Origin of the sequence: Conchiformibius steedae (genome assembly GCF_014054725.1) — a bacterium.
GTDB lineage: Bacteria > Pseudomonadota > Gammaproteobacteria > Burkholderiales > Neisseriaceae > Conchiformibius > Conchiformibius steedae.
This window is the reverse complement of the sequence record NZ_CP059563.1, coordinates 800,191-1,030,876: the sequence shown is the minus strand read 5'-3', so window position 1 is coordinate 1,030,876 and position 230,686 is coordinate 800,191. Positions and strand designations below refer to the sequence as shown.

The 230,686-nt window shown below is 49.9% G+C and carries 222 protein-coding genes, 7 tRNA genes, 3 rRNA genes, 1 other RNA gene, 2 pseudogenes and 1 riboswitch (1 of these 236 cut by a window edge); of the genes and pseudogenes, 87 read left to right on the top strand and 148 right to left on the bottom strand.

All coding sequences use genetic code 11. The features are described from left to right. Positions 1-243 precede the first annotated feature (243 nt). From H3L98_RS11050 to H3L98_RS05610, 3 genes are all read left to right on the top strand, one after another. Entirely contained in the window at positions 244-804 is a 561-nt protein-coding gene (locus H3L98_RS11050) for a flavin prenyltransferase UbiX (RefSeq protein ID WP_051532052.1), read from the top strand. A 355-nt stretch (positions 805-1,159) separates the two neighbouring features. Further along, on the top strand, positions 1,160-1,693 hold the full coding sequence (locus H3L98_RS05615) for a hypothetical protein (RefSeq protein WP_051531943.1): 534 nt from the start codon (positions 1,160-1,162) through the stop codon (positions 1,691-1,693). A gap of 33 nt (positions 1,694-1,726) precedes the next feature. Next, entirely contained in the window at positions 1,727-2,026 is a 300-nt protein-coding gene (locus tag H3L98_RS05610; RefSeq protein ID WP_051531942.1) for a hypothetical protein, read from the top strand. Between the two features lie 295 nt (positions 2,027-2,321). Here the strand turns inward: H3L98_RS05610 and H3L98_RS05605 are convergent, their stop codons facing one another. The 19 genes from H3L98_RS05605 to pilM form a co-directional block, all read right to left on the bottom strand. Then, positions 2,322-2,882 (bottom strand): hypothetical protein, encoded by a 561-nt coding sequence (locus H3L98_RS05605; protein WP_027021133.1) that lies wholly within the window; start codon positions 2,880-2,882, stop codon positions 2,322-2,324. A 15-nt stretch (positions 2,883-2,897) separates the two neighbouring features. Beyond that, on the bottom strand, positions 2,898-5,171 hold the full coding sequence (nrdA, locus tag H3L98_RS05600) for a class 1a ribonucleoside-diphosphate reductase subunit alpha (RefSeq protein WP_027021132.1): 2,274 nt from the start codon (positions 5,169-5,171) through the stop codon (positions 2,898-2,900). A 249-nt stretch (positions 5,172-5,420) separates the two neighbouring features. Continuing rightward, on the bottom strand, positions 5,421-11,684 hold the full coding sequence (locus H3L98_RS05595) for a S6 family peptidase (RefSeq protein ID WP_051531941.1): 6,264 nt from the start codon (positions 11,682-11,684) through the stop codon (positions 5,421-5,423). A gap of 421 nt (positions 11,685-12,105) precedes the next feature. Next, complete coding sequence (lepB, locus tag H3L98_RS05590) at positions 12,106-13,098, bottom strand: signal peptidase I (RefSeq protein WP_051532051.1); 993 nt, start codon at positions 13,096-13,098, stop codon at positions 12,106-12,108. Between the two features lie 86 nt (positions 13,099-13,184). Beyond that, positions 13,185-13,790: a nucleotidyltransferase family protein gene (locus H3L98_RS05585; protein WP_051531940.1), complete on the bottom strand. Its 606-nt coding sequence runs from the start codon at positions 13,788-13,790 to the stop codon at positions 13,185-13,187. 12 nt (positions 13,791-13,802) lie between these two features. Then, positions 13,803-14,171, bottom strand: coding sequence for a HepT-like ribonuclease domain-containing protein (locus tag H3L98_RS05580; protein ID WP_051531939.1), 369 nt, complete (start codon positions 14,169-14,171; stop codon positions 13,803-13,805). 12 nt (positions 14,172-14,183) lie between these two features. After that, positions 14,184-14,474 (bottom strand): nucleotidyltransferase family protein, encoded by a 291-nt coding sequence (locus tag H3L98_RS05575; protein ID WP_027021129.1) that lies wholly within the window; start codon positions 14,472-14,474, stop codon positions 14,184-14,186. Positions 14,475-14,620: 146 nt separating this feature from the next. Further along, the gene (locus tag H3L98_RS05570; protein ID WP_027021128.1) at positions 14,621-15,235 is read right to left on the bottom strand and encodes a hypothetical protein; all 615 of its coding nucleotides are present in this window, start codon (positions 15,233-15,235) and stop codon (positions 14,621-14,623) included. A gap of 73 nt (positions 15,236-15,308) precedes the next feature. Then, on the bottom strand, positions 15,309-17,102 hold the full coding sequence (gene lepA, locus H3L98_RS05565; protein WP_027021127.1) for a translation elongation factor 4: 1,794 nt from the start codon (positions 17,100-17,102) through the stop codon (positions 15,309-15,311). 124 nt (positions 17,103-17,226) lie between these two features. Beyond that, positions 17,227-17,463, bottom strand: a complete 237-nt coding sequence (locus H3L98_RS05560; RefSeq protein ID WP_027021126.1) for a glutaredoxin family protein — start codon at positions 17,461-17,463, stop codon at positions 17,227-17,229. A gap of 69 nt (positions 17,464-17,532) precedes the next feature. Then, positions 17,533-18,144, bottom strand: a complete 612-nt coding sequence (locus H3L98_RS05555; RefSeq protein ID WP_156932264.1) for a peptidylprolyl isomerase — start codon at positions 18,142-18,144, stop codon at positions 17,533-17,535. A 38-nt stretch (positions 18,145-18,182) separates the two neighbouring features. Next, positions 18,183-18,638, bottom strand: a complete 456-nt coding sequence (locus tag H3L98_RS05550) for a ProQ/FINO family protein (RefSeq protein ID WP_027021124.1) — start codon at positions 18,636-18,638, stop codon at positions 18,183-18,185. 67 nt (positions 18,639-18,705) lie between these two features. Further along, positions 18,706-19,779 carry a 3-dehydroquinate synthase gene (aroB, locus tag H3L98_RS05545; RefSeq protein WP_027021123.1) on the bottom strand — a complete coding sequence of 358 codons (1,074 nt, stop codon included), beginning with the start codon at positions 19,777-19,779 and terminating at the stop codon, positions 18,706-18,708. Then, entirely contained in the window at positions 19,760-20,305 is a 546-nt protein-coding gene (locus H3L98_RS05540; protein WP_246327849.1) for a shikimate kinase, read from the bottom strand. The genes aroB and H3L98_RS05540 overlap by 20 nt, the downstream gene beginning before the upstream one ends. A gap of 52 nt (positions 20,306-20,357) precedes the next feature. Continuing rightward, complete coding sequence (locus H3L98_RS05535) at positions 20,358-22,496, bottom strand: type IV pilus secretin PilQ (RefSeq protein ID WP_027021121.1); 2,139 nt, start codon at positions 22,494-22,496, stop codon at positions 20,358-20,360. Positions 22,497-22,523: 27 nt separating this feature from the next. Then, the gene (locus tag H3L98_RS05530) at positions 22,524-23,057 is read right to left on the bottom strand and encodes a pilus assembly protein PilP (protein ID WP_027021120.1); all 534 of its coding nucleotides are present in this window, start codon (positions 23,055-23,057) and stop codon (positions 22,524-22,526) included. A 15-nt stretch (positions 23,058-23,072) separates the two neighbouring features. Then, the gene (locus tag H3L98_RS05525; protein WP_027021119.1) at positions 23,073-23,714 is read right to left on the bottom strand and encodes a type IV pilus inner membrane component PilO; all 642 of its coding nucleotides are present in this window, start codon (positions 23,712-23,714) and stop codon (positions 23,073-23,075) included. A gap of 25 nt (positions 23,715-23,739) precedes the next feature. Continuing rightward, positions 23,740-24,453: a PilN domain-containing protein gene (locus H3L98_RS05520; protein WP_051531938.1), complete on the bottom strand. Its 714-nt coding sequence runs from the start codon at positions 24,451-24,453 to the stop codon at positions 23,740-23,742. Positions 24,454-24,580: 127 nt separating this feature from the next. After that, complete coding sequence (pilM, locus tag H3L98_RS05515; protein WP_027021118.1) at positions 24,581-25,714, bottom strand: type IV pilus biogenesis protein PilM; 1,134 nt, start codon at positions 25,712-25,714, stop codon at positions 24,581-24,583. Between the two features lie 134 nt (positions 25,715-25,848). Here pilM and H3L98_RS05510 point away from each other — a divergent pair, with 134 nt between their 5' ends. Continuing rightward, entirely contained in the window at positions 25,849-28,116 is a 2,268-nt protein-coding gene (locus H3L98_RS05510) for a penicillin-binding protein 1A (protein ID WP_084481824.1), read from the top strand. 56 nt (positions 28,117-28,172) lie between these two features. On the opposite strand, the gene clpP is transcribed toward H3L98_RS05510, so the two are convergent. Beyond that, positions 28,173-28,808: an ATP-dependent Clp endopeptidase proteolytic subunit ClpP gene (clpP, locus tag H3L98_RS05505; protein ID WP_027021117.1), complete on the bottom strand. Its 636-nt coding sequence runs from the start codon at positions 28,806-28,808 to the stop codon at positions 28,173-28,175. 72 nt (positions 28,809-28,880) lie between these two features. Continuing rightward, entirely contained in the window at positions 28,881-30,191 is a 1,311-nt protein-coding gene (tig, locus tag H3L98_RS05500; protein WP_027021116.1) for a trigger factor, read from the bottom strand. A 181-nt stretch (positions 30,192-30,372) separates the two neighbouring features. Here tig and H3L98_RS05495 point away from each other — a divergent pair, with 181 nt between their 5' ends. After that, a complete protein-coding gene (locus tag H3L98_RS05495) occupies positions 30,373-31,218 on the top strand; it encodes a 23S rRNA (adenine(2030)-N(6))-methyltransferase RlmJ (protein ID WP_027021115.1) in 846 nt (281 codons plus the stop codon). 21 nt (positions 31,219-31,239) lie between these two features. Then, positions 31,240-32,208 (top strand): class 1 fructose-bisphosphatase, encoded by a 969-nt coding sequence (locus H3L98_RS05490; RefSeq protein ID WP_027021114.1) that lies wholly within the window; start codon positions 31,240-31,242, stop codon positions 32,206-32,208. Between the two features lie 39 nt (positions 32,209-32,247). On the opposite strand, the gene H3L98_RS05485 is transcribed toward H3L98_RS05490, so the two are convergent. From H3L98_RS05485 to H3L98_RS05350, 28 genes are all read right to left on the bottom strand, one after another. Beyond that, on the bottom strand, positions 32,248-34,140 hold the full coding sequence (locus H3L98_RS05485; RefSeq protein WP_027021113.1) for a polysaccharide biosynthesis protein: 1,893 nt from the start codon (positions 34,138-34,140) through the stop codon (positions 32,248-32,250). A gap of 19 nt (positions 34,141-34,159) precedes the next feature. Continuing rightward, positions 34,160-35,338 (bottom strand): DegT/DnrJ/EryC1/StrS family aminotransferase, encoded by a 1,179-nt coding sequence (locus H3L98_RS05480; protein ID WP_027021112.1) that lies wholly within the window; start codon positions 35,336-35,338, stop codon positions 34,160-34,162. Positions 35,339-35,343: 5 nt separating this feature from the next. Then, complete coding sequence (locus H3L98_RS05475) at positions 35,344-35,985, bottom strand: acetyltransferase (RefSeq protein WP_034332966.1); 642 nt, start codon at positions 35,983-35,985, stop codon at positions 35,344-35,346. Continuing rightward, positions 35,978-36,586, bottom strand: coding sequence for a sugar transferase (locus H3L98_RS05470; RefSeq protein WP_034332963.1), 609 nt, complete (start codon positions 36,584-36,586; stop codon positions 35,978-35,980). Before H3L98_RS05470 ends, H3L98_RS05475 begins: the two co-directional genes overlap by 8 nt. Positions 36,587-36,590: 4 nt before the next feature. After that, positions 36,591-37,802, bottom strand: a complete 1,212-nt coding sequence (locus H3L98_RS05465; protein ID WP_027021109.1) for a glycosyltransferase family 4 protein — start codon at positions 37,800-37,802, stop codon at positions 36,591-36,593. After that, positions 37,799-39,616: a heparinase II/III domain-containing protein gene (locus H3L98_RS05460; RefSeq protein ID WP_027021108.1), complete on the bottom strand. Its 1,818-nt coding sequence runs from the start codon at positions 39,614-39,616 to the stop codon at positions 37,799-37,801. Before H3L98_RS05460 ends, H3L98_RS05465 begins: the two co-directional genes overlap by 4 nt. Beyond that, the gene (locus H3L98_RS05455; protein WP_027021107.1) at positions 39,613-41,751 is read right to left on the bottom strand and encodes a bi-domain-containing oxidoreductase; all 2,139 of its coding nucleotides are present in this window, start codon (positions 41,749-41,751) and stop codon (positions 39,613-39,615) included. Before H3L98_RS05455 ends, H3L98_RS05460 begins: the two co-directional genes overlap by 4 nt. 15 nt (positions 41,752-41,766) lie before the next feature. Further along, on the bottom strand, positions 41,767-42,909 hold the full coding sequence (locus H3L98_RS05450; RefSeq protein WP_027021106.1) for a glycosyltransferase: 1,143 nt from the start codon (positions 42,907-42,909) through the stop codon (positions 41,767-41,769). Next, entirely contained in the window at positions 42,906-43,994 is a 1,089-nt protein-coding gene (locus H3L98_RS05445) for a glycosyltransferase family 4 protein (protein WP_027021105.1), read from the bottom strand. The genes H3L98_RS05450 and H3L98_RS05445 overlap by 4 nt, the downstream gene beginning before the upstream one ends. Continuing rightward, positions 43,991-45,163, bottom strand: a complete 1,173-nt coding sequence (locus H3L98_RS05440; RefSeq protein WP_027021104.1) for an EpsG family protein — start codon at positions 45,161-45,163, stop codon at positions 43,991-43,993. The genes H3L98_RS05445 and H3L98_RS05440 overlap by 4 nt, the downstream gene beginning before the upstream one ends. Positions 45,164-45,167: 4 nt before the next feature. Then, positions 45,168-46,328 carry a glycosyltransferase family 4 protein gene (locus tag H3L98_RS05435; protein ID WP_084481823.1) on the bottom strand — a complete coding sequence of 387 codons (1,161 nt, stop codon included), beginning with the start codon at positions 46,326-46,328 and terminating at the stop codon, positions 45,168-45,170. 4 nt (positions 46,329-46,332) lie between these two features. Then, entirely contained in the window at positions 46,333-47,547 is a 1,215-nt protein-coding gene (locus H3L98_RS05430) for an MATE family efflux transporter (protein WP_182078458.1), read from the bottom strand. 48 nt (positions 47,548-47,595) lie between these two features. After that, the gene (gene wecC / locus H3L98_RS05425; RefSeq protein WP_027021101.1) at positions 47,596-48,864 is read right to left on the bottom strand and encodes a UDP-N-acetyl-D-mannosamine dehydrogenase; all 1,269 of its coding nucleotides are present in this window, start codon (positions 48,862-48,864) and stop codon (positions 47,596-47,598) included. Positions 48,865-48,887: 23 nt separating this feature from the next. Continuing rightward, positions 48,888-50,015 (bottom strand): non-hydrolyzing UDP-N-acetylglucosamine 2-epimerase, encoded by a 1,128-nt coding sequence (gene wecB, locus H3L98_RS05420; protein ID WP_027021100.1) that lies wholly within the window; start codon positions 50,013-50,015, stop codon positions 48,888-48,890. A gap of 28 nt (positions 50,016-50,043) precedes the next feature. Continuing rightward, positions 50,044-51,270, bottom strand: coding sequence for an exopolysaccharide biosynthesis polyprenyl glycosylphosphotransferase (locus H3L98_RS05415; RefSeq protein ID WP_027021099.1), 1,227 nt, complete (start codon positions 51,268-51,270; stop codon positions 50,044-50,046). Then, complete coding sequence (locus H3L98_RS05410; RefSeq protein WP_246327846.1) at positions 51,267-52,076, bottom strand: glycosyltransferase family 2 protein; 810 nt, start codon at positions 52,074-52,076, stop codon at positions 51,267-51,269. The genes H3L98_RS05415 and H3L98_RS05410 overlap by 4 nt, the downstream gene beginning before the upstream one ends. Position 52,077: 1 nt before the next feature. After that, positions 52,078-52,899 (bottom strand): beta-1,6-N-acetylglucosaminyltransferase, encoded by an 822-nt coding sequence (locus H3L98_RS05405; protein WP_027021097.1) that lies wholly within the window; start codon positions 52,897-52,899, stop codon positions 52,078-52,080. Next, positions 52,896-53,834, bottom strand: a complete 939-nt coding sequence (locus tag H3L98_RS05400) for a glycosyltransferase family 52 (protein WP_051531937.1) — start codon at positions 53,832-53,834, stop codon at positions 52,896-52,898. The genes H3L98_RS05405 and H3L98_RS05400 overlap by 4 nt, the downstream gene beginning before the upstream one ends. A gap of 1 nt (position 53,835) precedes the next feature. Next, positions 53,836-55,029, bottom strand: coding sequence for a lipopolysaccharide biosynthesis protein (locus H3L98_RS05395; RefSeq protein WP_027021096.1), 1,194 nt, complete (start codon positions 55,027-55,029; stop codon positions 53,836-53,838). Positions 55,030-55,032: 3 nt separating this feature from the next. After that, on the bottom strand, positions 55,033-56,082 hold the full coding sequence (gene pseI, locus H3L98_RS05390; RefSeq protein WP_027021095.1) for a pseudaminic acid synthase: 1,050 nt from the start codon (positions 56,080-56,082) through the stop codon (positions 55,033-55,035). A gap of 179 nt (positions 56,083-56,261) precedes the next feature. After that, the gene (gene pseG, locus H3L98_RS05385; protein ID WP_027021094.1) at positions 56,262-57,809 is read right to left on the bottom strand and encodes a UDP-2,4-diacetamido-2,4,6-trideoxy-beta-L-altropyranose hydrolase; all 1,548 of its coding nucleotides are present in this window, start codon (positions 57,807-57,809) and stop codon (positions 56,262-56,264) included. Next, positions 57,806-58,492 carry a pseudaminic acid cytidylyltransferase gene (gene pseF, locus H3L98_RS05380; RefSeq protein WP_027021093.1) on the bottom strand — a complete coding sequence of 229 codons (687 nt, stop codon included), beginning with the start codon at positions 58,490-58,492 and terminating at the stop codon, positions 57,806-57,808. Before pseF ends, pseG begins: the two co-directional genes overlap by 4 nt. Continuing rightward, complete coding sequence (locus H3L98_RS05375) at positions 58,492-58,971, bottom strand: tetratricopeptide repeat protein (RefSeq protein ID WP_051531936.1); 480 nt, start codon at positions 58,969-58,971, stop codon at positions 58,492-58,494. Before H3L98_RS05375 ends, pseF begins: the two co-directional genes overlap by 1 nt. Positions 58,972-58,992: 21 nt before the next feature. Continuing rightward, positions 58,993-60,156, bottom strand: a complete 1,164-nt coding sequence (pseC, locus tag H3L98_RS05370; protein ID WP_027021092.1) for a UDP-4-amino-4,6-dideoxy-N-acetyl-beta-L-altrosamine transaminase — start codon at positions 60,154-60,156, stop codon at positions 58,993-58,995. Further along, on the bottom strand, positions 60,153-60,941 hold the full coding sequence (locus H3L98_RS05365; RefSeq protein WP_027021091.1) for a hypothetical protein: 789 nt from the start codon (positions 60,939-60,941) through the stop codon (positions 60,153-60,155). Before H3L98_RS05365 ends, pseC begins: the two co-directional genes overlap by 4 nt. A gap of 23 nt (positions 60,942-60,964) precedes the next feature. Beyond that, a complete protein-coding gene (locus tag H3L98_RS05360; protein WP_027021090.1) occupies positions 60,965-61,762 on the bottom strand; it encodes a hypothetical protein in 798 nt (265 codons plus the stop codon). 42 nt (positions 61,763-61,804) lie between these two features. Continuing rightward, positions 61,805-62,803: a UDP-N-acetylglucosamine 4,6-dehydratase (inverting) gene (gene pseB / locus H3L98_RS05355; protein ID WP_027021089.1), complete on the bottom strand. Its 999-nt coding sequence runs from the start codon at positions 62,801-62,803 to the stop codon at positions 61,805-61,807. A 172-nt stretch (positions 62,804-62,975) separates the two neighbouring features. Further along, positions 62,976-63,116: a hypothetical protein gene (locus H3L98_RS05350; RefSeq protein WP_156932180.1), complete on the bottom strand. Its 141-nt coding sequence runs from the start codon at positions 63,114-63,116 to the stop codon at positions 62,976-62,978. A 72-nt stretch (positions 63,117-63,188) separates the two neighbouring features. On the opposite strand from H3L98_RS05350, the gene H3L98_RS05345 reads away from it, so the two are divergent. Genes H3L98_RS05345 through H3L98_RS05330 form a run of 4 tightly spaced genes read left to right on the top strand, consistent with a single transcriptional unit; the run spans position 63,189 to position 66,598 of the window. Then, a complete protein-coding gene (locus H3L98_RS05345) occupies positions 63,189-63,503 on the top strand; it encodes a YbjQ family protein (RefSeq protein ID WP_027021088.1) in 315 nt (104 codons plus the stop codon). Between the two features lie 10 nt (positions 63,504-63,513). Next, a complete protein-coding gene (locus H3L98_RS05340; protein WP_051531935.1) occupies positions 63,514-64,020 on the top strand; it encodes a YbjQ family protein in 507 nt (168 codons plus the stop codon). 4 nt (positions 64,021-64,024) lie between these two features. Beyond that, the gene (locus H3L98_RS05335) at positions 64,025-64,867 is read left to right on the top strand and encodes a M48 family metallopeptidase (protein ID WP_156932178.1); all 843 of its coding nucleotides are present in this window, start codon (positions 64,025-64,027) and stop codon (positions 64,865-64,867) included. Between the two features lie 27 nt (positions 64,868-64,894). Beyond that, entirely contained in the window at positions 64,895-66,598 is a 1,704-nt protein-coding gene (locus H3L98_RS05330; RefSeq protein ID WP_084481822.1) for a flotillin family protein, read from the top strand. Between the two features lie 57 nt (positions 66,599-66,655). On the opposite strand, the gene H3L98_RS05325 is transcribed toward H3L98_RS05330, so the two are convergent. Both H3L98_RS05325 and glnD read right to left on the bottom strand, forming a co-directional pair. Then, entirely contained in the window at positions 66,656-67,516 is an 861-nt protein-coding gene (locus H3L98_RS05325; RefSeq protein WP_051531934.1) for a PIN domain-containing protein, read from the bottom strand. A 102-nt stretch (positions 67,517-67,618) separates the two neighbouring features. Then, positions 67,619-70,111 carry a [protein-PII] uridylyltransferase gene (gene glnD / locus H3L98_RS05320; RefSeq protein WP_027021085.1) on the bottom strand — a complete coding sequence of 831 codons (2,493 nt, stop codon included), beginning with the start codon at positions 70,109-70,111 and terminating at the stop codon, positions 67,619-67,621. A gap of 191 nt (positions 70,112-70,302) precedes the next feature. Between glnD and H3L98_RS05315 the strand changes: the two genes are divergently transcribed. The 13 genes from H3L98_RS05315 (at position 70,303) to hemC (ending at position 82,144) form a co-directional block, all read left to right on the top strand. Further along, a complete protein-coding gene (locus tag H3L98_RS05315; protein WP_027021084.1) occupies positions 70,303-72,636 on the top strand; it encodes a bifunctional acetate--CoA ligase family protein/GNAT family N-acetyltransferase in 2,334 nt (777 codons plus the stop codon). Positions 72,637-72,790: 154 nt separating this feature from the next. Beyond that, positions 72,791-73,255: a hypothetical protein gene (locus H3L98_RS05310; RefSeq protein WP_051531933.1), complete on the top strand. Its 465-nt coding sequence runs from the start codon at positions 72,791-72,793 to the stop codon at positions 73,253-73,255. Positions 73,256-73,369: 114 nt separating this feature from the next. Further along, the gene (yjgA, locus tag H3L98_RS05305; protein ID WP_027021083.1) at positions 73,370-73,885 is read left to right on the top strand and encodes a ribosome biogenesis factor YjgA; all 516 of its coding nucleotides are present in this window, start codon (positions 73,370-73,372) and stop codon (positions 73,883-73,885) included. A gap of 11 nt (positions 73,886-73,896) precedes the next feature. Next, positions 73,897-74,367 carry a DUF2750 domain-containing protein gene (locus H3L98_RS05300; RefSeq protein WP_027021082.1) on the top strand — a complete coding sequence of 157 codons (471 nt, stop codon included), beginning with the start codon at positions 73,897-73,899 and terminating at the stop codon, positions 74,365-74,367. Between the two features lie 75 nt (positions 74,368-74,442). Next, entirely contained in the window at positions 74,443-75,378 is a 936-nt protein-coding gene (locus tag H3L98_RS05295) for a YheT family hydrolase (protein WP_027021081.1), read from the top strand. Between the two features lie 25 nt (positions 75,379-75,403). Next, the gene (locus H3L98_RS05290) at positions 75,404-76,474 is read left to right on the top strand and encodes a glycosyltransferase family 9 protein (protein ID WP_051531932.1); all 1,071 of its coding nucleotides are present in this window, start codon (positions 75,404-75,406) and stop codon (positions 76,472-76,474) included. Positions 76,475-76,483: 9 nt separating this feature from the next. Beyond that, positions 76,484-76,921 (top strand): DUF7832 domain-containing protein, encoded by a 438-nt coding sequence (locus H3L98_RS05285; RefSeq protein WP_027021079.1) that lies wholly within the window; start codon positions 76,484-76,486, stop codon positions 76,919-76,921. 15 nt (positions 76,922-76,936) lie between these two features. After that, positions 76,937-78,010 (top strand): glycosyltransferase family 9 protein, encoded by a 1,074-nt coding sequence (locus H3L98_RS05280; protein ID WP_027021078.1) that lies wholly within the window; start codon positions 76,937-76,939, stop codon positions 78,008-78,010. Then, on the top strand, positions 77,973-79,049 hold the full coding sequence (locus H3L98_RS05275; protein WP_034332959.1) for a glycosyltransferase family 8 protein: 1,077 nt from the start codon (positions 77,973-77,975) through the stop codon (positions 79,047-79,049). Before H3L98_RS05280 ends, H3L98_RS05275 begins: the two co-directional genes overlap by 38 nt. Next, entirely contained in the window at positions 79,046-79,621 is a 576-nt protein-coding gene (gene gmhB / locus H3L98_RS05270) for a D-glycero-beta-D-manno-heptose 1,7-bisphosphate 7-phosphatase (protein WP_027021076.1), read from the top strand. The genes H3L98_RS05275 and gmhB overlap by 4 nt, the downstream gene beginning before the upstream one ends. 34 nt (positions 79,622-79,655) lie before the next feature. Further along, positions 79,656-80,438, top strand: coding sequence for a 16S rRNA (adenine(1518)-N(6)/adenine(1519)-N(6))-dimethyltransferase RsmA (gene rsmA / locus H3L98_RS05265; RefSeq protein ID WP_027021075.1), 783 nt, complete (start codon positions 79,656-79,658; stop codon positions 80,436-80,438). Positions 80,439-80,461: 23 nt separating this feature from the next. Continuing rightward, positions 80,462-81,190, top strand: a complete 729-nt coding sequence (locus H3L98_RS05260) for an amino acid ABC transporter ATP-binding protein (protein WP_027021074.1) — start codon at positions 80,462-80,464, stop codon at positions 81,188-81,190. A 15-nt stretch (positions 81,191-81,205) separates the two neighbouring features. After that, positions 81,206-82,144: a hydroxymethylbilane synthase gene (gene hemC, locus H3L98_RS05255; RefSeq protein WP_027021073.1), complete on the top strand. Its 939-nt coding sequence runs from the start codon at positions 81,206-81,208 to the stop codon at positions 82,142-82,144. A 97-nt stretch (positions 82,145-82,241) separates the two neighbouring features. Here hemC and gdhA read toward each other — a convergent pair whose 3' ends face one another. Together gdhA and hisB are read right to left on the bottom strand one after the other, a co-directional pair. After that, complete coding sequence (gene gdhA / locus H3L98_RS05250) at positions 82,242-83,579, bottom strand: NADP-specific glutamate dehydrogenase (RefSeq protein ID WP_027021072.1); 1,338 nt, start codon at positions 83,577-83,579, stop codon at positions 82,242-82,244. A gap of 340 nt (positions 83,580-83,919) precedes the next feature. After that, positions 83,920-84,510 (bottom strand): annotated as a pseudogene (gene hisB, locus H3L98_RS05245) (imidazoleglycerol-phosphate dehydratase HisB); the annotation flags it as partial. A gap of 99 nt (positions 84,511-84,609) precedes the next feature. Here hisB and H3L98_RS05240 point away from each other — a divergent pair. Further along, positions 84,610-85,434: a hypothetical protein gene (locus H3L98_RS05240; RefSeq protein WP_027021070.1), complete on the top strand. Its 825-nt coding sequence runs from the start codon at positions 84,610-84,612 to the stop codon at positions 85,432-85,434. Here H3L98_RS05240 and hisC read toward each other — a convergent pair. Beyond that, complete coding sequence (hisC, locus tag H3L98_RS05235) at positions 85,422-86,483, bottom strand: histidinol-phosphate transaminase (protein WP_027021069.1); 1,062 nt, start codon at positions 86,481-86,483, stop codon at positions 85,422-85,424. The genes H3L98_RS05240 and hisC overlap by 13 nt on opposite strands. 287 nt (positions 86,484-86,770) lie before the next feature. Here hisC and aroE point away from each other — a divergent pair. The 7 genes and pseudogenes from aroE to zapD all read left to right on the top strand — a co-directional run. After that, a pseudogene (gene aroE, locus H3L98_RS05230) lies at positions 86,771-87,571 on the top strand (shikimate dehydrogenase); the annotation flags it as partial. A 137-nt stretch (positions 87,572-87,708) separates the two neighbouring features. Beyond that, positions 87,709-88,395, top strand: a complete 687-nt coding sequence (gene mtgA, locus H3L98_RS05225) for a monofunctional biosynthetic peptidoglycan transglycosylase (RefSeq protein WP_027021068.1) — start codon at positions 87,709-87,711, stop codon at positions 88,393-88,395. Positions 88,396-88,522: 127 nt separating this feature from the next. Beyond that, the gene (pilB, locus tag H3L98_RS05220; protein WP_027021067.1) at positions 88,523-90,202 is read left to right on the top strand and encodes a type IV-A pilus assembly ATPase PilB; all 1,680 of its coding nucleotides are present in this window, start codon (positions 88,523-88,525) and stop codon (positions 90,200-90,202) included. 88 nt (positions 90,203-90,290) lie between these two features. Further along, positions 90,291-91,559, top strand: a complete 1,269-nt coding sequence (locus H3L98_RS05215; RefSeq protein ID WP_027021066.1) for a type II secretion system F family protein — start codon at positions 90,291-90,293, stop codon at positions 91,557-91,559. Positions 91,560-91,563: 4 nt separating this feature from the next. Further along, complete coding sequence (locus H3L98_RS05210; protein WP_027021065.1) at positions 91,564-92,475, top strand: prepilin peptidase; 912 nt, start codon at positions 91,564-91,566, stop codon at positions 92,473-92,475. A gap of 3 nt (positions 92,476-92,478) precedes the next feature. Continuing rightward, positions 92,479-93,084, top strand: a complete 606-nt coding sequence (gene coaE, locus H3L98_RS05205) for a dephospho-CoA kinase (RefSeq protein WP_027021064.1) — start codon at positions 92,479-92,481, stop codon at positions 93,082-93,084. A gap of 24 nt (positions 93,085-93,108) precedes the next feature. Next, on the top strand, positions 93,109-93,858 hold the full coding sequence (gene zapD, locus H3L98_RS05200; RefSeq protein WP_027021063.1) for a cell division protein ZapD: 750 nt from the start codon (positions 93,109-93,111) through the stop codon (positions 93,856-93,858). 44 nt (positions 93,859-93,902) lie between these two features. On the opposite strand, the gene H3L98_RS05195 is transcribed toward zapD, so the two are convergent. Together H3L98_RS05195 and H3L98_RS05190 are read right to left on the bottom strand one after the other, a co-directional pair. After that, positions 93,903-95,138 (bottom strand): YihY family inner membrane protein, encoded by a 1,236-nt coding sequence (locus tag H3L98_RS05195; protein WP_169733441.1) that lies wholly within the window; start codon positions 95,136-95,138, stop codon positions 93,903-93,905. 30 nt (positions 95,139-95,168) lie between these two features. Further along, positions 95,169-96,113, bottom strand: coding sequence for a LysR substrate-binding domain-containing protein (locus tag H3L98_RS05190; protein ID WP_027021062.1), 945 nt, complete (start codon positions 96,111-96,113; stop codon positions 95,169-95,171). A gap of 380 nt (positions 96,114-96,493) precedes the next feature. Here H3L98_RS05190 and H3L98_RS05185 point away from each other — a divergent pair, with 380 nt between their 5' ends. After that, on the top strand, positions 96,494-97,156 hold the full coding sequence (locus tag H3L98_RS05185) for an OmpA family protein (protein WP_027021061.1): 663 nt from the start codon (positions 96,494-96,496) through the stop codon (positions 97,154-97,156). Positions 97,157-97,245: 89 nt separating this feature from the next. Here the strand turns inward: H3L98_RS05185 and H3L98_RS05180 are convergent, their stop codons facing one another. The 5 genes from H3L98_RS05180 to H3L98_RS05160 all read right to left on the bottom strand — a co-directional run bounded on the left by H3L98_RS05180 (position 97,246) and on the right by H3L98_RS05160 (position 100,798). Next, entirely contained in the window at positions 97,246-97,938 is a 693-nt protein-coding gene (locus H3L98_RS05180) for an aspartate/glutamate racemase family protein (RefSeq protein ID WP_027021060.1), read from the bottom strand. Positions 97,939-97,967: 29 nt separating this feature from the next. Further along, complete coding sequence (panB, locus tag H3L98_RS05175; RefSeq protein ID WP_027021059.1) at positions 97,968-98,759, bottom strand: 3-methyl-2-oxobutanoate hydroxymethyltransferase; 792 nt, start codon at positions 98,757-98,759, stop codon at positions 97,968-97,970. A gap of 78 nt (positions 98,760-98,837) precedes the next feature. Further along, positions 98,838-99,632 (bottom strand): polyamine aminopropyltransferase, encoded by a 795-nt coding sequence (locus H3L98_RS05170; protein ID WP_027021058.1) that lies wholly within the window; start codon positions 99,630-99,632, stop codon positions 98,838-98,840. Positions 99,633-99,657: 25 nt separating this feature from the next. Then, positions 99,658-100,434, bottom strand: a complete 777-nt coding sequence (locus H3L98_RS05165; RefSeq protein WP_034332955.1) for a UDP-2,3-diacylglucosamine diphosphatase — start codon at positions 100,432-100,434, stop codon at positions 99,658-99,660. Between the two features lie 13 nt (positions 100,435-100,447). Then, positions 100,448-100,798: an arsenate reductase gene (locus tag H3L98_RS05160; protein WP_027021057.1), complete on the bottom strand. Its 351-nt coding sequence runs from the start codon at positions 100,796-100,798 to the stop codon at positions 100,448-100,450. Between the two features lie 148 nt (positions 100,799-100,946). Between H3L98_RS05160 and H3L98_RS05155 the strand changes: the two genes are divergently transcribed. Together H3L98_RS05155 and H3L98_RS05150 are read left to right on the top strand one after the other, a co-directional pair. Continuing rightward, the gene (locus H3L98_RS05155; protein WP_027021056.1) at positions 100,947-101,585 is read left to right on the top strand and encodes a hypothetical protein; all 639 of its coding nucleotides are present in this window, start codon (positions 100,947-100,949) and stop codon (positions 101,583-101,585) included. A gap of 170 nt (positions 101,586-101,755) precedes the next feature. Beyond that, positions 101,756-102,610 (top strand): ATP-binding protein, encoded by an 855-nt coding sequence (locus H3L98_RS05150; protein WP_027021055.1) that lies wholly within the window; start codon positions 101,756-101,758, stop codon positions 102,608-102,610. A 13-nt stretch (positions 102,611-102,623) separates the two neighbouring features. On the opposite strand, the gene H3L98_RS05145 is transcribed toward H3L98_RS05150, so the two are convergent. After that, positions 102,624-102,938, bottom strand: coding sequence for a hypothetical protein (locus H3L98_RS05145; protein ID WP_051531930.1), 315 nt, complete (start codon positions 102,936-102,938; stop codon positions 102,624-102,626). Positions 102,939-102,968: 30 nt separating this feature from the next. On the opposite strand from H3L98_RS05145, the gene rph reads away from it, so the two are divergent. Together rph and H3L98_RS05135 are read left to right on the top strand one after the other, a co-directional pair. Further along, on the top strand, positions 102,969-103,694 hold the full coding sequence (rph, locus tag H3L98_RS05140; RefSeq protein ID WP_027021053.1) for a ribonuclease PH: 726 nt from the start codon (positions 102,969-102,971) through the stop codon (positions 103,692-103,694). Continuing rightward, positions 103,691-104,083: an RNA-binding S4 domain-containing protein gene (locus tag H3L98_RS05135; RefSeq protein ID WP_027021052.1), complete on the top strand. Its 393-nt coding sequence runs from the start codon at positions 103,691-103,693 to the stop codon at positions 104,081-104,083. Before rph ends, H3L98_RS05135 begins: the two co-directional genes overlap by 4 nt. A 52-nt stretch (positions 104,084-104,135) precedes the next feature. On the opposite strand, the gene H3L98_RS05130 is transcribed toward H3L98_RS05135, so the two are convergent. The 7 genes from H3L98_RS05130 to msbA form a co-directional block, all read right to left on the bottom strand. Then, positions 104,136-106,121: a slipin family protein gene (locus tag H3L98_RS05130; protein ID WP_051531929.1), complete on the bottom strand. Its 1,986-nt coding sequence runs from the start codon at positions 106,119-106,121 to the stop codon at positions 104,136-104,138. Positions 106,122-106,545: 424 nt separating this feature from the next. After that, positions 106,546-106,618 (bottom strand) — tRNA-Gly (locus H3L98_RS05125). Positions 106,619-106,620: 2 nt separating this feature from the next. Next, a tRNA-Leu gene (locus H3L98_RS05120) sits at positions 106,621-106,692 on the bottom strand. 187 nt (positions 106,693-106,879) lie between these two features. Further along, complete coding sequence (gene ftsH / locus H3L98_RS05115; RefSeq protein ID WP_034332952.1) at positions 106,880-108,901, bottom strand: ATP-dependent zinc metalloprotease FtsH; 2,022 nt, start codon at positions 108,899-108,901, stop codon at positions 106,880-106,882. Between the two features lie 63 nt (positions 108,902-108,964). Continuing rightward, positions 108,965-109,585 carry an RlmE family RNA methyltransferase gene (locus tag H3L98_RS05110; protein WP_027021049.1) on the bottom strand — a complete coding sequence of 207 codons (621 nt, stop codon included), beginning with the start codon at positions 109,583-109,585 and terminating at the stop codon, positions 108,965-108,967. 72 nt (positions 109,586-109,657) lie between these two features. Continuing rightward, on the bottom strand, positions 109,658-110,434 hold the full coding sequence (locus H3L98_RS05105) for a ferredoxin--NADP reductase (protein ID WP_027021048.1): 777 nt from the start codon (positions 110,432-110,434) through the stop codon (positions 109,658-109,660). Positions 110,435-110,583: 149 nt separating this feature from the next. Further along, positions 110,584-112,320, bottom strand: a complete 1,737-nt coding sequence (gene msbA, locus H3L98_RS05100) for a lipid A export permease/ATP-binding protein MsbA (RefSeq protein WP_027021047.1) — start codon at positions 112,318-112,320, stop codon at positions 110,584-110,586. A gap of 301 nt (positions 112,321-112,621) precedes the next feature. Between msbA and H3L98_RS05095 the strand changes: the two genes are divergently transcribed. From H3L98_RS05095 to mnmG, 5 genes are all read left to right on the top strand, one after another. Then, positions 112,622-113,551: an aldose 1-epimerase gene (locus H3L98_RS05095; RefSeq protein WP_027021046.1), complete on the top strand. Its 930-nt coding sequence runs from the start codon at positions 112,622-112,624 to the stop codon at positions 113,549-113,551. After that, positions 113,548-115,443: a TPR end-of-group domain-containing protein gene (locus H3L98_RS05090; protein ID WP_027021045.1), complete on the top strand. Its 1,896-nt coding sequence runs from the start codon at positions 113,548-113,550 to the stop codon at positions 115,441-115,443. The genes H3L98_RS05095 and H3L98_RS05090 overlap by 4 nt, the downstream gene beginning before the upstream one ends. Continuing rightward, positions 115,444-115,635, top strand: coding sequence for a hypothetical protein (locus H3L98_RS05085; RefSeq protein WP_027021044.1), 192 nt, complete (start codon positions 115,444-115,446; stop codon positions 115,633-115,635). It abuts the gene before it with no gap. A gap of 34 nt (positions 115,636-115,669) precedes the next feature. After that, on the top strand, positions 115,670-116,893 hold the full coding sequence (locus H3L98_RS05080; protein WP_027021043.1) for an NADH:flavin oxidoreductase/NADH oxidase family protein: 1,224 nt from the start codon (positions 115,670-115,672) through the stop codon (positions 116,891-116,893). A 94-nt stretch (positions 116,894-116,987) separates the two neighbouring features. Then, positions 116,988-118,880: a tRNA uridine-5-carboxymethylaminomethyl(34) synthesis enzyme MnmG gene (gene mnmG / locus H3L98_RS05075; protein ID WP_027021042.1), complete on the top strand. Its 1,893-nt coding sequence runs from the start codon at positions 116,988-116,990 to the stop codon at positions 118,878-118,880. 212 nt (positions 118,881-119,092) lie between these two features. Here mnmG and H3L98_RS05070 read toward each other — a convergent pair. The 14 genes from H3L98_RS05070 to H3L98_RS05000 form a co-directional block, all read right to left on the bottom strand. After that, positions 119,093-119,169 (bottom strand) — tRNA-Pro (locus H3L98_RS05070). 33 nt (positions 119,170-119,202) lie between these two features. Then, positions 119,203-119,517, bottom strand: coding sequence for a hypothetical protein (locus tag H3L98_RS05065; protein ID WP_027021041.1), 315 nt, complete (start codon positions 119,515-119,517; stop codon positions 119,203-119,205). After that, a complete protein-coding gene (locus H3L98_RS05060; RefSeq protein ID WP_027021040.1) occupies positions 119,501-119,803 on the bottom strand; it encodes an integration host factor subunit alpha in 303 nt (100 codons plus the stop codon). The genes H3L98_RS05065 and H3L98_RS05060 overlap by 17 nt, the downstream gene beginning before the upstream one ends. A 164-nt stretch (positions 119,804-119,967) precedes the next feature. After that, positions 119,968-120,738 carry an MOSC domain-containing protein gene (locus H3L98_RS05055; RefSeq protein ID WP_051531928.1) on the bottom strand — a complete coding sequence of 257 codons (771 nt, stop codon included), beginning with the start codon at positions 120,736-120,738 and terminating at the stop codon, positions 119,968-119,970. A 58-nt stretch (positions 120,739-120,796) separates the two neighbouring features. Further along, the gene (gene pheT, locus H3L98_RS05050; protein ID WP_027021039.1) at positions 120,797-123,157 is read right to left on the bottom strand and encodes a phenylalanine--tRNA ligase subunit beta; all 2,361 of its coding nucleotides are present in this window, start codon (positions 123,155-123,157) and stop codon (positions 120,797-120,799) included. An 18-nt stretch (positions 123,158-123,175) separates the two neighbouring features. Then, complete coding sequence (locus tag H3L98_RS05045; RefSeq protein ID WP_169733440.1) at positions 123,176-124,414, bottom strand: nucleotidyltransferase domain-containing protein; 1,239 nt, start codon at positions 124,412-124,414, stop codon at positions 123,176-123,178. Beyond that, complete coding sequence (locus H3L98_RS05035) at positions 124,362-124,598, bottom strand: nucleotidyltransferase domain-containing protein (RefSeq protein WP_246327844.1); 237 nt, start codon at positions 124,596-124,598, stop codon at positions 124,362-124,364. Before H3L98_RS05035 ends, H3L98_RS05045 begins: the two co-directional genes overlap by 53 nt. Positions 124,599-124,684: 86 nt before the next feature. Continuing rightward, positions 124,685-125,005, bottom strand: coding sequence for an HI0074 family nucleotidyltransferase substrate-binding subunit (locus H3L98_RS05030; protein WP_246327843.1), 321 nt, complete (start codon positions 125,003-125,005; stop codon positions 124,685-124,687). A gap of 4 nt (positions 125,006-125,009) precedes the next feature. Beyond that, positions 125,010-125,612 carry a DUF4291 domain-containing protein gene (locus H3L98_RS05025; protein WP_246327842.1) on the bottom strand — a complete coding sequence of 201 codons (603 nt, stop codon included), beginning with the start codon at positions 125,610-125,612 and terminating at the stop codon, positions 125,010-125,012. 23 nt (positions 125,613-125,635) lie between these two features. Beyond that, positions 125,636-126,622: a phenylalanine--tRNA ligase subunit alpha gene (pheS, locus tag H3L98_RS05020; RefSeq protein WP_027021036.1), complete on the bottom strand. Its 987-nt coding sequence runs from the start codon at positions 126,620-126,622 to the stop codon at positions 125,636-125,638. An 84-nt stretch (positions 126,623-126,706) separates the two neighbouring features. Beyond that, entirely contained in the window at positions 126,707-128,872 is a 2,166-nt protein-coding gene (locus tag H3L98_RS05015) for an AsmA family protein (RefSeq protein ID WP_027021035.1), read from the bottom strand. A gap of 70 nt (positions 128,873-128,942) precedes the next feature. Beyond that, a complete protein-coding gene (locus tag H3L98_RS05010) occupies positions 128,943-129,425 on the bottom strand; it encodes a CYTH domain-containing protein (RefSeq protein ID WP_027021034.1) in 483 nt (160 codons plus the stop codon). Between the two features lie 12 nt (positions 129,426-129,437). Continuing rightward, positions 129,438-129,851 carry a CopD family protein gene (locus H3L98_RS05005; protein ID WP_027021033.1) on the bottom strand — a complete coding sequence of 138 codons (414 nt, stop codon included), beginning with the start codon at positions 129,849-129,851 and terminating at the stop codon, positions 129,438-129,440. 57 nt (positions 129,852-129,908) lie between these two features. Continuing rightward, positions 129,909-130,328 carry a YqaA family protein gene (locus H3L98_RS05000; protein WP_034332948.1) on the bottom strand — a complete coding sequence of 140 codons (420 nt, stop codon included), beginning with the start codon at positions 130,326-130,328 and terminating at the stop codon, positions 129,909-129,911. A gap of 20 nt (positions 130,329-130,348) precedes the next feature. Here H3L98_RS05000 and recG point away from each other — a divergent pair, with 20 nt between their 5' ends. Both recG and azu read left to right on the top strand, forming a co-directional pair. Beyond that, complete coding sequence (gene recG, locus H3L98_RS04995; protein WP_027021031.1) at positions 130,349-132,397, top strand: ATP-dependent DNA helicase RecG; 2,049 nt, start codon at positions 130,349-130,351, stop codon at positions 132,395-132,397. Between the two features lie 110 nt (positions 132,398-132,507). Continuing rightward, entirely contained in the window at positions 132,508-133,050 is a 543-nt protein-coding gene (azu, locus tag H3L98_RS04990; protein ID WP_027021030.1) for an azurin, read from the top strand. Positions 133,051-133,121: 71 nt separating this feature from the next. On the opposite strand, the gene sodA is transcribed toward azu, so the two are convergent. From sodA to H3L98_RS04960, 6 genes are all read right to left on the bottom strand, one after another. Next, positions 133,122-133,742 (bottom strand): superoxide dismutase [Mn], encoded by a 621-nt coding sequence (gene sodA, locus H3L98_RS04985; protein ID WP_027021029.1) that lies wholly within the window; start codon positions 133,740-133,742, stop codon positions 133,122-133,124. A gap of 92 nt (positions 133,743-133,834) precedes the next feature. Next, positions 133,835-135,061, bottom strand: coding sequence for a beta-ketoacyl-ACP synthase (locus tag H3L98_RS04980; RefSeq protein WP_027021028.1), 1,227 nt, complete (start codon positions 135,059-135,061; stop codon positions 133,835-133,837). Then, a complete protein-coding gene (gene fabG / locus H3L98_RS04975; RefSeq protein WP_027021027.1) occupies positions 135,061-135,789 on the bottom strand; it encodes a 3-oxoacyl-ACP reductase FabG in 729 nt (242 codons plus the stop codon). Before fabG ends, H3L98_RS04980 begins: the two co-directional genes overlap by 1 nt. Positions 135,790-135,824: 35 nt before the next feature. Continuing rightward, the gene (locus H3L98_RS04970; RefSeq protein ID WP_027021026.1) at positions 135,825-136,328 is read right to left on the bottom strand and encodes a hotdog family protein; all 504 of its coding nucleotides are present in this window, start codon (positions 136,326-136,328) and stop codon (positions 135,825-135,827) included. 33 nt (positions 136,329-136,361) lie between these two features. Beyond that, entirely contained in the window at positions 136,362-137,573 is a 1,212-nt protein-coding gene (locus tag H3L98_RS04965) for a beta-ketoacyl-ACP synthase (protein WP_027021025.1), read from the bottom strand. Continuing rightward, positions 137,570-137,974, bottom strand: a complete 405-nt coding sequence (locus tag H3L98_RS04960) for a hypothetical protein (protein WP_034332945.1) — start codon at positions 137,972-137,974, stop codon at positions 137,570-137,572. Before H3L98_RS04960 ends, H3L98_RS04965 begins: the two co-directional genes overlap by 4 nt. A gap of 218 nt (positions 137,975-138,192) precedes the next feature. On the opposite strand from H3L98_RS04960, the gene H3L98_RS04955 reads away from it, so the two are divergent. Together H3L98_RS04955 and H3L98_RS04950 are read left to right on the top strand one after the other, a co-directional pair. Next, the gene (locus H3L98_RS04955; RefSeq protein WP_027021023.1) at positions 138,193-138,699 is read left to right on the top strand and encodes an adenylyltransferase/cytidyltransferase family protein; all 507 of its coding nucleotides are present in this window, start codon (positions 138,193-138,195) and stop codon (positions 138,697-138,699) included. After that, complete coding sequence (locus H3L98_RS04950) at positions 138,696-139,337, top strand: SanA/YdcF family protein (RefSeq protein WP_027021022.1); 642 nt, start codon at positions 138,696-138,698, stop codon at positions 139,335-139,337. The genes H3L98_RS04955 and H3L98_RS04950 overlap by 4 nt, the downstream gene beginning before the upstream one ends. 44 nt (positions 139,338-139,381) lie before the next feature. On the opposite strand, the gene H3L98_RS04945 is transcribed toward H3L98_RS04950, so the two are convergent. From H3L98_RS04945 to H3L98_RS04935, 3 genes are all read right to left on the bottom strand, one after another. Continuing rightward, positions 139,382-139,714 carry a hypothetical protein gene (locus tag H3L98_RS04945; protein ID WP_027021021.1) on the bottom strand — a complete coding sequence of 111 codons (333 nt, stop codon included), beginning with the start codon at positions 139,712-139,714 and terminating at the stop codon, positions 139,382-139,384. Positions 139,715-140,057: 343 nt separating this feature from the next. Beyond that, complete coding sequence (locus H3L98_RS04940) at positions 140,058-140,288, bottom strand: hypothetical protein (protein ID WP_156932176.1); 231 nt, start codon at positions 140,286-140,288, stop codon at positions 140,058-140,060. Between the two features lie 37 nt (positions 140,289-140,325). Next, positions 140,326-140,712, bottom strand: coding sequence for a helix-turn-helix domain-containing protein (locus H3L98_RS04935; protein WP_027021018.1), 387 nt, complete (start codon positions 140,710-140,712; stop codon positions 140,326-140,328). A gap of 147 nt (positions 140,713-140,859) precedes the next feature. Between H3L98_RS04935 and H3L98_RS04930 the strand changes: the two genes are divergently transcribed. Both H3L98_RS04930 and H3L98_RS04925 read left to right on the top strand, forming a co-directional pair. Further along, positions 140,860-141,204: a hypothetical protein gene (locus tag H3L98_RS04930; protein WP_027021017.1), complete on the top strand. Its 345-nt coding sequence runs from the start codon at positions 140,860-140,862 to the stop codon at positions 141,202-141,204. 36 nt (positions 141,205-141,240) lie between these two features. Beyond that, positions 141,241-141,510 (top strand): hypothetical protein, encoded by a 270-nt coding sequence (locus H3L98_RS04925; protein WP_027021016.1) that lies wholly within the window; start codon positions 141,241-141,243, stop codon positions 141,508-141,510. A 71-nt stretch (positions 141,511-141,581) separates the two neighbouring features. Here the strand turns inward: H3L98_RS04925 and tldD are convergent, their stop codons facing one another. Then, positions 141,582-143,021 carry a metalloprotease TldD gene (gene tldD / locus H3L98_RS04920; RefSeq protein ID WP_027021015.1) on the bottom strand — a complete coding sequence of 480 codons (1,440 nt, stop codon included), beginning with the start codon at positions 143,019-143,021 and terminating at the stop codon, positions 141,582-141,584. A 266-nt stretch (positions 143,022-143,287) separates the two neighbouring features. Between tldD and H3L98_RS04915 the strand changes: the two genes are divergently transcribed. Both H3L98_RS04915 and H3L98_RS04910 read left to right on the top strand, forming a co-directional pair. Then, positions 143,288-144,292 (top strand): hypothetical protein, encoded by a 1,005-nt coding sequence (locus H3L98_RS04915; RefSeq protein WP_156932174.1) that lies wholly within the window; start codon positions 143,288-143,290, stop codon positions 144,290-144,292. Positions 144,293-144,336: 44 nt separating this feature from the next. Continuing rightward, positions 144,337-145,671, top strand: coding sequence for a M16 family metallopeptidase (locus H3L98_RS04910; RefSeq protein ID WP_027021013.1), 1,335 nt, complete (start codon positions 144,337-144,339; stop codon positions 145,669-145,671). Positions 145,672-145,726: 55 nt separating this feature from the next. Here the strand turns inward: H3L98_RS04910 and ssrS are convergent. The 5 genes from ssrS to H3L98_RS04885 all read right to left on the bottom strand — a co-directional run bounded on the left by ssrS (position 145,727) and on the right by H3L98_RS04885 (position 150,810). Further along, positions 145,727-145,909: non-coding RNA, 6S RNA (ssrS, locus tag H3L98_RS04905), on the bottom strand. A 6-nt stretch (positions 145,910-145,915) separates the two neighbouring features. Next, positions 145,916-146,206 (bottom strand): cell division protein ZapA, encoded by a 291-nt coding sequence (locus H3L98_RS04900; protein WP_027021012.1) that lies wholly within the window; start codon positions 146,204-146,206, stop codon positions 145,916-145,918. Further along, entirely contained in the window at positions 146,203-147,747 is a 1,545-nt protein-coding gene (locus tag H3L98_RS04895) for a coiled-coil domain-containing protein (RefSeq protein WP_027021011.1), read from the bottom strand. The genes H3L98_RS04900 and H3L98_RS04895 overlap by 4 nt, the downstream gene beginning before the upstream one ends. 107 nt (positions 147,748-147,854) lie before the next feature. Continuing rightward, complete coding sequence (locus H3L98_RS04890) at positions 147,855-148,844, bottom strand: NAD(P)H-dependent glycerol-3-phosphate dehydrogenase (RefSeq protein WP_027021010.1); 990 nt, start codon at positions 148,842-148,844, stop codon at positions 147,855-147,857. A gap of 133 nt (positions 148,845-148,977) precedes the next feature. Further along, positions 148,978-150,810 (bottom strand): FAD-dependent oxidoreductase, encoded by a 1,833-nt coding sequence (locus H3L98_RS04885; protein WP_027021009.1) that lies wholly within the window; start codon positions 150,808-150,810, stop codon positions 148,978-148,980. Positions 150,811-151,034: 224 nt separating this feature from the next. On the opposite strand from H3L98_RS04885, the gene metG reads away from it, so the two are divergent. After that, positions 151,035-153,098 (top strand): methionine--tRNA ligase, encoded by a 2,064-nt coding sequence (gene metG, locus H3L98_RS04880; protein ID WP_027021008.1) that lies wholly within the window; start codon positions 151,035-151,037, stop codon positions 153,096-153,098. 221 nt (positions 153,099-153,319) lie between these two features. Further along, entirely contained in the window at positions 153,320-154,180 is an 861-nt protein-coding gene (locus H3L98_RS04875; protein WP_027021007.1) for a substrate-binding periplasmic protein, read from the top strand. Between the two features lie 63 nt (positions 154,181-154,243). On the opposite strand, the gene ychF is transcribed toward H3L98_RS04875, so the two are convergent. The 10 genes from ychF to leuC all read right to left on the bottom strand — a co-directional run bounded on the left by ychF (position 154,244) and on the right by leuC (position 162,723). Further along, positions 154,244-155,335 carry a redox-regulated ATPase YchF gene (ychF, locus tag H3L98_RS04870; RefSeq protein ID WP_027021006.1) on the bottom strand — a complete coding sequence of 364 codons (1,092 nt, stop codon included), beginning with the start codon at positions 155,333-155,335 and terminating at the stop codon, positions 154,244-154,246. A 91-nt stretch (positions 155,336-155,426) separates the two neighbouring features. Further along, on the bottom strand, positions 155,427-155,801 hold the full coding sequence (locus H3L98_RS11005; RefSeq protein ID WP_027021005.1) for a helix-turn-helix domain-containing protein: 375 nt from the start codon (positions 155,799-155,801) through the stop codon (positions 155,427-155,429). A gap of 150 nt (positions 155,802-155,951) precedes the next feature. Then, the gene (locus H3L98_RS04860) at positions 155,952-157,202 is read right to left on the bottom strand and encodes an NAD(P)/FAD-dependent oxidoreductase (protein ID WP_027021004.1); all 1,251 of its coding nucleotides are present in this window, start codon (positions 157,200-157,202) and stop codon (positions 155,952-155,954) included. Beyond that, a complete protein-coding gene (locus tag H3L98_RS04855; RefSeq protein ID WP_027021003.1) occupies positions 157,195-157,641 on the bottom strand; it encodes a DciA family protein in 447 nt (148 codons plus the stop codon). Before H3L98_RS04855 ends, H3L98_RS04860 begins: the two co-directional genes overlap by 8 nt. A gap of 2 nt (positions 157,642-157,643) precedes the next feature. Then, positions 157,644-159,821, bottom strand: a complete 2,178-nt coding sequence (locus tag H3L98_RS04850; protein ID WP_169733458.1) for a UvrD-helicase domain-containing protein — start codon at positions 159,819-159,821, stop codon at positions 157,644-157,646. Further along, on the bottom strand, positions 159,818-160,456 hold the full coding sequence (gene leuD / locus H3L98_RS04845) for a 3-isopropylmalate dehydratase small subunit (protein WP_027021001.1): 639 nt from the start codon (positions 160,454-160,456) through the stop codon (positions 159,818-159,820). Before leuD ends, H3L98_RS04850 begins: the two co-directional genes overlap by 4 nt. A 62-nt stretch (positions 160,457-160,518) precedes the next feature. Next, positions 160,519-160,650, bottom strand: a complete 132-nt coding sequence (locus H3L98_RS04840; protein ID WP_156932172.1) for a lipoprotein — start codon at positions 160,648-160,650, stop codon at positions 160,519-160,521. A 25-nt stretch (positions 160,651-160,675) separates the two neighbouring features. After that, positions 160,676-160,930 carry a hypothetical protein gene (locus H3L98_RS04835; protein ID WP_027021000.1) on the bottom strand — a complete coding sequence of 85 codons (255 nt, stop codon included), beginning with the start codon at positions 160,928-160,930 and terminating at the stop codon, positions 160,676-160,678. Positions 160,931-161,022: 92 nt separating this feature from the next. Beyond that, positions 161,023-161,265, bottom strand: a complete 243-nt coding sequence (locus tag H3L98_RS04830) for a hypothetical protein (protein ID WP_027020999.1) — start codon at positions 161,263-161,265, stop codon at positions 161,023-161,025. Positions 161,266-161,316: 51 nt separating this feature from the next. Beyond that, positions 161,317-162,723: a 3-isopropylmalate dehydratase large subunit gene (gene leuC / locus H3L98_RS04825; protein WP_027020998.1), complete on the bottom strand. Its 1,407-nt coding sequence runs from the start codon at positions 162,721-162,723 to the stop codon at positions 161,317-161,319. Positions 162,724-162,937: 214 nt separating this feature from the next. On the opposite strand from leuC, the gene H3L98_RS04820 reads away from it, so the two are divergent. Next, complete coding sequence (locus H3L98_RS04820) at positions 162,938-163,765, top strand: methylated-DNA--[protein]-cysteine S-methyltransferase (protein ID WP_051531927.1); 828 nt, start codon at positions 162,938-162,940, stop codon at positions 163,763-163,765. A gap of 190 nt (positions 163,766-163,955) precedes the next feature. Here the strand turns inward: H3L98_RS04820 and era are convergent, their stop codons facing one another. Genes era through rnc form a run of 4 tightly spaced genes read right to left on the bottom strand, consistent with a single transcriptional unit; the run spans position 163,956 to position 167,770 of the window. Beyond that, on the bottom strand, positions 163,956-164,855 hold the full coding sequence (gene era / locus H3L98_RS04815; RefSeq protein ID WP_027020997.1) for a GTPase Era: 900 nt from the start codon (positions 164,853-164,855) through the stop codon (positions 163,956-163,958). A gap of 15 nt (positions 164,856-164,870) precedes the next feature. Next, positions 164,871-165,599, bottom strand: a complete 729-nt coding sequence (locus H3L98_RS04810) for a phosphatase PAP2 family protein (protein ID WP_051531926.1) — start codon at positions 165,597-165,599, stop codon at positions 164,871-164,873. Continuing rightward, positions 165,596-167,050 (bottom strand): DUF389 domain-containing protein, encoded by a 1,455-nt coding sequence (locus tag H3L98_RS04805; RefSeq protein WP_027020995.1) that lies wholly within the window; start codon positions 167,048-167,050, stop codon positions 165,596-165,598. The genes H3L98_RS04810 and H3L98_RS04805 overlap by 4 nt, the downstream gene beginning before the upstream one ends. A 27-nt stretch (positions 167,051-167,077) precedes the next feature. Next, positions 167,078-167,770 (bottom strand): ribonuclease III, encoded by a 693-nt coding sequence (rnc, locus tag H3L98_RS04800; RefSeq protein ID WP_027020994.1) that lies wholly within the window; start codon positions 167,768-167,770, stop codon positions 167,078-167,080. Between the two features lie 211 nt (positions 167,771-167,981). On the opposite strand from rnc, the gene dsbD reads away from it, so the two are divergent. Beyond that, a complete protein-coding gene (dsbD, locus tag H3L98_RS04795; RefSeq protein ID WP_051531925.1) occupies positions 167,982-169,790 on the top strand; it encodes a protein-disulfide reductase DsbD in 1,809 nt (602 codons plus the stop codon). A 48-nt stretch (positions 169,791-169,838) separates the two neighbouring features. After that, on the top strand, positions 169,839-170,369 hold the full coding sequence (locus tag H3L98_RS04790) for a methylated-DNA--[protein]-cysteine S-methyltransferase (protein WP_156932170.1): 531 nt from the start codon (positions 169,839-169,841) through the stop codon (positions 170,367-170,369). 4 nt (positions 170,370-170,373) lie between these two features. Here the strand turns inward: H3L98_RS04790 and H3L98_RS04785 are convergent, their stop codons facing one another. Beyond that, positions 170,374-170,979, bottom strand: coding sequence for a 4'-phosphopantetheinyl transferase family protein (locus tag H3L98_RS04785; protein WP_051531924.1), 606 nt, complete (start codon positions 170,977-170,979; stop codon positions 170,374-170,376). A gap of 73 nt (positions 170,980-171,052) precedes the next feature. Between H3L98_RS04785 and H3L98_RS04780 the strand changes: the two genes are divergently transcribed. Beyond that, entirely contained in the window at positions 171,053-171,559 is a 507-nt protein-coding gene (locus H3L98_RS04780) for a hypothetical protein (RefSeq protein ID WP_034333198.1), read from the top strand. A 75-nt stretch (positions 171,560-171,634) separates the two neighbouring features. On the opposite strand, the gene H3L98_RS04775 is transcribed toward H3L98_RS04780, so the two are convergent. The 7 genes from H3L98_RS04775 to H3L98_RS04745 form a co-directional block, all read right to left on the bottom strand. Next, complete coding sequence (locus tag H3L98_RS04775) at positions 171,635-172,207, bottom strand: 50S ribosomal protein L25/general stress protein Ctc (RefSeq protein WP_027020990.1); 573 nt, start codon at positions 172,205-172,207, stop codon at positions 171,635-171,637. Between the two features lie 122 nt (positions 172,208-172,329). Continuing rightward, positions 172,330-173,313 carry a ribose-phosphate pyrophosphokinase gene (locus H3L98_RS04770; protein WP_027020989.1) on the bottom strand — a complete coding sequence of 328 codons (984 nt, stop codon included), beginning with the start codon at positions 173,311-173,313 and terminating at the stop codon, positions 172,330-172,332. A gap of 462 nt (positions 173,314-173,775) precedes the next feature. Next, complete coding sequence (locus H3L98_RS04765; protein WP_027020988.1) at positions 173,776-174,234, bottom strand: DIP1984 family protein; 459 nt, start codon at positions 174,232-174,234, stop codon at positions 173,776-173,778. Positions 174,235-174,288: 54 nt separating this feature from the next. After that, positions 174,289-174,363, bottom strand: a tRNA-Gln gene (locus tag H3L98_RS04760). A gap of 12 nt (positions 174,364-174,375) precedes the next feature. Continuing rightward, positions 174,376-174,452: transfer RNA gene (locus H3L98_RS04755), tRNA-Gln, on the bottom strand. A gap of 107 nt (positions 174,453-174,559) precedes the next feature. Further along, entirely contained in the window at positions 174,560-175,408 is an 849-nt protein-coding gene (ispE, locus tag H3L98_RS04750) for a 4-(cytidine 5'-diphospho)-2-C-methyl-D-erythritol kinase (protein WP_027020987.1), read from the bottom strand. 4 nt (positions 175,409-175,412) lie between these two features. Further along, positions 175,413-175,931 (bottom strand): helix-turn-helix domain-containing protein, encoded by a 519-nt coding sequence (locus tag H3L98_RS04745; RefSeq protein WP_246327841.1) that lies wholly within the window; start codon positions 175,929-175,931, stop codon positions 175,413-175,415. A 77-nt stretch (positions 175,932-176,008) separates the two neighbouring features. Here H3L98_RS04745 and H3L98_RS04740 point away from each other — a divergent pair, with 77 nt between their 5' ends. Together H3L98_RS04740 and H3L98_RS04735 are read left to right on the top strand one after the other, a co-directional pair. Further along, positions 176,009-176,152: a hypothetical protein gene (locus H3L98_RS04740; protein WP_156932169.1), complete on the top strand. Its 144-nt coding sequence runs from the start codon at positions 176,009-176,011 to the stop codon at positions 176,150-176,152. Positions 176,153-176,160: 8 nt separating this feature from the next. After that, positions 176,161-176,436: a hypothetical protein gene (locus tag H3L98_RS04735; RefSeq protein WP_156932167.1), complete on the top strand. Its 276-nt coding sequence runs from the start codon at positions 176,161-176,163 to the stop codon at positions 176,434-176,436. A 102-nt stretch (positions 176,437-176,538) separates the two neighbouring features. On the opposite strand, the gene H3L98_RS04730 is transcribed toward H3L98_RS04735, so the two are convergent. From H3L98_RS04730 to H3L98_RS04710, 5 genes are read right to left on the bottom strand one after another with little or no spacing between them, the layout of a single operon-like run. Continuing rightward, complete coding sequence (locus H3L98_RS04730; protein ID WP_246327840.1) at positions 176,539-177,138, bottom strand: outer membrane lipoprotein LolB; 600 nt, start codon at positions 177,136-177,138, stop codon at positions 176,539-176,541. Continuing rightward, on the bottom strand, positions 177,125-177,901 hold the full coding sequence (gene map / locus H3L98_RS04725; protein WP_027020985.1) for a type I methionyl aminopeptidase: 777 nt from the start codon (positions 177,899-177,901) through the stop codon (positions 177,125-177,127). Before map ends, H3L98_RS04730 begins: the two co-directional genes overlap by 14 nt. Before the next feature lie 35 nt (positions 177,902-177,936). After that, the gene (locus H3L98_RS04720; protein WP_027020984.1) at positions 177,937-178,389 is read right to left on the bottom strand and encodes a hypothetical protein; all 453 of its coding nucleotides are present in this window, start codon (positions 178,387-178,389) and stop codon (positions 177,937-177,939) included. 3 nt (positions 178,390-178,392) lie between these two features. After that, positions 178,393-179,469: a peptide chain release factor 1 gene (prfA, locus tag H3L98_RS04715; RefSeq protein ID WP_027020983.1), complete on the bottom strand. Its 1,077-nt coding sequence runs from the start codon at positions 179,467-179,469 to the stop codon at positions 178,393-178,395. Positions 179,470-179,492: 23 nt separating this feature from the next. Further along, entirely contained in the window at positions 179,493-180,317 is an 825-nt protein-coding gene (locus H3L98_RS04710) for a hypothetical protein (protein WP_027020982.1), read from the bottom strand. A gap of 137 nt (positions 180,318-180,454) precedes the next feature. On the opposite strand from H3L98_RS04710, the gene H3L98_RS04705 reads away from it, so the two are divergent. The 11 genes from H3L98_RS04705 to H3L98_RS04655 are packed head-to-tail and all read left to right on the top strand — an operon-like array spanning position 180,455 to position 189,800. Continuing rightward, positions 180,455-181,180: a beta-ketoacyl synthase chain length factor gene (locus tag H3L98_RS04705; RefSeq protein ID WP_034332928.1), complete on the top strand. Its 726-nt coding sequence runs from the start codon at positions 180,455-180,457 to the stop codon at positions 181,178-181,180. Next, positions 181,156-181,950 (top strand): lysophospholipid acyltransferase family protein, encoded by a 795-nt coding sequence (locus H3L98_RS04700; protein ID WP_051531922.1) that lies wholly within the window; start codon positions 181,156-181,158, stop codon positions 181,948-181,950. Before H3L98_RS04705 ends, H3L98_RS04700 begins: the two co-directional genes overlap by 25 nt. A gap of 56 nt (positions 181,951-182,006) precedes the next feature. Beyond that, on the top strand, positions 182,007-182,273 hold the full coding sequence (locus H3L98_RS04695; RefSeq protein ID WP_027020979.1) for a phosphopantetheine-binding protein: 267 nt from the start codon (positions 182,007-182,009) through the stop codon (positions 182,271-182,273). A gap of 13 nt (positions 182,274-182,286) precedes the next feature. Beyond that, the gene (locus H3L98_RS04690; protein WP_027020978.1) at positions 182,287-182,541 is read left to right on the top strand and encodes an acyl carrier protein; all 255 of its coding nucleotides are present in this window, start codon (positions 182,287-182,289) and stop codon (positions 182,539-182,541) included. Then, entirely contained in the window at positions 182,541-183,080 is a 540-nt protein-coding gene (locus H3L98_RS04685) for a COG4648 family protein (protein WP_027020977.1), read from the top strand. Before H3L98_RS04690 ends, H3L98_RS04685 begins: the two co-directional genes overlap by 1 nt. A 4-nt stretch (positions 183,081-183,084) precedes the next feature. Next, complete coding sequence (locus tag H3L98_RS04680; RefSeq protein WP_027020976.1) at positions 183,085-183,804, top strand: glycosyltransferase family 2 protein; 720 nt, start codon at positions 183,085-183,087, stop codon at positions 183,802-183,804. After that, complete coding sequence (locus H3L98_RS04675; RefSeq protein ID WP_027020975.1) at positions 183,801-184,733, top strand: LpxL/LpxP family acyltransferase; 933 nt, start codon at positions 183,801-183,803, stop codon at positions 184,731-184,733. Before H3L98_RS04680 ends, H3L98_RS04675 begins: the two co-directional genes overlap by 4 nt. After that, the gene (locus tag H3L98_RS04670; protein ID WP_027020974.1) at positions 184,726-185,163 is read left to right on the top strand and encodes an acyl-CoA thioesterase; all 438 of its coding nucleotides are present in this window, start codon (positions 184,726-184,728) and stop codon (positions 185,161-185,163) included. The genes H3L98_RS04675 and H3L98_RS04670 overlap by 8 nt, the downstream gene beginning before the upstream one ends. Positions 185,164-185,202: 39 nt before the next feature. Beyond that, entirely contained in the window at positions 185,203-185,808 is a 606-nt protein-coding gene (locus H3L98_RS04665; protein WP_027020973.1) for an outer membrane lipoprotein carrier protein LolA, read from the top strand. A 24-nt stretch (positions 185,809-185,832) separates the two neighbouring features. Further along, on the top strand, positions 185,833-187,494 hold the full coding sequence (locus tag H3L98_RS04660; protein ID WP_051531921.1) for an ApeI family dehydratase: 1,662 nt from the start codon (positions 185,833-185,835) through the stop codon (positions 187,492-187,494). A gap of 29 nt (positions 187,495-187,523) precedes the next feature. Next, positions 187,524-189,800 (top strand): MMPL family transporter, encoded by a 2,277-nt coding sequence (locus H3L98_RS04655; protein WP_027020972.1) that lies wholly within the window; start codon positions 187,524-187,526, stop codon positions 189,798-189,800. 67 nt (positions 189,801-189,867) lie between these two features. Here H3L98_RS04655 and H3L98_RS04650 read toward each other — a convergent pair whose 3' ends face one another. Further along, positions 189,868-191,013: a hypothetical protein gene (locus H3L98_RS04650; RefSeq protein WP_027020971.1), complete on the bottom strand. Its 1,146-nt coding sequence runs from the start codon at positions 191,011-191,013 to the stop codon at positions 189,868-189,870. Between the two features lie 288 nt (positions 191,014-191,301). Between H3L98_RS04650 and H3L98_RS04645 the strand changes: the two genes are divergently transcribed. Continuing rightward, positions 191,302-192,513 carry a uracil-xanthine permease family protein gene (locus H3L98_RS04645; RefSeq protein ID WP_027020970.1) on the top strand — a complete coding sequence of 404 codons (1,212 nt, stop codon included), beginning with the start codon at positions 191,302-191,304 and terminating at the stop codon, positions 192,511-192,513. 54 nt (positions 192,514-192,567) lie between these two features. Here the strand turns inward: H3L98_RS04645 and H3L98_RS04640 are convergent, their stop codons facing one another. The 9 genes from H3L98_RS04640 to H3L98_RS04600 form a co-directional block, all read right to left on the bottom strand. After that, positions 192,568-192,906 (bottom strand): ComEA family DNA-binding protein, encoded by a 339-nt coding sequence (locus H3L98_RS04640; RefSeq protein WP_246327839.1) that lies wholly within the window; start codon positions 192,904-192,906, stop codon positions 192,568-192,570. A 100-nt stretch (positions 192,907-193,006) separates the two neighbouring features. Then, positions 193,007-193,119, bottom strand: a 5S ribosomal RNA gene (rrf, locus tag H3L98_RS04635). Between the two features lie 74 nt (positions 193,120-193,193). After that, positions 193,194-196,081: ribosomal RNA gene (locus H3L98_RS04630) — 23S ribosomal RNA — on the bottom strand. 361 nt (positions 196,082-196,442) lie between these two features. Then, positions 196,443-196,518: transfer RNA gene (locus tag H3L98_RS04625), tRNA-Ala, on the bottom strand. Positions 196,519-196,560: 42 nt separating this feature from the next. Then, a tRNA-Ile gene (locus H3L98_RS04620) sits at positions 196,561-196,637 on the bottom strand. Positions 196,638-196,701: 64 nt separating this feature from the next. Beyond that, a 16S ribosomal RNA gene (locus H3L98_RS04615) occupies positions 196,702-198,242 on the bottom strand. The 16S, 23S and 5S rRNA genes sit together here with 2 tRNA genes alongside, the layout of an rRNA operon. Positions 198,243-198,595: 353 nt before the next feature. After that, complete coding sequence (locus H3L98_RS04610) at positions 198,596-199,054, bottom strand: hypothetical protein (protein WP_027022453.1); 459 nt, start codon at positions 199,052-199,054, stop codon at positions 198,596-198,598. 248 nt (positions 199,055-199,302) lie between these two features. Further along, positions 199,303-199,503: a YbdD/YjiX family protein gene (locus H3L98_RS04605; protein ID WP_034333800.1), complete on the bottom strand. Its 201-nt coding sequence runs from the start codon at positions 199,501-199,503 to the stop codon at positions 199,303-199,305. Further along, complete coding sequence (locus H3L98_RS04600; protein ID WP_027022454.1) at positions 199,500-201,572, bottom strand: carbon starvation CstA family protein; 2,073 nt, start codon at positions 201,570-201,572, stop codon at positions 199,500-199,502. Before H3L98_RS04600 ends, H3L98_RS04605 begins: the two co-directional genes overlap by 4 nt. A gap of 260 nt (positions 201,573-201,832) precedes the next feature. Between H3L98_RS04600 and smpB the strand changes: the two genes are divergently transcribed. From smpB to H3L98_RS04575, 5 genes are all read left to right on the top strand, one after another. After that, positions 201,833-202,279: an SsrA-binding protein SmpB gene (gene smpB / locus H3L98_RS04595; RefSeq protein WP_027022455.1), complete on the top strand. Its 447-nt coding sequence runs from the start codon at positions 201,833-201,835 to the stop codon at positions 202,277-202,279. Between the two features lie 13 nt (positions 202,280-202,292). Then, a complete protein-coding gene (gene folK, locus H3L98_RS04590) occupies positions 202,293-202,787 on the top strand; it encodes a 2-amino-4-hydroxy-6-hydroxymethyldihydropteridine diphosphokinase (RefSeq protein ID WP_027022456.1) in 495 nt (164 codons plus the stop codon). Next, positions 202,771-203,403: a hypothetical protein gene (locus tag H3L98_RS04585; protein WP_156932331.1), complete on the top strand. Its 633-nt coding sequence runs from the start codon at positions 202,771-202,773 to the stop codon at positions 203,401-203,403. Before folK ends, H3L98_RS04585 begins: the two co-directional genes overlap by 17 nt. 232 nt (positions 203,404-203,635) lie before the next feature. Then, the gene (rpsU, locus tag H3L98_RS04580; RefSeq protein ID WP_027022457.1) at positions 203,636-203,848 is read left to right on the top strand and encodes a 30S ribosomal protein S21; all 213 of its coding nucleotides are present in this window, start codon (positions 203,636-203,638) and stop codon (positions 203,846-203,848) included. A gap of 157 nt (positions 203,849-204,005) precedes the next feature. Further along, entirely contained in the window at positions 204,006-204,473 is a 468-nt protein-coding gene (locus tag H3L98_RS04575) for a DUF2846 domain-containing protein (RefSeq protein WP_084481911.1), read from the top strand. A 156-nt stretch (positions 204,474-204,629) separates the two neighbouring features. On the opposite strand, the gene recA is transcribed toward H3L98_RS04575, so the two are convergent. The 3 genes from recA to H3L98_RS04560 all read right to left on the bottom strand — a co-directional run bounded on the left by recA (position 204,630) and on the right by H3L98_RS04560 (position 207,199). After that, on the bottom strand, positions 204,630-205,691 hold the full coding sequence (recA, locus tag H3L98_RS04570; RefSeq protein WP_027022459.1) for a recombinase RecA: 1,062 nt from the start codon (positions 205,689-205,691) through the stop codon (positions 204,630-204,632). 98 nt (positions 205,692-205,789) lie between these two features. Beyond that, a complete protein-coding gene (gene pgsA, locus H3L98_RS04565; RefSeq protein ID WP_027022460.1) occupies positions 205,790-206,374 on the bottom strand; it encodes a CDP-diacylglycerol--glycerol-3-phosphate 3-phosphatidyltransferase in 585 nt (194 codons plus the stop codon). Positions 206,375-206,716: 342 nt separating this feature from the next. Further along, positions 206,717-207,199 carry an FKBP-type peptidyl-prolyl cis-trans isomerase gene (locus H3L98_RS04560; RefSeq protein WP_027022461.1) on the bottom strand — a complete coding sequence of 161 codons (483 nt, stop codon included), beginning with the start codon at positions 207,197-207,199 and terminating at the stop codon, positions 206,717-206,719. Positions 207,200-207,600: 401 nt separating this feature from the next. Between H3L98_RS04560 and H3L98_RS04555 the strand changes: the two genes are divergently transcribed. Next, complete coding sequence (locus tag H3L98_RS04555; protein WP_027022462.1) at positions 207,601-207,909, top strand: hypothetical protein; 309 nt, start codon at positions 207,601-207,603, stop codon at positions 207,907-207,909. An 83-nt stretch (positions 207,910-207,992) separates the two neighbouring features. Beyond that, a complete protein-coding gene (locus H3L98_RS04550) occupies positions 207,993-209,783 on the top strand; it encodes an aminopeptidase P family protein (protein ID WP_027022463.1) in 1,791 nt (596 codons plus the stop codon). Between the two features lie 50 nt (positions 209,784-209,833). Here H3L98_RS04550 and H3L98_RS04545 read toward each other — a convergent pair whose 3' ends face one another. Further along, the gene (locus H3L98_RS04545) at positions 209,834-210,349 is read right to left on the bottom strand and encodes a hemerythrin domain-containing protein (protein ID WP_027022464.1); all 516 of its coding nucleotides are present in this window, start codon (positions 210,347-210,349) and stop codon (positions 209,834-209,836) included. 60 nt (positions 210,350-210,409) lie between these two features. Beyond that, positions 210,410-210,811: a lactoylglutathione lyase gene (gloA, locus tag H3L98_RS04540; protein ID WP_027022465.1), complete on the bottom strand. Its 402-nt coding sequence runs from the start codon at positions 210,809-210,811 to the stop codon at positions 210,410-210,412. 107 nt (positions 210,812-210,918) lie between these two features. Between gloA and H3L98_RS04535 the strand changes: the two genes are divergently transcribed. The 10 genes from H3L98_RS04535 (at position 210,919) to H3L98_RS04490 (ending at position 220,898) form a co-directional block, all read left to right on the top strand. After that, positions 210,919-211,878 carry a beta-ketoacyl-ACP synthase III gene (locus H3L98_RS04535; RefSeq protein WP_027022466.1) on the top strand — a complete coding sequence of 320 codons (960 nt, stop codon included), beginning with the start codon at positions 210,919-210,921 and terminating at the stop codon, positions 211,876-211,878. 89 nt (positions 211,879-211,967) lie between these two features. Continuing rightward, positions 211,968-213,317, top strand: coding sequence for a tetratricopeptide repeat protein (locus H3L98_RS04530; RefSeq protein WP_051532132.1), 1,350 nt, complete (start codon positions 211,968-211,970; stop codon positions 213,315-213,317). Positions 213,318-213,531: 214 nt separating this feature from the next. After that, on the top strand, positions 213,532-214,368 hold the full coding sequence (locus tag H3L98_RS04525) for a DUF1853 family protein (RefSeq protein WP_027022468.1): 837 nt from the start codon (positions 213,532-213,534) through the stop codon (positions 214,366-214,368). A 121-nt stretch (positions 214,369-214,489) separates the two neighbouring features. Beyond that, a complete protein-coding gene (locus tag H3L98_RS04520) occupies positions 214,490-215,146 on the top strand; it encodes a hypothetical protein (RefSeq protein WP_027022469.1) in 657 nt (218 codons plus the stop codon). Position 215,147: 1 nt separating this feature from the next. After that, entirely contained in the window at positions 215,148-216,215 is a 1,068-nt protein-coding gene (leuB, locus tag H3L98_RS04515) for a 3-isopropylmalate dehydrogenase (protein WP_034333835.1), read from the top strand. A gap of 54 nt (positions 216,216-216,269) precedes the next feature. Beyond that, the gene (locus H3L98_RS04510; RefSeq protein WP_027022471.1) at positions 216,270-216,680 is read left to right on the top strand and encodes a hypothetical protein; all 411 of its coding nucleotides are present in this window, start codon (positions 216,270-216,272) and stop codon (positions 216,678-216,680) included. Between the two features lie 91 nt (positions 216,681-216,771). Continuing rightward, positions 216,772-216,870: riboswitch (TPP riboswitch) on the top strand. Between the two features lie 43 nt (positions 216,871-216,913). Next, positions 216,914-218,788, top strand: a complete 1,875-nt coding sequence (gene thiC / locus H3L98_RS04505) for a phosphomethylpyrimidine synthase ThiC (RefSeq protein WP_027022472.1) — start codon at positions 216,914-216,916, stop codon at positions 218,786-218,788. Positions 218,789-218,800: 12 nt separating this feature from the next. Further along, a complete protein-coding gene (locus tag H3L98_RS04500; RefSeq protein ID WP_027022473.1) occupies positions 218,801-219,883 on the top strand; it encodes an FAD-dependent oxidoreductase in 1,083 nt (360 codons plus the stop codon). 18 nt (positions 219,884-219,901) lie between these two features. Beyond that, on the top strand, positions 219,902-220,099 hold the full coding sequence (gene thiS / locus H3L98_RS04495; RefSeq protein ID WP_034333802.1) for a sulfur carrier protein ThiS: 198 nt from the start codon (positions 219,902-219,904) through the stop codon (positions 220,097-220,099). A 4-nt stretch (positions 220,100-220,103) separates the two neighbouring features. After that, positions 220,104-220,898 (top strand): thiazole synthase, encoded by a 795-nt coding sequence (locus H3L98_RS04490; protein ID WP_027022475.1) that lies wholly within the window; start codon positions 220,104-220,106, stop codon positions 220,896-220,898. An 82-nt stretch (positions 220,899-220,980) separates the two neighbouring features. Here H3L98_RS04490 and H3L98_RS04485 read toward each other — a convergent pair whose 3' ends face one another. The 7 genes from H3L98_RS04485 to H3L98_RS04455 form a co-directional block, all read right to left on the bottom strand. Then, positions 220,981-223,605 (bottom strand): autotransporter outer membrane beta-barrel domain-containing protein, encoded by a 2,625-nt coding sequence (locus H3L98_RS04485; RefSeq protein WP_182078457.1) that lies wholly within the window; start codon positions 223,603-223,605, stop codon positions 220,981-220,983. A 32-nt stretch (positions 223,606-223,637) separates the two neighbouring features. After that, entirely contained in the window at positions 223,638-225,047 is a 1,410-nt protein-coding gene (gene cysS, locus H3L98_RS04480; RefSeq protein ID WP_027022477.1) for a cysteine--tRNA ligase, read from the bottom strand. A gap of 60 nt (positions 225,048-225,107) precedes the next feature. Beyond that, positions 225,108-225,608 carry a DUF2726 domain-containing protein gene (locus H3L98_RS04475; RefSeq protein ID WP_027022478.1) on the bottom strand — a complete coding sequence of 167 codons (501 nt, stop codon included), beginning with the start codon at positions 225,606-225,608 and terminating at the stop codon, positions 225,108-225,110. Continuing rightward, positions 225,609-226,682, bottom strand: a complete 1,074-nt coding sequence (locus tag H3L98_RS04470; protein WP_027022479.1) for a hypothetical protein — start codon at positions 226,680-226,682, stop codon at positions 225,609-225,611. Positions 226,683-226,852: 170 nt separating this feature from the next. Continuing rightward, on the bottom strand, positions 226,853-227,131 hold the full coding sequence (locus tag H3L98_RS04465; protein ID WP_084481912.1) for a glycine zipper 2TM domain-containing protein: 279 nt from the start codon (positions 227,129-227,131) through the stop codon (positions 226,853-226,855). A gap of 130 nt (positions 227,132-227,261) precedes the next feature. Continuing rightward, on the bottom strand, positions 227,262-228,449 hold the full coding sequence (locus tag H3L98_RS04460) for an aspartate aminotransferase family protein (protein WP_027022480.1): 1,188 nt from the start codon (positions 228,447-228,449) through the stop codon (positions 227,262-227,264). A gap of 16 nt (positions 228,450-228,465) precedes the next feature. After that, the gene (locus tag H3L98_RS04455; RefSeq protein WP_156932332.1) at positions 228,466-228,930 is read right to left on the bottom strand and encodes a helix-turn-helix domain-containing protein; all 465 of its coding nucleotides are present in this window, start codon (positions 228,928-228,930) and stop codon (positions 228,466-228,468) included. 103 nt (positions 228,931-229,033) lie between these two features. On the opposite strand from H3L98_RS04455, the gene H3L98_RS04450 reads away from it, so the two are divergent. Further along, the gene (locus tag H3L98_RS04450; protein ID WP_156932333.1) at positions 229,034-230,251 is read left to right on the top strand and encodes a YcjF family protein; all 1,218 of its coding nucleotides are present in this window, start codon (positions 229,034-229,036) and stop codon (positions 230,249-230,251) included. Positions 230,252-230,303: 52 nt separating this feature from the next. Here the strand turns inward: H3L98_RS04450 and argB are convergent, their stop codons facing one another. Further along, positions 230,304-230,686 carry the final stretch of an acetylglutamate kinase gene (gene argB / locus H3L98_RS04445; RefSeq protein WP_027022483.1) on the bottom strand. The gene runs 472 nt beyond the window's last position, so only the last 383 of its 855 coding nucleotides appear in the window; the start codon falls outside the window, past its right edge; it ends in the stop codon at positions 230,304-230,306.

Below are 230,686 nucleotides of genomic sequence, written 5' to 3'. Positions count from 1 at the left end.
CTGTATCAAGTACGCGCCAAAACCGTGCGTCCCAACGGTCAGACACTGCAAATCGGCGACCGCATGGCTGCTAAATTGGAAAAAGGCATGAACAAACCCGCAGGTTGGATGGATTTTGACCACAACGGCGATGCGCAAGACATGGTACCTGCACCCAAAGCCGCTGCACCTGCCGCTGTTCCGTCTGAAAGCGGCAACAACGGCATTCAAACCGTTACTTTAGCGTTTACCGGCGCATCGGGTATGCCCTATGGCGTGCGTTTGTTGGAAGTGCTGTTGCAAGCAGGCAAAAACGTGCAATTGGTGTATTCGCAAGCCGCGCAAATTGTGGCGCAGCAGGAAATGGATTTAAAACTGCCTGCTTCCGCTGCCGAAGCCCAAGAAATGTTGTGCCAACGCTTTAATGTCAGCGCACCGCAATTGCGCGTATTTGGGCGTGAAGAATGGTTTGCCGCGCCCGCTTCAGGCAACAGCGCCGCCGATGCGATGGTGATTTGCCCTGCCAGCATGGGCACAGTAGCTGCGGTGGCAAACGGTTTGTCGGAAAACCTGATTGAACGCGCCGCCGACGTTATCATTAAAGAACGCCGTCCGCTGATTGTTGTGCCTCGTGAAACCCCGTTCTCAACCATTCACTTGGAAAACCTGCTCAAGTTGGCACAAGCAGGTTGCACCGTGTTGCCTCCCTCTGCGGGCTTCTACACCAAGCCGCAAAGCGTTAACGATATGGTAGATTTTGTGGTGGCGCGTATTCTCGACCAACTGCGTATCCCCCACAGCCTGATGCCCAAATGGGGTGAATAAACGTGGAAGGGCTGTATGAGCTGGTTGCCCTGTTGGTGCGCTTTGCCAACTGGCTGATGAGTCTGTTTGACTGAAACCGCTTGACAGCCCACATGTTTGCCGCGTATAGTGCGCCTGTTCGGGTTTGAGCTTCCATCAAACCCGCTGATTCAAATGATTTTGGGAAATGGTAAAGATGAACCGTTTTACACACGCTTTTACTTATTGGCACTACTGCATGAACGTGCGGTATGCTTTTGCGTGTCGGTAATTTCCGAACCCTTCTCACAAACACACCGCCCAAGCCATTCAGACTGCGGCGGTTTTTTATTAGCTGTTCAATCAATCGCCGTATCCACCCACAAGGAACACCGCGATGAACACCATGATGAAAAACCGTCCCACTTTCCGCCCCACCACCCCTGCCCTAACCCGCATCACTTTGCTGACTGACGGCAATATCCACGCCCCCGCACCTGTAGATGTGTCTGTCCTACCCGACAACTGCGCCAGCGAAGCGCTGTTACCGCAAATCCGCACCACCGCCATGATGTTGGCTGCTGCCCGCCGCCACACCCAATACACCAGCCCTACACAATTTAGCGATGCAGCCGATTGGCTCGCTGCCCGTCTGCTGGTCTTGCAAGTGCGCGTGTTGCACCTGCCCGCCCAGTGCCAAAATCTGCTGGATACCGCCAACCGCCGCGCCGAAGCCTTTGCCCGTGAACACGGTTTGCCGTTCCGCCCTGCCCGCTTGCATATCAGCGACTCCAACCCAACACATCTGCTCACGCTTGACTGCCAACCCGATGCCCCCACCCGTGCAAAACTGTTTGAAAATATGCAAACGCTGCGTAAGATTGTGTTTACATCAAGACAAAATTTCCCCAAGTGCCTCAAACTCAAGTAAAGTAGCCGTTCAACTTACTTGAAAGGACACACCATGACCATCAATAAAAAATACGCTGCCGCTGCCATTGCTGCCATGATTGCCACCGCAGGCGGATTATCGGTTGCCCTTGCCAAAGAAAAACAACCCGATATTCAAGCCAATACCTCTGGATTATCCACAGAACTGTCTACCAGCATTGCCCGCACCGCTTTGGCAATGGGCGTAAAAGAGCCGCTGACCATCAGCAAACATGCCGATTCTGCGCAGATTTCCGGCAGCAATCAGGCAGTTTGCACTGTCAAACTGTCCAATGGCGCAGAGCCGAAAATGTTAGGCATTTCTTGCAAATAATCTTAATTGTAAAAATTCAGGCTGCCTGAAACGGTTTTTCCCGTTTTCAGGCAGCCGTATACTTTTGATAATTTTTTAAACAAAAATTCAACACTCTTCTTCATATCAATCCACAAACTGTATCCCCATACTCGCAACCATGTTAAAATTGGCATCAATAAAACGTATAAGCAGGTTTGACGGTCATATTACGTCAGCGTTTATCCGACCTTATCCCAATAAGGTTACCAGCCCAAGAGCAGTTATAAAGCGATACCTGTACCAATGCCCTCAATAAATTATTGGGGGCATTGCCTTATTTGGGACGTTTAATCCGTTTATTGCATACCGTATTATTCAATAAAACATAAAACGACACTGGCTTATAGCGGGTATGCTGCTGCCGTTCTTTATCTCGAATATAAGCACTATTGATAAAAATATACACATCACAACGTTTATCGCGGGACTTCTTTAAAGAAAAATAAATTTCATAATCTACGCGCTCCCCGTCTGTCCCTTCTACCTCCACCGTTAAGAACTTATCATCAGCCGAAGTGAAAAAGCATTTTCTCTGCGCCAATTCCTGAATAATTTGCGGCAATTTTTTTGAATAGGCGTATCGTTCAAAACAAAAAATCCGCGTTTCTTTTGGCAAGATACAATGCAAATCACTCGGAAAATCAGCCAATGTTTCACCTTTTGCCTGATTAGGTGCTTTCGTAAAACAATGACCGCTAAACTCCACAATGCAGCGATAAATCTTTTCGGTTTCACCAGCTTTACCCGCAGCCTGAATATAGCTGACATACATTGGTTCTAAATGCGACAAATCATATACTTGCTCTTGATAATGGAAGTCGGAAAAATCTGACATACACCTACTCCCACATCAAATCTTACACGCCCCACCCACGCAGCCATCGTCCTGCAAATCCACCTGCGTATCGTCCGCACCATCGCGGGTATTGTGATAATACAAGGTTTTTAAACCATATTTATATGCCGACAGCAAATCTTTCAGCATCTGGTTCATCGGTACGCGCCCACCTTCAAAACGCTGCGGGTCGTAGCTGGTATTGGCGGAAATGGCTTGGTCCACAAACTTTTGCATCACGCCCACCAGTTTCAGGTAGCCGTCGTTACCGCCCATTTGCCACAGGGTTTCATAACGGTGGCGCAGGCGTTCCAATTCGGGCACAACCTGCTTCAAAATGCCGTCTTTTGAAGCCTTTACCGACACCAAACCGCGCGGCGGCTCAATGCCGTTGGTGGCATTGGCAATTTGCGAACTGGTTTCGCTGGGCATCAGCGCAGTCAGCGTGGAATTACGCAAACCGTGTTGCACAATTTCGGCGCGTAAACTTTCCCAATCCAAGTGCAAAGGCTCGCTGCAAAATTTGTCCAAATCGTTTTTATAAGTATCAATCGGCAACACGCCTTGCGCGTAACGGGTTTCGTGGAACAAGGGGCAAGCGCCGAATTCTTTTGCCAACCCAACTGATGCTTTCAGCAAATAATATTGAATCGCTTCAAAGGTTTTGTGGGTTAAGGCAATGGCGGAATCGTCGCTGTAACGCACACCGTTTTTCGCCAAATAATAGGCATAGTTAATCACGCCCACGCCCAAAGTGCGGCGGTTCATGGTGGCGATTTTGGCGGCGGCAATCGGATAATCCTGATAATCCAGCAGCGCATCCAAGGCGCGTACCGCCAAATCGGACAAGCCTTCCAATTCGTCCAAGCTTTCCAATGCGCCCAAATTAAACGCCGACAAGGTACACAGGGCAATTTCGCCGTTGGTGTCGCCGATTTCGTTTAAAGGCTTGGTAGGCAAGGCGATTTCCAAACACAAATTGGATTGGCGCACAGGCGCAACCGCAGGGTCAAACGGGCTGTGGGTGTTGCAGTGGTCCACATTTTGAATATAAATGCGCCCCGTACCTGCGCGTTCCTGCATCAGCAGCGAGAACAAATCGGCGGCAGGAATGGTGCGTTTACGGATGTTTTCGTCCTGCTCGTATTGGGTGTACAGGCGTTCAAATTCGTCTTGGTCAGCGAAAAAGGCTTCGTACAAACCAGGGGTTTCATTGGGGGAAAACAGGGTAATGTCGCTGCCTTTAATCAGACGGGTGTACAGCAAACGGTTGATTTGCACGCCGTAATCCAAATGGCGTACGCGGTTGTCTTCCACGCCGCGGTTGTTTTTCAACACCAGCAGGCTTTCCACTTCAATATGCCAGAGCGGATAAAACAGCGTTGCTGCACCGCCGCGCACCCCGCCTTGCGAACAGGATTTGACGGCTGCCTGAAACATTTTAAAAAACGGAATACAGCCCGTATGCTGCGCTTCGCCGCCACGGATTTCGCTACCCAAACCGCGAATACGCCCTGCGTTAATGCCAATGCCTGCGCGTTGGGAAACGTATTTCACAATGGAAGACGTGGTGGCATTGATGCTGTCCAAGCTGTCGTCACACTCAATCAGCACACAAGATGAAAATTGGCGCGTGGGCGTGCGCACGCCCGACATAATCGGCGTGGGCAGGGAAATTTTAAACAGCGAAACGGCATCGTAAAACTTCTTCACATAATCCAAACGCTCGCTTTTGGGGTATTTGGCAAACAGACACATCGCCACCAGCACATATAAAAACTGTGGGCTTTCATAGATTTGGCGCGTTACGCGGTTTTGTACCAGATATTTGCCTTCCAGCTGCTTGACTGCGCCGTAGGAAAAACGCAAATCGCGTTCGTGGTCAATATAGTTGTCCAGTTCGTCAAATTCTTCGCGGCTGTAATCGGCGAGAATATGGCGGTCGTATTTGCCCATTTCAGTCAGTTTGACCACATGGTCGTACAGATGCGGCGGCGTGTAGTCGCCATAAGCAATTTTACGCAAATGGAAAATCGCCAAACGCGCCGCCAAATATTGATAATCGGGGTTTTCTTCAGAAATCAAATCGGCAGCGGATTTGATGATGGTTTCGTGAATGTCTTGGGTGCGGATGCCGTTGTAAAACTGAATTTTGGACTTCATCTCCACCTGCGATTGCGATACGTTTTGCAGCCCTTCTGCCGCCCATTTGATAACTTTATGGATTTTGTCGAGATTGATGGCTTCTAGGCGGCCGTCGCGCTTGGTAACTTTGATGCTGGTGTTCATGAGGAAGTCCGAAATAATAAAAGCAGGCAGGGATTTTCGCCCTTGCCGTTTAAGATGCGGGACTATGATAAGGCATTATGTTTGGGCTGTTCAAGTCTTGACAAATGCGAATACAGTCAAATCAAACACATAAAATTTAATAAAATAAAACAATTTTTTACATAGAAAAAGCGCGGCAGGGCGCGGTGGGAACATTGTTCCGACACGCCCTGCCGCGCTTTTGACGGCATGTTTAACTATTGTGGTATTTTACCAACGGTAGCCCACGCTCAAGCCGCCTGAAGTGGTACGGCGGCGTTCGTTGCCACGGCTGTGTGATACCTGTGCCGACACGTTCCACGCGCCCGCAGCCACGCCCACACCTGCTTCGCCTTCCCAATATTTGCCGAAGCGTTGTTTGAGCTGACGACCGTTGATATTGACGTTGGCTTCGCGGTCAAGGTCGTGATACACGGCGCGGACGTGCGGGGTAATCTGCACACCGTTGGCGGTTTTCACGGTTTTGGACACGCTTAATCCTGCTTGGTAGCCCACCAGATTTTGCGAACCGCTTTGAACGTGCAATGCGCCGTCTGTGTCGCCGTCGTGCAAGCGGTAATCCGTTGCGCCGATGTGGCGGTAGTTCACACCAATGTCGGGGCGCACGTCCAAACCTGCTACCTGAATCTGCGTGCCGATACCTGCTGAAGCATGAGCAATATTGCGTTTGATTTCGTTTTGCTTGCCGCTGCTGCTGATTTGGCTGCGGCTGCGCCCGTAACCTGCTTGCGCAGTGGCAAACACGCCGTTGTCAAACTGGGCTTTACCGTACACGCCCACTGTGGTGGCGTGTCCGCGTCCGTCAACGCCTTCGGCATAGTCGCGGCTGCTGCGGGTATGGCTGAATACCGCACCTGCGGTCAATTCGCCCACGCCGATGCGCCGGTGGCGGTCAACACCCAAATGAATGCTGTCGTCGCGGTATTCGTAAGGACGGTATTGTGCGGAACGCTGTTCGCCTTTGCGGGTTTCGGCTGCCGACCAAATGCCGTTATGGGTTTTACCGATTTGGCGCAAACGGCGTTCTACCCCGCGCACGCTGTGTTCCAAGGCGCTGCTTTGGGCAGACAATTCCGACAGAGCGGTATTGGCATTGCGGCTGATTAACTGTGCCTGCGCCTGATTGGCTGCCTGTTCGCTTTGACGGCGTGCGGCTTCGGCTTCTGCCTGACGTTTGGCGGCAGCGGCTTGGGCTTGCGCGGCTTGACGTTCAGCAGCTTCTTCGGCGCGTGCCAACTGTGCGGCTTTCAAATCGGCTTCGGCTTTTTCGCGGGCAGCGGCTTCGGCTTGATAACGCGCCTGCGCTTCTTTCAACTCGGCAGCACTTTGAACACGCGCGGCTTCGGCGGCTTCGGCGCGTTTTTGTGCGGCTTCGGCTTCGCTGGCTTTGGCAGCGGCGTTTTCCTGTGCGGCTTTGGCTTGGGCGAGTGCGGCATCGCGTTCGCTTTGGGCGGTACTGCTCAGGCTTTCGGCGTGTTGTTGGGCGCGACGGGCTGCGGCAGCGGCGTTTTCTGCTTCACGCGCTGCGTTTTGTGCGGTTTCGGCAGCGGCTTGGGCTTGTTCGCGGGCTTGTTTCTCGTTGGCTTGCAAACGCTTGGCTTCATCGGCAGCGGTTTGCGCAGCACGCGCATGGTTTTCTGCCAACTCACGACGGGCTTCGGCGTTTTCCGCAGCGGTGCGGGCGTTTGCTAACTCGCTCAAAGCGTTTTGCAACTGCTGCTGACTGCCGTTTTTGGCAGCTTCGGCAGCGGCTTGGGCTTCTTGCGCGGTTTTGGCAGCGGCTTCGGCAGCGGTTTTGGCGGATTCGGCTGCCAAACGCGCGGTTTCCGCAACTTGCGCCTGTTGTTCGGCAAGTGCTTGCGCGGCTTTGGCATCTTCCGCAGCTTGTGCCTGACGTGCTGCTTCGCTTTGGGCGTTTTGTTTGTCGCGCTCGGCTTGATTCAAACGGCTTTCGGTGGCCGCCAAAGTACGGCGTGTATCCGCCAATGCCGCAGCGGTGGCACTTTCTGCTTCTTCCAAACGCTGTTTCGCGGCTTCCGCAGCTTGTAAACGTTTTTCTGCATCGGCTTTGGCAGATTCTGCGCTTTGGGCGCGTTCGGTAGCAGCAGCAGCGGCATCGGCTTGGGCGTTGGCACGTTCCACAGCCAAACGTTCGGCTTCGCGTGCCGTTTCAACCGCATTGTGCGCTTCCGCCAAATCGCTTTGTGCTTTGGTTTTATCGGCTTCGGCGGCTTCGGCACGTTTTTGGGCTTCTTGTGCGGCTTGTTCCGCAGCATCGGCGCGGCGGCTGGCTACGACCACTGCTTCACCGTGACTGGCTTCCGCCAAACGTTTCGCCTCTTCCGCATCACGTTTGGCTTTTTCGGCTTCGGCTTTTGCCGCTTCCGCTGCTTGCAAACGTTTTTCCACATCGGCTTTGGCGGCTTCGGCACTACGGGCGCGTTCGCCTGCCGCTGCCGCGGCATCGGCTTGTTCTTGAGCGCGTTGTTGTGCAGATTGCGCAGCGGCGCGGGCTTCGCTAACGGCACTTTGCGCCGCAGTCAAATCATTTTGCGCCTGTGTTTTCGCAGATTCAGCGGCTTGAGCGCGTTTTTCTGCTGCTTGTGCCGTTTTTTCAGCGGCTTCGGCACGGCTTTGTGCAGCGGCAACGGCAGCGGCATCCGCGCCCTGACTTTGCTCGGCAAGGCGTTTGGCTTCTTCTGCCACGCGACGTGCTGCTTCCGCTTCTGCTTTGGCACTTTCCGCTGCCTGCAAACGTTTTTCCGCATCCGCTTTGGCAGATTCGGCAGTTTGGGCGCGTTCGGTGGCAGCAGCGGCGGTATCGGCTTGTTCTTGAGCGCGTTGTTGGGCGGCTTGCGCGGCGGCGCGGGCTTCGCTAACGGCACTTTGCGCCGCAGTCAAATCATTTTGCGCCTGTGTTTTCGCAGATTCAGCGGCTTGGGCGCGTTTTTCTGCTTCTTTTGCCGTTTTTTCAGCGGCTTCGGCACGGCTTTGTGCGGCGGCAACGGCAGCAGCATCTGCACCCTGATTTTGCTCGGCAAGCAGTTTGGCTGCTTCGGCTGCGCGTTTGGCTTCTTCCGCTTCGGCTTTCGCGGCTTCCGCTGCCTGCAAACGTTTTTCCGCATCCGCTTTGGCAACTTCCGCAGCTTGAGCGGCGGCTTTGGCGGTTTGCGCTTCACGCTCGGCAACGGTTTTTTCGGCTTGCGCGGCTTGGGCGTTGCTTTGTGCGGCCTGCAAACGCTGTTCCGCTTCCGCTTTGGCGGTATTGGCTGCATCGCGCTGACGTTCTGCTTCGGCTTTGGCGCTTTCCGCTGCCTGTGCCTGACGTTGGGCGGTTTCTGCAGCTTCACGCGCCGTTTGCAAAGCAGCGGTATTGGCGTTTTGGTTTTCTTCGGCACGGCGTTTGGCTTCTTCGGCAGCGGTTTGCGCCGCAACGGCAATCAAACGCGCCGATTCGGCTTGCGCTGCCAATGCTTCCGCCTGCTTACGCGCTGCCTGTGCATCTGCCAGCTTCTTGGCGGCAGCAGCGGCAGCGGCTTTTTCCGCATCGGCTTTGGCTTTTGCCAATTCCGCTTCTTTCACGGGATTATGCAGATAATATTGGTTGCGCTCGTCTGATGCCAATGTGTAACGCCACGCCCCTGCATCCACATGGCTTTCGTTTTGCGGGTTACGCAGATTCACCGTTACCGCATTTTTGTCTTGTGCGCCGTGGTTCAACGCCAGCAAGGTCAAACGCTGAACTTGGGTCGGCTCGTTGCCGCTGTTACGCACATTCAAGGTGTGATTACCTGTTGCCAAACCGTTTACCACGATTTTATCGCCTTGGTTGGCAGCCAGATTGGTGTTCAGATTGAAACCCATTTCGCCCGACAAGTCGCCATCCACGGTTAAAGTGCGGTATTGCTTGCCATTGCTCAACGTAACCTGTCCGCCGTGGCTGCCGCTTAAAGAACCAATGCGGCTGTTATCAGGCAGATGCCAGTGTGCACCCGCCAAACGCAGACCGGTTTGGCGTTCGGCAGCAATGGCGCGGCGGTATTCCACACCATTACCCAAGGTTAATTGACCGTGTTCGCGCACGGCAAGATTGCCTTCTACGCGGGTGGGGGTCATATTGTCCAAAACGGCTTTGCTGATATTGCTGGGGGCGCAAGCGGTTTCGCCTGTGTAATCGGAACGCACACACACGGGGGTTTCGCCCTGAATATAACCCAGTACCGCCTGACCGCTGCCGCTTACGCTCACATTACCGCGCAATTCGGGCAGATTACGCCCTGTCTGCAACACGCCTTTCCCCTCTACCACAAAGTTGTGCGCGGTAAAATTGCTGTCCGTCCATTCGTCTTCGCGTACCACATCGGCGTTTTTCTGCATATCGCGGGCGTGCAACACGGGCGCACCCGACAACAGCACTTTACCGCTTTGTACGCTGACATTACCGTTTAAGTTCATTCCGCCTGAAAACAGGGTTAAATCTTCAGGATTTTCCGCACGGTACACCAAATTCAGTTTGCCGTTGTGCTTGCCCGAACCTTTACGTTCGCCCAAATAGCCGTGGTAGCCGTCCATAACCGCCACATGGCGGCGGGCATTTTCACGTTCCAAATAAATGCGCTCGGCGGCGGCACGGTCGTGTCCCAAAAATTCCCAACTGGCACTGCTTTGACCGTTCACGGGATAATAATCGCCCGGATTACCGCCCGGTTTCAAAATAAAATAATCCTTACGGTTGCGGCGGTGCGTGTTCACATATTCGCGCAAACCGTTGCCCTTCTGATTCCAATTCAACCAAGGAATTTCCCCTGCCGTCATCGGTTTGGGCAAACGGCGGCTGATGGTGATTTCCGCACTGCCCGTACGGTGGTTATTGACAATATGCGCCCCTTTATCCGCATTTTGAATACGGTTAAAAGTCAAATCATTGCCGTTTACATCCAAACGTCCGCCACGGAAACCGAAATAAATATTGTCGGGATTGACTTGGTCTGCACTTTCCAACACCACCGTAGCGCGTCCGCTCACAATACCCACTGACGAAAACGCTTGTTTTTCGCCGTTGGCATCGGCACGCTGCGCCAGTATTACCGTACCGTCGCCCACGCTGATGCTGCCCTGATTTTTACCCTGTCCGTTTACGCGCAACACACCTTCGCCGATTTTGGACAAACGGTCGCCATTGGGATTATGCACCTGCCATTGCACGGTTTTACCTTTGGCAATGTCCACACCCGCGCCCAGCCAAGTGGTATTGGCATCTTTACCCGTTACCGTAAAATCGGTATCAAATTTCAACGCGCCTGCGCCTTGGTTGATATCCGACTGCAAGCGCAAAGTACCGCGTTTGCCCGACAAAATCATGCTTTTACCGTGATTTAAGCTGGGACGCTTTTGAGACGTATCGTTTGCTTTTTGCGCTTCATCAGTCAAACCCACGCGGTAAGGCGCACCGGTATTAGCAGGATTGGAAACGGTGCTGCTGTTGCCCGCCGCCGTCCAATCAAACACAGCATTATCTACGCTGTTGCTGATATTTGCGCCAATATCTTCGTTTTGCTGTTTCAGCAAAAATTCGGGACGCGAAATCGCACTGATGTTTTTTTGTCCTTTGTCGCCCAAATAAAAATTCAATACTGCCAGCGTTACCCAACGGTCTTGCTGCTTGTCGTACACCAGCACCGGCGAACCGCTGTCGCCCGGTGCGCCGTAAGTTGCCATCGGTCCGTAAGTGTCGTCATACACGCTGCTCTGTGCATCAAACCAGCTGTAGCGCGATTGGCTCGGACGCAAGGGGCTGCCACCAGTCAGATAACGGTAAGGACCACTCAAATAGCGGTTGGTGCCGTCTTTGTCGCGCGTCCACTGTGTGCCGCTGCCTGTGCGGGCAAACACGGGAAAACGCTCTTTATCCTCATAAGTACGGGGCTCCATGCCGGCAGACGACATCGGAATCGGCTCCACTTCCGTGACCAGTTTTGCCAAACGCGGCGTGTGGTAATCCTGATGCAGCTGACGTTTGGCATCCACACCCGCATCGGTCTGTTCTTTTACAGTAGGATAATCGTTGCGATCCACCAGTTTATAATCAAAATGATGGGCATCGGCACTGTCGCCCGCCTGCCCGAAACGCACCGAGCCGTAACCGCCGTTGTGCTGCACACTGGTTACATATTGCGGAGAAACCAAAGTTGCCACCCCGCTGGTGGATACCCCGCTTAAATCTGGCATGGGCGCCGCCGTCATCATTTTGCCCAGCAACTGCCCATTTTTGTCAAAAACCTCAATATTCCGCGCACCGGGGGTAAATTTACCCTTGTTTTCGGCAAAATCGCGGAAATACTGATAGTCAATATCACTGCGTACAAACGATGCCTGCGCCTGCACCGCCACGCCTGCCGAAATCAGCGAAGCCAGCACCGTGCGGCGGAAACGCTTTTTGGTTTGCGAACGGTAAGAAACAGCATAAGGTTTCATGATTTATATTCCTTTCTTTTCATACACCCGCCCGATATCAGACGTGTGTTTCTGTATTTCAATTCAGTTAAAATAAAAATAAAAAACAGGTTTTGATACAGACATCCTTATGCCTTCAAAACCCTATTACCCATATACCGTTAAAAATATTTCATTTTTATACACAATCACACCGTATAAAAATCAAACATTTCAACTTTAACACAACTTTTTTCCGTTTGGCTTTTCCCCCGCCCCGATGCCAATATTCTGTTGCACATTTACCGCAAACAAAAACCATGCCAAATATGCTGCCATATCAATGCACTTATCCCCAACATAGCCACATTAAATAACAGCTTTTCCCCACTCAAAAAACAACGCCGAATCCCCATACGGGATTCGGCGCGTCTGCCGTCAAAAAACTTACTGCAATATCATATCAGCGAATCACACCACCGATGCGTTTCATATCACCCAAATTCAACCAAATCACAAAAGCCTTACCCACCATCAACTTATCATCTACAAAACCCCAATAGCGCGAATCCGCGCTGCTGTCGCGGTTGTCGCCCATGGCAAAATACTGACCTTCAGGCACGGTGCAGCGGAACGCGCTGCCGTCTTCGGCATACTGGCAATGCTGTAATAAATGGTCGGGTAGGTTTTTATCGGTAATTTCCTGACGGTAATGATTAAAAGTAGCAGGGTCCACAGGACTGTTATCTTCTTTTTTCAATACATCAAACTCACGCCCTTCAAAACCTGCCTGAAAACGCTGTGCTTCATTTTGCACATCGGGCAGATTATCATCTTGATAAGTATATGCCCCCACCGCCGTGTCTTTTTCGGGCTTGCCATTTACAGTTAAGATTTTATCCTTATATTCAACCACATCACCTGGAACACCCACAATGCGCTTGATATAATTCACTTTTGGGTCTAGCGGATAATTAAACACCGCCACATCGCCACGCTGCACCTTGCCCGTGGGCAGCAGCACATTGTTTAACACAGGCACGCGCACCCCGTAAGAAAACTTATTCACCAGAATAAAATCGCCCTTGACCAAGCCGGGGCGCATGGAACTGGACGGAATTTGAAACGGCTCGGCAATAAAGGTACGCAGCACAAACACCACCGCAATAATCGGAAAAAATCCCGCCATATAATCACGAAAATGATTGCTGTCCTGCCATTCCATCTGCTGCACGGGCAAACGTCGGCGCACCAGCTTTGCCCACACCCACACCACGCCCGTAAATACGGTAAACACCAGCAAAACAGCGGTAAAACTCCACTCTAAGCCAAACGCCATCAGCCCAAACCCGCCAACCATCGCCAGCAGATAGCCCCATTGCAAGGCACTCCCCCACTCACCCGCTTCGTTGCGCTGCTTACTGCTGCGCCACACCAGCAAAGCCCCCGCCACCATCAGCGCACAGGCAGAAGCAGTGGGATAAGCCGATAAAAACACGAATAGGTCTTTTAAATGAGTTGATAAAAATGTCAATGAATCTTTCAATTGTTTGTCTCCGAATCATTAAATGGTTGCAACGCCCTTACAAACGCCCGTTTATACGCCCTGTGGCTGCAGATATTGGCTTTGGCATCGTGTTCGTCCCAAATCTGCAATTCCCACGGATAATAAAAATTGCTGCCGTTTTTAAAATAAACATGAATGCCTACATAATCATCCACATCACGCAAATACCAGTTTTTTAAACCGTATTCGGTTTTCCAATCATCCAGCCTTGCCAACACCTGCGCCACCGCTTCAGACGGCAAAATCACCCGCGCCCCGAAAATATCATTCAAAATATTATTCACGGGATATTGGTTTTCGCGCTGCAGATAACGGCTGATTTTATCGTGTATGCTTTCGGCAGTTTTCACACGGTAAAAAAAATCAATGCCGCGCGTATCGGCAAACGCCAGATAATCGTTAATCGCTTCGTGCAACACCAAGCGGTAAGTCAAAATATGCTCCACGGGCACTTTATGCAAAGTATGCGCCAAATTGATTTTTTGCACTTTGCCCGTTTCAAAATAATCCTGCGAATAATGCTGGTGGATTAAATTGATTTCGCGAATCAGACGCTCGGTTTTGTGTAAATCGGTTTCCATGATTTTTTGGTTTCAGGCTGCCTGAAAATGGTTTCCAAACTGCTCAATCAAAGCTGCCAACTGATTTTTTAACAAAGGAATCAATTGATTTGCCGTTTCGTAAATTACCACAAAATCCAATTCAAAATAGCCGTGTGCAATAACATTCCGCATACCGCGCATCGGTTTCCATTCAATTTGCGGATTGTTCTCAATAAACTCCGCATCTTTTTGATGAATGGTATTGGCCACCTCACCCAATGCCAATAAACTCATGGCAACCGCATTTTGCGTGCGCTTGTCATTTAAAAAATCATCCAATGCCATACCTTCAATAAAGCTTTGAATATCTTCGCATAAGCCATACATTCTCTGCAAATAATCGGGTGTCCGCTCGTTCATTACCTTTCCTTTTTATAATGGCTTAGCTTCCCGCAATACTTGGGCGCGAAATGTTTCAGGCAGGCTGCGCGGCGTGAGAACGTCCACTTTAATACCCAATAATTCTTCAAATGCCATTTGTAAGCCGCTCAAATCAAACAAAGTGGTCTGCCGCAACGGATCCAACAAAATATCCAAATCGCTGTTTTCATGATCCGTGCCTTTGGCAACCGAACCGAATACGCGCACATTGTCTACCGCAAATTGTCGGCTGATGACTAATAATTCAGTACGATGCTGTTGCAGTAACTCTGACGGTTTCATGGTTATTCCTTTTTTCAGGCTGCCTGAAAATGGTTTCCCGCATAATTAGTAGCTTGGATTGGAAATCTAATAACCGTTTTGCGAAATCAAACAGATTGCTAGTTTTCCACTAAGCTTCAACCCAAGCTACTCATATACCCCCTAATTTAGGATGATTTTTCTTTTTTGGTTAGAGTTGGTTTTGGTATATTTGTTTCAATCAACAATTGTCTAGTTGAATCTTTAGCACCTTGTATCACTTTATCACTTATATCACCCTGAGTACATTTAAAAACATAATCTTTTAAGTAATTAAATAAATCAACAGATTTATTAACATCCCAAAAAGGTGGTTCATTAGATTTAGAAAAATATACTTTTGGAATACTGCAATCATAAGGACAATCCATTACAACATAATGTTCAGTTATATCACTCATTTTTTTGCATTGACACTCCAAATCCCTATCCCTTTGCAGCTTTAGAACATTATTTTTAGCCTGAACAAGGACTGCTTTTTCAAAAGTCCCAGCAGCATCATGCCATTTAAAAACCATACCAATATCAATCCCAGTATGACTTTCTGCACTTGATCGTCCTCTATCATTTGAAACAGAAAATTGAAATTTAATGTATTGTTCATCAAATTCAATCTTCTCTCCAGATAACTTACCAAAAAATGCAGCAGTATAATTAGGCTCATTGTTAAATTGTTTTCTATTTATTTTTTTAGCTGTATTTTCCAATAATTCTTCTAATTTTATTAACAATTCATCATTCATGATTTATACCTTTCACACAGTAGCTTATGCTTTTTATTTTCAAGCTAGCTGAACAATATAGCTAGTTTGAAACCTACTTATCCCCCACCTGCAAAATCGCCAAAAACGCGCTTTGTGGAATTTCCACATTGCCTACCTGCTTCATGCGGCGTTTACCTGCTTTTTGTTTTTCCAGCAGTTTTTTCTTACGGGTAATATCGCCGCCGTAGCATTTTGCCAATACGTTTTTACGCAGGGCTTTCACATTTTCACGGGCAATAATTTGGCTGCCGATAGAAGCTTGTACTGCAATATCAAACATTTGGCGCGGAATAAGTTCACGCATTTTCGCGGCAAGTTCACGCCCACGGTGTACCGAGCTTTGACGGTGCACAATCAGGCTTAAAGCGTCCACTTTTTCGCCGTTTACCATAATATCCAATTTAATCAAATCGGAAGGTTGGAACTCTTTAAATTCGTAATCCAAAGAGGCATAACCGCGCGAGGTGGATTTGAGTTTGTCAAAAAAGTCCATTACCACTTCGTTCATCGGCAAATCGTAGGTCAACATCACTTGACGACCAAGGTATTGCATATTGACTTGCACGCCGCGTTTTTGGTTACACAGGGTCATTACATTGCCGACATAATCCTGTGGAACAAGAATGGTGGCGGTAATAATCGGCTCTAAAATGGTTTCAATTGTGCCGATATCAGGCAGTTTGGACGGATTTTCCACTTCAATTTGTTCGCCGTTTTTCAGGATAACCTGATACACCACCGTAGGCGCGGTGGTAATCAAATCCATATCAAATTCGCGTTCCAAACGTTCCTGCACAATTTCCAAGTGCAATAAGCCCAAGAATCCGCAACGGAATCCAAAACCCAAGGCTTGCGACACTTCGGGTTCAAATTTCAGGCTGGCATCGTTTAATTGCAGTTTTTCCAAGGCATCGCGCAGGGCTTCGTAATCGTGGCTTTCTACGGGGTAAAGTCCTGCAAATACTTGGCTTTGCACTTCTTTAAAGCCTGCCAAAGGTTCGGCGGCGGGGTTGGCGGACAGGGTTACGGTGTCGCCCACTTTTGCCTGACCCAGTTCTTTGACACCGGTAATCAAAAAGCCCACTTCGCCCGCGCTTAATTCGGTTTTATTAACGGATTTGGGGGTGAACACGCCCAGTTGCTCCACCTGCGTTTCGGCTTTGGTGGACATAAAACGGACTTTGTCTTTGAGTTTGAGCTTGCCGTTTTTAACGCGAATCAGCATCACCACGCCGACATAGTTGTCAAACCATGAATCGATAATCACGGCTTGCAGGGGCGCATCGGGGTCGCCTTCGGGCGCGGGAATTTTGGCAACAATTTCTTCTAATACGTCTTGCACGCCCAAGCCGCTTTTGGCGGAACAGGTTACTGCACCCACGGCATCAATACCGATAATGTCTTCAATTTCTTGGGCAACGCGGTCGGGGTCGGCAGCAGGCAGGTCAATTTTATTTAATACGGGGACAACTTCCACGCCCAAATCAATGGCGGTATAGCAGTTGGCAACGGTTTGCGCTTCCACACCCTGCGATGCGTCCACCACCAGCAACGCGCCTTCACACGCCGACAGGGAACGGGAAACTTCGTAAGAAAAATCAACGTGTCCGGGAGTGTCAATCAGATTCAGCAGATAGGTTTCGCCGTTTTTGGCGGTGTAATTCAGCGCGGCGGTTTGGGCTTTAATGGTAATGCCGCGCTCTTTTTCAATATCCATGGAATCCAGCACCTGCGTGCTCATTTCGCGCAAATCCAAGCCGCCGCAGTATTGAATAAAACGGTCGGCAAGGGTGGATTTACCGTGGTCGATGTGGGCGATAATGGAGAAATTTCGGATGTTTTTCATAATTTGTTCAACGTGTGGGCGCAAAGACAGATAAAACGGCTTATTTTAACGGAAACGCCGCCAAGCTGCCTGAAAAATTACGGTTTGACGGGTCAGCCTGATGGGATTGGGGAAAATCGGCAGCCTAAAGGCTGTCCAAATATGCTTGTAATTTGGCTTCGTCCAAATGCCAATGGCAAATTTCGTTATCGCCATGCAACAACACGGGAACCAATTCATTATATTTGGTTTCTAACTCTGGAAAATCATCAATTTCAATGATTTCCAATTCAAAACCGTAACGCGCCTGCCACGGTGCAAGCGCATCGCGCATGTGGTGGCACAGGCTGCAATATTCGCGGAACATCAGGGTTAAAATCATTTCACTTTTCTCTATATCGTTATTCAAAACAAAAACCTGCCAAAGTAGCAGGTTTTTGCTTCAAACAGCTTATTGTTGCGGCGCAGTGCTTACCGTCAAACTGCGGATACGCACAGGCTCAACGGGAACATTTTGGTGTCCCATGTGGTCGCGGGTACGCACTTTGGCAATTTTATTCACCACTTCCATGCCCGAAATCACTTTACCAAACACGGCATAGCCGTAACCTTGGCGGGTTTTGCTGGTGTGATTTAGGAAGTCGTTATCCGCCACATTGATAAAAAACTGGCTGCTTGCCGAATGGGGGTCGGCGGTACGCGCCATGGCAATGGTGCCAATGTCGTTGGTCAAACCGTTATCGGCTTCGTTGGCGATGGGCGCGGCGGTGGGTTTTTCCTGCATTTCGGCGGTAAAACCGCCACCTTGAATCATAAAACCGTCAATCACACGATGAAAAATCGTGCCGTTGTAAAAGCCTTGCTCAGCATAGGCTTTGAAATTGGCAACGGTTTGCGGGGCTTTTTGCGCGTCCAATTGCACAACGATTTTGCCGTAATCGGTGTCAATCACGGCTTGGTTGTGTTGTTGCGCCTGCGTGCTTGGAGCGGCGGGCGCAGCATTAGACGGCGCTTGGGCGGAAGGCTCGGCTTGGGTGGCACTGCCGCAGGCTGCCAACACCATTGACAGCACAACAGATTGCACCAAAATCATTTTTTTCATCATGATGCTTCGCTTTCTTGCTGTTCAGCAGCTTCAGCGGCAGCAGGCGTATTTTGTGCCTGACGGCGGGCAGCGGCTTCGGCACGGCGGGCGTCTTGTTTTTCAATGGCTTCTTTAATTCCCGGTTGCGACAAGGCAAATGCTTGTTCTTCAGGGCTGACTTCGCCTTGGAAGCGGTTGTTCAAATTAAAACGCTTACCGCCACGCGCCACGGCTTTCACATAACGCGGACGGCGGCAGTGGTTGGACAATACGCGGTTAATGATTTGGGGGTCAAACTGGGGCAAAGCCTGCGCCAGTTCCTGCTCAATGCCCACCGCCAGCGGACGGGTGCGCTTAAACACTTCGTATTTGTTGTAAATATATTCCGCTACCATTTCGGTTTGACGGCGTTTGCTCATGGTTTGTACCGCCTGTTTCAGGGCTTCGCCCAAAGCAGTGTGCTGATTGGTCATCAAAAATTCCTTTAATCCTACAAGGGATTGATGTGGTTGGATAAAAAATATTTTTAAAATAAAATAGTTATGCAGCGGCAAGCATGTCCCGCAACAAGGCTTCATCATCTATCGCAGTGATTTGCGCCTGCCCTAAACGGCTCAAGGTCACAAAACGCATTTGCCCGTGTTGGACTTTTTTGTCGTGGCGCATATGCCCCAGCCAGCGTTCAAACGGAAAATCAGGTGCTTGCACAGGCAAATCAGCGGCTTGCAACACGCGGCGCACACGCGCCACATCGTCATCATTCAGATAACCCAAACGCTGCGACAGCTTCGCCGCCAATACCATGCCCGCAGCCACTGCTTCGCCGTGCAACCAAGTACCGTAACCCGTTTCCGCTTCAATGGCGTGTCCGAAAGTATGCCCCAAATTCAAATAGGCACGCACGCCCTGCTCGGTTTCGTCCTGCGCGACAATTTCGGCTTTCATGCGGCAGCAGTGCGCCACGGTTTGCGCCAAGGCATCGGCATCTTTTGCCATCAGCAACGGCATTTGCGTTTCCAATTGTTGCAAAAACGCGGCATCGCCCAATAAGGCGTATTTAATCACTTCTGCCATGCCTGCGGAGAACTCGCGCGGCGGCAGCGTGTTCAACGTGTCCAAATCGGCAATCACGGCTTTGGGCTGGTAAAACGCGCCAATCATGTTTTTTCCCAAAGGGTGATTGACGGCGGTTTTACCGCCCACAGAAGAATCCACTTGGCTCAATAAGGTGGTGGGAATCTGTATCAGCGGCACGCCGCGTTGATAGGTTGCCGCCGCAAAACCCGCCGTATCGCCCACCACGCCGCCGCCCAATGCCAAAACCGCCGTTTGACGGTCGGCGCGGTGTTCCAGCAGCGCATCATAAATTTTGCCCAGCGACTGATGGTTTTTATGCACTTCGCCATCTTCCAACACCACGGCAAAAGTATCCACGCCGTTGTCGCGCAACAGGGCAGTCAGCGCATCCAAATACAGCGCAGCCACAGTATCGTTGGTCACAATAGCGGCTTTTTTGCCAATATGGGGCGCAAACAGCGAAAAATCTGCCAACAAGCCTTTGCCGATGTGAATCGGATACGGCTGCGAAGGCGTATCAACCTGCAAAGTCTGCATTTTGCTGATTCCTTAAAAGCATATCAAGAAGTTGTTTAAACGTGGAAAAATAAGCATCATTGCCCACATCCAACACACAATGTGCGGTTTGGCGGTACAGCGGGTCGCGCACACGGTACAGCTCGCGCAAGGTTTGTAAAGGGTCGTCCACCTGCAACAGCGGACGGTTACGGTCGTGGCAGGTGCGCTCAAACAAAATTTCAGGCGGAACATGCAGATACACCACCGTTCCCCGTTCGCGCAAACAGGCACGGTTTTGCGGACGCAACACCGCGCCACCGCCCGTTGCCAACACAATGCCCGACAAAGCCGTCAATTCGTCAATGATTTGGCATTCGCGCTCACGAAAACCGTCTTCGCCCTCCCATTCAAAAATGGTAGGAATGGAAACGCCTGTTTTTTCACACAATGCTTGGTCGCTGTCAAAAAACGGACGTTGCAAACGCGCTGCCAATTGCTTACCCAAACTGGTTTTACCCGCGCCCATCAAGCCGATAAAAAAAATATTGCCTGCCATAGAGTTCATGGCAGGCATTTTAGCGCAAACGCTATCAATATAGAATTTTATTTTGCGCGGATTAATAACGCATTACATTGCTTTCGCCACCCATAATGCGCGGGGTGATAAAGAACAGCAATTCATTGCGGCTGTGGTTGCGTCCGCGCGACTTGAACAGGTTGCCTACCACCGGCAAATCGCCCAACAAAGGCACTTTGCTGACGGTGTTATCAAACACTTCCTGATACACGCCGCCCACCACCAAAGTACCGCCGTCTTCAATCATCGCCTGTGTTTTCACTTCGCGCTTGGCAATCGCAGGTTCGCCGTTGATGTTACGCAAAGAACGGTCCACGTCGTTTTTGCTGACCAGCACATCCAAAATCACTTTGCTGTCGGGGGTGATGCGCGGAGTCACTTTCAAGGTCAAAGCCGCTTGTTTAAATGCAGTGGTATAGCCGTTGTCGCTACGGGTTTGGTAGGGAATTTCCAAACCTTGTACGATTTCCGCTTCTTTACCGTCTTGCGTTAAAACGCGCGGGCTGGAAATGGTTTTGGAACGGTTGTCCGTTTCCATGGCAGACAGTTCCAAGCCCAATGCGCCCGAAGCCACAGAACGCACCAGAGAAATGGTGTTTACCGCTGCCGATGCGGGCAGATTCACATTTGGATTCAACAAAGTGGTGTTGGCACTGCCCAAAGCGGCATTGCGGTTGTTGATGGCGGCATCCAAATCATTACCAATGGCGGTTGCACCACGACGCGCATAGCCGAAGCGGATACCCAAATCGCGCGACACGCCTTCTGCGGCTTCCACAATCCGCGCTTCCACCATTACTTGCTTGGCAGCCACGTCCAATTCGGCAATCAGCGCTTCAAATTTTTTCACTACTTTGGCAACGTCCGTTACAATCAAGGTGTTGGTGGACGGGTCAATCATGGCATTGCCGCGCTCGCTCAACATATTGCCGCTGCCTTTACCGTCGCCGCTGCCCAGTTTCAGAATATCGCGGAATTCTTCCACATTTTTGTATTTCAACTGGAAGGTGCGCGATACCAAAGGTTCGTATTTTTCGCGTTCCTGTACGGATTTAAGTTCTTCCTGAATGCGTTTTTGCAGTTCTTCACGCGGGGCGATGCGAATGATATTGCCTTGTTGGGCTTTGTCCAAATCATAGGTATCCAACACCAGCGCCAATGCCTGATCCCACGGCACGTCTTTCAGCGACAAGGTCATTTTGCCTTGAACGGCATCGCTGGCAACAATGTTCATACCCGATTCTTTTGCCAAAATCTGCAAAATGGTACGCACATCGATGTTTTGGAAATCCAAAGAAATGCGTTTGCCGGAAAAGCTTTGTTTGCTGTTTTTCGGTTTGAAACCTGCTTCGCCCAATATCGAACTTAAAGCGGGCGAAATGCGGATTTCGTTGCGTCCGTTGCTGTTGCGGACACGGTGGTCCCATTTGCCGCCGCTGCGTACGGTAATTTGGGTGTCGTTACCCACACGGCGCACCAGCACATTACGCACGGGGGTGTTAAACGAGGAAACATCGAGATTTTTTTGGTCGGCTGCCGACAGGGGGTAGTTTTTCAGCGTAACCACAATGCGGTCGTTCAATACTTTTACCTGCGGCTGTCCGTCATACGCAGACGAATATTGTACGACACCGGTTTTGTTCGGACCGGTTACGAAATTGACGTTCAAAGGTGCGTTGCCGCCGAAAGAATCGTTGGGTGCGGGCATCTCGCTGCTGCCGCTGTCTGCCTGCTCGGTGGCTTTGCTGCTTTTTTTACCGCCTTTTTTGCTTTCGGCAACCGGCGGGGCGGAACTGCCGCTGCTTTCGCTCACATACACCCATACTTCGTCGCCTTTGATTTCGGTGTCGTACTGACCTTCTTTGCTCAGGCTCAAGGAAATGCGGGCGCGTTCGTTATCGTCGGCAGCGATAATGTGGTTCAACAGCGAATCGTTGTAAGAAAGCTGTTTTTGCGGCAATTGAATTTTGGTGCCGGCAAAATCCAAGGCAATGCGCGAAGGGGTGGTATAAATAAAACCGCTGGGCTTGGTGATGTCTTTGTCAAATTTGACTTTGATGACACGCCGCTGGTCGGGCAGCACCGATACGTTGATGTCGGTAATATTGCCTGCGTAAGCCGCTTGTACCGCCAAGCTCAGTGCCAGCACCGGAACTGCTTTTTTAAAAGTAAGTTTCATAAATTAACCTCTTTCAATTTAAAAAATTTAATTATTATTTACCGCATTTTCGGTTTCCGCATCGGCGGCGGGAATCAGCTTGGCTTCACGGTTTACCCAGTTGCCTAAAGAATCTTCCACCGTTTCGCGCAAGGTAATCTGGTCGGCGGTAATACGCACGATACGTCCGTAGTTTTTGCCCATGTGGTTGCCCGGTTTCACCGTGTAAACATGACCTTCCACTTCCACCAAACCCGATAAGGCATTGCCGCTGCCAATCACACCCACAAATTTTAAGGTGTTCAAATCATAGTTTTCCAACACTTCTTTGGCACGGTTGACATCAGGCGCATTGCCTACCTGATAGTTTGAACGCATACGCTGTACGCTGAATGCGTGCGGGCTGATGTGCGGCGGCGGTGTGTATTCCACGGTTTGTACCGGTGCGGGCGGCTGCGGTTTCTGTACCCGCAGTTTGGCTTCCTGTTTGGCCTGTTCCATCCAGTTTTGCAGGTCTTCGTGTTCGTCCAAACAGCCCGCCAACACAAAAACCAAAGGAATCATTAGTAATTTGGCTTTCATTCTCTCATCCTGTCCTTATTGTGCCGAAGAAGCGGCGCCGCTGGCTGCAGATGCTGCCGATGCAGGGTTGGCATCAATGGCTTTATAGGTGCTGGCCACTGCGCTCAACTGCAATTTGCTGCCGGTTTTTTTACTTTGTTCGCCAGGGGCTTCGTTAATGGTAATGTTTGACAAAGTGACGATACGCGACATTTTGCCCACATCACGCAAAAACTGCGCCAGCTGCTCGTAAGAACCCACCACCGAAATGGTAAACGGCAAACGCTGAATGCTGGAATCTTCGCTTACCGGCTGTTGCGGAATTACCGCGCTCATGGTCAGACCGTTTTGTGCTGCTGCCTGATACAGCTCTTGAATCAGGCTGGGGATTTCAGACGACGTGGGCAGTTTTTTAATCAGATTGGCAATGGATTCTTCAATCATTTTCAGCTCAATCTGCAAATTTTCCAGATTGGCTGCCTGACGGCTTTGGTCCACATATTGTTCTTTTAAAGTAACTTCTTCTTCCTTCGCGGTTTGCAGCGTTTCCCACTGTTCTTGGAACATCAGCACAAAGCCCGCCACCAGCAGCAGCACCGCCACCAGCAGTGCGATAAAAAACTGAACCGGCTTGGGTGCCAGATGCAGCTTCTGCATATCCAATTCGTTCATATTCATTCTTTAACACTCCGTGTTGAAAAGGTTATTGTGCTTGTGCCGGCGATGCGGGGGGTTCGGCAGCGGTATCGGCAGGCGGCGCAGAAGCGGCAGCAGGCGGTTCGGACGGTGCGGCTTGCGCACCGTCATCAGCAGGCACCACAGGCTTGGGCGCAACCGAAGGCGGCGGCAGCAAAGATTGGTCTGCCAGCGTGGATCTTAAAATAAATTTTTGCGAATCTTCGGTTTTGGCAATTTCCACCAGTTCGGGCAGGTTAAACATACCCGTACTGGGCAGCGCCGCCATCAGCAAAGCCACTTTATTGTCGCTCAACGCACGCCCTTCAATGGTGTACTCATCTTTTCCGGTACTGCCGCTGCTGTTGGTGTCGCCGCCTTTCAGCTGTACCAGATACGCACCGTCAGGCACCACCTGATTCAGGCTGTCCACAATACGCGCCCCGTCAAAGCGTTTGTTGTCCAATTCTTCCACTTTTTTCTTGCGCTCAAGAAAACGTTCCTTATCGGCACGCAGTGTTTGAATGGTGGCGATTTCCTTTTTCAAAGACTCTATACCGTCCTGCAGGCTTTGGTTGCGGCTGTTTTGGTGTTCAACGGCCTTGTCCAGCACCATATACACCCCGCCGCAGAGCAAAGCGCCCAGCAAAAAGCCGCCTGCCAAAATATTTTGAAACTGCTTCTTCTGCTTCATTTCCCGCAATTCACGATAGGGAAGCAGGTTGACTTTAATCAGATTCATCAAAATTCCTTTGTGGTTTGAAACCCCGCCATAACTAGCGGTAAAATAAGCCTATTTGGGCGGGGCATAACCCTGTCCAAATCAGGGGTTGTGTGCTTGATGTGCCAACCCTGTGTATTGCAACAAACTAGAACAATCCTCTCAACGCCAAACCGAATGCCGTGGTCAATCCATTGGCATCCTCTTCAAGTTGCTCGTCGCTTACTTTTGCCTTAATGTTTGCCGACAACACCGGTGCCAACTCTTGCGTAGGAATTTCCGTTTGCAGACGCACCACTTCCACCAGCCCCGAATGCGCCACACAGCCGCTGCCGCTCAAAAAGATGCGCTGAATGCTGGAATCGCTGTGGCTGCGCGTGGTCATAAAAAACTGCATCACACGCTGCACTTCCTGTGCCACCTGCATATTGAAATAATCGCTTACTTCCACCTTATATTCTTCGGGGCGTTGGCGGCGGCCCGCAATCATTTCCAAAGCCTCTTCTTCGGTGGTCTGATAAGTGCGCTGAATCAGCTGCACCAATTGGTCCAAACCGAAATTGCTTTCGTGACGGTACAGGATTTTACCCCCCTCCACCACCAAAGCCTTCATCACCACATCGCCGATATCAAACAATACCACGCGCTCTTGGAAAAACTCATTGTCGTGCATTTCGTTCACATAGGCATAGGCGTTAAACAGCGCAAACACGTCCACATCCACATTAGTAACGGTTAATCCCGCATCTTCCACCAAATCCACATAACGGTCCACGTTTTCGGTTTTTGCTGCCACCATCAACACAGGCTCTTCAGGAGACGAACCGTGATGTGGCAACATTTGCCAATCGTAGCGCATTTCGTCCAACGCGCCCACACGCACCACTTCCGCTTCCACCAATTCCTGAATTGTCAGTTCGCTGTCGGGCGAAAACTGCAGGTTGGTCTCAATCGTTACCGAGCCCATCGGCAGGGCAAGATTAACCGACTTACAGCCCGTTTTCAACTTGCCGTAGCAGTGTTGCAATTGGGATACAAGCGTGTCAAAATTCGTAATCTCGGTACCCGAAATCACACCCTGCGGCAAAGGCTCAATGGCATATTTATCCACCTGTACCTGATTACCGCCTTTGCCCGAAAGCTGAATCATTCGGATATTATTTTGCCCGATATCGAGTCCGATAACGGTTTTACCCGAAATGCCCGCAGCCGATTTGGCAGAAGATTTCTTTGCCTTTTCAGCTTTTTTACCAGTATTTTTATCGGTTTTCTTAAAACGCATGATTTAAAATCCTTACCTGACGCATGAAAGCATTTATAATAGCAACGTCCGCAGTCCGTTCCCATCCAGTAACAAAAACTGGGCTTATTTTACTTTATTTAAAAAAACTGATGGCAACTTTTTATTAAAAAATCATGATTAAAAATTTCCTCCTCACCATTTTAGGGCTTGTTTTGGGGCTGTTTTTGTTTACAGTCGGTCTGATTACCGTTGCGGTTTTGGTAACTTACCCCAAACTGCCCGAGCTTGATGCCGTCAAACACTACCAGCCCAAAGAGCCTTTAACCATTTATTCGTCAGACGGCGTGATTATCGGCACTTACGGCGACGAGCGCCGCGCCTTTACCCCGATTGACCAGTTTCCCAAAGTGTTGAAAGACGCAGTAATCGCCGCCGAAGACAAACGCTTTTACGAACACTGGGGCGTGGACGTGGTGGGCGTGGGTCGCGCCATGATGAGCAATTTGCGCGGCGGACACAAACAGGGTGCCAGTACCATTACCCAACAGGTGGCGCGTAATTTCTACCTTACCAACGAACGCACGCTCACGCGCAAATTCAATGAAGCCTTGCTCGCCTACAAAATTGAGCGCAGCCTCACCAAAGACCAAATTTTAGAACTTTATTTCAATCAAATCTACCTCGGTCAGCGTGCTTATGGTTTTGCATCGGCTGCCAAAATTTATTTTAACAAACCTGTTCAAGACCTTACCTTGGCAGAAGCCAGTATTTTGGCAGGCTTGCCCAAAGCCCCGTCCACCTTTAATCCGATTGTCAATCCCGAACGCGCCCGTTTACGTCAGGAATACATTCTCAACAATATGGTGGATTTGGGCATGATTGCACCACAGCAGCGTCAAGACGCACTGGCGGAAGAGCTGCATTACGAACGCTACCGTTTGCTGATTGACCAAAACTCGCTGTATGTTGCAGAAATGGCACGCCAAACCCTGTATGAAAAATACGGCGAAGACGTGTACACGCAAGGCTTCAAAGTTTATACCACTGTCAGCACTGCTCATCAAAAAGTCGCCACCGCAGCCATGCGTAAGGCATTGCGTAATTTTGACCGCGGCTCGTCCTATCGTGGCGCAGAAGAACAACTGGATTTAAGCCAAATGGAAGACGTGGAAGACGGTATCGAACAATACCTCGCCAATACCTATACCGTTGAAAATATGGTGCCTGCGGTGATTACTTCGGTAAACAGCAAAGGGGTGAAAATCCACATGCAGGGCGGTGTGCAAGCCGTGATGACCTTAAACGATATGGGCATGGCACGCAATGCCATCGGTAACAAACGCTTGGGCGACAATGCCTTAAAAGCAGGTTCGGTCATTCGTGTAACCAAAACGGGAAACAACCGCTGGACGGTGGTGCAACAACCCGCCATTCAGGGTGCGTTGATTTCTATGGAAACCGAAACAGGCGCGATTCGTGCTGTGGTGGGTGGTTACGACTACCATTACAAAACCTTTAACCGCGCCACCCAAAGTATCCGCCAACCCGGTTCAACCTTCAAACCCTTTGTTTATTCGGCAGCTTTATCACGAGGCATGACCCCTTCCACTATGGTAAACGATGCGCCGCTGAATATCCGCGGTTGGCAGCCGAAAAACTCTGACGGCTATTACGCGGGCATGATTAGTTTGCGCTTGGCACTGACCAAATCCAAAAACACGGTATCGGTGCGCATTGCGCAAGCCATGGGTGTGGATTACCTGCGCAGCTATGCAGAACGTTTCGGCTTCCGCGCCAATCAGTTACCGCCGTCTTTACCTTTGGCATTGGGTGCAGGTTCGGCAACCCCGCTGCAAATGGCGGAAGGCTATGCGGTATTTGCCAACGGCGGTTACAAGGTTTCAGGCTATGTGATTGACAAGATTTACGACACCAAAGGCAATTTACGCGCCGAAATGCACCCCTTGGTGGCACGTCAAAACGCCCCTCAAGTAATTGACCCGAAAAATGCTTCCATGATGACGTCCATGTTGCAGGACGTGGTGCGCTCGGGTACGGGTGCGCGCGCCAATGCCCTCGGACGCAGCGATATTGCCGGCAAAACGGGTACAACCAACGACTTTAAAGATGCGTGGTTTGTGGGTTACAACCCGAAAGTGGTAACTGCTGTTTATATCGGTTACGACAAGCCCACCAGCATGGGACGGCGCGGTTTCGGCGGCACGCTCGCTTTGCCCGTGTGGGTAGATTATATGCGTTTTGCCTTAAAAGGCATGCCGATTCAAAGTTTTAAATCAGGCGGTTCAAGCAGCAAAAAAGAAACGGCTGCCAATGCACAACCGCAAGCACGCCCAAAAAAACGCAAAGCGGCAGCAGAAGACAGCGAAGCAGCACCCAAGCCCGCCAAGCGCAAAACAGAAAATCTTGAAATTACCGATTAAGAAATAAACAACGGCAGGAATTACTTTCCTGCCGTTGTGTTTTCTATGGCTTTAATCTAAACGGATTGCGCCTGTACCGCATCAGCACGGGCAGTAATTACCTTGTCTACCAAACCGTAAGCCGCCGCTTCTTCTGCCGACATAAAATTATCACGGTCGGTGTCACGCTCAATGCGTTCCAAGCTTTGTCCCGTATGCTGCGCCAGCAATTCATTTAACTTGCCTTTCAGCTTCAACAGCTCACGTGCATGGATTTCAATATCGGAAGCCTGTCCGCCCAAGCCGCCGCTAATCAAAGGCTGATGAATCATCACACGGCTATGCGGCAACGCAAAACGTTTGCCTTTCGCGCCAGCCGACAGTAAAAACGCGCCCATGCTCGCCGCCTGACCCAAACACAGCGTTTGCACATCGGGCTTGATAAAATTCATGGTATCGTACACCGACATCCCCGCCGTTACGCTGCCACCGGGGCTGTTAATGTAAAAATAAATATCTTTATCAGGGTTTTCGCTTTCCAAAAACAGCATTTGCGCCACCACCAAATTGGCAGTATGGTCGTTTACCGGACCAATCAAAAAAATAATCCGTTCTTTCAATAAGCGCGAATAAATATCAAATGCGCGTTCACCGCGACCGCTCTGCTCAATCACAGTCGGAATCAGCGTATTGTTTAAAATATCGGGTATCATATTGTTTCCTTAAATTTTCTGATAAAAAAGCACCCAAGCAGACGCTCCGGTGCTTTTCGGGGCAAACAGCGTTTACGCTGCGCCGCTCATCACTTCGTCAAATGACAGCGCTTGTTCGGTGACTTTGGCTTTACCAAATACAAACTCTACCACATTGGCTTGCAATGCCAAATTGGTCGGCTCTTGCAAACGCTCGCGGTCAGAGAAGTACCAATCCACCACTTCTTGCGGGTCTTCATAGCTTTCAGCAAATTCCAACACAATGTTTTTCACTTGCTCTTCAGTGGGTTGCAATTTGTTTTGCTCAATCAGCTCAGGCACGATTAAACCCAATGCCACATTTTGCTCGGCACGGTCGGTAAACATGGCAGCGGGCAAATCCAGATTTTGCGCGTCCAAACCTTGACGTGAGAAGTTTTCACGCATTTCCGCAGCCAAACGTTCAGCTTCGTCTGCCACCAAAGCACGAGGCAGTTGCAAAGGCACATGCTGGCGCAAAGCCGTCATTACCGCATCGGCATTTTTGGCGGCTACACGGCGTTTGGCTTCGCGGGAAACGTTTTTCAGGATTTCGGCGCGCATTTTCGCCAAATCGCCGTCTTCAATACCCAAGGCTTTGGCAAACTGCTCATCTACTTCAGGCAGTTCAGCTTCGGCAACATTGTTTACGGTAATATTAAATACAGCCGTTTTGCCTGCCACGTCTTTGCCGTGGTAGTCCTCGGGGAAGTTTACCGATACTTCTTTGCTTTCGCCTTCTTTTAAGCCCGATACGCCTGCTTCAAATTCAGGCAGCATCTGACCTTGTCCCAATACAAAAGCATAATTTTGTGCGCTGCCGCCTTCAAAAGGCACACCGTCAATCTTACCTTCAAAATCAATAATCACACGGTCGCCATCTTGCGCAGCGCGTTCCACGCGGGTGTAACGGGTGCGTTGTTTGCGCAGGATATCAATGGTTTTATCCACTTCAGCTTCACCCACTTCAATCGCGGCTTTGTTCACTTCCAAAGCAGACAAATCGCCGATGTTTACTTCGGGGAAGGTTTCAAATACAAATGCCACTTGGAAATCAGCAGCATCTTCTGCCTGACCTTCCACCGCGTCCAAACGCAGCAAAGCCGCCACAGCAATGTTTTGCTCGGCTACGGCTTGTTGGAAAGCCTGTTGCGCCAAGTCGTTCAACACTTCGTTTTGAATACCTGCGCCATACATGGATTCCACCATTTTCAAGGGCGCTTTGCCCGGACGGAAACCGTCAATCCGCACACGGCGGGCAGTGTCTTTCAAACGTTTTGCTGTTTCTGCGTTGATGTTTTCCCACGCAATGGAAACAACCAATTTACGTTCCAAATTTTCCAAATTTTCAACAGTTGCGCTCATGGCAGCCTTTCTTATTACCTAAAACAGATTGGGTTAATCAAATATTTTGAAATACGCCAGTTTATCACAATGTTTCCAGCGATGCGACAACACATCAGGCATTTATCCGATTTAAGCAGCAAAACCATGTTCAATCTGCCCAAAAATGACTAAAATAAGACTTTACGCCCGATTTTGCCCCATGCTCAGCTACCGCCACGCCTTTCACGCCGGCAATCACGCCGATGTACTCAAACACTTTATTTTATATTTGGTTTTGCAGTATTTTAACCGCAAAGACAAACCTTATTGGTATATCGACACCCACGCCGGTGCAGGTTTATACGACTTAAACGGCAAAGAAGCACAAAAAATCGGCGAATACCATCACGGCATTGCCCGCTTATACCAAGCCGCTGCCCTGCCCGATGATTTAGCGGATTTCGTTGTCCACTTAAAACATATTTTGCCTGCAGCACACCACTATTGCGGCTCGCCTTGGCTGGCACAAAGCCTGTTGCGCCCTACTGACAAACTGCGCCTGTTTGAACTGCATCCCAATGATTTTTCCCTATTAGACAACAATATGCGTGAAGCCCGATTGGGTCGCCGCGTGATGGTCAAACAACAAAACGGCTGGGAAGCCCTGCCTGCATTATTGCCGCCGCCACCCCGCCGCGCCGTGGTGCTGATTGACCCGCCTTACGAACAAAAACAAGATTATAGCCGCGCTGTTCATAGCTTACGCGATGCGCTCAAACGCTTTGCTCAAGGCTGTTATTTGCTTTGGTATCCCTGCCTCAGCCGCGAAGAAAGCCGCGCCCTACCCGTTCAATTAAGCAAATTGCTGCCCGATAACCATTTACACGCCGAATTACACGCCCACGCTCCCCGCAGCGACGGTTTCGGTATGCACGGCAGCGGCATGTTTATTCTCAATCCACCCTATCTTCTGGCGGAACAATTGCAAAAAACCTTACCCGTTCTGTGCCAACTGCTGGCACAAGACGACAAAGCCCATTTCAAACTCACATTTCACATCCGTTAAACCTTGATTTTGGAAGAAAATATGGAAAACTTGGCACAATTTCTCAAGCATCACGCCACCCAACATCATTTGCCCACCGACTTAACCGAAACCGTTGTCACCATCGCCGCCGCCTGCACCGAAATCAGCGCACAAGTGCGTTTGGGTGCCTTATCGGGCGTACTCGGCGCAGCCGGAACGGGCAATATTCAGGGAGAAGAACAAAAAAAATTAGATGTGATTGCCAATCATATTTTGATTGAAAAACTGAAATACAATCCCGCCGTAGCAGGCCTGGCCAGCGAAGAAGAAGACGATTTTGTCGCCGCCAATAAAAACGGAACATATTTGGTGCTGTTTGACCCCTTGGACGGTTCGTCCAATATTGATGTCAATATTTCCATTGGCACAATTTTTTCCGTATTGAAAAAACCCGAAGGCACACTCAAAACCGAACATTTCCTGCAAAAAGGACAAGAACAAGTTGCCGCAGGTTATGTGCTGTATGGTCCGCAAACTTTACTAGTGCTAACCTTTAAACAAGGCGTGGCGATGTTTACCTTAAACAACGATGGCGAATTTATCCATCAGCCTACCACCATTCACATCCCCGAACAGACTGCCGAATTTGCCATCAATATGTCTAACCAACGCCATTGGGAAGCCCCTGTACAACAATATATTAGCGAACTGTTGGCAGGCAGCACGGGGGTTCGCGGCAAAAATTACAATATGCGTTGGGTTGCCAGTATGGTGGCGGAAGTGCATCGGATTTTGATGCGCGGCGGCGTGTTTCTCTACCCCAAAGATGCCCGTGACCCGAATAAACCCGGCAAACTGCGCCTGATGTATGAAGCCAATCCTTTGGGTTTGGTGGTGGAGCAAGCTGGCGGCGCGAGCAGTAATGCCCGCCAGTCTATTTTAACCATCCAGCCTGAAAGCCTGCATCAGCGTGTTGCCGTTATTCTCGGTAGTAAAGAAGAAGTAAACTATATTCAAAGTAAACATTAACACAAAAGGCTGCCTGAAGTTTTCAGGCAGCCTACCGTTTTATTGTTTCGCATTCCAAACCACATCACAAATATCATCTACAGGTAGGAACGCCGTTGGTGCATTCAAAAGAATTTCACGGATTTCTGCAATATCATAATCATCACATGCAGTTTGCAAACGCAACAACAGCGGTTGCAATTCCGACCACGGCAACATCACTTCCATTGCCGTCATAATCTTTTGATGCGCGGTTTTTTCAACTGTGTCGCCAATCAACAATTCTTCATACAGTTTTTCACCGGGGCGCAAACCACTTAAACGAATTTCAATTCCATCTTCATCTTCAGGTGTTTTCAGCTTTTTACCCTTCAAATGAATCATGCGCACCGCCAAATCATAAATTTTTACTGGCTCACCCATATCCAAAACAAAAACATCGCCGTTTTTACCCATCGCACCCGCTTGAATCACCAACTGCGCCGCTTCGGGAATGGTCATAAAGTAACGGGTAATATCCTGATGGGTTAAGGTAATCGGTCCGCCCTGCATAATCTGCGCTTCAAATAAAGGCACAACCGAACCGGACGACCCCAACACATTACCAAAACGCACCATGGTAAAACGGGTGGAATGATTTTCCTGCGCCAAAGCCTGCAACACCAACTCTGCCATCCGCTTACTTGCCCCCATGGTATTGGTTGGGCGAACCGCTTTATCCGTTGAAATTAAAACAAAAGTTTCCACTTTCGCCGCAAGCGCCGCTTGAGCACAATACCACGTCCCCAACACATTATTGCGTACGCCCGATGCCACATTGTATTCCACTAAAGGCACATGTTTATACGCAGCCGCATGGTAAATGGTTTGCACCGAAAAAGTTTGCATCACTCTTTGCAAATCTGCCTGCGATTGAATCGTCCCGACAATCGGAATCAACTCCACCCCAGACTGTTCTGCCAAAGCATGCAATTCTTTTTCAAGACTGTATAAACCAAATTCGTTTACTTCAAACAAAATCAGCTTTTCAGGCTGCTGGCTTAAAATCTGACGGCATAATTCCGAACCGATTGAACCACCTGCGCCCGTTACCATAACTGTTTTCTGACGGATATTTTGCGCCAACAAACCTTCAATCGGCGGAACAGGGTCTCGCCCTAACAAATCCACGATATTGATTTCACGAATATCGGAAATATTTATTTTTCCATCAACCAGTTGGGTCAAACCAGGTAATTCAGTAATTTTTTTCCGCGCAGGCTCTAAAGTGTGAATAATCTCATTACGCCGTTGCCGTTCCACCGAAGGTAGCGCAATCAAAACTTCATCAATACCCAACTTGTCCAATAAAGGCATCGCCTGTTCTGGCGGATACACACGCAAACCACCTAAAATATTTTTAGACAATGCCACATCATCATCAATAAAAAATACCGGCAAATGCTCATCAGAACGCATCAAAGTTGCTGCAATCTGCTGTCCAGCCAAGCCTGCGCCATAGATGGCAATACGGCGGCGTGGCTTATCTGCCTGCAAATGCGCCTTAACCGTAAAACGGATAATACTTCGGCTAAACCATACCCACGCAAACATCATAAAACCAAACATCAGCGGAATCGAAGTCGGAATTACCGCAGGCGTGGCATAAGCCATCGCGTATAAACTTACCACTGTCAGCGCCGTTGCCACCGCCAGTTTGATAATAAATGCCTCATTAAAATTACGGACAATAAATCGGTATACCCCACAACCCAACAAACTGACCGTTGCCAACAATGATACCCACAAAGAACCGAATGCCACATTCGGCACCACTGGCGCGCCCAAATCAAACGCCCGCAATGCGTAGCAGAACCAAATCAAAATTGGAAATAACAAAAAATCCAAAATGATTAGGAATCCCTGCTTCAGCAATCGCGGGGCGGAAACAAAAGAAAAAAATAAAGATTTCACAACCAATCTGCTTTTGTATTTAGTTTTTTGACAAATCTTGAAGCACTTGTTCAATCGCCGCTACTGTCCGATTCATATCTTGCTCAGTTAAGGTAGGATGAACTAAAAACATCAAACTTTCTTCACCCAGCTTTTTCGCATTCGGCAAACGCTGCGCAGGACGCCAAGGCGTATCATCAAACGCATGTTCCAAATACACTTCCGAACATGAACCGCTATAACACGGAATACCCAACGAATTGATGGCTTCCATAATTTTGTCACGCGACCAATTTTCAGGCAGCTTGTCACTGTTTACCTGAACATAACACTTATATGCAGCATGCACATAATCCGATGAAGGACGATAAACCGTAAAATAAGACGATTGCTCAAATGCCTGCCAAATACGTTCCATATTTGCTTGACGTTTCGCCGTCCAATCAGGCATACGGGTTAATTGAATCCTTCCGATAGCTGCCTGAATTTCCATCATGCGCCAGTTCGTCCCAAACGAATCATGCACCCAGCGAAAGCCTGGCGGATGCTGTTTATGATAAACACTGTCATAACTTTTACCATGGTCTTTATACGACCACATTTTATTCCACAGTTGTTCATCATTGGTGGTAACCATGCCACCTTCACCACCAGTCGTCATAATTTTATCCTGACAAAACGACCACGCACCAATATGCCCGATTGAACCAGCAGAACGTCCTTTATACATCGCGCCATGTGCTTGCGCACAATCCTCAATGACATATAGATTTTTTTCTTGTGCAAATTGCATAATCGGATCCATATCACACATCCAACCTGCCAAATGCACACAAATAATTGCTTTGGTATTCGGGGTTAATACCGCTTCTATGGTAGAGCGGGAAATATCCTGTGAATCCAATTCCACATCGGCAAAAATCGGATTCGCGCCAGCTGTTACAATTGAACTGGCAGAGGCTAAAAATGTCCGTGAAGTAACAATTACATCATCACCATGCCCGATACCCAATGCCTTTAAAGCTACATCTAAAGCCACCGTACCATTCGCTAAAGCAACCGCATATTTACACTGTGCAAATGCTGCAAATTCTTTTTCAAACTCACGACATTCTTGCCCAGTCCAATAATTTACTTTATTAGATAATAAAACTTTAGAAATCGCATCTTGCTCTTCTTGAGTGAAACAAGGCCATGGATTTAAAGATATATTTAACATAGAATTTATCCTTTTCTTTCTAATTTCTTTGCCGGATTTCCTACTACAGTACAGTTACTATCTACATCATTGATGACAACTGTACCAGCCCCTACAATCACATTACAACCAATATGCACTTGTTGTTTCGTACATGCTCCAATACCTACCCAGCTACCCAAACCAACGGAAGTTCCCCCTGCCAAATGTGCTCCAGGACTAATATGGACAAAATCTTCTATAATACAATCATGATCAATACTGGATGAAGTATTCACAATACAACCATTCCCAATTACACAACCAGGATTTACCACCACTTTAGCAAAAAAAACATTCCCATCCCCGATTTGTGCTAATGAACTTATATAAGCCGTACTATGTATAATATTTGGCAAAGAAAAACCTAAAGCAAGGAATTTCTCAATATAATCTTTTCGAATCTTATTACAACCAATTGCCACAACCACATCATATTGTCTGGGCAAGAATATATTAGCCAAATCACTTATTGACCCACTATTTCTTATATCAGCAATAATAATTTCATTTACTGGCACTATATCATCAAAAAAAGTAATATTTTTCCAGACTTGCATACTACGAGCAGCATCTGCAACTACTTTACCATGACCTCCCGCACCAATAATTGCAAGCTTTTTATCCATTTTTATCTTTACCATTACCCATAAACTTAGGCATTGTTACATCATTACCAGCTGAAATACCCTCTTTAATCAAAACCTTCTTAACAGTCAGGAATAAAATTTTCATATCTAACCATAGAGATTGATTATCCACATACCAAACATCCAATTTAAATTTCTCCTCCCAGCTAATCGCATTACGACCATTCACTTGAGCCCAACCAGTTATACCTGGACGAACTTCATGCCGACGCTTTTGTTCATCATTATATAAAGGCAAATACTCCATCAATAATGGACGGGGACCAACTAAACTCATATCACCTTTTAAAACATTCCATAATTCTGGCAATTCGTCTAAACTACTGGCTCTCAATTTTGTACCAAAATCAGTTAAGCGCTCACTATCAGGCAAAAGATTGCCATCTCTATCCACAGCATCTCTCATTGTCCGAAATTTTAACATTTCAAAAGGCTTACCATCTAAACCAGGTCGAGTTTGACGGAACAATACAGGAGAGCCTAAATTTTTCTTCACAGAATAGAAAATAAAGATATACAAAGGAAAAAAGAAAATTAATACAATTAATGAAATAACAATATCAGCAAAACGTTTCAACATAGTGTTATCCCTGAGTAACCCATTCTACAAACTTTTGCGAAAGCTCCTGGCGATTAAATTGAGTACTTGCCAAATCCCGAGCATTATTTCCCATAATTGCCAACTCATCACGATGATCTGCTGCATATTCTAGTGCCTCAGCAAATGCTTGAGGGTTTTCTGGCGGCACAGCAAAGCCACAATGTTTCTGCTCAATTAATTCTGCTAGCCAACCAGGGTAATTATTTAATACAGGTAATCCAGCAGCAATATAATCAAAAAACTTATTAGGTGAAGTACCATAATAAAATGCTGGGACATTAGCTAAAATTTGCAATCCTAAATCCGCACCTGCCATCAAGCCAGCCAGCTTTATTTTATTAACAGGATCAAGAAATATAATATTATTAAGTTCTAATTCTGTCACCCTTTGTTGCAATAATTTTTTCTGCATCCCATCGCCCACAAGAACCAATTTAATATCGTTTCTTTGTCTTTTTCTCAATTCTACACTTACGTCTATTATTGAGTCCAATCCATTCGCTAAACCATGCGTACCCGCAAAAATAGCCATTAAATCATTATGACCAACTTGCTCTGGACGCCAAGCATGCTGTTTTTGTGCAAAAATATTTAAATCACAACCATTGGGAATAGGTATTACTTTATCTGCATCAATACCACGTTTAATAATACCTGTAACAATGCCTGGTGATAACCCAATCAATCGGTCCGCAGAATGATAAGATACCCACTCCAAGATAGACATCATGCCTAATACTACTGGATTTTTTATCACACCCATTGCCTTAGGCAACTCTGGCCATAAATCACGCACTTCAAATACAAATGGCTTTCTACGTAACCATTTTGCCAGAATACCAGGAATACCTGCTGTAAGTGGTGTAGTAGTGGCAAATAAAATATCATATTGCTCTGTAAAAGCAACTTTTACTGATTTTAAAGAAAAACTTAAAAAAACTAAAACCCTTTTCAAAAATGAGAGACTATTTGAATAAGGCAATTCAAACTCAATAATCTCAATTCCATCCACCACACCCCGACGTACACCTCTTTCAAAAGGCTGATTTAACCCTGTTTGTCCTACACTAAATGAACCACAGACCATTATTACTTGATGTCCATTGCAAATCAATGCTTGAGCCATTGCATATGAACGAATACCTGCAGAACCATTAGGAGTAGAAAAATGCTGATGGAAATATATAATTTTCATGTTAAATCTTGAATAATCGTAGTAATACTTGCTGCTTGCGATACTTTAATCTCTAAAACAGGTACAGGCTGTTTTTGGTAATAGTACCTCGACTCTTCACCTTGTACTAATCTTAATGTCAATTCACTTTTTGAATCAATCACAATTCTGATATTGTCATTACTAAGTACATTATCACACAGAGACCATTTTCCAGGTTGTAAACGCCATCTTACAGTTGCTTGATTATTAAAACCAGATACAGTATCTACTACCTGAACTTGATTTTCAGTTAATGTAATTTCTCGTTGATGCTCACAACCCCAATAATCTTGATACGCACAAATAAAATGATCGGGTTGATAACTTAATTTAATTGGTTTCAACCATACTCCTAATAAAAAACGACTTAAACGAGGCATTTGTTGGTGTTCATCAAATTGAACTGTGTTATGGCTTTCCACACCACTAAAATAATCTAAATCTTCTACAGTAGAATTATAACTGTATGTACCACCATCTCTTAGAATATTTTGTCCTTTCCACCAAACATCTAAATGCAAAGCATCACATTGACTGGGTCTAAATTTAAAAATGGGTAATTTAAACACAATAAAAAAATTATGTTTTTCTGCTGTTATTAGACCACTTTTATAGAAAAACTGATCTTTTTTTGGTAAAGTCTTATGATTTAATTCTTTTTTATCTAAACGAAAGAAAATTAAGTTATCATCATAAGAACCAGGAACAGTATAGTAACTTTGTCCTGAAAACAAAGTACTTGCAAGTTGTACTGAAGGTCTAAAATCTCGATAGTCAGTTGATGACACATGTAATAGATGTGCACCATCATTAGCACCAAGATTAGGTACATCACCGTTATTTTTTTCTGTCAGGATATATAGCCAATCTGTTGCTTTTTTTAGTTGAGTATAAAACTCATCAGAAAACTTTTCTAAATCAAGATTTCGTCTAATAATTTCTGCTAAACTATATGAATCTAACATCACACGATGGTAAGTCGATGAATATTGACTAAAACCACCATCTGACATAATTAATTTTTTAGCACGATTTTCTAGCCATTTATGTCCAAGATTTTTCCAAGCTTTATATTTAGGTTCAGGCATAAAATAGTCAAGCAAAGCTCCGCCAATAAATAATGCTGTAGCTTCAGAAGTACCATGGTTATTGTCTTGAGCAATTGCATATTCGATTGTTGGTGCAATTCTCTTAAGATGAACTTCAATAAACTTTAAAAGGTTTTCATGATATTCATGCAATTGGTCTAAACCAACAAGTGCTGCTACAACATGTATCACTCTAATAGAAGCTTCCTGCCCACATTTCCAATTTGGACCTTTATATGGGGGATTACTTGCACACCAGTGATTTAGCCATAAATCCAACTGATTTAATGCAACATTATCCTGCCTTTTACGCTCAAGCAAAATTAAATCTAATACCCAATTAAAACGTGATGCTTCCCAAACTCCCTTAATATCTCCAACACCTGAATCAAAATCAGAAATCAAATACCATGGTTGATTCACATCCTGAAACTCTTTTTTAGTCAGTGGACTATAAAACCAGTTAGGATAGCCATTCGTTATAGGGTACTTTAAATAACCAAAGCCATTTAGCTCATTTAAAATAAGCTTCACATCTTGATTGGTATCGAATTGCTTAGAAAAAAAACTTCCAAATGGCAATACAGCTGTTATTTTTTGTACAGGATTCAAACCTATTCGCACACTCATCCGATATTTAAATACCCTGATCAAGTTAAACAGCCCTAAGGCTAGGACTGTTCTTACCTTCATGATAATTCTCATGACTGAGCTCTTAATATTTCAGCAACTTCAACCGTTACTCGCGCTACTTCGAAGATCTCCTCAACAGGAATAGGAGATTCTTTAGCCTCTTTAATACTACCTATAAAAGCTGCAGCACAAGCATCTTGCCCTTTGTCTTGGCGCCACAAATTCATCTTACTGAAATTTGACCATCCAAATCCTTTTAATTTACGGAAATTATCCAACTGCAGAACTCGCCCTGCGGCAAAAACTTCAATTCTTTCTTTAGGAAAGCTTGAAGCACCATTTGCCAAGTAAAAAATTGTTCCGAAAGAGCCATCTTCAAAACCTAAAGTAATACTAGCCTTATCCTCTAGAATTGGTACTGCATCAGATTCTCCCATACGTCTAGCTTGAACAGACACAATTTTTGAACCTGCCAAAAAGCGCATTAAATCTATAAAGTGACAGGCTTCACCAACAATGCGTCCACCACCTATCGTATTATCCTGCGTCCAATGATCCGCAGGGATTGCTCCTGCGTTCATGGTCATAATAAAACTTTTAGGTTCTTTTACCGTGTCAAGCAAATTCTTCATTTTTTGAATCTGAGGCGCAAAACGACGGTTAAAACCTACCATAATACGCGAATATTGCTTATTCTCTATATTTCTAGCATAAGCCTGCTCAATTTTATTAATTTCTTCTATTGTTAATGCCAAGGGCTTTTCTACAAAAACATTTTTACCAGCCAATAATGCTTTTTCTACAAAATAAGCATGACTATTATGTCTAGTGGCAATTGCTATCGTATTTACATCTTCATTTTTTAATAAAGCATCCACATCTGTAGACGCCTCCGCGAATCCAGCTTTTTCACCATGAATTACCCCATTAATACCACCAGAAGTTGTAATGGTATGCAGTTGTGCTTCTGCTTTTTTAAAAGCAGGAATCAAAATACGTGAAGCATAGTTACCTGCACCAATAAAACCAACTACTGCATTTTGTCTATCAATTTGAATTGGATTTAAAATTACTTTCTTTTCTATGCGCGTTTCAACGGCTGAATTGTATTCAAGTAAAATGCCTAGACCTGCATTATCCTGCGTTAATACATCATAAGCTTTTGGTGCATCCTCAAAATCAAAACGGTGTGTAATTAGAGGATCTATATTTAACGTACCAGCAGCTAGCATATCCAATACAGCAACAAAATTACGCTGTTCTGTCCAACGGACAAATCCTACAGGATAATCCTGTCCATTTTCTTCGTAGGAAGAATCATAACGACCTGGTCCATAAGAACAAGATACTTGGAAGCTCAACTCTTTTTCATAAAAATCTGCACGGTTCAACTCCAGACCTGTTACGCCAACTAAAACAATTCGACCACGCTTACGGCTCATACGTGCAGCTTGTGTAACTGGATCGCTAACTTTAGTCGATGCAGTAATAATAACACCATCCACTCCTATTCCACGACTAAATGCTAATCCTGCAGCAATCGGATTCTCACCTTTAGCTGGGTTACAAATTTCTGCACCAAACTGTTTCGCAAGCTCCAATTTACTCTGATCAAAGTCAATTGCCAATACACGACAACCATTGGCTTTCAACATTTGAATGGTAAGCAAACCAATTAAACCAACCCCTGTTACTACAAAGCTTTCACCTATAGTTGGTTGTGCAAGGCGAATACCTTGCAAGCCAATACTGGCAACAACAGTAAATGAAGCCGCTTCATCAGTTACATTATCTGGTATCTTTGCACAAAGATTTTTTGGTACTTTAACTATATCTGCATGCGGACCATTTGAAACAACCCGATCACCTACTTTAAAATCTTCTACACCTGATCCCAGCTCATGAACTACACCAACATTACAATAACCAAGAGGCAAAGGTTGAGCTAACTTCGACTTTACTGCATCATAGGTAGTGAATAATCCATCTGTTTGAATTTTTTCCACTACCATTTTTACTTTTTCAGGCTGTTGGCGTGCTTTATCTAGTATAGAAGCTTTACCAAAGCCTACCAACATACGTTCTGTACCAGCAGAAATAAGTGAGGTAGTTGTGGAAATAAGTAAATGACCTTTAGAAACTTGCGGCACAGGTGCCTCAGTAACAGTTGTACTACCATTTGCCATATCTTGAAGAATTTGTTTCATAACTAAACCTAAAAACTATTTAGAATTAACTAGATTGTTCAACAACAAACGTTGTTGTTCCCATTTCTCCATAGGAGATAAATAATTCTTATGTAGAACATTTACTGCAGCCTTTAACAACTTTTCCTGAAGTTGCTGATCTTTAAGAATTAAATCAATTTTTCTTGCTATATCATATGCATCTAATGGATCAAAATATAATGCAGCATCTTCACATAAATTTCTTGCAAAATCTCTATCTGAAACCAACAATGGTCGCTTAGCAATAAAACTTTCAGGAAATACAGCAGTTGAAGATTCTACCAAACTGGGACAAAGCACAAATGAAGAAGAAAGATATTCATCACAAATCAAATAGTTGTCAACATAACCCACTGTTTTTATTTGATCCATAACCCCATATTTCGTCGCATACTTACTAATTTCTCTCCATCCTCTAGAATTCTCAGGTAGAGTAAACTTAAAAGAAACTTTCTCGTTATTTAATTTTTTCAATTCTGCTAATACTTTTGGGAGAATTAATAGATTTTTATGAAAATAAAAGCTTGCTGGTACAAAAATTGTAGTTATAAGCTTATCAGGAAAAATATGATTTCTTTGTTCCAGAAGCCTTTTCTCAAAACTTGGACTATAACTATTACTAATTACATAAATATTTTCTGGTAAAATATTAAACTTATCAATTAAACGTGTTTTTACAACTTCGGTTTCAACCAAAAAATTATCTACATTTTTAAAACAAAACTTTTGTTTTACTAAATCAAATAAAATCTCTTTAAAATAAGCAATTTTAGATGAATAAAGTTTTCTTACCTCTGGATAAAGCATTTTCCCAAGTGCAAACCCTTGAATATTTTTCGTTGTAGAGCGCCAATAAGATGGGCCAAAAACCGTAAAAACCAGATCAGGCTTATATTTCTGCTCTAATTGATAAATATAATTCCCTTGACTTATTTTTTTATAAAAAGGAACATTTGGGACAACATAACAAGCCTTTAATTTTTGCTTTGAAAGCCTATCTATTTGCACATCTATTTGTGGTGTACAAACTAAAATAGTCTCAATATTTGGGTCATGTACTATATTTTGAATAATACTTAACCCAACTTGTATACCACCACCAATACTTAACAAACTACAATCTAAAAAAATTCTCATTTTATGCTTATCCAAGAATTTAAAATTTCAATTAAATATTTTGATAAACTATCACTTGAATATTGAGAAAAAATCTTCTCTTTAAGAACAAGCTCTTTTTGCTTATCTATTAATTGATAATCTTTATACTTAATCATATTTTCTGCTAATGAATCTGGATCATTAGCTTTAAAAACAAAACCGTTTATCCCTGGCTTTATCAAATGTTCTGATGAACCAACAGCATCTGATGCAATTACAGGCAAATTACAATAAACTGCTTCATTTACTACCATTCCCCAACCATCATGTCGACTAGGTAATATAAAAATATCAGCTGCTTTGTAAGCACTCATAATCTTAATAGAAGGTATTACACCTCTAAATAAAACTTGATCTTCAATACCCAACTTATTTACAAGATCCTTACAATCAATATCTTTCTTATTATTTCCAACTAATACCAGACACCATTGATTATCTCCTTTAAACTTATTAGAAAATGCTTCTAATAATATATCAATACCCTTTCGTTTACATAAAGCACCTACAAACAAAAAAGCAACTCTTTCTTTTTTAAAAGATAAAATTTCTTGATCAGGTAATTCATAATTCAAATTATTAAATGAGTAAGGTAGAATTTCTATTTTTTTCCTCTCTACCCCCCAATTAATAAAATCACACTTAGCCTGATTTCCTATTGCAAATGCACCTAGTGCAAACTTATTTATATATTTTGCATGTAATTTTTTCTTAAAAAATGATAGGTACCAATATATTCCTGTACGAGATTTTTCACTCCAATGAACCCACTTTATATTATTTTTAGAAAAGTTATTACGAAGTTTAACTAAAAAAGGATGACCATAGCCTGGTAATATATGAATATATTCTCTGAAATCATCTAAATTCAATTCAAAATCAGCAGGATCAATATAAGTCTCATACTCTTTAAATTTAATATCATTTTCCCACCCCATTTCACTTCGGGTAGATGGAACTTTATCATAATAGAAAACCTTAAATTCTGAACAGATTTTGTTTAAAGAATCAAAAAATTGTGATTGATGATGGGATGGAATATTCATCCAAATAACTAAATTCATTCTATTCCTAAATTAAATCTAAAAAATAAATTATAACCTAAAAAATCAAAAATATTTTCAGCAAAAACACCAATAAATCTATCTAGCCCTATAAAAATAAACCATGATAAAGAAAAACACAAAATTAAAATTTTAATATATTGATTTGAGGTTAAGAAAACAAGAGAATATATATATATCATAAATATATAACCATACCTATAAAATCTAGCAAAAGATGTAGGAGATATCACCAATAGCAATAGTGCTACAATAAAGAAATATATAAAACCATTTTTTAAGGATTTATTAATTTTACCCCTAAAAAAATAGAATATAATTATAAATGTAAAAATTGACTCAACTAAAAATTGAATACTAGAATTTATATCTACATTATTTTCAGAGAAACGAGCAGCTACTTTTGCACCCAAACCAACTTCAATACTATTGAATGCAAAAAAAACAAAAGGAAATATTGAAATCAATGAAATCAACAATAATATTATTATTTCTTTAGGACTTTTATAGTTGGTATTGCTTGCATATGTAATCAATGGCACTGGGATCATACTAAAATGAAAAAATGGCGACAAAAAATTAATAATTTTAAATTTATTCTTTAAAAGAAATGCATACCCTATCATTCCAAAACTAAATGCAAGCCCAGAACGAATAGCAGATCCTTGAAAAGCAAACATAGTTATTGTATTTGTATATAAAAATATAAACAAAAGCCCACACTTATTCCATATTTGCCCTGCTATATAGATCAATAGCAATCCCAAAAAAGTTAATAACACATGTATAAAATACTCACTACTCGTAAATAAACTAATTAATTTAACCACCAACCAAAAAAATGGTTCAGATGAACCCGTCAAATTGACAATAGTTCCAAATTCTTTTATAAAAAGAAAAAAGTTATTATGTATAATCCAGTTAAATGCATTATAATAATGAAACATATCTTCACCAAAACCAATATCTTTACCAAGATAATAAGGTCTATCGGCTAGCATTATAGATAAAGATAAGCCCAAATAAATAAATATTAGAAGATCTAACAAAGAAATATATTTAATATTTCTAAAATTCCCAATTGAACGTACAAATAAATAAATAAATAAATAAATCTTGGGGAAAAGAAATAAGAATAATAAATTCACCACCAATAAAACTATCAACATAGTCTTATCCTTTGTAATAAAAATCTAACCTTTTTTGAAGCCATACTTGAGAGGAGTAAGATTCTCTTATTAATCTTTTAGCCTGAGATACCATATAGCTCTTTAGTTCATCATTGTACAAAACTTTTTCAATTTCCAAAGCTAGTGCACTAGAATTATTGGGTTCTACTAAAATACCAGCTTTGGTACCATCTAAAACTTGCTTTAAGCCTCCAATATTACTTGCAATCACAGGCACTCCTAAAGCCATGCTTTCCAACATAGATAACGAAGTTGCCTCAATGTAATCTCCTAAAGGAATAGATGGAATTAAAGAAATTAATGCATTTGCTGTATAATTAATAGATTCTTCATAAACTAAACGTCCAGCAAATATTACTCTATCATCAATCTTAAGTTCCTTAGTAAGGGAGACCAAATTGTCATATTCATCCCCCATTCCAACAATTATAAGTTTAATATTTTCATCAATTCTAGCTTTCGCAAATGCTTTAATACCTATATGCACACCACATTTCCGATATAAATGTCTAGAAATTATTATATAAGATTCACTATAAACCAATATACCTCTTCTAGAATTAGAATATTTCTTATCCTTAATTCTATTTAAGAAGTCAATATCAACTGCATTAGGTAAAACAATACTATTAATCTCACCTCCTAATTTTTTTGTAAGTATATCCCTTTGTTTATCATCAACACATATAAACCCATCACATTGTTTTAAGAAAGCTAATTCTTTCAGTCTAATCTTTTCAAGATCTTTTTTATCATATTTACTCTTTGATAAGCCATACTGCTCATAAAATGGAGCGTGCACTGTATAAAACACTTTATAATTATATGATTGTTCCTTTCTCAATTCTAACGCAGCCACTACTGATGCAAAATCATGGCAGTCAATAAATTTTGTATTAGTTTTTATATTATCTTTCAGCTTATTCTTTAAGCCTTTTATCTGAATTTTCAGCTGCATATGTGCTTTTTTAGGAAAAAAGCTTCTCAATAAAATTGAAAAAAATGAATATATTCGAGCTTTACCTAATAACATAGTATAACTAATATCACAGCGATTTAGTTCATCATTTAATACCCTCAAATGTGTACCTACTCCACCAGTATCAAAGCTACTATGACCACTCAAAATAACCAATTCAGACATTTAGTTAATTACCTTTCAAATACATATAGATATATAAATTTTGATTAAGAGCATGCCATAAGTATGAAAATAAGAAACTTAATGACACACCCAATATACCAAAGCCATGCTCCAAAGCGAAAAAAACAAAAGCTAATACTAGCATTGCCCAAAAAACATTACAATAGAATCCCCAGATTTGCTTATTTGTAGATATAAAAAATTGACCAGCAACAGTATTCAAACTATTAACTAAAGCAACAAGTATAAAAACTAAAAAAACATCCATGTTTTTCTCATATTCTTTACCATAAATTGGCAAAACAAATAAAAGTAATACAAAAACAAGTATAGAAACAAGTATAGTTATTATAAAATTTATAAAAACCCGCTTGATATAATAAGATAAATTCAAAATATCTCTATTTTTTGAAAACTCTACTAACAATAAGTTAGCTAAAACTCCTGGTACAAAAAGAATTATACTATACCACTGCATTGCAACTGAGAAAATAGCAATTTCTTTACCCAATCCATTTAAATACATCAACGTATAAATTACACCCGTAACTGGCATAACTAGTAACGCGGAAAGAAAAATAGGAAACCCCTTCTTGACATATTGTATCTTGTTACTTATTTTTTTATATCCATTATTTAAATGATTACGACCATCTCTGCTAATAAAATTAGCAATTATCATCCTATTTAAAAATAGGAAAAGACATATACTCAATAAATTACCGAGACCTAAACCTAAAAGGATCAAGTTTAAATCTTTCTGAATTGAAAAAAATACCAAAAAACTCAAAACTAAAATAGCATTCAATATATTCAACTTAGCTATTTTTATTTTTTCTTGTAAGCCATATAAGACTGACACTAATAGACCAAAGAATACTATAGATATCGCAGAAAAAATAATAGTAAAAAAACTAACCTCTTTAAAATAATCTAAAGTCCGAATCAAATTATTTTCTAGTAAAGAAAAAAATAATAAGAAAAATATTATTGAGATTCCAAAAATAATTTCACTTACTTCAAATATACTTTCTATTATACTTTCACCCTCTGAAACCTTTTTCATTAAAATAGTATTTAAACCCATGGTTAGAAAAACTTGTATCCCTAAAATACCATTATACAAAACAGCATACTTACTATATACATCATCTCCTAAAACTTTTACCATTAGAATAGTTGCGATAATCATCAAAACTCTGCTCAAAGCATTTCCCATAATAAGGAATAGGGAATCACAATGTTGTTTCAACTTATTATTTAGCATCTAAACTAAACCTTTAGTATCAATTAAAATTGATCGGGTGTATAATAATTTTTTAAACTCCCTATGATCAACTAAAATCAAATGAATAATAGCTTGATCTTTCTCTTCCATTTCATCTAACGAAATTAGAGTAATATTAGATGGCATATTTTCTGGCAGTTTTTTAATATTAGGTTCAATTGCTAAAATATTTAAGCCTTGTTCTGCTAATTGTTTGGTGATATTCAATGCAGGACTTTCACGTAAATCATCTATATCCGGTTTAAATGTTAAACCATAACAAGCTACAGTAACATCATTAATAGTCTTTTCAGGATTAGCTTGTAAAAACTCTGTAATCTTAATTTTTACCTGATTAATAACCCATTCTGGTTTTGCATCATTCACTTCACGTGCAGTACGAATTAAACGCGCTTGCTCTGGAGTTTTAGATACAATAAACCATGGGTCAACTGCAATACAGTGCCCACCTACACCAGGTCCAGGTTGCAATATATTAACTCTAGGATGCCGATTCGCTAAACCAATTAACTCCCATACATTAATATTTAACTTCTCACAAATAATAGATAATTCATTTGCAAATGCAATATTTACATCTCGAAATGAATTTTCAGTAAGTTTACACATTTCAGCTGTACGAGCATTAGTTGCAACACACTCACCTTTAACAAATACCTGATATAATTCAATTGCTTTTTGAGAACAATAAGTAGTTAGACCACCAACAATACGATCATTACTAATTAACTCTTGCAACACTTTTCCAGGTAAAACTCGCTCAGGACAATGAGCAATAAAAATATCAGGATTATCATAACTTTGCTGCGGAAAAACTAAATCAGGTCTTAAATTAGCCAGCCATTCAGCCATTTGTTCTGTTGCACCAACTGGTGAAGTTGATTCTAAAATAACTAAATTACCCTTTTCCAAAAAAGGGGCTAATGATTTAGATGCAGATTCAATATACGATAAATCTGGTTCATGATTTTCTTTAAATGGAGTTGGAACTGCAACAATATAAGCATCCGCTTGAACAGGTTCTGTTCGGGCACTAAATAAACCTTTATCAACAACATCCTTTACCATGACATCCAAATCAGGTTCAATAATATGAATTTTCCCTTGATTAATCATATCCACAGCATGTTGATTAACATCTACACCTGTAACTTTAATCCCATTAGCCGCAAAAGTTGCAGCTGTTGGCAAACCAATATATCCCAAACCAATTATGCAGATATGCTTAAAATTATTTTTTTCCATCATAAAATCCTAAATACTTTCTTGACTTAAACCAAATTTTCTTTTAAAAAAGAAATTATTTTTTCAGATGCACTACCATCACCATAGGGATTATGTGCACAACTCATCTTGTGATAAAGAACATCATTATCTAGTAATTCTAAAATATTTTTTTCAATTACAGTTGCATCTGTTCCTATTAACTTTACCGTCCCTGCTTCTACTGCTTCAGGTCTTTCGGTTGTATTACGCATTACTAAAACTGGTTTACCCAATGAAGGAGCTTCTTCTTGAATACCACCAGAGTCTGTTAGAATCAAATAACTCTTATCCATTAAATACACGAAAGACAGATAGTCTTGGGGCTCAATTAAAATAACATTACTTAAATTACTTAATAAATCATGTACAGGTTTTTGTACATTCGGATTTAAATGAACGGGATAAACTATTTGTATATCCTCTCTACTTTTTGCAATCTGAGCGAGCGCAGTACAAATATTTAAAAAACCTTGTCCAAAGTTTTCTCTTCGATGTCCTGTGATTAATATTATTTTTTTATTCTTTTCCAAGAATTGAAATTTTTGATTTAAATGCTGTTGAATATTTGTGTTTTTCTCAATTTTATTTTTAATAAATAACAAAGCATCAATAACTGTATTTCCTGTAATATTAATATTAGCTTCGACAATATTTTCATTCACTAAATTATTATATGAAGATTTTGTAGGTGCAAAATGATAATTTGCCAACGCCCCAGTAAGCTTTCGATTACCTTCTTCTGGCCATGGCGAATATAAATTACCTGTTCTTAAACCAGCTTCTACATGACCAATTTTAATTTGATGATAATACGCAGCTAAAGATGCCGCAAATGTTGTCGCAGTATCACCATGCACTAACACCAAATCAGGCTTCCATTCTATAAAAACTTTTTCCAAGCCTAATAAAATTGCTCCTGTAATACCTGACAGACTTTGATTCACTTTCATTAAATTCAAATCAAAATCAGGCTTTATTTCAAATAAGTCCAAAACCTGATCTAGCATTTGCCGATGTTGTGCAGTTACACAAACCTTAACTGCAAAATCACTATTTTCTTTTAGCTTTAAAACCAATGGAGCCATTTTAATAGCTTCAGGACGAGTACCAAAAATAACTAGAATTTTTTTCATTATTCTCTACCAATTTAGAATCTTAGAATTAGGAAATTCTCACGAGTATCTGAATAGTTTTTACCATTGATAAGATATCAATTGCAAAGGAAAAATTTTTAATATAGAACAAATCATATGATAATTTTGCACGTGTCTCATCAATATTCGAAGCATACCCCTGCATAACTTGTGCCCACCCCGTTAATCCTGGCTTAGCCACATGACGATATTGATAGAAAGGAATAATTTTCTCAAATTGTTCAACAAAAACTTTTTGTTCTGGGCGAGGACCTACTAAACTCATCTCACCTTTTAAAATATTCCAAAATTGTGGTAATTCATCTAAACGGGTTTTCCGTAGAAAGTATCCAATTGATGTAATACGTACATCATTAGGTTGGGCAAATTGCGCTCCATCCTTTTCAGACTCCCTAATCATACTGCGGAATTTATAAATGGTAAACTCTTTTCCATATTGTCCAATCCGCTTTTGTGTAAAGATAACTGAATCTTTTGGACTTTCAATTTTAATAGCTAAAGCTGTTAGCAGCATTAAAGGCAAAGTAATAGGCAGACTGATAACAATGAGAACAATGTCCAAAATTTGTTTTACAGCCATATAAGCTGGTGATGGCAGCAAAGAGCCCAAATTGTTTTCATACATATGGGTAATTTTCACTCGCCCAGTCAAAGATTCTTCAACTTGGCGAATATGATAAACGGGGATATTGCTCAATGTGGTTTGTGCTAAAAATTTTTGCCAATCTTGATTTAAATCTTGGCTATGTAAATCAGCCACCACTGCTTGAATTGGCTGTTCTGGCAATATCGGCGACTCTAAACGCAGCCATTGAACATGAGGTAACTGGTATGCATCAACAGCATCACCTAAAGGAATATAAGCAATTGGTGCAGGTTGGCGGCTACGCCACCAAAAATCCATACAAAAAAAGATGGCAGTAATAATCCCATTAACCAATACAAAACTATTAGAAAAGGTTACAAAAAATACTGCAAACACACCAAATACACAACTATACGCTACTCCAACTGCGGGCAATATCTGTAACCAGCTTTGCTTACCGGGGAAAGATAAGAGTTTATCTACAGATACGGCAGCCAAAGTATGGGCGATTGTAACCAAAATCACACTATTGATTACTTTAACATCTAAAGGGGCAATATCTTTACGCCATAAATATAAAGCAGCAGTAATGATGGTTAAGATAACACCAGTTAGAAATCGATACAATGGGGTAGGTGTATTTTTCATTTTGAACGAAGGCTTTGATAAATATGCTGTAACCAAGACACGGGCAATAGGCGTGTCAGACTACGAATTATAAATAAATAACCAGCAGGTAGAGGCTTTTGTAAATACAAACGGCGTTTAAGTTGAAATAGCTGCCATTCGCTGCGGATATAATCTATCCCTCGCCGCCGTGCTAGCATATTGTTACCTGTACGCGCTTTAACTAAAAATCTAGGTAAGTTGGCTGTTTGCACACCATTAGCCAATATACGCAACCATAAATTATAATCTTCCATATATAAATGATGTTGATATGCACCAACTGCTTCCACAGTACTTTTGCGGTAAGCAACTGTCATATGATTAAACGGATTACGTTTTTGCGCAAATTGACGGATATCGGCATCATTAAGGGGAACTTGGCGCAAACCTGTCTGCTGTTTTAATTCAGTATCATATTCAGCAATTTGTCCGCCAAATAATTTAATCTCTGGATTTTTCTGGATAAATGCACACTGTTTAGCAAAACGTTCTGGCACACAAACATCATCGCTATCCATGCGGAAAACCCAATCGTAATCACACTGCGCCAAACCTGCATTTAATGCATGCCCTAAACCAACATTTTCAGGCAACCGCACAATATGTAGTGGTAGTTGAGTAAATTCAGCAACCACAGCTTCCAATGCTTCACCAACATCGCCATCGTAAACCAAAACAATTTGGTCAGCAGGACGGGTTTGTACTACCAAGCTTTGCAAACATTGGCGCAAATATTCAGGATTTTCACGCGAATACAAGGACATTAATACAGAAAATCGCATCATCTTACCCTTGCTCATTCAGAAATGACAATGCAGTTTCTGTATCTACTTTACGCGCAAACCAATAGCCATCTTGCTTCGCCTGCCGCAGTTGTTCAATATTTAGATAATCTGGATGATTGGCACTGCCATATATGGTAATCAATCTGCGATTATCATTAATATGATTTAGACGTTTTTCAGGCAGCATTTGCTGTAAAATATATTGAAAAAAATGTTCATCTGGACAAAGTTTTTTTTCAAAAAAGGCACTTGGCTCGCTTAAGGCTTCTTGAAATAGCAACTCAGCCGCTTCACGGTCGGCAGAAAACCATTGACTACCCACATGGCAAATCATTTGACTGGGTAGCAAACAATCCATCGCTTTCAAGCACTTAGTTAAAATTTTACCTGCTAATTTACGTTGCCACACCGTATCAGCATGGGGCGCATTAAAGCGCACACGGTGGCGTAAACGGCGGCTGGTACGGCTGGTCATTAATAGACTGCCTGAAGGCAAATCTTGCCATTGTTGCTCTAAAATATCAATATTTTGCAAAGGCAAACATTCTCCGCTTAACAGATGGAAATAGCGGTTGGCAGGTTCTGCCAAAGCTGCTTGAAGCAAGTTTAAAGTTGCTAAAATCATGCTAAAACCCGCCCAATTTACAGCCACACGGTTATTCAGTATATGCACATTAGCAAATTTCCGTAAAAAATATAAATCAGTAATATCCGATTTAGCATCATAATGCACATAAAAACGCGCCTGCGGTTCGCGTTGCGCCCACACTGCCAAATGCTGCGGCGGACGGTGGCATAAAATCAAAAAAGCAGTCTGGCTCATAAATCAATGGTTTCAATACCCATGCGGGCAAATAAAGTGCGAGTGGCTTCAGGTACGGGACGCGGATTCAAGTTGCCAACATCCACTGCCAAGCTGCGTATATTTGGCAGGTGTGCCGTATTTAAACCTGCGGTGCTAAACAGATGATATAGTTCAAAAGTGGTATATTTACTAATGTTCTGTATGAGCCAATCTTCAAAAATCTGTTCACTATGAATAATATCCAAATCAGGTAATTGCTGTTCGCGCGGATGAGGAAAATAACGGCGAATACCAAATTTTGTGGCAATTTGTTCAAATAAACGGGCATTCTCGGCTGCATCAGACAAAATAGGCTGCCCTAGCAGAATTTTTTCAGTATTTGGCGCAGATAACTGATTATGTTCCACCCTATCAGGCGTAATTAAGGATATAGCGCGTGTCAGTTGCACAATATTATCAAATTGTGGATATAAAGTGTAATGCAAACGGCTGTTGGCAATTATTTTGCGGCTGTCCCACGACACGCCCAAGCATTTTCTCAGCAGTTTTTGTTTTAAAGACAAAACTGGTGGATGATAAAAAATACTGTCAGGCAGGATATTGCCCGTGCCATCATCAAAAGTTTCCAAATGTTGAAATGGGCAATGGCTTAATAAATAATGCACAATCAGACTGTTGATACTGGCACAGTAAACAGTATCATAAGATATTTGTAAACTATTCACTAATTTTTTTAATGCCAAAAAATAGGATACAGACTGCTGTGGACACAGCCATATAAATTGTAATTGTTCGCAAATATTGTCAAGCTGTTGGAAATAATGGCGGAACTTGGCATTGTTTTCATAAGAAAACATAATCACATGAAATGTGCTTTGCGCTTGCTCTGCGATAATGCGCTTGGCAATCAGTACCTGCAAAGGCGTATGGCAAATAATCAGGTTTTTTTTCATACTAATCTTTAACTTGTCGGTACAATAAGGGCAAAATCACCGCAGCACCGGCAATCATAGCAAAAGGTGTCCATTGAGGTCCTAAAGGTGCGGTAGCTGCCAATACGCCTAAATAAATCGCGGCAGATAATAGCGACAATGCAGAAATTCTGCTGTTCCAAGCACGGTAAAATAGGTAATTAACCAATAAATAATAGGGCGCAGATAAACCGCAGCCAATTAAAAATAAGCAAATATACCATTTTACGCCGCCATACTGCTCACCCAATAACCATAAAAACCATGCTTCTGGAATCAACAACGCCAATAAAGCAGGGATTGCCATGACAGGCAGACTGAACCAAGCCAAACGTCGTACTTTTTCTGCATTTAAACGTCCACTTTTCATGGCTTGATAGTAATAAGGTACAGTCGCTTTATTCACTGCCATCAATAAAATACCCAATACCATTGCCACTTGAAAACCTGCAGCATAAACACCAAGTTGCTCAGCAGGATAAAGCGGATACAAGACCATTCTATCCAACTGCCCTTTCACAAAACCTGCGCCATGATGTAAAAATAAGGGCAAACCAAACGCCGCCACATACATTAGTGAATGCTTAATACGGTACCAACTCCAACGGATAGGGTTGTTCTGTTGTCTAAAAAACCACCATGCTGCGATTGCCGAAACGGCTGTATTGCCTAATAATAAGGCGGCAAAGCGTTTAAATACGGGTTCGCCATCTGTCCATTCTAATAATAATATGGTTAATAAGCTACATAGTAATCCTGAAGCAATTTGCAAGACAGTATAAGCCACAGCCTGTTTGCGACATTGACGCAGGGTAAGTTGCACATTTAAGATACATTGCACGGCTGCTGAAGCCACTACCGCCGCCATAATCAGCGAACCTGCTGCCCAAGCCACCGCCAAAGCAATCGCTGCCACCGTAAAAGTATAAGCATAACCTGCATACACCACATTATGCAGATTGCGTTTGCCATAAACATAATAGTAACGCGCCACTGCACCGTCTTGGCTTAACCCAAACAAAATGACCAATAATGCAGAAAACGTTTGATAGTAAGACAGTTCGCCAAAACCCGCCGCGCCCAGTTTCCGTGTTAAATATGGCAGCAACAGGAAGGGCAAGGCTTTAGCAAACATTTCGCCAAACAGGTAAATGGCGCTGTCTTTTAAAATTTTCATAAATTAAGCTGCCTGAAACACTTCCCAACGCACGGGCGTATTGGCTGCAATATTGGTATTCACGGTTTTGCCAATAATTTCGTCAAAATATTTGGGCGGCAAACCATAACCAGGGCGTACACTGCGAATACAGCTGGCATCCACCACATCGCCTGCGCGTAAATCTTTGACAAAATACAGGGAACGGCGGAATTGGGCATTGCCCTGTTCGCTGGATTTCAAGGCATATTCCACCTGACCGAGTGCCGACCATGCGGTTTTACTGTCGCGGCAAAGTGCCTGCAAATCAACAGGTTCTAAAGAGAAGCTGTCATCAGGTCCGCCGCCATTACGGTCTAACGTAAAGTGCTTTTCAATCACACACGCGCCCAATGCCACCGCTGCCACGGCGGTGGTGTTGTCTAAAGTGTGGTCAGACAAGCCCACAGGCACACCAAAACGCTGCGCCATATCGGGCAAAGTACGCAGATTATAATCGGCAGCAGGCGCAGGATAACCGCTCACACAATGCAGCAACACCAAATCTTGGCAACCGTTGCTGCGGGCGGTGTCCACCGCTTCGGCGATTTCTTCTGCATCCGCCATGCCTGTGGAAATAATCATCGGTTTGCCCGTTTGCGCGACATAGCGGATAAGGGGCAAATCCACGGCTTCAAACGAGGCGATTTTATACGCGGGTGCGTTTAATTTTTCCAACATATCCACGGCGGTAAAATCAAACGGCGAACTAAACAGGGTAATCCCTGCTTCACGCGCATAATCAAACAAGGGCGCGTGCCAATCCCACGGCAAATGGGCTTGCTGGTATAAATCATAAAGGGTGCGCCCGTCCCACAACCCGCCACGGATTTGAAAATCGGGGGCGTTACTGTTGAGCGTGATGGTGTCAGCAGTATAGCTTTGAATTTTAACAGCATCTGCGCCTGCACATTTGGCTTCGTCAATTAGGCGGAAAGCGGTTTGCAGGCTGCCGTTGTGGTTCGCCGACATTTCGGCAATGATATAAGGGGCATGGCCGCTACCGATAGCGCGACCGTTAATAGCAAAAGTCATGAAAATATCCTAAATTCAGACGGCATTATATATTTCAACACACAGGGCTGCACATAAAGCACAGCCCTATGTGTTGTCCTGATTCGGACGAGATGATGCCCCACCTGAACAAACACTTATTTTACCGCTGTAAACAGCATGGTTTCAAACCAAAAAGGAAACTTGATGAAAAAAATATTTCAATAAACAAATTCGTTTGCCGATAATTCAAACAGTTGCGCTTCTCCATCTGAATAGGGCAAGGCGTGAAAACCCATTTTCTGATGCAGCGCCAAACTGGGTGCATTATGCGGCAACACGCGCCCGCGTACCGCGCTTGCGCCCAATTCGGCAAAAGCATAGTGCAACATCGCTGCGGCAAACTCCCTACCCTGTCCACGCGGACAATCGGGGGCAAGGTAAAAACCCCATTCCCAAATTTTCTGTTCACGGTGGGAAAAACTGGCGAATCCCTGTGCTTCGCCGTTTAAGGTAAAGATTTTCATTTTAAAATCAGAATTATTTAACTGCTTATTAAACCAAGCCAAGTGGTTTTCCCATGCGATTTCGTCCGTATTCAACATAAAACGGCGTACATCAGCATGATTGCGCCATGCGTACAAACGCGCCGCATCGTCTTCACGCACATCGCGCAAAGCGGCGTGAACGGGCAAGGGTTGCAATAAATGTTGCACCACCCTCGCCACACCTGCGCCATCGCACAAGGCAGCGGCGGCGTGGCTTTGTTCGCTACGTTTGGCGGTATCGGCAAACAGTTTTTGCAAATGATTTTTTGTCAAATCAATCGGTAAAATATCGGCTGCACCTGCCTGCCGCAAGGCTTGGGCGATGGTTTGCTGATTATCCGCCAACACCAGCAGCGCAGTCGGCACGCCCAAACAGCAACGTTCCCACGCGCTGCTGCCCGCCGCGCCTACTGCCCAATCGCTTTGCGCGAGCAGTTCCGCCATATTGTTAGCGGCAGTCATCACGCGACAAGGGTAAGGCGCAGCAGTTTCGGCAAAACGGCGCACACTGTCGCGGTGTGGTGCGCTTGCGCCCATTACCGCCAATACTTCCACTTTTGGCGGCAAACATTCCGATAATTCCTGTAAAATCCGCAAAGTATGGTTATCTTTATCCACCCCGCCCAAATTAACCAGAATGGTTTTTAGGCTGCCTGAAGCTTTGCGCCGTGCCAAACTGTGTTCACGCCAACGGGCAAATTCTGGGCGCAACAAAGCATAGCGCGTTCCCGCCAACACACGGCAGGATTCGGGCAACAAGCCCGCATAATCGGCGGCGCGATGCCCTAAATTTTGGTCAAGTAAAATATCGGCATCGTGGGCGCGGTCGTGCAAATCGTCAATCGCCAACACTTTTGCACCGCTTACGGCACGGGCACGGCTTTCCCATTCGGCATCCAGCGCGTAATGGTCGCACACCAGCCAATCGGGGGCAAAATGGCGGATAAGCTCTTCACAATCGGCAAAATCCTGCGCCTGCGATACGCCCAACCAAGCGGAATGTTTCAGGCTGCCTGAAACGGTTTCGCCAATCGGCGCAGGCAATAAGGTGGCGGAAAAACCCTGTTTAACAATGAAATCATACAGATTACCCACATGATTGCGCGTGGCAAAACACACCTCGTGTCCGCTCTCGCGCAATGCCTGCGCCAAAGTCAGGCAACGCATCACATGACCGCTGCCGATTTGCAGCGAAGCATCGGCACGAATCAGAAATTTCATTTTTCCGTCTCTTTCAACACTTGCCACAACACTTCCGCCCGCTGCCAATCTTCTTCGGTATCAATATCCTGCACACGGTGGCGCGGTAAAGGCACGGCGCGAGCATCAGCGGTAAACACAGGTTTTTGCACCCGCCATGCCACTGCCTTACCCCAATAAAACTGCCCTGCATCGTGCCATGCTTCCGCCAAATCCTGCGAACGCACCGCCACATTTTCAGGCTGAAACATGCTCAATACGCCGTTTGCGCAACGCAAAGCGCGTTGAATGGGAAACGGAAAAGTCGTTACGCTAACCGCATAATCCGCGCCGCTTTCACGCAATACGGTTGCACCACGGCGCAAATCATCTGCGCGGACAAAGGGTGCAGTCGCATACAAACAACATACCGCATCGCTATCCGCACACGCCAATGCTTGCACCGCATGGCTGATAACCGCCACCGTAGTAGCAAAATCGTCTGCCAATTCAGGCGGACGCATAAACGGCACGTCTGCGCCGTAATCCCGCGCCACTGCTGCAATTTCCGCATCATCGGTCGAAACCACAATTTTTTCAAAACAATCGCTTGCCCGCGCCGCTTCAATACTGTGCGCCAACATCGGTTTGCCTGCAAACAGGCGGATATTTTTACGCGCAATGCGTTTGCTGCCGCCACGCGCAGGAATCACACATAATGCCATCAATTTCCCTTAATTTTTTGTAACATTTCACGACACATGCGCACATTTTCCGTGCTGTGTTCGGTTTGCAACTGCGCATGTGCTGCGGTTAAATAATCGCAACCTTTATTGTAATCCGCTGCCACGCCGCGCCCTTCCATATACGCTACGCCCGCATTGTTTTGCGCCTTGGCATAACCTTGTGCAGCGGCGCGTTCATACCACGGCACGGCAGCCGCCCAATCATTGCGGTGCATATAAAAACGTCCCACCTGATATTGCGCTTCCACATCGCCCTGTTCCGCCTTTGCCAATAATTCGGCAAATGGCGCATCGGCAGTTTGAGACGTATGGATGGATGCAGACGGCACAGGCGCACGATAACTACGCCAAGCGTATTGCACCAGCACCGCCACACCCAAACAGAGACACAAGATAATCGGCACAAAACTTGAACTGCGTTTTTGATAAGAGGCTTTTTCGGGCAGAAAATCAGACATGCTTGGCTTTCAAACGGGTTTTCAGGCAGTGTGCAAGGCCTCACGCAATACCTGTACCACCCTATCCTGTTGCGCTTCGCTTAAATCAAAATACATCGGCAAACTCATGGCTTGCGCGTAATAGGCTTCGGCATGGGGAAACGCGCCTGCCTGAAAACCAAAGCGTTGGCGGTAATAGGGCTGGCTGGGAACGGGAATATAATGCACGTTCACACCAATACCGTTTTCACGCAGATAATCAAATACCTGTTTGCGGGTTTTACCGCTTTCGGGCAACACGCGCACGGGGTAAAGGTGCAAAGCAGAATAATTATCGGGGTTGCGGAAGGGCAATTCCACAGGCAAATCCGCCAGCAGCGCATCATAACGTTGCGCCAACTGATGGCGGCGGGCGACAAATTCGTCCAAACGCTGCATTTGGCTGATGCCCAATGCTGCTTGCAGCTCGGTCATGCGGTAGTTAAAACCCAAATCAATCTGCTGGTAATACCACGCGCCATCGCTGTCGCCGTCCATTTCATCGGCATTGCGGGTGATGCCGTGGCTGCGTAACAAATTCATTTTCTGTGCCAATTCGGGGCGGTTAGTCAGTGCCATGCCGCCTTCAGCCGTGGTAATGATTTTAACGGGATGAAAACTGAATACGGTAATATCGCTGTACGCGCAGTTACCGACTTTGCCATCGCGGTAACTTGCGCCCACCGCGTGCGAAGCATCTTCAATCACGGCGAAACCGTAACGCTGCGCCAATTCGCCAATCGCCGCCATATCGCAGGGTTCGCCGCACAAATGCACCGCCACCACAATTTTTGGCAAACGCCCCTGCTGTTGCGCCTGTTCCAGTTTTTCCGCCAACGCCGTTACAGACAGGTTTAACGTGCGCGGGTCAATATCGACAAAATCCACTTCTGCACCGCAATATAGGGCGCAGTTGGCAGAAGCGGTAAAGGTAATCGGCGAGGTCCACAACACATCGCCCTGCCCCAAACCCAATGCCAAACACGCCAAATGCAGCGCGGAAGTGGCACTGTTTACCGCCACAGCGTGCGCCGTGCCGCAGTAATCCGCCAACACGCGCTCAAATTCGGGTACTTTATTGCCTTGGGTTAAAAAATCGGATTGCAGCACTTCGGTAACGGCAGCAATATCGGCGGGGGAAATGGTTTGTTTTCCGTAGGGAATCATGATGTTACTTTCAAAATATTTTGTTGCAGCACGGGCAGACCCGTATGGTGGCTGATGGTTTGGGCAATGCTTTCCAAATGATTAACACTTGCAAACAAAATAACACTTTGTTTTTTCTTATCAATTAATTGGATTTGATATTGCGTGGTTTCCGACTGCCAAACCGTGCAAATCCCGACAAAATTGCGCAAATTATATTGATTTTGACCAGATAGGTGTGTGATGGTCAAAACATCACTATCGGATTGATAATCTATGCACGGCAACGCCCAATTTTGCGCACCACAAGCCAGCCCAATCAATATAGGCAGGAAAATCCAAACATAATCCATCAAATAAACCGCCGCACCCGCCAATAACCATACTGCCCCGACAAATAACGGTTTTTTCTGCCAACAACGCAACCACTCCCCCAATTGATACACATACAAACGCACCGACCACGGTTTCCATATAAAAGATGCACGTTGCAAGCTGCGCGGCGGGATAGGCATCATTGCTATTTCCTGCAAAATCAGCGGAATATTTTGCCTGTTTCGCATAAAACGGTACAGTTTGCGGACAACCCACAGCGCGTAAACGGCAAACACACTCGGCAAGCCAATCAATAACCAGCCCTTTTGTTGCCAAAAATCCGCCATTAAGCTGGCATAATTTTGTCCAATCAGCACAAAAAGACCGATTGCCAACAGCAAAACAAACATCGCCCAAATACCATATAAGGCGATAAACGGCACGGAAGCCGTTTCAGGCAGCTTACGGTGATAAACCGATACGGAATTCATAATGCACTCCTTTAGGGAAAAGTTCACGCTTCTTGAAGCAAAGGCAAGCCTGTGGCAGTTGCCATTTTTTCGGCGCGTTGCCAAACAAAATAGTGGTCGCTAAACAGATTGCCCACGCGCCCCACCACCCAATCGGTGCTGCCTGAACGGGCAACCAAACGGACTTGATGATGGCGAATATCTTTGCCTTCACTTTCGTATTCCACACAGGCAATGCCGATAAAATCGCTGGCATTGTGCCGTTGCAACTCCTGCCAACGGCAATCACGAAAACGGAACACCGATAAAGTCAATTCATCGGTGGTGGGGTCGTAAACCAAACGCTGTATCGGCAAGGACACATCCAGCACCCATCTCAAAAACTCTAATGAAAATACAACTATATGCAGCAGCACAAGTGCAGCCACAAAATCCTTGTTTTCCAGCAACATCGAATACGCCCATCGGCAAGCCCAAAATAATCCCACAGCCAATGCCACAAAACGCAAAATTTGCCAATGTAAATCAGACGGCAACGCCCACACTGCCTTGCCTTGCGGCGGCTGGCGCGGTGGAATGGGTTGCGACAATACGGCTAACTCTGCTTCGCGGCGCAAACGGCGGTTGCACCATGCCTGCCACAGCCGCCGTCCGCTCCAAAACAAATACGCTGCCGCAGGTATGGCAAACACCGTAAACAAGACACCAAACTGCATTTCATCTTGCCAACCCAGCCACAGAAAATACCCCAGCAAATAGACGCCTGCTGTGGTAAACAAGGTTCGCATCAGCAGGGAAAACATGGGAACAAATTCAGGCAGTTTGGCGTGATAACGGGTCATAGCGCTTTCTACCTAAAAGCTGGGTTTTCAGGCAGCCTGAAATCAAATATTGCCGATTTTATGCTGATTGGCAGCAATCCACGTCCGCAATTGGTCTTGCGACATCCATTCGCGGTTGTTGTCGCTGGCGTACACAAAACCTTCTGGCACTTTTTTACCGTCTTTAATGCGTTCGGGCGAATCGCTCCAGCCGTTAATCGCAGGCAGGATTTTAAAGTGTTCAGGGTATTCATAGGTGTAGTAGGCATCTTCCGCGCTAATCATCTGCTCGTGCAGTTTTTCACCGGGGCGGATGCCTACGGTTTCCTGACGGCATTCAGGCGCAACCGCCGCCGCCAAATCGCCGATGGTCATGGACGGGATTTTTTTCACATACACTTCGCCGCCCACCATATCGTCAAAGGCGTGCCACACCAGCTCCACACCTTGCTCCAAAGAAATCATAAAGCGCGTCATGCGCGGGTCGGTAATCGGCAGCACGCCCGTGTCGCGCACGCTTAAGAAAAACGGAATCACCGAACCGCGCGAACCCATCACATTGCCGTAACGCACCACCGCAAAACGGCAACCGTGTTCGCCCGCATAGGCATTGCCCGCTACAAACAGCTTGTCGGAAGCCAATTTGGTTGCGCCGTATAAATTTACGGGGCTGCTGGCTTTGTCGGTAGAAAGGGCAACCACCCGTTTTACGCCTTTGTCGATACAGGCATCAATCAGGTTCATGGCGCCGTTGATATTGGTTTTCACGCATTCAAAGGGATTGTATTCGGCGGTGGGGACGATTTTGGTGGCGGCAGCGTGGACAACATAATCCACACCGTCCAAGGCGCGGTACAAACGCTCGCGGTCGCGCACATCGCCGATAAAAAAACGTACGCGCTTGTCGCCCTGAAATTTTTTCGCCATTTCCCACTGTTTCATTTCGTCGCGGGAAAAGATAATGATTTTTTTGGGATTGTAACGCGCTAAAGTCATGGGGACAAAGGTGTTGCCAAATGAACCTGTGCCACCCGTAATCAGAATGGTTTGTTGGGAAAGCATTGCTGTCTGCCGTTTTGCTGAAAATAAAATAAGGCGCAATTATAACAGCCTGCTTTTCAGGCAACCTGACAAGTACACGACAAATTTTTTCTTGCTGAAACACCGTTCCCTCACCCGTTTCTACGGGGGAGGGCTAGGGTGGGGGAAAGATGTTGGATAAACAATATATTGCTTAAAATTTATCCACCCCACCCCGACCCTCCCCCGCTTCCACGGGGGAGGGGGTAATGTTCGGACAGCCCAAACATTTTTTGTCGTGTACCGTCAGGTTGCCTGAAAATGCCGCAGCCGCCGTGCTTTTGGCGGCAGGCAATTGAACCTGCGGACAACATTGTGTAAGATAAGGCAGTTTCTGCTTTTTTAACCGTTAAATAGGAATTTAGCCATGTTGCTGAGTAATTTGGAACACATCCCCGACCGCCGCATCGTCAAACATTTGGGTTTGGTGCAAGGCTCTACCGTCCGCGCCAAACACGCGGGGCGCGATTTGATGGCGGGTTTGAAAAATCTGGTTGGCGGCGAGCTGAAAGGTTATACCGAACTGCTGAACGAATCGCGCGAACAGGCTTTGGAACGAATGCAGGAACAAGCGCGTCAAATTGGTGCAAACGCTGTGATTAATGTGCGTTTTTCCACGTCGTCGGTGGCGGCGGGCGCATCAGAGATTTTTGCTTACGGCACGGCAGTGGTGTTGGAATAAGGAGACAGCCATGTCGGAAGAAACTTGGTGGGTAATGGGGATTACCCTATTTCCCTACCTGCTGCCCGTGGTTTTGCTGGTGTTGGGCTTTGTATTCGGCAGCCGTGCCGAGAAAAAACACTATGCCAGCATTTTGGCGCGTGAAGAACAGCTACGGCATATTATGGTGCTGTCGGTAAAACGTCCGCCCAAATCGTTTGCTGAACAGCAAATGGTCATGGGCAGCGTGGTGGTGTCCAGCGACTACTTCACCCGTTTGCTGGCGTGGTTTCGCAATATTTTTGGCGGCAATGTTCGCAGCTACGAAACCTTGCTTGACCGCGCCCGCCGCGAAGCGATTTTACGCATGAAGGCGCAAGCAGACGAAATCGGCGCGGAAATGGTGTTAAACATGAAGTTTGAAACCGCCACTTTGGGCAGTCCCAACCAGCCGCAGCAGCAAGGCGCATTGGGTACGGTGGAAGTGTTGGCTTACGGCACAGCAGGCAAAATCCGCCGTGCGCCTGCAACAAGGTAGCAGCATGCACACGCCAATGCAAGACCCAAAATTTGACGAAAGCCGCAATCCCAATATTCCCGCAGCGGGTTACCGTTGGATTGAATTGCGCCAAATGGCAGTGTATCTGCTGATAAGCGCGGTGGGGGTGTGGTTGCTGGTGGAAGCCTTGATTCGCGTTGCGCCCGTGCTGGTGAGTTTGGAACGTGAACGGCAGTGGTTTGGTTTTGTCGGCGACATCATTGCAGATGAATATACCCGCCCCGACAAGGGTTTGCAGGATTTAGCAGACGATTTGGCACAACGGATGCAGTTGCCCGCAGGCAGTGTGCGCGTGTACCGCAGCGATAAAAACACGGTAAATGCGTTTGCTACCTTTGGCGGACACATTGTGATGTATCAGGGCTTGCTTGACAAACTGCCCGATGAGGAAAGTGTGGCGGCGGTACTCGCCCACGAAATCGCTCACGTCAAACACCGTGATGCTTTGCGTGGGGCATCACGCAGTCTGTTGTTTACCTTGATTGTCAGTGCTGCCACAGGCGGACAGGGCAACGCCGATTTGCTGATTGGTTTGGAAAGCCTGCGTTACAGTCGCAATTTGGAAGCAGCCGCTGATGCCGCCGCCGTGCAAGCGGTACAGTCGCGCTATGGCAATGTGGGTGGTGCGGTGCGCCTGTTTCATGTATTTGAACAAGCAGAACACGAACACGGACACAGCCACACCCCGCAATGGGCGCAAAGCCACCCCGACACCGCCGAACGCATCCGCCACGTCCGCGCCATCGCCGCACAGCAGCAGTTCCCTGAAGCACCGTCGCGCCGTCCCAATCCTTGGCGCAACCCGAAAAGCAGCCACGCCCCTTAATCCCCTTTACCCACAAGGAATTTCGCCATGTCGCTCAGCACCATTCTGATACTTGCCGCTTTTGCTGCGCTTGCGCTGACCCTGTTTTACCTGTTTAACAACTACTACCGCCACGCCAATAAAGAAACCGCGCTGGTGCGCACGGGTTTGGGCGGCGAAAGAATCATCATCAGCGGCGGCGTGATTGTGCTGCCGATTTTTCAACAGGTGATGGACATCAATATGCAAACCATTGCCTTGGCAATTCCCTGCGAAGAAACCGATTCGCTGCTTACCCGCGACCGTATGCGTATTGATGTGATTGCCGAATTCTTTGTGCGTGTGCGTCCCACCGCCACCAGCATCGGCATTGCCGCGCAAACGCTGGGTACGCGCACCCAAAACCGCGAAGCCTTAAAAGAACTGCTGGAAGGTAAATTGGTCAATGCCTTACGCGCCATCGCCGCGCAAATGGACATGGAAGAAATGCACGAAAAACGCATTGAGTTTATCCGTGGCGTACAGGCTCAAGCGGCTGAAGAATTGGATAAAAACGGTTTGGAACTGGAAAACATCGCCCTTACCCGCTTTGACCAGACCAGCCGCGAGTTTTTCAACATCAACAATGCCTTTGACTCGCAAGGCTTAACCAAATTAACAGAAATTATTGAGTTAAATAAGAAAAAATGCAATGACATCGAGCGCGACAACGCCATCGCCATTGAGCAGAAAAATCTGCAAACCGAACGCGCCCAACTGCAAATTGAGCGCGACAAAGAATACGCCAAAATGGAACAGGAACGCGAAATCGCCATCCGCCGCGCCGAGCAAGCCGCCATTATTGCCGAGCAGGAAGCCATCAAACAGCGCGAAGCAGACGAAGCCCGCATTGCCGCCGAACGCGAAGTTTCACTCAAACGCATCGCCGCCGAGCGCGATATTGAAAACGAAAGCATCCGCAAAACCCAAGCACTCGCCCTAGCCGAGCAGGAACGCGCCATCGCCGTTGCCGAAAAATCCCGCGCCGAATCAGAAGCCAAAGCCGCCGCTGACAAAGCCCGTGCCGAAGCCGTGCGCGAAGAAGAAGGCGTGGTCACCGTGCGCGAAACCGAACGCGCCGAGCGCAGCAAAACCATTGAACTGATTGCCGCCGAAGAAGCGGCGCAAAAAGAAGCCATTGCCGTTACCGTTTCCGCCGAAGCCGAAAAACAAGCCGCATTAGACCGCGCCGAAGCCGCACGGATTGCCGCACAAGGCGAAACCGATGCCAAAATCCTGCTGGCACAGGCGCAGGAACAGCAATATAAAGTAGAAGCCGAAGGCACACGCGCCGTCAATGAAGCCGCGAATGCCCTTTCGGACGAACAAATTGACATGCAAATCCGTTTGGCGCTGCTCAAACGCCTGCCCGATATTATCCGCGAATCCGTCCGACCGATGGAAAACATTGACGATATTAAGATTTTGCAGGTAAACGGTTTGGGCGGATTTGGCGGCGGCACGGGTAGTTTGGCAGACGGCGGCAGCGGCGACAACCTCGCCGACCAAATGGTCAACAGTGCCCTGCGCTACCGCAGTCAAGCCCCGCTGGTGGACAGCCTGCTCAAAGAAATCGGTTTGGACGGTGGCAACATCAACGGCTTAACGCAAGGTTTGCACCACAGCGTGCGCCAAGCCGCGCAAACCATTGAAGCCGAAGCCGCCGCGCTGCCGTCTGAAAGCGGTATCGCCAACGAAACCAATCCCGCTTAATCCGCACAAAAAATCGGGCTGGGAATTTTCCCAACCCGATGTTTCTTATCAAAACAATTATTCGGCTGCGCTGTCAAAGTGATAGCTTAACAGCCCGTCACCCAAATCTTTTACCAAGCCGTTGTGTTCCAAATGCACAATTACTTGTTCTGCCAGCTCTTCTTTTTTCAAGCCGCCGATTTCGTGCTCGTATTGCACCAAATAGCGTTCAATATTGGCGGCAAGATTGCGGCGGTGGCGCGGATGGTAAGCATCTTTTTGGCTCATTGCCTGCACCACGGCGGGATAGTATTTTTCCAGCACATTGCCAACGTGTTCGGCTTCGCTTTCTTCTTCAGCGGCTTCTGCCGTTTCTGCCACTTCGGTAACGCTTTCTTCAGCTACTTCTTCAACGGGGGCAACTTCTTCTACCGCGTTTTCTTCGGCAGGGGCTTCTTCAACAGCTTCGGCAGCATCTTCTGCCTGTTGTTGCTGCTCTACCTGTTCTACGGCTTCCACTTCGGCAACGGCTTCTACTGCTTCGGCAGCGGGGGTTTCGGTTTCGCTGACGGTTTCATCATCAGCGGCAACTTCGCCATCGGGCAAGGCGGTGATGCGCTGTCCTGTGGCGGGCAACAGATTGGTCAGCAAACCGTCATAGGCTTCGTTGGCAGACAAAACGGTAAAGGTGGCTTCGGGGTTGTCGCTCAAAATTTTACCCAAGCGGAACGCCAAATGTACCGCCAATGCGCCCGCGCCGCCGCGTACGCGCACAAAGTGGACGTTGTTGCCGAAACGGCACAGCGATTCGCACAAATCCAAAGGCAGGCTTTCCTGCTGCGCCGAACCCAACAGCAGCCATACGCAGGTATCGGCGGGGTTGTAGCTGTCGAGGCGGACGGGTTGGACGGTTTCAAAATCAATCAGCAGATGTTGCATGACAAAACCTTTCTTCAGTATGTGGGGAATGACGGTGCATTATAACGCCCTGATGCCTGCTGGCAAGTCCCCTTACGGGCAAGCGCGGCAAAATCGCGGCATTTATGCCAAACCTTGCCGCAAGGCGCGGACAAATGCCCATTGTTTCATGGGGTCGGCAAGTTCGGGGCAGAAAATCAAAAAGCTGTCTTCGGCGCGGTCTGCCATGGTGGAAATTTTGGCATGACGCAGGCTGACTTGGCAGAGGGCAAACACTTCGGTAATGTCTGCCAACAAAAAGGGACGGTTTACGGCAATGATTTCCAAGTGATACCAGCCGTTTTGCCGTTCGTCTGCGGTCAGGTACACACGCGGGACGATAGGGAGGTGGCGGGCGCGGCGGCGCGGTTTGGCAAGGTGGCGGGTAGTCGGGGATTCGCCACGGCAGACAAAGGCTTCCAATTTGTTTTGCAGGCTGCTGCGGGCGCGGGCATCGGCTGCATCGGGCAGACGCACGGTAAAGGTGTCCAAAATATAGCCGTGGGCGGTGATGTAGGCACGCGCCGCCACAATGTCGCCGCCGCAGCCGCCGATAATGCGGCATAAGCGGGTAAACAGGCGTTCGCCATCGGGCATAAACACCAGCACTTGCACGGTTTCGCCGTCTGCCAAGGGGCGCACCGCCACCCGCGCCGATTCAAAATCGTTAATCAGCAGGGGAACATACCACAGCATTTCGGCTTCGTCGTGGCGGGCAAAACAGGCTTCGCCCAAGGCAGAACGCAGGGAACGGTAGCGTTTGCGGACGGTTTCGGGCAGGCTGTCCAGCAGGCGGGTGTGGATGTCTGCTTGTTCTTGTTCGCCGTCCAAATAGCGGGCAGCGGCGGTGTACAGGCGTTCCAGCAGTTGCGCTTTCCATGCGTTCCAAATTTCGGGATTGGTGCCGCGAATATCGGCAACGGTAAGCAGGTAAAGGGCAGTCAGGCGTTCGCGGCTACCGACACGGGCGCAGAAACGTGCCAACACTTCGGGGTCGGAAAAATCGGTTTTTTGGGCGGTTTGCGACATCAGCAGGTGTTCTGCCACCAGCCATTCCAACAGAAGAGCGTGTTCGGCAGGCAACTGATGTTTCAGGGCAAATTGACGGGCATCTTGTGCGCCTAATTCGGCATGGTCGCCGCCGCGCCCTTTGGCGATGTCGTGCAACAACGCAGCAAGGTACAGCACATATTGCGGGGCAAACCCGCGCATCAGGGCAGAGGCAAACGGCAGTTCGTGGGCGTGTTCTTCCATTGCCAAACGGCGGGTGTGGCTTAATACGGTAAGGATATGGTCATCTACGGGGTAAATGTGAAACAGGTCGTGTTGCAGCAAGCCGACTATGGGTTTCCACTGCGGCAGGTAGTGGGCAAGTATGCCGTACAGGTTTAAATGGCGCATCAGGGCGGTTAAACCTTTGCCGTGCTGAAAAAAACCGATAAAGCGGCGGCGGTTGGTGTCGTTGTCTGCCAAGCATTTGCCCGACTGCTGCGCGGCTGCCCACCATGCGCGTAAGGTTTTGGGGGCAAGTCCCGTCAAATCGCGGCGGCTTTGCCAGATTTCTAAAATTTCCAAAATGCGTTCGGGCTGTTTGGCAAACGCGCCCAAATCGCGCAACGCCAAACGGTCGTCCACGGTGTAGTAATCGTCGTTGATGCGGGTGGTGGTGCGGGGCCACGGGGAATACACGCGCCCGCTTAACATGGGAATCAGTATGCCGTTTAGCTGTAAAACGGTTTTGGCGGCGCGGTAATACAGCGCCATAATTTGTTCGCAGGCACTTTGGGCATCGCTTGCGCCTGCGTCCAAACCCAAACGGGTTTGCAGGTCAAAACGCAATTGTTCTTCGGCACGCCCTGCGGCAAGGTGCAAATCAATCCGCAGCCGCGCCAAGGTTTTGTAACCGTAAATCAGCAAACCTGCTTCGGTGCGGCTAATCACGCCGCGGCGTACCATGTCGTGAAAATCGGCAGACATGCCTTGTACTTTTGCCAGCCACATCATGGTGTGGATGTCGCGCAAACCGCCTGCGCCGTTTTTAATGTCGGGTTCCAGCATCAGTGCGCCACGGCGGGCATGGCGTTTGTCCATTTCCAGCAGTTTGCCTTCAATAAAACCGACTGTGTCGCGGCGGCGGGCGTTTTCGCGCATAAAGGCGGCGGCGGTGTCGGGGTTACCGCACAAAAAACGGGCTTCCAAAAAGGCGGTGTCGGCGGTGAGGTCACTTTGGGCGGCTTGGCACAATTGTTCAATGCTGCCGCTTTTAACGGCGGGGGCGAAACCTTGGTCCCACAGGGTTTGCACCAGCGCGGCGATGCGTTCTTGTTCGTCTGCGCTTAAAGGCTGCGGCGACACCACCGCCAAATCGGTATCGGAATGCGGATACACTTCGCCGCGCCCGAATCCGCCTGTTGCCAATAATGCCAGTGTGCCGTGGTCGGGGAAAAACGTGTGCCACCAGTCTGCCAAACGGTCTTGCAGGGCAAGCGTGCAGGCGCGGAAATAGGCGTAAGGGTTGCGGTCGCGGCGGTAGGCTTCGGCGGCGGCGGTTTTGCGGGCGTTTAGGGTGTCGTTCACGGGTTTTCCTTATGGTTAATGCGCTTGATTTTCCATACGGCGTTGGCAATGCCTTGCTGTATTACGCATACTGTCTGCGGCATCGCCGCCTTGTCTGAAAAATAAATCACATTAACCCTACTTGAAATAACAGACAGCGGCGGCAAAGCGGCGGTTTGGCGATATAATCGGCATTCTGTTTGGAGAATGCCATGCCCCACCCCCTTTATGCTTTGTTTCACCCGCAATCGCTGGCGGTTGTCGGCGCGTCTGACCGCTACGGCAGCAGCGGACGTCAGGTGTTTTCGTTTTTACTGGCGCAACGCCCTGCCCCGCTGATTGTGCCGGTAAATAACCAACACAAAACCGTGGGCGGCATCAAGGCGTTTGAAACGCTTGCCGATGCCTGCAAAGTCCACGCCTGCGACAGCGCGGTGGTGATTTTGGCAGCCGACAAACTCAATGCCATTGTACGCGAAGCCGCCAAATACGGGGTGGCAAATATTGTGTTTGTGGGCGAAGCCGACACGCCGCCCAATATGCGTAACAAATTTGACCGCGCCGCCGAAACCGCGCGTAAAGCGGGTATCCGCCTGTTGTGGCTGCCTGCGGCGGGATTACAGGGTTTGTATGGCAACCCGCACAACACCAGCCCCGCCTGCGCCTACATCGGACAATCCCCCGATATTGCTGACTGCATGAGCCAGTACGCCGCCGACCGTCAAATCGTTTTCAGCCGTTTTTTAACCGTTAATCCGCCATCCTATCCCGTCAGCACGGGGCAAATCATCGATTACATCGTTTCCGAAACCCGCACCCGCGCCCTGCTGGTACACATCGGCAGTGCCGAACACGCCCAAGACCTGCTTGCCGCGCTTACCTCCGCCGCACGCCACAAACCCGTTGTGGTTCTGCCCACCCTGTCCGACCCCGCCGAAGCCCGCCTGTTTGCCTGCGCCCTTGCCCGCAAACACATTTTAACCGTTGCCACCCTAACCGAATTCCTGATTGCCGCCAAGTTGATACACGCCGACCGCAACGGGCGCGGCAAACGGGTTGCCATTTTGGGCAACACCCCCCAAATTGCCAACCTCAGCCTGCAGACCCTCGCCCAAACCGAATTGGAAGCCGCCCGCCCCGTGCGTGCCGCCGCCCGTTTGCTGCCCCACAAAACCGCCCCCGCCAACCCCCTCAACCTGCCCGCCGACACCCCCGCCCCCATTCTCGCTGCCGCTGCCGAAGCCTGTTTGCAAGACGAACACAACGACGCCGTTTTACTGATATACAACAGCCGCCATCCCGCCGACAGCCTGCACACCGCCCAAACCGTTTCCGCCCTGCAGCAGCGCAGCCGCAAACCCCTGCTGTTGGCATGGCTAGGCAGCGCCGACACCGCCGCCGTGCGCCAAATTTTTTATACCAATAAAAACCTACACTTCCGCCAGCCCGAACACGCCCTGCACGCCCTCGCCCAACTGCACCGTTACCGCCTGCACAGGCAGCAGCGTTACCGCACTTCCCCCTTTTACGACTACCGCCCCGCCGCCGCCGCCGCCGCCAAACTGCACACCCAATGGCGTTCGCTGCTGCCTGTTGCCGTGTTGCCGCTGCCCGTTCCCAAAACCCACACCAAACACCTGTTGCACGCCCTCAAACTGCACCCGTCCGACAGCCGCAGTCCCAGCCAGCTTACCTTAAACTGGGAACACCACCCCCGTTTCGGGCGCACCCTTACCCTTACCAACGCCGCAGGCACACACAGCCCGCTGCTGCCCCCGCCCGAACCCGAAGCCGTTGCCCGCGTGCTGCAAGAACTGTCGCTGCCCGAAATGATTTGGGGCGACTGGCTGCTCGATACCTTGGAAATCCTTGTGCGTCTGCCCGAAATCCACAGCCTTACCCTTCATCTGCACCACCATGTCCAACACGGCATTGCCTGTAGCGAAGTCAAACTCAATCTGCAAGACCCCGACCGCTTTACCGTGTCCGACCCGCCCGCCCCCGACCTGTTCGCCGCCTATCCCGCCGATGCCGAAGAAGTGCTGGATTTGCCCGACTGTTCCACGCTGTACTTGCGCCCCGTCCGCCCCGAAGATGCCGAACTCATCGCCCGCCTTGCCGCCGAACAAAGCGAACAAAGCCGTTACCGCCGTTTCGGTACGCGCCAAAACACCCTGCCGCCGCCCTTACTGTCGCGCTTAAGCCGTCCCGACTACCCCCGCGATTTTGCCCTGATTGCCCACAACAGCGACAACCACCCCCTTGCCACCGCAGGCTATACCGCCGACCCCGATTTAACCGTTTGCGAATTCGGCATCAGCCTAGCCGACACCCTGCAAGGCAAAGGCATAGGCAAGCTGTTGATGCAACGCCTGATTGACCGCGCCCGTAATCACGGTTATCAACACATGCGCGCCGAAATCCTTGCCGAAAACACCCCCATGCAAAAACTCGCCCGCGCCCTCGGCTTTGCCCTCTCGCCCCATCCCGACGACAACGGCATCGTCCGCGCCCTGCTGGATTTACAAACCGCCCCCGAAAACTGAGTCGTGCCGCATTGCGCCCGATTCTGACCAATCACGGCACTTGCCGCAGCACACCCTATGGTGCAGCTTTGGCATAAAAATTGCTTTTATCCGAAAAATCCCTTTTTTTCCGACCCGCTGCCCGACGGCGGGTTTTTCCTATCCGAACCCCGCCATGAAATTTTTGTCCGCCCTCGCCTGCGTCGTTCTGACTGCCGCCGCAGCCGCCGCCCCGCCCGACCGCAGCGATGCGGGCAGCTACACCGTGCTCAACATCCACCACGAACCCACCGACATCCAAATGCGTTTTTTCCTTTCGGGCGCACAATGGCTGATGGACGGACGCAAAGAACACGAAAACTGGCAACCCGTCTGCCGCGGCGACGGACACTGCCGTATAAGCGTATCCGACCCCCAACAGATACAAAGCTGGAAAAACCGCCTTTCCCCCGATTGGCGCAAACACACCTTCCACTGCATCAACAACAGCGCCTTTGCCTTTTGCCGCACCCGCCACCCCTACCAAAAAAACCAACGCGCCTACTGGTTTTTTGCCCTGCAGGACCACCACGCCCACCCCCTGCCGCTCAAGCGCAATCTGGTGTTGTCGCACAAACTGCGCCCCGCCCGCCCCCACTAAACAACAAGATATTTTTGCATTAAAAACAAATTAATTTTCCCTATATACCCATACTGCTTCACCACCCAGCCCGATTTGCTACAATACCCCGTTTTTTCCCACCGCCGTACCGCCATGAACGAACAAGCCCCCAGCAAAACCGCCGTTAAAAAACACATGCACCACCTGCAGCAGCTGGGCATGGAACTCACGCGCCTGTCCGATTCCACCCTCAAAAAAATCGGACTGCCCGAAGAGCTGTATCAAGCCGTGCGCGACTACCGCAACATCACCGCCAACGGCGCATTAAAACGTCAGGCACAGTATATCGGGCGTTTGATGCGCGATACCGACCCCGCCCCCATTCAAGATTTTTTAGCCAAACTCAAAGGCGACCACCAAGCCCACAACGCCTTTTTGCAGCGCGTGGAACAGGCGCGCACCCGATTATTAGACAGCGACGACGCCCTTACCGGCTTTATCGCCCAGTACCCCGATGCCGATGTCGGACAACTGCGCACCCTTATCCGCAACGCCCGCAAAGAACAAGCCCAACAAAAACCGCCCAAGCACTACCGCGCCCTCTATCAGGCACTCAAAGCCGCCATGGACACCCCACCCGAAGCAGAATCCGCAGATACCCCTGAATAATAAGCAAAACCATGATGAACTACCCGAATCAAGACCCCGCCTATAGCGATTTTATCCGCACCGTTGTCGCCACCGGCACCGTTTACACCCTACAAGATGGCGAAGACTATTTCGCCGAATGCCCGTCAGAAGTGTATGAAAACCGTTTTGGCGAGCCTGAAACCGTGTATTGTTTTTGGCACAACGCCGCCGCCGCCAACGAATGCCGTCAGGAAGAATGGGCAGACTACCGCACCGTATCCATCGGGCTAATCGATTTTATGTATGATATTCTGATTGATATGGACCAAGACCAAGTGCTGGCAGGCATTGCCTTTGACCCGCAGCTTTACGGCACAGAAATTGAACCCGTTGAATTACTGGGCGATTTATTAGACGAAATGGCATTTTCGGGGCGCGACAACTTCCCCGAATTTGACGAGCTGCAAAGCTACCGTTTGGAATGGGAACGCATTATGGCGCATCAGGAAAAATTGCATTAAAATACAAAATGATTATTCGGACAGTCTGTCGGCTGTCCGATTTTTCTTTATTTTATCTGATTTTATATCCTTGCCATGCCCCATTTTACCCCCGCACCACTGATTCCCCCCAGCTGGCTGACCAACGGTCATGCCCAAACCCTGTACGCCAAAACCCTGCAAGCGCCGCCGCCTGCCTACCGCCGCGAACTGATTGCCGACAGCTATGGCGAAGACCTCGCCGCTTATGATTTTGTTGATGCGCCGCAGCCCGATGCGCCCGCCGTGGTGCTGTTGCACGGCTTGGAAGGCAGCAGCCGCAGCCATTACGCCACTGCCCTGATGCATGCCGTTGCCGCACACGGTTGGCATGGCGTGGTCGCCCATTTCCGCAGCTGCGGCGGTGTGGATGCACGGCGCACCTACCACAGCGGCGACACCCGCGAAGTGGCGCACATGCTCGCCGTTTTGCGCCGCCGTTACCGCAAATTGTATGTTGTAGGTGTGTCTTTAGGCGGCAACGCCTTGGCAAAATACTTGGGCGAACAAGGCGATAATGCCTTGCTTGATGCCGCTGCCGTGGTGTCTGCCCCTTTGGATTTGCCCAACGCCGCCGCCGCTTTGGAACGCGGTTTGGCGTGGCTACTGTACACCCCTTATTTTTTGCATACCCTACTTAAAAAAGTCCCGCAGCCGCCGCAACGCTGCCTGTCGCTGGGTGCGTTTGACCGCGCTTACACCGCCCCTATTCACGGTTTTGCCAGCGAACACGACTACTACGCCCGCGCCGCTGCCTTGCCCCACCTGATAAACATTACCCGTCCCACCCTCATCATCAACGCCCAAAACGACCCCTTTTTACCCCCGCCCTTTTTACCACAGCCGCATCAGGTTTCCGCCAGCGTGCAACTGCTGCAACCCGAACACGGCGGACATTGCGGTTTTGTTTCCGCAGGCGGACGCGGACATTTGCGCTGGCTGCCCGACACCGTTTTGAAGTTTTTTGAAGCATCGGCAGCAGACACGCTATAATCTGAATTTTCAGTCTGTCCCCACCATGCCCCCACGCGCCAAACTGTTGTTTAAATCATTCAAAGCCAAGCTGCAAGGTCTGCGCCTGCGCTGGGGCAAACGCCTGCTTGACCGCCCTTGCACCACCTCCATTCCCGACCATATCCGTTCCGTGTTGTTTTTGCGCCAAGACGGTAAAATCGGCGACTGCATTGTCAGCTCTTTTGCCTACCGCGAAATCAAACGCACCCGCCCCGACATCCGCATCGGCGTGCTGTGCAACCACAACAACCAATTCTTTTTTGAGCACAACCCCCATATTGACGACATTTATTTTGTCCGTCCCAAACACCTGCGCGACTATTTACGCATCGGTTTTCAGCTGCGTAAACAATACGATGCCCTAATAGACCCCACTGTTTTGCTGCGTAACCGCGATTTGCTGCTGCTGCGCCTGCTGGCTGCGCCGTTCAGCATTGGTTATTTAAAAGCCGATTACCGCCTGTTTGCCCGCAGCATCAACAACACACAGCTGCATTTTGCCCAAGTGTACCGCCAAGCCCTTGAGTTATTAGGCATTACAGACATTGATACCCTCGCCGATTTGCCTGCCGATACCGAAGCCCAGCAAACCGCCGATGCTTTTTTACAAGAAAATCAATTAGTAAGCAATCACTATACCGCCGTTAATTTTTTCGGCGCATCGCGCAGCCGCTGTTTCGGCAACAGTCAAATTAATGATATTCTTAAACAGCTTGCCCACGATTTTCCACAACGGCGTTTTGTGCTGCTGGGCGCACCCGCTTTCAACGACAAGCTAATCCAGCTTGCTGCCGCGCATTCGCCGCAAATCGTGTGTTTTCCCGCCACCCGCATCAGCCAAACCATTGAAATCATCCGTTTGGCGCACAGCCTGATCAGCCCCGACACCGCCACCGTGCATATTGCCGATGCCTTTCATAAACCCGTTTTGGCGTTTTACCGCGAAGACCCACAAAATTTCGCCAACTGGCAACCCCAGTCGCCTGGCGCACAAGTGTTGTTTTACCGCCACCATATTAACGAAGTCAGCCCCGAACACATCAGCCGACACTTAACCAACCTTTTTTCCGAATAAAATACCGTTATGCATTACGACCACATCAGCTTCCACTTTGCCGCCCTGCCCGTGGGCGTACCACCCAAACACGCCGCCCACCATATCGGCTATTATTTCGCATGGGCAGCTTCCCAAAACCTGCACAGCCCCGAAGCCGCCGAACTACCTACTTTCAACATGATGCTGCAAGGCAAAATTTCAGGCGCAACTTTTGTCTTAAGCCAGCTTCACGGCGGCATTGACACCACCTGCTTCAATGATTTAGGCAACCGTTTTACCCAATATTATTACGCTGATGAAGACGAAGGTTACGGGCATTTTTTAAGTGACTACTTTACCGCTCTAGGCTTGGAAGACGAAGATGGATTTTACCGCGTGGCAGATATTCCCTTACACCAGCGCGTACTTAATCCCGTGTTTCAAGCCGCTTTTGACAACTGGCGCAAAACGCTCAAACATTATTAATCCACGGCTGCAACCATGTACCTGTCCAAAAAAATCCTGACCCGCCTGTTTGCCAACAAAACGCCGCGTACCGATTTTGACTTTTCCCGTCTGCAATCGGTATTAATCCGTCCTGTGGGCGATGCTGTGGGCGATGCCGTTGCCAACTGCGCCTATGCTGCCCAAATCAAACACGCTTACCCGCATTGCAGGCTGGGGATTTTTGTAACCCCGCGCAACCGTGATGTTTTGGCACTTTGCCCGCATTTTGACGAACTGATTGACGACACCCGTGCCAGTTATTTTCATCAACGCAAAAAATGGCAGGTGCTGTTGGATTTTTACGAATCGTTTTACAGCATTAATATTGCTTTAGATGCGCTGCTTGCGCCCGAAATCAGCATTATTTTTCATAAGCGCGACAAAAAATACTATACTGTTGAAAACGTTAAAAATTACGATTTTCACTGTCCGCCGCCGCCGAACTGCCACATGGCAGACCGTTTGATACATTCGGTGCTGGCACGCGGGCGCGAATTACCGCAGGCAAAATTTGAACTGGCATTGCCCGAAAATGAAATTGCAGCGGCACGCCAAGCATGGCAACCCGATACAGTGCGCGTGTTGCTCGCACCGCAGGGCAGTTACCACAAACGCCGCATTCCCACCGCCGAACTTGCCGAACTGCTGAACCGCATTCCCGCTGCCGATGCTGCGCGTACCGAGTTTCTGCTTTGCCGCGCCCGTTTTTCCGAAACCTATCTGCGCTATCTTCGCGCCCGCTGCCGTGCCGATATCCGTTTGACACTCGCCCCGCCCACCAATGTGCGCGAATATACGGGCTTGGTTGCTGCTGCCGATATTGCCGTGTGTGTGGATAGCGGCAGTGTGCATTTGGCGTGTGCTTTTTCCCGACCGTTGTTGGCTTTTTATGCCAATTTGCCCGACAACATCGCTCTTTGGCAACCCCGACCCAACACAGGCGTTCCCTACCAGATTATTTTTGCCGATACGGGCGAAATATCCAAAAGCACCCGCCATTTTCCGCTGGATACAGCCTCGCAGTGGTTGAATGCACAAATCGCCGAACACATTGCACAACTTCCCTAATAAAGTGATGACCATGTTCGCCCAACAAAACTTACTGCTGCGTTCCGAGCAACTGATTCACACCCTTCTGACAGGAACAGCGTACCATATCGCCTTTGCCGCCAACCCCGCCTATTTACGCTATGTCGGCATTGCCATTTTTTCCATTTTGGAAAACCACCCCGATATTCCGCTGCATTTCCACCTGTTTACCGGCGATATGCCTGATGCCGAAGCCGAACGCTTCCGACAATTACGCACGGTTAAAGACAATTTTTGCATCAGCACCTATTATTTAAACGATGCCGCATTTTCCGGTTTACAAACACACACCCTGCCTGCTGTGGCTTACTACCGTTTGGTTATGCCCGCCATCTTATCGCAGCAAGGCGTGGATAGGGTTTTGTATTTAGATGCTGATACCCTGTGTTTGGGCGACCTTTCCCCCTTGCTTGATATGGATTTGCGCGGTTGCACCATTGGCGCGGCAGCCGATTGCATATTAGAACTCAAAACCCTGTCGGGACAATACCACGACAGCTATTTGCAAACATTGGGTTTTCAGCCGCAGAGCATTTATTTTAATTCGGGCGTACTGCTCATTGATATCAAAAAATGGCACAGCCGCCAAACCGATTCTGCCCTAGCCGAAACCGTTTCACGTTTGAATGCCCATGTTTTAACTTTTGCCGACCAAGATATGCTTAATATCTTTTTTCAAAACGATGTCTGCCTGATTCCCAAACGTTACAACTGCTATCCCAAAGACACCGATTGGCCCGATGATTTATCGGAACACCCCGCCCGTATCGTCCATTTTGCCGGCAGCCCCAAACCTTGGCAGATTATCCCTGAAAAAACCCCTACTTATGCCCAATATGCCCTACGCAGCCCGTGGCGCGACACCGCCTACCCACAACCGCCGTATTTACGGAATACTTCTGAATACCGCCATTACGCCAAATACTTATGGCAGAAAAACCGTCAATCAGAAGCCATCCGTTATTACCTGCAATATTTATTACGCAAAATCCGTCTGATTCCGAAAGCCCCCGCATGAAACTGATTATCCTCGACCGCGACGGCGTGATAAACCACGACCGCGACGACTTTGTGAAATCTGCCGACGAATGGCAGCCAATAGACGGCAGCATGGACGCCATCGCCTTTTTAACCCAAGCTGGCTACACCATTGCCGTTGCCACCAACCAATCGGGCATCGGGCGCAAACTGATTACGGTACAAAGCTTAAGCGAAATGCACGCCAAAATGCACAAACTGGTTCATCAGGCAGGTGGCGAAATCAGCGGTATTTGGTTTTGTCCGCACTTGCCCGACCACGGCTGCACCTGCCGCAAGCCCAAACCAGGTATGGTCTTGGATATTTTAGAGCGTTTTCAAGCCGATGCCGCCGAAACCTATTTGGTGGGCGACAGCTTGCGCGATTTGCAGGCAATGGCAGCAGCAGGCGGAAAATCCGTGTTGGTTAAAACAGGGAAAGGCGAAAAAACCCTTGCCGAACACGCCGACAGATTACCTGAAAACACCTTAATTTTTGACGATTTATGGGCGTTTTCCCAATTTCTTGCCGCCGCACCCGAAGCCGAAGCCGAAACCCCCGCCGAAAACTGATACAATACGCCCCTTTACCCGTTTTTCCACCGCCATGACCCCGCACCGCGCCCGCAAACGCTTCGGGCAAAACTTCCTGCACGACACCCGCATTATCGGCGACATCGTCCGCGCCGTTCGCCCGAATGCCGATGATATTGTGATTGAAATCGGACCCGGATTGGGCGCGATTACCGAACCGTTGTGCCGACAACTGAACGCCCTGCACGTTTGCGAGATAGACCGCGACATCATCGCCCATCTGCAAAAACAAGCTTTTGCCAACAAATTACACATTCACGCAGGCGATGTTTTGCAGTTTGATTTCAACAGCATTGCCGGCAAAAAGAAAATTGTCGGCAACCTGCCCTACAATATTTCCACGCCGCTGCTGTTTAAATTAAGCGACTACGCCGATGATATTGTCGATATGCACTTTATGCTGCAAAAAGAAGTGGTTGAACGCATGGTTGCCCTGCCTGAAAGCAACGATTACGGCAGATTGGGTGTGATGCTGCAATACTTTTTTGAAATGGAAAAACTGCTGGACGTTCCCCCCGAATCTTTTGAGCCTGCGCCCAAAGTGGATTCGGCAGTGGTACGCATGATTCCCTTGGCAGGGCGCATTGGCACGGCAAAAAATTTCAAACATTTTAGCGACTTGGTACGCGATGCCTTCCATCAACGCCGCAAAACCATCCGCAATAATTTAAAACACTTGGCAAGCGATGACGATTTGCAAGCCGTGGGCATTTCGCCGCAACAACGCGCCGAAGCCATTCCACCACAAAACTATGTGCAATTAAGCAATTATCTGATACAGGAAAACGCACAATGACCGTAACCGACAAAAACAAAATTATGGTGAGCTTTAAAAACGTTCACAAATATTTCAAAGACCTGCATGTGATTAACGGTGTCAATCTGGATATCCGCCAAGGCGAAGTGGTGGTGGTGTGCGGACCTTCGGGCAGCGGTAAATCCACGCTGATTCGCACGGTAAACCAGCTGGAAACCATTGCTTCAGGCGAAATTTGGGTAGATGGCATCAATGTTGCCGACCCAAAAACCGATTTAAACAAAGTCCGTACCGAAGTGGGTTTTGTATTCCAACACTTTAATTTGTATCCGCATTTAACCGTTTTGGAAAACATTGTCTTGTCGCCTGTAAAGGTAAAAGGCGTACCTCGCGCCGATGCCGAAGCCAAAGCATTGGCGTTATTGGAAAAAGTGGGCTTGGCACACAAAAAAGATGCGCTGCCCACCCAGCTTTCAGGCGGACAACAGCAGCGCGTGGCGATTGCCCGCGGCTTGGCGATGGAACCGCGTGTGATGCTGTTTGACGAGCCTACTTCCGCGCTGGACCCCGAAATGGTGGGCGAAGTATTGAAAGTAATGAAAGATTTGGCGCAAAGCGGCATGACCATGATGTGTGTCACCCACGAAATGGGTTTTGCCCGCGAAGTGGCCGACCGTGTGATTTTCATTGACCACGGGCAGATTTTGGAATCCGCCGACCCGAAAAGTTTCTTTGAAAATCCGCAAACCGACCGCGCCAAGCAGTTTTTAAGCCAAATTATGTCGCACTAACAGACTGAATTTATAATGAAAACACCCAAATCCCTGATTATTGCCAGCCGCGAAAGCCCGCTTGCGATGTGGCAGGCGCGGCACGTTCAGGCACAATTGCAAATGCTTTACCCCGATTGCGCCGTCAGTATTTTGCCGATGACCACCCAAGGCGACCAGATTTTAGACAAAACCCTGTCCAAAATCGGCGGTAAAGGTTTGTTTATTAAAGAATTGGAACAGGCTCTGCAAGACGGTCGCGCCGATTTGGCGGTGCATTCCATTAAAGATGTGCCGATGGTTTTGCCCGAAGGTTTTGCGCTGGCTGCCATCGGCGAACGCGCCAATCCTTTTGATGCCTTTGTTTCCAATCAATTTAATGATTTAAGTGCCTTGCCCGATGGTGCGGTAGTCGGCACGTCCAGCCTGCGCCGTGAAGCGCAGTTACGCGCCCGTTTTCCGCATTTAACTGTGCGTCCTCTGCGCGGCAATGTGCAAACCCGTTTGGCGAAGCTGGATGCGGGCGAATACGATGCCATTATTTTGGCGGCAGCGGGCTTGGAACGCTTGGGCTTGCAGGAACGCATCCGCAATGTGTTGTCGCCCGCCGACAGCTTGCCCGCAGCAGGACAAGGCGCGTTGGGCATTGAAATTGCCGCGCACCGCACGGATTTAATTGAAGTTTTATTGCCGTTAAATCACGCACAAACCGCCGCTTGCGTGACCGCCGAACGCGCTTTGGCACGCGCTTTGGGTGGTAGTTGTCAAGTACCGTTGGCGGCTTACTGCACGGGCGACGACAACGGTTTACTGACTTTACACGGTTTGGTCGGGCATCCTGATGGCTCACACACGCTGAACGCTTCGGCACAAGCCCCTGCCCCCTATGCCGATGCGCTGGGTCGCGCCGTTGCCAAAAAACTGGCAGATGACGGCGCAACAGAATTGATAGCGGCAGTGTTGTCAGAAAGCTGATTCATTGACTTTTTGAGCTAACTGCACCTGCAAAACCAAATCCCCTGTTTCCATGCAGAAACAGGGGATTGTTTAATTAGGCTTTAACAAACGCTGCTTACACCACGCCTTGTGCCAGCATGGCTTCTGCCACTTTCTTGAAGCCAGCGATGTTCGCGCCGTTTACATAGTTCACAAAACCGTTTTCGCTGCCGTTGGCCACACAGTTTTCGTGAATGCTTTCCATAATGCCTGCCAAGCGTTGGTCTACTTCTTCGCGGGTCCAAGACAGGCGAATAGCGTTTTGGCTCATTTCCAAACCAGAAGTGGCGACACCACCTGCATTAGATGCTTTACCAGGTGCATACAAAATCTTCGCATTAACAAAAGCTTCCACCGCACCCAAAGTAGAAGGCATATTCGCGCCTTCCGCCACGCAGATACAGCCGTTGCCCAACAAGGTTTTGGCATCGTTTTCGTCCAACTCGTTTTGAGTGGCGCAGGGCAGTGCCACATCGCACGCCACGCCCCAAGGACGTTTGCCTTCAAAGAATTGCAGACCTTGTTCTTTGGCGTAAACCGACAGACGTTCGCGGCGAACTTCTTTCAATTCCATCAAAGCAGCCAGTTGGGCTTCGGTCATGCCGTTGTCGCCAAACTGTACAAAACCGCCCGAATCGGACACGGTCAGCACTTTCGCGCCCAGTTGAATGGCTTTTTCAGCGGCGTATTGTGCCACATTGCCCGAACCGGAAATCAAAACGCGTTTTCCTTCAAAGCTTTCGCCTTTGGTTTTCAGCATGTGTTCAGCAAAGTAAACTGTGCCGTAACCGGTGGCTTCGGGGCGAATCAGGCTGCCGCCGTAAGCCAAACCTTTACCGGTCAGCACGGAAGCAAATTCATTGCGGACACGTTTGTATTGACCGTACAAGAAACCGATTTCGCGACCGCCCACGCCGATGTCGCCGGCAGGTACGTCCAAATCCGCACCGATGTGGCGCGACAGCTCGGTCATAAAGGCTTGGCAGAAGCGCATTACTTCGCCGTCTGATTTGCCTTTGGGGTCAAAATCAGAACCGCCTTTGCCACCGCCCATGGGCAGGGTGGTCAAAGAGTTTTTAAATACTTGTTCAAAAGCCAGAAATTTCAGCACGCCCAAATCTACAGTGGGGTGGAAGCGCAAGCCGCCTTTGTACGGACCAATCGCCGAATTCATTTGCACGCGGTAGCCGCGGTTTACCTGCACTTTGCCTTGGTCGTCCACCCAAGACACACGGAACATAATCACGCGCTCGGGTTCAACGATGCGCTCCAACAAACCTGCCTGACTGTAGCGCGGGTTTTTCGCCAAAAACGGTTGCAAGCTGCCGAATACTTCTTCTACGGCTTGATGAAACACGGTTTGGTTGGGGTCGCGTTGTTTGATGGTTTGAAACAGGGCGTTTAAATCGCTCATTTTCTGACTCCTGATAAAGGTTTTGTAGAGAATTACGTTTTTCTGATTAATCTGTAATCAAATTACATTCTGATGCAGTTATTTTGCCCAAAAATGTTGTTCAACTACAGAGTAATCACAGTCTAACAAGAAAATGTCGCTAATACCAGCTTACTGCCGTGTAAAAATGACATATCTTTACAAAATAATAAAATTTTTTGACAAGAAAATCGGGTTCACCCCAATTCGGGTAGCTTGTTAAACTACACAGCCCAATCAGACAACGAAATAAATTACATTCAAACGCACAAGCAGCTTGTTTTATTTCATTGCCTGAAGCATGCATGGTAAAGGGCGCGTTTTAGGCAGTCAGCGTGCCTTTGGTGGACGGCATCCGTCCCGCCATGCGCTCATCGTGCGCCACCGCCATCCGCAACGCGCGTCCAAAGGCTTTAAAAATGGTTTCCGCCTGATGATGTGCGTTTTTGCCGCGCAAGTTGTCAATATGCAAGGTCATCATGGCATGATTGACCAAACCGTGAAAAAATTCTTCAAATAAATCCACATCAAATGTGCCAATGCGGGCGCGGGTGTAGTCCACATGATAATGCAGTCCCGCACGCCCCGACAAATCCAGCACCACACGGCTCAAGGCTTCATCTAAAGGCACATAGGCATGACCGTAGCGGGCAATACCGCTTTTGTCGCCCCATGCTTGGCGCAACGCCTGTCCCAAAGTAATGCCCACATCTTCCACACTGTGATGGTCGTCAATATGCAAATCGCCTTTGCAAGTAATGTCCAAATCAATCAAGCCGTGGCGGGCGATTTGGTCAAGCATATGTTCAAAAAAGGGAATACCTGTGTCAAAACGGGCTTTGCCCGTGCCGTCCAAATTAACAGAAACGGTGATTTGGGTTTCGCTGGTGTTGCGTGAAACGGTGGCGGTTCGCATGATTTAACTTTCTTTGTTTAAAGGAAAAACAGCTTTCAGGCTGTATAAAAGGGTGTTAAAATCTATTAATCTTGTTTAAGAAAAAGGAATTTTACCATGATTATTGATGCAGTTATCAGCCTGTTGGCGATAGTAGCCTCTGCCATTGTTGCACGAAAAATAGCAACAGCCTTGTTTGAAGAATCAACCATGTTGCGGGCTTTGTGTACGCTGTTGCTGCTTTGCCTGTTTAGCTTTACTTTTCATAAACTGGCAGGTCCCAAGCTCATGGCATCCGGCAAATCAAAAACCAATATTGAAACCATTATGTTACAAAACCCTGCTTTCGCAGCAATTAAGGAAAAAGACCCACTGACATTTAACAAATTGCGTGATGAAATGAAAGCACTGGTACAAGACGACCCCCGTATGAGCAAACCGGAAACACGAAAAAAATTACAGCGTTATGCTGTTATGCGCAGCCAGACAGTGATGCTGACCAAATACCTAAACGGCGCAGACGATGCGGCAATTGCCGAATATGTGCGGGTAAACCTGCAAAATCTCGCCGAAATCCGCCATAAAATGGGCAGTGAAGCGTGTTTTCAAGCCATATCGCCCGAAAAACGCTGGGACCCCGATAAGGATTTAATGTCTGCGATTCCTGAACAGCAGATTCGGGCAAGTGCAGAGGCATTTGCCAAAGTGATACGCAGTTACACCCCCGACCGACCGCAGCCGAAACAGAAAGATGTAGAACCTGTATTGCGCGGCGTGCTGGAAAAAATCAGCGATATTCCCGAGCCTAAGGAAATTCGCAATGAGAAAGACCGCGCACAGGTTTGTGAGTACACTTTGGCATTTTTGGATGCGCTAACGTACTATTATTCGCCCAAACAAATCGCCGATGTGATGCGTTTTCATAGTAATCATGCCAAATGAGTCAGCACCAACAACACAGCATCGTTCTGTTCGGGCGTACCAATGGTTAAACGCAGGCAGTTATCCAATAAAGAATGACTGCCGTGCAGTTTTTTCACCAAAATCTTGTTATCCCATAATTTTTGATACGCAGCTTCGGCATCGGGAAGGCGCACGGTAATAAAGTTGGATTGGCTGGGAAATACGGTTACGCCGTTTATCTCTTGCAAGGCAGCAAACAGGCGTTCGCGTTCTTGTTTCAATAAATCAATATGTTGGTTTACCACATCCATATGATTCAGGGCAAATTCGGCGGCGGTCAGGCTTAAACAGTTCATATTATAAGGCGGTAGGATTTTCGCCAGTTCCTGCATAACGGCGGGCGCACCTGCAGCATAACCCAAACGCAATCCTGCAAAACCGATTTTGCTTAAGGTGCGCAAAACCAATAGGTTTTCGGGTGTGCCTGCTTGCGCTAAAAAGCTGTCGCCGCTAAATGCGCCATAGGCTTCATCTATCACCACCAAGCCTTGCGCAGCGGCAATCACGGCCTCTATTTCGGCACGGGCAAACGCCACGCCTGTGGGGTTGTTGGGATAGGCGAGAAAAATCAGTGCGGGTTGGTGGATTTTCACCGCTTCCAGCACGGCAGGCAAATCCAAAGAAAAATCGCTTTTTAAGGGGACGCCGATACACTCCATACCAAATAATTCGGCATTGCGGCGGTACATCACAAAACTGGGTTCCAACACCAGCATTTTCGCGCCTGCGCGGGCAAATAATAAGCTGATAAACTGAATCAATTCGTCCGAGCCGTTGCCTAGGGCGATGTGTGCCTGTTCGGGAATGGCAAAGGCGCGGCGCAGAGCGGCGGGTAAAGTAGAATCGGCGGGATTGGGATAGCGGTTGATTTCGGTATGCGCGAGTGCGGTTGCCAGTTCGTTTTGCAAGGCTGTGGGGAAGGTGTAAGGCACTTCCATTGCGTCCAATTTCAGCCAATCGGCAGGCAGGCGGGCAACGTGGTAGGCGTGCATGGCGCGGATGTCGGGGCGGATAAAATCAAGCGGCATGGCGGGCTTTCAAACTCAAACAAAAAGGAATTTTAATAAATTCACACAAAGTGTTTTCTTTAGGTAAAATCAATTAGAATCAATTATCTAAATTTTAAAATCGGTTAAGCGCAGGCAAATGTGCGCGGCTTTTTCCCCACTATAGCAGAAAACCACGCCAACTTGTACAGTAATTGCTTGTATACTGACTTAAAACGGCAAGCACAGAGGCTTGTTTGTTTTTTTACCTGTTTTGTCGGGCTGCGCCTGCTGCCCCTTGTTGTACGATTTGTTTTTTACGTTTGAATATGACCACACCCCGTTATGCCGTTTTCGGCAACCCGATTGCCCACAGCCGTTCGCCGCAAATCCACCGCCTGTTTGCCAAGCAAGAAGGCACTTATATTGAATACCGCCGCATCACTGCCGATATTGACCGCAACAGCTTTGCCTGTGCAATAGAAACCTTTTTCGGCGCGGGCGCAAACGGTGCGAATGTTACCGTACCGTTTAAAGAATATGCTTTTGATTTGGCAGACGAACACAGCGACAGGGCGCAAACGGCAGGCGCAGCCAACACGCTGATTGCCCTGCCAAACGGCAAACTGCGTGCCGACAATACCGATGGCGCGGGGTTGGTGTGCGATTTGCAAAACCATTGCGATACGGATTTAAACGGTGCGAAAGTATTACTGTTGGGCGCAGGTGGTGCGGCGCGTGGGGTGATTTCGCCCTTATTGGCAGCAGGCGCACGGCTTACCCTTGCCAACCGCAGCCACGATAAAGCCTTGGCACTGGCACAGCGTTTTGATATTGAAGCTTTGCCGTTTGACGTGCTGAACGGCGGTTTTGATATTGTGATTAACGCCACGTCGGGCAGTTTGCACGGCAATATGCCTGCCGTACCGTCTGCCGTATTTGCCGACTGCCGCCTTGCCTATGATATGGCTTATGGCGAAGAAAGCACCATCTTTATGGATTTTGCCGCGCAAAACGGCGCAGCCGCCACCGCCGACGGTTTGGGCATGCTGGTGTGTCAGGCAGCCGAATCCTACCGTTTGTGGCGCGGTTTTTCGCCTGCCACCGCCGAAGTGATTGACGCACTGCGCCACCGCCGTCTGCCGCTGCCTGTCAGCACGCCCTGCGACGAAGCCGAATATTTCCACACCCCCGACTGCGGCTAATACACCCCCAACCTACAGCAGTCCCCTTCTGCGGCGGGGTTTGAACCAAAAAAGGAATGCCAATGAAATACTTTGCCTATTTGTTGCTTACCCCCTTGTTTTTATTATTGGCATTTAATATGTATGCTTATGGCAGCATCATCGGACTGCGCACACTTGCACCCTCGTCCACTGCCTTTATGAACACACGCATGGCGCAGTTGGCAGAACGCAAACCCGAAGTCAAACGCGATTACCGTTGGGTGGATTATCAGGATATTTCGCCCCATTTAAAAAAAGCCTTGATTGCCTCGGAAGATGCGCGTTTTGCCGTTCACGGCGGTTTTGATTGGGACGGCATCCGTCAAGCCGCCCGCCGCAACCGCGCCCAAGGGGAAATCCGCGCAGGTGGTTCTACTATTAGTCAGCAATTGGTTAAAAACCTGTTTTTAAATGAAGAACGCAGCTATTGGCGCAAAGCCGAAGAAGCCGCGCTTACCGCCATATTGGAAGCCACCACCGACAAAACACGCATTTACACCTTGTATTTAAACGTGATTGAATGGGGTTACGGCATTTACGGCGCAGAAGCTGCTGCCCAACATTTTTACGGCGTGTCTGCCAAACAGCTGAACCCGCGCCAAGCCGCCGCGCTTGCTGCCCGCGTATCCGCGCCGCTGCGCTACGCCGACCAACCCAACGACCCACGCCTGCGCCGCAAAACCGAAATTATCCTCAAGCGCATGAACAGCGCCAAACTGCCCGAATAAAGCCGTTTGTTGTGCGATTGAAACGCAGCCGCCCCGCCACACACGCGCAGAAATCCCAAAACACCTGATAATCTTGTATAATTGCACTTAATTTTGTTACAAAACCCCTTACCACAAGGCACGTCTTATGAGCATCGGTTTATTTCGTGTTCTGCTGCAACAGAAGCTGATACCGCAAGAAAAAGTCAGCAAATACCAACAAGCAGCCGAAAACAACAGCTTTCTGCAAACCATTTTTAACGACAAAATCATTACCCCCCAAGATTTGTCGTCTTTGCTGTCGCGCATGTTCAACTACCCGCAGTTTAACCTTAATGCGTTTTCGCGGCGCGGGCTGATGACCGATTTGCTGGACGAAAACCAAATGGCGGAACACCGCTGCGTACCTTTGTTCAAACGCGGCAAAAAACTGTTTATGGGCGTATCCGACCCCACCAATATCCAAGCACTGCAAAAACTGGTGTTTTCCAGCGGTTTGTCTGTTGATTTGGTGCTGGTGCGCGATGACCACTTAAGCAATTTTCTGGAATGGTTCGGACAAAGCAGCACCAGCCTGTTGCGCGAAATGGGCGCAGACAGCGCCTTGCAGGAAGCCCAGGCGCAAACCATGATTGTGGACGGCGAGGAAGAAGAAGACGGTCCCATCGCCCGCTTTATCCAAAAAGTCTTGTCAGACGCGCTCAATGCAGGCGCATCGGATATCCATTTTGAATTTTACGAACAAATGGCACGGGTGCGTTTCCGTGTGGACGGTCAGTTGCGCGAAGTGGTGCAACCGCCGCTCAACCTGCGTAGCCAGTTGGCATCGCGTATTAAAGTAATGGCAAAACTGGATATTTCCGAACGACGCGTACCGCAGGACGGACGTATCCAGCTGCAATTTGGTAAAGGCACGAAAGCCATTGACTTCCGTGTGAACACCATGCCCTGCCTGTTTGGCGAAAAAGTGGTGATGCGTATTTTGAACTCCGATGCCGCCACGCTGAACATCGACCAACTGGGTTTTGAAGACTTCCAAAAAGAATTGATTATGGAAGCCATTCACCGTCCTTACGGCATGGTGTTGGTAACAGGTCCTACGGGTTCGGGTAAAACCGTATCACTTTATACCTGCCTGAACATTCTGAATACCGACGATGTGAACATTTCCACCGCCGAAGACCCCGCCGAGATTAACTTACCTGGTATCAATCAGGTAAACGTCAACGACAAACAGGGCTTAACCTTTGAAGCGGCACTCAAAGCCTTCCTGCGTCAAGACCCTGACATCATCATGATTGGTGAGATTCGTGACTTGGGTACTGCCGACATCGCCATTAAAGCCGCCCAAACGGGTCACATGGTATTTTCCACCCTGCACACCAACAACGCCCCCGCCACCCTGTCGCGTATGCTGAACATGGGTGTTGCCCCGTTTAACATCGCCAGTTCCGTCAATCTAATTATGGCGCAGCGTTTGGCACGTCGTCTCTGTTCTTCCTGCAAAGAACCCATGGAACGTCCGCCCGAACCCGCCCTCAAACGCGCAGGCTTTACCGATGAAGATTTGGCAGGCGATTGGGTGATGTATCGTCCTGTAGGCTGCGAAGTGTGCAAAGGCAAAGGCTATAAAGGACGGGCGGGTTTGTATGAAGTGATGCCGATGACCGAAAAAATGAAAGCCGTGATTATGAACAACGGTACCGAAGTCGATATTGCCAATATTGCCTACGAAGAAGGCTTGGTGGATTTGCGCCGTTCCGGTTTGCTGAAAGTGATGCAAGGCATTACCTCGCTTGAAGAAGTGATTGCCACCACCAACGAATAGGGTTTGCCGCCGTTTCAAATAGAAAGCGCAACGAAACGGCAAACGCCCTACCCCATCAACCGATTTTAACTTTTAATAGGTGTCGTCTATGGCCGCCAAAAAACCCGTCAAAACCGTCCCAGCGAAAAAAGCCGCAGCCTTTTCGCCCAAAAAGAAAGAAAAAGGCAACCGCTACCAGTTTGAAGGGCGCAACCTGCAAACCGAATCCATTGTGCGCGGTGAAGTGGTTGCCCGCAACGAAGAAGAAGCCCGCCAAAAGCTGCAGCGCCGTCAGGTAAAGGTGCTGCAAATCACCAAAATGAAAAAAACGCGGGACAAAAAAATCACGCAGGCAGATTTAACCGTGTTTACCCGCCAGCTTTCCACCATGATGAAAGCTGGTTTGCCGCTGATGCAGGCATTTGATATTGTGGCAAAAGGGCATTCCAACGCCACCATGACGCGCATGTTGTTAAGTGTGCGTGCCGACGTGGAACAAGGTACGTCTTTGGCAAGCGCGTTTGCCAAACACCCCAAATACTTTGACAAATTCTATTGCAACTTGGTGGCGGCAGGTGAAGCGGGCGGTGTATTGGAAGCCCTGCTCGACAAACTCGCCACTTATAAAGAAAAAACCGAAGCCATCAAGAAAAAAGTAAAAAGCGCATTGACTTACCCGATTTCGGTTATCGTGGTGGCGATTGTGCTGGTGATTGTGATGATGATGTTCGTGTTGCCCGAATTTAAAAAGGTATATGACGGCTTGGGCGCAGAACTGCCCGCGCTGACTGCCTTTATGATGAATATTTCCGATATATTCGTGGCTTACGGCTGGTTGATTATTTTGGGCTTGGTGGGCTTTGTTGTCGCGCTGGTGCAAATTCACCAACGCTCGCCCGCTTTCCAGAAAAAAGTAGATGCATGGCTGCTGAAAATGCCGATTTTCGGTCAGATTGTGCAAAAAGCCACCATTGCCCGTTGGGCGCGTACCACTGCCACGCTGTTTGCAGCGGGTGTGCCATTGGTGGAAGCCTTGGATTCGGTGGCGGGTGCATCGGGCAATATTTTGTATGAAGAAGCCACACACGAAATCCGCAGCAAGGTGAATCAGGGTATTTCACTGACTTCATCTATGCAAGCAGCGCAGATTTTCCCCAATATGGTGGTACAAATGGCATCTATTGGTGAAGAATCGGGTGCTTTGGACGATATGCTGAACAAAGTGGCGGAATTTTATGAAGACGAAGTGGATAATGCTGTGGCGATGCTGTCGTCTTTGATGGAACCGATTATTATGGTGGTATTGGGTAGTATTATCGGTGTGATTTTGGTGGCAATGTATCTGCCGCTGTTTAATATCGGTAACGTATTCGGTTAAGCCAATGGAAGAAACCGTTTTCGTCACTGCCGCCGCAGCCCTGTTCGGGCTGCTGGTGGGCAGTTTTTTGAATGTGGTGATTTACCGCATTCCCGTGATGATGGAACGCGAATACGCTTTGGCTGCCAAGCAGATGTTGGAAGCGGCAGTCAAACAGGTGATTGCGTGGTTGCCCGCCGACAAAACTGCTGAAGCGCAAAAGCTGTTGGGTGTGCCGGACACGCCCGAACCTGCGTTTAATCTGATTACGCCGCGTTCGCGCTGCGGCAATTGCGGTGCGCCTGTAAAAGCATGGCAGAACATTCCTGTTATCAGTTGGTTATTGTTGCGCGGAAAATGTGCTGGCTGTCGTGCGCCCATTTCGGTGCGTTATCCGCTGGTGGAAATGCTGACGGCGGTATTGTTCGCGCTGGTGGCGTGGCGTTACGGCGGCAGCGCGGTGGCGTTGTGGGGTTGTGTGCTGACGGCGTTTGTGTTGGCATTAACTTTTATTGATGCCGATACGCAATTGTTGCCCGATATGCTGACTTTGCCGCTGCTGTGGCTGGGCTTGCTGTTTAACCTGCACACGGGCTTTGTGCCGCTGTCGCAAGCGGTGTGGGGCGCAGTAGCAGGCTACATGAGTTTGTGGCTGCTGTATCATCTGTTTAAGCTGCTGACAGGCAAAGAAGGCATGGGCTACGGCGATTTTAAAATGCTGGCAGCCATCGGCGCATGGGTGGGCGCAGGGATGTTGCCTGTGGTGGTGTTGGCGGCTTCGCTGGTGGGGATTGCAGCAGCATTGCTCAAACGGGTATCACGCGGACAACCGATGGCGTTTGGTCCGTGTTTGGCGGTGGCGGGCTGGCTGGTGTTCCTGTTTCACGCGCACACAGGCACGGCAATTGCTTGGTGGCTGCACAAATCGGGCTTTTAAATCATGACGGCATGGATTGCACTGACCGGCGGCATTGGCAGCGGAAAAAGCCAAGCCGCCATTTATTTTAAAAGCTTTGGTGTTCCCGTGATTGATGCCGATGCGGTAAACCGCCGTTTAATCAGCACCACAGACAGCCCCGCGCTAACTGCTATTGCCCGCAGCTTTGGCGGGCAGATGTTGGACGAAAACGGCTTGTTGCGGCGCGATAAAATGCGACAGTTGATTTTTACCGACCCCGCCGCCAAACTGCAGCTGGAACATATTCTGCATCCGCTGATTATCGCCCAAATCCGCACCGAACAAGCCCGCAGCCACGCCGTTTACGGGCTGGTGGAGCTGCCCACCCTTACCGAACACCCGCATTTCCGCCCCTTGGTGCAACGCGTACTGCTGATACACAGCGATGAACATGTGCGCCTTACCCGCGTGATGCAGCGCAATGGTTTGAGTGAAGCCGAAGTCCGCGCCATTATCACCGCCCAAGCCGATGATGCCAGCCGTTTTGCCTTGGCAGACGACATCATTCCCAACCACGGCAGCCCACAAGACCTAGCCGCTGCCGTTGCCCGCCAACACCAAAACTATTTACAGCGTTACGCCCCATAACCCCGTTGCCCGAAAAGGACACCGATGAAACTCTACTTTGATTATCCGCTTTCCGAACGCGTCCGCAATTTTATCCGACTGGGACAGCTCGCCCAGCGTTTTAATGAAACCCTCGAATCAGACGACAAATGGCAGCACCATATCGCCGTATGCACCCTGTTTGAATTAAGCGAATGCGCTTCCCGCGCCGACCTCAAACGCGATTTGCTGCACGAATTGGAACGCCAGCGCATGTTGCAAAACGCTGCTGCCGAACCCGACAAAGCCTATTTGGAACAGCTTAACCAAGCCATTGCAGGGTTGCAAAACACCACCAGCCGCGCCGCTTTGCGCGAAAACGAATGGCTGACCGCACTCAAGCAAAAACTCAATATCGCAGGCAGCACCACCGCCGTGGAACTGCCCAGCTATCACTATTGGCTGCACCAAAGCCCCGAACAGCACCGCGCCTATCTGCAAAAATGGTCGGCAGCCACCCTGCCCGTGCAGCAGGCGGTAGAGCTGGTGCTGGCAAACCTGTATCAAAACACGCAAACTTTGGCATGTGAAGCCAAAAAAGGCGTGTACCAGCACGGCGGACTGATTCAAACCACCCACCTGCTGCGCATCGGCGTGGAACACGAACATGAAGTCGTACCCGAAGTTTCTGCCAATAAATACTTTACCAATATCGGTTTTTTAGAAGCCAATCAGGAAAGCACCCGCAGCAAACACGCTGAAAAAGATTTTCCGTTTGAATTGATTTTGTGCAGTTTTGACGGTGCAAAAAATTAGCCCAATCAAAACAAGGCTGCGGGAACAATCCGCAGCCTTGTTTGTTAGTCAGGCAGTTTCAGCTCGTCCGCTTCAGGCGTGTCCGACACCACCGGCACTTCCACCAAACTCCGCTCAAAATCGCTCAAGCTGATGTCCAAACGCTCCAGTCCCGGCAAAATCAGGGCGCGTAAAGCACGCGGCACGCTGTCGCCTTCCAAGCCCGGTTGATACACCAAACGTTCAAACAAATCTTTCAGTTGGATTTGGTCGGCAGCGGTTTTTAACAGCCAGCCTTTGGCTTCCATGCCGATGTAGTCGTCTTCCGCCAGCTTGTTCAACACCTCTTCCAAACGCTCGCTATTGACGCGGATGCGCTTGCCAAAATCTTGTAAAGTCATGTTTTTACCTTCGTGCTGGGCGGTTTTCAACAGCAACAGCACCTGCACGGCGGTATCAAAACGCTCGCGCCCGTTGTCGGACAGCTCAACCGCGCCGCCGTTCCAATCAGACAAACACGCCGTCAGCACCGCACCCCCCAACACCATAGACCACAAAACGTGCATCCACACCAAAAACAGCGGCATGGCGGCAAACGCGCCGTACACCACATGGTAACTATTGAAATTACGCACATAAATCCCAAAACCCCATTTGGCGGTTTCCAATAGCAGCGCCGTCAGCACCGCGCCTGCCAAAGCGTGCAAATTGGGGACTTGGCGGTTGGGAACCAAGCGGTACAGCACATACAGCAGCACCACATCAAACGCCAGCCCCGCCCAAACGATATTGCCAGACGACCAAGACGGAAACCATTGCGCCATGCGCGTGGAAGCCGACAACCCCGCGCCCGCCACCACGGGCGCCAGCGTTAAAATCGCCCAATACAGCGAAAAACGCACCCACCAAGGGCGTTTGCTGCGGGCGCGCCAAATGCCGTCAAAAGCACGTTCTATGGTTTGCATCAGCAGCAAGGCGCTTACCGTCATGGCAGCCAAGCCCATCGCGGTTAATCCGCCTGCTTGGGTTTTAAACTGCGCCAAATAGTCCGATACCGCCGATGCGCCGCTGGGGACGAGTAAATCGTTTACCCAGCGTTCAAACAGCGATGAAACGTCGCCAAACACGGGGAATGCGGTAATCACCACCAGCATTACGGTAAGCAGCGGTACCAAAGCCAGCAGGGTGGTAAAAGTCAGACTGCCCGCCGCTTGAAGCACCCGCGCTTCTTTAAAACGCTTCCACAAAAATGCGGCGAAACCGAGTTTGTTGCCAACATCAGACGAAGAAATTGCAGACATGGTTGCCATCCTAAATATATTATTTTTAAATTAAATTGAAAAATCATCTACAGGCGTGTCATACAGCAGCGCATTTGCCCGCTCAGGCGACAAATCGGGCGACACACGCGCCAGCCAGTCGTAAGCATAACGGCTTAAAGGCACATCGGCGCGCAACAAAATGCGGGTATAGGCAGGTTCAAAACAGTGGCTAACATCGCGCACCGTCCATTGCGGGGATTCGGCTTCATCAGCACACGCCGCCGCGTCCAATAACGCCACGCCCAAGCCTGCACGGGCATAGGCTTTCAGCAAATCGTTGTCGCCCGACAATAAAGTTGCCCGCCACGGCAGCCGCGCCCTCGCAAACGCCCGCGCAAACGCCGCGTGCGGCAATACCGCATAATTATAGGTAAGCAGCGTACAATCCGCCAAATCGCTTAATAAAATCCGTTCTTTTTGCGCCAAACTATGGGTTTTCGGCAACAACAGCGCGTAAGCCCACGCCCCGCACATCAGCTGGCGCAAAGGCGCAGGCAGGATTTGCGGTAACTCGCTGCACACCGCCACATCCGCTTCGCCACGCAACACCATTGCCGATACTTCATCGGGCGTACCCGTTAAAATATTCAAGCGCACATCGGGATAATCCGCCGCAAATGCTGCCGCCGCTGCGGGCAACACATAACGCGCATGGCTGTAAGAAGCCGCTACGGTAAACGTCCCGCCGCCCGCAAATTCGCTGCCTATGGTTTTGATGCGCTGCACATCACGCAAAATCCGCTCGGCGGTTTCCAGCACTGCTCTGCCCGCAGGCGTTACCGCCACCATGCGCTTGCCGTTGCGGATAAAAATCTGCACGCCGATTTCTTCTTCCAACAGCTTGATTTGTTTGGACACCCCCGGTTGTGAGGTAAACAGCGCTTCCGCCGCTTCCGACACATTCAGGTTGCGGCGGAAAGTTTCCACCGCATAGCGCAATTGTTGCAGCTTCATCAAAACTCCTTTATTATCAAACTTTCCGTGCCGTACGCGCCCGCCAACCCACGGCAAAAGCGGCAATGTATCACGCCCGCCGCCAAAAGCAAAGGCGGCAACGATGTTGTTTTTACACAACCACAACAAAAAAAAAACCGTCTCAAACCACCCGATTCACTTATCCATACAACCATTTAAGCCGTTAAAACACAGGTTTCCCCCCAAGGGGGCAGCGGCTTTTTCTATTGACAGAAACCGCCTGTTTTCTTTATAGTTAACCCTGAAAATTTAGGTTTCCGCCTGCAGTTGCGGCCTACCTGAATCTCGTAAGTCGGCAGAACACGCATATCAAAGTTATATCGTGTTTTTCTGCCAATCATTTTTGATGAGGGAATAACATGACCAAACAAATCAAATTAAGCGCCATGATGCTTGCCCTGCTTGCCTCTGCCGGCGCCGCAGCCAACGGTTATACCGTCAGCGAACAGTCTGGCGAAGTTGTTCGCAACAGCTATGGCGAATGCTGGGAAAACAACTATTTGAACAAAGCCACTGAAGGCTTGGCAGAGTGTGGCGATGCAGCTGCACCTCCGGCACAAGAGCCGCCTCCCCCACCTCCGCCCCAACCCGAACCCGTAGAAAAAGTGGTTACTTTCTCGTCCAACTTCCTGTTTGGTTTCGACAAAGACACCTTGCGTCCGCAAGCTGTGGATTCCTTGAACGCCTTGGCTACTCAATTGTCTGACGCACAAGTGGTTAAAGCACGCGTGGAAGGTCATACCGACTTTATGGGTAGCGATGCCTACAACCAAGCGCTGTCTGAGCGTCGTGCCAATGTGGTTGCCAACTACTTGGTAAACCGCGGCGTACCTGCCGGCAAGATTTCTGCCGTGGGCTTGGGCGAAAGCCAAGCGCGTATGACTGCGTCTTGTCAAGCCGAAGTGGCACGTTTGGGCAAAAAAGTTTCCAAAGCGAAAAAACGCTCTGCCCTTATCGCGTGTATCGAACCCGACCGCCGCGTGGACGTTCGTATCCAATCGGTTGTTACCCAACAGCCCTAATCCCCGTATCTACCGCTGCGGGCAAATACCGCAGCGGTGGGGTGCAAAACATAACCGCTTCTGTTTTTACCAACAGAAGCGGTTTTTGCTTACCCAGCCAACACAAATTCGGCGGCGGCGCGGGCGTGTAGCGCGGCAGTATCAAACAAAGGCAGCGCGTAATCTTCAGGATACAGCAGCAAACCGATTTCCGTACAGCCCAAAATCACACCTTGTGCGCCTTCGTCTTGCAAACGGGCAATGATTTCACGGTAACGGCGGCGGCTGTCGGCACGGATATCGCCCACACACAACTCGTCAAAAATAATGCGGTGAATATCGTCTTGCGCGGCGGCATCGGGCATCACGGCTTCAATACCGCGCTGCTGTAAACCGTCCCGATAAAAACCGTCCTGCATGGTAAAGCGCGTACCCAACACCCCCACCCGCTGCAAACCTTGCGCCTGCACCGCATCAGCCGTGGCATCTAAAATATGCAAAAACGGAATCGCCACTGCACCGCTAATCTGTGCGGCAACTTTGTGCATGGTATTGGTTGCCAACACCAGCGCTTGTGCGCCTGCACGTTCCAACGTTTGCGCGGCTTCGGCAAGCAATTCGCCTGCTTTGTGCCAATCGCCGTTTTTTTGGCAATCCACAATGGTCTCAAACGGCACACTCGCCAACACAATGGGGGCGCTGTGATTTCCGCCTTTCGCCTGATTAACAATGCGGTTGATGTCGCGGTAGTAGGCAACCGTGCTTTCGGGACTCATGCCGCCGATAATGCCGATGGTATTCATGCTGTTTTCTCTATATCACAAAACGGATTTTATTCAGCAAACGTATGTTCGGCGGCGGGAAATGTACCGTTTTTCACTTCGCGCACATAGGCAGCAAAAGCATCTTGCAGCGAGCTTTGCCCGTGCATAAAGTTTTTGACGAATTTGGCGGGCTTGGGAAACACGCCCAACATATCGTGCATCACCAATACTTGTCCGTCACAATCCACACCTGCACCAATGCCGATGGTAGGGCAGGAAACCGCATCGCTTACGCGCTTGCCCAAGGCAGCAGGCACGCATTCCATCAACACCATCGCTGCACCTGCGGCATCGTGGGCGCGGGCATCTTCCAATAAGGCAGCGGCGGCGATGTCGCCCTTGCCCTGCACTTTATAACCACCGAATGCGTGTACCGACTGTGGGGTTAAACCAATGTGAGCGCACACGGGAATGCCGCGCTGTTGTAAAAATTCGGTGGTTTCTGCCATCAGTGCGCCGCCTTCCAGCTTCACCATGTGTGCGCCCGCCGCCATCAGTTTGGCAGCAGCGGCAAATGCCTGTTGCGGGCTTTGCTGATAGCTGCCAAAAGGCAAATCGGTCACAATCAACGCCCGACTGTTGCCACGGGCAACGGCAGCGGTGTGGTAACACATATCGTCCAGCGACACAGGCAAGGTGGAAGCCTGTCCCTGTACCACCATGCCCAGCGAGTCGCCCACCAGCAGCACATCTACGCCCGCTTGGTTCATCAGCGTGGCAAAAGCGGCTTCGTAACAGGTGAGCATGGTGATTTTGTCGCCTGCGAACTTCATCTGGCGAAGAGTGTTTACGGTAATCATTTCAGACTTTCGTTAAAGGGATTAGGCTGATGCAAATGGTGGGAAAAATGGTTTTTTCAATATGGTGGGGAACACGCCTTAATCGCTTTGAAAACACAGGCTGCGCCCTTGGCTGCCGTTGGTGGCTTTCAGGTCTGCCAGCATGCGTTTGAAATCCAAGCCGTATCGGGCGGATAATTGTTCGGCACGTTTTTTTAAGGTGTCCAACAGCAATACGGGCGCGGTTTGAAACGCCAGCACGGCGACATTGCCGTGGGTTTCGGCAGGCACTGCCAACACGCGCCCGTCAAAGGCGTGGCGCAAACGGGCGCAAAAATGCGGATAACGTTTGTCGCCCTGCCACCAATTGCTGACAAAAATGCCGTGTCCGCTCAAGGCGCGGCGGCAGTCGGCAAAATATTCGTCCGACACCAAGGCATCGATAATCTGTTCGCCGTCAAAACCATCGGTCAAAATCACATCGGTGCCGCCGCGCACGGTTTTGATGTAGTGTGCGCCGTCTGCTTCAATGATTTCAAAGTATTCGTTTTCGGGGGGAAGGGCAAACAGGCTGCGGGCAACGGCAATCACTTGCGGATTGATGTCCACCGCGCTTTGGCGCACATCGGGCAGATACGCCGCCAGCCAGCGGGCAAAACTGCCACCGCCCAAGCCGATTTGGGTAATGTGTCGGGGCAGCTGTTCTACAAACAACAGCCAAGCCATCATGGCACGGCTGTACGACAACACCAGCTCGGCGGGGTTGTCCACATTCATGGCACTTTGCACCGTGGGCGTGCCAAGGTGCAGGGAACGGATATTGCCGCTTTCGCTAATGCCCACTTCAGGCAAAGCGCGGCGGCGCAAATGTTTGCGGCGGTAAGGGTGAGGCATAATCATCACAAGGGCAAAACAGTTATTATAACTGATTGTTCAGATTTGCTGTATCTGCACCATCTGACACATTTTCAGGCAGTGAACGCAACTCCACCCCCGCCGCCGACACCGACACATAACCGCCACGCCCGCTGTGCCAATCGGGCAGCACACAGCGCAAACGTTCTTTTCCGTCAATCTGATGGCAGTGCAAAGCGGGACGGTGCGTGTGTCCGTGAATCAGCACGTCTGTTGCACGAAAACCCTGCCACGCCGCTGTGATGCCTTTTTCGGTGGCATCGGTACGCGTGTAGCTGTCGGGACGGCTTTGCTTGCGGCTGCTTTCGCGGCGGATGTCGCCCGCCAAACGCACACGCCACGCCACAGGCAAACGCAGCAGCAAAGCCTGCAACCACGGTTGCCGAATCACACGGCGGAAATACAGGTAAGAACGGTCGTCCGTACACAATTGGTCGCCGTGCATCAGCAGGTAACGTTTGCCGTACAACGACACGGCATAATATTCAGGCAACAGCACCATGCCCGCTTGTGCCGCAAAACGCCGTCCCAACAAAAAATCACGGTTGCCCGCCACAAAATACACAGGCGCAGTTTCCGCAAAACCCCGTAACGTCTGCGCGACTTGTTGTGCCGTGGCATCGGCAGCATCATCGCCCACCCACGCATCAAACAAATCCCCCAAAATATACAGCGCATCCACCCTACCCCGCCACGCCGCCACACTGCGGCAGAACAGTTCCGTTAAATCGGGCGTGTGTGCCGACAAATGCAAATCCGCCACAAAAACCGTTTGCGCCATCGTGTGTTTCCCATTATTTGCCGAACAATGCCGCGTACTGTTCCGCCGCAAAGCCACAATACACCTGCCCCGCGTGTACCAACACAGGACGTTTGATGATGCTGGGCTGCTGCGCCATCAACGCCACTGCCCCCGCTTCGTTTTGCGCCTGTGCCTGCTGTTCGGGCGACAGCTTGCGCCACGTCGTGCCACGGCGGTTAATCAACACCTCTGCGCCCAATTGCGCCAACCAATCGCGCAACAAAGCCTCATCAGGCAGGGATTTTTTAAAATCGCAAAACGTGTGTGCCACGCCTTGTTCCGTCAGCCACGCACGCGCTTTTTTTACCGTATCGCAATTGGGAATACCATATAAAACAGTCATTTTCTTTAGCCTTAATGCAAAAACAAGCCCGATTGTACGGAATCGGGCGTTTTTTGTCTTGTCGGATAAACATTTTGGGGCTATTCTTGCGTTTTTTGCCAAGCTGCGCCTGCCGCAGCCGTATTCGGCACGTTTTAAAGGAATTGCAATGAAAAAATTACTGCTTATCGGCGCAGCACTGGCATTGGGTGCGTGCAGCAGCCAAGACGACACCACCGAACACATGCAGCAAGCCATTAACGATGCTTCCCGCTTCAACCAAGTGTGTCTGCCCTATGCTTTAGACGTACAGCACCGCGCCGACAACGAAAGCAAAGCCCACAGCCTGCTGGGTGCGCCCGAAATTAAGCTGCTCAAACGCCAGCCCGACGGCAAACGCGCCAACCCCGAAGCCATACGCCAAATGGACAAACTGGTACACGCCGGTTTGTATGAAGAGCAAAAAGAAGAAAAAGGCGAAGCATCCGAACAAGGCGAAGCCCCGCGCTATCTGGTTTACCGCCTAACCGAGCAGGGCAAAGAAAAAATCCGCTTGGGACATCACGGCGCATTGCTGTGTGTGGGCACGGCAAAAGTAGAAAAAATCAACTACTTTACCGAACCCACCGCGCACCGCGGCTACACCGTAAGCCAAGTTTCCTATACCGCCAAAATCGTTCCCGAAAAATGGGCAAAAAGCCTGTTGAAAGACGACGACGCACTCAAAGCGTTTAACCACAGCGTAGAACGCAGCGCCACTTTGGTAAAAACCAATAACGGCTGGCGCGATATCCGCGAACTGCACTGATTGCCCTACCCGACCGCGTGTGTGCGCCGTCGGGTTTTTATCATTGATATAATTGATTAAAATCGCAACGATACCGCGTTGCCAACGCCCTGTTGTGTTACTTGTACACGGCGGGCGTTGTCTCCTTGTCTCGTTTTTATGTTTATCAACTATCAAACCAGCTTTCCCACATGAAAACCAAAACCTTAAAAACCCTTGCTGCTTCGGTATTGCGCCGTTTGGAAGCCTATTTGCCTGCGCCGCCGTCTGCGCCCGATTGGGATAAGGCAGTGGCGTTCCGCTGGCATAAAAACGGCGTGTTGCAGGCTTTACCGCAGCCGCATACTTTTGCGCTGGCACGTTTGGCGGCGGTGGATACGCAAATGGCGCGTTTGGTGGGCAATACCGAGCAGTTTTTGCACGGTCGCCCCGCCAACCATGTTTTGCTGACAGGCGCGCGCGGTACGGGAAAATCTTCTTTGGTCAAAGCCTTGTTGCACGAATATGCCGCACAGGGTTTGCGCCTGATTGAAGCCGATAAAGACAGCTTAACCAGCTTGCCCGATTTGTTAAGCCTGCTGGCAGCGCGTTCGGAAAAATTTATTGTGTTTTGTGATGATTTGTCGTTTGAAGACGGCGAAGACGGCTACAAAGCCCTGAAAACCGCTTTAGACGGCAGCCTGTCGCGCCGCAGCGACAATGTGCTGGTGTATGCCACGTCTAACCGCCGCCATTTAATGCCTGAATTTATGGACGAAAACGGCGGCTACACAGGCGCGCGCGGCGAAGTGCATCAGCGCGAAGCGGTAGAAGAAAAAATTTCTCTGTCCGACCGTTTTGGTTTGTGGTTAAGTTTTTATCCATTTGACCAAGAACAGTATTTACAAGCAGCTGCCTTGTGGTTGGACGATTTTGGTTTAGCGTTTGACGACAACGCCCGCCGCGCCGCGCTGCAATGGGCGCAAATGCGCGGCAGCCGTTCGGGGCGCACCGCTTATCAGTTTGCCTGCGATTGGGCGGGACGTTTGCCCGAACAGCGGCAGTAAATGCATTGCCATTTTATGCCTTGGAAAGCATCATAACCGTCAGCAAAAACGGTAGCAACGCCCCGCCCAAATACAGCGGCACCCAAATCAGCAGCGAATCGGTAAAACGGCGCAACAGCGCAAAATAGCCCCATGTGTATAAAAACAGCAACATACCGTTTAACACCATCAGCACCAAACCGCCGCCGCCGAACAACGCCCCCACCAGCGCATAGCCCAACGCCCATTGCCATGCTGCCGTGTTTGCCGCTTGAAAATCCTGCCATTTTGCCAACACCAACAATAAAATCAATCCAATCATTTTGTTTTCCCCGAATAAAAAAATCATTTTAAAGTATTTAAGTAAAAAGGAAAATCCATGTCCCGAAGCCACCGCGCCAATGATGAACTGCGCCGCGTATCCATCACCCCCAATTTTCTGCCCCGCGCCCACGGCAGCGCACTGATTGCCTGCGGCAACACCCGTGTTCTGTGTACTGCTACCCTAGATGAAAACGTCCCCGCGTGGCTGCGCGGACAAGGGCGCGGCTGGATTACCGCCGAATACGGCATGTTGCCCGCGTCCACCGAAACCCGTATGCGCCGCGAAGCCACAGCAGGCAAACAATCGGGCAGAACCCAAGAAATTCAACGGCTAATCGGCAGAAGTTTACGCGCCGCCGTGGATTTAACCAAATTGGGCGAACGGCAGATTTTGATTGATTGTGATGTGTTGGAAGCAGACGGCGGCACGCGCACGGCAGCGATTACAGGCGCGTTTGTCGCCCTGAAAATCGCCGTTCATAAGCTGCAACAAAGCGGTAAATTGACGGAAAATCCGTTTATCGGCAGTGTGGCGGCGGTGTCGGCAGGCGTGGTAAACGGCGTACCTGTATTGGATTTGGATTATCCCGAAGATTCGGGCTGCGACAGCGATGTCAATTTGGTGATGTTGAACGCCGAAAAAATCATTGAAATTCAAGGCACAGCAGAAGGCGCAGCCTTTGATTTTGACGAATTGAACGCTTTGTTGGCATTGGGTAAAAAAGGCATCGCCGAATTAAGCGCCTTACAAGAACAGGCATTTTTGGAGGGCATTGCATGAGCCAAGCACCCGACACCATGCGTTTGGACAAATGGCTGTGGGCGGCGCGGTTTTTTAAAACGCGCGGTTTGGCGCAACGCCATATTGAATTGGGGCGCGTGCAGGTAAACGGCGCAAAAGTGAAAACCAGCAAATACATTCATGCGGGCGATACCGTTGATTTAACGCTGAATTCGCTGCCGTATAAATTAACCGTGCTGGCATTAAACAATCAGCGCCGTCCCGCTGCCGAAGCGCGTTTACTTTACCGCGAAGACGAAGCCACCGCCGCCAAACGGGAAGCGCAAAAATTATTGGACCAAGCCAGCCGCATTACCGCCGCTTATCCTGACGGTCGTCCCACCAAGCGCGACCGCCGCCAGCTTGACCGCTTAAAACGCGATTGGTAAAGCCCTAAAAAAAACGCTTTCGCATAGGACGAAAGCGTTTGTTTTGATAAGGTTACGATTGCGGCGGCTGTATATTGATTAAACCTTTTAACACCCCGTCCAAACCACCATAGACGGAAATTTTATCAATTTTTTCCGTCACTTTTTCCAGCGTTTCCAGCTCTTTCAAGCGCAAGGCGGTGGGGTTTTCTTCCATTACCCGCGCCGTATTCAGCAGCGAACGGGTAGCGGCGGTTTCTTCACGGCGGCGGATATTGTTTGCCTGCGCCGATTTTTCCGCTTCCACCACACGGGTTAAAATGGTGCGGATTTCCCCTGGTAAGATAATGTCTTTCACACCCGCGCTGCCGATTTCAATCCCGCCCAACTGCCTGCCCTGCATCATCGCCGTCAGTTCTTCATCAATACCTTGTTTATCCGACAATAATTGGTCAATGCTTTTACTGCCCACCACCGCACGGATGGCAAACTGCAATTCGCGGTACAAATATTCGTCAGGACGGCGGTGTCCCGCCAACCAAACGGGGGCATCTTCCACACGGTAATTGCATACCGCATTGATTCGTAAGCTGACCTTATCCTCGCTCAACAATTCCTGCCCCGAAATCTCACAGCTTTGCCAACGCATGTCCACCACTTCGGCATGAACATGGCGGGCAAGCTGCCAATAATGGTAATTCCCTGTATTTAAAACAGGTTGCAACACTTGGTCTAAATACACCAAACCCTGATGCTGCGGCGGCACTTCCACCACATAAACAATATCGGCAAAATCGGTTTGCCAGAATTTCGCGGCTTTCAACTGCGCCACCGTTTCCGCATCAATTTGCAAACCGTTTTTTAAATCAATGTGTTTAAAACTTAAAACCTGTGCAGGCTGTTTCCAGAAATAGGCAGAACGCTCGGGCGCAACCCAGCCCGTTAGCACCCCGCCCACCGAATACAACACCAATTCATCGGTTTGCGCCTGAACAAAATCAAAATGTTGTGCTACCAATTCTGGCTGCTGCCGCGCCCACGCCTGAATCTGCTTGAAATCGCCAAATTCGGGCTGACGGCTGTCGGCAAACAGCACTTTCACGCTGTCGTCAGGCAGACGCAACAGGTATTCGCCCTCGCCATACACGCGCTGCAAAGCATCACGCACGGTCAGCAGCATTTTTTCATGGGTTTTCACCGTGTATTTACGCAAAGGCAAATCCAGCTGTGGCTGTTTCAGCAATGCCGCTGCCACGTTGACAGGCAATTCAAAATCGTGTTGCGACAAGACACAACGCTCAATTTGCCCCTGTTCTGGCAACCAAAACGCACGGCTTTGACCGCTGGGGACAATTTGCGGGCGTAAATAACGTTCATGCCAAACCAGCGTATCGCTGCCAATGGGGCTGTCGATAATCAGCCAATATTGCTGCGCCAACTCACGTTGAAAACGCAAAACATCGGTGATGCCCTGCCAAGTAACCACCAAATTTTCAGCGGCATCGCACAACACGGTTTCCACGCTGCCATCGGCAGGCAAATGCAACACATATTCGCCTTCCGCCAACACCCGCGCCAATTCGCCGTTTATGGTAATAATCAGTTTTTCATGCGGTTTTACACGGTATTTTTGCAGATGTCTGCTGCCCATATTAGGCTGTTGGAACAAAGCCGCTTGTGCCTCTTCGGGCAACCAAAAATCATTTTTTAAAATGCGGCAGTGTTGTAAATTGCCTTGTTCGGGTCGCCAAAAAGCGCGGCTTTCGCCCGCTGCAATTACTTGGGCAGGTAGGTATTTATGCCAAACGACCGTTACGCTGTCGTCGTCGCAATCAAAAATCTGCCAGCAGTTTTCGGCAATCGGACGTTGAAAACGCAAAGCCGCATCTACACCTGTCCAGCTGACATTTAAATCGCCCATATTATTGATATAATGGCTGAAACTTTTGCCAATATGCCACACGGTATGCTCGCCTGCTTCCAGCACACCCGATAATTTCTCGTCAATGACGATAATTGCCCGCTCATCCATGCGAACTTTGATTTTGCTGTATAACATTTTTTTCTCTCTCATTATCCATTAGGTAAGGTGCAGCCCGCGCTGCTGTTTATTTCAGCAGGCATGGCGGCAAGCAACGTGTGGGCGGCGGGGAACGGTGCAGCCCCTTACGGCAACAGGTTTTACATCCAGCCCAAACCGTTTTGCCGTGCGGGGGTGCGCCGTCCGCCAACGCTTCAACCGTGCCTGCGGCCTGCCCACCGTCCGCATCCCAGCCCGCGTACCGCCCATACAGGCACAGTACGCAAGCCATTTAGCAGAAAACAGCAGCACGGGCTGCGGGTACTACAGGGTGTTGAATACGGGAATCGAACCCGTGTCTTCAGATAAAAACTATCTGACGCCTAGCCTCTTGGCTAATTCAAATTTACATTGCCGCAAGGGCAAGGTGGAGTCGAACCACAGACTTTCGTCTTACCGTTTGTTTTGAATGAGGGATTCGAACCCCCTACACTAAGCTTGGAAGGCTTATGCTCTGCCGATTGAGCTAATTCAAATGAGTTGAATGCAGGATTTGAACCTGCTACCTTAAGATCCTCAACCTTATGCTCTACCCATGAGCTAATTCAACGAATATGCCTGTTCCCACTTTATCCCGCATACGGTACGGCACGCCGCCCGCACGGGCTTGCTTGATGAAACAAAACCGCTGGATGCCGCAAGAACCACAGCACAGCGCGATTGTAACCCAAAAGCGCAAAAAAAGCTGCCTGAAAAGAATCATTTCCTTTCAGGCAGCTTGTTTCAGTCAATTCAGATTAAGCCTTGGTTTCGCTGTCAGACGTTTTATTGTCTGCCGTTTCAACGGGCTGTTGCGGTGCAGTTGCAGCGCTAACCGTTTCCGCAGACGGCGCATGGTCGTCTTTATCGGCAACTGCTTGTTCAGGCTTGGCTTCTGCTGCTACGGGCGCAGCCGCTTCAGGTTCGCTGTTTTGACGCACATTGTCGCTGTAATCTTTGGGCGGGCTGGGCTGTTTGCCTTCCATAATCTCGCGCACTTGGTCGCGGTCAATGGTTTCCCATTCCATCAAAGCTTTACACATGGTTTCCATCTTGTCGCGGTTTTCGTCCAAGATTTTATACGCCACGGCATATTGCTCGTCCAAAATACGGCGCACTTCCGCATCCACTTCCTGCTGGGTTTTTTCGGAAATATGTTGCGAGCGGGTAACAGTCCGTCCCAAAAACACTTCGCCTTCGTTTTCTGCATACACCATCGCGCCCATTTTGTCGCTCATGCCGAAACGGGTAACCATTTCGCGGGCGATTTGGGTAGCGCGTTCAAAGTCGTTGGATGCGCCTGTGGAAATGCGTCCCACATACAAATCTTCGGCAATGCGTCCACCATACAGGATACTGATTTGGCTTAACATTTGGTCTTTGTACATGCTAATGCGGTCGCGTTCGGGCAGCTGCCAAGTCAAACCCAAGGCACGTCCACGCGGCATAATGGTGACTTTATGCACGGGGTCGGTAAACGGCAGGCTTTCCGCCACAATCGCGTGACCCGATTCGTGGTAGGCAGTGGCGCGTTTTTCGTCTTCCTGCATCACCATGCTGCGGCGCTCGGGACCCATATAGATTTTGTCTTTGGCATCTTCAAAATCGCTTTGGTCCACTTTGGCTTTGTTGCGGCGACCCGCAAACAGCGCGGCTTCATTAACCAAATTCGCCAAATCCGCACCCGAAAAACCAGGGGTACCGCGTGCCAGCGTCACCAAATCCACCGATTCGTGCAAAGGCACTTTTTTGGCGTGTACTTTCAAAATCTGCTCACGTCCGCGAATATCGGGCAGTGGCACCACCACTTGACGGTCAAAACGACCGGGGCGTTGCAAAGCAGGGTCCAACACGTCGGGGCGGTTGGTAGCGGCAATCACAATCACGGTTTCATTGCTTTCAAAACCATCCATTTCCACCAACAGCTGGTTCAAGGTTTGCTCGCGCTCGTCGTTACCGCCGCCCAAACCTGCACCGCGCTGACGACCCACTGCATCAATCTCGTCAATAAAGATAATGCAAGGTGCGTTTTTCTTTGCTTGTTCAAACATATCGCGCACACGGCTTGCGCCCACGCCAACAAACATTTCCACAAAATCACTGCCTGAAATGCTGAAAAACGGCACGCCCGCTTCGCCTGCAATGGCTTTTGCCAACAGGGTTTTACCCGTACCAGGACTGCCTGCCAGCAAAATACCGCGCGGCACACGCCCGCCCAAAGTCTGATAACGTCCTGGTTCTTTCAGGTAGTCCACAATTTCCTGAACTTCCTCTTTGGCTTCATCGCAACCCGCCACATCAGAAAATTTCACCGTGTTGGCGTCTTTATCCAACAAACGGGCGCGGCTTTTACCGAACGAGAACGCGCCGCCTTTGCCGCCGCCCGTCTGCATACGCATAAAATAAATCCACACGCCAATCAGCAGCAATACAGGCAACAGGCTCAAAAACAAGCTGCTTAAAAAGCCCTGTTTTTCTTCAGGCGTTACCTTAATACGAACCTTGTTTTCTTCCAAAGTTTGTACCAATTTATCATCCATCGGCGCATTGGTACTGAATTTACTTTTGATGGAATCATTGCGCTCGCCCTTGATGATGTAGCCTACAGGCGAGCCTTCCAAATTAACATTATTCACTTCGCCAGCACGCACTTGCTGCAAAAATTGAGAGTACTCAATTTGTTGCGCATCGGCTTTTTTGTCCTGCATGGCGTTGACGCCAGCGAAAATCGCCAGCAAAATCGCACCCCATAACAAAAGATTCTTGGTGTTGTTCCCCACGTGAACACGCTCCTTGCAAAATTCAAAACTTGAAACAGATTGTAAATCAGGCAGCAAGCCTTGTCAGCGTTTATTTCTGCCCAATAGATAAAGCTCACTGGAGCGATTACGCGAAGCATCGGGCTTGCGCGTTTGCACGGTGGCAAACACTTCGCGCATCGCCGCCTGAAATGCCTGAAATCCCGCTCCCTGAAAGACTTTGACCAACAACGCCCCACCCGTTTTCACATGGGCAGCGGCAAAATCCAATGCCAATTCGCACAAATAATAACTGCGCGTTTGGTCAATCACGGCATTTCCCGCCATATTGGGTGCCATATCGCAAATTACAAGGTCAAGTTCGCGCCCATTCAATAATTGTTCCAGCTGCTCCAACACTGCCTGCTCACGGAAATCGCCTTGGATAAAATCCACGCCGTCTATCGGCTGCATCGGCAAAATATCCAGCGCAAACACTTTTCCTTGTGTGCCAACCAGTTGCGATGCCACTTGCGACCAACTCCCCGGTGCACTGCCCAAATCCGCCAACACCGTTCCTGCGCGAATTAACTTGTCTTTTTCATTTATTTCCAATAATTTATACGCAGCGCGGGCGCGATAGCCGTCTTTTTGGGCGCGGTGGACATAAGGGTCGTTGACATGCTCGTGCAGCCATGCTTTGGAAGATTTGGAACGTTGTGCCATGGTTTTCCCAATATATAAGACAACTCAGGCAGCCGAATAATACGCGCTGCCTGATAATTTAATTAAATCAATTTATTGATCAACAAATGCCCGCTCAATTAGATAATCGCCGCGCTGCCCCATTTTCGGCGAAGCGGTCAGCCCAAAGCTGTCCAAAACCGCCGCAGTATCGCGGTTCATCGCCATACTGCCGCAAATCATGGCACGGTCGTCTTGGGCGTTCATCGGCGGTAAACCGATGTCTTCAAACAGTTTTCCGCTTTTCATTAAATCGGTCAAACGCCCTTGGTGTTTAAACGGCTCACGCGACACCACAGGGTAATAAATCAGTTTGTCGCGCACCATCTCGCCCAAATATTCATGTTCGGGCAGCTCGCGGGTAAAGCGGTCGTAATACGCCAAATCTTTTTGATAACGCACACCGTGTACCAAAATCACTTTTTCAAATTGTTCATACACTTCTGGGTCTTTGGTAACGCTTAAAAACGGTGCAATGCCTGTGCCGGTAGAAAGCAGATACAGGTGTTTACCGGGGTTTAAGTCGCCCAAAATCAGCGTGCCTGTCGGTTTTTTGCTGACGAGAATTTCATCGCCCACTTTTAAATGCTGCAAACGGCTGGTTAATGGACCATCTTGTACTTTAATACTAAAAAATTCAAGATGTTCTTCCCAGTTGGCGCTGGCAACGCTGTAGGCACGTAACAGGGGTTTGCCATCTACCATCAGCCCAATCATCACAAATTGACCATTTTCAAAACGCAGGCTGTCGTCGCGGGTGCAGGTAAAGGTAAAGTAGGCATCGGTCCAGTGGTGGACGGATAAAACGGTTTGGGTATTAAAAGCTGCCATGTTTTTTCTTTCTGTTTAATGAATTGGATTGATTCCCCCACCCTAGCCCTCCCCCGTAAACGGTGGAGGGAATCCATACGTTTAAACTCTGATATGCCCTCCCTCGCAAGTGGGGGAGGGTTAGGGTGGGGGTGGGGGCATAAGTATTTTCAAGCGGCTTGAAAACGGCGCAAATCGGCGTAACGTCCGTTGGCGGCAAGCAATTCTGCGTGTGTGCCTTGCTCAACCACTCTGCCCTCGTGCATCACCACAATGCAATCGGCGTTTTCTACGGTGCTTAAACGGTGGGCAATCACAATGGTGGTGCGCTGTGCCATCAGTTTTTCCAAAGCGGCTTGTACCAAACGTTCGGATTCGTTGTCGAGTGCGCTGGTGGCTTCGTCCAAAATCAAAATGGGGGCGTTTTTTAACAGGGCGCGGGCAATGGCGATGCGCTGGCGTTGTCCGCCTGAAAGTTTCATGCCGTTTTCGCCAATGGGGGTGTGTAAACCTTGCGGCAGGGCTTGGATAAATTCCCATGCGTTAGCGGCTTGGGCGGCGGCGATAATTTCGGTTTCCGATGCGCTGCTTTGTGCGCCGTAGGCAATATTAGATGCGATGGTGCCGTTAAACAACACTACGTCTTGGCTGACCAATGCCATTTTTTCGCGCAAAGCGGCAATATCGGCTTGACGGATATCCAACCCGCCAATGCGGATGCTGCCCGAATCGGGGTCAAAAAAGCGTGGCAACATATTGACTAAAGTGGTTTTCCCACAACCCGATGCGCCCACCAGCGCATACACTTTACCTGCTGGCACGGTAAAACTGACACCGTTCAGGCTGTTGCGCTCGGCATCGGGATAGCGGTGCACCAGATTATCAAACACAATATCGCCCACAGGTTCGGACAGCGGCAAGGTGCCGTCTGCAGGCTCTTCGGCTTCGTCTAAAAAATCAAACACGCTCTGCGCCGCCGCCAAACCGCGCTGTAGCGACTGCATCACGCCTGTAATGCGTTTGATGGGGTCAAACATCATAATCATGGCGGTTAGAAACGACATAAAATCGCCCGCGCTAAAACCGCTTTGTTGCGCCCGTTGTGCGGCAAAATACAAAATCAGCGACAATGCCGCCGCCACCATCAGCAGGGTAATGCCCGAACTGGCAGCCGAAACCGCCGTTTGACGCACCCCATTTCGGCGCACTTCCGCTGCCACCCGCGAAAAACGCGCCTGTTCGTGCGCTTGTCCGCCATAAATTTTAATTACACGGCTGCCGTTGATGCTTTCATGCAAAGACTGCGTCATTTCGCCGTTAAACTGCTGGCTTTGCGAAGACAGATGGCGCAAACGGCGGCTGAGTACGCGCACACAAAAACCAATAGCGGGCAAAGCCACCAGCGTAATCAGCGTTAATTGCCAATCCAAATACAGCAAATACACCAGCAATGCCACCACGCTCACCCCGTCTTTGGCAATTACCGTAATCACATTAAAGCCCGCATCGGCAATCTGTCCCGCATCGTTCATAATACGGCTCATCACCCGCCCGCTGGAATGGCGCACAAAATAATTACCGGGCAAACGCAATAATTTGGCATACAGCTCTTGGCGTATCGTTTGCACCAAATGCCCCGAAATATGGCTACTGGCGTATTCGTTAATAAAATTAAATACCCCGCGCACCACAAACAAACCCACAATCGCCCACGGCAGCCACTGCATCATCGCCATATTTTTGGCAACAAAGCCCTCGTCAATCAAAGGCTGCATCAAACGCGCAAACAAAGGCATGGTGGCAGCCACCACCACCATCGACAGCACCGCCAGCAAAAACAGCGTTAAATAATTTTTTAAATAAACAAACAGCCTGCGGTATAAAACAGCGGCGGGGGTGGTGTGCATAAGCGGACAGGATAAAAAAACCAAAACGCCATTGTACGGTAAATCGCCGCTCAACCCAAGTTTAGCAGGTAAGCTCTAGGGCGTGTCCCCATTTGCTTTGCCAAGCGGTTTTTTTGAGTAGAAACTCGTGTATGCAAGGCAAAAATCCGCGCAAGGTTGAACACCTTGCAAGGATTTTTAACGCGGCAGACGCGGGTTGATACCAACAACACCGCCGCATAAGTCAATAGGGATACGCCCTAACCCCCTGCCCGTCTGCCTGCGTTATAATCCTGTTTTTAAACTTTTAACTTTTCACACCATGTTTTCCGCCGAATACGATGCAGGTTATGCCCGTTTGCAAGCCCACCAACGCCACGACGTGTATATTTTTACCTTTGGCGCAGTTTTAAACCGTTTTGCCCTGTTTCATCAAGGGCATTGGCACAACGTTATCGCCGCCTATGCCGATGAACACGATGCCCGCGCCCGCATTACCGAACGTTTTGCTTCCGCCAAACTCAGCCCCTTTGCCTGCCGCCTCAAACACGGACATTATCATTTTAACGGTACCGATTACCACACAGGCAGCCACCACCTAAACGGACACGCCATACACGGCTTATTGTATAACGCCGAATTTGCCGTTACCCGCATTGGCAGCAACGCCACAGGCGCATGGGTGGAACTGAGCCACGATTACACAGGCAACATCAACGGCTATCCCTTCCCCTACCGCATCACTGTCCGTTACGAGCTAAATGAAAACGGCTTAACCCTTTGCACAGAAGTGCAGAACCACAGCAATCAACCCATGCCCTTGGCAGACGGCTGGCATCCCTACTTTACCCTAGGCGGGCAAGCTGATGATTGGACACTGCAACTCAACGCCAAGCACCGTTTACAGTTTGATAACGACCTGCTGCCCACAGGCAATAGAGTGGACGACACCCGTTTTACCGCGCCCGCATCCCTGCAAAATGCCGAGTTAGACCACTGTTTTATTTTAGCCAATCACGACACCCCCGCTTGCGTGTTGCAAAACAATCTCTACCGCTTCAGCATCAGCCCCGATGCCAGCTATCCCTTTATGCAAGTGTATCTACCCCCGCAGCGCGACAGCATTGCCCTAGAAAATTTAAGCGGCGCACCCGATTGTTTTAATAACGGTATCGGACTGATTACCCTGCCCGCAGGCGCGTCTCACCGCTTTAGCACCGTTTACCAATTGCAACACTTGGAATCCGCATGAAACCCACCTATCTTTTCCCGCTTGTCCTGTGCTTGCTGCTGAATATGGCTGTTGCCGAAACCACTGTTTCGGTAACAGCTGCATCACAAGCTGCCACGCCAACTGTTTCAACACAGGATTTAAAAACGCTGGAGCTGCAATTTCAGGAGAAAATGCTGGATTTACGCAAAGAAACCTTAGACAGCCAACAAGAAACCATCGCATGGTGGCTGACCCTAATCGGCTTACTTAGCCTGATTTTGCCCTTGGCATTTTATTGGCGCGAGCGCAGCAATATGCTGGAAAATTTAAAGCAAGCCATTAATGAAGCTAAAGGGCATACCGAACAAGCTGAAACATATTTGAACAAAGCCAAAGGATATATTGACCAGACCGAAAAATATTTGAACGAAGCCAAGAAGTATACTGGAGACGCTGAAAAATATTTATCGGAAATCAAAAGCCAACACCGAACCGCCGCCGACTACATGGCACAAATCGAACAAATGCGCGATTACCAGTCCAACTCTGATAATGCAGCCGCACAACAAGCTGCCGTACAAGCCGCAAACGATTTGCAAGATAACGAACAAATCCCTTTAGCCGAACGGCTGCGCGCCCATGCCATTATATTATCCGACCAAGCCAAAAGCTATACGGAACACGAACAGGCATTTTATGCATGGCAGGCGGTAATACAGCACAGCCAGAATGATGTTGATGCCCTATTTAATGCAGCTTATCAAGCACATGAAGCTTATAAACAAGGTAGCCGCTTACAAAAATCTGTATGGTTTCCCTATATTGAGCAAGGCTATCAACAGGTTTTAGTGCTTGCCCCTGATAACTATCAGGCTGCTTATAACTGGGGCAATGCTTTAAACCATCAAGCAGAGGCTTTAGCACAAAACAACCGTTTGGGTGAAGCACAGGATAAGTGGAATCAAGCATATCAACTGTACGACAAGGCTTTACATATCAATCCCGATTTTTATCCAGCCGCTCTCAACTGGGGTACTGCTTTAGATAATGAAGCACTAGCTTGGGTACAAAATAATAACTTTGATAAAGCATGGGAGAAATGGGATCACGCCTATAAACTATACAGCAAAGCTTCAAGCACCAAAGCTGATGATTATCTAATTACTTTTAACTGGGCTGTTACTTTAGGTAATGAGGCACTGGCTTTAGCACAAAATAACCGCTTTGACGAAGCATGGGAGAAATGGAACCAAGCCTATACACTATACGGCAAGGCTTTAAGTATCAAGCCCAGTGATTATGAAATTGCCTCTAGCTGGGCTATTTCTTTATGTAATGAAGCACAGGCTTTGACAAAAAATAATCGCTTTGGTGAAGCACGGGATAAATGGAGTGAAGCCTATAAACTGTACAACAAGGCTTTACGCATTAAGCCTGATTTTTATCAAGCTGCTAATAATTGGGGTTCAGCTTTAGACGATGAAGCACAAGCTTTGGCACACAATAACCACTTGGACGAAGCATGGGATAAATGGAATCAAGCCTATAAACAATACGACAAGGCTCTAGACATTGAGCCCGATTATTACAACCCTGTTCGTAACAAGATGATTTCTTTAGGAAATGAATATGACGCCAGAAAACAAAATCAACAAAACCAAGCCGCGCAAGCAAAATTAGTAGCAGCGAAAAAGCTTACCGAAGATTTTATTCAAAATTATCCGCAGCACGCGGCTGAATTGGCATATAACCTAGCCTGCGTGTACGCGCTTTTAGACAGCAGCGCCGATAAGGTAGTGGAACAATTAAAATTGGCGGCTTCAGCCGATAATTTCCCGTCCAAAAGCCATATTGAGCAGGACAAAGATTTTGACGGCATCCGCCAAAGCCCAGCTTTTCAGGATTGGTTTAAACACACTTTCCCCAATTAAATGAATAATCAAGATACTCATAATCCCACATTGCCCCAATGGTTTCGCTATGTACTGCCGTTTTTAAGCGGACGGCAAAACACGGCGGATTTTGAAGCTTGGCTGTATTCGCCCGATGCGGAAACGGCTTTGCCTGAAGATGTGTATCAGGCTTTTTTGTGGGCGGATTACCGCCAAAACTTAGATGATTAACCTTCCCGAAAACCTTTTATTACTAGGAACAACCATGCTTGCCCATCAATCTTTTACTTTACCCAATGGCGCGGTTGCGCCCAACCGTTTGCTAAAAGCGGCGATGAATGAACAGCTTGCCACGCCCGATTGCCGCCCCACCAAAGCTTTGGTGCGCCTGTATGAACGTTGGGCAGACGGCGGCGCGGGCGTACTGATTACGGGCAATGTGATGATTGACCGCACTGCGCTAACCAATGCGGGCGCGGTGGTACTGGAAAACGATGCCGACCTGCCGATGCTGCAACGTTGGGCGCAAGCCGCTACCCGACACGGCGCATTGGCGTTAATGCAGCTGAACCACCCTGGTAAGCAATCGCCCAAAGATTTGTCGCCTACGCCCGTTGCGCCCAGTGCCGTGCCCTTAACGGGCAATGTGGCGGCGTTTTTCAACCCGCCGCGCGAATTGGCGGAAAACGAAATCGCTGATTTGATTCGGTGTTTTGGCGAAGCGGCGGCGCTGGCGGAACGCGCCGGATTTTCAGGGGTGCAGATTCATGCGGCGCACGGTTATTTAATCAGCCAGTTTTTGTCGCCGCACCACAACCGCCGCAGCGACCAATGGGGCGGCAGTTTGGCAAACCGTATGCGTTTTTTGCTGGAAATTTACCGCGAAATCCGCCGCCGTACCGCGCCCGAATTTGTGGTGTCGGTCAAACTGAATTCGGCAGATTTTCAAAAAGGCGGTTTTAGCGAAGAAGATTCTGTGCAGGTGGCTCAAGCGTTGGCAAACGAAGGCGTGGATTTATTGGAACTTTCGGGCGGAAATTATGAAGCGCCTGCAATGATGGGCGCGGTCAAAGAAAGTACGCGCCGCCGCGAAGCGTATTTTTTGGATTATGCGGCTGAAGTACGCGCCAGTTGCAATGTGCCTTTGGCGGTAACGGGCGGTTTCCGCAGCGCGGCGGGCATGGGCGAAGCCTTGTCCAGCGGCGACACCGATTTTGTCGGCATTGGCAAGCCGTTTGCCTTATTGCCTGATTTGCCGAAACAATTATTTTCAGGCAGCTTTGAACGTGTGGACACGCCGCCTGTGCGTTTGGGCATCGCCAAGCTCGACCAATCCGTTGGCGGAATGCTGGATATGCAGTGGTATATCCGCCAAATGCACCTGTTGGCGCAGGGCAAAACACCGCAGCCGAAATTGTGTGCGTGGACGGTATTGGCACGGATGTTGTGGCAACAGGGCGCGACAGCATTCCGTAAGGAACGGGCTTAATTACAGGCTGCCTGAAAAGCGTGTTCAGGCAGCTTTTTTGCCGCCGCAAAAGCGCGTACAATCCGCCGTTTTGCTGTAAAAATAATACAAAATCATGATTTACCCCAAAACCTATGATGTGATTGTGGTCGGTGGCGGACACGCAGGCACGGAAGCCGCACTTGCCGCCGCACGCATGGGCGCACACACCCTGCTGCTCACCCATAATATTGAAACGTTAGGACAAATGTCCTGCAACCCGTCTATCGGCGGCATCGGCAAAGGGCATCTCGTGCGCGAAGTGGATGCACTGGGCGGTGCAATGGCGTTGGCAACCGATATGTCGGGCATTCAATTCCGCCGTTTAAACGCCAGCAAAGGCGCGGCGGTACGCGCCACCCGCGCCCAAGCCGACCGCATACTCTACAAAGCCGCCATCCGCGAAATGCTGGAAAATCAAGAAAATTTAGAGCTGTTCCAGCAGGCAGTGGAAGACATTACCCTAGACGGCGAGCGCGTGTCGGGTGTTAAAACTGCCATGGGCGTGGAATTTAAAGCCCGTGCCGTAGTACTGACCGCAGGCACATTTTTGGCAGGCAAAATCCACATCGGCATGGAAAACTACGCAGGCGGACGCGCAGGCGACCCCGCCGCACAAGGCTTATCGGGGCGTTTAAAAGAATTAAACCTGCCCGTTGCCCGCCTGAAAACAGGCACACCGCCACGCATTGACGGGCGCACCATTGACTTTTCCCAATTAAGCGAACAACCAGGCGACACCCCCGTTCCTGTGATGTCCGTGCGCGGCAACGCCGCCATGCACCCGCGCCAAGTTTCCTGCTGGATTACCCACACCAATTTGAAAACACACGATATTATCCGTTCAGGCTTTGACCGCAGCCCCCTGTTTACAGGAAAAATTGAAGGCGTTGGACCACGTTACTGCCCGTCTATTGAAGACAAAATCAACCGTTTTGCAGACAAAGACAGCCACCAGATTTTCCTTGAACCCGAAGGGCTGACCACCCACGAATACTATCCCAACGGCATTTCCACCAGCCTGCCTTTTGACGTACAGATTGACTTGGTTCGCAGCATGAAAGGCTTGGAAAACGCCCACATCCTGCGCCCTGGTTACGCTATTGAATACGACTATTTTGACCCGCGCAACCTCAAAGCCAGCTTGGAAACCAAAACCATTCAAGGGCTGTTTTTTGCAGGACAAATCAACGGCACAACAGGTTACGAGGAAGCCGCCGCCCAAGGTTTGCTGGCAGGCGCAAATGCCGTTCAATATGTGCGCGAACAAGAACCGCTGATTTTGCGCCGCGAACAAGCCTATTTGGGCGTGTTAGTTGATGATTTGATTACCAAAGGCGTAAACGAACCCTACCGCATGTTTACCAGCCGCGCCGAATACCGTTTGCAACTGCGCGAAGACAACGCCGATATGCGCCTGACCGAAGACGGCTACCGCATCGGCTTGGTTTCCGCCGAGCAATGGCAAGCGTTTAGCGAAAAACGCGAGCAAGTGGAACGCGAAATCCAACGCCTCAAATCCACTTGGTACACCCCCGCCAAGCTGCCTGAAAGCGAGCAAGTGCGCGTGTTCGGACAAAAACTCAGCCGCGAAGCCAATTTGCACGACCTGTTGCGCCGCCCCAATGTGGATTATGCCGCGCTGATGACTTTGGACGGCGCTGCATCGGATGCGCCGCTGCCTGAAAACGTGGTGGAACAAGTAGAAATTCAAGTGAAATATCAGGGCTATATTGAACGCCAAAACGAAGAAATCGGCACGCGCCGCGATTTGGAAACCTTAAAGCTGCCTGAAAACATTGATTACAGCAAAGTCAAAGGTTTATCCGCCGAAGTGCAACAAAAACTTAACCAGCACCGCCCCGAAACCGTGGGTCAGGCTTCGCGCATTTCGGGGATTACCCCCGCCGCCGTTGCCCTGCTGATGGTGCATTTAAAGCGCGGATTTGCTGATGCCAAATCAAGTTGATGAAAATCGCAACGATACGGCGTTACCAACGCCCTGATGTACTGTACGTACACGGCGGGCGTTGTCGCCTTGTCTCGTTTTTATTTTCATCAACTTATGAACTTTAACACATAGAAAAACCGCATTGGCAAAACCAATGCGGTTAAATCAGCTGCCTGACACCATCGCCAAACAGCAAAAATCCCGCCAAATCAGCGGGATTCTTAAATTTTTGGTCGGAGTGAAAGGATTCGAACCTTCGACCCCTTGCACCCCATGCAAGTGCGCTACCAGACTGCGCCACACTCCGACTCAAGAAAAAAGCATTATAGCGGTGCTTAAATCAGTTGGCAAGTGTTTTTTCAATTTTTGCCAACATTTTTGTCAGCTCGCCACGCATTTCGTCTGCACCGATAGCGGGATTGCCCTCGCTGTCCAAGCCGTCATGCGAAAACACATCGGCAATACCGTGCTGCAACTGCCTGATTTTCATCACATCCAAGCGGGTAAAACGGCTGCCGCCGTGTCCGCCGATGCTGCCGTTCTGCCGCTGCCATTCGGCAAGCTGCGCGGGCTTGATGCACGCCAAACGGCAGACTTCTTCCAAGCTGAAATAGCGTTTGGCGGGTACGGGCGGCAGTTTAACGCTGCTTGTCATAGTAATGCTCCACCATGCCTTTCAGCTTTTGGCTGGCATGGAAGGTAACCACGCGGCGGGCAGTAATCGGCACTTCTTCGCCTGTTTTGGGATTGCGACCGGGGCGTTGCGGTTTGTCGCGCAATTGGAAATTGCCAAAGCCTGAGATTTTGATTTCCTCACCGCGCTCCAAAGTGGCACGGATTTCTTCAAAAAACAGCTCCACGATTTCCTTGGCATCGTTTTTGCTGACGCTGCTGACTTTTTCGACCAGAATATCAGCCAGTTCTGCTTTGGTGAGTGTCATTTTATGGTACCTCGGGTGTTTGTTTAAGGCGTGGATTATCCCTAATTGTTTGTTACAAATCAAGCGAATAGTGGAAAACAAATGATTTTTTTACATTAGCGGGAACGGTACACGGGGCAGATTTCACGGCTTTTTACACCCAAATTATTGTAATCAATAATTTTTTAGCAAACTTCTACGCTGTCGCCCACGCTGACGGTACCGCCCTGCTCCACCAGCAGGTTTACGCCGAACAGGGCGCGGCGGTTTTTCGCCAGCCACGATAAGGGCTGTTGCGCGGGGTGTTTGGCAAGGGTGTCGGGGCAGATGGTGGTCAGCACGCAGCGGGTGCAGGGTTTGTAATGGCGCAAAACCACGCTGCCGATGCGGATGCGCTGCCAGCTTTCTTCGGCAAAGGCTTCGCCGCCCGCCACCACCAAATTGGCACGAAAACGGTTCATGCTAAAGCTTTCACCCAATTGGCGGTTGAGTGTGTCCAGCGATGCGGTGTGGGTCAGCAAAACCGGTGCGCCGTCGGCAAACGACAAGGGCGTCTGCCCCTGCAATAAACGCTGCGAAACGCCGCCGATATAATGCAAACGCACGGGACGCGCCAGTTTGTGCGACAGCCACGCATTGGTTTCGTCGTCGCCGCCCTGCGCGGAAAAACGGTCTTTCCACACACGCACATTTTGCCCAACCGCCAAAGCAGACGGGGCAATGCGGCGGCTGTCGCCATCAGGGGCAAACAGATGCAGCGTGCCGTCTGCTTCAATCTGTGCCTGCCAGCGCAACAGTTCGGGAAAGCTGCGCGCGGTGATAAACGTGCCGTCCGGCTCGGCAAGCAACCACACACGGTCGCCCGCCACACCCATTTCGTCCAAACGGCTGTGCGTTAAAGCATTGCCGCGCATAGATTTAACGGGATATTGATAAATATTGCTTAAAGTCAGCATGATTTTCCTTTCAGGCAGCCTGAAAAACGGCACGGTGCTTTACCGTGCCGTTTGATTATTAACGCAATTTCGCGCCCACGCTTTCCGCCGCCGCCAACAACTGCGCCACCACCGCTTCTACCGCTTCATCGGTGAGCGTGGCATCGTCGTCCTGCAACAGGATTTTCACCGCCATGCTTTTCATATTGTCGGGCAAACCTGCGCCGCGATACACGTCAAACAGCGCAATTTCGCGGATTAAGGGGCTGGACACGCCGCGCAACGCCTGTTCCAAATCCGCATAAGCGGTGCTTTCGGGCAACACAAATGCCAAATCGCGGCGTACCGCTTGGAATTTGGAAACGGGACGGTAAACGGTTTTGTCGCGCTGCTGCACCACCGCCAAATCCAGCTCAAACAGCAAAGGCGCGGCGGGCAAATCGTATTGCTGCAACCACTTGGGATGCAGTTCGCCGATAAAACCAACGGTTTTGCCGTCAATCACAATATTGGCGCTGCGCCCTGGGTGCAAAGCGGGATGTTCGGCGGCGACAAACACCGCGTTCTGCCCTGCCAACAGGCTTTCCACATCGGCTTTGACATCGTAAAAATCCACCGCGCGCGCTTTTTCGCCCCATTGTTCGGGCAAGGCTGCGCCATGCGCCAACGCACCGATGCGCTCGTGTTGGCGCACGCTGCCGTCTGCATTTTTGGCAAATACGCGGGCAATTTCAAACAGGCGCACGCGGCTGTGTTTGCGGTTTAAATTGTGTTTCAACACTTCCACCATGCTGCCAATCAGGTTGGAACGCATCACGCTGTATTGCGCCGCCAAGGGGTTTTGTAAACGCATAGGATTGTTGTTATTGGCAAAATCGCGTTCCCATGCTTCATCGGTAAAGGCATAGCTGACCATCTCGCGGAAACCGCGGCTCGCCATGTGGCGGTACACGTCAAAACGCGGACGGCGGTTTTCAGGCAGCGGCAACATCGCCAAACGTCCGCGCGGGGCATCGTCGGGGATGTTTTCGTAACCGTAAACGCGGGCGATTTCTTCAATCAAATCCGCTTCAATGGCAATATCAAAACGGAACGGCGGCACAGTCACGGCAAAACCGTCTGCGGTAGGCTGAGGCTGCAAACCCAAATCCGCCAAAATACGCTCAATGCGCGGTGCAGGCACATCTACACCCAACAGCTTCGCCACCCGCGCCGTGCGTACGTTTACCGCCGCACGTTTGGGCAAATCGCCTGTTGCTTCAACAATCTGCCCCGCTTCGCCGCCGCAGATTTCCAGCACCAAGGCGGTGGCGCGTTCCATCGCTTCGCGGGTTAAGGCAAAATCCACACCGCGTTCAAAGCGGAAAGACGAATCCGAACCAAAACCGTATTGGCGTGATTTGCCTGCAATAATTTCGGGCGCAAACCACGCGCTTTCCAACACAATGTTTTGCGTGTCGTCGCTGACCGCGCTGGATTCGCCACCCATCAAACCCGCCATGCTTAACGCGCCTTTTTCGTCTGCAACTACTAGCGTATTGTCTTGTAAGGTAACGGTTTTTCCATTTAAACACGCTAAAGTTTCACCGTTTTCGGCACGGCGAACAATCAGGCTGCCTGAAAGTTTGTCGGCATCAAAAACGTGCATCGGCTGACCCAATTCCAGCATCACATAATTGCCAATGTCCACCAACGCGGAAATGCTGCGCACGCCGCAGCGTTCCAGACGGCGCACCAGCCATTCAGGCGATGCGGCGCGAGCGTTCACACCGCGAATCGGGCGGCTGAGAAAACGTCCGCAATCGGCAGGCGCGTCAATGCGTACGGGGAAGCGGTGTTCAGACTGTTCGGCAACGGCAGGCACGGCAGGCGGGGTAAACGCGCATTGGGTCAGCGCGGCGGTTTCGCGTGCCAAACCTTTGATGCTTAAACAATCGGTGCGGTTGGGCGTGATTTTTAAGGTAAAAACAGTGTCGTCCAAATCCAGATAATCGCGCAAGTTTGTACCAACGGGCGCATCGGCGGGCAGTTCCAGCAAACCATCTACGCCGTTTTCAGGCAGCCCCAATTCTTTGGCGGAACACAACATACCGTTGGAAACCTGTCCGCGCATTTTGGTCGGTTTGATTTTGAAATTACCCGGCAGCACTGCCCCCGCCAAGGCACACGGTACTTTCATGCCCGCACGCACATTGGGCGCACCGCACACAATCTGCAACAGTTCGCCCGTGCCAGCATCCACTTGGGTGATGTTTAAACGGTCGGCATCGGGATGTTTTTCAACGGATTTTACATCCGCCACCACCACACCCGAAAAATCGGGCGCGGCGGCTTCGCTGTCTTCCACTTCCAAACCCGCCATGGTTAGCAGGTGGGCAAGTTGTTCGGCGGATAAATCGGGGTTGGCTTGGGTTTTTAGCCATGAGTAGGGGAATTGCATATCTTTTGCACTTTCTTATCAATATATTGTATCATTTAGTTTTTCAGCCGTTAAAATCGGGTCAAACTCACTTAAAAAACGTTCTTTACTTTTTGGGTCAAAATCAGTAACCGTTTTCAAAAAATCTTTAAAGTCTTCATTTTTACTTGCCAGCTCGTTTACCACCGAATAATCCATTTTTTCCTTATAACGTGCAGGCGAAATCACCCTACTGTTTTCTATCTGCACAATATCCAACTGAATAATACCAATACCAAAGCTTTGACTTAATTTTTGCAATGCCTCAAGAAACTGACTGTCCGAATCAATATTCAACGCAACTAAATAACCCTCGTTTGCCCAACTGGAATTACTGACTGCCTGAAAAAAAGATTGTTTATAATTAGAGAAGCCCAAATCTCGTTTTAACTCAAAAGAAAAAACCTTTACTGGCAAAATATCAAACTTCTTCACAAAACTTAAAACATGATGATGCTGATAACCCTCATATTCAAAATGCACCGCTACCATATCAGGATAAAGCCATTTATCCTCGCCCTTTTGCCCTTTTTTGCTGCTTTCATGAAAAATAGTGCGCGAATAAGCGCCAAATGCTTTATTGTGATACAAATAATGGCTAAGAAATTTATGCAACTCACGTTCTTTAATTTGCTTCTTGGCTTGAGTGGTATCAGAAGCATTTAATCTCTGTTCAACATCAATGTGCTTAGGCAAAGAATGCTCTAATAAAACAAACTGTTTTGGCGAAGCATTACCCACCTCTTTAAAATAACGCCCTTGTTTTGCCAAAGTATAGATTCTTGCGCAAAAAGTAATGTCTGGTGTTTTGCCTTTAAACCCACCACGATTGGCATCATAGGCTTCCAAATCTATATAAAGTTGTTTTTCTTGAACATACTGCCACAATTCATCCACCGTAGCAGGACGGTTAAATTCACGCATCACTTTTATCGCCAATTCAGGAAAACTTAATTTTTTCATTTTTTGAAGCTCATAATATTGTTGTTGAATAATCTGACGGAATTCATCACTAATTAAGCACCAATCCACAATATCCACTTTCCACGGCAAATCGCTTTCAGAAAAATCGCTTGTTAAATCCGCGTGTTCAGCAATAGATAACGGCTCATTGCCCAATATTACCAAATCCAAATCAGAATAAGGCTTGGCATTGCCTTGAACCCGCGAACCAAATGCCCACACACTACGTTGCGGGATGTGTTTTTGCAAAATACTTTGAACGATTTGCAACTGCATCGCTTGTTAAATCCGCGTGTTCGGCAATAGATAACGGCTCATTGCCCAATATTGCAAAATCCAAATCAGAATAAGGCTTGGCATTGCCTTGAACCCGCGAACCAAATGCCAACACACTACGTTGCGGAACGTGTTTTTGCAAAATACTTTGAACGATTTGCAACTGCTCGGAAGGTATAGACAATCCCATTATTTTTCCGATAAACGCTGTTGTAAAAATTGGGCTTCAGTTAAGAACTTTTCTATACCTGCCACCACCGCCAGCGCGGTTTATTCGTCATAAGTGTGGCTGGTTCGGGCGCGCATATCGCGGTATTGTTTCCAATCCGTCCAATCGCCTAATAGTAGGTTTTGTTCGTTGGCTGTACGGATAAGGTCTTGAAAACTCATGCCGTCAAATTGGGTTGGATTGGCGGAAGTATATTCCAAATAACGCTTTAAAATCTTATGGCTAATTTCATAGGTAAACTCAAAACGCTGAATTAAACCATCCCGAATTTGGGCATCATCGGTATCCTGCAGATAACGCAACCAGCCCTCATGCAAGCGCTTAACGGCATTAATCAGGGGCTGAATAGAAAGTTCTGACATACTGTTATCTCAAGTTAATATAAGGATATTCACACTCTACAGGCAGCAAAGCCGCAGCAGCAGCCGTTTCGCCCTGCACGACCAAATCACGGATGCGGTGCGCCGTATCGGTTACTTCATTTATGCTTACAATCCAATCATTCACATAATGCTGAACTGCCTCACCAGTCAAACCGATTTGAATGGCACGGTAAGGCAAAGGCTGCAAATGAATATCGCGTTCGGGGTCCCATTGTATCCGCACAGGATGCGTTTCTTTGGCGTATTGCCATTGCGCTGCATCCATATTATCGGGTTTGCGGCTGCCAATCGCGTGTGCCAACGCCCATTCAAAACCATCTCGGCGGATATCGATTGCCAAAATACGTTTTTGCCCTGCATCTTTCAAACCCCAGCCCGCACGGTACATCATCCATAAAAACGAGGGCTTAATCCAAGTCATCCGCGTCATTTTAAACAGTGGCGATACAAAACGTCCGTTCGCCAAAGCCGTATCGGCAATGGCATCGCTATATGCCTGATAAACGCGGATGGTATCGTTGTCATATACGGCACGGATTTGGCGGACAGGCACACCGTTTGGCATTAAATTACTATTCTGGTTCATAAAAACAGTTTGAAAATTTCAATTTATCGGAACTGCCCCAAAAAACTCAAGTCATTCTCAAAAAACAGCCTTAAATCATTTACACCATAGCGCAGCATGGCAAAACGGTCCAAACCGATGCCAAAAGCAAAGCCCGTGTATTTTTCAGGGTCAATATTCACATTTTGTAACACATTGGGATGCACCATGCCGCAGCCGCCCACTTCCAGCCATTTGCCGTTGTCCGCCATAATGTCAATTTCGGCGGAAGGCTCGGTAAACGGGAAAAAAGACGGACGGAAACGCACTTGCAAATCATCGCGTTCAAAAAAGCGGCGAATAAATTCAGTAAACACGGCTTTTAAATCGGCAAAGCTCACGCCCTCTTCCACCCACAGACCTTCAGCTTGGTGGAACATGGGCGAATGGGTGGCATCGCTGTCCACACGGTACACGCGCCCAGGGGCAATAATGCGGATAGGCGGATTTTTTTTGTCCAGCATATAGCGGATTTGAATGGGCGAGGTGTGGGTACGCAGCACATCGCCGTTTTCCACATAAAAGGTGTCCTGCATGGCGCGGGCAGGATGGTTTTGCGGGATATTCAGGGCTTGGAAGTTGTGGAAATCGTCTTCAATTTCAGGACCATCCGCCACATCAAAACCCATGCCGTGAAACAGCTCGACTACGCGCTGAAGCGTAAGGGTAACGGGGTGCAGTCCGCCGTGGTCGCGCTCACGCGCAGGCAGGCTGACATCCAGCGCTTCGGCAGCCAAACGCGCCTGTAATTTGGCTTCGTCTAGGGCTTGGCGTTTGGCGTTGTAGGCTTCTTGGAAACGGGTTTTGCATTCGTTGATGTGTGCGCCTGCGCTTTTGCGCTCTTCGGGCGACATTTGTCCCAGTTGTTTGAGCAAAACATTCAGTTCGCCTGTTTTGCCCAAATAGCGGGCTTTAACCAGTTCAAGGGCGTTGTGGTCGGCGGCGGCGGCGATTTCTGCCACGCCGTTGTCGGTAATGTGGTTGGCGTTCATGGGGGTCACAATCTAAATAAAATAGGGGAATTCTAACCGAAACGCCCGCGCACGACAAAACACGGCGGCAGCGGGCGCAAGGCATCACCAGGGTTTGGGGGTGGCGGCCTCAGACGCGCTTTCCTGTTTGGTTTTGCGGCTTTGCTCTTTAATCCATTCCCATTGTTTTTTCAACGCGCCTGTTACGGCTTGTTGTTTTTCTTTGGGGGTGTTTAAGCCTGAAGTAATTTTATTGTAATTCAAGCTGATAGATGGGTTGTCCATACTACCTGACAAGCGCAGCGGCAGGGTGTCGCGCCCGTTGTTGCTGACAATGCTCAAATCTTCGCTCATCAAACCGCTGTACAAATTGGTTTCGCCTTTCCCCATCATGCGCACGGCGGGGGCGCTAAAGCGTCCGTCTGTGCGGTGCTTGCTTACGCCGTTTTGAATTTTTGCTTTTAGTTCAAAGGTATCAAATGGGGTGGAACGTTTGGTGTCGTCATCGCCCAATGCCAATGTGCCGTCTTCGGCAGCATCTTCGGCGGTGGCGGCTTTCATCAGTTCGCGGATGCTGATACCGTGCCAAAAACCGTTTTCCACATTGATGTTTAAGCTGCCCGACAGGTTTTCGGTCAGTTCGCGGCGGTTGCTGCCGCTGGTGGTAAAGTTCAAATCGGCTTTACCTTTGCCGCTCAAGCTGCTGTTGCGGAACAAATCCTGCATCAACGGACGGATTTGCACCGATTCAGCTTTTTGTTTCAAAGTGTATTGGGTGGGACGGCTGTTGCTGATGCTCAAACTGCCTTCGGCGTGCCCGCTGTACAAATCGGCAATCAGCGGCGAAAACTGCGCCTGTGCTTCATCGGCTTTTAATACGGTGCGGATATTGAAAATTTCCAAACCCGGTACATTTAATGCATTGATGGTAATTAAAATATTGGTTTTCAAACGGTCTTTCAGCCATGCGGGATAGGGGTGGTCGGCGTGACGGCTGAAATTGTCCAAGTAATTGCCCAAATTCAGTTTTGCCAATTCTACTTGTCCGTCAATATTGTCGCCATCGCGTTTCAATTCAAACATGGCGGGGTGGCGGTCAAACGAACCCTGCGCCTGAATTTGCCAATTTTCCATGCCGCCCAAAGACAAACCGCCTGTCCATTCCGACACAAAACGCGGCACACCACCTGTCTTTTCCTGACGGGTGGATAATTTAAAATCAGGCATCGCAAAACCCTGTTCGGGTTGCCAACCCGCCGCGCCCGTAATATCCACATGCAAACGCTCGCTACCCGAAGCCTGTGCCGCCAAATCCGCCGCCAACTGCGGTACCAACAAATGCCCTTGCGCCAACTGCGCCTGTTTTACTGTGAGTGTACCGTTGTAACGGCGTTGCTCGTCATTACCCGTAAACACGCTATTCACATCATAAATTTGCAAATGGTCGTTTTGCTGGAACATGCGCCCGATGTTCAAATCGGTGTGGCTGGCAAAGCGGTTGCTGCGGAAAATCAGCTTGCCCTGCTCGGCGTGAAACACACGATTGGGAAAGCGCACCTTGCCCGACAAACTACCCGAAAAACTTTCATTGTTTTCCATGCCGTCAAACTGCACCAGCAAATCAGGCAGCGTAAACATACCCTTATCCCAAACCGCCTGCCCGTGCGCCGACAATTCCAATTTTTGCCAAGCAGGGTGCGTTGCCGTTGCCCGCAGCGAATAGGGAAAATGTGCGCCGTCATCACGCGATTGGCGGTAATCCATGTTTTTCAATTCAATCTGACGACCAAATGCCTGTATCATCAAATTGCCATTGGCAATCTGCACACGGTTTACCGCGATGTTGCCCGCAGGTTTATCCAAAAAATCACTGAAATTCCATTGCCCGTTGTCGCCGCGCACCGCCAATGCACCCACGTCCTGCAACACCAGCTTTTCCACTTCGGGCTGACCCAGCAAGCTGCGCCATGCCAAACCCACGCGCATTTCTTTGGCGCGTAATACAGGGGTTTGTCCGTCTGCTTCGGTTAAACTGAAATGGCGCAGCACAATGGTGGGACGCGGAAACAGCGTGCGCCCCACATCGGCATCAAAATTTGCCTTGCGCTGCGTACCTGCCAACGCCGCCGCCGTTTGCTGCTGCAAAAACGTGTAGCCCGAAATACGGTACAGCACCGCATACGCCCCCGCCGCCAACAGCAGCGGAATCATCGCCAGCAACAGCACAACTTTTAACCACCCACGGCGGTAACGCAAGTAAAACATCAACATAGCAACACAAATCCGACCATAAAGCCTGAATTTTAACAAAAACGCGCCCATGCGACACGTTTTGGCGCATTCAGATACCGTTTGCGCCCCAAGTGCCGTAAGGATGACGGCTCAAATACGCATTGGTAAAACGCCCGTCTGCAGTGATTTCGCGCCCCAGCCACGGTGGCGGCACAAACGGCGTGTTTTCGGCGGGCAATTCCAATTCTGCCAACACCAAAGGCGCGTTGTCGCCAAAAAACTCATCAATTTCATACACCCAACCGCCATGCGCCACCCGATAACGGTTTTTTTCCACCGTAAACAGGCACAAATCCGCCAACATCGCCCGCGCATCTGCCACAGGAATCGGATATTCATACTCGCTGCGGCTGATGTCCGACACATAGCCTTTTAAGGTCAGCCAAGCGCGTTCGCCTACGATACGCACGCGCACGGTGCGTTCTTTTTCCACGCTGATATAGCCCTGATACAAGCGTTGCGGCTCGCCCGCGCTGCTGCGCCAGCTGTCGTCTGCCAATAAAAAACGTCTTTCAATTTCCAAAGTGTGCATAGTTACTGTTCCTTAAAACGGTTTGAACACCGCCAAATACACCGCTGCCATCAGCACAAACACGGGCAATTCGTTAAACACGCGGAACCAACGGTGCGAACGCTGGTTATGGTTATTTTGAAAACGGCGCAAAATCACCCCGCACCACACATGATAGCCCGCCAGCAGCAAGCCCAAGGTGATTTTGGCGTGCACCCAGCCCGCCCAAGCCCCCGACACCAGCGGCATCGCCAGCCCGCACAACAACGCCCCCACGCCCCAAGGCGTCATAAACTTAAACAGCTTTTGCGCCATCAATAGCAAACGGGCGTATTCCTGTTTGTTTTCCGCCATTGCCAGATTGACATAAATTCTTGGCAGGTAAAACAATCCCGCAAACCACGCCACCATAAAAAACAGGTGTAGGCTTTTTAACCATAAATACATTTTGTTTTCCTAAAATCAAATTTGTTACGGCGCGATTGTACGCCAAAAAAGGCATTCTCAGGCAAGGGCAAGCATGCCCGCCACCACCACGGCATAACGGGCAAACTTACCCACTGCCAACGCCGCCGCGCACCACCACACAGGCAAACGCAAACACCCTGCCGCCAAAGGCAAAGCATCGCCCAATATCGGCACCCACGCCAACAGCAAAGTCCATGCGCCGTAACGATGCAACAGCGTTTGCGCCCGTGGCGGGATTTTATTCAAACGCTGCGGCAGGGCGCGTCCCATGCCGTAAGTGACCAGCGAACCGAGCGTATTGCCCCAACCCGCCAACAGCCACGCCCACAGCCAGCTATTGGGGTGGGCATACAACAAGGCTGCCAGCACCGCTTCAGACGTTCCAGGTAGAATGGTGGCCGATGTGAAGGCAGACACAAACAATCCGCCCAAGCTGTACAATAATGCCGTTTCCATATTGTCCCTTATTAGGAAAGATGATGATGCTTCCCGTCCGTTCCCTGCCCGACATCAGCGCGACCCTTGCCCAAAAATTGGAAAAACTGCATCTTTATCAGGCTTGGGATTTGGCATTGCACCTGCCGCTGCGTTATGAAGACGAAACGCGCATTGTATCAATTGCGCGTGCACCGTTTGGCACGCCTTGTCAGGTGGAAGGAACGGTGGTGCATTGCGAAGTGGTGTTCAAACCGCGCCGTCAGCTGGTGGCGCAAATCTGCGATGCGGAAGGCAGCAGGCTGTTTGTGCGTTTTTTAAATTTTTATCCCAACCAGCAACAGCAGTTGGCAGTGGGTAAAACGGTACGCGCTTTGGGGGAAATCAGACACGGGTTTTACGGGGCGGAAATGATACACCCGAAAATCCGCGCTGCCAGCTCTACACCTTTGGCGGATACGCTGACACCCGTGTATCCCACGGTATCGGGTTTGCCGCAAACGGTGCTGCGCCGTGCGGTGGCAACGGCATTGGCACACATCAGCCGCGAAGAACTGTTGCCCGAAGCCCTGTTGCGCCGTTTGTGCCTGCCGCCGCTGTACGACAGTTTGCAACTGCTGCACCGTCCGCCGCCCGATGTGTCGCCGCAAATGCTGTTAAACGGTCATCATCCTGCCTTGCAAAGGCTGAAATTTGACGAATTATTGGCGCAACAGCTTTCCATGCAACAAGCACGCCAGCAGCGCGAAAGCGGTTCGGCGCGTCCGATTCGGGGCAACGGCAGCTTGATTACGCCGTTTTTGGCGGCGTTGCCGTTTACGCCCACAGCGGCGCAACAGCTCGTGTGTGCGGAAATTGCGGCGGATTTGTCGCGCAGCATACCGATGCACCGTTTACTACAAGGCGATGTGGGCAGCGGCAAAACCTTGGTGGCGGCGTTGGCGGCATTAACGGCATTGGAAGACGCGCAAGGCTTTCAAGTGGCAGTAATGGCACCCACCGAAATCCTCGCCGAACAGCATTATCAAAAATTCTGCCAATGGTTTGCGCCTTTGGGGATTGAAACAGTGCTGTTGTCGGGACGCACCCGCAAAAAAGCCAAAGACACTGCAAAAGCGGCTTTGCTGTCGGGGCAAACGCGCGTGGCAGTAGGCACACACGCGCTGTTTCAAGACGATATTGTGTTTCACAATTTGGGCTTGGCGGTGGTGGACGAACAGCACCGTTTTGGCGTGGCACAACGTTTGGCATTAAAAAACAAAGGTCAGGACGTACACCAGCTGATGATGTCTGCCACACCGATTCCGCGCACGCTGGCGATGGGCTTTTTTGCCGATTTGGATGTGTCGGTGATTGACGAATTGCCGCCAGGGCGCACGCCGATACGCACCAAATTGGTCAGCCACAACCGCCGCCGCGAAGTGGAAGGCTTTGTGCTGCATACCTGTCGGCAAGGTTATCAGGCATATTGGGTGTGTCCGCTGATTGAAGAAAGCGAAACCCTGCAACTGCAAACCGCCACCGATACTTTGGCACAACTGCAAACCGCCCTGCCCGAACTCGCCATTGGACTGCTGCACGGTCGCATGAAAGCCGCCGAAAAAGCCGAAGTGATGGCGCGTTTTATTGCGGGCGAAATACAGGTTTTGGTCGCCACCACCGTGATTGAAGTGGGCGTGGACGTACCCAATGCCGCTTTAATGGTGATTGAACACGCCGAGCGCATGGGTTTGGCACAACTGCACCAACTGCGCGGGCGCGTGGGTCGCGGCGCGGCGCACAGCACCTGCGTATTGTTGTTTGCCGAGCCTTTGGGCGAAACTTCAAAAGCACGTTTAAAAGTGATTTACCAACACACAGACGGTTTTGAAATCGCCCGTCAAGACTTGCAGATTCGCGGACCGGGGGAATTTCTGGGCGCACGTCAAAGCGGTTTGCCGATGTTGCGCTTTGCCGATTTGGAAAACGATTTACCATTATTGGAAGCCGCACGCATTGCCGCCGCCGAATTATTGGCACACCACCCCCAAACCGCCGCCGAACACCTGCAACGCTGGTTGGGCAGCCGTGCGGGATTTTTAAAAGCCTGAAGCCGAATTGAACACAGTTTATGCTAAAATTAACAGTTGGAAACACAGGCTTTATCGCATTCAGCCGTGTTCCCTATCTTTTCTTTTCCCATCTGCATGGAGAACCCATTATGAAAACCCCTTATATCAGTCTGATGATTGCCGCTGCCTTGTCATTAAGTGCCTGTGGTGGCAACAAAGAAGAAACCCCACAAGCCGCTGAACAAACCCCGCCCCCTGCTGCTGTTGCCCCTGCCGCCTCATCTGCCGCTGCCAATATTCCCCCCGAATGTACTTTTACATTAAGCGGCGGCGACGACATGAAATTTGACAGCAACGAAATCAAAGTCAAATCCGGCTGTAAAGAATTTGCCGTTACCTTGAAACACAGCGGCAAACAGCCCAAACAAGCCATGGGGCATAATTTAGTGATTAGCAAAGCTGCCGATAAAGACGGCATAACTGCTGACGGTACGTCTTCAGGTGTGGATAATAACTACCTGAAAAGCAACGATGAGCGCGTATTGGCTTCTACCAAGCTGTTGGGCGGCGGCGAAGAAGACACGCTGGTGTTAAACGTATCCAAGCTGAACAAAGGCGAAGAATACGTTTTCTTCTGCACCTTCCCCGGTCATGCCAGCATGATGAACGGCAAAGTGGTTTTGGCTGATTAAACCCCTTACAAAACAAAACACAGCGTTTGACTATCACAAACGCTGTGTTTTTTATTGATTTTATTCAGGCATTAAGCCGCAGCATCAAAACGGGCTTGCGCCTCGTCCCAGTTGACCACGCTCCAAAATGCTTTAACATAATCGGGACGGCGGTTTTGGAATTTCAAATAATAGGCGTGTTCCCATACATCCAAACCGATAATCGGTGTGCCTTTGCAGCCTGCTACGGCTTCGCCCATCAAGGGGCTGTCTTGGTTGGCAGTGGAAACCACTTTCAGTTTGCCGCCATCTGCCACCAGCCACGCCCAGCCTGAACCAAAACGGGTGGCAGCGGCTTTTTCAAATTCGGCTTGAAAAGCTTCCACACTGCCAAAATCACGCTCAATCGCCGCTTTCAGGCTACCGCCCAATTGCGTACCCGTTTTCAAGCCTTTCCAGAAAAAGCTGTGGTTGGCATGACCGCCCGCATTATTACGCAAAGCGGTTTGTTTGTCGGCAGGCAGTTCCGCCAAGCGGGCAATCAGCTCTTCAGCAGACAATGCAGCAAATTCGGGCAGGCTTTCCAAAGCAGCGTTGGCGTTGTTTACATAAGCCTGATGGTGTTTGCTGTGGTGGATTTCCATGGTTTCTTTGTCAAAATGCGGCTCCAACGCATCGTAGGCATAGCCCAGTTCGGGCAAAGTGTAAGCCATGTGTAGCTCCTTAAAAATGGTGTGGTTGTGAAAATAAAGTGCTTTATCATAACCGTTGCGCGGGGCATCGGCAAGGGTTTAAAGCTGATAAACTAATCCCAACGCTTAAAAATCAAAGAAGTATTCACGCCGCCAAAAGCAAAATTATTGTTCATTACCCATTGGGTGTCTATCTTGCGCCCGCTGCCGACAATATAATCCACTTCGCCGCAACGCGGGTCGGGATTATCCAAATTAACCGTGGGTGCAAACCATTGCCCGCGCATCATTTCTATGGCAAACCACGATTCCAACGCCCCGCACGCCCCCAAAGTGTGTCCCAAATAGCTTTTGGGCGAACTTAAAGGCACACGCCCAAATACGGCGGCGGTGGCTTGGGTTTCGGCGATGTCGCCCTGCTCGGTGGCGGTGCCGTGTCCGCACACATAACCAATTTCCGCCGCTGCCACGCCCGCATCCGCCAATGCCAGTTCCATGCAACGCTGCATGGTGGTTTTTTCGGGACGGGTAATGTGTGTGCCATCTGAATTTGCGCCATAACCGACAATTTCGGCAATAATCTGCGCCCCACGCGCTTGGGCGTGTTCCAGCTCTTCCAATACCATCATGCACGCGCCTTCGCCAATCACTAAACCATCACGGTCAGCATCATAAGGGCGCGGGGTGGCTTCAGGCGCATCGTTGCGGCGGCTGGCAGCGTATAAAGAATCAAACACATACACTTCTGAAGGACAAAGCTGTTCCGAACCGCCTGCCAGCATCATCGGAATTTTGCCGTATTTAATCGCTTCATAAGCATAGCCAATGCCTTGGCTGCCTGAAGTGCAGGCGCTGGAAGTGGGAATTACCCGTCCGCTCAAACCAAAAAAAATGGCGATATTGGCAGCCACCGTGTGCGGCATCATACGCACATAAGTATTGGCGTTAAACTGATTAGGCAGGTGCGACAACAGCAAACCCACGTCCAAAATATCGGCGGTACTGCCCGCAGACGAACCCGCTGCCACGCCCATATTACCGTTTAAAATCAGATTACTTCCCAGCAAACCTGCGTTTTGTAAGGCTTGTTCCGCCGCGTCCACCGCATATTGCGCCACAGGTCCCATGCTGCGTAACTGCTTGCGTGTCCAATGCGCGGGCGTTTGGTAAGCAGGCAAAGGTGCAGCCAACAGCGCTTCCAATTCTTCAAATTCCGACCACTGCGGCATGGCTTTCACCGCATTTTTACCCGCTGCCAAATGCGCCTGTATCTCGTCCCACTCGCGCCCGAACGCGCACACCGCGCCCACGCCCGTAATCACCACACGTTTGCTTTGCATCAGCACAATCCCCCGTTTACCGCAATCACTTGACGGGTAATATAAGCGGCGTGTTCCGCCATTAAAAAACGTACTGCGTGGGCAACTTCTTCGGGCGTACCCATGCGCTGCGCGGGAACGGCTTTTAAAATTTCATCCACCGGCACGCGCTCATCCACAATTTCGGTATCAATCAAACCGGGGGCAACGCAGTTTACCGTAATTTTGCGTTTAGCCAGCTCCACCGCCAAGGCTTTGGCTGCGCCAATCAGCCCTGCTTTGGACGCACTGTAATTCACTTGCCCGCGATTGCCCGCCAGCCCCGACACCGAAGCCATACACACAATCCGTCCGGCGGCACGGCGGCGTATCATCGGCATGATAACGGGGTGCAACACATTGTAAAAACCGTCCAAATTGGTACGCAATACGCTGTCCCAGTCCTCATCGCTTAAAGCGGGAAAGGCATTGTCGCGGGTTAATCCCGCATTCAGCACCACGCCGTAATACGCGCCGTGGTTTTCAATATCTTGTTCCAACACGGCGCGGCAGGCGGCGCGGTCGGATACGTCAAACTGCAACACACGCGCTGCACGTCCCAGCCCGCGTATCTGTTCGGCAACGGCTTCCGCTTCGCTACGGCGGCTGCGGCAATGCACGACAATATCGTAACCGTCTTGCGCCAAGGCAAAGGCAACGGCTTTGCCGATGCCACGGTTAGAACCCGTAATTAAAATGGTTTGACTCATAAATGGCTTTCGTGATTGGGATAAAGGTTTGAATTTTACGCACCGTTTAGCAAGGTTTGCAAAACCTGTTCGCTGCGCGGGCTGTACACATTCATTGCGCCCGACACCAGCAGGCTGCCTGCGGGCATGGCGGTTTCGTGTCCTGCGGCGGGCGTGCGACAACGCAGTTCACAATCAAACACACCCATGCCGTTTTCGTCCTGCCACGACTGCGCCACCGACACATCCAACTGCGTACCCACAGGAATTTCCGCATAATGCAGATTCAGTTTGCGCGTTCCCAACAAAAAACCCAAACGCACTGCTTCGCCGCGTTCGGCAGCGTGTATGCCTGCCCATGCTGCTACGCCTTGTGCCATAATTTCCATTCCCAAATAAGCAGGCAGCGCAGGCGCGGCGGCAGGCAGCAAAATATGGTCAGGGCGGATGGCGGCGCGGGCAGTCAAACCGTGTTCATCACACGCGCTAATCTCGTCCAACAACACCATGCGCCCGCTGTGCGGTACATAGGCATCAACGGGTTTAAGCGGATAGTTCATCAGTCTTCCTTTTTTATTGGATAGGACAACCCATTAAACCGGATGTTCCCCTATCATAATCACACAATTATTACCGCCAAAGGCAAACGAAGCACTCGCACCGATGCGCCTGCCTGCACGCCAGCGACTGTGGGCATCAGTCAGCAAAATCGCGGGCAATTCGCTGTCGCGCACGCCGTCGCCCAACTGCGGGGGCAATCTGCCCTGCGGATTATCGGTACGGGACACCACGCCCCACAGCAAAGCGGCTTCCAATGCGCCTGCTGCGCCTAAAGTATGCCCTGTTAAGGGTTTGGTGGACGTGGCGGACGTGGCGGTGCCAAACACTTGCGCCACCGCACGGCTTTCCATGGCATCGTTTAGCCGTGTGCCTGTACCGTGCAGGTTAATCCAACCGACTGCGTCTGCCGCCACACCTGCTTTATCCAAAGCGGCTTGAAATGCCTGTGCTGCGCCTTGTCCGTCAGGGCGTGGCGACGACATGTGATAGGCATCGCTGCTGCTTCCATAACCAAGCAAGGGCAAGCTGTCGGGCAGGGCTTCGCGGGTCATCACAAACACCGCTGCTGCTTCGCCGATATTGATGCCGTCGCGGTGGGCGGAAAACGGTTGCGCCAGCCCTGCCGACAACACTTCTAAAGATTCAAAGCCATTGATGGTTAAAGGGGAAAGCGTGTCCACGCCCCCACACACCACCGCATCACACATTTGACTGTTGAGCAATCGCGCGGCGCTGATTAAGGCACGCGCCCCCGAAGTGCAAGCAGTAGAAACGCCGTAACACAAGCCTGTTAAACCATAAACATGGGCGATAAAATCGGCAGGCGCGGACATCAGTTGCTGCTGCTGTTTAAACGGCATACCGTCCCAATCGCCGCCATCGGCAACATTTTGTAAAAAGGCAATATTTTCATCTGCGCCGCTGACTGACGTACCCATCACCACCGCTACCCTGTCTTTCCCATAACGGCGAATCAGGGCGTGAATCTGCGTTTCAATCTGCGCCAAGGCGTGCCACAACAATTGGTTGTTGCGGCTGCGGAAGGTGTCGGGTAAATCGTGCGGAAAGGGGCGCAACTCGCCGTCAAATGCGCCAAAAGCGCGGGTTTTGCCTGCTACCCACGCATCGGAATTGCGCAAAGGCGACGCCGCAGGCGGCGCGAACAAGGCATTCAAATGGTTGTCCATGCCTGCGCCCAAGGCGGAAACCACGGCAGGACGACTTAAATAAACTTTTGTTTTCATGGCGATTCAATTGGGGTCAGCCGCCATAATGCGGCGGGGGTGCGTAAAGTGGGGGGCAAGGGTGCGCCTTGTTGAATCAGCGGGGCAAGTGCGGCAAACAGCTGCTTGGCGGCGCGGTTGGGCGGGGCAAAACCGTCTGCCTGCCAGCCCTGTGCGCCCGCCGTCAAACGTGCTTGCGGTGCACCAAAAGCATCTGCCAACAGCCAGCGCGATTGTCCGTTTGCCAAACCCTGTACCGACAACAGCGAAGTTTGCGCCACACTGCCGTCTTCTGCATTCAAACGCTCGGCACGAAACCAGCGCACTTCGTTTTGCGCCAACACGCCCACAGGCGCAGGCAAGGCAGCACACGCCGCCACGCCACACACCCAAACCGCCGTTAGGGGTTTCAGCAGATTCATTTTTTTCCTTTGGGTAAATCAAAATTGAGCGACTACTCATGGTCAGCCGCGCCGATTGACTATATCACAAGCCGCCGCAGCGGGATATTTTAACGTATCTACCGCACCACACTGCCGCACAATTCGCACCGCATAAGCTTGGCAGCCGCCTTGCTTATGGTATGATGTAGCGTTTTTCATAGTCTGCGCCCGTTTGTATTCCTGCGCTGAGTCGTGTTATGTCTGCCTATCCGCTGCCCGATTTTGAACAAAAAATCATTCCCCCCGAACAACTTGACGGCATCTTATCCCAATTGCCGCGCCCTTTGGTGTTTACCAATGGCTGTTTTGATATTCTGCACCGTGGACACGTTACCTATCTGGCACAGGCGCGCGCCTTGGGCAAATGTATGATTTTGGCATTGAATACCGATGCTTCGGTCAAACGTCAGGGCAAGGGCGACGACCGTCCCGTCAATCCCTTGGCACAACGCGCTGCCGTTGCCGCTGCTTTGCAAAGTGTGGATTATGTCACATGGTTTGATGACGACACCCCTGCGGCATTGATTGAGCATATCCGCCCCGATGTATTGGTAAAAGGCGGCGATTGGACACCCGACCGCATCATCGGCGCAGCCGAAACCTTGGCGCGTGGCGGCAGCGTACACAGCATTCCCTTTTTACACGCCACTTCCACCACCCAAACACTCGCCCGCATCCGCCGCACCCAAGCTGCTGCCTTATGACCAGAATGATGATGACACTGATTGTATTTTTCGGCATGGTTGCCGCTGCCGCCGCATGGCTGGCTTCCGCCCAAGTTCACCGTTTTAGCGCACCCTATATTGGTTCCGACCCCGAGCGCGTTCCCGAACGCAAAGCCGCGCTGTTGTTGGGGACTGCCCCACAATTGGAAGACGGTAGCCGCAACCTGTATTTTGACTACCGCATCAGCGCCGCCGCCAAGCTGTACCGCCAAGGCAAAATCCGCCACATTATCGCCAGCGGCAGCAATCTAAAACACGATGCCAACGAACCCGACACCATGATTGCCGAATTGGTTAAACAAGGCGTGCCTGCTGAAAAAATCACTGCCGATTATGCGGGTTTGCGTACCCTTGATTCCGTGCTGCGGGCGCGTGATGTATTTGGACAAAACAGCTTTATTGTGATTTCCCAAAAGTTCCACAACGAACGTGCCGTGTATTTGGCACGCGCCCACGGCATGGACGTGTATGGCTACAACGCCGCCGATGTCGGCAAAATGGCGGGGTGGAAAACCCGTTTGCGCGAATACGGTGCGCGTTTAAAAATGTTTTGGGATTTAAAAACAGACAAAACCGCCAAATACGAAGGCGACAAAATCGTTTTGCCCGATGATTGAATCATCAAAAACACAGGCACGCTACCGCGTGCCTGTGTGCGTCTCTACACCCCGTCAAACGCCAAATCCTGTTCCACACGCATATTTAAGCAGGAAATCTGAATCACCAATCCCGCTTCAATCCGCAACGTATAGCCCTGATGGGTGGGCTGCACCAGCACATCGCGCACAAACAGCGGAAACAGGCTGTCGCCGTCATCGGGATAATGAATAAAACCCAAACTTTGAAAAGTAAATTCCAATAACCCTTCGCAATGGATTTCGCCATAATAACGCCCATTTTCAGTATTATCAAAAAATAAAATCAAATCACGCCCTTGATGGGCAAAACGGATGTCTTGCAAAGCGGTATTCTGAAAAATTTTTTCGTCTGTCATGGTTATCACTGTTTTAAATGGTTGGCATGGAACAGCGGCGCACCGTGCTGCTTCACAAACACGCAGCAGGCAACAAAATATGCCGCCGCATAAAGTGTTTATTTTAACACTTTACACAGCGGTACTACAGGGCAAAACGCTTTCCCACCGCAAAGCGTGCGTGGAAAAACCACAATGTGGTTAGGGCGTGCCCCTATTTGCTTTGCCAAGCGGTTTTTTGAGTAAAAATCCGTGTATGCAAGGCAAAAATCCGCGCAAGGTTGAACACCTTGCAAGGATTTTTAACGCGGCAGACACGGATTTGTGCCAAAAATACCGCCGCATAAGTCAATAGGGACACGCCCTAATAGCCGTTTTCGGCGCAACTTTGCCCCATCGCGGCTTTAAGTTTGGGGTCGTTGCTGTTGCGGACTTTGTCGCACAAAGCAGCCATCGCCGCATCGGAAGCTATGCGTTCAGCTGTGCTTTGCGTGGACTGCTGCGGTGCAGACGAATAGCCCCCTACGGGTACGGCACAGGCTGTCAATGCTACGGCACACACCGAAAAACTCATGATTTTCTTAAAATTACACATATGATTTACTCTAAATAAAAAATTAATAAAAAAATAATTATTTGGCTTCCAAAGCCGCAATCAGCTTATTCAATATCTCAATTTCCTTATCTTTTTGCTTAATTAGCTCACAATAATGCTCCAATTGTAAATTCAATTTCTCAATCATAAATTCCAATTTTTGATTCCCATAATGATTATGGTTGTGATGATGAGAATTCTCATTAATCAAACAGACAACACTGTTATCGCTAATTTCCAGCAAATCCGTCAATTCAATACCGAAAACAGTTGCAATACGTTCCAATTTATGTAAATCCAAACCACGCTCCCCCTTTTCAATTTTAGCATAACCACTTGTAGACAAATTCAATTTCTCCGCCATTTCTTCTTGAGAAAAATGATGCAACTCACGAAGTTTTTTAACTTTTTCGTTGATTTTCATAATTTACTCTCTCGATTGGGACAAAATGGGTAGATTATAACCCCAATTTGGGAAAGGGTTTTTGACAAATTGGGAAGTTTCATATTAAAAATTATGTACTAGAATTTTTACAAGATAAATTTAACTTTAATTAATAAGGATTACTCAATGAATAAAAAAACAGTCTCTGAAAAAACAGAATTTTATGTTGAAGAACAATACAGAACCAATCCATTATCCAGCATACCTGCCCCAAATGAGCTAAAAATAGAAAATAAAATCTACAATAACATTCATCACCCTGATAAATATTTAGCAAAAGTTAATCAGGAAAAAAATTCAGATGAAAATAATTATTTGGATGATTGTGATGATTGGATGGAAGAGGAAAGAAAGTATATGTTAGAGAATTGGTCTGAATATTGGACAGACTTCTATGGAGGTGGTCCTTGGGAAGGTATGACAGAAGAAGAAATGGAAAGCTTTATTGATAGTCAAACACCTGACTGGTAATACCATTTAAAACTCAAATTTCATAAGGTCAAGACAATGAAAATCAAATGCAAGAATTGTGGTCATACAGAAGAAACTTCTACTGACTTTTTCGTCAAAATTATTGGGGGTGCTGCTCCGATTGGCGGTTTTTGGGCATGGGTAACCTATTTTTTTGCGGGTACGGGCTTTGCTTTTGCCATCTGTGCAGCAATGATTGTAGGTGGCGTAGCATTACTTGCTTTCAAAGATGAAATTGTTGAATGGATTAGTGAAAACTACTCTTGCCCCCAATGTGGACGCTCATCATGGCAAGCTGAAAAATAATCTTATTGCTGATATAGGCAGCCTGAAAAATCTCAGGCTGCTTACTTTAATTTCAATAAATTAGAGAAATCTTAAACTTCGCTGCCACCCACCGTCAGCCCTGCATCAATCCGCAAAGTGGGTTGTCCCACGCCCACAGGCACGCTTTGTCCGTCTTTACCGCACACCCCCACGCCTGTATCCAGCGCGGTATCGTTGCCAATCATGGAAACGTGTTTCAACACTTCAGGACCATTGCCGATAATGGTTGCGCCTTTAACGGGATATTGCAATTTGCCGTTTTCTACCCACCACGCTTCCGATGCCACAAATACAAATTTGCCGCTGGTAATATCCACTTGTCCGCCGCCAAAATTGACCGCGTAAATGCCTTTATCGATGCTTTCAATAATTTCTTGCGGGTGGTGGCTGCCGTTTTCCATAAAGGTATTGGTCATGCGCGGCATCACGGTGGCAGAATAGCTTTCGCGGCGACCGTTGCCCGTTACAGGCACGCCCATCAGCCGCGCATTGGTTTCGTCCTGCATATAGCCTGTTAAAATACCGTCTTCAATCAATACGGTGCGGCGGGTTTCATTGCCTTCGTCATCAATATTTAACGAACCGCGCCTGTCGGCAATATCCCCTTGGTCAATCACGGTTACGCCTTTGGCTGCCACGCGCTCGCCCAATCTGCCTGAAAACGCACTGGTTTGTTTGCGGTTAAAATCGCCTTCCAAACCATGTCCCACCGCTTCATGCAGCAATACACCCGGCCAGCCGTTGCCCAACACCACCGTCATTTCCCCCGCAGGCGCAGGGCGCGATTCCAAATTAATTAAAGCCTGTTTCACCGCTTTATCCACATATTCTTTTAATTTGCCATCGTCAAAATACGCCAAACCAAAACGCCCGCCGCCGCCTGCGCTGCCCTGTTCGCGGCGGTTGCCCTGCTGGGCAATCACCGTTACACTCAAACGCACCAAAGGACGGATATCGGCAGCGTGTTTGCCGTCCAAACGAGCGATGTAAACCATATCGTGTTCGCACACCAGCCCCGCCATCACCTGCACAATGCGCGGGTCAGCAGCTTTGGCAAGTTGTTCCACACGGTTCAGCAACGCCACTTTCGCCGCCGAATCCAAGCCCAAAATCGGGTTGTCCGTACCGTGTACCTGCTTGCCCGCTGCCGTCACAGGCGCGCGCACAGGCGTGTGATTGCCTGCTGCGCCAATCACGCGCACCGTATCCGCCGCACGGCGCACTGCTTCGGGGGTCAGGCTGTCGGCATAGGCAAACGCCGTCTTGTCTCCCGACACCGCACGCACCCCTACCCCTTGGTCAATATGAAAATTGCCCGATTTAACGATACCGTCATCCAAATGCCAGCTTTCGTAAGCGGTGCGTTGGCAATAAATATCCGCATAATCAACATGGTGCGTACCGATACGGGCAAGGCTTTGCGCCAGCGCATCGGCACACAAACGGTTGTTTTGCAAAAGCTGTTGGGAAACCGTTTGAAAAACAGGCATATTCATCTTGTTCCTTTTCTGCGTGAAACAGGTGTTTGTTTTTAAATAAAGACAGATTAGGCGCGATTATACGACAGCCACACCCTCACACAGATTGATTCGGGCTATGGCGCGGCGTATAAAAAAGAAATTTTGATAAAAAATAAATCACTAAAACGCTTTTACCGAATAAATGCACAGCGATTATTGATAGTTATTATTATTTCGGTATAATACAGGCATCAGCAGCAAACTGTTGATGTCATTATTCTTGTCATTCCCTTATCTTGTCCGTTTTGTCGGTGGGCGCGTTGGCGTTTTCCGATAATCCTGTCCAACCGCGCAACTGCCTTTCGGTGCTTGTGCGGTTTTTTGTTGCGCCGTATCATGGCAACGGTCAGCCAATCCCATCAGAAAGAAAAATGATGCCAAACATTAAAAAAAATTTATTGAGAAAATTAGAAATCTATCCAGACCATCCAGAAGATGGTTTTGCATACCACTATGAGAAAAAGAAAGCTAATCAAGAATTAGACAGTATGCATGGTTCATCTGCCAGTAGTACGTTAAGAAATGTGTTCTATGCTTATAGTGTCGGTCAAAAAGATTTGTATGACCCGTTTCTACCCACTGCCTTATCATGGTTACATACCGCCATTGCCTTAAAACAAGAAGTAGATTGGGAACCACATCATGTTTATAGAATCTATCAGGCACTTGCGGGCGTAAAATGGTTGCAAAGCGGTCAAGATAATGCAGAAGTGGTGGAAGCATGGCGCGAATGTTTGGCACAAAGCAATTTATGGATATTTGAAGACCGTTACCCTAGGCAATACTCTGCTTCCAAAGGTATGGTAAAGGATTTATTTTATTCCTATTTGCAGCAATGCCTGTTTGCCCAAGATTATCAACGCGGTATTGAAGTCTATCAGCATTTTAAAGGCGATAAGCCCGTCCGTTTAACTGCTAAAACGGGACTGGTTTCATTGATGTATGCGGTTTTACGTCATTATGCTTATGGCGAATATGATAAAGACAAGCTCAATAAAACCATGCGGCGGGTTTTGGGGGAAGAGCTGCGTGATGCCTATACACGCGGACATATTTATCACGTTGTTCATTGGCTTAAAACCATGTGCGCGGTCAGGGAAAGGGTTTATACCCCCGAAGAAACCATTTTAACCTTTTATGAATTTTTAGAAGATGATGAAATCCCTGATGAAATTCATGCTTTGTTAAAAGAAAAGAATTTGCTGACAAAAACGGATTTGGGATTGAAAAAATCGGGATAAGCTGTCATGATTTTTGTTTTGTGATTTTTGGAATTGGATGTGCCATGACCCGTACCTTAATTGCGCTGCTGTTGGCGGCGGCAATGCCCGCTGCTTGGGCAAAAACCGTGAAAACCACGCTGGATAACGGTATGACGGTAATTATCCGTGAAGACACCCGCGCACCTGTTGCCACGGCGCAGCTTTGGTATCGGGTGGGTTCGGTAGATGAACACCTTGGCAAAAGCGGTTTGAGTCACGCGCTGGAACACATGATGTTTAAAGGCACACCAGCTGTGCCGTCGGGCGAGTTTTCGCGCCGTATTTCGGCTTTGGGCGGCAATAATAATGCTTATACCAGCAGCAGCGAAACGGTTTATCATCAAACGTTTGCCAAGCAGCATTTGCCCGAAGTGCTGAAGCTGGAAGCCGACCGCATGGCAAACCTGAATTTTAGCGACCAAGAATTTGACAACGAAATGAAGGTTATCCGCGAAGAACGCCGTCAGCGCATTGATGATAACCCCACGGGCAGTTTATACGAACAATTGAATTTACGCGCCTTTCAAAAACCCGCCAACCGCACAGCCGTGATTGGCACAATGAAGGATTTGTACCAATTAAAAGCGGGCGATTTGCGCCAATGGTATCGGCAATGGTACGCACCCAATAATGCCACCTTGGTGATTGTGGGCGATGTGAATGCCGATGCCGCTTTGGCGGAAGTCAAACAGCAGTTTGCTGCCCTACCCGCCCGCCAACTGCCAACACGCCACAATCTGCATGAAGACGAAATCCGCCAAGCCGCCAGCGCGCGCACCACAGGCAACACCAAACAGCCGATTTTTATTATCGGCTACCGCGTACCGCATTTGCAGCATTTAGACGACAAACTGCCCTATGCGCTGGATATGCTGACCAATATTTTAGACGGACACAGCGCGGCACGTTTTGATAAAAACCTGATTCGCGGACAACAATTGGCTTTGGAAATTTCCACAGGCTATTCTCTGTTCGGGCGACACCCGCAATTGTGGCTGGTGAGTGCCATGCCTTCCGAACGCAGCAGTGTGGCACAGCTGCGCCAAGCCATTGAAGCGCAAATTGCCGACATCGCCGCCAACGGTGTCAGCGAAGAAGAATTGGCGCGCGCCCGCGTGCGTGAAGAATCGTCTGCCGTGTATGCCCGCGACAGCATGGAAGGTCAGGCTTCGTTGATTGGCACACTGGAAACCAACGGTTTCAGCCACGCCGATGAAGACGAAATCCGCCGCCGCATCAAAGCCGTAAGTTCTGCCGATATTCAAGCTGCCGCCAAGCTGCTTACCGACCCGCGCCGTCAGGTATTTGTGCGGATTGACCCGCGCACCGCCGCTGCCGCCAAAGCCAAGAAAAAATAATGATTTTTCCATAAGAAAAACACCGTTTGCTTAAAAACAAACGGTGTTTTCACATAAGACCCCCGCAGATGCCGATTCGGCTGAGTCCGCTTGAACCTTGTACACAAGGCGGTCATCTCGGGCAACTTCGGGTACATTCCGCAAGCGGAACGCGCACACCTGTTGCAGCTCCCGACAACCTGAAGCAAACTTTATTGGTTCAAAGGAATGTATGCCTTCACGCACATCGCAGGGAAACCAAAAACTATTTGAGTGCGCCGTTGCACAACTCAATCAAGGCATCTATTTTACCGCCGATTTGGGTTTCTGCCAACGCTTTATTTTCGTTAATCTGCTTCAGTAAATCGTGGGTCAGGTTCAGCGCCGCCATAATCACCACTTTATCGGTTTCCATATTGCGCCCCGCGCCTTGAATCGCCATGATTTTTTGATTGAGCAATTCCACCGCCTGCAACAGCGTGCCGCGCTCGGCTTCGGGCGTACCGATGGTAAAGCGGCGGTTTAAAATGGAAACATTGATTTGTTCGATATTCATAAGTGGTTTCCTTCCACATCCTCACCCGCTTGCGCCGGCAAACGCGCCAACAATTTGCGGATGTCGCCCGCACTTTGCAGCAACAGGCTGCGGTATTCCTGATTTTGCGTGTTCAGTTTCAACATCTGCGTTTGCAGCGCGGTTTTTTCGTTTTTAATCTGCTCGTTCAAGCTGCCGATTTGACGGCTCAAGGTTTGGCTGACGGTGTTGATTTCCTGCTCGTGGCGTTCTTTCAACTGCGCGGTTTCGTAATTGTGGCGTTCTGCGATTTCCGACAAACGCTCGTTCAGGCGTTCCTGCTGATGCTGCGCTTCCTTCAAACGGCGTTGCCATTCTTCATCACGCGCAGTTGCCTGTTGTTCTTTTTCTAACAATTCGTTACGCAAGGCAGTAACACGGTTGTCGCTGATGCTCAGTTTTTTCGCCCACTCGGTTTCGGCAAGCTCGGCGGCAGCGGCGGCAGCCTGCAACTCGCCACGCAAACCCGCCATTTGCTGCTCGGCGGCTTCTTTATTGTCTTGCAAACGGTAGCCGAATTCTTTGCGTTCTTGCTCCGCCGCTTCTAAAGCCTGCTCCAACTCTTCCTGCAAATCTTTGATTTTGTTTTGCAGTTCTTTAATATGACGGTCAGAAGCACGTTCTGCCACATACAGCTTGGCTTCAAATTCCTGCGATTCTTTTTCGGCTGCCTGTAATTTTTCCAGCCATTCTTTGCGCTGTTTTTCGGCTTCGTCACGCGCAATTTGCAGCTTGTGGCTTAAATCATCGCTTTCGCTTTGGGCGCGTGCCTGTTCGTCTGCCAATTGCTCTTGCAATGCCTGAATGCGCTCGTCAGCGTGTTTTTGCGCCGATTGCAATTGTTTGTGCAAACGCTCGCTTTCTTCAGCGGCTTGGTTTTCCACCACTTTGATTTTGTCGTGCCATTCGCGCAATTGTTTTTCGGCGCGGCGTTCTGCCCCGCGCAGGGTGTCTTCCAATTCGCGGTAACGGCGCTCGGCGGCGGTTTGGCTTTCGTGCAAACGCTCGTTCCAATCGCGCTCTTTGTTTTCGGCGGCAATTTCGCGAACCTGCTCGCGGTCGCTCCATTCCTGCTCTTTGTCACGCAAGGTTTCTTCTGCCTGATGCAGTTTGTCGGTCAGGTTTTGGTGCTTGCCCTGCCATTCGCTTTGGCTGTTGTCAAACTTTGCCTGCCAATCTTGTTCGCATTTGTGCAGATTATTCTGCAAAAAGGCAATTTGGTCGCGCAGGTTGATGCGTTCTTTTTCCAGCAAATCAATCTGCTGTTCGTGGGTGGTGATGCGCTCTTCCAGCTCGCCGATAAATTGCTGTGCGGCGGCATCTCCCGGTCTTTTCTTGCGCTCGGCAGCCAGCTCGGCAACCTGTTCTGCCAGTTCTTCTTCCAAACGCTCTACTTGGGCGCGGGCTTCGCGGTGTACCTGCTGCAATTCCTGCTCCAGTTTGGCGCAGGCAGCCTGTTTGTCGCCGAATCTGCCAATCAGCTCGTGCAGTTTGTGTTCAAGCTGTTCTAAATTGCGGTTCATCAAAATTTCCTGTTCGGTTAAAACCCTGACCCGTCAGGGCAAATGCGCCTGCACGGACGGGCAACATGCGCGGGATTCGCGCGTGTTGGAATATCATGGAATGGTTTTTATTCGGCGGTGGGTTCGCGCTGCATCAGTCGGGCGGCGATGTCGGCGGCGGCGATGCGCCCGTCCAACAAATCCGCCAAAGCGGCGGTAACGGGCATATTCACGCCCAAACGCTGTGCGCTGCGGTTTACTTCGGCAATGGCGGGAATGCCCTCGGCAACGTGCCCCAAATCCGCCAACACATCTGCCAACGCCCTGCCTTCTGCCAGTGCCAGCCCCACTTGGCGGTTGCGCGATAATCCGCCCGTGCAGGTAAGCAGCAAATCGCCCATGCCCGACAGCCCCATTAGGGTTTTGGCTTGCGCCCCCAATGCCACTGCCAAGCGGGTCATTTCCGCCAAACCACGTGTCATCAGCGCAGCACGGGCGTTCATGCCGCAGCCCAAACCGTCCGACAGCCCCGCTGCCACCGCCATCACGTTTTTAACCGCGCCGCCCACACACACGCCCACCACATCGCTATTGGCATACAGGCGCAGAACTTCAGTATTTAAAGCCGCTGCCAGCGTGCCAATCCATTCGCCGTTTGCCGATGCCAAACACACGGCACAGGGCAAACCTTGTGCCAATTCTTGTGCAAAGCTCGGACCTGACAACACGCCTACACACGGATTAGCGGGCAAAACCTGTTCCAGCACCTGAAACGGCAGCAAACCGCTGTTCGGTTCAAAACCTTTGCACGCCGCCAAAACGGGAATATCGCCGCCACCCGCCGCATTTACCGCCTGCATACAACCACGCAACGCCGCCACAGGCACGGCTGCCAACAGCAAATCCGCCCCCGACACAGCCTCTGCCAGATTGCTGTGTACCGTGAGCGCGGCAGGTAAAGGCAATCCCGCCAGATAACGGCGGTTTTCGCGGCTGCCGTGCATTTGCGCGGCGTGTTCGGCACTGCGTGTCCACAGCGACACCGCGTGTCCGTGCGCGGCAAAATGTATTGCCAACGCCGTTCCCCAAGCCCCTGCACCCAAAACAGCAATCTTCATCGGCATTCCTTTTTGAATACATTGCGCCCGATTACGAAAAAACGCAAGTTAATCAGGCGGCACAGCGGCGATTTTAACACAGACCCCACAAAATGCTATGGAAAATTCAGCACGCGCCGCGCCCGCAGCGGTTTTAAGACAAAGCCTCGCGCACCGCACGGTAAGCCTGTTCCACCGCATCTTGCAAATAAGGCTTCCACGCCACATCCGTTCCCGCCATCAAAATATTGCCCAAACGCCGCTGCATCTGCGCCACAGTTTTGGAGGCGGCATCGTTGTTGTCCCACAAACCCACCTGTTCATAGCTGTAGCCATGCGACCAACGGTTAAACGTGATGGCAACCGCCGCATCATCAAACGACTCGCCCGCCAGTTGATACAAACCGCGCAACTGTTCGCGCAATTCTTTTTCCAAATCTTCCAGCTTTTGCCCCGCCAAACGCGCGCGTCCACCACGGTACATGCTTCGCGCATCATTGCCTTCAAACGCTGTGGCAATCCGCGCCGCGTGCAACACAATCGGTTCGTCAGGTGTGGCGGCATGGCGGTAAGTGCCGATATTGACAGGGTCGTCCAACTGAATCAGACAGTAAGGCGCATCGGGCGCGTACAGCGAATACACGCCCAATTTTTGAAACGCACGGGCGTTTTTCAAGGCAATTTTGGCATACACCATCGGCACTTTGACATTGGATTTCATTGCCTGCTGTTGCGCTTCGGGCATTTGCGGCAGAATACGCGCCGCCAAGGTGCTGTGTCCCGCAAAAATACAGTGAGTGGCGCGTACCCGTGTTAAGGCATCGCTGCCATGGCTTAAATACGCCACATCTACGCCATTAGCACGGTTTTCCGCCATCAGCACCGTGCTGTTCAAACGGATACGCACGGGGTGTTCTGACATATCCAATTGTGCATAATCAAATTTGGCGGTAACAATGTCTTCCATGCTGTTGCCCGCAGCCACGGCGGGAATCAGCTTGCGTACCAACAGACGGGCGATGGAAGCGTTACCGTCGGGGAAATGGTAGATATACGGTTCTTTTTCGCCTTTTTCCAACGGCAAACCCAGTTTTTGCGTACCGGGATAGCCGTTTTCGGCGGCTTCTGCCACCGATACGGCGTTAATGGCGTGGCCCCAGTATTCGGAACTGATATTGGTCAGATAACGCATGGCGTGTTCGGGCAGCTTGACGGTATCGCGCAAAAAGCTGTAATAGCTTGTTTTTTCAGCCAAATATTGTTTTTGTTTGCGTGATTTGCCCTGCCAGTAATCTTTGGGACGGACATAAAGTTCGGTTAGGGCATGGCGGTCGGCTTCGGGCAGGGGGAAACGCGCCACCATCGCCGCCGCTGCTTGTTCGTTTAACTCGCCTGCCACCACAGTATCTTTACCAAATGCGGCATTGCGGAAAAAAATACCTTTTTGCAAACCCCATTGTTTGCGGTACAAATCTTGTTGATAATATTGATGGAATTTGGTGTAATCCACGCCCAATTCTTTTAACAGCGCGTGGGCGTTTTGGGAAAAGGTGGTTTTGGGCGAATCCAAAGACTCGCTGCCGCCGTAGGTAATCAGGGTTTTGCCGTTTACGGTAAACTCGTTGCGCTTGGCATGTCCGCCAAAATCGTCGTGGTTGTCCAACACCAGCACTTTGGCATCGGGTTTGGCTTTGCGATACAAATAAGCTGCGGTCAAACCGCTGATGCCTGCGCCAATCACCACCAAATCATAGTTTTCGCTTGCTTTTTCGGGCAAGGTAAAACGTTTGCCGCTTAAGGCAACGGCGTGCGCCCCATCTTGGCTGCCGTCGTGGTCGCCGCGCAAACCGAGCAGCGCAGGCGGATAGTAAGGCGGTTGGGCAGCAGCATCAAACGGGCGGTATTTGGTGCAGGAAGCCGCGAATGAAGCCCCTGCCAACACAGCGCCCGCACCCAAAAAACGGCGGCGGGAAAAACGGACAGTCATAATAATTAACTCTGCTCAAGCGTAAAACCAAAGCCCCGATTATACCCAAGCCGCCCCAGCGCCGCACCGTATCTGCCGCCAAACTGCATCATTTTCACAACATACTGTTTTCAAAACCACTAAACCCAGCCCTTTGCCACCGTTGCCGGCACGGTTGCCCCAACGCGCAACAACGCCCCATTTTGTGGCATAATCGCGTGTTTCAGATTGTTTTTTTCAAAATCATGACCCGCAAAATCCTCGTTACCTCCGCCCTGCCCTATGCCAACGGCGCGATTCATCTCGGACACATGGTCGAGCATATCCAAACCGATATTTGGGTGCGCCTGCAAAAACTGCGCGGCAACGAATGCTACTACTGCTGCGCCGACGACGCCCACGGCACGCCCGTGATGCTGGCCGCCGAAAAACAAGGCATCGCCCCCGAAGACATGATTGCCCGCGTGCGCGAAGAGCATCTGGCTGATTTTACAGGCTTCCACATCGGTTACGACAACTACTACAGCACCCATTCCCCCGAAAACAAAGCCTTTGCCGAACAGATTTACCGCGCCCTCAAAGCCAATGGCAAAATTGAAAGCCGCGTGATTGAACAACTGTTTGACCCCGAAAAACAAATGTTCCTGCCCGACCGTTTTGTCAAAGGCGAATGCCCCAAATGCCACGCCAAAGACCAATACGGCGACAACTGCGAAGCTTGCGGCACCACCTATGCCCCCACCGAACTGATTCAGCCCTATTCCGCCGTATCGGGTGCGACCCCCGTGTTAAAGCAGTCCGAACACTTCTTTTTCAAACTGGGCGAATGCGCCGACTACCTGCGTCAATGGACTTCAGGCAGCACCGTTTTGGCAAACGGACACACCCAGCCGCACCTTCAGCCCGAAGCCCTCAACAAAATGAACGAATGGCTCGGCAAAGACGGCGAAACCACCTTATCCGATTGGGATATTTCCCGCGATGCGCCCTATTTCGGCTTTGAAATCCCCGATGCGCCGGGTAAATACTTTTATGTGTGGCTGGACGCGCCCGTGGGCTATATGGCATCGTTTCAAAACCTGTGCAACCGCATCGGTTTGAATTTTGAAGACTATTTCCGTGCCGACAGCCAAACCGAAATGTATCACTTTATCGGCAAGGACATTTTGTATTTCCACGCCCTGTTTTGGCCCGCCATGCTGCAATTTAGCGGACACCGCGCCCCCACAGGCGTGTTTGCCCACGGCTTTTTAACCGTGGACGGACAAAAAATGTCCAAATCACGCGGCACGTTTATCACCGCCAAATCCTATTTGCAACAAGGCTTAAACCCCGAATGGATGCGCTACTACATCGCCGCCAAGCTCAACAGCAAAATTGAAGACATTGATTTGAATCTGCAAGACTTTATCGCCCGCGTAAACAGCGATTTGGTGGGTAAATACGTTAATATCGCCGCGCGCGCCTCGGGCTTTATCGCCAAACGTTTTGACGGCAAATTAAGCAACGTTGCCGACAGCGCACTGATTCAACAGCTGTCCGCGCAATCCGAAGCCATCGCCGCCGATTACGAACAGCGCGAATACGCCAAAGCCCTGCGCGATATTATGGCGTTGGCAGATGCGGTAAACGAATATGTGGATGCCAACAAGCCTTGGGAATTGGCGAAACAAGACGGCGCAGATGATAAACTGCATCGCGTGTGCAGCGAATTGATTAACGCATTCAAAATTTTAAGCGTGTATCTTGCGCCTGTATTGCCGAAAGTGGCGGAACAGGCAGCCGCGTTTTTAAATATGGATGCTTTAACTTGGCAGGACAGCACACGCACGCTGCCTGAAAACCACATTATCAACCCCTACAAACACTTAATGCAAAGAATTGAGGAAAAACAAGTGAACGACCTGCTGGAAGCCAATAAACAAACCACCCCCACCGCCGAAACCGCGCCCGCATCGCCCTATCAGCCTGTGGCGGAACAAGCCAGTTTTGACGACTTTATGAAAATTGATATGCGCGTTGCCAAAGTGCTGAACTGCGAAGCGGTGGAAGGCAGCAGCAAATTGTTGAAATTCAGCTTGGATTTTGGATTTGAACAGCGCACGATTTTTTCAGGCATTGCCGCCAGCTATCCCAATCCCGCCGAATTAAACGGCAAAATGGTGATTGCCGTTGCCAACTTCGCGCCGCGCAAAATGGCAAAATTTGGCGTATCGGAAGGCATGATTTTGTCCGCCGCCACCCAAGACGGCAAACTGCGCCTGTTGGACGTACACGACGGCGCACAAGCAGGCGATAAAGTCGGTTAAAGCATTCGGGTTGTTTGAACAGGGTTTCAGACAGCCCGATTTTTCAACATGCCGCCGCATACGCTTGAAATATTTTATTTTTTAATACCTTGTATAAAATAAAGTATTTTCACTATAAAGGCGCGGCACCCTGTGTTATCCTGATTGGAACGGGAAATGCCCGCCCACGATTATTGTTCCGCCGTTAATGGCGGGGTTTCACACCGAAAAGGAATTTTTTAATGAAATACCTGATTTGTACTGCCGCGCTGATTTTGGCAGCAGGCTGCTCTGATAAAACCCCTGAAACCGCTCAGCAAAACACCGCATCGGCAGCCCACAGCACCGCAGCCCCCGCCGACCCGCTGGAAATATCCACAGCCATTCCCCACAACCCGAAATGGAAAACCTTTACCCTCGGTTCGGAAGCCAATTATCCGCCGTTTGAATACCGCAACAATAAGTCTGAACTGATTGGTTTTGAAATAGATATCGTCCACGCCGTTGCCCAAGAGGCTGGTTTTAACCCACGCATTTTATTTGCTCCGCTAAAAGACTGGCAAAAAAGCCTGCACAACAAGCAAACAGACGGCTGGGCTTCTGCCTTTGTGATTAACGACAGAGACAAACACATCGTCCATTTCAGCAAACCGTTTTTAGACAACACCTTTGTTTTACAGTTTACCGACAAACCCGAAAACGCCCGCATTCAAAGTGCCGCCGACCTGCGTGGTAAAAAAATCAGTGTCAGCAAATACTACGGCAAAGAAACCATTGATTTGGCAGCGCGTTTAAGCGGTTCACCCGATAATGTGGTGATTGCCAACAGCATTTACCTGTCTATCCGCAATGTTTATACCGGCGCCGCCGATGCCGTGATTGGCGAAGACCGCGTATTGGATTATTTTGCCATCAAACACAGGGCAGAAAGACTACCACCAATGCGCTCGGTCAGCACTGGCGAACCCAAACGGCATATGGCGTTTATTGTTGCCAAAGACAATCCCGAACTGCTCAAACTGCTCAATATCGGATTAGACAGAATCCGTGCCAACGGACGCTATGAAGCCATTATGAAAAAATGGTTTGGTAAAACATCGTAAATTTGGCTGTTATCAAATTTTATTGTAAAAAAGGCGGTAGCAAAAATGCTTACCGCCTGAATTTTAAACATTAAACAGGAAATGAATCACATCGCCGTCTTGTACGACATATTCTTTGCCTTCGGCGCGCATTTTGCCTGCTTCTTTGGCTTTGGCTTCGCCACCCAAGGCGATAAAGTCATCATAAGCAATTACTTGGGCGCGGATAAAGCCGCGTTCAAAATCGGTGTGAATCACGCCTGCGGCTTGCGGTGCGGTATCGCCTTTTTTAATTGTCCAAGCGCGGACTTCTTTTACGCCTGCGGTAAAATAGGTTTGCAAACCGAGCAAATCATAGCCTGCGCGAATCAGGCGGTTTAAGCCCGGTTCTTCCAAGCCCATTTCGGCTAAAAATTCCGCTTTTTCATCGTCTTCCAACTCGGCAATTTCGCTTTCCATCGCCGCACACACCGCCACAACAGGCGCGTTTTCCTGCGCTGCCAAGGCTTTTAAACGGTCAAGGTGGGGGTTGTTGTCAAAGCCGTCTTCCGCCACATTCGCCACATACATGGCGGGTTTGACCGTGAGCAGGAACAGGGGGCGCAGCAGCGCGGTGTCTTCCGCGTCCAAGCCGAAAGAACGCACGGGCTTGCCTTCGTTCAGGTGCGGCAGCAGTTTTTCCAGCAATGCCACCAGCTTTTGTGCGTCTTTGTCGCCTGCTTTGGCGCGTTTGCCTTCGCGCACAATGGCTTTTTCTACGCTTGCCAAATCCGCCAACGCCAGTTCCGTACCGATGGTTTCAATATCGGCAATCGGGTCTACTTTGCCCGAAACATGGACGATATTGTCGTCGTCAAAACAACGAACCACGTTCACGATGGCATCGGTTTCGCGGATATTGGCGAGAAACTGGTTGCCCAAGCCTTCGCCTTTGCTCGCGCCCGCCACCAGTCCGGCAATGTCCACAAATTCCACAATCGCCGGCTGCATACGCTGCGGATTGACGATTTTTGCCAACGCCGCCATGCGCGGGTCGGGCACTTCCACAATGCCGACATTCGGCTCGATGGTGCAGAAAGGATAGTTTGCCGCTTCAATGCCCGATTGGGTAAGCGCGTTAAACAGGGTGGATTTGCCGACATTAGGCAAACCGACAATGCCGCATTTCAAACTCATGCTGTTGTTCCTGAAAAGATTGGGAAAGGGCGCGATTTTAGCATATTTGCGCTTTTTATCTGCTTGAAAACACCATAGCAGGAAAGCCTCCCTATGGCTGCATCGCATCTAAAAAGTTAATCAGATTGCGTTTTTGCTCGGCATTCATGCGCCGCCAATGCTGCTGCAAACGCGCCTGCAACATATCGCCGCGCACCGGCACATACGCCTCCGTATCGGCAAACATTTTACTGCTGCCGCTGCTGTCGGCAAAAAACCAGTCAATCGGCGTATCCAGCAACACTGCAATATCCGCCAAATGCGACACATTGATTTTACTGCGCCCGCATTCGTAACGCGAAAACTGCTGCTGCGACACACCGATTTTTTCCGACAACGCTTCTGCCGTCAAACCCAATTCTTTACGGCGTTTTTGAATACGTCTGCCTACGGCGGCATCGGTTTGGTCGGGAATCAATTTAGCCATCAGAAAACCATTTTTTCCATGTTTCAACACACAGGGCTGCACATCAAGCACAGCCCAAAGTGGCTCTCATACCACAAACAGTAAGCGGCTGCTTCCGCACAACCGCTTTTTTCCAACCGTTGTATAGCTGGCAATCAGCAAGCAAAACCGTTAAACATAATCCAAACGCCCCACCGTTTCTGCCAGCGCGTTCAAACGCCGTTCTGCTTTGGCAACAAAGGGATTGGCTTCGTCCCACGCATAGCCTGCCAAAATAGAGGCAATCATGCGGCTGATATCGGCATTGCGCGAATCGGCAAAAATCACGTCTTGAAAACGCCCGTCATACCAGCCTTGCACATAGGTGCGGAAGGTATCCACCCCCACCATCAGCGGTCGGGCAAATTCATTTTGCCAATCGGCGGGTTGTCCGCGCAATTGTTTCGCCAGCACATCGGTGGCGAGTTTGGCAGAATGCATGGCAATGGTCACGCCCGATGAAAACACGGGGTCGAGAAATTCGGCGGCGTTGCCCAGCAGGGCAAAACGTTTGCCGTACAGGGTTTTGACATTGGCAGAATAGCCGCCGATGCTGCGATAAGGCACGCCGTTGTCCCACACGGCGTTTGCCAAAATGCGTTTGAGCATGGGTACGCCTGCGGTGTAGTGCGCCAAAATCTCAGCTGTGCCGTTAAATTCGGCAAAGCGTTCGGGCAAACCCACCACGCCGATGGAACTGCGCCCGTCGGCAAAGGGAATCAGCCAAAACCACACATCACGATGCACGCTGTGGGTGGAAATCAGGATTTTGTCGCGGTCAAAATCGGGGGCGGTAATGTGGTCGTCAATATGGGTAAAATGGGCTTGACGCACGGGCAGGTCGGACGGGGTTTCCAAATCCAGCAAACGCGGCAATACGCGCCCGTAACCGCTGGCATCTAAAACAAAACGGCAATGCAAATCATAGGCTTCGCCTTGTTCGGGGCGAATACTTAATACTGCTGATTGTTCTGTTTGCTTAAAGGCTTCTACGGCACAACCGAAACGCACGTCTGCGCCCTGTTTGGCGGCTTCGTTAATCAGGATATGGTCAAAACGGTCGCGGCGCACTTGAAAGGTGGTACCCGGTCCTGCGCTGAATTTGTCAGTAAAATCAAAATAGGTGTAGCGGCTGCCCCAAGTAAAGGCTGCGCCGTTTTTCAACTGAAAAGACGGCTCGGCAGCCACGGCGTCTGCCAAACCCGCTTCCTGCAAAAATTCCATGCAATGCGGCAACAGGCTTTCGCCAATCACAAAACGGGGAAAATGCTGTTTTTCCAATACGCATACGGAAAACCCCTGCCGCAGCAGCAAGGCTGCTGCCACCGCGCCCGCCGGTCCTGCGCCGATAACGGCAACATCACAATCCACCGCTTCACACATGGTCGCACCTTTCCTGTTCGCTGCGGTGACGGCGCACCAGATTACGCAATGCCTGCGCCAAATCCTGATGATGCGCCAATTGCTCGGCAGTGCGTTCAAAGTTGTCCAAAGCGTGTTCGGGAATACGCAGGTTTTTGACACGCGGCGGCGGAATATCGGGCGGGGAAATTTTGCAAACCACACTGCGGATGTGTTCGTCTAAAGCACACAGGCGCGGTTGCAGCGCAGGCAACAGCATTTTCAAACGCCCCGCCGCCATATTGCCCGACACAAACAGCACCAAACGCCCTTCGCCGTCAATACACGCCACACGGCAATGCGCCGCCAAATTGTGCGGCAGCAACCGTTTGACTTCGCTGTCCAAACGGGAAAAATAACGCGCCCGCGCCAGCAAACCGCGCAAACGCGGATGATTGCGGCTTAAATCGTCAAACTGCATGGTTAATCCCTAATCATTAAATTGGCAAAGGCAGTATCCAACTCTTTGCTGCCCCAGCTGTCAAAATCTACTTTTACCCGCGCACTCGCGCCCGCATCGCGCACCGACACCACCACGCCCGCACCGAATTTGCCGTGATGCACGCGCTGTCCCGCATAAAAACCGTGTATCGGCGCAGATGTTTTTGCCTGATTATGAACCACATTATCGCGAATCACTGTTTTGGCGGGCGACACGTTTTGCAATAATTCGGGCGGAATTTCGCCGATAAAGCGCGACACCACGCCCGTCCGCACTGCGCCGTGCAACATACGCCGTTGCGCCAAGCTCAAATACAGCCTGCGCCGCGCCCGTGTTAATGCCACATACATCAGCCGCCGTTCTTCTTCCACCGCTTCGGCATCGCTCACGCTCTGCTCGGACGGAAAACGCCCTTCTTCCAAACCGGTAATAAAAACAGCATCAAATTCCAAGCCTTTGGCGGCGTGTACCGTCATCAGCGACACGCCGTTGTCGGTTTCGGCTTCATCGTCGCCCGCTTCTAAAGCAGCATTGCTTAAAAACGCCAACAAAATAGCCTGTGCGCCCGCTTCACGGCTTTCGGCTTCGTTTTCCACCGCTGTTTGGTCGGGGCGGAACAAACGCGCAGCGTTTAATAACTCGTCCAAATTTTCAGTGCGCTCACGCTCGGCGGCGTTGTTTTGCTTGGCAAAATAATCATACAAACCGCTGCTGCTTATGATTTCCGCCAATAAATCAGGTAAATCCGCTGTGCCTGCCAAAGCCTGAAAACGCGCCATCAACACGGCAAACGCCGCCACTTTCGCCGATTTTCCCGCCATCTGCTGCGCCGCCGCCAATAAAGGCACCCCGTTTGCCGCCGCCTGTTCGCGCACAGCCGCCACCGTGCGTTCGCCAATACCGCGCGGGGGCATGTTCACAATCCGCAAAAAGGCATTGTCATCAGCAGGATTCACCGCCAAACGCAAATACGCCAGCGCGTGTTTGATTTCGGCGCGTTCGTAAAAACGCAAACCGCCGTAAATCCGATAAGCAATTTTTTCACGGAATAAGGCTTGTTCCAACACCCGCGATTGCGCGTTGCTGCGGTATAACACCGCGATTTGCGCCGCAGACGTGCCTTGTTGCAGCAGCTTGCGGATTTCGTTTACCACAAACGCCGCTTCTGCTATATCGTCTGCTGCCGAAAACAAACGTATCGGCTCGCCCGCGCCCGCCGTGGTACGCAGGTTTTTCCCCAAACGCCCGCGGTTACGCGCAATCAAGGCATTCGCCGCCGCCAATACCGTGCCTGTGGAACGGTAATTCTGTTCCAAACGCAGCGCATCGCCTATGCCCAAATCGCGCATCAAATCCGCCATATTGCCCACACGCGCCCCGCGAAAACGGTAAATGCTCTGGTCGTCATCGCCCACCGCACACAATGCCGCGCCCCCGCCTGCCAACAACATCAGCCAACGGTATTGCAAAACATTGGTGTCTTGAAATTCGTCTGCCAAAATATGGCGGAAACGCATTTGGTAACGGCGCAGCAAATCCGTATTACCGTTGAGCAATTCATAGCTCTTGAGCAGCAATTCGGCAAAATCCAACACGCCTTCGCGTTCGCAAACTTGTTCGTATTCGGCATACACGCGAATCAGGCGTTTGGCAATGGGGTCAGGCGCATCAATCGCGCCTGCGCGTAAGCCTTCTTCTTTTTGGGCATTGATAAAACCCTGCATCAGGCGCGGCGGCAGGGCTTCTTCACTAATGTCCAACTGCTTGAGCAGACGTTTAATCAAGGCAAGCTGCTCTGCCGAATCCATAATTTGAAACGCCTGCGGCAAACCTGCTTCGCGCCAATGCTGACGTAGCATACGGTGGCACAAACCATGAAACGTGCCTATCCACATGCCTTGCAACGAGCCTGCTACCATCGCTTCTATGCGGGAACGCATTTCTTTGGCGGCTTTATTGGTAAAAGTGACCGCCAAAATTTCGCGCGGACGCACCTGCCGCGTGTGCAACAGCCAAGCAATACGGGTGGTTAGCACACGGGTTTTGCCGCTGCCCGCGCCAGCCAAAATCAGCAAGGGCGCAGGCGGATACGTTACCGCTGCCAATTGTTCGGCGTTCAGCCCCTGCAACAGCGTATCCGCCGTTTCTGCCATCATCAGGCAAACAGCCAAGGTTGGCTTTGGCGGCGTTTTTCCTCAAACGTGCGGATTTCGTCTGCATGCGCCAAAGTCAAACCGATTTCGTCCAAACCGTTGAGCAAGCAGTGTTTGCGGTGTTCGGTAATGTCAAAAGCAAAGGATTTACCGCTGGGGGTGGACACGGTTTGCGCGTTTAAATCAATGGTCAGGCTGTAGCCTTCGTTGGCTTCGGTTTCTTGAAACAGTTGTTCTACCACTTCTTCCGACAACACAATCGGCAGTAAGCCGTTTTTATAGCAGTTATTAAAGAAAATATCGGCAAAACTGGGCGCAATCACGGCACGGAAACCGTAATCGTCTAACGCCCAAGGCGCGTGTTCGCGTGAAGAACCGCAGCCGAAATTTTTACGGGTCAGCAAAATCTGTGCGCCCTGATAACGCGGCTGATTCAGGGAAAAATCGGGATTGAGCGGGCGTTTGCTGTTGTCCATGCCTGGTTCGCCGTGGTCAAGGTAACGCCATTCGTCAAAGGCATTGGGACCAAAGCCGCTGCGTTTGATGGATTTGAGAAATTGTTTGGGGATAATGGCATCGGTGTCCACATTGCTGCGGTCCAGCGGGGCAACCAAGGCAGTTAAAGTGGTAAAGGCTTTCATATTTTTTCCTTTGCATACAAAACCGCCTGAAAACGGTATCGGCTTTCAGGCGGCAGGCAGGTTTAGGGGTTTTGGCGGTTTTCCTGATAGCGGATGGTTTCCCATGTATTGCCGTCGTCGCTTACATGGCTGCGCGTATCGGCACAGGCACTCAATCCCGCTGCCAACAAAGCAGCCAGTATGATTTTTTTCATCTTTTTTCCTTATGCTTGCAAGGGCTTACTGACCCATGTTTTCAATGGCTTCGCCTGTTTTACGAACGCCTTTGCCTACGGTTTCCGCGCCTTTTTTCAGCACTTCGCCGGTTTTATCAGCTACTTTTTCGCCGGTTTCTTTGGTTTTGTCCCAGCCTTTTTCAACCGCTGCTTCGGTTTTATCCAAATTGCGCGACGTGTCGGCTTTCATACCGCTCCAAGTGCCGCTGCACGCGCTCAAACCCAAAACCAAAAAAGCGGATACCAATAATTTTTTCATGTGTGTTTCCTTAAAAAAATTAAAAACAATCTGTCGGAATGTATGCCGTATTATGCGGCAAAGCGCGGCAAACGGCAGCGGTTTAACACAATTTAACGTGTGATTTCCTGTAGGACTTCGCCCGTTTTTTCCATACCTCGCCCAATCAGGTTGCCGCCTTTTTTCAGCCACTCGCCCGTTTGTGCGGCAGCAGCATCAATTTCATCGCGGTTGTTTTCCACCCAATCGGATGCGGTTTTTAAATTGGTACTGCCGTCTTTTACCGCACCCTGCAAGGTGTTGGCGCAGGCAGTTAAGCTGCCGACAGCCATTAAAATCAATAATTTTGTTTTCATATTGTCCTTTTCAGGCAGCCTGAATTTGCCACAAGCTGCCTGAAACCCATTTTACAAAGCGCGGATATCGGTAAAACGCCCCGTTACCGCCGCCGCCGCCGCCATCGCGGGGCTGACCAAATGGGTGCGTCCGCCGTTGCCCTGACGTCCTTCAAAATTGCGGTTAGACGTAGAAGCGCAACGCTGCTGCGGCGCAAGACGGTCGGCGTTCATCGCCAAACACATCGAGCAGCCCGGTTCGCGCCATTCAAAGCCCGCATCCAAAAAGATTTTGTCCAAGCCCTCGCGTTCCGCCTGCGCTTTTACCAAGCCCGAACCAGGAACCACCAACACACGCGACACATTGTCTGCCTTGCTGCGCCCTTTGGCAACCGCCGCCGCTTGACGCAAATCCTCAATACGGCTGTTGGTACAAGAACCGATAAACACAATATCCACAGGAATTTCATTTAAAGGCGTACCCGCCTGCAAACCCATATACTGCAAAGCGCGTTCCATACCACTGCGTTTAACAGGGTCGCTTTCCGCCGCAGGGTCAGGCACTTTACCGTTTACATCTGCCACCATTTCGGGCGACGTTCCCCATGTTACCTGCGGTTCAATATCCGCCGCATCAAAACGGTAAACCTTGTCAAACTGCGCCCCTTCATCAGAAACCAGCGTGCGCCAATACGCCACCGCCTTATCCCAATCTTCGCCTTTGGGCGCAAACGGACGACCTTGCACATAATCAATGGTAATTTGGTCCACCGACACCATGCCCGAACGCGCACCTGCTTCAATCGCCATATTGCACAAAGTCATGCGTCCTTCCATGCTTAATTCATGCACGGCTTGTCCGCCAAATTCAACCGCATAGCCCGTTCCGCCCGCCGTACCGATTTGTCCGATAATATACAATGCCAAATCTTTGGCGGTTACACCGCTTTTCAAGCTGCCAGAAACCTCAATCAGCATGGATTTGGATTTTTTGGCGGTAATACATTGTGTTGCCATCGTGTGTTCCACTTCAGACGTACCGATGCCGTGCGCCAACGCGCCAAACGCGCCGTGTGTGGAAGTATGCGAATCGCCGCACACTACCGTCATCCCCGGTAAAGTTGCGCCCTGTTCAGGACCCATCACATGCACAATGCCCTGCGCTTCATTCATAAAGGGGAAATACGCCAATGCGCCAAACTCTTTAATATTGCTGTCCAGCGTGTCCACCTGCAATTTGGAAATCGGGTCTTTAATGCCCTCGTCCATATCGCCCGTGGGGACATTGTGGTCGGCGGTAGAAACAATGCTGTCAATACGCCACAGTTTGCGCCCTGCCATTTTCAGCCCCTCAAAGGCCTGCGGGCTGGTCACTTCGTGTACCAAATGGCGGTCAATATACAGCAATACCGTACCGTCTTCTTCTTCGCGGACGACGTGGCTGTTCCAAAGTTTGTCGTAAAGGGTTTGTGCCATGATGTTTTTAGAATTTAAACCAAGAAAGCGCGGATTTTAGACTTTTTGGACAAATAAAGCAAGCAAAATTACTTTCTGCCCCATCAATCTTTTTAATTTTAGACAAATCGTCCACAAAGCCTATTCCGACAAATTTGCCAGTCCGATGGCGAAAAAATGTACAATAAGGTTTTTAAACCCTTTATCACGGCTGCAAGCATCTGTTTGCCCCCCATTTATGGATATTCTAAACCTACCCGACCCCGAACGCATTTTGCCCGAACGCTGGCAGGCTTACGGCGCATGGCTCAGCCGCCAAGCCAATCCCTCTTTGGCTTACGGCGACCACCCCCACATCAGCGCCGACACCCTGCCCGATTTAAAAAACGACTTCCACGCTTGCACAGGCATGGATTTGGACGACTATATCCGTTTGCGCCGCTTGAGTTTTTTGCTGTCGCGCTCACAATCGCATTCGCAATACCGCGCCGAATTGGCAGCAGGGGCAATGGATTCGCCTTTCGGACAAATGCTTGCCATTTGCAGCGAAAAAGGCGTGTGCATGCTCAAATTTATCGCGCAAAAAGGCGTGGAAAGCGAATTACTCGCCGTACAGCGCGAAAAACAAGCCTTGTTCGGCTGGCGCGAAACGCCTGTGATGGCGCAATTGCGTGACGAATTGGCGCGGTATTTTCAAGGCAGTTTGCGCGAATTTGGCGTGGCATTGGATTTAGTCGGCAACGACACCCAACGCGAAGCATGGCACGCCATGACCACCATTCCTTACGGCGAAACACGCGGTTACGCGCAATTGGCAGCTCAGTTGGACAAAAGCAATGCCACCCGCCACATCGCCGCCGCCGCAGGACAAAACAAAACCGCCATTATTGTGCCGTGCCACCGCGTAAACGGACACGACCACATCAGCAGTTTTGCGGCAGAATTGCGCCAATTGGAACAGCAGTCAGGCAATGCCACCGCTGCGCCTGCGCCCGTTGCCCCTGCTGAAAGCACAAGCAGCAGCATCTTACCGCCACCCACGGGCTTGGGTTGGCGAAAATCTTAAAAATGCTTGCCAAACGGGATAATGATTATTATAATGCGCCGCAAGTTCAGCCCTTTCCCGCCCAACACCGAAGGGCTGAGCCTAGAGACGCCGATGGACACCGCCAACTCCCTCCATCGGCGTTTCGCCTTTCTATCAACTATACAATATATTCAAGCTGCTGTTGCAATGCCAACAGCAGCTTGATTGTTTACAATCCCAATTCGTTTAAAAAACGGATATCGTCTGCCCAACCCGATTTCACTTTTACCCACACTTTTAAAAACACTTTGGCATCAAACAGTTTTTCCATATCCATACGCGCTTCGGTGGAAATTTTTTTCAGTTTTTCGCCGCCTTTGCCAATCACAATGGGCTTTTGGTTTTCCTTATCCACCAATACGGCGATGTAGATTTCGTGTAAACCTTTGTCGTCAATCTTAAATTGCTCCACTTCCACATTCAGCGCATAAGGCAGTTCTTCTCCCAAATAGCGGAACAGTTTTTCGCGCACAATTTCCATCGCCAAAAAGCGCGATGATTTATCGGTAACCATATCATCGGGATACAGGGGAACGCTTTCGGGCAGCAGCGGTTTTAAATCGGCAATCAGATTGGCAATACGCAGCCCGTGTTTGGCACTGACGGTTTGTACGCCCACAAAGGGAAATTCTGCCGATACCTGCTCAATAAATTCTTGTAATGCCAATTTGTTTTTAGCTTTTTCTTTGTCAATTTTATTTACGGTCAACAACACGGGTGTATGCGCAGGCAGTTGGCGCAATACGGTGCGGTCGGCTTCGGTAAAACGCATGGCTTCCACCACAAACACAATGGCATCTACGCCGCTCATGGCTTCGGTAACATTTAAATTTAAACGGTCGTTCAGGGCATTGCGGTGGTCGGTTTGAAAACCGGGGGTATCGACAAACACCAGCTGGGCGGCGGGGTCGGTAAAAATGCCCGTGATTTTGTGGCGGGTGGTTTGCGCTTTTTTGCTGGTAATGCTGATTTTTTGACCAATCAGGTGGTTCATCAGGGTGGATTTGCCCACATTGGGACGTCCGACAATGGCGATAAAGCCGCAGCGGTAAGGTATAGTCATAATCATGGTCTTTCTTTTGAATCAATTGGAATAAACCAATGGGAAACGTTGGGGCAGGCGCGGCAGCACCCAAGCAAACAATCCTGTGTGCAACACGGCGGCAACCAGTGTGGAAACCAATAAATCAATGGGATAATGCATACCCAATAATAATCGGCTCAACAGCATCGCGCCCGCCCAACACGCCAGCGGCGCACACACGCATTGACGGCAGCCGAATCCCACTGCCAACAGCAGCCACGATACGGCGAAAATGGTGTGTCCAGACGGAAAAGAATAATCGTGGTGGTCGGCTTGGTGTGCAGCCACGCTGCCGTCGCTGTTTTTCATTTGGGTATAAACCAAAGCATTTTGTTCGTTGTCGGGCAAACGGTAAAAATCATCGGGCGTATTCACTTTTCCCGACAACGCCAGCGCAGTCACAAAGGGGCGCGGTTCTTGAAAACCGCGTTTCATGGCACTTTTTACGCCCTGCGTTACCCCCAAAGACAAGGCACACATCAGCAAAACGGTTTGCCACGCATAACGGCGGCGCAGCAGCCACACCAGCGCGGCAGTCAGGCAAACGGTGGTCAGCACCGCATAAGGGGGCGTGCCCATATCGGTGAGCCACAACCAATACGGCAGCGCGGAACTGAAATTCAAGGCATTTTCAGGCAACCACACATAAGCTGCCGCCCACGCGCCCGCAGGCACACATAACATTAACAACGTATAAACCCACAGCATTTGAAAAGATTTCACGCTCATGGCTTATGGGCTCCTTTATTGTTATCATTTTTTACCGATTGATGGTGCAAGCTGTCTGACTGCCACACCACATTGATTTGGGATTGTCCCGTGCGCTGTTGCAGCCATGCCCGCAAACGGCTGATTTCTTTGTCGCTTAAAGGCTCGGATACGCGCAGCCACACAGTCAGATGCTCGGATTCGCTGCTATCGGCAACATCAGGAGATGCGCTCGCGGAAGCGGCTGCGCCTTCTGCACCCTGCCACCACGCGCCGTAACCGACAAACACGCCGTTGGCTTCGGGATATTGGGCGCGGATTTCCGCCAATAAGTCGGCTTCGTTTACTTTGCGCTGTGCGATTGCGCTTTCCCATTCCCTGCTTTCATGCTCAAAGGATTTGGCGGCGGCTTCAATGGTTTGTGCCAATTCTGCTTTGGCCTGTTCCAAGCTGGTATTGCCGCCTGCATACAACACCCGCACCTGCGGTTCGCTAATGCCTGCTTCTTTCAGCTTGCGCGTCAGCAATGCGGTGATTTTTTCGGTATTGCCCGTGCCGTTGATAATCAGTCCCACCGTGTGTTTGCTGTGGTCCAAGGTGCTGCGTAAAATATAAAAACCTTCCTGCTGCTGTACGTCTTGAATCACTTTGCCCGCTGTGGTGTTAAACAGCTCTTTGCGCACCAAGCCTGCTGCCAGATAGGTGCTGGGAATCATCACCGCTGCAATGACCGCCGCAATCACCATGCGGTGCAAAAAACGTTTGCTGTCGCTGACCAAACCCCGTCGCGGCAGTTTTAACAGCTTGGCAAACAGCAGCGTGGCAAACGCAATAAACACGCAGTTAATCGCCAACAGGTAAAACGCCCCGAAAAAATACTGCCAGTTGCCGTGTGCCAAGCCGTAACCCGCAGTACACAAAGGCGGCATCAATGCCGTGGCAATCGCCACCCCCGGCACCACATTGCCCGTTTCCTTGCGCGTTACCGCCACAATGCCCGCGCTGCCGCCGAAAAAGGCAATCAATACGTCCCACAAAGTAGGCTGCGTACGCGCCAACAGCTCGCTTTGCGCCTGCTGCAAAGGCGTAATCAAAAAATACAGCGTGGCAGTAATCAGGCTGATGACGATAAACACCAAAATATTGCGCAATGCCAGCCGAATCAGTCCGATATCGCTAACCGCCGCGCCGTAGCCCATGCCCACAATCGGTCCCATCAGCGGCGAAATCAACATCGCGCCAATCACCACCGCCGTGCTGTTTACGTTCAAACCGATGCTGGCAATCGCCACGGCAAAAATCAGTACCCACATATTTGTGCCCGACACGCGCACATTGGCACGGATGGCCGCATCAATTTTATCGGCATGGGCTTGGTCGTGGTGCAGACTGAATACGTCTTTTAAAGCAGCAGCGGCTTTATTGTCTGCCGCGCTGTGTTCGTTTTCAGAAGTGTTTTGCTTATTATTCATCAATCAAAAATCCTCTTGCTTATTGATTCAGGACAGCCCCTGCCCCGCCAGCCATGCCAAAGCCTGTTTGGCACATTCCTGCTCGGCGGCGCGGCGGCTGGATGCACGGGCGCGGAACACCTTTCCCAACGCCCCCAAATCGCACGCCACATCAAAACGCGCATCATTGCCTGCGCCTGTTTGTTGCTCAATACGGTACACGGGCAAAGGGCGTTTTTGTCCCTGCAAAATTTCCTGCAACGCCGTTTTCGGGTCTTTATCCCAACCCAAATGTTCGGCTTGGCGCACTTTGTCGGCAAACAAACGGCGTACCACCGCTTCGGCAGCGGCAAAATCCGCGTCCAAACTCACGGCGGCAAACACCGCCTCCAAAGCATCTGCCAAAATAGACGGACGTTCGCGCCCGCCGCTTTTTAATTCGCCCGCACCCAAATGCAGCAATGCCCCCATGTTCAAATCCCGCGCCGTTTCCGCCAAACGGCTTTCGCGCACCAAAGCGGCGCGTAAAGGCGATAAACGTCCTTCGGGCAGCTTGGGAAACTGCTCAAACAGCATTTTGGCAACGGCGTAATTTAAAATGCTGTCGCCGACAAATTCCAATCGTTCGTTGTGTTCGGCAGCAAAGCTGCGGTGGGTAAGTGCGCGGATTAATAATTTGCGGTTGCGGAAACGGTGTCCGATGCGCTGTTCAAAAGCGTGTAAATCGTGTTCGGCTGCCATGCTGTTCAAACCAATCGGATAAAGGCGCGATTATACGGTTTTTACCGCCGTCCCACGCCTGCCCGCCGCCAAACTTTACCTTTTTTAAACCACGCCATTGCCGATTGCCTGCACAAGGTGTTATACAATAGCGTTTTACAGTGCTTTCGGTAAAACATTCAAACGGCTGCCGAAAAGCAACTTTACCATTGGACAGGAAAGGAGTTTCCCCATGAAAAACAAATTACTGGCATTTTTTGCCATGCTGCTGGGTTTGAGCGCGTGGGCAGGCGCGGCGGTAGACCCCGAAGAGCTGTTGCCGCCCGAACAGGCGTTTGTGCCTACCGTTCATGTAGATGAACAAGGCGTTCGCGCCGATTTTAAAATTGCCGATGGTTATTATCTGTATCAAAGCAAAATCGCCGCCAAAACCGAACCTGCCGATTTGCTTGCCGAGCCGACCATGAGCCAAGGCAAAGAAAAAGAAGACGAATTTTTCGGTAAACAAACGGTTTATCATCACGATGCCGAATTAAAATGGGCATACAAAACCGCCACTTCCCAGCCCGAAGCCTATACGCTGACACTGCTGTATCAAGGCTGTGCCGAAGTGGGCGTGTGTTATCCACCTGTAGAAACCCAATTTGAAATCAAAGGCACGGGCGAATACCGCACCGAATCCCCCGAACAAAACGCCAAGGACTTGTTTTTAAAAAAGTCAAACGGCGCAACTGATGCAGCGGCAACGGTTGCACCCAAACAAGACGATGCGGACGAAAGCCGTTTTGCCTTGTCGCGCGAACGCTTTGGCAGCAATTTGCTGTGGTTTTTTCTGGCGGGTTTGGGCTTGAGTTTTACTGCCTGTATGTATCCGCTGCTGCCGATTGTGTCGGGCATTATTGTGGGCGACAAAAGCGGCAGTAAAAAACGGGCGTTTGTGTTGTCTTTGGTGTATGTACAGGGTTTGGCGCTAACGTACACGCTGGTGGGCGTGTTGGCGGGGCTGACGGGCGCATTATTAACCGTATGGCTGCAACAGGCTTGGGTGGTGCTGACGGCGGCGGTGTTGATGGTGGTATTGGCATTGTCGATGTTTGGCTTGTTTTCCATTCAATTGCCCGCAGCAGTACAAAGTTATTTCCAAAACCAAAGCAATAAATTATCGGGCGGAAAAATCGCTTCGGTTTTTGTAATGGGAATGTTGTCCGCGCTGATTGTCGGACCGTGCGTGGCACCGCCGTTGGCGTTTGCGCTGGCATATATCGGCAAAACAGGCGATGCACTGTTGGGTGGTGCAGCCTTGTATGCCTTGGCAGTGGGAACGGGCGTACCGCTGATTGCAGTCGGCACGTTTGGCGGACACATCTTGCCCCGCGCAGGCAACTGGATGAACGGCGTTAAATATGTATTCGGCATCTTGTTGCTGGCTGTGGCGGTGTATTTGGCTGCGCCTTATCTGTCTTATGGATTAACGGCGGCGCTGTACACGGCATTGCTGGTGTTGCCTGCGCTCTACCTGCTGTGGCGTACCAAACAGTTTGCCAAAAAATTCAAACCTGCGGCAGCTTTGACAGCTTCCTTGTTGGCAATGGGTGGTTTGTGGTTTGGTTGGCAAAGCACCATGCGCCAAACCACTGCCTTACACGAATTTTTAACCCTGTATCCGCCGCTGTCTGCCGATGCCGCACACGCGCACAGCTTCAGCGACCCCGCCAAGCTCAACGCAGCCATGCAAAAAGCCCTGCAAGACAACCCGTCCCAACCCGTATTGCTGGATTTTTATGCCGATTGGTGCGTATCGTGCAAGGAAATGGAAGCCAAAACCTTCCGTCATCAGGGCGTACACGCCGCCGTGCCGATGGACAGGCTGTTTCAAATTGACGTAACCGCCAACACGCCCGAACATCAGGCTTTGCTGAAAGAATATGGGCTGTACGGTCCACCGGGGCTGTTTGTGCTGAAAGCAGACGGCAGCCGCAGCAAACCCTTATTGGGCTACGCTGCCCCCGACGATTTTATCGCATGGTTTAAAAAACAATAATCCGCACAACTGCCTGAAGCCGTTTTCAGGCAGTTTTTTAAAATCAATATGATGCAAAATTTTCTACACCACGCCACCCTTACCACCCCTTTGGGCGAAATGCTTGCCGTTTACAGCCCCAAAGGACTGTGTTTACTGGATTTTCCCCAAGGCAAACATCAGGATAACGCCCTCGCCAAACTGCAAGCACAATGGCAATGCCCCTTGCGCGAACACCCCGACCCCCGTTCGCCGCTACTGCAACGCGCCCTGCAAGAATACTTTGCCAAACAAAGACATCGCTTTGATGATATTGCAGTGGATTTCAGCATCGGCACAGCGTTTCAACAAAGCGTGTGGCGCGTATTGCAAAGCATTCCTTATGGAACAACCATCAGTTACGGCGAGCAAGCGCGTTTGTTGGGCAAACCCGAAGCCGTCCGCGCTGTGGCTGCCGCCAACGGGCGCAATCCCCTTTCCATTATCGTGCCTTGCCACCGCGTAATTGGCAGCAACGGCAAATTAACGGGCTATGCGGGCGGATTGTGGCGCAAACAAGCTTTATTGGCTTTGGAAAACGGGCAAAACTGCTTGTTGTAATTGCCTAAACCTTGTCCCAATACCACAAGCGTTGCGCCGTCAGTCCCTGCCATTCGCCATAACCGTGCCAACGCATCCCGTTATCCGCACCCCGCCACACACACGCCGCCACATAATCCGCCGACAAACGCCACACCCCACCCTGCCACGCCTGTCCGCCGCCATGCAAACCCCATTGCCCACACACACGGCGCAAGCCCACCGCCGCCAAATCCGCAAAATCCCAAGCCAATGCCTTAATCAAGGCTTCTTTTAACGTCCATACAGCATAATGCGCTGTTAAAACATCTTTCTGTTGTACCAACCATGCCTGTTCGTGCGCGTGAATCACGCCGCTGCCATACCAAGCAGAAAAATCACGCGGGCGCAAATATTCTATGTCTGCGCCCACCGCTTCGCCGCCGCACACCCATAATGCCACGCCACCACTATGGCTCAAACTGCACGGCTTGCCGTTATCTGTCTGCTGCTGTTTTAAAAAACGGCTAACACGCCAATCATCACGCTGCGCCAGCTGCGGATATTTTGCCAACCGTGCCGCATCTGCCCCACCCAAGCGCGTTTCATCATACCGTTTGGCACAATCGCGTCCCGCCACATAAACGTCCACAGTTGAACCCCTTATCAAATTTGTTTAAAATTCAGTTTTTCAAGCACTTTACAGGAGTCTTATCATGTCGCGTATGCTCAAACCCCTGTTGTTGGCAAGCCTTGCCGCCATCAGCCTCAGTGCCTGCCAAAGCAACGGTGCTGCTTCATCTAATCATGATGCCGCTGCTTCCGAATCACACAACAACACCTGCCGTCAAACACGCGGCGACACCGCCAGCGGCGGACGCAATGTTTTGTACCGCTGCAACGGTCAAGCCGTATTGGCAAGTGCCGAAGCCAAATCCATTCTCAGTGGCGGTGCAACCATCAGCTTTGGTGGCGGTGGCAGCGTCATTCGCAACAATATGATTACCCGTCAGGCAGCTCGCCGCTTTGGTAAAAGCGACGAAGCCGCTTGCGAACGTGCTTACATCAACGCCGCCAAAAAATTCCAAGAAACCGCCGCCAAACACGGCGGTAAACGCGTAAGCAATTTCCAAAGCTATTTAAACAAACGCACTTTGGGTGGCGGACAATATGAATGTGAAGTCGGTACCTTCCATGCCCGTGTGGTGATTCAAGCCGATATTGCCCGTTAATTACCATTCATTTCAAAAACCGAAGCCGTCCGATAAATTTATCGGACGGCTTTTCATGGTTTTACAAGCTAAATTTTAGCGTTTTTTACCGGTAACAGTGGCAACTGCCAAATTGCTATTGCGTTTCAAAGCAGTGCTTTGTACGCCTTCGGGGTATTTGATGTCAGACAGGTGCAGAATGTCGCCAGCCACCACGTTTTCGCAATCCAATTCCAAAGCAGCGGGAATGTTTTTGGGGTCAACCAACACATCGACCACAGTGCTCAACAGCGATACACGACCGCTTTGCAGCTTAACAGCTTGAGATTTTTCCGCATTCACAATACGCACAGGAATACGCATACGCAAGGGCTGATTTAAATCTACCACTTGAAAATCAATGTGTTGCACTTGGCGTTTTACAGGGTGCATTTGGTAATCGCGTACAATCACATCTACGCTTTGACCATCTACATCCAATTTCAGGATTTGCGTGAAAAATGATTCTTTTTCCAGCGCGTAAAACATTTCTTTGTGGTCCACAGCAATGGCTTGTGCATCGCGGTCGGCACCGTAAATCACGGCAGGAACTTGTCCTTGCAAACGCAGGCGGCGGCTCGCACCCGAACCTTGCGCTTGACGGACGGTGGCTTTTACTTGAGTTGACATAATTTTTTCCTTAAAAATAAAAAACAAAGCCGCTTGCAGGCTGCGACCAACCCTGCGGCACAAACAAGCTGCCCGACATCACATCAGGCAGCCTTAATTTCCTATTTTACACCATTTTTGGCTTACGGCAAAAACAGCGAACGCGGTTGCACCAAATCATCATTAAACAGATAAGACACCGATTCTTCGTTGCTGATGCGGCGGATGGTTTCCGCCAGCAAATTGGCAATACTTACCTGACGGATTTTACTGCAATTTCTACCTGCTTCCGACAAGGGAATGGTATCGGTAACCACCACTTGGTCAATATCGGAAGAAGTCAGGCGCGAAATCGCCTCGCCCGAAAACACGGGGTGGGTGGCATACGCCAACACCCGTTCCGCGCCACGTTCTTTCAGCGCAGAAGCCGCTTTACACAAGGTATTGGCAGTATCAATCATATCGTCCACCAGCAGGCAGGCGCGCCCCTGAATATCGCCGATAATGTTCATCACTTCCGCCACATTGGCTTTGGGACGGCGTTTGTCAATAATCGCCAAATCGGTGTTCAACATTTTTGCCACCGCACGCGCACGCACCACACCGCCCACATCGGGGCTGACCACGGTTAAATTCTCAATGCGCTGCTGCACAATATCGTGAATCAAAATCGGCGTGGCATAAATATTATCTACGGGAATATCAAAAAAACCCTGAATTTGGTCGGCGTGCAAATCCACCGTTAACACGCGGTTAATCCCCGCCGAATGCAGCATATTCGCCACCAGCTTGGCAGAAATCGGCACACGCGCCGAACGCGGGCGGCGGTCTTGACGGGCATAACCAAAATACGGAATCGCCGCCGTAATCCGTGCCGCAGAAGCGCGTTTAAGCGCATCTGCCATGGTAAGCACTTCCATTAAATTATCATTGGTGGGGGCGCAGGTGGGCTGCAAAATAAACACATCGCGCCCGCGCACGTTTTCCAGCAGCTCTACGGAAATTTCGCCATCTGAAAATTTGTTTACCGCCGCATTGCCAAGCGTGGTGTCAAGGTGCTTGACCACCCGCGCTGCCAAATCGGGATTGGCATTGCCGGTAAACACCATTAAGCTGTCGTATGCCATGTTTTCATCGCCTAAGTTGTGGGGATTTTGAGACTTTTTTCGAGGAAACACTTGCTTCCTTTCACCTTGCTGACGTTTCTGCCAAACGGCGCATATTATACGCCAACGGCGCAGCAGGTAAAAGTGCGCAACAAATTTACTTGATTTCCGTTAAATCAGGCAAAGACCATTGACAACAATATATACAGTTAAGATGCCATATTTCCCAATATAGCGTGGCAACGCCGTATCGTTGCGCTTTTCATCCACCATAACAACAGATTTTCCCACAACACACCCACCCTCGTATCAAAATCGGCGCATGGTAGTAACAATGCCTTTTACACAATCATCCATACTACATACAGAGCATACACCGTTAATCGGTAAAACCGATGGGAAACAGCCCTTTGTTTCTATTAGCTTCTAGGATTAGAAATGAGAAAGGTTACGCCCGCTTTCTGATACTACTGAAAACCTGTTTTAATCCAGCAAAGAATTCGCCCAATTCGCCGCCTGAATGCGTAAATCCAGCTCACGGCAGGTTTTGGCGACTTCATCGGCACGCTTTCGCACTGTTTTTACATCTACTGCCGCCAACATTTTGATTTCGCTGCGGCTATAACGCGATTGTTCGGGCGTGGCGGCATCTGCCAAGCTTACCAGCATAGAATGTTCTGCCTGCAAACGGTCGCGACGTGCCAGTGCAGCAGTCAGGCTTTCGCCATTATCCAATATAATCTGATGATTACTGCGATTAATCGCCGCCACCAAAATTTCCCACGCATCAGCACAACGCGTGTATTCTGCCAACAGTTCCTGCGGATTTTCAGCAGGCGTTTCGCCTTCCTGATATTGTGCGTTTTGTTGCAAACGCTGTTTTAATTGTGCCAAACGACGTTGTAAATCAGCACGTTCGGCGAGTGCTTCAGCAAGTTTCATTTTGATTTTCCCCAAATAAAGTAAGCGCGTATGGCAAAACCACACGCGCTTAACTGGCTGGGGAGGTAGGGATCGAACCTACGCATGTCGGAATCAAAATCCGATGCCTTACCACTTGGCGACTCCCCAAAAAATGGGATTTGGCTGGGGATGTAGGATTCGAACCTACGCATGTCGGAATCAAAATCCGATGCCTTAACCAACTTGGCGAATCCCCAACTTTCTCTTCCGCAGCTTGACTGCGAGAAAGCGCGTATTATCCTGAAAATGGAAAACGCTGTCAAGCTGCCCAGTGCCGAAAAAGCGGCGGCAGCTTGTTTTTTCGTTAAATAATTTCGCGCAACGGGTGCTGCGGCAAACTTTTCACACAACGCGCCGTCAAGCTGTCAGGCAACGCAGCGCACACGGCTTCGCCCGCTGCACGGTTTGCCACCGCCACAAACACACACGCACCCGACCCCGTCATCCGCGCTTCGCCATGCGCCGACAACAAACGCAAGGCTTCACCAACCTGTGGATAATGTTGGCAAACCACATCTTGCATATCATTGTGAAAGGGCTGACGGGCAATATAATCCGCCACGGGATGAGACGGGCTGTTGCGCGGCAAATCGGGGTGGGCGAACACGGCGGCAGTGGCAACATGGCAATCGGGGCGCACCACCACAAACCATTGTTCAGGCACATCAATCGTCTGCAGCTGCTCGCCGATACCTCGCACCAAAGCACTTTCGCCAAACAGGAAAAACGGCACATCTGCGCCCAAATTCAACCCAATTTCCGCCAATTGCTCGGCAGGCAAACCGCATTGCCAAATTTGATTTAATACCGTCAGCACCGTTGCGGCATCGGAACTGCCACCGCCCAAACCGCCACCCATAGGGATTTGTTTATCCAGCCAAATATCTGCACCACAAGTGCTATTGGGCGCGTGTGCTTGCAAGGCACGAGCGGCGCGGACACTTAAATCCTGTTCGGGGGCAACGCCGTTCAGCGGGGTGTGCAGAACAATCTGCCCGTCTGTGCGCGGGGCAATACCGATGCGGTCGCACCAATCAATCAAAATAAAAATGCTTTCCAGCAAATGATAACCATCGGCACGGCGACCAACAATACGCAGGTCAAGATTGAGTTTGGCAGGGGCTGGATAAACACAAACATTTTTAGGGAACATAAGGTTATTTCATATTCAATGTTTCAATATAACTTTTCAAAGTTTGAATTTCACTTTTTTGAACCTCAATAATTTGCTCTTGCATGGTAACTTGCACTTTTAATTTTTCCAACTCAATTATCAAACCACTGTTTTCACCATAATATGCAGGCGATTCCCCCGTAGCGGTATGATTTCTCGCATTATTATTACTGGTACTTTCTGAAAAACCAATATTTTGCTGTATGGTTAAACCCTTTTCTTCCGCCTCAATCAGTTGCAAAATATCAATTTTAAAAATTGCAGCTACTTTTTCCAATTTTTCCCAATCCAACTTACTTTCTCCACGTTCCAGCCTAGCATAACCACTTGTGGACATTTCCATTTTTTCTGCCATAAACTCTTGAGACCATCCTTTTACTTCCCGTAATTCACGAATTTTTTCATTTAAAGCCATTTTACACCCTTCCAAATTACGAAAAACGCCATCTAAACCAATATAAAACCGACTTAAAAAACCAATTTTCTTGCTGGTTTCAACCAAAAATAAAAATTAATATATCCAACACGGTAAATAACCGTAAACCCTTTTTTAACCTATCTATGATAAAGGAAACAATTATGTCAAACAATCTCCCCAACAGCAATAATGATGGCGCTAACAAAAATTCAGGTAGTGGCGGTAGTAGTGGCAATCCCCCCTCTCCCATTGAACCTGTCCGCCAAGATGTTAAGCAAAAAGTTGATAAAATTTTGAATAAATAGGATGAAATATGAACATTCAAACTTTTATTGAATTAAGTAAACAAAAAAGATGCGCTTCGTGTCATGGTACAAATACCAAGCAATTTAATGTACCCAATGGCAGTGCAGAAGGTTGGCCAGCCTTACTTTGCTTAGATTGTGAAGCTATCCCTTTTTTATGTGGTACTCATGGGGTGGTTTGGGCAAGCAAGAATGCGCGACAAGATGCCAGTAAACCTTGTCCCATTTGTGGCGATAACCGCGGATTAGCAACCGACCACATAGCCCAAACATATGGGTGGTAATAAAAGCGATAAGCCTAAAAAACAGAGAACGGATTGCAGAGCAATCCGTTGCTTTTTATTTGTATTAAAGAATAAAGAGATTTTTAGGTTTGTGCTGTGTGATTACCGCGCTTCACAACGCCCCTGCGTTTCGGGTAAACCTGCTTCGCGGCGGCTTTCGGAAAACACCAGCCGAACACTCATATCATTGTTTTCCAATAACAAGGTGTAGGGCGAACCGTCTTCACGCAGGCTGCGGCGGATGCGCCAGCCCGCTTGTTGCAAAGTGCCGTCTGCCAATAATTGATGCGGCAAATCTTTCGCCCATTCGCCGTTTGCCCACACGCCCAAATATTGCACAGGCAGCGCGTAACCCAATAATTGACGGCTTAAATCCGCCGCCGTATCCGCATGATAGGTTTTACCTTTGGCATCTACCGCCAATACGCCTTCAGCATCTTGGCAAAGCTGTCCTACCGTGGTGCCAATGGGCGTATTCACATCAATGGTTTCCACGCCGTTTTCGCGCGTCCAATCAAAATTGGCGTAACTGCCCGTGCCTTTTACTTTTACGCTCAAACGCCCACTGGCTTCAAACACTTTCCAATCGCGCTGCGCCTGCCATTCAGACGGCGTTTGCGGTTTGGTAGCAGTACACGCAGCCAGTACCAACGCCGCTGTCATGCCCGCAATCCCCTGTTTCCACATATTAAGGTTTCCCATATTTAGGGCTGACGGTTAAGATTTCATAGCCCGTATCGGTTACCAAGACTTCATGTTCCCACTGCGCCGACAAGCTGCGGTCTTTGGTGACCACCGTCCAGCCGTCCGACAAAATTTTCAAATGGCGTTTGCCTTGGTTAATCATCGGCTCAATGGTAAAAATCATGCCGCTTTGCAGTTTCAAACCCTGACCCTTGCGCCCGTAATGCACCACTTGCGGGTCTTCGTGAAAACGTCGTCCGATACCGTGTCCGCAAAATTCCTGCACCACCGAATAACCCGCGCTTTCCGCCACTTGCTGACAGGCATAACCGATATCGCCCAAAGTCGCACCGGGGCGCACCACCGAAATCCCCGCCATCATGCTGGCATGGGTGGTGTCAATCAAACGTTTGGCAATCGCACTGATATTGCCTACCGCATACATACGGCTGGAATCGCCGTGAAAACCGTCTTTTTTAATGGTCACGTCAATATTTAAAATATCGCCGTTTTTTAAAGGCTTATCATCGGGAATACCGTGGCAGATAACGTGATTGACCGAAGTACAGCAGGACTTGGGAAACGGCGGGTCGCCATAATACAAAGGCGCAGGATACCCCCCCTGCACATTCACATGATAATCGTGAATCAGTTGGTTGATTTCGTTGGTGGTTACCCCCGGTTTAACAAAATCTTCAATATAGTCCAACGCCTCTGCTGCCAAACGCCCCAATTCGCGCATTTTTTCAATTTCTTCGGGGGTTTTAATAATCACGCTCACAACACATTTCCTTACCAATAAAAATAATACGCATTCTACACCGCAAAACTGAAATCGTGCCAATTGGCAGCCAGCAAAAACGTGCCTTGCGTATCAGAAACAAAATAATCCGCAGGTTGTGCCTGACGGAACAGCACGGGCAAATCATTGGGATTGTGCAACACCAGCACATACGTCCACGAACGTTCGCCCAAATGGTTAAAAATACAAATCGGATGCGGATTTTGTGCCAACTGGCGCAACAAAGCATCAAACTTTACCGCATTATCAAAGGTTTCCACTCGCGCTGATTGTCCGCTGCGGAAGCTGAAGCCTGTTTCGGGGCGCAAACCCGCACCAAATTCATAAATATGGTGCAAGCTGTCAATATATTCCTGACCTTTGCCGCTATCAATAATCTCAAACGGCATATTCAGTTTACGCGCACTGTGCGCCAAATAACCAATTAAGGTATCGTCGCCCAGCAGATTTAAAATTTGTTGTGCCACGCCCTATTCCCCCATCGCCGCCAATTGTTCTGCCTGATGTTCGGCAATCAGCGCAGCGGTGATTTCTTCTAAATCGCCGTCTAAAATAAAATCCAATTTATGCAGGGTTAAATTGATGCGGTGGTCGGTAACACGCCCTTGCGGAAAATTATAGGTACGGATGCGCTCGCTGCGGTCGCCGCTGCCAATCAGCGATTTGCGTTCCGCCGCTTCTTTGGCTTGGGCTTCGCGCTTTTGGGCATCATGCAAACGCGCTGCCAATACTTTCATTGCCTGTGCTTTATTGGCGTGCTGGCTGCGCCCGTCTTGGCATTCCACCACCATGCCTGTGGGTAAGTGGGTAATGCGGACAGCGGAATCGGTTTTGTTGATGTGCTGTCCGCCTGCGCCCGATGCGCGAAAGGTATCAATACGCAAATCTTTTTCGTTTAAGGTAATTTCCGCTAATTCGTCTGCTTCAGGCATTACCGCCACCGTGCAGGCAGAAGTATGAATGCGCCCTTGGCTTTCGGTAACGGGAACACGCTGTACACGGTGTCCGCCGCTTTCAAACTTCAAACGCCCATACGCACCCGCGCCCGCCAAACGCACAATCACTTCCTTATAGCCGCCCAAATCGCTTTCATTGGCAGACACTGTTTCTACCTGCCAGCGGTTGCGTTCCGCATAACGCGCATACATCCGCAGCAAATCCCCCGCAAACAAAGCCGCTTCATCGCCGCCTGTGCCTGCACGGATTTCAATAAAAATATTTTTGTCATCATCGGCATCTTTGGGTAACAGCAACTTTTGCAGTTCCCACGCCAATTCGCTTTGTTTTGCCTGCGCCGCTGCCAACTCTTCCGCCGCAAACTCGCGCATTTCCGCATCAGCCAGCATAGCCTGTGCTTCGCGTTCGTCTGCCTGTGCCGCGCAATAACGGTGATACGTTTCCACCAAAGGCGTTAATTCGGCGTGTTCCTGATTCAGCTTACGGTATTGGTTTAAATCAGCCGTGGCTTCAGGCGAACCCAATAATGCCGTTACCTCTTCCAAGCGTTGCGACAAATTTTGTAATTTACTGATTAAAGAAGGTTTCATATCCATATTATTCAACAATCATATTATTTCAACAGATAACGCACCACATCCATATCGCCTGCGCTTAAAGCTTGGCGGTACATATCGCGGGTAACTTCACAGACAAAACGCTGCTGGGCTATAGGCGACTGTGTATTGATGCCATCAACCCCCATTAAAGCCAACCATTCACTTTGTTGTTCGCTTGAGTATTTTTTAGCCATATCCGCCCAAATTGGCTCTAATTTATCGGCTATTTGTTCTTCAGTAGGCAGTTTGCGCTGCACATTGTGATGGCGCAATACGCTCATATTGGCAAACTGCATCACATTTGTTACCAGCATAATTTTTTGCCACTCGTTCTCTAATATATCGCTGGAAAGCAGCTGTCCGTGCAACCAGCCGAAACACGCGCCCGAATCGGGTTTTGCCAACAAAACATCCAATATTACCAACATGGACTGGATATAGTTTTTTAAAGCATCATCATCGGCATAAGGAAGCAGTTGGTCTATTTTGGCAGCCAATAGCGGGCTAATTTTTGCCTCTGTCATGCGCCCAATTTCGCCTAAAGAAATATTGTCCCGCTCAAACAAAACGGTCAGTTCTTGCCGAAGCTGGCTGTGAATTTGCTGATGCAGTTCGGGGTCAATCTTTTTTAATTCTATCAAAACAGGATGTTGTGCCAAACCCTTATCCAAACCACGCAAAACCTCTTGTTTTTGTGCAGCGGTCAACTGTAGCTCTTTGGTTCTATCGGCTTTCGCTTTGACGGCGGGGCGTTTTTTGGGTGCTGGGGTATTTTGGGCGTGCAGCGGCGCAGCGAACAACAGCGCGGCACTGAAAACGGCGGCGGTTTTCTTCCACATGGTTTAGCCCTTTGCTTATCTTTTAAAAACAGGCAGTATTATAGCCTATGCAATGCGCCTGCGCCTGTTTCGCCATTTTGGGTATGGGTTTGTTATAATGCGCCTTACCCTGCTTTCCTGCCGAAATAAAATATTGTATGCAATGCTTTTTTAAGATTAAAAATTGGGCAGTGTCGTCCAACCGTCCGCACACGCCCGAACAGTGGCAGGCATGGGCGGTGCAACAAAGTGTTGCCGATTTGCCCGAACGTGCGCCTGAAGTGGCGTTTATGCCTGCCATGCAGCGGCGGCGTTTGGGTTTGCCTGCGCGTTTGCTGTTTGAAGCGGCGCATCAAGCATTAGCAGGCTGCGATGCCCTCCCCTGTGCCACGGTATCGGCTTCGCACGACGGCGAAATTGCCCGCAGCTTGGAATTATGGTTGGCTTTATTGAAAGACGGTACGGTATCGCCCACGTCTTTTGGTTTGTCGGTACACAATGCGGTGCTGGGGCAATGGTCGATGTGGAGCGGCGACACAGGCGAAAACACGGCATTGGCGGTGTTGCCCGATGGTTTGGAAACGGCAGTGGCAGAAGCAGTTACCATTTTGCAGGACGGTGCCAAACAGGTGCTAGTGGTGGTGGCAGACACGCCCGCTGCCGTGCCTTTGCGCCCTGTTGTGCGTGCGCCGTTTGCCTATGCTTTGGCATTATTATTGGAAGCGGGGGACGAATGGTGTTTGCGCCGAAGCGTAAACGACAACGCTGCCCTTGCAAGTGATTATTGGGGCGCGTTGTCGTGGGTGCGCCACCGCCTGTTGGCACACCGCAATTGGACGCACGATTATGGAAACCGCTTATGGCATTGGTCGCAACACCCTTAATCAATACGCCCTTGGGACGGGCGTGGCGTTTTCTTGCCACCGCATTCGGTTTTGTTTTGTTTGGCGTGTGCGGGGTATTGTTTAAAATCATGCTGCTGCCCTATTATTTCCGCCCCAGCGATCATGATTTAACCCGACAACGACGGGCGCGGCGGCTGGTAACGGGCAGTTGGCGGCTGTTTGCCCGCTACAGTACCGCCACAGGCGCAGTGGAAGTCCATTTTCACGGCTTTGAACGCTTGGGACGGCAGGGGCAGCTGATTTTGGCAAACCACCCTTCACTGCTGGATGTGGTGTTTATTTTAAGTCGCGTCCCCGAAGCCAACTGCATGGTAAAAGCCAGTTTGCTGCACAATCCCGCCATGAACAGCCAAATCCGCGCCTGCGGCTATGTACCCAACAGCGAAGACGAAGCCTTATTGGTCAAAGTACACGAGATTTTGCAGCAGCAATGCCTGCTGGTGTTTCCCGAAGGCACACGCACGGGCTGGGACGGAACAGTCAGTTTTCACCGTGGCGCAGTATCCATGGGTTTGCGCAGCGCCCGTGTGATTACGCCCGTGTTTGTGTACATGAATCCGCCCAATTATAAAAAACACCAGCCTTGGTACCATATTCCGCGCCAACGTCCCGTTTATCATTTTAGCGTGGGCGACGACATTGACCCGCAAACTCTGTTGGCAGAAAAACCGCTGCCGATTGCTGCCCGCCGCTTAAACGAGCAATTGCAACAACTGTTTAACCAACACAGCCGCACGCCACCCGTGTAAAGCACCCAATCAATTTTACCGCCCTAAACGGCTGATTTTCACCCCAAAGGAATAAGATGAACGAATTGCAACAAGAAATCAAACAACTGATTATCGACAGTCTCGGCTTGGAAGACATCAGCCCTGCCGACATCGACAGCCATGCCCCGCTGTTTGGCGACGAAGGCTTGGGCTTGGATTCGGTAGATGCGTTGGAACTGGGTTTAGCTGTACAAAAACATTTCGGTTTTCAATTAGATGGCGAAAACCAAGCCCTGCGCGACAGCTTTGCCAATGTAGCAGCTTTGGCAGATTTTGTCGCCCAACAACGCCCCGCAGCCTAAAGGACAGCACATCATGACCGAAAACGATATCCGCGCCATTTTGTTTGATGCCTTGGAAACGCTTTTTGAAATCGACACCGCCAAGGTAAGCGGCAGTACCCACCTGTATGAAGATTTGGAAATCGACAGCATTGATGCCATTGATTTGATTGACCACATCAAACGTCAAACAGGACACAAACTGCAAGCCGAAGACTTCCGCAGCGTGCGTACCGTTGATGATGTAGTTGCCGCTGTTTTGAAAAAAGCCCAAGCCGCTGCCGAATAATGCTGCGCCTTGCCCAAGCCCTGTTGTGGCTGTGCAGCACCGCTTATCCTCTGCTGTGGTATTTCGGACGCGAACAGGGCTGGTTTCACGCTTTGGCAGCGGGCATGCTGCTGCTGTGGCTGTGCCGCGCCCTGTTTGCCCGCGAACGCAGCCAAAAAATCATTGCGTTTGTGCTGACAGGGCTGTTTGCGCTGATGCTGCTGTTGCGCCTGCCGCAAGGCATGTATTGGTATCCCGTGGCGGTAAACGTGCTGATGTTGGGCGCATTTGGCAGTAGCCTGTTTGCCAAACAAAGCCTGATTGAACGCCTCGCCCGCCTGCAAACCCCCGACCTGCCCCCGCAAGCGGTTGCCTATACCCGCAAAGTAACGCAGATTTGGTGCGTTTTTTTTGTGGCAAACGGCAGCACCGCCGCCGTGCTTGCCCTATTGCAACTGCATCAATGGTGGGCGCTTTATACAGGCGTGATTGCCTATGTGCTGATGGGTGCGCTGTTGGGCGGGGAATGGCTGTACCGCAAACTGATTTTAAAGGTTTAATTTTATGAGTCAAACCCTTGCCATTATCCCCCATTACCGCCATCTTGCCACGCTGCCGCAGGTGGTAGAGGCGATGCGTGCCTGCGGTTTGCCCGTATTGGTGGTAGATGATGGTTCGGGAGCAGATTGCACCGCAGCTTTAAACGCCCTGCGCGGCGAACAGATTGATGTGCTGTTCCTGCCCGAAAACGGCGGTAAAGGCGCAGCGGTAAAAAGCGGTTTGCAATGGGCGCAAGCGCATGGCTTCAGCCACGCCCTGCAAATTGATGCCGATGCCCAACACAGTTTTTTAGACGTGCCTGCATTGTTGGCGACATCTGCCGAGCAGCCGCAGGCTTTGGTGTGCGCCCAACCCGTTTACGGCAGCGATGCGCCCAAAGCGCGTTTGTACGGGCGCAAAATCACCAATTTTTGGAATATGCTGCACACGCTTTCCCTTGATATTAAAGACGGTTTGTGCGGATTACGGATTTATCCCGTGGCAGCAGCCAATCAATTGATTCACGAGCGCACAATCGGCAACGGCATGGATTTTGACAATGAAATCCTGATTCGCCTGTATTGGCGCGGTGTACCGCTGCACTGGCTGCCTACGCCCGTGCGTTATCATGCTGACGGCGTATCGCATTTTCATGCGTGGCGCGATAATGTACTCATCAGCAAAATGCATGCGCGTTTGTTTTTTGACCATTTGGCGCAACGTCTGCTGGGTAAAGCCCCATGAACACCCCTGCACATTGGGCGCAACAGCGCGAACGCGGGCATCAGCTGTTTTTGCGTTTGACGGCGTGGCTGGTGCGTTATCTGCCTGTGGCGGCGGTGCGCCTGTGCAGCGCGTTTGTGTGTGCCTATTTTTACGCCACCGCGCCCGCGCAAAGGCGCAATATACGCCGTTATCAAAGCAGAATGCGGACATGTTTTCCCGATGCACCGCTGCCGCGCCGTGCTGCCGTGTACCGTCAGTTTGCCGCTTTTGGCGAAGCGCTGACCGACCGTTTTGCCGTGTGGCAGCACAAAATCCGTTATGAAGATTTGGTGTTGTCCGACCCCGACAACCTGTACGCCGATATCCGCAACCGCCAATTGCGCGGGCAGATTTTGGTGTGTTCGCATTTGGGCAATACCGAAGTCTGCCGCGCCTTGGTGGGGCATCATCAGGGCTTTAAATTAAACGTACTGGTTTATGGACAACACGCACACCTTTTCAATCAAGCCCTTACCGAAGCGGGCGCGGGGCGCATCGGTTTGATTGACGCAGGCGATTTAAACGCAGCGGTGATGCTGGATTTGGCGCGGCGTTTGGACGCAGGCGAGTGGCTCGCCATCGCCGCCGACCGCATTCCCGTTCACGGCAGCAAAACCGTTCCCACCCGTTTTTTGGGCGACACCGCTGCCTTCCCGCAAGGCGCGTGGCTGTTGGCACTGCTGCTGAAAGTGCGTAGCAATACCGTTTTTGTATTAAAAAAACAAGGGCGTTATCACTTGATGCTGCGCCGTTTTGCCGATGTGCCGCAGGCAGGGCGCGGACAACGCAGCGCAGTGGTGGCGCAGATGGCGCAGCGTTATGCTGATGTGTTGGCAGAACACGCCGCGCAAGCCCCGCTGCAATGGTTTAATTTTTATGATTTTTGGGAAGACGAAAACCATGCCTGAACACATTTATTTCAGCAGCGAAAGCACGCTTGCCGTGCCGTTTTTTGATGTGGACACGCTGGAAGTGGCGTGGCACGGGCATTACGTCAAATATTTTGAAATCGCCCGCTGCGATTTGCTCGACCAAATCGGACACAATTACAACGATATGCGCCAAGCGGGTTTTGCATGGCCAATTGTGCGTTTGGAAATCAAATACCTGCGTCCTGCGCGTTTCGGGCAGAAATTAACCATACGCGCCGATGTGGTGGAATACGAAAGTTGTTTGAAAGTGCGCTACACCATTTTTGATACGCTCACGCACACCGTGCTGACACGCGGTTTCACCATGCAGGCAGCCGTGCGTTTGGACAACGGCGAAATGCAGTTGCAAACCCCTGCCGTGTGGCAGCAAGCCATCCGCAGCCACGCCCGCTTTTCTGATAATTAACCTTATAAAATCAATAATATCAACTTGAAAGAAATCCTAATGATAAAACGTTTTTCCGCCTTGCTGTTGCTGACTGCCAGCCTGAACGCCCATGCTTTCTCGCCCGCTGATTTGCAGGCGCAATTGCAAGCCCATCAAACCGTTCAAGGACAATTTGAACAATCGCGTTTTATCCGTTCGCTGCCACAGCCGATGCGTACCACGGGGCAATTTGTGTTGCAGCGCGGACAAGGGCTATTGTGGCAGGTGCAAAAGCCGTTTGAAGTAAAACTGCGGGTGTGCAGCAAGGGCATCGCGCAATGGGACGGTAAAAACCGCCGTTGGCAAGGCAGCAGCAGCCACGCACAAACGGCGCAGGTTAAGCTGTTTATGGCATTATTGGCGGGCGATACGGCGGTGCTGGACAAGCAGTTTGCGCTGCAATTGTCGGGCAACGCACAAAATTGGTCGCTGAAGCTGCAACCGAAAACCGCTGTAATGAAACAGATTTTTCAAGATATTGATGTAAAAGGCAGCAAGGGTTTGATTCAAACGGTTGAGCTGCGCGAAAAACAGGGCGAGCGCACGCTGATGCGTTTTCAAGCGCAACAGAGCAATCGCGCCTTAACGGCAGAGGTAGGCGCGGATTTGCGTTGCCAACCCTAAACCAAGGGGCGAAAAGGTAAAATCATGATGGCATGTTGGCACACGCTGTTTACACAGCCACCTGCGGGGGAAGTGGCGGACGGTTGGACTTATGCGGATTTCGCGGCGGCAACGCAATATTGGGCGCAGGCTTTGCAAAAAGCGGAAGTCAAGTCTGTGGCATTGTGGTTTGACGATGCGGCGAGGTTGGCTTCGGCATTGGCGGCAACTTGGTTGGCAGGGGCAGACGCTTATTTGCTGCCTGATTTGTCTGATGTGTCGCGGCAATGGGCGCAACAGCATGATTGTATTTTGTTTGGCGATGATGAGGCGTTTGCTGATGCGGCGTGGCTGTACCGCCGTGAACACGAACACGCCCGCCATCAGGGTGCAACTTTAACATTTCCTGCAGAAAACCGTGTTTTTTTAAAAACATCGGCTTCATCAGGCGCAGCCAAAACCATTGGTAAAAGCCGTAAACACATGGAACGCGAAGCCGCTGCCTTGGCGCAGGTTTTGCCCGAAAATTGGCGCGGTGCAACTGCTTTGGCAAGCATCAGCGCCCAACATTTATACGGTCTCAGTTTCCGCGTGTTTGCAGCATTGGCGTGTGGCTGGCGCATCGGGCGCACCCGCCACAGCTATCCCGAAGATTTGATTGCTGCTGCCAAACAGCATAGTGCTTGCCTGTGGCTGACCAGCCCTGCTTTGCTCAACCGTTTGGGCGGGCAGCGCGATTGGGCGGCGTTGCGCCCAACCTTGCGCGGCGTGGTCAGCGCAGGCGGAATGTTGCCCGTTGAAGTCAGTCGCCAACTGCATCAGCATTTGGGCTTTTATCCGCATAATGTGTACGGCAGCACCGAAACGGGCGTGATTGCCATTCAGCAGGACGATGCCCATGTGTTACTGCCTGCCGTGGCGGCGCGTATCCGCAGCACAGGCAGTTTGGCGGTACGCAGCCCGTGGACGGACGGCACGCAATCCACCGCCGACAGTGCCGAACTGCACGGGCGCAAACTGGTTTTACACGGACGCAGCGACCGCATCATCAAACTTGCCGACAAACGCATTTCCCTTGCCCGAATTGAACAGCTTTTGTTGGCGCATCCGTATATTGCCGATGCACATTGTTTGCGCCATCCGCAGCACGGGCGCATTGCCGCGTGGCTGGCACTCAACAATGAGGGCATAGCCGCTTGGCGCACCCACGGGCGCAATGCCATGATTGCCGAATTAAAACGCAATTTGGATGAACTCAAGCCCTTGGGTGCTGTGCCGCGCCATTGGCGTTTTGCCGACAGCCTGCCGCGCAATCCGCAAGCCAAAATCCGCGCTGCCGATGCCGAAAACGCGCTGTTGCATCCGCCTACCGCCCCCAACTGGCACGCCCTGCCCGCTGAACACGCAGACGAACGCGCTTTTGAAGGCATCATTCCCCTTGATTTGCCTTATTTTGGCGGACATTTTGCCCAATTTCCGCTGGTTCCGGGTGTGGTGCAGCTGCAATGGGTGATGGCACTTGCCCTGCCCGAACACGCGCCCAACCAAATTGAAAACCTAAAATTTCAAAAATTTATCCGTCCCCACGACTGCATTCAGCTGTTTTTGCGCCACGATAGCGCCAAAAACAAAATCTATTTTTCCCTGCGTCTGCCCGACGGCAGCCCCTGCGCTTCAGGACGGATTGCCCTGCCCGTTTCCGAATAATCCCATTCAATCAACCATAAGGAATCCGCATGAAAACCGCCGCCAAACTGTATGCCCTTTTGTGTCTGGTGCTGTTGGCGGTGGTGTGTTGGCGCATTCCCGCGCAATTGCAAACCGATTTACACGCACTGATTCCTGTGTCCGAACACGATGCTGTGCTGCAAGCCGCTGAAAACGCCCGCGCCAAGCAGTTGGACGGACAAGTGATTTTGGCATTGGGCGCAAACGATGCCGAAACTGCATTTGCTGCCGCAGCACAAACCGCCCAACAATGGCGGCAAAGCGGTTTGTTTGCCGAAGTAGAAGCCGAAATCCGTCCCGATTTGCCTGCCTTGCGCCAATCCGCGCAGCAAATCGGCGTTGCCATGCTGCCTGCCGAAACCGCGCAACAATTACAGCAACAGCCGCAGCAGTATTTTCAGCAACGTGCAGAAGAGGCACTCAATCCGTTTGCCGCCACATTATTGCCTGTTGAACAGGATTGGCTCGGGTTTGCCCGTTTTGCCGCTGCCCGCCGTCCCGATTCCGCTGTGCAATGGCACATGGAAAACGGTATGTTGTTTAGCGAATATGCAGGCAAAACATGGGTATGGTTACGCGCCCGCGTAGCCGCAGCGCATCACGCGCCAAGTTTACAGGATTTGGCGGCAAACACCCGCGCCCAAGCCGCCGCACAGGGCATGGAAGCTGTTTTTGGCGGTGCTGCTTTGTTTGCTGCCGATGCCAAAATCCGCGCCGAACGCGAAAGCCTGTGGATGTCGCTCTGCGGTTTGGGCTTGACCGCGCTGCTGCTGTGGTTTGTGGTACGCAACCGCCGCGCCGTGTGGCTGTTGCTGCCGATTGCTGCGGGCATGGTGTGCGGTTTGGCGGCGGTGCTGTTGTTATTCGGACAAATACACATCTTAACCATTGTTATTGGCACAGGTTTAATCGGCGTATTGGTGGATTTTCCGCTGCATTGGCTCGCGCCTGCCTTATTCGGCAAGGGCGCATGGTCGCCGCAACAGGGCATGCGCCGCGTTTTGCCTACATTTGCCGTTAGTTTGGCGGTAACGGCTGGCGGATATGCCTTGCTGTGGTTGACACCCCTGCCCGTTTTACAGCAAACTGCGGTTTTTTCAACCGCTGCATTATGCGGCGCATTTGCGGCTACGGTGTGTTTTCTGCCGCCGCTGTTTCAAGGTTTTCAAACGGTTACCACCCTACCTGCACGCGCTGCCCTGCGTTGCGCCAATGCGCCCCGTTTACGCCGTTCCACTTTATACGCATTGGCTGCGGTGTGGCTGCTGTGTGCCTTGGGTACGGTACGCAGCCAGTGGCAGGACGACATCCGCAATTGGGTCAATACGCCCCCGCAGTTGTTAAACGACGCCCGCCGCATCGCCCAAATCAGCGGCACTGGCAGCAGCGGACAATTTATCGTGGTTCGCGGCAACAGCCCAGACCAATTACTTCACCACAACCGCCTGTTGGTTCAGCAATTGGGTAAACACATCCCCCCCAATCAAATCCAAAGTCTGCACACCTTGCTGCTGCCTACCGACCAACAACGCACCATCAAACAACAACTCCATCATTTAGCAGAACAAAATCCCGTTTATGCCCCGCTGACTGCCATCGGCGCACCCGAAACCGCCGTCCGCCAAGCCCTGCAACACGCCGCTAATCAGCCCGACATCACCCTCGCCCAAGCCCTGCAACAGCCCACCGCCCAAGCATGGCAACACCTCTATCTCGGCAAAATCGGACAACAAGAAGCCTCGCTGGTTTACCTGCCCGAAACCACCCCCGCACAACAAAATGCCCTGCAAACTTTCTTTGCCACACCCTCCCCGCATTGGCAACTAATAGACACCCGCCGCGACCTGAACCACCGTTTTGCCGATACCCGCAACCGCGCCGCTTGGTTAAAATTACTGTCTTTTGCCGCCGCGTGGCTATTGTTGTGGCGCATATTCGGCATCAAACGCGGCAGCCTGATACTCGCCATACCCCTTGCCGCTGCCCTTGCCGTTTTGGGTTTGCTTGGCTGGTTCGCCATTCCCGTGGGGATTTTTGCCATGTTCGGCTTACTCTTAACCGCCGCAGTCGGTTTGGATTACGCCGCTTACGCCATCCATGCCCCCGAAACCGCCGCAGCCCGTTTGGGTGGCATCAGCTTGGCAGCCACCACCACAGGCATATCCTTTGCCCTGCTCGCCGCCGCTTCCACCCCCGCCGTTGCCGCCTTCGGGCTTACCGTTGCCGCAGGCTGTTTTGCCAACTGGCTGCTGGCGGTTTTACTGGTACGCCACCGCACACCCTAAACCCAAAAAAGCCATTTGTACCCGAAAGTACAAACGGCTTTTTTTATTGAATCAGAGATGATTCAGATTACTTTTTGGTAACAGAATCCCACCAAGCATCCAAGCGTCCGCGCACTTCATAGTAGACTTTCTCTACCGCGTCTTTCACGTCTTCAGCTTTTTCTGCCAAGTAGTTACCTGCATCTTCTGCACCATCGGCAGCGTCTTTTTTCACGCTGTGGGCTTTCACTTCAGCATCTTGGGATTTTTCCGCAATAAACTGGCGCAATTCTTCCCATTTTTCTTCCGCTTCTTTTTGCAGCTGAACAAATTTCTCATCGCTACTGTCATAGTTTTCCGAGAAAAATTTCTTCATTTCTTCAAATTTGGCTTCCGCTTCTTTTTGCAGGTCCGCAAATTTGTCTGCCGCAGCATTGCCCGCATCAGCAGCCTTATCCGCCACATTTTCAGCCGCATCCACCACCGCATCTTTAGCATCTACCGCCTTATCTTTCACGGTTTCCGCCACATCCGCAGCCTTGTCTGCCACCGTATCTTTGGCTTCAACAGCCTTGCCTTTTACCGTTTCAGCAGCATCTTCTGCTTTATCTGCGGTTTTGTCTGCCGCATCTTCCGCAGCATCTTTAGCGTCGCTCAATTTGCTTTCCGCGTCATCGGATTTCAGCGACACAAACTGCTTAAACTCTTCCCATTTGGATTCCAGTTTTTGCTGCCATTCGCTTACTGCACCGTCGGTTTTCTCATCAGCCTTACCGGTTTGCTCTGCCAAAAAGCGTTTCATTTCTTCAAATTTGGCTTCGGCTTCTTTTTGCATTTCCGCATAACGCGCAGCCGCTTCACCGCTCAAAGCCGCAGCCTTACCTTCCACCTTATCTGCCACATTTTCAGCCTTATCTGCAGCTTCCTCTTTCAACTCAGCCGCTTTAGACTCATCTTTGTCCGACAGGTTATTTTTCAGCTCCTCCCAAGAGCTGCCAAAAAACTGTTTCAGTTCATTGAACTTAACTTCTGCTTCCTGTTGCAGGCGTGTCAGGGTTTCCGACAAATCATCACCTGCATTTTCCGCTTTCTCTTTTACGGCATCCGCAGCATCAGCCGCTTTATCAGCCACATCTTTTTCCGCATCACGTTCAGCTGCAGCTTTGGCTTCCGCATAAGCTGCTTGAGCTTTTTCCAATTCCTCTTTGGCGTTTTGCAATTCTTTTTCACTCATGATGTTATCCTAAATAATAATGGTGGAACAAACAGACGGTTCAAGCCCGTTTTTGCCTGAAAACGCCGTCTGTAAACAATTATAACAAAAAATTTACTTTGCGGTAGCCACTACCCTGTTTTTTACCTGTAACACTACATCACGCTTCACAAGAATTACCGTTTTTTTATTATTTTTTATAAAAATTTAATATTTAATTCCAAAAACAAAGTATTTTTACAGTATTTATTACTCAAAAACGCTTTTTACGCTATAATCGGCAACTTTCGCTTTACAGGATTTCACATAATGTTACAACAATTAAAACTTGCCCTGTCCGGTGCACAAATCCTATTTGTCGCCTTTGGTGCCATGGTCTTGGTACCAGTACTCACAGGGCTTAATCCCGCCATGGCACTGCTGGGCGCAGGCATCGGCACACTGCTTTTTCAATTATGCACCAAACGTAAAGTACCGATTTTTTTAGGTTCTTCCTTTGCTTTTATCGCACCGATTATTTACTCAATCAGCGAATGGGGCATGGGCGCGACCATGTTCGGCTTGTTTGCCGCAGGTTTTATGTATTTTATTTTCGCCGCTTTAATCCGTTGGCGCGGTTTGACAGCAGTGCATAAATTACTTCCCCCTGTCGTCATCGGACCGGTAATTATGGTGATTGGTTTATCTGTCGCCACCGTTGCCAGCGAAATGGCAATGGGCAAAGCAGGTGGCAATCAAGTGGTTGATTATACACAATCATTATTATTGTCGGGCTTTACCTTTGCCGTTACCGTGATAGTGGCGGTATTTGGCAGCAAAATGATGAAGCTGATTCCGATTTTAATCGGTGTAGCAACAGGTTACATCGCTGCATGGTTGATGGGTTTAGTCGATACCACGCCTATTGCCCAAGCGCCTTGGTTTGCCGTTCCCCAATTTCACCGACCCGAAATCAATTGGCAAGCCGCTTTATTTATGTTGCCCGTTGCCATTGCCCCCGCAATTGAACACATTGGCGGCATTATGGCAATCGGCAAAGTAACAGGCAAAGATTACGCCGCCGACCCCGGTTTGGACAAAACCCTTGCCGGCGACGGTTTGGGCGTATGTGTAGCAGGTTTAATCGGCGGACCACCCGTTACCACCTATGGAGAAGTAACCGGTGCGGTTATGCTCACCAAAAACAGCAATCCGGTTATCATGACATGGGCAGCGATTTTTGCCATTACGATGGCTTTTTTTGGTAAATTCAATGCTTTCCTAGCTTCCATTCCCCTGCCCGTTATGGGTGGCGTAATGATTTTGCTGTTTGGCACCATTGCTTCTTTGGGTTTAAAAACCTTAATTGATGCCCAAGTGGATTTAATGAAACCCAAAAATTTAGTAATTGTCAGCGCCGTATTGACCACGGGTGTAGGCGGAATGTTGTTGAAACTCGGCAGCATCAGCTTTGCAGGTGTCGGGCTTTGTGCCATTTTAGCCATTATTTTAAATATGGTTTTGCCTGAACAAGCAGAGTAAGTACCCCACAAAAAACCAACGCTTCTCTTACCAGAAAAGCGTTGGTTTTTGATTTTAATAACGATATTTATCCGTTGCAGGCACAGCAATCCGCCTGCCCTTTTGTTGCGTAGAACGTGCTGTTGTCGGTTTTACTGCTACGCCCGAAACAGTAATTTCAGAACGTAACTTATCTACTGTTTTCTGACCGATGCCTTTCACATTTTTCAGCTCATCTACCGAACGAAAACCGCCATTTTGCTCACGATAAGCAATGATATCCGCAGCTTTTTTCTCGCCAATACCTTTTAAAGTAAGCAATTCGGCAGCCGTCGCCTTATTGATATCGACTTGTGCTGCTGCCCATGAAAAGCTGAATGCCATCCATATTGCCAACAAAATTTTTTTCATCATTTTCTTAATCCTTATTTCAGAAAACAACATCATAATTCCAAATAATTTTTATGGCAAGCAAAAATCCCCCGCTATTAAGCGGGGGATTTGAGTATAGGTAGTTTGGCGGTGCCCTACTTTCGCACGGGGATCCGTACTATCATCGGCGCAGCTGCGTTTCACGGTCCTGTTCGGGAAGGGAAGGGGTGGTACCGCAGCGCTGTTGCCGCCAAACATAAAAGGATAAATCGGAAGCCGCTGTTGGGTAATGATGTATTTCAGTAAACTGATTAAGTACTTCAAATGATAGAGTCAAGCCTTACGGGCAATTAGTACAGGTTAGCTCCACACATTGCTGTGCTTCCACACCCTGCCTATCGACGTTCTGGTCTCGAACGACCCTTTAATGTGGTCAAGCCACAAGGGAAGTCTCATCTTCAGGCGGGTTTCGCGCTTAGATGCTTTCAGCGCTTATCCCTTCCGAACTTAGCTACCCGGCGATGCGACTGGCGTCACAACCGGTACACCAGAGGTTCGTCCACTCCGGTCCTCTCGTACTAGGAGCAGCCCCCGTCAAACTTCCAACGCCCACTGCAGATAGGGACCAAACTGTCTCACGACGTTTTAAACCCAGCTCACGTACCACTTTAAATGGCGAACAGCCATACCCTTGGGACCGACTACAGCCCCAGGATGTGATGAGCCGACATCGAGGTGCCAAACTCCGCCGTCGATATGAACTCTTGGGCGGAATCAGCCTGTTATCCCCGGAGTACCTTTTATCCGTTGAGCGATGGCCCTTCCATACAGAACCACCGGATCACTATGTCCTGCTTTCGCACCTGCTCGACTTGTGGGTCTTGCAGTTAAGCTACCTTATGCCATTGCACTATGAGTCCGATTTCCGACCGGACCTAGGTAACCTTCGAACTCCTCCGTTACACTTTGGGAGGAGACCGCCCCAGTCAAACTGCCTACCATGCACGGTCCCCGATCCGGATGACGGATCTGGGTTAGAACCTCAAAGCCACCAGGGTGGTATTTCAAGGGCGGCTCCGCAGAAACTGGCGTTTCTGTTTCATAGCCTCCCACCTATCCTACACAAGTGACTTCAAAGTCCAATGCAAAGCTGCAGTAAAGGTTCACGGGGTCTTTCCGTCTAGCAGCGGGGAGATTGCATCTTCACAACCATTTCAACTTCGCTGAGTCTCGGGAGGAGACAGTGTGGCCATCGTTACGCCATTCGTGCGGGTCGGAACTTACCCGACAAGGAATTTCGCTACCTTAGGACCGTTATAGTTACGGCCGCCGTTTACTGGGGCTTCGATCCGATGCTTGCACATCTTCAATTAACCTTCCAGCACCGGGCAGGCGTCACACCCTATACGTCCACTTTCGTGTTAGCAGAGTGCTGTGTTTTTAATAAACAGTCGCAGCCACCTATTCTCTGCGGCCCTCTTTGGCTTACGGAGCGAGTCCTTCACCTAAAAGGGCATACCTTCTCCCGAAGTTACGGTATCAATTTGCCGAGTTCCTTCTCCCGAGTTCTCTCAAGCGCCTTAGAATTCTCATCCTGCCCACCTGTGTCGGTTTGCGGTACGGTTCTGATTCAACTGAAGCTTAGTGGCTTTTCCTGGAAGCGTGGTATTTGCTGCTTCGCAACCGTGGTTGCTCGTCATCACGTCTCGGCATTAAGGAAGCGGATTTGCCTACTTCCTCTGCCTACCAGCTTAAACAGACTATTCCAACAGTCTGCCAGCATAACCTTCTCCGTCCCCACATCGCATTGAATCAAAGTACGGGAATATTAACCCGTTTCCCATCGGCTACGCATTTCTGCCTCGCCTTAGGGGCCGACTCACCCTACGCCGATGAACGTTGCGTAGGAAACCTTGGGCTTTCGGCGAGCGGGCTTTTCACCCGCTTTATCGCTACTCATGTCAACATTCGCACTTCTGATACCTCCAGCAGCCTTTACAAGCTGCCTTCACAGGCTTACAGAACGCTCCCCTACCATGCTAGTAAACTAGCATCCGCGGCTTCGGTTACAGATTTGAGCCCCGTTACATCTTCCGCGCAGGAAGACTCGACCAGTGAGCTATTACGCTTTCTTTAAATGATGGCTGCTTCTAAGCCAACATCCTGGCTGTCTGTGCCTTCCCACTTCGTTTACCACTTAATCTGTCATTTGGGACCTTAGCCGGCGGTCTGGGTTGTTTCCCTCTTGACAACGGACGTTAGCACCCGCTGTCTGTCTCCCATGATTGCACTTTCCGGTATTCTTAGTTTGCCATGGGTTGGTAAGTCGCAATGACCCCCTAGCCATAACAGTGCTTTACCCCCGGAAGTGATACATGAGGCACTACCTAAATAGTTTTCGGGGAGAACCAGCTATCTCCGAGTTTGTTTAGCCTTTCACCCCTATCCACAGCTCATCCCCGCATTTTGCAACATGCGTGGGTTCGGACCTCCAGTGCGTGTTACCGCACCTTCATCCTGGCCATGGATAGATCACTCGGTTTCGGGTCTACACCCAGCAACTGTTCGCCCTATTAAGACTCGGTTTCCCTGCGCCTCCCCTACTCGGTTAAGCTCGCTACTGAATGTAAGTCGTTGACCCATTATACAAAAGGTACGCAGTCACCCTATACAGGGCTCCCACTGTTTGTATGCATCAGGTTTCAGGTTCTATTTCACTCCCCTCCCGGGGTTCTTTTCGCCTTTCCCTCACGGTACTGGTTCACTATCGGTCGATGATGAGTATTTAGCCTTGGAGGATGGTCCCCCCGTCTTCGGACAGGATTTCACGTGTCCCGCCTTACTTTTCGTGCGCTTAGTACCATGATAGTGTTTTCGGATACGGGGCTATCACCCACTATGGCGGACGTTTCCAAGTCCTTTTCCTAACACTGCCATTATCACGCACAGGCTTTTCCGTGTTCGCTCGCCACTACTTACGGAATCTCGGTTGATTTCTTTTCCTCCGGGTACTTAGATGGTTCAGTTCTCCGGGTTCGCTTCAGCAGAGCTATGGATTCACTCTGTGATACACACTAGAAAGTGTGTGGGTTTCCCCATTCGGACATCGCGGTATCATTGCTTTATTGCCAGCTTCTCCGCGCTTTTCGCAGGCTTACACGTCCTTCTTCGCCTATCATCGCCAAGGCATCCACCTGATGCACTTATTTACTTGACTCTATCATTTGAAGTACCTGTTGACTTCGTTTGTTTGGTGTTGACGACCAGAACAAACTTCAGATACCCTACTTTGATACAGTTTACTGCTTTGTTGTGAATTGTTCCTGCCTTTTGTGTTCAGGAACAATTGATACAATCATCACCCAAATTACTGTGTCGGTCGGTGCTTTTTAGGCTGCTTGAACGATTTGCAATCCGTTCAAGCCCTTCCGACATCATTGTCTTTGTTTGTTGATTTCGGCTTCCGATTTGTTAAAGAGCGATGCAATTATTTTTTGCAAATAAAAACAGACTATTTTACCTTAATCCGCTTTTATTTGCAAAAGCTTTATTTAATATCTGATGAAATACCTGATATTTGGTGGAGGCAAACGGGATCGAACCGATGACCCCCTGCTTGCAAAGCAGGTGCTCTACCAACTGAGCTATGCCCCCAGTATTCTTCAGTTTGGGTCTTTCAAACGGCTTTAAGCAGCTTGGTGGGTCTGGGAGGACTTGAACCTCCGACCCCACGCTTATCAAGCGTGTGCTCTAACCAGCTGAGCTACAAACCCAAGGTCTTTTTCTTGCATCTAACATGATTACCGATAAGTGCGGATACTTGACCGCTTTCTCTAGAAAGGAGGTGATCCAGCCGCAGGTTCCCCTACGGCTACCTTGTTACGACTTCACCCCAGTCATGAAGCATACCGTGTTAAGCGGGCTCCTTTCGGTTACCCTACCCAATTCTGGTATCCCCCACTCCCATGGTGTGACGGGCGGTGTGTACAAGACCCGGGAACGTATTCACCGCAGTATGCTGACCTGCGATTACTAGCGATTCCGACTTCATGCACTCGAGTTGCAGAGTGCAATCCGGACTACGATCGGTTTTCTGGGATTGGCTCCGCCTCGCGGCTTGGCTACCCTCTGTACCGACCATTGTATGACGTGTGAAGCCCTGGTCATAAGGGCCATGAGGACTTGACGTCATCCCCACCTTCCTCCGGTTTGTCACCGGCAGTCTCATCAGAGTGCCCAACTTAATGATGGCAACTGATGACAAGGGTTGCGCTCGTTGCGGGACTTAACCCAACATCTCACGACACGAGCTGACGACAGCCATGCAGCACCTGTGTTACGGTTCCCGAAGGCACAAGCATATCTCTACGCTCTTCCGTACATGTCAAGACCAGGTAAGGTTCTTCGCGTTGCATCGAATTAATCCACATCATCCACCGCTTGTGCGGGTCCCCGTCAATTCCTTTGAGTTTTAATCTTGCGACCGTACTCCCCAGGCGGTCAATTTCACGCGTTAGCTACGCTACTAAGGTGTCAAGCACCCCAACAGCTAATTGACATCGTTTAGGGCGTGGACTACCAGGGTATCTAATCCTGTTTGCTACCCACGCTTTCGGGCATGAACGTCAGTGTTATCCCAGGGGGCTGCCTTCGCCATCGGTATTCCTCCACATCTCTACGCATTTCACTGCTACACGTGGAATTCTACCCCCCTCTGACACACTCTAGCTATCCAGTTCAGAACGCAGTTCCCAGGTTGAGCCCGGGGATTTCACATCCTGCTTAAATAACCGTCTGCGCCCGCTTTACGCCCAGTAATTCCGATTAACGCTCGCACCCTACGTATTACCGCGGCTGCTGGCACGTAGTTAGCCGGTGCTTATTCTTCGGGTACCGTCATCAGTCATGGGTATTAGCCACAACTTTTTCTTCCCCGACAAAAGTCCTTTACAACCCGAAGGCCTTCTTCAGACACGCGGCATGGCTGGATCAGGCTTGCGCCCATTGTCCAAAATTCCCCACTGCTGCCTCCCGTAGGAGTCTGGGCCGTGTCTCAGTCCCAGTGTGGCGGATCATCCTCTCAGACCCGCTACTGATCGTCGGCTTGGTAGGCTTTTACCCCACCAACTACCTAATCAGACATTGGCCGCTCGGATAACGCGAGGTCAAACGATCCCCCGCTTTCCTTCTTAAAGCGTATGCGGTATTAGCTTACCTTTCGGCAAGTTATCCCCCATTACCCGGTACGTTCCAATGCATTACTCACCCGTTCGCCACTCGCCGGCAGAAGTGCAAGCACTTCCCCGCTGCCGTTCGACTTGCATGTGTAAAGCATGCCGCCAGCGTTCAATCTGAGCCAGGATCAAACTCTTATGTTCAATCTCTAACTTAATAACTTCTGGTCTGCTCAAAAAAACCAACAAGAAACACAACAAACAAACGTTACTGTGTACTCGTCAATCTTGGCAGTGCGGACAAATATCCGCACTTATCGGTAATCAACTGTTAAAGAGCAATAAAAATCACCGCCACAACTTAAAAACCAGTGCTGCAGCAGCGAAAAACCGAACTATACGCACTTTACCAAAACTTGGCAAGCACCAGAACACAAAAAAATGGCAGGAAATTTATCACATCGTTATTTATTAACAGTATTTTGTTGAAAAAATTGTGGCAGAAAATCGGCAGGTGCGTTTACTTGCTGACACTATCCTGCCGAAAAGCGGTGATGTTAGGGTTGCCAGCGGAAGGAATACGGGGGAAATTCAATGTCGCCAATGCGGACTTGCAGGCGGTAATCGCCAAAGGGGTCGCTTTGGTCAAAACGCCAGCAGGTGTGGTATTGGCGGTTGGCATTGGGGGTTTTGGGGCTGGTAATGACGTGGTGGCTGTTGTCGTTATTGCTGACGACCCAAACGCTGCTTTGGCTAAAACGGACACCAGCGGGTGTGTGGAAACTTTCCATTACGATTTGTTGCTGCGGGGCTGCGGGAATGTTTTCAGCAACCCAGCACAGGGATTGCTGTTGGGAAAGGTGGTAACTGCCTGCGTTGAGTTCTAATCCTGATGTGCCATCGGGAGCTTGGCGCAGCGTACCATAGGCAATTTGTGGGGGTGGGACTTGGGCAGCGGCGGTAGCTGATGCGCCAACAAGGAATCCAAACAGGCTGAATTTCAACATACGCAACATGGTTTGCTCCTAGTAATTAAGATGAACATAAAAAACGCACCCATTGTACTGAAGGGTGCGTGTGTGGGAAAGATGCAATTTTAGGCTGGGGCGTGTCCCTATTGGCTTTGCCAAGCGGTTTTTTGCGTAAAAATCGGCGTGTGCAAGGCAAAAATAGGCGCAAGGTTGAACACCTTGCAAGGATTTTTAACGCGGCAGAAGTGGATTTGTACCAAAAACACCGCCGCATAAGCCAATAGGGACACGCCCTAACAGCATTTGCCGCCGTTTGCGCCGCAACGCCGTTTGCTGCAATAGTCTTGGAACTGCTGCTCGCTCATGACGGGGGCGTTGGGATTGTAACGGCGTTGCTGCGCGACATACTGGGCGTAATCGGGCATACCCGCCATCAGGTTGGCGGTGCGCCGTGCGCTGTGCAGCCATTGTTTGACGTTTTGCCATTTGCTCATGATTGTTGCTCGACTTGCTGACCGTTGCGGTAAACGGCAGGAACTTCTTTGGCGGTCGCCCAGCCTACTTTGCGTGCTTTTAAGGCAACGCGCACGCCGTACACGCCCACAATCAGCACTACTGACATAAACAACACAGTCAAACCCGAATTAACATAGTCGTTAAAAACAATCCGTGCCATTTGTTCAGCATCTTTGGCGGGGGCAAGCACTTCGCCTTTAGCGGCGGCTTCGCTGTATTTGGCGGCGTGGCTTAAAAAGCTGACACGCGCTTCGGGGTGAAACAGCTTTTGCATACCCGCATAGCAGGTCACAAACAACACGCCCAAAGCAGGGGTAAGCGTTACCCATACATAGCGTTCGCGTTTCATTTTTACCAGCACCACCGAACACATAATCAAGGCAACACCTGCCAGCATTTGGTTGGCAATACCGAATAAGGGCCACAACGAGTTAATGCCGCCCAAGGGGTCGGTTACGCCTGTGTACAGGAAATAGCCCCACAAACCTACTGCCATCAGCGTGGCAACCAAGTTGGCAGGCAGGCTGTCGGTGTTACCGAAAGGTTTGTAGAACACGCCGCCCAAGTCTTGAATCATAAAACGTGCCACCCGTGTGCCTGCGTCCACCGCCGTTAAAATAAACAGTGCTTCAAACAGCAGGGCAAAGTGATACCAAAACGCCATGCTGAAGCTGGAAACCAGTTGGCTCATAATGTTGGCCATGCCGACCGCCAGCGTGGGCGCACCGCCCGCACGCGACAGAATGGTGGATTCGCCCACGTTTTTCGCCATATCCAACAAAGCGGCTTCAGTCACGGGGAAACCGACTTTATTGGTAATCACTTGCGCGGCATTGGCAGCGTCCGTGCCGATTAAGGCAGCAGGGCTGTTCATGGCAAAGTAAATACCGGGGTCAAGTGACGCTGCCGCCGCCAACGCCATAATCGCCACAAAACTTTCCATAATCATGCCGCCGTAACCAATCATGCGCACATGGGTTTCGTTTTCCAACATTTTCGGCGTCGTGCCTGAAGAAATCAGCGCGTGGAAGCCCGATACCGCGCCGCAGGCAATGGTAATAAACAGGAACGGAAACAGGCTGCCTGAAAACACAGGACCGGTGCCGTCAATAAATTTCGTTACCGCAGGCATTTGCAAAGTGGGATTCACAATCACAATACCAATTGCCAACGCCACAATCGTACCGATTTTCAAGAAGGTGGACAGATAATCACGCGGGGTCAGCAGCAGCCACACAGGCAGCACTGCCGCCACAAAGCCGTAAATCATAATCGCCCACGTCAGCTGCGTACCGTCCAAATCAAAGATTTGACCGAAGCTGCTGTGTGCCACGTTTTCGCCGAACACAATCGCCGCCATCAGCAAAATAAAGCCAACAATGGAAATTTCACCGATTTTACCGGGGCGGATATAGCGCGTGTACAAACCCATAAACAGCGCAATCGGAATCGTTGCCGCAATGGTAAACGTCCCCCACGGGCTGTGTACCAAGGCTTTGACCACAATCAACGCCAGCACCGCCATAATAATGACCATAATCATCAGAATGCCGATGGACGCAATCACACCCGGAACCGTACCCAATTCCTGTTTAACAATATCGCCCAAAGACTTACCGTCGCGGCGCATGGACACGAACAGCACCATCATATCCTGTACCGCACCGGCAAACACCACGCCGAAAATAATCCACAGCGTACCAGGCAGATAACCCATCTGCGCCGCCAACACAGGACCCACCAACGGACCCGCACCCGCAATCGCGGCAAAATGGTGTCCGAACAACACACCTTTGTGGGTCGGTACATAATCCAAACCGTCGTTGTGGCGTTCGGCGGGGGTTAAGCGGTTGGGGTCAAGCTGCATCACGTTTTTGGCGATATACAGGCTGTAATAGCGGTACGCCACGCAATACACCGATACGGCAGCAGACACCATCCAAATCGCGCTGACCTGTTCGCCACGGTGCAGTGCCAGCGTGGTAAACGAAGCCACCCCCACCAGCACCACCAAGCCCCAAATCAGCAAGTCTTTGAGCTTATTCATGATTAAATTTCCCAAAAATAAAGAAACGAAAAAGGCGTTTCAATCCCTGAAACGCCTTAAAGCATAATACATTTTTCTACTGCTTAACAGATTTTTACTGCCATTATTGAAGCTAAATCAAATAATCCTTGCTTTATTGTTGCGATTAACAGCCAAATCCAACACCAAGTTTTTTTCGCCTGATTAAGCCCCCGCCTTGCATCAACTTTTTTAAATTCTGCTAAAATCGCCGTTTATCAAAACTTTGTTGGTACACAATCATGAGTATCGCCAATAACCGCAAAGCGTTTCACGATTATTTTATTGAAGAGCAGCTTCAAGCAGGTTTGGTGCTGGAAGGCTGGGAAGTAAAAGCCATCCGCGCAGGACGGGTGCAGCTAAAAGAAAGCTATATCCATTGGAAAAACGGTGCGTTTTATCTGGTGGGTTGCCACATTACCGCGCTGCCTACCGCTTCCACCCACGTTAAACCCGACCCCGTGCGCCCGCGCAAATTATTACTTAATCAGCGCGAAATCAATAAGCTGATTGGCAAAACCGAACGCGCAGGCTACACCATTGTGCCTTTAAATATGCACTTGCACCGTGGGCGCATCAAAGCCGATATCGGGCTGGCAAAAGGTAAAAAACAACACGATAAGCGTGAATCCGCCAAAGAAGCCGATTGGAAGCGCGAAAAACAGCGTTTGATGAAAAACGCACGTTAAAAAAGGGCTTGCCATGTCTGTTACTGCCGTGATTGCTTTTGGCAGCAATCTGCAACAACCCGCCGAACAAGTCCGCCGCGCCGCCGCTGCTGTGGCGGCTTTAGACGGCGTGCGTTTGCTGCGCCTGTCGTCTTTATACCGCACCGCGCCCGTGGGCTATACCGACCAGCCCGATTTTATCAACGCCGCCGCGCTGGTAGAAAGCGATTGGGACGCAGAAACGCTGTTACGCGCCTTGCAAAACATTGAACAGACATTCGGGCGCGAACGCAGTTTCCGCAATGCGCCGCGCACTTTGGATTTGGATATTATTGACTTTAATGGCGAAAGCCATCACAGCAGCAGTCTCACTCTGCCCCACCCCCGCGCTGTAGAACGGGCGTTTGTGATGTATCCGCTTGCCGAAATTGCCCCCGATTATGTATTGAACGAGCAAACCGCTGCCGAAATCGCCGCCACTTTGCCATCAAACGGTATTGTCAAACTAAACGATGAACAAACGGCTTAATATCCCGTTTATGCTAATGTGGCTGCTGTTTGCCGCCACAAGCACACCTGCTTCCGCCGCCACCTATATCTGTCTGTCAAACGGCAAACCCGTTTACACCACCGAGCGGCAAGGTTTGCAGTCTTGTCGCCTGTCGCAAATGGACGGCATTACCGAAAGCCCGCAAACCGCTTTTTCGCCCGCGCCACAGGTGTCTGCCGAAGTTGCCCTGCCCGCCGCTTCCGCGCCCGCCGCTGACGATACCCCCGCCAATCCAAACGATGATGCCATTACCCAAATTTGGCAACGCTACGAATACGGTAGCTTTGACAACACCCCGATTTTGCCGCCGCTGCCCAAGCCCGCACCTGTTGCGCCCAACCCAGTTGTCCCACACTCCAAAAAAACCACACCGCCGCGACCACGCCACACCCTTATCGCCCCACCACCACCACCCAAGCGCCGCGATATTTTGGCAAACGAAATAGCCCGAGAAAATCAAGCCCTCGCCCACGCGCAACGTGCTTTGCAATCCGCGCAAAAACGACAGGACAGCGTCGCCGTGCGCCGTTTGTCCGATATTGTGCGCGACCGCGAAGCCAATATCCGCGCCTTACAGCAAGAATGGAAACGGTAGTTTTTCTTGACGGTACGCACAAAAAACCGCATAATTTAACGTTTAGGATTAAATTTCCGCCGCATGTGCGCGTTGTGGAAGCATTTGGGCTGCCGACAGGCAGTGGCGTTTAGGAGGTGATGTTGAATCATCGGGCAAGCACCGCCCCGCTTCCCATGAAGCGCAAACCGTGCATTCAGGCAGAATGTCTGCCGTTTTTTATTTTTATTTACTTTATATTAAAGGATAAAACATGCCTACTATTCGTGTAAAAGAAAACGAACCCTTTGAAGTTGCCATGCGCCGTTTCAAACGCGCCATTGAAAAAACCGGCTTGCTGACCGAATTGCGCGCCCGTGAAGCCTACGAAAAACCCACCACCGAACGCAAACGCAAAAAAGCCGCTGCCGTAAAACGTCTGCAAAAACGCCTGCGCAGCCATCAATTGCCCCCCAAAATGTATTGATTTTGCCAAAATAAATGCTCACAAAAGCACCACACTATTTTAGTGGTGCTTTTTTTAATGCTTTAAATCCAATGCACTTGCAAATTAACAAGAGAAAAGGTTAAGATAACGTGTTCATGTCAAATTATGCAACTTTAACATATTGGAGAAAAACGTGATGATACGAGCAAATGGTATTGCCGCACTAACTGCCTTAATGATTTTAAGTGGTTGCGCATCAGTCGCCACTGCGCCAGCAGAACACTCCGAACAAGCTAAAAAATTTCAATTACCTGCCGAAGGTAAAGCAGGGTTATATGTTTACCGTGTAGGCAGTTTAGGTGGTGCTTTAAAAAAAGATATTTGGGTAGATGGGGAATGCCTAGGTGAATCTGCACCAAATGTATTTTTCCATACCGAATTACCTTCGGGGACACATCAAATTGCAACCGAATCAGAATTCTCCCCCAATATTTTAAGCATCAACATGGAAAATGGTAAAAACTATTTTGTTCGTCAATACATGAAATTAGGTGTATTTGTAGGTGGAGCAAATTTGGAACAAGTAGATGAAGCCAAAGGAAAATCAGCGATATCCAAATTAAACATGGCAAAACGTGGCAATTGCAGCAAACCCAAACTATAAATATAGTTGATAAAAATAAAAACGAGAAAAGACGACAACGCCCGCCGTGCACGGGTAGTACATCAGGGCGTTGGCAACGCCTTATCGTTGCGATTTTAATCAACTATAAAAAATCCCGCTACATTTTACTGTGGCGGGATTTTCTTGGCTTAAACCTTATTCTGCGGGCGCAACTTCCACGCCGTCATCTTCAGGCGTGCCTTCGTGTACCAACTGCACCAAGCCCGATTGTTCGCGGATTTTACGGTCAATTTCCGCTGCAATTTCAGGATTTTCTTTTAACCATTGGCGCGAATTGTCTTTGCCCTGACCGATTTTTGCACCGTTGTAGCTAAACCACGCGCCCGATTTTTGCACCACGCCCGCTTTTACGCCCAAATCAATCAGTTCGCCTTCATAGCTGATGCCTTCGCCATACAAAATATCAAAATCGGCAATGCGGAACGGCGGCGCAACCTTGTTTTTAATCACTTTTACTTTGGTTTCATTGCCCAAAACATCGTCGCCTTTTTTGATTTGTACACCACGGCGGATGTCCAAACGCACCGATGCGTAGAATTTCAGCGCATTACCGCCCGTGGTGGTTTCGGGGCTGCCGAACATCACGCCAATTTTCATGCGGATTTGGTTAATAAACACCACCAAAGTATTGGTTTTTTTGATGTTGCCTGTTAATTTACGCAGGGCTTGGCTCATCAAGCGGGCGTGTAAACCCACATGGCTGTCGCCCATTTCGCCTTCAATTTCGGCTTTGGGCACCAGCGCGGCAACCGAATCCACCACCACCATGTCCACACCGCCGCTGCGTACCAGCATGTCGCAGATTTCCAAAGCCTGTTCGCCCGTATCGGGTTGCGACACCAGCAGCTCTTCCACATTCACGCCCAATTTACGCGCATACACGGGGTCAAAAGCGTTTTCGGCATCAATAAAGGCACATACGCCGCCATTTTTTTGGCATTGGGCGATGGTTTCCAAACACAAAGTGGTTTTGCCTGACGATTCGGGTCCGAAAATTTCCACAATCCGTCCGCGTGGCAAACCGCCTACGCCCAAGGCAAGGTCAATCGTCAGCGAGCCAGTGGAAATCACTTGCAAATCGTCTTCCTGATGGCTGCCGTCCATTTTCATGACCGCGCCTTTGCCGAAACTTTTTTCAATTTGGGCGAGCGCGGCTTGCAGGGCAAGGCTTTTTTCGTTGTCGGGTTTTGTTGCCATAATGGTTCTCGAATTGGGTTGGAAAAGAACGATTATAACGGAAAACGTCACAGTACAGGCTGTGGCGTTTTTATTATTTATCCTATCAATACAAATGGTTAATTAGTTGTTGTTTCCGTTGACGAAAGCTGCGCCCACGCCCGTTTCAGGTAGTAGAGCATAGACCAAACCGTCAGCACCACCGCCACAAACATCAGCACATTGCCCCACACATACAAATCGATACCGTAAAAATCGCGGTCGTTAATCAGCAGCATAATAATGGCGGCGATTTGGGCAGCGGTTTTAAATTTCCCCAAACTCACCACCGCCACGCTGCTGCGTCGTCCCATCTGCGCCATCCATTCACGCAAAGCCGATACGGTAATTTCGCGCCCGATAATAATAATGGCAAACAGGGCAAAAGTGCGGTTAAACTGCACCAGTAAAATCAATGCCGCCGCCACCATCAGCTTATCGGCAACAGGGTCGAGAAACGCGCCAAAATCAGAAGTCTGCGCCCAACGTCGCGCCAAAAAGCCGTCAAACCAATCGGTAATGCCTGCCGCAGCAAACACCAGCGCCGCCGCCCAATTGATACCCGCCTGCGGCAGCCAGCCTGTCGGCAGATACAAAATCACGGCAAACACCGGAATCAATACAATACGCAACCAAGTTAATAATATCGGGATATTCCAAGGCATGGTACGGGTTCCTTATTGTGTAGTGTGAATATATAGGCAAAGCATCATACGCCCGCCATATGGTTCAATTATAACGGCAATTGCCAAAGGCTTCAGCATTTTCTCAATACCGCGCCAAACGGCAAAACGGCTTTCCCGTATCAGGAAAGCCGTTTTTTTATTTTATCCAATATTAGGGCGTGTCCCTATTTGCTTTGCCAAGCGGTTTTTTGAGTAGAAATCTGCGTATGCAAGGCAAAAATCCACGCAAGGTTGGACACCTTGCAAGGATTTTTAACGCGGCAGACGCGGGTTGATACCAAAAACACCGCCGCATAAGTAAATAGGGACACGCCCTAGGATTTAGTGATGATGGTGTCCGTCAGGACCATGCACATGACCGTGGGCGATTTCTTCGGCAGAAGCCTCGCGGATATTATCTACTGTGGCTTTAAAGCGGATTTTCATGCCTGCCAAGGGGTGATTGCCGTCTACCACCACTTTACCGTCTGCCACATCCACCACGCGGTAAACGATAATGCCGCCTGTTTCGGGGTCGTCTGCTTCAAACATCATACCCAATTCCACATCAACGGGGAACACATCGGCGTTTTCCACGCGAATCAGTTCGGGTTCTTGCTCGCCAAAGGCATCATCGGGCGATAAAACCACATCAATGCTGTCGCCAATGTGTTTTTCGTGCAGGGCTTCTTCCACCAAAGGAAAAATACCGTCGTAGCCGCCGTGCAGGTAGGCGATGGGTTCAACAGTTTTGTCAATCAGTTCGTTGTCGGCGTTGTACATTTCATAGTGCAGGGTTACGACAGAATTTTTCTTAATGCTCATGCAAATTTCCTTCATTCAGGCAGGTGTCAAAAAACGGCAGCACCGCTGCCGAAAACAGGGGTGCAGTATAACACAAACCGCGCTTTTTTCTGTCGCTGCCGCGCAACAAACGCTTTTTGCCACATTTTGCCCCTTTGCGCCCGTTTTGCGCCAATTCAATTTAAAACAATTGTTTTAAAAAAAAATTAACTGGTATAAATACACTAGTTACGCGCAAACACAACGGCATTTGTCGCAAAAACGCGCCAATCGTATTGATAACGCTGGCAATAATGATTGCACAGAAAATTATTTTCAGGCAAAATACAGCACTTTCCTGCGGTTCCCTGTATCCGAACGCGTATCACGAAGCGGTGCACGGGTCGTAATTTATTCAATCCATTCACACATAGGTGTTTATTATGAAAAAATCCCTCGCAGCCGTTGCTTTGATGTCTCTGTTTGTTGCCGCTTGCGGCGGTGAGCAAAAAGCCCCCGAAGCGCCCCAACAAACCGTTACCCCCGCTTCTGCGGTTGAAAGCGCTGCTTCTACTGCTGCCAGCGAAGCTTCCAGCGTATTGGACGCTGCTGCTTCTAAAGCAACCGAAGTAAAAGCAGACATGGCTTCTATGGCTGCTTCTGCTGCTGAAGCTGTTGCCAACACTGCAACTGAAGTAAAAGAAGAGATGGCTTCTACTGCTGAAGCTGCCGCTGCTTCTGCTGCCAAATAAGTTTTGCCCTGCTGCATAATTGTTTGATAAGAAACCTGCCAAGTGGCAGGTTTTTTCGTTTTAGAAAATATTAAGGAATCATGATGACGGTTTTTAAAGAACGCATCGCCCATTTGCGCGGCGTGATGAAACAGCACGCTTTGGACGCATGGATAGTCCCCACCGCCGACCCGCACCTTTCCGAATACTTGCCCGAACACTGGCAAAGCCGCTTGTGGCTGTCGGGATTTACTGGCTCGGCAGGCACGCTGGTGGTGTGCGCCGATTATGCAGGATTGTGGGCAGACAGCCGCTATTGGACACAGGCACAGGCGCAATTGGCGGGCAGCGGTATTCGCTTACACAAGCTGGGCGAAGACCAAGATTATCCGCAATGGCTGGCAGACCATCTGCCCGAAGCCGCGCGTATCGGTGTGGCGGCAGATATGCTGTCGCAGCGCAACGCCGAGCAACTGCGCCAAGTTTTTGCGGCAAAAAAACAAATTTTGCAATGCGATACCGATTTAAGCCATGAAGTGTGGACGGAACGTCCGCCGCTGCCGCGCAGCGAAGTTTATCCGCACCCGCCCGAATTTTGCGGCGAAACCGCCGCCGCCAAACTTGCCCGCGTACGCGCAGCCATGCACGAAGCAGGCGCAGACCATCATTTATTGTCGTCTCTAGACGATATTGCTTGGCTGACCAATTTGCGCGGCAGCGATGTTTCGCATAACCCCGTGTTTTTGGCGCACCTGCTGATTAACGACACACAAGCAGTCTTGTTTACCGACCACACCCGCATCAGTCCCGCCGCACAACAAACCTTACAAACAGCAGGCATCAGCCTTGCCCCCTATCACAACATCGGCGCAACAGTCGCCCAACTGCACGGTACGCTGTTGTGCGACCCCGCCAAAACCGCCGTTTCGGTGTTGCGCCACTTGCCCGACAGCACGTCCGTATTGGCGCAAATCAATCCGTCCACGCTGTTTAAATCCTGCAAAACCCCTGCAGAAATCACCCATATCCGCCAAGCCATGATTCAGGACGGCGTGGCGTTATGCGGATTTTTTGCCGAGTTAGAACAAAAACTTGCCGACAAAGTCCCACTCACCGAATGCGACATCGACACCCTGCTGATTGAGCACCGCAGCCGTCAGCCGCATTATGTGTCGCCCAGTTTTGACACCATTGCAGGCTTTAACGCCAACGGCGCATTACCGCACTACCGCGCCACCGCCGAAGCCCACAGCACCATTGAAGGCGACGGTTTGCTGCTGATTGATTCGGGGGCGCAATACCTGAACGGTACCACCGACATTACCCGCGTTGTGCCTGTCGGTACGCCCACCGCTGCCCACAAACGCGATTTTACTTTGGTCTTAAAAGCGCATATTGCTTTGGCACGCGCCGTGTTCCCCGAAAACCTGCCTGCCCCACTGATTGACAGCATCTGCCGTTTACCGCTGTGGCAGGCGCAGTGCGATTACGGACACGGCACGGGACACGGCGTGGGCTATTTTTTAAATGTTCACGAAGGTCCACAGGTTATCGCCTGCCGTACTGCTGCCAATCCGCATCATGCTTTAAAAATCGGTATGCTGACTTCCAACGAACCAGGGCTGTACCGTCCCGAACAATGGGGCATCCGTATTGAAAACCTGATTATCACCCAAGCTGTTGCACAGCCGCAGGAAAGCGCGTTTGGCAAATTCTTGTGCTTTGAAACCGTTACCCTGTGTCCGATTGATACCCGTTTGATTGATTTGGCATTATTAGATGATGGCGAACGCGCTTGGTTAAACGGCTACCACGCCGAAGTCCGCGCCAAGCTGTATGAACACACCACGGGCGCGGCGCGGGCATGGTTGTTGCAGCGCACCGAAGCCGTTTAAGTTTTTTTCAAAAAACCACAGGCGCAAGAACCCAATCTTGCGCCTGTTTTTTATCCTGACTGCCGCCGCGCCGCCATTACCTTGCCCATTTGCGCCAATACAGATGGTGGTAAAACCTGTTTGCCCAAATCAAATAAAGGCTCTTCCCATGCCATGTGTCGGTGGTAACTTTCGGCAAAATCGTTTGCCAAACCAATGGGAAAAGTGTGGCTGCTGCCGTTTTCCAGCGCGGTAAATCGGGCTTCTACCTGCGCCCACAGTGTTGAAAGGGTATGGTGTTCCTTGGCTAATTGTGCCACCGCATCGGCGGCGTGCGGGGCGTGTGCCAGCAGTGCAGGAAAAAAATTCTGTTCTTCATCATCGTGATGCAGGGGCGCGGCTTGGCTAAAGTAGCGGCGGATGCGGGCGATACTGTTTCGGGCATCGGCATCGCAGCCATTTTCTGCCAAATAGTGCGCCAAACGCTGCAATTCGCTGCAAAAACGGCGCACATTGCCGTGGCAGGCGTAAAGCATGGCAACGGGGTCGTCCCAAGTGGGGGCGGGTTGGGGGGAAAGGGTCAGCATTGTTTATCTAGGAAAAAAACGCTGCCTGCGTATAAATACCGCAGACAGCGCCACAGTCAATCAATAGGTGTCGTTACCCGATTTTTTTTGGATAAATTCAATTTTGTAGCCGTCAGGGTCTTCCACAAAGGCAATGATGGTGCTGCCGTGTTTCATCGGTCCTGCTTCGCGGGTAACTTTTCCGCCTTTGGCACGCACGGCATCGCAAGCAGCATAAGCATCATCTACTTCCAAGGCGATGTGTCCGTAACCGTTGCCCAAATCGTAAGAATCGGTGTCCCAATTGTGGGTCAGCTCAATCACAGCGGTTTCGCTTTCCGCACCGTAGCCGACAAATGCCAAAGTAAAACGTCCTTCGGGGTAGTCTTTGCGGCGCAGCAGCTGCATGCCCAAAACCTCGGTGTAAAACGCCAGTGATTTCTCTAAATCGCCTACACGCAACATGGTGTGTAATAAACGCATGGTCAGTTCCTTTTATTAGGGTTGGAAAAAAACCATTCTAGCATAAGCGCGGCAGGGCATTTTGTTCTACAATGCCGTTGTGAAGAAATTAATTAAGGAATATTGCCATGCACCATGCTTATATTCTCGGTACAGGCAGCTATCTGCCTGAACAGCGCGTCAGCAATGATGAATTGGCGCAACGTGTGGATACGTCTGACGAATGGATTACCATCCGCACAGGCATTAAAGCCCGCCACCTTGCCGCTGAACACGAAAAAACCAGCGATTTGGCTGCCGAAGCCGCCCGCCGTGCTTTGGCAGATGCGGGCGTGGCTGCCGAAGAAATTGATTTGATTATTGTAGCAACGGCAACGCCCGATATGCAGTTTCCCGCCACTGCCACCATTGTGCAAAATAAATTGGGGATAGCAGGTTGCCCCGCGTTTGACGTGCAAGCCGTGTGCGCGGGCTTTATGTATGCCTTGGCAACGGCAAACGCCTATATCCAAAGCGGTATGGCGCAAAAAGTTTTGGTGATTGGCGCAGAAATTTTCAGCCGTATTGTAGATTGGAACGACCGCAGCACCTGTGTGCTATTTGGCGACGGCGCGGGTGCGGCGGTATTGGGGCGCAGCAGCGAAGCGGGCATTATCGCCAGCAAACTGCACGCTGACGGCAATTATCTGAAGCTGTTAAACGTTCCCGCACAAATGGCAGGTGGACAGGTAAACGGTACGCCTTTTGTGCAGATGGACGGACAGGGCGTGTTTAAATTTGCGGTTAAACAGCTTTCTGCCGTTGCCGAAGAAGTCTTAACCGCCGCAGGCATGAGCGCGGACGAAATTGATTGGATTGTGCCGCATCAGGCCAACCGCCGCATTATTGAAGCCACCGCCAAACATTTGGGTTTGGGCATGGACAAAGTGATTGTAACCGTGGCAGAACACGCCAACACTTCCGCCGCTTCCATTCCGCTGGCATTGGACGCGGGCATTAAAGACGGGCGCATCCAACGCGGGCAAACGCTGTTGCTGGAAGGCATCGGCGGCGGTTTTGCGTGGGGTGCGGTGTTGTTGAAATACTGAACCATGCCTGCCCCGACAGCCCTGTTTTGACAAATTTAGAGTCTGTCCATTACAATTTTATTCCGCTGCCCCCAACCCGTTCCAAACCGATGAGCCACACGCCCAACCTGCCTTCCGTTGTCGCGGCAACGAATATGCCCGCTACCGTTTACGAGTCTTCCGTCCGCCCGCTGGTGTATGCCGATGACACTTTGGTACAACGCGGCGATTTCGTATTGCGGCTAAGCGAAAGCGAAGGGCGGATTGTGGATGCGGGCGTGGCACGGGTGTGGGACACCCTTTATTACGACAACGGCTTGCCCATCGGCACAGTGCTGGTGGCTGCAGATGCCCCGCACAACTACCTGCCCAATTTTGAAAGTTTTACCCTGACCTACGGCGACGGCACGGTTAAGCATTATTTCCGCAACCGCGATACGCTGGACGAATACGCCACCCGTACCCTACTCAGCCCCCTGTTCCGCGCGGGCAACTACATCAAACATTGGCACGCCGATACCGCCCGCATCACCCTCAAGCCGCTGATTCATCATCAGCCCCACCCCCAGCCTGCCGATTTTTCCCGCAAACGGTTTTTTTTAGAAACCGTTAAAAAGCAGGCAGACGAAGGCAATGCCCTGTGTTTGTTTGTGATGGCGCTGTACCGCCGCGCCAAACGCCGTTATGCCGATGCCATCTGCTACTTCCGCGCCGCCGCCGAGCGCAACTGTGCCGCTGCATGGTTGGAATTGGGCATAGAATATTCAAGCGGTATGCTGTTGGAACACAATCCGTTTAAAGCCGCGCAATGCTTTTTGCAAGCCGCCGAAAACGGCGATATGCTGGGACAGTACTACACCGCCGTCAATATGATACACGGCAGCAACGGCATCGCCCAAAACGACGCTCAAGCCCTGTACTGGCTGTGCCGTGCCGCCGAAAACGGCAGCGCTGCCGCCTGTTTGGAAGCAGGCATCTATTATCTCAACGGCAGCTTCCATCATCTGCATCCCAAAAACAGCCCTTACCGCTTAAACCCCATTACCGCACCGCGTTATGAAGCCGCCGCCGCCATGTTTGCCAAAGCCGCTTTCAGCGAATGGGAAGGCGCAGCCGTAGCCAAATTTCATCTGGCAGAATGCTACCGTTTGGGCAGGGGCGTGCGCCATAACGACAACGACGCCCAAGAACTGTACCGCGCCGCCGCCGAAGAAGGCGATTGGAACGATGAAGCCGTACAAGCCGCCGCTTACCGTTGCGGCAATGTCTCGGTGCTGGAAACCGCCGCCGAAAACGGTCAGCCCTATGCTGCCTACTTAATCGGCAAAATGTACTGGCACGGCGAACGCACCGACCGCGACCGCAATTTGGGACGGCGCTATCTGCGTCAGGCTTTGGAATCCCCGCACGAATGTTCCGCCCAAGCCGGCGAGCTGCTGCACGAAAAAGACGCGCACTAGGGCGCGTCCCCGTTTGCTTTGCCAAGCGGTTTTTTGCGTAAAAATCCGCGTATGCAAGGCAAAAATCCGCGCAAGGTTGGACACCTTGCAAGGGTTTTTAACGCGGCAGGCGCGGATTTGTACCAAAAACACCGCCGCATAAGTAAAGGGGGATGCGCCCTAAATTCCCCTTTCCGTTTTTTCGGAAAGGGTTTGTTTTATTATGGAAAGTACCATGAATTACGCCCTTGATGCCCTATGGTGGCGTTTGCGCCGCCCCGCCGTCCGCCAACTCGCCGCCTTGCTGACTGCCCCGCCCCTGTGGCACAGCGGCTGTGAATTACCCGTGCGTGAACTGCTGGGCGATAAGGGTTTTCGTCTGCTGCTGGATTGGGACGACAAAGGCATCAAGGGCTTACCCGAAGCCCACAGCGATGAGCGTCTTGGGCATTACGCCGAACGCCTGCTGGTGTTTTGGTTGAGCCACGCCCCGCACAGTCGTTTGCTGGCGCACAATCTGCCCGTGTGTTATCCCAACGGACAGACAGCAGGCGCGTTGGACTTTATTGCCGAATTAAATGGCATAAGGTATCACATTGAATTGTGTTGCAAATATGTTGGCGCGGCAGACGGCACACCCGAAAAAATGGCGGGTTTGAATCCCACCGATACCTTGTCGCAAAAATCCGCCAAATTACTCAAACAATTGGATTTATCACGCAGCGCAGCGGCTGTGCAGGCATTGACGGCGGCAGGTATTACCCCCGACAGCTTGCGCCGCGTGTCGCTGGTGCGTGGCATGGGCTTTAGCACAGACGGCAGTTTGCCCGAGACTGCGCCTTATACCGCCAATGCGTGGACGGGACGTTTACTGACCCGTTTGCCTGAAGCAGCGGACGGCTGCCGTTGGTACGCCTTGAAACGGCAGGAATATTTAGCCCCCGTGCGTGTGCAAACTGCTGACTTGTTGCCCCCAGATGTCGCTACGCCCAACGGACTCTACGCCGAAACCGCTTTACGCGATGACGGTTATTGGCACGAAACGGCGCGGGTAATGTTGCGTGTGGAATAATCAGAAGCTAATTTCCACTTAGCCTGAGAGAGAATAGAAATTGAATTCAATGAGTAAAAGTAGAAAAGTATTCTTTTTGAATTTTTTTGCCATTTTCATTATATTCTTCAATTATCTTAATATGGAAGACTGGATTGGAAGTTTTATTAATTTTATTTTTGATAAAATTAATAAAATCTTTCCTAGAATTAATTTGCCTAAAATTGATTTTTCAAAATGGACTAATGAAATTTTTGCGTTTATTAGGGAAGAAATGCCACCTATTATTTATAGGACAATAGTACTTATTATAAGTGTAATATTGGCATCTTTTTTTAAAACTGATATTAACTTTTACGAATTGTTTCTTAGTTTTATTTCTTTGAAATATCACTCTTTCATTCCTTTATTAATGGGTTCTCTAGCTATCTTATTTCTAATTTTCGGAAAAAAGATAAGTGGAAAGGCAAAAGGTTTAATAGAAGCGGTTATTGCTTTTCTCGTTTCCATATCTGTGGTTTATTTTTTATCTTTAATCTCTTTCATTATATTTGGAGTGTTTAATGTAGAAGATGTTGGGTATGAGCTTTATTTTATGGTAATTAGTGGGCTCTATGTTGCCCTATATTTACAATTAGGCATGTTGAATTTATTAAAGTTTTTACTCCATGAGAGAGGGGAAAGAAATAAGGCGGCAGAAAAATTGCGAAAAGAATTAAAGGAAATAACGGTGATACGTTTTAAAGAACTGTGGCATAATTTGAAAACAATTGGTTATTCTAAAACGAAAGATGATTGAAATGAAACAAATCGTTATTCTACCGGGTGACGGCATCGGACCTGAAATTACCGCTCAAGCCGTGCGCTTGCTCGACAAGCTGATTGAACAAGGCTTGGACGCGCAATACCAATACGCTCCTTTGGGCGGTGCGGCTTATGACGAATACGGCTCGCCCTATCCCGAATTTACCCAAAAACTGTGCCGCGAAGCCGATGCCGTGTTGTTGGGCGCGGTGGGTTCGCCGCAATACGATAATCTGGAACGCAGCCTGCGCCCCGAACGCGGTTTGTTGGCGATTCGTAAAGACTTGAATTTGTTTGCCAACCTGCGCCCTGCCGTGTTGTACCCCGAATTGGCGGACGCGTCCACGCTCAAACCCGAAGTGGTGGCGGGCTTGGATATTCTGATTGTGCGCGAACTGACGGGCGACATTTATTTCGGCGAACCGCGCGGCATCCGCACCTTGGACAACGGCGAACGCGAAGGCTTTAACACCATGCGTTACAGCGAAAGCGAAATCCGCCGCATTGCCAAAGTGTCGTTTGAAGCGGCGCAAAAACGCAGCAAAAAACTGTGTTCCGTAGATAAAGCCAATGTGTTAGAAACCACTGAATTGTGGAAAGAAATCTTTACTGAAGTGGGCAAAGATTATCCCGATGTACAGTTAAGCCATATGTATGTGGACAACGCCGCCATGCAGTTGGTACGCGCCCCCAAACAGTTTGACGTAATTGCCACAGGCAATATTTTCGGCGATATTTTAAGCGACCAAGCCTCTATGCTCACAGGTTCAATTGGTATGCTGCCCTCTGCATCGCTGGACGAAAACGGCAAAGGTTTGTATGAACCTTCACACGGTTCCGCGCCCGACATTGCCGGACAAAACAAAGCCAACCCCTTGGCAACCGTATTATCGCTGGCGATGCTGCTGCGTTACAGTCTGCAAGACGAAGTCCGCGCCGCACAAGTGGAAAACGCCGTGCAAACCGTGTTGCGCCAAGGCTTACGCACCGCCGATATTGCCGAAGCGGGCGTATCCCCCGTTTCCTGTTCGCAAATGGGAGATGCCCTGTTAGCTGCTTTATAATGGTTTGGCGGGCTGTGGTTGCGCCATCAGCCCGCTGATTAACGAAAGACCGATATGACGACCCTAGCCACCCTTACCGTACAAGACCACAGCCTAGGCGGACAAGTATTGAACGAATTGTTCCTTAAATTCCGCAACAACCGCATCAGCGTTGCCGAACTGATTGAACAGCGTGTCCGCGCTGAAGTGGACGACTACAACCAACGCGCCGACCAAGCCGTATCGCGCCATAATTTGGTTACGCCCACCGAAACCGAACAGCTGCTCAACGGCAGTCCCAAAGGCAAAAAACGTCCGCTGATTAACGCCGACAAACAAGTTGCCACTGCCTTGGCGGCTTTTCGTCAAAACGGCTTTTTTGTGCTGGCAGACAACCGCCAATTGGAAAATCTGGACGACATGATTTACCTGCGCGATGATTTGGTGGTCAGCTTTATCAAATTAACGCCTTTAGTGGGTGGTTGATTTTAATGGGTTTTATTATGGATTGATTGCCATAAGATTCCAAACCCTGCCTTGAACGCACCATCATTTTGTGCTTAAATACCGTTTTTACCGCTTGAAACAGGGGTGCTGCGTACCATTGCGCGGCTGAGAATCACCCTTTGCACCCGAACAGGATAATGCCTGCGTGGGGAGTTTCCTTGCCTGTGTGTGGCATTCCTGTTTGGGCGCAATGTTTTTCAGGAGTGTGTTTTATGGTTCAACGCAGCACGGGGCAGGAAGCGGTTCAATTAGACCAACTGTCGCAACAATTGGGCATTCAGTTTGCCTATCCCAATTCCAATAAAATCTATCTGCAAGGCAGCCGCGCCGATATCCGCGTACCGCTGCGCGAAATCGCCCAAGACGACACTGTTACCGACACAGGGCGTGAAGCCAATCCCCCCATTCCCGTTTACGACACCAGCGGCGCGTATGGCGACCCGTCTGCCCGAATTGATTTGAAACAAGGCTTGCCGCACATCCGCAGCGCGTGGTTGGACGAGCGCGGCGACACCGAAATTTTAGACGGTTTGTCTAGCGAATATGGTTTGCAACGCGCCCACGACCCCAAAACCGCGCACCTGCGTTTTAATCAGATTACCCGTCCGCGCCGCGCCAAAGCAGGCAAAAACGTTAGCCAGATGCACTATGCCCGTCAAGGCATCATCACCCCCGAAATGGAATTTGTCGCCCTGCGCGAGCGTTTGAAAATGGACGAAGTGTTCCGCGACCCGCGCTATGCCAAACTCATTAAACAACACGCAGGCGAAAGTTTCGGCGCGAATCTGCCGCGCACGCCCGACGACATTACCCCCGAATTTGTGCGCCGCGAAATCGCCGCAGGACGCGCCATTATCCCCGCCAACATCAATCACCCCGAACTGGAACCGATGATTATCGGGCGCAATTTCCGCGTTAAAATCAACGGCAATTTGGGCAATTCGGCGGTTACGTCCAGCCTGACCGAAGAAGTGGAAAAAATGGTGTGGGCGTTGCGTTGGGGCGCGGATACGATTATGGATTTGTCCACAGGCGCACATATTCACGAAACGCGCGAATGGATTATCCGCAACGCGCCCGTTCCCATCGGCACAGTGCCGATTTATCAGGCTTTGGAAAAAGTAGGTGGTGTGGCGGAAGATTTAACGTGGGATTTGTTCCGCGACACGCTGATTGAACAGGCAGAACAAGGCGTGGATTACTTTACCATTCATGCGGGCGTGCTGCTGCGTTATGTGCCTTTAACGGCAGAACGGCTGACAGGAATCGTGTCGCGCGGCGGTTCAATTATGGCGAAATGGTGTTTGGCGCACCATCAGGAAAACTTTCTCTACACCCATTTTGACGAAATTTGCGACATCATGAAAGCCTATGATGTGTCGTTTAGCTTGGGCGACGGTTTACGCCCCGGTTGTATTGCCGATGCCAACGATGCGGCGCAGTTTGGCGAATTGCACACCTTGGGCGAATTAACGGCAAAAGCATGGCAACATGATGTGCAGGTTATGATTGAAGGTCCGGGACACGTTCCCTTGCAGCGCGTGAAGCAAAACATGACTGAAGAGCTGCAACATTGTTTTGAAGCACCGTTTTATACCTTGGGTCCTTTGGTAACGGATATTGCCCCTGCTTACGACCACATCACTTCGGGCATTGGCGCGGCGAATATTGGTTGGTACGGAACGGCGATGCTGTGTTACGTTACCCCGAAAGAGCATTTGGGTTTGCCTGATAAGGAAGACGTACGCACGGGGATTATCACTTATAAATTGGCGGCGCACGCGGCGGATTTGGCAAAAGGCTGGGTAGGCGCACAGTTGCGCGACAATGCCTTATCCAAAGCGCGTTTTGAATTCCGTTGGCGCGACCAGTTCCGTTTGAGTTTGGACCCCGAACGCGCCGAAAGTTATCACGACCAAACCTTACCCGCCGAGGGCGCGAAAATCGCCCATTTCTGTTCCATGTGCGGACCGAAATTCTGCTCGATGAAAATCACGCAGGAAGTGCGCGATTACGCCGCTGCACAAAAAGGCATGCAGGAAAAAGCCATTGAATTTGTGCAAAAAGGCGCGGAACTGTACCGCTAAAGAAAGAACACGATGGCACAGATTGCAATTGTCGGCGGCGGACTGCTGGGGCGGGTGCTGGCGTGGCAGTTAGCGGAACAGGGCATCGCCTGTACCGTGTTTTGTCGGGGTTCGGCGGCGGGCGAAGAATCGGCGGCGTATCAGGCAGCGGCAATGTTGGCGCCCGCTGCCGAAGCGGTGGACGCGCTGCCTTTAGTGGTGGAATTGGGCAGACAAAGCCTGCCTTTGTGGGCGGAAATGGCACGCCGTTTGCCCGAAAAAGTCTTTTTTCAACAAAATGGTACGCTGGTGGTGTGGCACGCGCAAGACAAACCTTTGGCGGTGCAGTTTGAACACCATCTCAACCGCGCAGGCATCACGCCCGCGCATTGGCAGCGCAGCGAAATTGCTGCCAATGAAGCGCAATTGGGCAAACGTTTTGCTCAAGCGATGTTTTTGGCGGGCGAAGGGCAGTTAGACGGGCGCGAATGGCTGCGCGTGCTGGCGCGGGCGTTGGCAGAACGTGATGTATTGTGCTATTGGCACACGCCGTGTACGCCCGAATTCTTGCGCGGATGTTTTGATTGGGTGGTGGACTGTCGCGGCATGGGCGCAAAAACGGATTGGAATACGGCGGGGGCAACGGTGTTGCGCGGGGTGCGTGGCGAAGTGGCGCGGGTATATGCGCCCGAAGTGTCGCTCAACCGTCCTGTGCGTCTGCTGCATCCGCGTTATCCGCTGTATATCGCGCCCAAAGCGCAGCACTTGTTTGTGGTGGGCGCCACACAAATTGAAAGCGAAGACACAGGCGCGGCAACGGTGCGTTCGGGTTTGGAATTGTTATCGGCGTTGTATGCGGTGGATCCTGCTTTTGGCGAAGCCAAATTATTGGAACTGTCTGCTGCGTTGCGCCCGACTTTGGCACACCAGCGCCCTGAAATTCGTCTGCACCGCCGCCGCCGTATCTTAGAAGCCAATGGTTTGTTCCGACACGGTTTTATGATTACGCCTGCAGTGGCGGGCGCAGTGTGCCGTTTAGTCATCGCGCTGCTGGCTGGCGATGAAATTCCCGTGCGCGATGAAATCAGCGGATTGGATTATTTGGATTGTGAGTAAATTTCAGAAAGTGAAACCATGCCCCGTATTTTGATTAACGGCGAATGCCATGATTTTAACGGCAATACGCTGGCACAATTATTGGCGCAGCTTCAGCCTGATGCGCCGTTTGCCGCAGCGGTAAACACCGTATTTGTGCCGCGTGGCGATTATGCACAAACCCAGTTGGCAGAGGGCGACAAGGTGGACATTGTTGCGCCTGTGGGCGGGGGGTAAAGCGATGTTGTCTTTATACGGTCAAGATTTTGCCTCGCGCCTGCTATTGGGAACGGCGGCTTATCCCGATATGGACACTTTAAACCAATCGGTACAGGCTGCTGCGCCTGCCATGCTCACGGTGTCGCTGCGGCGGCAGAGCAGCGGCGCGGATTGTCACGGTGGGGCGTTTTGGGAAATGTTGCGCGGTTTGGGTGTGCCGCTGCTGCCGAATACGGCGGGTTGTTTGAGTGTGCGCGAAGCCGTTACCACCGCGCAGATGGCGCGGGAAGTATTCGGCACGGATTTTATCAAGCTGGAATTGATTGGCGACGACCGCACGTTGCAGCCCGATGTGTTTCAACTGGTGGAAGCAGCGGAAATCCTAATTAAAGACGGATTTCGTGTGTTGCCTTACTGCACCGAAGACTTGATTGCCTGTCGCCGTTTGCTCGACAGCGGCTGCGAAGTGCTGATGCCTTGGGCTGCGCCCATCGGCACAGCATTGGGCGCGGTACACGCTTATGCCCTGCGGGTGTTGCGCGAAGCCCTGCCCGATGTACCGATGATTATTGACGCGGGCTTGGGCGTACCGTCTCATGCCGCGCAAGTGATGGAATGGGGTTTTGACGGCGTGTTGCTGAACACAGCGGTTTCCCGTGCGGGCAATCCTGCGGCAATGGCGCGCGCTTTTGCCTTGGCGGTAGAAGCGGGACATTGCGCCCGTGCTGCCGTTCCCGTACCGCCGCGCGAACAGGCACAAGCCAGTTCGCCCACGGTGGGACAACCGTTTTGGCACAGTGCCGAATATGAAGGTTGATTAAAACCAGACCTTATCGCCTCGTCCGTTCTTATTTTTACCAACCATAAAAAACGCCTGCATTGCGCAGGCGTTTCAGCACTTACCACAAATAACGGTAGCCCAAAGACACCGCTGCGCCACGGCGCAAATATTCGCCATGCTGGGTGCGTACCGATACGTCAAAATGATTATTGCGGTCAAATGCCACGGCTGCGCCTGCCTGTACGCCGATACGCGAACCCGCTTTCGGGGCTTGCAGGTATTCGCCGTTTAATTTGGCACGGGCGCGGTGGTGGTCGCCCAAATGATATAAACCTGCAAACGGCATCACGCGCACATTGTTGTCCGACACCAAAAAGTCGCCGCGCAATTCTGCGCCCACACGGGTTTGTGCCAAATTGGATGAAGCCGTATGCCCGCTACCCGACACCCGCGCCAAAGTCAGCGCGGCTTGCGGTACCAAACGCCAGCCATAGCCTAAATCAAACTGCATACCCGTTTGCAGCATCACGCTGTTGCTGATAAAACGGTTGTTTTCTTCGGGGTGACGGCTGTGGTGGCGGTTGTGGCGCAGCAGCGCATCGGCAAACCAGCCATTGCGGGTAAAACCGCCGTATGCACCAAAACTGCTGGTGCTGATGCGGCTGTCGGGAAAACCGGCGCGGCGGTAATCCAATTTGGACATACCGCGTCCTGCCAACACGCCCGCATACGCACCCGAAGCAAACATATGGTCATAACCGATTTGTACATTGTGGTTACGCAGATGATAGCCTGACGTTACGCCATCTGCCTTATCCAAATATTCGCGGCGGCGATAAGACACGCCCTTGTCTGCCAATACCCATAAGCCATTAATATGATGTGGGGTATGCAATTCTGCCAAACGCTGGTTGACGGTGTCGTTTTGCTGTTCCAAAATCGGCGATGCGCTTTGTACATGGGCGATGCGGCTGTCGGCAAACACGCTCAACACCTTATTGCCACGGGCAGCATGATTGACGGGCAAGGGCGGCGGCAAAACAGCGGTAGCAGACGAATTTCCCGCCACATTTGGCGAAGATGGCACAACGGGCGCAACAGCAGGCGGATTGGGCGGCGATACAGGCGCACTGCCTTCACGCGCATACGCCAACACCCAGTCTTGGTCTTTTTTCTCTAATTCATATAAATACTTGCCTGCGCTGACCGTGCCGTTTTTCAAACGGAACGCATCGGCATCGCTGCTGCCTGTTTCTACTACTGTCAAAGTTTGGTTGCGGTTGGCGGGTTCGGCGGCGGTATTGCGTACATCCAAAACGTGCTTGCCCGATACCTTGCCGCGCACCAGCAATTTATCGCCTGCGCCGTTTGCCAAATCGGTATTCAGTTGAAAAGTGGCATTGCCGTGCAAATCACCCAAAATTTCCAGTTGTTTAAATTCATTGCCAGCAGGAGTAAATGCCACAGTGGAATCTTGCGCGTCCAAAACGTCTAACACGCTGTCGCGGTTAATCTGCCAAGTGCTGTTGTCGCGCAAATTGATGCGGTAAGTGCCAATATCTTGCCCCGAACGGCGCAATTGGTGGTTAATGCGCGTGCCGCCATGTAAGGTGCTGTTGGCGGCGTTGATGGTCATATCAAAGCGCGAGGCTTCGGTTTTTTCATCATCTTCTCTAACAGCTTCCAACCATTGCGGAATTTGTGCATCTATTAAATAATCGCGTCCACGCAAGGTACTGTTTTTCAGATTCACACGGTTGCCATGGCTGCTGAAATCTTCAAGCGCCCAATTGACAAGGGCTTGTTCGGCTTCAATATGGCTGTTGTCCATATTCAGTACACCACCATCAAACAACACTCCCGTGCTGTTTTTAGACGGTAAACGGATATGGCTGTTATCCAGCGTTAGGGTAGATGGGGCAAGTTTTTTGTCATAATCCACATCATGTGCCAATGCTGCACCCACTTGCACATTTTGGCTGTTGCTGCCGTCAATCTGCACCTTGCGAGCGTGGATTTGTCCGCCGTCTTCTGCTACCAATCCCAAGTTGAAATGCCCGTTTAGAGCAAGTTTATGGTCGGCAGCTTCAATCTGTGCGCCATAATCGGCTTCCAAACCCAGCGCCCCCATGCCGTTTAACTCGATATCGGCAGAAGTTTTAACTCTTGCAGCCCGCCCAGCTTCAATGGCTGTGCCCGCATGCCAAATACCGTTTTTTTCAGGGTGTGCCAAACCCTTGGCTTCGCCATAGCCTGCATCAATGGTAATGCTGCTGCCTTTTTCCAAAACAGCATCGGCATTATGTAAATCAACAACACTACTGGCATCACGCGCTTGAGATAAACGGATTTTGGTGTCTTTACCTACGGTTAATTCAGAATTTCCTTGTTTATCAGACAAATAATCATTTAGCCTGATTAAGGTATCCCGACTGTTGCGGTAACCCGGTTCAGCATCAGGGTCAATCCCACTATCAGTTGCAGGGGTATTTTGATAAGTTTGCGTTTTCAATTTAATCTGTAAACGCTCGCCTGCTGGGACTTCCAAAGTTTTCACACCTGCTTTTTCGGTGCTGATTTGCCATTTTGTACCATTGCCAGATAAGCCAGCATCGCGAAAACGACTGACCAGACAGCCCTGCGGGTCATCACACACCACTTGCGCCGCCCATGCCTGCGGTGCGGCAAACGCGGCTGCCACCGCTGCCGCCAAAGGAATCATTTGGTTTTTGTGCTTCATCATAATCATAAAAAAAATTATTAAATAATAAATCATTAGTTACGCGTCCAAGTCGTACCGTCTGCGCCGTCGCGCAAGACCACGCCATCTGCTGCCAATAAATCGCGGATGCGGTCGGATTCTGCCCAGTTTTTGTCTTGACGCGCCTGCTTGCGCTGCTGAATCAGGGCTTCAATTTCTGCATTAGACAAACCGTCTGCCGTGGTACTGCCTTGCAAAAATGCCTGTGCATCGCGTTGCAGCAAGCCCAACACACCCGCCAATGCCTTCAAACAGCCCGATAATTCCGCAGATTGGTTTTTATTGGCTTCGTTTGCCAACTCAAACAACACGGCTACTGCTTCCACCGTATTGAAATCATCGTTCATGGCTGCGTTAAAACGCTGTGTATATTCATTGCTTTGGCTGCTTAAATCAAAGGGCGCAGGGGCAATGTTTAACAAAGTATTGTATAAACGGGTTAAGGCATTTTTGGCATCGTCCAAATGCACGTCCGAATAATTCAAGGGACTGCGGTAGTGGGCGCGTAAAATAAAAAAGCGCACCACTTCAGCATCGTATTGCTTTAACACATCACGAATGGTGAAAAAATTGCCTAATGATTTGGACATTTTTTCGCCATCTACGCGGATAAAGCCGTTGTGCAGCCAATATTTCACATGGCTTTCAATGGTTTTGTCGGTTTCGCTGTGGCAGCCGCAACCACCGTACACGCCGCAGCTTTGGGCGATTTCGTTTTCATGATGGGGAAACTGCAAATCTGCGCCGCCGCCGTGAATATCAAAGCGTTCGCCAAACACGTCTGCGCCCATGGCGGAACATTCAATATGCCAACCAGGGCGACCTTGTCCCCAAGGGCTTTGCCAAGACGGTTCGCCTGCTTTAGCGGCTTTCCACAACACAAAATCCAAGGGGTCGCGTTTGTGTCCATCTACTTCTACGCGCTCGCCTGCGCGTAAATCGTCCAGCGATTTGCCCGACAGTTGCCCATAAGCGGCAAATTCGCGCACGGCATAGTAAACATCGCCGTTATCAGCGGCATAGGCTTTGCCCTTGGCAATCAATTGCTCAATCATGGCAATCATTTGTGCAATGTATTCGGTGGCTTTGGGTTCAATATCGGGACGCTGTACACCCAAGGCATCGGCATCTTCGTTCATGGCGGCGATAAAACGCGCGGTCAAATCGCCGATGCTTTCGCCGTTTTCGTTGGCGCGGGCGATGATTTTGTCGTCAATATCGGTAATATTACGGACGTAAGTTAAGGGATAACCGTGTTGGCGCAGCCAGCGGGCAATCATGTCAAACACCACCAGCACGCGGGCGTGTCCGAGATGGCAGTAGTCGTACACGGTCATGCCGCACACATACATGCGGACATTTTGGGGATTGAGCGGGACAAACGGTTCTTTACGGCGGGTAAGGGTGTTGTAAACGGTGAGCATGGCGGTGTTTTGGTGTCAAAAAAAGAAAATAACGGGGAATTATAGCGGAAAATAGGATGTTTAACGGCTGCTTTGGCAGCGGGCGATGATTTGGCGGATTTGGCGCACATTGGGCAGGGCGTGTACGGGCCAGCGCAAGATGGCAATGCCTGCGTCTTCGGTGGCGCGGTTTTTGCGCTGGTCGGCTTCCATGCGCTCGGGCAGGTTGTGGGTGGCATCGTCAATTTCAATGGCGGCAATGGGAACGCCGTCTAAATCGCACACCACAAAATCATAGCTTAAACGGCAAATCAGGTTAAACCAATAACGGTTGTTTTCGGCGGGGGCCTCCAATACGCGCGACACTTGCACTTGGGTAAATATCATGTGTTCGGGCAAGGCGCGTAACAGGCGGTCGTACACTTTCAGCTCGGTGGGGGTCATCAGCGGGCGCACGCGGTAAGGCAAACGCCCTGCCGCGCCAAACGATGCGGCGCTGCCGCGTTCGTTCTGCCACGCCCGCCGCCCCGCCCACACCGCCACCGCCAATAAAACGGCAAGCCCCGCCAGCCACACTGCCATTTAGTTTAACCAACCCTGCTGCGCCGCCAACTGCCGCGCCTGCACAAAATTAGGCAACACGGCGTGTTCGGGCAAAGCGCGTGGCAACAGACACACATCTTCCACACGGCAATCGGTCATCAAATCCAAAAAGTCCTGCTGTACCAAAGCAATATCATCACGCGGCGACAACTGCCATACAAAGGTTTGCGGCAGCGACACCGCATCATCGGCATCAGCAAACCCAAACAACAGCCTTCCGCCCTCTTGCGCCGCTGCCACCGCCGCTGCCGTTTTGTTCTGCAAACGCAATGCCCGCAACGCATCTGCCGCAAACACATCTAATGCCATTCTCACGCGCATCGGCGCAGCCGTTGCCAAAGCATTTAAGGGCGTGGCAACAGGCAAGGGATTGGCGAAAACCGTAACACCGTTTTGCGAAAAATGTTGCTGCCAAAGCTGCATCAACGGCAAAGCTGCCTGTCCCCAAGCCTGTCCCAACAGCGGCAACAGTGCCGCATCGCCATAACCCAAGGCATACACCACCTGCACCGATTTACCCGCTGCTGCTTGTAAAGGCACGGGCGACAATTTCAGTTCTGCCAAATCGGGGTTTTGCTTCGCCGCATACCAACGGTCGGTACGCACCGCCGCAAAATCCTCGCCCGACACCAGCTGCGGCAGCCATTGCGCCTGCGCCAAAGCCGATACACCGTCCAGCCCCGCCAACAAAGTCTGCAAAGCCTCAACAGTCGCATCGCTCGGTAAAGGCACAGTCTGTTCCGTACCACACACCAGCACCACAGGCAGCGCAAACCACTGATATTCGCCGCTGTCGGGCGCAGCGTTTAAGGTTGCTGCCAAAGCATCTGCCAACACCGCATACGTTTCACGGTCGGGCGCCATGCTCATCGCCACCGACACACTTAAAATCTGCCGTTGCGACAACAGCTGATGCAATTGCGCGTTTAAATGTTCCTGCGCCAGCTTGCGCTGCGCCCCCGAAGTGGGGTGGGCGATTTGTCCTGCATACATCAGCAAATCATTTTTAACGGGGTCGGTGGGATAAGGGCGGGTGTCGGGCAGAATATTCATCACAATTCCTTTTCGGTTGCCGAATCGGGCAAACGGCAGCCGCATCAAAAAGCGCGATTGTATCGCAACGGCGCGGATTTGCCACACACAGCCTGTTTACAGATACAAAATAACCCGCTTCTGTTATCACACAAAAGCGGGTGTAGATTGAATGATAGGACAGCGGTTTCTTACCAACCGTTGTTATAGCCGTTATTGTAACCGTTGCCGTTATAGCCGTTGTTATTGTTATTATTACCGCCACCCAGCTGGCTGCCAATCACACCGCCCAATGCCGCACCGCCCAAAGTGGATTCGGTATTGTTGCCAATCATATTACCCGCCACACCACCGATAAACGCACCCACAGCAGTATTGCGTTGGCTTTGGGTCATGCCTGTGCCTGTACAGGCAGTCAGCGACATGGCAACAGCGGCAACAGACAAAATTTTAAAAACAGGGGCTTTCATGCTTCATACTCCGTTAAAGTTGGGAAAACACCAGTGTACGCCGCTGTCGGGTAAAAGCATTTTAATGTGCGGCAAAGTTTTGTGCAGCAATGGTTAAGCCCATCAGCACAAACGGTTTTCTACCCCGCTTTTACACAGAAAATCCCGCCAGCACCTCACGCAAAATCTCCACGCCCTCGCCCAATTGCGCCTGACTGATGATTAACGGTGGCAAAAAGCGCAGTTTGTGTTTGGCAGTCAGCAGCAGCAAACCACGTTGCCGCGCCTGTTCCACCACATCGGCAGCGGCAATGCCCTCTGCCAATTCCGCGCCTAACATCAAACCCATACCCGACACCGCACGCACATTCGGCAAACCCGCCAACATTTCCCGCAAGGCTTCGCCTTTGGCGCGAACTTCCGCCAAAAACGTCTCGTCCAAACGCGCCATCACCACATTCGCCCCCGCACAGCACACGGGATTACCGCCAAAAGTAGAACCGTGGTCGCCCTTGCCCAAAGTGTCGCGGCAACGCTCGCCAAACACCGCCGCACCAATCGGCAAACCACCACCCAAACCTTTTGCCAAAGTTACAATATCGGGCAACAAATCAAAATGTTGAAAAGCAAACATTTTCCCCGTGCGCCCGATACCTGTTTGCACTTCATCAATCATCAGCAAAACATCGTGTTCGCGGCACAGTTTTTGCGCTTCCTGCAAATATGTTCCGTCCAAGCTGTTCAAACCGCCCTCGCCCTGCACGATTTCCAACATCAGCGCACACACCCCACCTTGCGCCAAACGCTGTTGCAACGCGTTTAAATCATTGGCAGGCAAAAAGTCAAAACCTTCGGTAAACGGAAAAAAATGCTGATGAAAATGCGGTTGCGCGGTAGCAGAAAGCGCAGTCAGCGTGCGCCCGTGAAACGATTGGTTTAACGTCAAAACCGTGTGGCGGTTTGCACCGTGGCGGTCGCGGCTGTATTTACGCGCCGTTTTAATGGCGCATTCATTGGCTTCCGCGCCGCTGTTGCCGAAAAACACGCTTGCCAAACCGCTTTTTTCCACAAGGGTTTGCGCCAATTCTGCCGCAGGACGGCTGTAATACAGATTGGAAACATGCTGCAACTGCGCCGCTTGCGCCGCCACCGCCGCCTGCCATTCGCCATCACACCAACCCAAGCTGTTGACACCAATGCCCGAAGTAAAATCCAAATAACGCCTGCCCTGTTCGTCCCAAGCATACACACCCTCGCCGCGCACCAGCGCAGTCGGGAAACGGGCATAGGTTTGCGCGGTATAGGTATAGTCAAGGTTGGGGATAACATTCTTTGCCATATATCAAATCTCACAATCAAGATGGTTTTTTATCTAAAAATTCCAATATTTTACGCAAACTCTCCAACTCCCGTTCCTGACTGGCAAGCAATTCGTCTTTATGACGGATAATCAGCTTCAATTGCGTAATTTCATTTTCCAAATCATTTCTACGATTAGCAAATGTATTCCCCGTATAGGTTTCACTATGATACGTTTCACCATAACCATTGCTGATAAAACAGACTAAATTATTACCTCCTTGCGGAACAAGCTCACGGGGACTCACTCCAAAAATATCAGCAATCTGTTTTAAACGCTGCATATTTAATTCCGTTTCCCCTCTCTCAATCTTTGAATAACCGTTTACTGACATTTGTAACTTTTCCGCCATATCTTTTTGAGAAAGTTTGTTTTCTTTACGCAGAGAACGGATTTTCTCACAGGTTTCCATAAAATCCACACTTTCACGGTAGGTTGTTAAACTTTTAGTTGGTTCCAATATATTGATGAAATGGATAGAATTATTTTTCCAGCAGGTGCATTCTAACTGAAAATTTTAGAATGCGCTGCAATTTCAATTAAAATAATCAAATGAGGCATCAATGATGGCAAATGAAAAATATACTCGCTACTTGGGCGACAGTTACGACTCTGAAAACGGCTTGGACATGGAGAAAGCCAAACGAAAAGTTTTCAATGAAAAAGAAAAACTGAATATTGTGCTGATGGGCGCAACAGGCGTTGGCAAAAGCTCTCTTGTTAATGCGGTTTTTGGCAGCGATACGGTAAAAACAGGCAGCGGCAAACCCATTACACAGCATTTGGAAAAAGTTATCGTTCCTGAAAAAGGTTTAACCCTTTGGGATACCAAAGGCATAGAAGCCGAAGCATATCAGGAAACCAGACAGCAATTACTTAATGATATTGAAAACGGTATCCGTCAGGCATGCGAATCAAAAAATGATAATGATATGCCGCATGTAGCTTGGCTATGCATTAAAGAAAGTTCCAAACGTATTGAAGAGCGGGAATTAGACTTATTGCGTATGATGGAAAACTTAGGTATTCCTACCGTTGTGGTGTTTACCAATATGCAATTTGAAGATGGGGAAGAGTTTTTCGCTGAAGCACAAAAGATTCTTAATGAAGCATTTCCATCATTTATTAAAAATCGTTATGTTCGTGTTAATTCAATACCTTATAAGATTGCTGGTCATACCATTCCCACAAAAGGGTTAGAAGATTTATTGCAAATGACTGAAAATTGTTTACAAGAAAGCCAGCAATTCAGCGAGAAACAAAGAAAAAAGCATTTAGAGGCTTTGCGTAAAGCACAAATTATTGATATGGAGAAAAAGTTAGCTAGTATGATTGACAGCGCAAAGACTAAAGTTCATGTTGCTGCGCTTGCTGCTGGGGCAGCTGGCGTATCACCGATTCCCATGTCTGATGCACCGATTATTGCTGGAATTCAAGGCACAATGATTTATACCATCAGCTCCGAATTTGAGTTGGAATTAGATAAAAGTTTGGCAACCTCTATGATTGCTGGTCTTTTGGGTGTAACTGGTCTAGCGCAAGTCGGCAGAACAGTTGTTTCAAATGTGCTCAAATTTATTCCAGGGGTAGGAACGGCATTAGGTGGTGCCATTTCGGGCACAACAGCAGCTGGCTTAACCGAAGCTTTAGGTCATGCTTATATTGAAGTTTTAAAATATTTCTTTAATAAAGAAACAGGGAAAGTAGAACTTCCTAGTGAAGCAGATGTAATTGACACCGATGCCATTTTAGAAGTCTTTAGAATGTACTTTAAAAAATAGTGTGTGAAACATAGCAGGCTGTCTAAAATCGCTTTTTCAGACAGCCTGAAAACTAGGCGCAAAACAGCGTACCGCTACCCTTATGGCTAAACATTTCCAACAAAATAGAATGCGCCACACGCCCGTCAATAATCGCTGCTTCGTCCACGCCGCCTTTTACCGCATCCACACAACATTGCACTTTGGGAATCATTCCCCCTGCAATAATGCCCTGTTCCGTTAAAGCTTCTACATCATCTAACAACACCCGTTCAATCAACGTGCTTTCATCATAACGGTCGCGCAGCAAACCCGCCGTATCGGTCATGCTCACCAGCTTGGCAGCGCCCAACGCCACCGCAATCTGTCCTGCCGCCGTATCTGCATTGATATTATAGGGCGTACCCTGTTCATCTGCGCCAATGGTGGCAATCACAGGAATAAAGCCCGAATTCA

Excerpts from the sequence above, each read along its gene's own strand:
- H3L98_RS11050 (WP_051532052.1), top strand. The coding sequence starts at position 244 with ATGCCCTATGGCGTGCGTTTGTTGGAAGTGCTGTTGCAAGCAGGCAAA.
- H3L98_RS05615 (WP_051531943.1), top strand. The coding sequence starts at position 1,160 with ATGAACACCATGATGAAAAACCGTCCCACTTTCCGCCCCACCACCCCT.
- H3L98_RS05610 (WP_051531942.1), top strand. The coding sequence starts at position 1,727 with ATGACCATCAATAAAAAATACGCTGCCGCTGCCATTGCTGCCATGATT.
- H3L98_RS05605 (WP_027021133.1), bottom strand. The coding sequence starts at position 2,882 with ATGTCAGATTTTTCCGACTTCCATTATCAAGAGCAAGTATATGATTTG.
- nrdA (WP_027021132.1), bottom strand. The coding sequence starts at position 5,171 with ATGAACACCAGCATCAAAGTTACCAAGCGCGACGGCCGCCTAGAAGCC.
- H3L98_RS05595 (WP_051531941.1), bottom strand. The coding sequence starts at position 11,684 with ATGAAACCTTATGCTGTTTCTTACCGTTCGCAAACCAAAAAGCGTTTC.
- lepB (WP_051532051.1), bottom strand. The coding sequence starts at position 13,098 with ATGGTGGCGGGGGCTTTGCTGGTGTGGCGCAGCAGTAAGCAGCGCAAC.
- H3L98_RS05585 (WP_051531940.1), bottom strand. The coding sequence starts at position 13,790 with ATGGAAACCGATTTACACAAAACCGAGCGTCTGATTCGCGAAATCAAT.
- H3L98_RS05580 (WP_051531939.1), bottom strand. The coding sequence starts at position 14,171 with ATGAACGAGCGGACACCCGATTATTTGCAGAGAATGTATGGCTTATGC.
- H3L98_RS05575 (WP_027021129.1), bottom strand. The coding sequence starts at position 14,474 with ATGAAACCGTCAGAGTTACTGCAACAGCATCGTACTGAATTATTAGTC.
- H3L98_RS05570 (WP_027021128.1), bottom strand. The coding sequence starts at position 15,235 with ATGAATGATGAATTGTTAATAAAATTAGAAGAATTATTGGAAAATACA.
- lepA (WP_027021127.1), bottom strand. The coding sequence starts at position 17,102 with ATGAAAAACATCCGAAATTTCTCCATTATCGCCCACATCGACCACGGT.
- H3L98_RS05560 (WP_027021126.1), bottom strand. The coding sequence starts at position 17,463 with ATGATTTTAACCCTGATGTTCCGCGAATATTGCAGCCTGTGCCACCAC.
- H3L98_RS05555 (WP_156932264.1), bottom strand. The coding sequence starts at position 18,144 with ATGGTGTTGGCAGCCTGCGGCAGTGCCACCCAAGCCGAGCCTTCCGCC.
- H3L98_RS05550 (WP_027021124.1), bottom strand. The coding sequence starts at position 18,638 with ATGACCAATCAGCACACTGCTTTGGGCGAAGCCCTGAAACAGGCGGTA.
- aroB (WP_027021123.1), bottom strand. The coding sequence starts at position 19,779 with ATGCAGACTTTGCAGGTTGATACGCCTTCGCAGCCGTATCCGATTCAC.
- H3L98_RS05540 (WP_246327849.1), bottom strand. The coding sequence starts at position 20,305 with ATGAACTCTATGGCAGGCAATATTTTTTTTATCGGCTTGATGGGCGCG.
- H3L98_RS05535 (WP_027021121.1), bottom strand. The coding sequence starts at position 22,496 with ATGAAACTTACTTTTAAAAAAGCAGTTCCGGTGCTGGCACTGAGCTTG.
- H3L98_RS05530 (WP_027021120.1), bottom strand. The coding sequence starts at position 23,057 with ATGAAAGCCAAATTACTAATGATTCCTTTGGTTTTTGTGTTGGCGGGC.
- H3L98_RS05525 (WP_027021119.1), bottom strand. The coding sequence starts at position 23,714 with ATGAATATGAACGAATTGGATATGCAGAAGCTGCATCTGGCACCCAAG.
- H3L98_RS05520 (WP_051531938.1), bottom strand. The coding sequence starts at position 24,453 with ATGAATCTGATTAAAGTCAACCTGCTTCCCTATCGTGAATTGCGGGAA.
- pilM (WP_027021118.1), bottom strand. The coding sequence starts at position 25,714 with ATGCGTTTTAAGAAAACCGATAAAAATACTGGTAAAAAAGCTGAAAAG.
- H3L98_RS05510 (WP_084481824.1), top strand. The coding sequence starts at position 25,849 with ATGATTAAAAATTTCCTCCTCACCATTTTAGGGCTTGTTTTGGGGCTG.
- clpP (WP_027021117.1), bottom strand. The coding sequence starts at position 28,808 with ATGATACCCGATATTTTAAACAATACGCTGATTCCGACTGTGATTGAG.
- tig (WP_027021116.1), bottom strand. The coding sequence starts at position 30,191 with ATGAGCGCAACTGTTGAAAATTTGGAAAATTTGGAACGTAAATTGGTT.
- H3L98_RS05495 (WP_027021115.1), top strand. The coding sequence starts at position 30,373 with ATGCTCAGCTACCGCCACGCCTTTCACGCCGGCAATCACGCCGATGTA.
- H3L98_RS05490 (WP_027021114.1), top strand. The coding sequence starts at position 31,240 with ATGGAAAACTTGGCACAATTTCTCAAGCATCACGCCACCCAACATCAT.
- H3L98_RS05480 (WP_027021112.1), bottom strand. The coding sequence starts at position 35,338 with ATGTTAAATATATCTTTAAATCCATGGCCTTGTTTCACTCAAGAAGAG.
- H3L98_RS05475 (WP_034332966.1), bottom strand. The coding sequence starts at position 35,985 with ATGGATAAAAAGCTTGCAATTATTGGTGCGGGAGGTCATGGTAAAGTA.
- H3L98_RS05470 (WP_034332963.1), bottom strand. The coding sequence starts at position 36,586 with ATGTTGAAACGTTTTGCTGATATTGTTATTTCATTAATTGTATTAATT.
- H3L98_RS05465 (WP_027021109.1), bottom strand. The coding sequence starts at position 37,802 with ATGAAAATTATATATTTCCATCAGCATTTTTCTACTCCTAATGGTTCT.
- H3L98_RS05460 (WP_027021108.1), bottom strand. The coding sequence starts at position 39,616 with ATGAGAATTATCATGAAGGTAAGAACAGTCCTAGCCTTAGGGCTGTTT.
- H3L98_RS05455 (WP_027021107.1), bottom strand. The coding sequence starts at position 41,751 with ATGAAACAAATTCTTCAAGATATGGCAAATGGTAGTACAACTGTTACT.
- H3L98_RS05450 (WP_027021106.1), bottom strand. The coding sequence starts at position 42,909 with ATGAGAATTTTTTTAGATTGTAGTTTGTTAAGTATTGGTGGTGGTATA.
- H3L98_RS05445 (WP_027021105.1), bottom strand. The coding sequence starts at position 43,994 with ATGAATTTAGTTATTTGGATGAATATTCCATCCCATCATCAATCACAA.
- H3L98_RS05440 (WP_027021104.1), bottom strand. The coding sequence starts at position 45,163 with ATGTTGATAGTTTTATTGGTGGTGAATTTATTATTCTTATTTCTTTTC.
- H3L98_RS05435 (WP_084481823.1), bottom strand. The coding sequence starts at position 46,328 with ATGTCTGAATTGGTTATTTTGAGTGGTCATAGTAGCTTTGATACTGGT.
- H3L98_RS05430 (WP_182078458.1), bottom strand. The coding sequence starts at position 47,547 with ATGGGAAATGCTTTGAGCAGAGTTTTGATGATTATCGCAACTATTCTA.
- wecC (WP_027021101.1), bottom strand. The coding sequence starts at position 48,864 with ATGATGGAAAAAAATAATTTTAAGCATATCTGCATAATTGGTTTGGGA.
- wecB (WP_027021100.1), bottom strand. The coding sequence starts at position 50,015 with ATGAAAAAAATTCTAGTTATTTTTGGTACTCGTCCTGAAGCTATTAAA.
- H3L98_RS05415 (WP_027021099.1), bottom strand. The coding sequence starts at position 51,270 with ATGAAAAATACACCTACCCCATTGTATCGATTTCTAACTGGTGTTATC.
- H3L98_RS05410 (WP_246327846.1), bottom strand. The coding sequence starts at position 52,076 with ATGATGCGATTTTCTGTATTAATGTCCTTGTATTCGCGTGAAAATCCT.
- H3L98_RS05405 (WP_027021097.1), bottom strand. The coding sequence starts at position 52,899 with ATGAGCCAGACTGCTTTTTTGATTTTATGCCACCGTCCGCCGCAGCAT.
- H3L98_RS05400 (WP_051531937.1), bottom strand. The coding sequence starts at position 53,834 with ATGAAAAAAAACCTGATTATTTGCCATACGCCTTTGCAGGTACTGATT.
- H3L98_RS05395 (WP_027021096.1), bottom strand. The coding sequence starts at position 55,029 with ATGAAAATTTTAAAAGACAGCGCCATTTACCTGTTTGGCGAAATGTTT.
- pseI (WP_027021095.1), bottom strand. The coding sequence starts at position 56,082 with ATGACTTTTGCTATTAACGGTCGCGCTATCGGTAGCGGCCATGCCCCT.
- pseG (WP_027021094.1), bottom strand. The coding sequence starts at position 57,809 with ATGAAATTTCTGATTCGTGCCGATGCTTCGCTGCAAATCGGCAGCGGT.
- pseF (WP_027021093.1), bottom strand. The coding sequence starts at position 58,492 with ATGGCATTATGTGTGATTCCTGCGCGTGGCGGCAGCAAACGCATTGCG.
- H3L98_RS05375 (WP_051531936.1), bottom strand. The coding sequence starts at position 58,971 with ATGTCTGATTTTCTGCCCGAAAAAGCCTCTTATCAAAAACGCAGTTCA.
- pseC (WP_027021092.1), bottom strand. The coding sequence starts at position 60,156 with ATGATTCCCTACGGAAAACAAACCATTTCCCCCGCCGATATTGCTGCC.
- H3L98_RS05365 (WP_027021091.1), bottom strand. The coding sequence starts at position 60,941 with ATGAATTCCGTATCGGTTTATCACCGTAAGCTGCCTGAAACGGCTTCC.
- H3L98_RS05360 (WP_027021090.1), bottom strand. The coding sequence starts at position 61,762 with ATGACCCGTTATCACGCCAAACTGCCTGAATTTGTTCCCATGTTTTCC.
- pseB (WP_027021089.1), bottom strand. The coding sequence starts at position 62,803 with ATGCTTTCCCAACAAACCATTCTGATTACGGGTGGCACAGGTTCATTT.
- H3L98_RS05345 (WP_027021088.1), top strand. The coding sequence starts at position 63,189 with ATGTTGCTGAGTAATTTGGAACACATCCCCGACCGCCGCATCGTCAAA.
- H3L98_RS05340 (WP_051531935.1), top strand. The coding sequence starts at position 63,514 with ATGTCGGAAGAAACTTGGTGGGTAATGGGGATTACCCTATTTCCCTAC.
- H3L98_RS05335 (WP_156932178.1), top strand. The coding sequence starts at position 64,025 with ATGCACACGCCAATGCAAGACCCAAAATTTGACGAAAGCCGCAATCCC.
- H3L98_RS05330 (WP_084481822.1), top strand. The coding sequence starts at position 64,895 with ATGTCGCTCAGCACCATTCTGATACTTGCCGCTTTTGCTGCGCTTGCG.
- H3L98_RS05325 (WP_051531934.1), bottom strand. The coding sequence starts at position 67,516 with ATGCAACATCTGCTGATTGATTTTGAAACCGTCCAACCCGTCCGCCTC.
- H3L98_RS05315 (WP_027021084.1), top strand. The coding sequence starts at position 70,303 with ATGCCCCACCCCCTTTATGCTTTGTTTCACCCGCAATCGCTGGCGGTT.
- H3L98_RS05310 (WP_051531933.1), top strand. The coding sequence starts at position 72,791 with ATGAAATTTTTGTCCGCCCTCGCCTGCGTCGTTCTGACTGCCGCCGCA.
- yjgA (WP_027021083.1), top strand. The coding sequence starts at position 73,370 with ATGAACGAACAAGCCCCCAGCAAAACCGCCGTTAAAAAACACATGCAC.
- H3L98_RS05300 (WP_027021082.1), top strand. The coding sequence starts at position 73,897 with ATGATGAACTACCCGAATCAAGACCCCGCCTATAGCGATTTTATCCGC.
- H3L98_RS05295 (WP_027021081.1), top strand. The coding sequence starts at position 74,443 with ATGCCCCATTTTACCCCCGCACCACTGATTCCCCCCAGCTGGCTGACC.
- H3L98_RS05290 (WP_051531932.1), top strand. The coding sequence starts at position 75,404 with ATGCCCCCACGCGCCAAACTGTTGTTTAAATCATTCAAAGCCAAGCTG.
- H3L98_RS05285 (WP_027021079.1), top strand. The coding sequence starts at position 76,484 with ATGCATTACGACCACATCAGCTTCCACTTTGCCGCCCTGCCCGTGGGC.
- H3L98_RS05280 (WP_027021078.1), top strand. The coding sequence starts at position 76,937 with ATGTACCTGTCCAAAAAAATCCTGACCCGCCTGTTTGCCAACAAAACG.
- H3L98_RS05275 (WP_034332959.1), top strand. The coding sequence starts at position 77,973 with ATGCACAAATCGCCGAACACATTGCACAACTTCCCTAATAAAGTGATG.
- gmhB (WP_027021076.1), top strand. The coding sequence starts at position 79,046 with ATGAAACTGATTATCCTCGACCGCGACGGCGTGATAAACCACGACCGC.
- rsmA (WP_027021075.1), top strand. The coding sequence starts at position 79,656 with ATGACCCCGCACCGCGCCCGCAAACGCTTCGGGCAAAACTTCCTGCAC.
- H3L98_RS05260 (WP_027021074.1), top strand. The coding sequence starts at position 80,462 with ATGGTGAGCTTTAAAAACGTTCACAAATATTTCAAAGACCTGCATGTG.
- hemC (WP_027021073.1), top strand. The coding sequence starts at position 81,206 with ATGAAAACACCCAAATCCCTGATTATTGCCAGCCGCGAAAGCCCGCTT.
- gdhA (WP_027021072.1), bottom strand. The coding sequence starts at position 83,579 with ATGAGCGATTTAAACGCCCTGTTTCAAACCATCAAACAACGCGACCCC.
- H3L98_RS05240 (WP_027021070.1), top strand. The coding sequence starts at position 84,610 with ATGATTATTGATGCAGTTATCAGCCTGTTGGCGATAGTAGCCTCTGCC.
- hisC (WP_027021069.1), bottom strand. The coding sequence starts at position 86,483 with ATGCCGCTTGATTTTATCCGCCCCGACATCCGCGCCATGCACGCCTAC.
- mtgA (WP_027021068.1), top strand. The coding sequence starts at position 87,709 with ATGAAATACTTTGCCTATTTGTTGCTTACCCCCTTGTTTTTATTATTG.
- pilB (WP_027021067.1), top strand. The coding sequence starts at position 88,523 with ATGAGCATCGGTTTATTTCGTGTTCTGCTGCAACAGAAGCTGATACCG.
- H3L98_RS05215 (WP_027021066.1), top strand. The coding sequence starts at position 90,291 with ATGGCCGCCAAAAAACCCGTCAAAACCGTCCCAGCGAAAAAAGCCGCA.
- H3L98_RS05210 (WP_027021065.1), top strand. The coding sequence starts at position 91,564 with ATGGAAGAAACCGTTTTCGTCACTGCCGCCGCAGCCCTGTTCGGGCTG.
- coaE (WP_027021064.1), top strand. The coding sequence starts at position 92,479 with ATGACGGCATGGATTGCACTGACCGGCGGCATTGGCAGCGGAAAAAGC.
- zapD (WP_027021063.1), top strand. The coding sequence starts at position 93,109 with ATGAAACTCTACTTTGATTATCCGCTTTCCGAACGCGTCCGCAATTTT.
- H3L98_RS05195 (WP_169733441.1), bottom strand. The coding sequence starts at position 95,138 with ATGTCTGCAATTTCTTCGTCTGATGTTGGCAACAAACTCGGTTTCGCC.
- H3L98_RS05190 (WP_027021062.1), bottom strand. The coding sequence starts at position 96,113 with ATGAAGCTGCAACAATTGCGCTATGCGGTGGAAACTTTCCGCCGCAAC.
- H3L98_RS05185 (WP_027021061.1), top strand. The coding sequence starts at position 96,494 with ATGACCAAACAAATCAAATTAAGCGCCATGATGCTTGCCCTGCTTGCC.
- H3L98_RS05180 (WP_027021060.1), bottom strand. The coding sequence starts at position 97,938 with ATGAATACCATCGGCATTATCGGCGGCATGAGTCCCGAAAGCACGGTT.
- panB (WP_027021059.1), bottom strand. The coding sequence starts at position 98,759 with ATGATTACCGTAAACACTCTTCGCCAGATGAAGTTCGCAGGCGACAAA.
- H3L98_RS05170 (WP_027021058.1), bottom strand. The coding sequence starts at position 99,632 with ATGCCTCACCCTTACCGCCGCAAACATTTGCGCCGCCGCGCTTTGCCT.
- H3L98_RS05165 (WP_034332955.1), bottom strand. The coding sequence starts at position 100,434 with ATGGCGCAAACGGTTTTTGTGGCGGATTTGCATTTGTCGGCACACACG.
- H3L98_RS05160 (WP_027021057.1), bottom strand. The coding sequence starts at position 100,798 with ATGACTGTTTTATATGGTATTCCCAATTGCGATACGGTAAAAAAAGCG.
- H3L98_RS05155 (WP_027021056.1), top strand. The coding sequence starts at position 100,947 with ATGAAAAAATTACTGCTTATCGGCGCAGCACTGGCATTGGGTGCGTGC.
- H3L98_RS05150 (WP_027021055.1), top strand. The coding sequence starts at position 101,756 with ATGAAAACCAAAACCTTAAAAACCCTTGCTGCTTCGGTATTGCGCCGT.
- H3L98_RS05145 (WP_051531930.1), bottom strand. The coding sequence starts at position 102,938 with ATGATTTTTTTATTCGGGGAAAACAAAATGATTGGATTGATTTTATTG.
- rph (WP_027021053.1), top strand. The coding sequence starts at position 102,969 with ATGTCCCGAAGCCACCGCGCCAATGATGAACTGCGCCGCGTATCCATC.
- H3L98_RS05135 (WP_027021052.1), top strand. The coding sequence starts at position 103,691 with ATGAGCCAAGCACCCGACACCATGCGTTTGGACAAATGGCTGTGGGCG.
- H3L98_RS05130 (WP_051531929.1), bottom strand. The coding sequence starts at position 106,121 with ATGTTATACAGCAAAATCAAAGTTCGCATGGATGAGCGGGCAATTATC.
- H3L98_RS05110 (WP_027021049.1), bottom strand. The coding sequence starts at position 109,585 with ATGGCACAACGTTCCAAATCTTCCAAAGCATGGCTGCACGAGCATGTC.
- H3L98_RS05105 (WP_027021048.1), bottom strand. The coding sequence starts at position 110,434 with ATGGCAGCTTTTAATACCCAAACCGTTTTATCCGTCCACCACTGGACC.
- msbA (WP_027021047.1), bottom strand. The coding sequence starts at position 112,320 with ATGCACACCACCCCCGCCGCTGTTTTATACCGCAGGCTGTTTGTTTAT.
- H3L98_RS05095 (WP_027021046.1), top strand. The coding sequence starts at position 112,622 with ATGTTTTCCGCCGAATACGATGCAGGTTATGCCCGTTTGCAAGCCCAC.
- H3L98_RS05090 (WP_027021045.1), top strand. The coding sequence starts at position 113,548 with ATGAAACCCACCTATCTTTTCCCGCTTGTCCTGTGCTTGCTGCTGAAT.
- H3L98_RS05085 (WP_027021044.1), top strand. The coding sequence starts at position 115,444 with ATGAATAATCAAGATACTCATAATCCCACATTGCCCCAATGGTTTCGC.
- H3L98_RS05080 (WP_027021043.1), top strand. The coding sequence starts at position 115,670 with ATGCTTGCCCATCAATCTTTTACTTTACCCAATGGCGCGGTTGCGCCC.
- mnmG (WP_027021042.1), top strand. The coding sequence starts at position 116,988 with ATGATTTACCCCAAAACCTATGATGTGATTGTGGTCGGTGGCGGACAC.
- H3L98_RS05065 (WP_027021041.1), bottom strand. The coding sequence starts at position 119,517 with ATGACAAGCAGCGTTAAACTGCCGCCCGTACCCGCCAAACGCTATTTC.
- H3L98_RS05060 (WP_027021040.1), bottom strand. The coding sequence starts at position 119,803 with ATGACACTCACCAAAGCAGAACTGGCTGATATTCTGGTCGAAAAAGTC.
- H3L98_RS05055 (WP_051531928.1), bottom strand. The coding sequence starts at position 120,738 with ATGCTGACTTTAAGCAATATTTATCAATATCCCGTTAAATCTATGCGC.
- pheT (WP_027021039.1), bottom strand. The coding sequence starts at position 123,157 with ATGCAATTCCCCTACTCATGGCTAAAAACCCAAGCCAACCCCGATTTA.
- H3L98_RS05045 (WP_169733440.1), bottom strand. The coding sequence starts at position 124,414 with ATGCAGTTGCAAATCGTTCAAAGTATTTTGCAAAAACACATCCCGCAA.
- H3L98_RS05030 (WP_246327843.1), bottom strand. The coding sequence starts at position 125,005 with ATGTCAGAACTTTCTATTCAGCCCCTGATTAATGCCGTTAAGCGCTTG.
- H3L98_RS05025 (WP_246327842.1), bottom strand. The coding sequence starts at position 125,612 with ATGAACCAGAATAGTAATTTAATGCCAAACGGTGTGCCTGTCCGCCAA.
- pheS (WP_027021036.1), bottom strand. The coding sequence starts at position 126,622 with ATGAACGCCAACCACATTACCGACAACGGCGTGGCAGAAATCGCCGCC.
- H3L98_RS05015 (WP_027021035.1), bottom strand. The coding sequence starts at position 128,872 with ATGTTGATGTTTTACTTGCGTTACCGCCGTGGGTGGTTAAAAGTTGTG.
- H3L98_RS05010 (WP_027021034.1), bottom strand. The coding sequence starts at position 129,425 with ATGCACACTTTGGAAATTGAAAGACGTTTTTTATTGGCAGACGACAGC.
- H3L98_RS05005 (WP_027021033.1), bottom strand. The coding sequence starts at position 129,851 with ATGTATTTATGGTTAAAAAGCCTACACCTGTTTTTTATGGTGGCGTGG.
- H3L98_RS05000 (WP_034332948.1), bottom strand. The coding sequence starts at position 130,328 with ATGGAAACGGCATTATTGTACAGCTTGGGCGGATTGTTTGTGTCTGCC.
- recG (WP_027021031.1), top strand. The coding sequence starts at position 130,349 with ATGATGATGCTTCCCGTCCGTTCCCTGCCCGACATCAGCGCGACCCTT.
- azu (WP_027021030.1), top strand. The coding sequence starts at position 132,508 with ATGAAAACCCCTTATATCAGTCTGATGATTGCCGCTGCCTTGTCATTA.
- sodA (WP_027021029.1), bottom strand. The coding sequence starts at position 133,742 with ATGGCTTACACTTTGCCCGAACTGGGCTATGCCTACGATGCGTTGGAG.
- H3L98_RS04980 (WP_027021028.1), bottom strand. The coding sequence starts at position 135,061 with ATGCAAAGCAAACGTGTGGTGATTACGGGCGTGGGCGCGGTGTGCGCG.
- fabG (WP_027021027.1), bottom strand. The coding sequence starts at position 135,789 with ATGAGTCAAACCATTTTAATTACGGGTTCTAACCGTGGCATCGGCAAA.
- H3L98_RS04970 (WP_027021026.1), bottom strand. The coding sequence starts at position 136,328 with ATGAACTATCCGCTTAAACCCGTTGATGCCTATGTACCGCACAGCGGG.
- H3L98_RS04965 (WP_027021025.1), bottom strand. The coding sequence starts at position 137,573 with ATGAAAACAAAAGTTTATTTAAGTCGTCCTGCCGTGGTTTCCGCCTTG.
- H3L98_RS04960 (WP_034332945.1), bottom strand. The coding sequence starts at position 137,974 with ATGAATCTGCTGAAACCCCTAACGGCGGTTTGGGTGTGTGGCGTGGCG.
- H3L98_RS04955 (WP_027021023.1), top strand. The coding sequence starts at position 138,193 with ATGTCTGCCTATCCGCTGCCCGATTTTGAACAAAAAATCATTCCCCCC.
- H3L98_RS04950 (WP_027021022.1), top strand. The coding sequence starts at position 138,696 with ATGACCAGAATGATGATGACACTGATTGTATTTTTCGGCATGGTTGCC.
- H3L98_RS04945 (WP_027021021.1), bottom strand. The coding sequence starts at position 139,714 with ATGACAGACGAAAAAATTTTTCAGAATACCGCTTTGCAAGACATCCGT.
- H3L98_RS04940 (WP_156932176.1), bottom strand. The coding sequence starts at position 140,288 with ATGTGTAATTTTAAGAAAATCATGAGTTTTTCGGTGTGTGCCGTAGCA.
- H3L98_RS04935 (WP_027021018.1), bottom strand. The coding sequence starts at position 140,712 with ATGAAAATCAACGAAAAAGTTAAAAAACTTCGTGAGTTGCATCATTTT.
- H3L98_RS04930 (WP_027021017.1), top strand. The coding sequence starts at position 140,860 with ATGAATAAAAAAACAGTCTCTGAAAAAACAGAATTTTATGTTGAAGAA.
- H3L98_RS04925 (WP_027021016.1), top strand. The coding sequence starts at position 141,241 with ATGAAAATCAAATGCAAGAATTGTGGTCATACAGAAGAAACTTCTACT.
- tldD (WP_027021015.1), bottom strand. The coding sequence starts at position 143,021 with ATGCCTGTTTTTCAAACGGTTTCCCAACAGCTTTTGCAAAACAACCGT.
- H3L98_RS04910 (WP_027021013.1), top strand. The coding sequence starts at position 144,337 with ATGACCCGTACCTTAATTGCGCTGCTGTTGGCGGCGGCAATGCCCGCT.
- H3L98_RS04900 (WP_027021012.1), bottom strand. The coding sequence starts at position 146,206 with ATGAATATCGAACAAATCAATGTTTCCATTTTAAACCGCCGCTTTACC.
- H3L98_RS04895 (WP_027021011.1), bottom strand. The coding sequence starts at position 147,747 with ATGAACCGCAATTTAGAACAGCTTGAACACAAACTGCACGAGCTGATT.
- H3L98_RS04890 (WP_027021010.1), bottom strand. The coding sequence starts at position 148,844 with ATGAAGATTGCTGTTTTGGGTGCAGGGGCTTGGGGAACGGCGTTGGCA.
- H3L98_RS04885 (WP_027021009.1), bottom strand. The coding sequence starts at position 150,810 with ATGACTGTCCGTTTTTCCCGCCGCCGTTTTTTGGGTGCGGGCGCTGTG.
- metG (WP_027021008.1), top strand. The coding sequence starts at position 151,035 with ATGACCCGCAAAATCCTCGTTACCTCCGCCCTGCCCTATGCCAACGGC.
- H3L98_RS04875 (WP_027021007.1), top strand. The coding sequence starts at position 153,320 with ATGAAATACCTGATTTGTACTGCCGCGCTGATTTTGGCAGCAGGCTGC.
- ychF (WP_027021006.1), bottom strand. The coding sequence starts at position 155,335 with ATGAGTTTGAAATGCGGCATTGTCGGTTTGCCTAATGTCGGCAAATCC.
- H3L98_RS11005 (WP_027021005.1), bottom strand. The coding sequence starts at position 155,801 with ATGGCTAAATTGATTCCCGACCAAACCGATGCCGCCGTAGGCAGACGT.
- H3L98_RS04860 (WP_027021004.1), bottom strand. The coding sequence starts at position 157,202 with ATGTGTGAAGCGGTGGATTGTGATGTTGCCGTTATCGGCGCAGGACCG.
- H3L98_RS04855 (WP_027021003.1), bottom strand. The coding sequence starts at position 157,641 with ATGCAGTTTGACGATTTAAGCCGCAATCATCCGCGTTTGCGCGGTTTG.
- leuD (WP_027021001.1), bottom strand. The coding sequence starts at position 160,456 with ATGAAAGCCTTTACCACTTTAACTGCCTTGGTTGCCCCGCTGGACCGC.
- H3L98_RS04840 (WP_156932172.1), bottom strand. The coding sequence starts at position 160,650 with ATGAAAAAAATCATACTGGCTGCTTTGTTGGCAGCGGGATTGAGTGCC.
- H3L98_RS04835 (WP_027021000.1), bottom strand. The coding sequence starts at position 160,930 with ATGAAAAAATTATTGGTATCCGCTTTTTTGGTTTTGGGTTTGAGCGCG.
- H3L98_RS04830 (WP_027020999.1), bottom strand. The coding sequence starts at position 161,265 with ATGAAAACAAAATTATTGATTTTAATGGCTGTCGGCAGCTTAACTGCC.
- H3L98_RS04820 (WP_051531927.1), top strand. The coding sequence starts at position 162,938 with ATGGATATTCTAAACCTACCCGACCCCGAACGCATTTTGCCCGAACGC.
- era (WP_027020997.1), bottom strand. The coding sequence starts at position 164,855 with ATGATTATGACTATACCTTACCGCTGCGGCTTTATCGCCATTGTCGGA.
- H3L98_RS04810 (WP_051531926.1), bottom strand. The coding sequence starts at position 165,599 with ATGAGCGTGAAATCTTTTCAAATGCTGTGGGTTTATACGTTGTTAATG.
- H3L98_RS04805 (WP_027020995.1), bottom strand. The coding sequence starts at position 167,050 with ATGAATAATAAGCAAAACACTTCTGAAAACGAACACAGCGCGGCAGAC.
- rnc (WP_027020994.1), bottom strand. The coding sequence starts at position 167,770 with ATGGCAGCCGAACACGATTTACACGCTTTTGAACAGCGCATCGGACAC.
- dsbD (WP_051531925.1), top strand. The coding sequence starts at position 167,982 with ATGAAAAACAAATTACTGGCATTTTTTGCCATGCTGCTGGGTTTGAGC.
- H3L98_RS04790 (WP_156932170.1), top strand. The coding sequence starts at position 169,839 with ATGATGCAAAATTTTCTACACCACGCCACCCTTACCACCCCTTTGGGC.
- H3L98_RS04780 (WP_034333198.1), top strand. The coding sequence starts at position 171,053 with ATGCTCAAACCCCTGTTGTTGGCAAGCCTTGCCGCCATCAGCCTCAGT.
- H3L98_RS04775 (WP_027020990.1), bottom strand. The coding sequence starts at position 172,207 with ATGTCAACTCAAGTAAAAGCCACCGTCCGTCAAGCGCAAGGTTCGGGT.
- H3L98_RS04770 (WP_027020989.1), bottom strand. The coding sequence starts at position 173,313 with ATGGCATACGACAGCTTAATGGTGTTTACCGGCAATGCCAATCCCGAT.
- H3L98_RS04765 (WP_027020988.1), bottom strand. The coding sequence starts at position 174,234 with ATGAAACTTGCTGAAGCACTCGCCGAACGTGCTGATTTACAACGTCGT.
- ispE (WP_027020987.1), bottom strand. The coding sequence starts at position 175,408 with ATGTTCCCTAAAAATGTTTGTGTTTATCCAGCCCCTGCCAAACTCAAT.
- H3L98_RS04740 (WP_156932169.1), top strand. The coding sequence starts at position 176,009 with ATGTCAAACAATCTCCCCAACAGCAATAATGATGGCGCTAACAAAAAT.
- H3L98_RS04735 (WP_156932167.1), top strand. The coding sequence starts at position 176,161 with ATGAACATTCAAACTTTTATTGAATTAAGTAAACAAAAAAGATGCGCT.
- H3L98_RS04730 (WP_246327840.1), bottom strand. The coding sequence starts at position 177,138 with ATGGGAAACCTTAATATGTGGAAACAGGGGATTGCGGGCATGACAGCG.
- prfA (WP_027020983.1), bottom strand. The coding sequence starts at position 179,469 with ATGAAACCTTCTTTAATCAGTAAATTACAAAATTTGTCGCAACGCTTG.
- H3L98_RS04710 (WP_027020982.1), bottom strand. The coding sequence starts at position 180,317 with ATGTGGAAGAAAACCGCCGCCGTTTTCAGTGCCGCGCTGTTGTTCGCT.
- H3L98_RS04705 (WP_034332928.1), top strand. The coding sequence starts at position 180,455 with ATGCAATGCTTTTTTAAGATTAAAAATTGGGCAGTGTCGTCCAACCGT.
- H3L98_RS04700 (WP_051531922.1), top strand. The coding sequence starts at position 181,156 with ATGGCATTGGTCGCAACACCCTTAATCAATACGCCCTTGGGACGGGCG.
- H3L98_RS04695 (WP_027020979.1), top strand. The coding sequence starts at position 182,007 with ATGAACGAATTGCAACAAGAAATCAAACAACTGATTATCGACAGTCTC.
- H3L98_RS04690 (WP_027020978.1), top strand. The coding sequence starts at position 182,287 with ATGACCGAAAACGATATCCGCGCCATTTTGTTTGATGCCTTGGAAACG.
- H3L98_RS04685 (WP_027020977.1), top strand. The coding sequence starts at position 182,541 with ATGCTGCGCCTTGCCCAAGCCCTGTTGTGGCTGTGCAGCACCGCTTAT.
- H3L98_RS04680 (WP_027020976.1), top strand. The coding sequence starts at position 183,085 with ATGAGTCAAACCCTTGCCATTATCCCCCATTACCGCCATCTTGCCACG.
- H3L98_RS04675 (WP_027020975.1), top strand. The coding sequence starts at position 183,801 with ATGAACACCCCTGCACATTGGGCGCAACAGCGCGAACGCGGGCATCAG.
- H3L98_RS04670 (WP_027020974.1), top strand. The coding sequence starts at position 184,726 with ATGCCTGAACACATTTATTTCAGCAGCGAAAGCACGCTTGCCGTGCCG.
- H3L98_RS04665 (WP_027020973.1), top strand. The coding sequence starts at position 185,203 with ATGATAAAACGTTTTTCCGCCTTGCTGTTGCTGACTGCCAGCCTGAAC.
- H3L98_RS04660 (WP_051531921.1), top strand. The coding sequence starts at position 185,833 with ATGATGGCATGTTGGCACACGCTGTTTACACAGCCACCTGCGGGGGAA.
- H3L98_RS04655 (WP_027020972.1), top strand. The coding sequence starts at position 187,524 with ATGAAAACCGCCGCCAAACTGTATGCCCTTTTGTGTCTGGTGCTGTTG.
- H3L98_RS04650 (WP_027020971.1), bottom strand. The coding sequence starts at position 191,013 with ATGAGTGAAAAAGAATTGCAAAACGCCAAAGAGGAATTGGAAAAAGCT.
- H3L98_RS04645 (WP_027020970.1), top strand. The coding sequence starts at position 191,302 with ATGTTACAACAATTAAAACTTGCCCTGTCCGGTGCACAAATCCTATTT.
- H3L98_RS04640 (WP_246327839.1), bottom strand. The coding sequence starts at position 192,906 with ATGATGAAAAAAATTTTGTTGGCAATATGGATGGCATTCAGCTTTTCA.
- H3L98_RS04610 (WP_027022453.1), bottom strand. The coding sequence starts at position 199,054 with ATGTTGCGTATGTTGAAATTCAGCCTGTTTGGATTCCTTGTTGGCGCA.
- H3L98_RS04605 (WP_034333800.1), bottom strand. The coding sequence starts at position 199,503 with ATGAGCAAATGGCAAAACGTCAAACAATGGCTGCACAGCGCACGGCGC.
- H3L98_RS04600 (WP_027022454.1), bottom strand. The coding sequence starts at position 201,572 with ATGAATAAGCTCAAAGACTTGCTGATTTGGGGCTTGGTGGTGCTGGTG.
- smpB (WP_027022455.1), top strand. The coding sequence starts at position 201,833 with ATGAGTATCGCCAATAACCGCAAAGCGTTTCACGATTATTTTATTGAA.
- folK (WP_027022456.1), top strand. The coding sequence starts at position 202,293 with ATGTCTGTTACTGCCGTGATTGCTTTTGGCAGCAATCTGCAACAACCC.
- H3L98_RS04585 (WP_156932331.1), top strand. The coding sequence starts at position 202,771 with ATGAACAAACGGCTTAATATCCCGTTTATGCTAATGTGGCTGCTGTTT.
- rpsU (WP_027022457.1), top strand. The coding sequence starts at position 203,636 with ATGCCTACTATTCGTGTAAAAGAAAACGAACCCTTTGAAGTTGCCATG.
- H3L98_RS04575 (WP_084481911.1), top strand. The coding sequence starts at position 204,006 with ATGATACGAGCAAATGGTATTGCCGCACTAACTGCCTTAATGATTTTA.
- recA (WP_027022459.1), bottom strand. The coding sequence starts at position 205,691 with ATGGCAACAAAACCCGACAACGAAAAAAGCCTTGCCCTGCAAGCCGCG.
- pgsA (WP_027022460.1), bottom strand. The coding sequence starts at position 206,374 with ATGCCTTGGAATATCCCGATATTATTAACTTGGTTGCGTATTGTATTG.
- H3L98_RS04560 (WP_027022461.1), bottom strand. The coding sequence starts at position 207,199 with ATGAGCATTAAGAAAAATTCTGTCGTAACCCTGCACTATGAAATGTAC.
- H3L98_RS04555 (WP_027022462.1), top strand. The coding sequence starts at position 207,601 with ATGAAAAAATCCCTCGCAGCCGTTGCTTTGATGTCTCTGTTTGTTGCC.
- H3L98_RS04550 (WP_027022463.1), top strand. The coding sequence starts at position 207,993 with ATGACGGTTTTTAAAGAACGCATCGCCCATTTGCGCGGCGTGATGAAA.
- H3L98_RS04545 (WP_027022464.1), bottom strand. The coding sequence starts at position 210,349 with ATGCTGACCCTTTCCCCCCAACCCGCCCCCACTTGGGACGACCCCGTT.
- gloA (WP_027022465.1), bottom strand. The coding sequence starts at position 210,811 with ATGCGTTTATTACACACCATGTTGCGTGTAGGCGATTTAGAGAAATCA.
- H3L98_RS04535 (WP_027022466.1), top strand. The coding sequence starts at position 210,919 with ATGCACCATGCTTATATTCTCGGTACAGGCAGCTATCTGCCTGAACAG.
- H3L98_RS04530 (WP_051532132.1), top strand. The coding sequence starts at position 211,968 with ATGAGCCACACGCCCAACCTGCCTTCCGTTGTCGCGGCAACGAATATG.
- H3L98_RS04525 (WP_027022468.1), top strand. The coding sequence starts at position 213,532 with ATGAATTACGCCCTTGATGCCCTATGGTGGCGTTTGCGCCGCCCCGCC.
- H3L98_RS04520 (WP_027022469.1), top strand. The coding sequence starts at position 214,490 with ATGGAAGACTGGATTGGAAGTTTTATTAATTTTATTTTTGATAAAATT.
- leuB (WP_034333835.1), top strand. The coding sequence starts at position 215,148 with ATGAAACAAATCGTTATTCTACCGGGTGACGGCATCGGACCTGAAATT.
- H3L98_RS04510 (WP_027022471.1), top strand. The coding sequence starts at position 216,270 with ATGACGACCCTAGCCACCCTTACCGTACAAGACCACAGCCTAGGCGGA.
- thiC (WP_027022472.1), top strand. The coding sequence starts at position 216,914 with ATGGTTCAACGCAGCACGGGGCAGGAAGCGGTTCAATTAGACCAACTG.
- H3L98_RS04500 (WP_027022473.1), top strand. The coding sequence starts at position 218,801 with ATGGCACAGATTGCAATTGTCGGCGGCGGACTGCTGGGGCGGGTGCTG.
- thiS (WP_034333802.1), top strand. The coding sequence starts at position 219,902 with ATGCCCCGTATTTTGATTAACGGCGAATGCCATGATTTTAACGGCAAT.
- H3L98_RS04490 (WP_027022475.1), top strand. The coding sequence starts at position 220,104 with ATGTTGTCTTTATACGGTCAAGATTTTGCCTCGCGCCTGCTATTGGGA.
- H3L98_RS04485 (WP_182078457.1), bottom strand. The coding sequence starts at position 223,605 with ATGATGAAGCACAAAAACCAAATGATTCCTTTGGCGGCAGCGGTGGCA.
- cysS (WP_027022477.1), bottom strand. The coding sequence starts at position 225,047 with ATGCTCACCGTTTACAACACCCTTACCCGCCGTAAAGAACCGTTTGTC.
- H3L98_RS04475 (WP_027022478.1), bottom strand. The coding sequence starts at position 225,608 with ATGGCAGTGTGGCTGGCGGGGCTTGCCGTTTTATTGGCGGTGGCGGTG.
- H3L98_RS04470 (WP_027022479.1), bottom strand. The coding sequence starts at position 226,682 with ATGAATATTCTGCCCGACACCCGCCCTTATCCCACCGACCCCGTTAAA.
- H3L98_RS04465 (WP_084481912.1), bottom strand. The coding sequence starts at position 227,131 with ATGAAAGCCCCTGTTTTTAAAATTTTGTCTGTTGCCGCTGTTGCCATG.
- H3L98_RS04460 (WP_027022480.1), bottom strand. The coding sequence starts at position 228,449 with ATGGCAAAGAATGTTATCCCCAACCTTGACTATACCTATACCGCGCAA.
- H3L98_RS04450 (WP_156932333.1), top strand. The coding sequence starts at position 229,034 with ATGATGGCAAATGAAAAATATACTCGCTACTTGGGCGACAGTTACGAC.